Origin of the sequence: Candidatus Poriferisodalis sp. (genome assembly GCF_965215815.1) — a bacterium.
Taxonomy (GTDB): Bacteria; Actinomycetota; Acidimicrobiia; order Acidimicrobiales; family Poriferisodalaceae; genus Poriferisodalis.
In genome coordinates this window covers 57,118-287,803 of record NZ_CBDCEO010000013.1, presented here as the reverse complement: position 1 = coordinate 287,803, position 230,686 = coordinate 57,118, and the positions used below count along the sequence as shown (strand labels likewise).

General features: G+C 65.1%; 206 protein-coding genes, 3 tRNA genes and 4 pseudogenes (2 of these 213 running past the window's edge). 134 read left to right on the top strand and 79 right to left on the bottom strand.

Annotated elements, in window-relative coordinates; all coding sequences use genetic code 11:
- The 8 genes from ACOOHB_RS11290 to ACOOHB_RS11255 form a co-directional block, all read left to right on the top strand.
- Window positions 1-764 carry the 3' portion of an MFS transporter gene (locus ACOOHB_RS11290; protein ID WP_420444940.1) on the top strand. 532 nt of this gene lie to the left of the window's left edge, so 764 of the gene's 1,296 nt are visible here — the last part of the coding sequence; its start codon lies off the left edge, out of view; the stop codon is at window positions 762-764.
- A 5-nt stretch (window positions 765-769) separates the two neighbouring features.
- Window positions 770-2,149, top strand: coding sequence for a cytochrome P450 (locus tag ACOOHB_RS11285; protein WP_420444939.1), 1,380 nt, complete (start codon window positions 770-772; stop codon window positions 2,147-2,149).
- Window positions 2,146-3,204: an LLM class flavin-dependent oxidoreductase gene (locus ACOOHB_RS11280; RefSeq protein ID WP_420444938.1), complete on the top strand. Its 1,059-nt coding sequence runs from the start codon at window positions 2,146-2,148 to the stop codon at window positions 3,202-3,204. Before ACOOHB_RS11285 ends, ACOOHB_RS11280 begins: the two co-directional genes overlap by 4 nt.
- Complete coding sequence (locus ACOOHB_RS11275) at window positions 3,201-4,094, top strand: TauD/TfdA dioxygenase family protein (RefSeq protein ID WP_420444937.1); 894 nt, start codon at window positions 3,201-3,203, stop codon at window positions 4,092-4,094. Before ACOOHB_RS11280 ends, ACOOHB_RS11275 begins: the two co-directional genes overlap by 4 nt.
- A 43-nt stretch (window positions 4,095-4,137) precedes the next feature.
- Window positions 4,138-5,349, top strand: coding sequence for a CaiB/BaiF CoA transferase family protein (locus tag ACOOHB_RS11270; protein WP_420444936.1), 1,212 nt, complete (start codon window positions 4,138-4,140; stop codon window positions 5,347-5,349).
- Window positions 5,350-5,415: 66 nt separating this feature from the next.
- Window positions 5,416-6,045: an RNA polymerase sigma factor gene (locus tag ACOOHB_RS11265; RefSeq protein ID WP_420444935.1), complete on the top strand. Its 630-nt coding sequence runs from the start codon at window positions 5,416-5,418 to the stop codon at window positions 6,043-6,045.
- Window positions 6,042-7,418: a hypothetical protein gene (locus tag ACOOHB_RS11260; RefSeq protein ID WP_420444934.1), complete on the top strand. Its 1,377-nt coding sequence runs from the start codon at window positions 6,042-6,044 to the stop codon at window positions 7,416-7,418. Before ACOOHB_RS11265 ends, ACOOHB_RS11260 begins: the two co-directional genes overlap by 4 nt.
- Window positions 7,419-7,445: 27 nt before the next feature.
- Complete coding sequence (locus tag ACOOHB_RS11255; RefSeq protein ID WP_420444933.1) at window positions 7,446-8,816, top strand: amidase family protein; 1,371 nt, start codon at window positions 7,446-7,448, stop codon at window positions 8,814-8,816.
- Between the two features lie 12 nt (window positions 8,817-8,828).
- Here ACOOHB_RS11255 and ACOOHB_RS11250 read toward each other — a convergent pair whose 3' ends face one another.
- The 3 genes from ACOOHB_RS11250 to ACOOHB_RS11240 form a co-directional block, all read right to left on the bottom strand.
- Complete coding sequence (locus tag ACOOHB_RS11250) at window positions 8,829-12,488, bottom strand: UvrD-helicase domain-containing protein (protein ID WP_420446900.1); 3,660 nt, start codon at window positions 12,486-12,488, stop codon at window positions 8,829-8,831.
- Between the two features lie 5 nt (window positions 12,489-12,493).
- Entirely contained in the window at window positions 12,494-15,892 is a 3,399-nt protein-coding gene (locus tag ACOOHB_RS11245) for a PD-(D/E)XK nuclease family protein (protein ID WP_420444932.1), read from the bottom strand.
- 72 nt (window positions 15,893-15,964) lie between these two features.
- A complete protein-coding gene (locus tag ACOOHB_RS11240) occupies window positions 15,965-16,894 on the bottom strand; it encodes a TIGR03621 family F420-dependent LLM class oxidoreductase (RefSeq protein ID WP_420444931.1) in 930 nt (309 codons plus the stop codon).
- Window positions 16,895-17,077: 183 nt separating this feature from the next.
- On the opposite strand from ACOOHB_RS11240, the gene ACOOHB_RS11235 reads away from it, so the two are divergent.
- The gene (locus ACOOHB_RS11235; RefSeq protein ID WP_420444930.1) at window positions 17,078-18,652 is read left to right on the top strand and encodes an HNH endonuclease; all 1,575 of its coding nucleotides are present in this window, start codon (window positions 17,078-17,080) and stop codon (window positions 18,650-18,652) included.
- A gap of 97 nt (window positions 18,653-18,749) precedes the next feature.
- Here ACOOHB_RS11235 and ACOOHB_RS11230 read toward each other — a convergent pair whose 3' ends face one another.
- A complete protein-coding gene (locus ACOOHB_RS11230; protein WP_420444929.1) occupies window positions 18,750-19,031 on the bottom strand; it encodes a hypothetical protein in 282 nt (93 codons plus the stop codon).
- 72 nt (window positions 19,032-19,103) lie between these two features.
- On the opposite strand from ACOOHB_RS11230, the gene ACOOHB_RS11225 reads away from it, so the two are divergent.
- Window positions 19,104-20,096 carry a thioesterase family protein gene (locus ACOOHB_RS11225; protein WP_420444928.1) on the top strand — a complete coding sequence of 331 codons (993 nt, stop codon included), beginning with the start codon at window positions 19,104-19,106 and terminating at the stop codon, window positions 20,094-20,096.
- 83 nt (window positions 20,097-20,179) lie between these two features.
- Here the strand turns inward: ACOOHB_RS11225 and ACOOHB_RS11220 are convergent, their stop codons facing one another.
- Window positions 20,180-21,025 (bottom strand): response regulator, encoded by an 846-nt coding sequence (locus ACOOHB_RS11220; RefSeq protein ID WP_420444927.1) that lies wholly within the window; start codon window positions 21,023-21,025, stop codon window positions 20,180-20,182.
- 85 nt (window positions 21,026-21,110) lie between these two features.
- Window positions 21,111-22,337: a CaiB/BaiF CoA transferase family protein gene (locus ACOOHB_RS11215; protein ID WP_420444926.1), complete on the bottom strand. Its 1,227-nt coding sequence runs from the start codon at window positions 22,335-22,337 to the stop codon at window positions 21,111-21,113.
- Between the two features lie 170 nt (window positions 22,338-22,507).
- On the opposite strand from ACOOHB_RS11215, the gene ACOOHB_RS11210 reads away from it, so the two are divergent.
- The gene (locus ACOOHB_RS11210) at window positions 22,508-23,344 is read left to right on the top strand and encodes an SDR family oxidoreductase (protein WP_420444925.1); all 837 of its coding nucleotides are present in this window, start codon (window positions 22,508-22,510) and stop codon (window positions 23,342-23,344) included.
- Window positions 23,345-23,427: 83 nt separating this feature from the next.
- On the opposite strand, the gene ACOOHB_RS11205 is transcribed toward ACOOHB_RS11210, so the two are convergent.
- From ACOOHB_RS11205 to ACOOHB_RS11195, 3 genes are read right to left on the bottom strand one after another with little or no spacing between them, the layout of a single operon-like run.
- Window positions 23,428-24,003: a class I SAM-dependent methyltransferase gene (locus ACOOHB_RS11205; protein ID WP_420444924.1), complete on the bottom strand. Its 576-nt coding sequence runs from the start codon at window positions 24,001-24,003 to the stop codon at window positions 23,428-23,430.
- A complete protein-coding gene (locus ACOOHB_RS11200; RefSeq protein WP_420444923.1) occupies window positions 24,000-25,127 on the bottom strand; it encodes a branched-chain amino acid ABC transporter permease in 1,128 nt (375 codons plus the stop codon). The genes ACOOHB_RS11205 and ACOOHB_RS11200 overlap by 4 nt, the downstream gene beginning before the upstream one ends.
- Window positions 25,124-26,068 (bottom strand): branched-chain amino acid ABC transporter permease, encoded by a 945-nt coding sequence (locus tag ACOOHB_RS11195; protein WP_420444922.1) that lies wholly within the window; start codon window positions 26,066-26,068, stop codon window positions 25,124-25,126. Before ACOOHB_RS11195 ends, ACOOHB_RS11200 begins: the two co-directional genes overlap by 4 nt.
- Before the next feature lie 67 nt (window positions 26,069-26,135).
- On the opposite strand from ACOOHB_RS11195, the gene ACOOHB_RS11190 reads away from it, so the two are divergent.
- The 7 genes from ACOOHB_RS11190 (at window position 26,136) to ACOOHB_RS11160 (ending at window position 33,701) form a co-directional block, all read left to right on the top strand.
- The gene (locus ACOOHB_RS11190) at window positions 26,136-27,569 is read left to right on the top strand and encodes an amidohydrolase family protein (protein WP_420444921.1); all 1,434 of its coding nucleotides are present in this window, start codon (window positions 26,136-26,138) and stop codon (window positions 27,567-27,569) included.
- Between the two features lie 5 nt (window positions 27,570-27,574).
- On the top strand, window positions 27,575-28,345 hold the full coding sequence (locus tag ACOOHB_RS11185) for an S-methyl-5'-thioinosine phosphorylase (RefSeq protein WP_420446899.1): 771 nt from the start codon (window positions 27,575-27,577) through the stop codon (window positions 28,343-28,345).
- A gap of 310 nt (window positions 28,346-28,655) precedes the next feature.
- Window positions 28,656-29,576: a 1,2-phenylacetyl-CoA epoxidase subunit PaaA gene (gene paaA, locus ACOOHB_RS11180; protein ID WP_420444920.1), complete on the top strand. Its 921-nt coding sequence runs from the start codon at window positions 28,656-28,658 to the stop codon at window positions 29,574-29,576.
- Window positions 29,573-30,124, top strand: a complete 552-nt coding sequence (locus tag ACOOHB_RS11175) for a metal-sulfur cluster assembly factor (protein ID WP_420444919.1) — start codon at window positions 29,573-29,575, stop codon at window positions 30,122-30,124. Before paaA ends, ACOOHB_RS11175 begins: the two co-directional genes overlap by 4 nt.
- Window positions 30,121-30,393 (top strand): 1,2-phenylacetyl-CoA epoxidase subunit B, encoded by a 273-nt coding sequence (locus ACOOHB_RS11170; protein ID WP_419554214.1) that lies wholly within the window; start codon window positions 30,121-30,123, stop codon window positions 30,391-30,393. The genes ACOOHB_RS11175 and ACOOHB_RS11170 overlap by 4 nt, the downstream gene beginning before the upstream one ends.
- Window positions 30,390-31,163 (top strand): 1,2-phenylacetyl-CoA epoxidase subunit PaaC, encoded by a 774-nt coding sequence (gene paaC, locus ACOOHB_RS11165; protein WP_420444918.1) that lies wholly within the window; start codon window positions 30,390-30,392, stop codon window positions 31,161-31,163. The genes ACOOHB_RS11170 and paaC overlap by 4 nt, the downstream gene beginning before the upstream one ends.
- A gap of 123 nt (window positions 31,164-31,286) precedes the next feature.
- The gene (locus tag ACOOHB_RS11160) at window positions 31,287-33,701 is read left to right on the top strand and encodes a xanthine dehydrogenase family protein molybdopterin-binding subunit (RefSeq protein WP_420444917.1); all 2,415 of its coding nucleotides are present in this window, start codon (window positions 31,287-31,289) and stop codon (window positions 33,699-33,701) included.
- 10 nt (window positions 33,702-33,711) lie between these two features.
- Here ACOOHB_RS11160 and ACOOHB_RS11155 read toward each other — a convergent pair whose 3' ends face one another.
- On the bottom strand, window positions 33,712-34,365 hold the full coding sequence (locus tag ACOOHB_RS11155) for a DNA recombination protein RmuC (protein WP_420444916.1): 654 nt from the start codon (window positions 34,363-34,365) through the stop codon (window positions 33,712-33,714).
- A 532-nt stretch (window positions 34,366-34,897) separates the two neighbouring features.
- On the opposite strand from ACOOHB_RS11155, the gene ACOOHB_RS11150 reads away from it, so the two are divergent.
- Together ACOOHB_RS11150 and rsgA are read left to right on the top strand one after the other, a co-directional pair.
- The gene (locus tag ACOOHB_RS11150; RefSeq protein WP_420444915.1) at window positions 34,898-36,742 is read left to right on the top strand and encodes an ABC transporter substrate-binding protein; all 1,845 of its coding nucleotides are present in this window, start codon (window positions 34,898-34,900) and stop codon (window positions 36,740-36,742) included.
- On the top strand, window positions 36,735-37,850 hold the full coding sequence (gene rsgA, locus ACOOHB_RS11145) for a ribosome small subunit-dependent GTPase A (RefSeq protein WP_420444914.1): 1,116 nt from the start codon (window positions 36,735-36,737) through the stop codon (window positions 37,848-37,850). Before ACOOHB_RS11150 ends, rsgA begins: the two co-directional genes overlap by 8 nt.
- A 21-nt stretch (window positions 37,851-37,871) precedes the next feature.
- On the opposite strand, the gene ACOOHB_RS11140 is transcribed toward rsgA, so the two are convergent.
- From ACOOHB_RS11140 to ACOOHB_RS11125, 4 genes are all read right to left on the bottom strand, one after another.
- Window positions 37,872-38,657 (bottom strand): enoyl-CoA hydratase, encoded by a 786-nt coding sequence (locus ACOOHB_RS11140; RefSeq protein WP_420444913.1) that lies wholly within the window; start codon window positions 38,655-38,657, stop codon window positions 37,872-37,874.
- 110 nt (window positions 38,658-38,767) lie between these two features.
- The gene (locus tag ACOOHB_RS11135) at window positions 38,768-39,595 is read right to left on the bottom strand and encodes an enoyl-CoA hydratase/isomerase family protein (protein ID WP_420444912.1); all 828 of its coding nucleotides are present in this window, start codon (window positions 39,593-39,595) and stop codon (window positions 38,768-38,770) included.
- A 75-nt stretch (window positions 39,596-39,670) separates the two neighbouring features.
- Complete coding sequence (locus tag ACOOHB_RS11130) at window positions 39,671-40,120, bottom strand: type II toxin-antitoxin system VapC family toxin (protein ID WP_420444911.1); 450 nt, start codon at window positions 40,118-40,120, stop codon at window positions 39,671-39,673.
- Window positions 40,121-40,126: 6 nt separating this feature from the next.
- Window positions 40,127-40,384, bottom strand: coding sequence for a ribbon-helix-helix protein, CopG family (locus ACOOHB_RS11125; RefSeq protein WP_420444910.1), 258 nt, complete (start codon window positions 40,382-40,384; stop codon window positions 40,127-40,129).
- 206 nt (window positions 40,385-40,590) lie between these two features.
- Between ACOOHB_RS11125 and ACOOHB_RS11120 the strand changes: the two genes are divergently transcribed.
- From ACOOHB_RS11120 to ACOOHB_RS11110, 3 genes are all read left to right on the top strand, one after another.
- Window positions 40,591-41,904, top strand: a complete 1,314-nt coding sequence (locus ACOOHB_RS11120; protein ID WP_420444909.1) for a metallophosphoesterase family protein — start codon at window positions 40,591-40,593, stop codon at window positions 41,902-41,904.
- Window positions 41,901-44,570, top strand: coding sequence for an AAA family ATPase (locus ACOOHB_RS11115; protein WP_420444908.1), 2,670 nt, complete (start codon window positions 41,901-41,903; stop codon window positions 44,568-44,570). The genes ACOOHB_RS11120 and ACOOHB_RS11115 overlap by 4 nt, the downstream gene beginning before the upstream one ends.
- 87 nt (window positions 44,571-44,657) lie before the next feature.
- Window positions 44,658-45,824 (top strand): mechanosensitive ion channel family protein, encoded by a 1,167-nt coding sequence (locus ACOOHB_RS11110; RefSeq protein WP_420444907.1) that lies wholly within the window; start codon window positions 44,658-44,660, stop codon window positions 45,822-45,824.
- Between the two features lie 12 nt (window positions 45,825-45,836).
- Here the strand turns inward: ACOOHB_RS11110 and valS are convergent, their stop codons facing one another.
- Window positions 45,837-48,500, bottom strand: coding sequence for a valine--tRNA ligase (gene valS, locus ACOOHB_RS11105; RefSeq protein WP_420444906.1), 2,664 nt, complete (start codon window positions 48,498-48,500; stop codon window positions 45,837-45,839).
- 218 nt (window positions 48,501-48,718) lie between these two features.
- Here valS and ACOOHB_RS11100 point away from each other — a divergent pair, with 218 nt between their 5' ends.
- A complete protein-coding gene (locus ACOOHB_RS11100; RefSeq protein ID WP_420444905.1) occupies window positions 48,719-49,045 on the top strand; it encodes a hypothetical protein in 327 nt (108 codons plus the stop codon).
- Between the two features lie 311 nt (window positions 49,046-49,356).
- Here the strand turns inward: ACOOHB_RS11100 and ACOOHB_RS11095 are convergent, their stop codons facing one another.
- From ACOOHB_RS11095 to ACOOHB_RS11075, 5 genes are all read right to left on the bottom strand, one after another.
- Window positions 49,357-50,925: a choice-of-anchor R domain-containing protein gene (locus tag ACOOHB_RS11095; RefSeq protein WP_420444904.1), complete on the bottom strand. Its 1,569-nt coding sequence runs from the start codon at window positions 50,923-50,925 to the stop codon at window positions 49,357-49,359.
- Window positions 50,922-53,609: a choice-of-anchor R domain-containing protein gene (locus ACOOHB_RS11090; RefSeq protein ID WP_420444903.1), complete on the bottom strand. Its 2,688-nt coding sequence runs from the start codon at window positions 53,607-53,609 to the stop codon at window positions 50,922-50,924. Before ACOOHB_RS11090 ends, ACOOHB_RS11095 begins: the two co-directional genes overlap by 4 nt.
- A gap of 215 nt (window positions 53,610-53,824) precedes the next feature.
- Window positions 53,825-55,063 carry a CaiB/BaiF CoA transferase family protein gene (locus tag ACOOHB_RS11085; RefSeq protein ID WP_420444902.1) on the bottom strand — a complete coding sequence of 413 codons (1,239 nt, stop codon included), beginning with the start codon at window positions 55,061-55,063 and terminating at the stop codon, window positions 53,825-53,827.
- Between the two features lie 11 nt (window positions 55,064-55,074).
- Window positions 55,075-55,413, bottom strand: coding sequence for a hypothetical protein (locus ACOOHB_RS11080; protein WP_420444901.1), 339 nt, complete (start codon window positions 55,411-55,413; stop codon window positions 55,075-55,077).
- 190 nt (window positions 55,414-55,603) lie between these two features.
- Window positions 55,604-56,491: a DUF5317 family protein gene (locus ACOOHB_RS11075; RefSeq protein WP_420444900.1), complete on the bottom strand. Its 888-nt coding sequence runs from the start codon at window positions 56,489-56,491 to the stop codon at window positions 55,604-55,606.
- A gap of 164 nt (window positions 56,492-56,655) precedes the next feature.
- On the opposite strand from ACOOHB_RS11075, the gene ACOOHB_RS11070 reads away from it, so the two are divergent.
- The 12 genes from ACOOHB_RS11070 (at window position 56,656) to ACOOHB_RS11015 (ending at window position 67,015) form a co-directional block, all read left to right on the top strand.
- Window positions 56,656-56,874 (top strand): biotin/lipoyl-binding carrier protein, encoded by a 219-nt coding sequence (locus ACOOHB_RS11070; RefSeq protein WP_420444899.1) that lies wholly within the window; start codon window positions 56,656-56,658, stop codon window positions 56,872-56,874.
- A gap of 32 nt (window positions 56,875-56,906) precedes the next feature.
- Complete coding sequence (locus ACOOHB_RS11065; RefSeq protein ID WP_420444898.1) at window positions 56,907-57,587, top strand: ATP-binding cassette domain-containing protein; 681 nt, start codon at window positions 56,907-56,909, stop codon at window positions 57,585-57,587.
- Entirely contained in the window at window positions 57,577-58,245 is a 669-nt protein-coding gene (locus ACOOHB_RS11060) for a heme exporter protein CcmB (protein WP_420444897.1), read from the top strand. The genes ACOOHB_RS11065 and ACOOHB_RS11060 overlap by 11 nt, the downstream gene beginning before the upstream one ends.
- A 20-nt stretch (window positions 58,246-58,265) precedes the next feature.
- Window positions 58,266-59,093 (top strand): cytochrome c biogenesis protein CcsA, encoded by an 828-nt coding sequence (gene ccsA / locus ACOOHB_RS11055; RefSeq protein WP_420444896.1) that lies wholly within the window; start codon window positions 58,266-58,268, stop codon window positions 59,091-59,093.
- On the top strand, window positions 59,090-59,254 hold the full coding sequence (locus ACOOHB_RS11050; RefSeq protein WP_419554180.1) for a hypothetical protein: 165 nt from the start codon (window positions 59,090-59,092) through the stop codon (window positions 59,252-59,254). Before ccsA ends, ACOOHB_RS11050 begins: the two co-directional genes overlap by 4 nt.
- Window positions 59,251-59,814, top strand: coding sequence for a cytochrome c maturation protein CcmE (locus ACOOHB_RS11045; RefSeq protein ID WP_420444895.1), 564 nt, complete (start codon window positions 59,251-59,253; stop codon window positions 59,812-59,814). The genes ACOOHB_RS11050 and ACOOHB_RS11045 overlap by 4 nt, the downstream gene beginning before the upstream one ends.
- Window positions 59,811-61,805, top strand: a complete 1,995-nt coding sequence (locus tag ACOOHB_RS11040; protein ID WP_420444894.1) for a heme lyase CcmF/NrfE family subunit — start codon at window positions 59,811-59,813, stop codon at window positions 61,803-61,805. The genes ACOOHB_RS11045 and ACOOHB_RS11040 overlap by 4 nt, the downstream gene beginning before the upstream one ends.
- Window positions 61,802-62,518, top strand: a complete 717-nt coding sequence (locus ACOOHB_RS11035) for a TlpA family protein disulfide reductase (protein ID WP_420444893.1) — start codon at window positions 61,802-61,804, stop codon at window positions 62,516-62,518. Before ACOOHB_RS11040 ends, ACOOHB_RS11035 begins: the two co-directional genes overlap by 4 nt.
- 7 nt (window positions 62,519-62,525) lie before the next feature.
- Window positions 62,526-63,731, top strand: a complete 1,206-nt coding sequence (locus ACOOHB_RS11030) for a cytochrome c-type biogenesis protein CcmH (RefSeq protein WP_420444892.1) — start codon at window positions 62,526-62,528, stop codon at window positions 63,729-63,731.
- A 167-nt stretch (window positions 63,732-63,898) separates the two neighbouring features.
- Window positions 63,899-65,083 carry an Mrp/NBP35 family ATP-binding protein gene (locus tag ACOOHB_RS11025; RefSeq protein ID WP_420444891.1) on the top strand — a complete coding sequence of 395 codons (1,185 nt, stop codon included), beginning with the start codon at window positions 63,899-63,901 and terminating at the stop codon, window positions 65,081-65,083.
- A gap of 41 nt (window positions 65,084-65,124) precedes the next feature.
- Window positions 65,125-66,738 carry a protein adenylyltransferase SelO gene (locus ACOOHB_RS11020; protein ID WP_420444890.1) on the top strand — a complete coding sequence of 538 codons (1,614 nt, stop codon included), beginning with the start codon at window positions 65,125-65,127 and terminating at the stop codon, window positions 66,736-66,738.
- A 28-nt stretch (window positions 66,739-66,766) separates the two neighbouring features.
- Window positions 66,767-67,015 (top strand): hypothetical protein, encoded by a 249-nt coding sequence (locus tag ACOOHB_RS11015; protein ID WP_420444889.1) that lies wholly within the window; start codon window positions 66,767-66,769, stop codon window positions 67,013-67,015.
- Between the two features lie 137 nt (window positions 67,016-67,152).
- Here ACOOHB_RS11015 and ACOOHB_RS11010 read toward each other — a convergent pair whose 3' ends face one another.
- Window positions 67,153-68,277: an AAA family ATPase gene (locus ACOOHB_RS11010; protein WP_420444888.1), complete on the bottom strand. Its 1,125-nt coding sequence runs from the start codon at window positions 68,275-68,277 to the stop codon at window positions 67,153-67,155.
- 176 nt (window positions 68,278-68,453) lie between these two features.
- Here ACOOHB_RS11010 and ACOOHB_RS11005 point away from each other — a divergent pair, with 176 nt between their 5' ends.
- Entirely contained in the window at window positions 68,454-68,684 is a 231-nt protein-coding gene (locus ACOOHB_RS11005) for a DUF3107 domain-containing protein (protein WP_420444887.1), read from the top strand.
- Window positions 68,685-68,730: 46 nt separating this feature from the next.
- Window positions 68,731-70,290, top strand: coding sequence for a sensor histidine kinase (locus tag ACOOHB_RS11000; RefSeq protein WP_420444886.1), 1,560 nt, complete (start codon window positions 68,731-68,733; stop codon window positions 70,288-70,290).
- Between the two features lie 15 nt (window positions 70,291-70,305).
- Here ACOOHB_RS11000 and ACOOHB_RS10995 read toward each other — a convergent pair whose 3' ends face one another.
- The 4 genes from ACOOHB_RS10995 to ACOOHB_RS10980 all read right to left on the bottom strand — a co-directional run bounded on the left by ACOOHB_RS10995 (window position 70,306) and on the right by ACOOHB_RS10980 (window position 76,086).
- Window positions 70,306-71,244 carry a diacylglycerol/lipid kinase family protein gene (locus tag ACOOHB_RS10995; protein ID WP_420444885.1) on the bottom strand — a complete coding sequence of 313 codons (939 nt, stop codon included), beginning with the start codon at window positions 71,242-71,244 and terminating at the stop codon, window positions 70,306-70,308.
- Between the two features lie 195 nt (window positions 71,245-71,439).
- On the bottom strand, window positions 71,440-73,149 hold the full coding sequence (locus ACOOHB_RS10990) for an HNH endonuclease signature motif containing protein (RefSeq protein WP_420444884.1): 1,710 nt from the start codon (window positions 73,147-73,149) through the stop codon (window positions 71,440-71,442).
- A gap of 364 nt (window positions 73,150-73,513) precedes the next feature.
- Window positions 73,514-74,515 (bottom strand): hypothetical protein, encoded by a 1,002-nt coding sequence (locus ACOOHB_RS10985; protein WP_420444883.1) that lies wholly within the window; start codon window positions 74,513-74,515, stop codon window positions 73,514-73,516.
- A 2-nt stretch (window positions 74,516-74,517) separates the two neighbouring features.
- Window positions 74,518-76,086, bottom strand: coding sequence for a hypothetical protein (locus ACOOHB_RS10980; RefSeq protein ID WP_420444882.1), 1,569 nt, complete (start codon window positions 76,084-76,086; stop codon window positions 74,518-74,520).
- Between the two features lie 258 nt (window positions 76,087-76,344).
- On the opposite strand from ACOOHB_RS10980, the gene ACOOHB_RS10975 reads away from it, so the two are divergent.
- Window positions 76,345-77,124, top strand: coding sequence for an electron transfer flavoprotein subunit beta/FixA family protein (locus ACOOHB_RS10975; RefSeq protein ID WP_420444881.1), 780 nt, complete (start codon window positions 76,345-76,347; stop codon window positions 77,122-77,124).
- A 74-nt stretch (window positions 77,125-77,198) separates the two neighbouring features.
- On the top strand, window positions 77,199-78,161 hold the full coding sequence (locus tag ACOOHB_RS10970) for an electron transfer flavoprotein subunit alpha/FixB family protein (protein ID WP_420444880.1): 963 nt from the start codon (window positions 77,199-77,201) through the stop codon (window positions 78,159-78,161).
- Between the two features lie 30 nt (window positions 78,162-78,191).
- Here ACOOHB_RS10970 and ACOOHB_RS10965 read toward each other — a convergent pair whose 3' ends face one another.
- The 3 genes from ACOOHB_RS10965 to ACOOHB_RS10955 are packed head-to-tail and all read right to left on the bottom strand — an operon-like array spanning window position 78,192 to window position 80,122.
- Window positions 78,192-78,965: an SCO1664 family protein gene (locus tag ACOOHB_RS10965; RefSeq protein ID WP_420444879.1), complete on the bottom strand. Its 774-nt coding sequence runs from the start codon at window positions 78,963-78,965 to the stop codon at window positions 78,192-78,194.
- Window positions 78,966-78,974: 9 nt separating this feature from the next.
- Window positions 78,975-79,487 carry a DUF3090 family protein gene (locus ACOOHB_RS10960; protein ID WP_420444878.1) on the bottom strand — a complete coding sequence of 171 codons (513 nt, stop codon included), beginning with the start codon at window positions 79,485-79,487 and terminating at the stop codon, window positions 78,975-78,977.
- Entirely contained in the window at window positions 79,484-80,122 is a 639-nt protein-coding gene (locus ACOOHB_RS10955) for an MSMEG_4193 family putative phosphomutase (RefSeq protein WP_420444877.1), read from the bottom strand. Before ACOOHB_RS10955 ends, ACOOHB_RS10960 begins: the two co-directional genes overlap by 4 nt.
- A gap of 84 nt (window positions 80,123-80,206) precedes the next feature.
- On the opposite strand from ACOOHB_RS10955, the gene ACOOHB_RS10950 reads away from it, so the two are divergent.
- Window positions 80,207-80,956 (top strand): uracil-DNA glycosylase, encoded by a 750-nt coding sequence (locus ACOOHB_RS10950; protein WP_420444876.1) that lies wholly within the window; start codon window positions 80,207-80,209, stop codon window positions 80,954-80,956.
- Window positions 80,922-81,557 (top strand): hypothetical protein, encoded by a 636-nt coding sequence (locus tag ACOOHB_RS10945; RefSeq protein WP_420444875.1) that lies wholly within the window; start codon window positions 80,922-80,924, stop codon window positions 81,555-81,557. The genes ACOOHB_RS10950 and ACOOHB_RS10945 overlap by 35 nt, the downstream gene beginning before the upstream one ends.
- 23 nt (window positions 81,558-81,580) lie before the next feature.
- On the opposite strand, the gene ACOOHB_RS10940 is transcribed toward ACOOHB_RS10945, so the two are convergent.
- Window positions 81,581-82,777, bottom strand: coding sequence for a Coenzyme F420 hydrogenase/dehydrogenase, beta subunit C-terminal domain (locus ACOOHB_RS10940; RefSeq protein ID WP_420444874.1), 1,197 nt, complete (start codon window positions 82,775-82,777; stop codon window positions 81,581-81,583).
- Window positions 82,778-82,894: 117 nt separating this feature from the next.
- Here ACOOHB_RS10940 and ACOOHB_RS10935 point away from each other — a divergent pair, with 117 nt between their 5' ends.
- Together ACOOHB_RS10935 and ACOOHB_RS10930 are read left to right on the top strand one after the other, a co-directional pair.
- Window positions 82,895-83,311, top strand: coding sequence for a TIGR03668 family PPOX class F420-dependent oxidoreductase (locus tag ACOOHB_RS10935; protein ID WP_420444873.1), 417 nt, complete (start codon window positions 82,895-82,897; stop codon window positions 83,309-83,311).
- A gap of 206 nt (window positions 83,312-83,517) precedes the next feature.
- Window positions 83,518-87,237 carry a Calx-beta domain-containing protein gene (locus tag ACOOHB_RS10930; protein ID WP_420444872.1) on the top strand — a complete coding sequence of 1,240 codons (3,720 nt, stop codon included), beginning with the start codon at window positions 83,518-83,520 and terminating at the stop codon, window positions 87,235-87,237.
- 65 nt (window positions 87,238-87,302) lie between these two features.
- Here ACOOHB_RS10930 and ACOOHB_RS10925 read toward each other — a convergent pair whose 3' ends face one another.
- Window positions 87,303-87,446, bottom strand: a complete 144-nt coding sequence (locus ACOOHB_RS10925; RefSeq protein WP_420444871.1) for a hypothetical protein — start codon at window positions 87,444-87,446, stop codon at window positions 87,303-87,305.
- A gap of 145 nt (window positions 87,447-87,591) precedes the next feature.
- On the opposite strand from ACOOHB_RS10925, the gene ACOOHB_RS10920 reads away from it, so the two are divergent.
- Together ACOOHB_RS10920 and ACOOHB_RS10915 are read left to right on the top strand one after the other, a co-directional pair.
- Window positions 87,592-88,203, top strand: coding sequence for a hypothetical protein (locus ACOOHB_RS10920; protein ID WP_420444870.1), 612 nt, complete (start codon window positions 87,592-87,594; stop codon window positions 88,201-88,203).
- Between the two features lie 10 nt (window positions 88,204-88,213).
- Window positions 88,214-88,495: a hypothetical protein gene (locus ACOOHB_RS10915; protein WP_420444869.1), complete on the top strand. Its 282-nt coding sequence runs from the start codon at window positions 88,214-88,216 to the stop codon at window positions 88,493-88,495.
- Between the two features lie 38 nt (window positions 88,496-88,533).
- Here the strand turns inward: ACOOHB_RS10915 and ACOOHB_RS10910 are convergent.
- Window positions 88,534-88,605 (bottom strand) — tRNA-Arg (locus ACOOHB_RS10910).
- 48 nt (window positions 88,606-88,653) lie between these two features.
- On the bottom strand, window positions 88,654-89,544 hold the full coding sequence (locus ACOOHB_RS10905) for an ABC transporter permease (RefSeq protein ID WP_420444868.1): 891 nt from the start codon (window positions 89,542-89,544) through the stop codon (window positions 88,654-88,656).
- Window positions 89,545-89,756: 212 nt separating this feature from the next.
- On the opposite strand from ACOOHB_RS10905, the gene argS reads away from it, so the two are divergent.
- From argS to glyA, 11 genes and pseudogenes are all read left to right on the top strand, one after another.
- Complete coding sequence (gene argS / locus ACOOHB_RS10900) at window positions 89,757-91,463, top strand: arginine--tRNA ligase (RefSeq protein WP_420446898.1); 1,707 nt, start codon at window positions 89,757-89,759, stop codon at window positions 91,461-91,463.
- Window positions 91,464-91,484: 21 nt separating this feature from the next.
- Window positions 91,485-92,873 carry a diaminopimelate decarboxylase gene (gene lysA, locus ACOOHB_RS10895; RefSeq protein ID WP_420444867.1) on the top strand — a complete coding sequence of 463 codons (1,389 nt, stop codon included), beginning with the start codon at window positions 91,485-91,487 and terminating at the stop codon, window positions 92,871-92,873.
- A gap of 91 nt (window positions 92,874-92,964) precedes the next feature.
- Window positions 92,965-94,308, top strand: coding sequence for a homoserine dehydrogenase (locus ACOOHB_RS10890; protein ID WP_420444866.1), 1,344 nt, complete (start codon window positions 92,965-92,967; stop codon window positions 94,306-94,308).
- A 24-nt stretch (window positions 94,309-94,332) separates the two neighbouring features.
- Window positions 94,333-95,733 (top strand): threonine synthase, encoded by a 1,401-nt coding sequence (gene thrC, locus ACOOHB_RS10885; protein ID WP_420444865.1) that lies wholly within the window; start codon window positions 94,333-94,335, stop codon window positions 95,731-95,733.
- A gap of 189 nt (window positions 95,734-95,922) precedes the next feature.
- On the top strand, window positions 95,923-97,335 hold the full coding sequence (locus ACOOHB_RS10880) for a hypothetical protein (RefSeq protein ID WP_420444864.1): 1,413 nt from the start codon (window positions 95,923-95,925) through the stop codon (window positions 97,333-97,335).
- Window positions 97,336-97,407: 72 nt separating this feature from the next.
- Window positions 97,408-97,665, top strand: coding sequence for a type B 50S ribosomal protein L31 (locus ACOOHB_RS10875; RefSeq protein WP_420444863.1), 258 nt, complete (start codon window positions 97,408-97,410; stop codon window positions 97,663-97,665).
- Window positions 97,666-97,762: 97 nt separating this feature from the next.
- The gene (locus ACOOHB_RS10870; protein ID WP_420444862.1) at window positions 97,763-98,824 is read left to right on the top strand and encodes a hypothetical protein; all 1,062 of its coding nucleotides are present in this window, start codon (window positions 97,763-97,765) and stop codon (window positions 98,822-98,824) included.
- A gap of 33 nt (window positions 98,825-98,857) precedes the next feature.
- Window positions 98,858-99,964, top strand: a complete 1,107-nt coding sequence (prfA, locus tag ACOOHB_RS10865; protein ID WP_420444861.1) for a peptide chain release factor 1 — start codon at window positions 98,858-98,860, stop codon at window positions 99,962-99,964.
- A 32-nt stretch (window positions 99,965-99,996) separates the two neighbouring features.
- The gene (prmC, locus tag ACOOHB_RS10860; RefSeq protein ID WP_420444860.1) at window positions 99,997-101,529 is read left to right on the top strand and encodes a peptide chain release factor N(5)-glutamine methyltransferase; all 1,533 of its coding nucleotides are present in this window, start codon (window positions 99,997-99,999) and stop codon (window positions 101,527-101,529) included.
- A 29-nt stretch (window positions 101,530-101,558) separates the two neighbouring features.
- Window positions 101,559-102,002: pseudogene (gene rpiB / locus ACOOHB_RS10855) on the top strand (ribose 5-phosphate isomerase B); the annotation flags it as partial.
- Between the two features lie 6 nt (window positions 102,003-102,008).
- Entirely contained in the window at window positions 102,009-103,292 is a 1,284-nt protein-coding gene (gene glyA / locus ACOOHB_RS10850) for a serine hydroxymethyltransferase (RefSeq protein WP_420446897.1), read from the top strand.
- Between the two features lie 53 nt (window positions 103,293-103,345).
- Here the strand turns inward: glyA and ACOOHB_RS10845 are convergent, their stop codons facing one another.
- The 3 genes from ACOOHB_RS10845 to ACOOHB_RS10835 form a co-directional block, all read right to left on the bottom strand.
- A complete protein-coding gene (locus tag ACOOHB_RS10845; RefSeq protein WP_420444859.1) occupies window positions 103,346-103,738 on the bottom strand; it encodes a type II toxin-antitoxin system VapC family toxin in 393 nt (130 codons plus the stop codon).
- Window positions 103,735-103,962, bottom strand: coding sequence for a type II toxin-antitoxin system Phd/YefM family antitoxin (locus ACOOHB_RS10840; RefSeq protein ID WP_420444858.1), 228 nt, complete (start codon window positions 103,960-103,962; stop codon window positions 103,735-103,737). Before ACOOHB_RS10840 ends, ACOOHB_RS10845 begins: the two co-directional genes overlap by 4 nt.
- Before the next feature lie 187 nt (window positions 103,963-104,149).
- Window positions 104,150-104,935, bottom strand: a complete 786-nt coding sequence (locus tag ACOOHB_RS10835; RefSeq protein WP_420444857.1) for a recombinase family protein — start codon at window positions 104,933-104,935, stop codon at window positions 104,150-104,152.
- 52 nt (window positions 104,936-104,987) lie between these two features.
- Here ACOOHB_RS10835 and ACOOHB_RS10830 point away from each other — a divergent pair, with 52 nt between their 5' ends.
- On the top strand, window positions 104,988-106,262 hold the full coding sequence (locus ACOOHB_RS10830; RefSeq protein ID WP_420444856.1) for a hypothetical protein: 1,275 nt from the start codon (window positions 104,988-104,990) through the stop codon (window positions 106,260-106,262).
- A gap of 14 nt (window positions 106,263-106,276) precedes the next feature.
- Entirely contained in the window at window positions 106,277-106,603 is a 327-nt protein-coding gene (locus tag ACOOHB_RS10825) for a hypothetical protein (RefSeq protein ID WP_420444855.1), read from the top strand.
- 166 nt (window positions 106,604-106,769) lie between these two features.
- Here ACOOHB_RS10825 and ACOOHB_RS10820 read toward each other — a convergent pair whose 3' ends face one another.
- A complete protein-coding gene (locus tag ACOOHB_RS10820; protein ID WP_420444854.1) occupies window positions 106,770-107,273 on the bottom strand; it encodes a recombinase family protein in 504 nt (167 codons plus the stop codon).
- Between the two features lie 107 nt (window positions 107,274-107,380).
- On the bottom strand, window positions 107,381-107,530 hold the full coding sequence (locus tag ACOOHB_RS10815) for a hypothetical protein (RefSeq protein ID WP_420444853.1): 150 nt from the start codon (window positions 107,528-107,530) through the stop codon (window positions 107,381-107,383).
- Window positions 107,531-107,923: 393 nt separating this feature from the next.
- Between ACOOHB_RS10815 and ACOOHB_RS10810 the strand changes: the two genes are divergently transcribed.
- From ACOOHB_RS10810 to ACOOHB_RS10750, 13 genes and pseudogenes are all read left to right on the top strand, one after another.
- Window positions 107,924-108,472: a hypothetical protein gene (locus ACOOHB_RS10810; protein WP_420444852.1), complete on the top strand. Its 549-nt coding sequence runs from the start codon at window positions 107,924-107,926 to the stop codon at window positions 108,470-108,472.
- Between the two features lie 31 nt (window positions 108,473-108,503).
- The gene (locus ACOOHB_RS10805; protein ID WP_420444851.1) at window positions 108,504-108,827 is read left to right on the top strand and encodes a hypothetical protein; all 324 of its coding nucleotides are present in this window, start codon (window positions 108,504-108,506) and stop codon (window positions 108,825-108,827) included.
- A gap of 254 nt (window positions 108,828-109,081) precedes the next feature.
- Window positions 109,082-109,537: an AtpZ/AtpI family protein gene (locus ACOOHB_RS10800; RefSeq protein WP_420444850.1), complete on the top strand. Its 456-nt coding sequence runs from the start codon at window positions 109,082-109,084 to the stop codon at window positions 109,535-109,537.
- On the top strand, window positions 109,534-110,013 hold the full coding sequence (locus ACOOHB_RS10795; RefSeq protein WP_420444849.1) for an ATP synthase subunit I: 480 nt from the start codon (window positions 109,534-109,536) through the stop codon (window positions 110,011-110,013). Before ACOOHB_RS10800 ends, ACOOHB_RS10795 begins: the two co-directional genes overlap by 4 nt.
- Window positions 110,010-110,804 (top strand): F0F1 ATP synthase subunit A, encoded by a 795-nt coding sequence (gene atpB / locus ACOOHB_RS10790; RefSeq protein ID WP_420444848.1) that lies wholly within the window; start codon window positions 110,010-110,012, stop codon window positions 110,802-110,804. The genes ACOOHB_RS10795 and atpB overlap by 4 nt, the downstream gene beginning before the upstream one ends.
- Before the next feature lie 97 nt (window positions 110,805-110,901).
- Window positions 110,902-111,153, top strand: coding sequence for an ATP synthase F0 subunit C (atpE, locus tag ACOOHB_RS10785; protein WP_419554093.1), 252 nt, complete (start codon window positions 110,902-110,904; stop codon window positions 111,151-111,153).
- A gap of 9 nt (window positions 111,154-111,162) precedes the next feature.
- Complete coding sequence (atpF, locus tag ACOOHB_RS10780) at window positions 111,163-111,717, top strand: F0F1 ATP synthase subunit B (protein ID WP_420444847.1); 555 nt, start codon at window positions 111,163-111,165, stop codon at window positions 111,715-111,717.
- 92 nt (window positions 111,718-111,809) lie between these two features.
- On the top strand, window positions 111,810-112,337 hold the full coding sequence (atpH, locus tag ACOOHB_RS10775; RefSeq protein ID WP_420444846.1) for an ATP synthase F1 subunit delta: 528 nt from the start codon (window positions 111,810-111,812) through the stop codon (window positions 112,335-112,337).
- Window positions 112,334-113,878, top strand: a complete 1,545-nt coding sequence (gene atpA, locus ACOOHB_RS10770; RefSeq protein WP_420444845.1) for a F0F1 ATP synthase subunit alpha — start codon at window positions 112,334-112,336, stop codon at window positions 113,876-113,878. The genes atpH and atpA overlap by 4 nt, the downstream gene beginning before the upstream one ends.
- Window positions 113,879-113,884: 6 nt before the next feature.
- The gene (locus ACOOHB_RS10765) at window positions 113,885-114,859 is read left to right on the top strand and encodes a F0F1 ATP synthase subunit gamma (protein ID WP_420444844.1); all 975 of its coding nucleotides are present in this window, start codon (window positions 113,885-113,887) and stop codon (window positions 114,857-114,859) included.
- A gap of 38 nt (window positions 114,860-114,897) precedes the next feature.
- Window positions 114,898-116,349 carry a F0F1 ATP synthase subunit beta gene (gene atpD / locus ACOOHB_RS10760; RefSeq protein ID WP_420444843.1) on the top strand — a complete coding sequence of 484 codons (1,452 nt, stop codon included), beginning with the start codon at window positions 114,898-114,900 and terminating at the stop codon, window positions 116,347-116,349.
- Between the two features lie 41 nt (window positions 116,350-116,390).
- The gene (gene atpC, locus ACOOHB_RS10755) at window positions 116,391-116,774 is read left to right on the top strand and encodes an ATP synthase F1 subunit epsilon (RefSeq protein WP_420444842.1); all 384 of its coding nucleotides are present in this window, start codon (window positions 116,391-116,393) and stop codon (window positions 116,772-116,774) included.
- Window positions 116,775-116,897: 123 nt separating this feature from the next.
- Window positions 116,898-118,169: pseudogene (locus ACOOHB_RS10750) on the top strand (ammonium transporter).
- A gap of 27 nt (window positions 118,170-118,196) precedes the next feature.
- Here ACOOHB_RS10750 and ACOOHB_RS10745 read toward each other — a convergent pair.
- Both ACOOHB_RS10745 and glpX read right to left on the bottom strand, forming a co-directional pair.
- Window positions 118,197-118,652, bottom strand: coding sequence for a phosphoribosyl-AMP cyclohydrolase (locus ACOOHB_RS10745; RefSeq protein ID WP_420444841.1), 456 nt, complete (start codon window positions 118,650-118,652; stop codon window positions 118,197-118,199).
- A 3-nt stretch (window positions 118,653-118,655) separates the two neighbouring features.
- On the bottom strand, window positions 118,656-119,696 hold the full coding sequence (gene glpX, locus ACOOHB_RS10740) for a class II fructose-bisphosphatase (protein WP_420444840.1): 1,041 nt from the start codon (window positions 119,694-119,696) through the stop codon (window positions 118,656-118,658).
- Window positions 119,697-119,780: 84 nt separating this feature from the next.
- On the opposite strand from glpX, the gene lhgO reads away from it, so the two are divergent.
- A complete protein-coding gene (lhgO, locus tag ACOOHB_RS10735; protein ID WP_420444839.1) occupies window positions 119,781-120,992 on the top strand; it encodes an L-2-hydroxyglutarate oxidase in 1,212 nt (403 codons plus the stop codon).
- A 13-nt stretch (window positions 120,993-121,005) separates the two neighbouring features.
- Here the strand turns inward: lhgO and ACOOHB_RS10730 are convergent, their stop codons facing one another.
- Both ACOOHB_RS10730 and ACOOHB_RS10725 read right to left on the bottom strand, forming a co-directional pair.
- A complete protein-coding gene (locus ACOOHB_RS10730; protein WP_420444838.1) occupies window positions 121,006-121,584 on the bottom strand; it encodes an alpha/beta family hydrolase in 579 nt (192 codons plus the stop codon).
- A gap of 45 nt (window positions 121,585-121,629) precedes the next feature.
- Window positions 121,630-123,192 carry an MFS transporter gene (locus tag ACOOHB_RS10725; RefSeq protein ID WP_420444837.1) on the bottom strand — a complete coding sequence of 521 codons (1,563 nt, stop codon included), beginning with the start codon at window positions 123,190-123,192 and terminating at the stop codon, window positions 121,630-121,632.
- A 94-nt stretch (window positions 123,193-123,286) separates the two neighbouring features.
- Here ACOOHB_RS10725 and murA point away from each other — a divergent pair, with 94 nt between their 5' ends.
- Together murA and meaB are read left to right on the top strand one after the other, a co-directional pair.
- Entirely contained in the window at window positions 123,287-124,567 is a 1,281-nt protein-coding gene (murA, locus tag ACOOHB_RS10720; protein ID WP_420444836.1) for a UDP-N-acetylglucosamine 1-carboxyvinyltransferase, read from the top strand.
- A 42-nt stretch (window positions 124,568-124,609) separates the two neighbouring features.
- Window positions 124,610-125,575 carry a methylmalonyl Co-A mutase-associated GTPase MeaB gene (meaB, locus tag ACOOHB_RS10715; protein ID WP_420444835.1) on the top strand — a complete coding sequence of 322 codons (966 nt, stop codon included), beginning with the start codon at window positions 124,610-124,612 and terminating at the stop codon, window positions 125,573-125,575.
- A gap of 42 nt (window positions 125,576-125,617) precedes the next feature.
- Here meaB and ACOOHB_RS10710 read toward each other — a convergent pair whose 3' ends face one another.
- Together ACOOHB_RS10710 and ACOOHB_RS10705 are read right to left on the bottom strand one after the other, a co-directional pair.
- Window positions 125,618-126,742 (bottom strand): SRPBCC family protein, encoded by a 1,125-nt coding sequence (locus ACOOHB_RS10710; RefSeq protein ID WP_420444834.1) that lies wholly within the window; start codon window positions 126,740-126,742, stop codon window positions 125,618-125,620.
- A 125-nt stretch (window positions 126,743-126,867) separates the two neighbouring features.
- The gene (locus ACOOHB_RS10705) at window positions 126,868-127,866 is read right to left on the bottom strand and encodes a LysR substrate-binding domain-containing protein (protein WP_420444833.1); all 999 of its coding nucleotides are present in this window, start codon (window positions 127,864-127,866) and stop codon (window positions 126,868-126,870) included.
- Window positions 127,867-128,136: 270 nt separating this feature from the next.
- On the opposite strand from ACOOHB_RS10705, the gene ACOOHB_RS10700 reads away from it, so the two are divergent.
- The 4 genes from ACOOHB_RS10700 to ACOOHB_RS10685 all read left to right on the top strand — a co-directional run bounded on the left by ACOOHB_RS10700 (window position 128,137) and on the right by ACOOHB_RS10685 (window position 132,247).
- A complete protein-coding gene (locus ACOOHB_RS10700; protein ID WP_420444832.1) occupies window positions 128,137-129,294 on the top strand; it encodes a cysteine desulfurase family protein in 1,158 nt (385 codons plus the stop codon).
- Window positions 129,291-130,385 carry a tRNA 2-thiouridine(34) synthase MnmA gene (gene mnmA, locus ACOOHB_RS10695; RefSeq protein WP_420444831.1) on the top strand — a complete coding sequence of 365 codons (1,095 nt, stop codon included), beginning with the start codon at window positions 129,291-129,293 and terminating at the stop codon, window positions 130,383-130,385. The genes ACOOHB_RS10700 and mnmA overlap by 4 nt, the downstream gene beginning before the upstream one ends.
- Window positions 130,382-130,849 carry a hypothetical protein gene (locus ACOOHB_RS10690; protein WP_420444830.1) on the top strand — a complete coding sequence of 156 codons (468 nt, stop codon included), beginning with the start codon at window positions 130,382-130,384 and terminating at the stop codon, window positions 130,847-130,849. Before mnmA ends, ACOOHB_RS10690 begins: the two co-directional genes overlap by 4 nt.
- Before the next feature lie 81 nt (window positions 130,850-130,930).
- Window positions 130,931-132,247 (top strand): ATP-binding protein, encoded by a 1,317-nt coding sequence (locus ACOOHB_RS10685; RefSeq protein ID WP_420444829.1) that lies wholly within the window; start codon window positions 130,931-130,933, stop codon window positions 132,245-132,247.
- A gap of 38 nt (window positions 132,248-132,285) precedes the next feature.
- Here the strand turns inward: ACOOHB_RS10685 and ligA are convergent, their stop codons facing one another.
- Window positions 132,286-134,577 carry an NAD-dependent DNA ligase LigA gene (ligA, locus tag ACOOHB_RS10680; protein WP_420444828.1) on the bottom strand — a complete coding sequence of 764 codons (2,292 nt, stop codon included), beginning with the start codon at window positions 134,575-134,577 and terminating at the stop codon, window positions 132,286-132,288.
- Between the two features lie 86 nt (window positions 134,578-134,663).
- Between ligA and ACOOHB_RS10675 the strand changes: the two genes are divergently transcribed.
- The 6 genes from ACOOHB_RS10675 to ACOOHB_RS10650 all read left to right on the top strand — a co-directional run bounded on the left by ACOOHB_RS10675 (window position 134,664) and on the right by ACOOHB_RS10650 (window position 143,010).
- On the top strand, window positions 134,664-135,572 hold the full coding sequence (locus ACOOHB_RS10675) for a hypothetical protein (RefSeq protein WP_420444827.1): 909 nt from the start codon (window positions 134,664-134,666) through the stop codon (window positions 135,570-135,572).
- 104 nt (window positions 135,573-135,676) lie between these two features.
- Window positions 135,677-135,988: an Asp-tRNA(Asn)/Glu-tRNA(Gln) amidotransferase subunit GatC gene (gene gatC, locus ACOOHB_RS10670; protein WP_420444826.1), complete on the top strand. Its 312-nt coding sequence runs from the start codon at window positions 135,677-135,679 to the stop codon at window positions 135,986-135,988.
- A 30-nt stretch (window positions 135,989-136,018) separates the two neighbouring features.
- Complete coding sequence (gatA, locus tag ACOOHB_RS10665; protein ID WP_420444825.1) at window positions 136,019-137,512, top strand: Asp-tRNA(Asn)/Glu-tRNA(Gln) amidotransferase subunit GatA; 1,494 nt, start codon at window positions 136,019-136,021, stop codon at window positions 137,510-137,512.
- A complete protein-coding gene (gatB, locus tag ACOOHB_RS10660) occupies window positions 137,512-138,966 on the top strand; it encodes an Asp-tRNA(Asn)/Glu-tRNA(Gln) amidotransferase subunit GatB (RefSeq protein WP_420444824.1) in 1,455 nt (484 codons plus the stop codon). Before gatA ends, gatB begins: the two co-directional genes overlap by 1 nt.
- 97 nt (window positions 138,967-139,063) lie before the next feature.
- Window positions 139,064-141,781, top strand: a complete 2,718-nt coding sequence (locus tag ACOOHB_RS10655) for a TrlF family AAA-like ATPase (RefSeq protein WP_420444823.1) — start codon at window positions 139,064-139,066, stop codon at window positions 141,779-141,781.
- Between the two features lie 8 nt (window positions 141,782-141,789).
- A complete protein-coding gene (locus ACOOHB_RS10650; protein ID WP_420444822.1) occupies window positions 141,790-143,010 on the top strand; it encodes an ATP-binding protein in 1,221 nt (406 codons plus the stop codon).
- Window positions 143,011-143,022: 12 nt separating this feature from the next.
- Here the strand turns inward: ACOOHB_RS10650 and ACOOHB_RS10645 are convergent, their stop codons facing one another.
- Complete coding sequence (locus tag ACOOHB_RS10645; protein ID WP_420444821.1) at window positions 143,023-144,333, bottom strand: MATE family efflux transporter; 1,311 nt, start codon at window positions 144,331-144,333, stop codon at window positions 143,023-143,025.
- Window positions 144,334-144,367: 34 nt separating this feature from the next.
- Window positions 144,368-145,762: a PQQ-dependent sugar dehydrogenase gene (locus tag ACOOHB_RS10640; RefSeq protein WP_420444820.1), complete on the bottom strand. Its 1,395-nt coding sequence runs from the start codon at window positions 145,760-145,762 to the stop codon at window positions 144,368-144,370.
- 235 nt (window positions 145,763-145,997) lie between these two features.
- Between ACOOHB_RS10640 and ACOOHB_RS10635 the strand changes: the two genes are divergently transcribed.
- The 7 genes from ACOOHB_RS10635 (at window position 145,998) to ACOOHB_RS10605 (ending at window position 152,630) form a co-directional block, all read left to right on the top strand.
- Window positions 145,998-147,824 carry an acetolactate synthase large subunit gene (locus ACOOHB_RS10635; protein ID WP_420444819.1) on the top strand — a complete coding sequence of 609 codons (1,827 nt, stop codon included), beginning with the start codon at window positions 145,998-146,000 and terminating at the stop codon, window positions 147,822-147,824.
- Entirely contained in the window at window positions 147,821-148,342 is a 522-nt protein-coding gene (gene ilvN, locus ACOOHB_RS10630; RefSeq protein ID WP_420444818.1) for an acetolactate synthase small subunit, read from the top strand. Before ACOOHB_RS10635 ends, ilvN begins: the two co-directional genes overlap by 4 nt.
- 101 nt (window positions 148,343-148,443) lie before the next feature.
- A complete protein-coding gene (gene ilvC / locus ACOOHB_RS10625; protein WP_420444817.1) occupies window positions 148,444-149,481 on the top strand; it encodes a ketol-acid reductoisomerase in 1,038 nt (345 codons plus the stop codon).
- Window positions 149,482-149,653: 172 nt separating this feature from the next.
- Window positions 149,654-150,805, top strand: a complete 1,152-nt coding sequence (locus tag ACOOHB_RS10620) for an ImmA/IrrE family metallo-endopeptidase (protein ID WP_420444816.1) — start codon at window positions 149,654-149,656, stop codon at window positions 150,803-150,805.
- Between the two features lie 7 nt (window positions 150,806-150,812).
- A complete protein-coding gene (locus ACOOHB_RS10615; RefSeq protein ID WP_420446896.1) occupies window positions 150,813-151,322 on the top strand; it encodes a DUF4411 family protein in 510 nt (169 codons plus the stop codon).
- A gap of 47 nt (window positions 151,323-151,369) precedes the next feature.
- Window positions 151,370-151,993 carry a YqgE/AlgH family protein gene (locus ACOOHB_RS10610; protein WP_420444815.1) on the top strand — a complete coding sequence of 208 codons (624 nt, stop codon included), beginning with the start codon at window positions 151,370-151,372 and terminating at the stop codon, window positions 151,991-151,993.
- Window positions 151,994-152,111: 118 nt separating this feature from the next.
- Entirely contained in the window at window positions 152,112-152,630 is a 519-nt protein-coding gene (locus tag ACOOHB_RS10605; protein WP_420444814.1) for an RDD family protein, read from the top strand.
- 43 nt (window positions 152,631-152,673) lie between these two features.
- Here ACOOHB_RS10605 and serC read toward each other — a convergent pair whose 3' ends face one another.
- Window positions 152,674-153,822 carry a phosphoserine transaminase gene (serC, locus tag ACOOHB_RS10600; RefSeq protein WP_420444813.1) on the bottom strand — a complete coding sequence of 383 codons (1,149 nt, stop codon included), beginning with the start codon at window positions 153,820-153,822 and terminating at the stop codon, window positions 152,674-152,676.
- Between the two features lie 204 nt (window positions 153,823-154,026).
- On the opposite strand from serC, the gene ACOOHB_RS10595 reads away from it, so the two are divergent.
- Both ACOOHB_RS10595 and ACOOHB_RS10590 read left to right on the top strand, forming a co-directional pair.
- Window positions 154,027-155,253: a pyridoxal phosphate-dependent aminotransferase gene (locus ACOOHB_RS10595; protein ID WP_420444812.1), complete on the top strand. Its 1,227-nt coding sequence runs from the start codon at window positions 154,027-154,029 to the stop codon at window positions 155,251-155,253.
- 1 nt (window position 155,254) lies between these two features.
- Window positions 155,255-156,196 (top strand): hydroxyacid dehydrogenase, encoded by a 942-nt coding sequence (locus ACOOHB_RS10590; protein WP_420444811.1) that lies wholly within the window; start codon window positions 155,255-155,257, stop codon window positions 156,194-156,196.
- Window positions 156,197-156,256: 60 nt separating this feature from the next.
- Here the strand turns inward: ACOOHB_RS10590 and ACOOHB_RS10585 are convergent, their stop codons facing one another.
- From ACOOHB_RS10585 to ACOOHB_RS10550, 8 genes and pseudogenes are all read right to left on the bottom strand, one after another.
- On the bottom strand, window positions 156,257-156,493 hold the full coding sequence (locus tag ACOOHB_RS10585; protein ID WP_420444810.1) for a hypothetical protein: 237 nt from the start codon (window positions 156,491-156,493) through the stop codon (window positions 156,257-156,259).
- Between the two features lie 89 nt (window positions 156,494-156,582).
- Complete coding sequence (locus ACOOHB_RS10580; protein ID WP_420444809.1) at window positions 156,583-157,878, bottom strand: amidohydrolase family protein; 1,296 nt, start codon at window positions 157,876-157,878, stop codon at window positions 156,583-156,585.
- Window positions 157,879-157,982: 104 nt separating this feature from the next.
- Window positions 157,983-158,972 (bottom strand): CobW family GTP-binding protein, encoded by a 990-nt coding sequence (locus ACOOHB_RS10575; RefSeq protein ID WP_420444808.1) that lies wholly within the window; start codon window positions 158,970-158,972, stop codon window positions 157,983-157,985.
- Window positions 158,973-159,007: 35 nt separating this feature from the next.
- Window positions 159,008-160,702: an amidohydrolase gene (locus tag ACOOHB_RS10570; protein ID WP_420444807.1), complete on the bottom strand. Its 1,695-nt coding sequence runs from the start codon at window positions 160,700-160,702 to the stop codon at window positions 159,008-159,010.
- Window positions 160,699-162,605, bottom strand: a pseudogene (locus ACOOHB_RS10565) (dipeptide ABC transporter ATP-binding protein). Before ACOOHB_RS10565 ends, ACOOHB_RS10570 begins: the two are co-directional and overlap by 4 nt.
- A 3-nt stretch (window positions 162,606-162,608) precedes the next feature.
- Window positions 162,609-163,511 carry an ABC transporter permease gene (locus tag ACOOHB_RS10560; RefSeq protein WP_420444806.1) on the bottom strand — a complete coding sequence of 301 codons (903 nt, stop codon included), beginning with the start codon at window positions 163,509-163,511 and terminating at the stop codon, window positions 162,609-162,611.
- Window position 163,512: 1 nt separating this feature from the next.
- On the bottom strand, window positions 163,513-164,496 hold the full coding sequence (locus ACOOHB_RS10555; protein ID WP_420444805.1) for an ABC transporter permease: 984 nt from the start codon (window positions 164,494-164,496) through the stop codon (window positions 163,513-163,515).
- Between the two features lie 91 nt (window positions 164,497-164,587).
- The gene (locus ACOOHB_RS10550; RefSeq protein ID WP_420444804.1) at window positions 164,588-166,366 is read right to left on the bottom strand and encodes an ABC transporter substrate-binding protein; all 1,779 of its coding nucleotides are present in this window, start codon (window positions 166,364-166,366) and stop codon (window positions 164,588-164,590) included.
- Window positions 166,367-166,537: 171 nt separating this feature from the next.
- On the opposite strand from ACOOHB_RS10550, the gene ACOOHB_RS10545 reads away from it, so the two are divergent.
- From ACOOHB_RS10545 to ACOOHB_RS10535, 3 genes are read left to right on the top strand one after another with little or no spacing between them, the layout of a single operon-like run.
- On the top strand, window positions 166,538-167,650 hold the full coding sequence (locus ACOOHB_RS10545; RefSeq protein WP_420444803.1) for an LLM class flavin-dependent oxidoreductase: 1,113 nt from the start codon (window positions 166,538-166,540) through the stop codon (window positions 167,648-167,650).
- A 7-nt stretch (window positions 167,651-167,657) separates the two neighbouring features.
- Window positions 167,658-168,449 carry a glutamine amidotransferase-related protein gene (locus tag ACOOHB_RS10540; protein WP_420444802.1) on the top strand — a complete coding sequence of 264 codons (792 nt, stop codon included), beginning with the start codon at window positions 167,658-167,660 and terminating at the stop codon, window positions 168,447-168,449.
- A gap of 6 nt (window positions 168,450-168,455) precedes the next feature.
- Window positions 168,456-169,790, top strand: a complete 1,335-nt coding sequence (locus tag ACOOHB_RS10535) for a cytochrome P450 (RefSeq protein WP_420444801.1) — start codon at window positions 168,456-168,458, stop codon at window positions 169,788-169,790.
- Window positions 169,791-169,802: 12 nt separating this feature from the next.
- Here ACOOHB_RS10535 and leuD read toward each other — a convergent pair whose 3' ends face one another.
- Together leuD and leuC are read right to left on the bottom strand one after the other, a co-directional pair.
- On the bottom strand, window positions 169,803-170,393 hold the full coding sequence (leuD, locus tag ACOOHB_RS10530; RefSeq protein ID WP_420444800.1) for a 3-isopropylmalate dehydratase small subunit: 591 nt from the start codon (window positions 170,391-170,393) through the stop codon (window positions 169,803-169,805).
- 65 nt (window positions 170,394-170,458) lie between these two features.
- Window positions 170,459-171,880, bottom strand: coding sequence for a 3-isopropylmalate dehydratase large subunit (gene leuC / locus ACOOHB_RS10525; RefSeq protein WP_420444799.1), 1,422 nt, complete (start codon window positions 171,878-171,880; stop codon window positions 170,459-170,461).
- A gap of 529 nt (window positions 171,881-172,409) precedes the next feature.
- Between leuC and ACOOHB_RS10520 the strand changes: the two genes are divergently transcribed.
- Window positions 172,410-172,916: a hypothetical protein gene (locus ACOOHB_RS10520; protein ID WP_420444798.1), complete on the top strand. Its 507-nt coding sequence runs from the start codon at window positions 172,410-172,412 to the stop codon at window positions 172,914-172,916.
- A 165-nt stretch (window positions 172,917-173,081) separates the two neighbouring features.
- Here ACOOHB_RS10520 and ACOOHB_RS10515 read toward each other — a convergent pair whose 3' ends face one another.
- Window positions 173,082-173,549, bottom strand: a complete 468-nt coding sequence (locus ACOOHB_RS10515) for a GreA/GreB family elongation factor (RefSeq protein WP_420444797.1) — start codon at window positions 173,547-173,549, stop codon at window positions 173,082-173,084.
- 116 nt (window positions 173,550-173,665) lie between these two features.
- On the opposite strand from ACOOHB_RS10515, the gene ACOOHB_RS10510 reads away from it, so the two are divergent.
- The 17 genes from ACOOHB_RS10510 (at window position 173,666) to ACOOHB_RS10430 (ending at window position 190,196) form a co-directional block, all read left to right on the top strand.
- On the top strand, window positions 173,666-174,664 hold the full coding sequence (locus ACOOHB_RS10510; protein WP_420444796.1) for a 3-isopropylmalate dehydrogenase: 999 nt from the start codon (window positions 173,666-173,668) through the stop codon (window positions 174,662-174,664).
- An 8-nt stretch (window positions 174,665-174,672) separates the two neighbouring features.
- Entirely contained in the window at window positions 174,673-176,343 is a 1,671-nt protein-coding gene (gene cimA / locus ACOOHB_RS10505; protein ID WP_420444795.1) for a citramalate synthase, read from the top strand.
- A gap of 62 nt (window positions 176,344-176,405) precedes the next feature.
- Window positions 176,406-176,936 carry a hypothetical protein gene (locus ACOOHB_RS10500; protein WP_420444794.1) on the top strand — a complete coding sequence of 177 codons (531 nt, stop codon included), beginning with the start codon at window positions 176,406-176,408 and terminating at the stop codon, window positions 176,934-176,936.
- Window positions 176,933-177,691 carry a hypothetical protein gene (locus tag ACOOHB_RS10495; RefSeq protein ID WP_420444793.1) on the top strand — a complete coding sequence of 253 codons (759 nt, stop codon included), beginning with the start codon at window positions 176,933-176,935 and terminating at the stop codon, window positions 177,689-177,691. The genes ACOOHB_RS10500 and ACOOHB_RS10495 overlap by 4 nt, the downstream gene beginning before the upstream one ends.
- Before the next feature lie 73 nt (window positions 177,692-177,764).
- Window positions 177,765-179,066, top strand: a complete 1,302-nt coding sequence (locus ACOOHB_RS10490) for a glutamate--tRNA ligase (RefSeq protein WP_420444792.1) — start codon at window positions 177,765-177,767, stop codon at window positions 179,064-179,066.
- Window positions 179,067-179,128: 62 nt separating this feature from the next.
- Window positions 179,129-179,200, top strand: a tRNA-Gln gene (locus ACOOHB_RS10485).
- Window positions 179,201-179,433: 233 nt separating this feature from the next.
- On the top strand, window positions 179,434-180,195 hold the full coding sequence (locus ACOOHB_RS10480) for an ABC transporter ATP-binding protein (protein ID WP_420444791.1): 762 nt from the start codon (window positions 179,434-179,436) through the stop codon (window positions 180,193-180,195).
- Entirely contained in the window at window positions 180,192-180,905 is a 714-nt protein-coding gene (locus ACOOHB_RS10475) for an ABC transporter ATP-binding protein (RefSeq protein ID WP_420444790.1), read from the top strand. Before ACOOHB_RS10480 ends, ACOOHB_RS10475 begins: the two co-directional genes overlap by 4 nt.
- Window positions 180,906-180,927: 22 nt before the next feature.
- Window positions 180,928-181,986: a branched-chain amino acid ABC transporter permease gene (locus tag ACOOHB_RS10470; RefSeq protein ID WP_420444789.1), complete on the top strand. Its 1,059-nt coding sequence runs from the start codon at window positions 180,928-180,930 to the stop codon at window positions 181,984-181,986.
- A gap of 29 nt (window positions 181,987-182,015) precedes the next feature.
- The gene (locus ACOOHB_RS10465; RefSeq protein WP_420444788.1) at window positions 182,016-183,842 is read left to right on the top strand and encodes a branched-chain amino acid ABC transporter permease; all 1,827 of its coding nucleotides are present in this window, start codon (window positions 182,016-182,018) and stop codon (window positions 183,840-183,842) included.
- 181 nt (window positions 183,843-184,023) lie between these two features.
- A complete protein-coding gene (locus ACOOHB_RS10460) occupies window positions 184,024-184,968 on the top strand; it encodes a branched-chain amino acid ABC transporter permease (protein ID WP_420444787.1) in 945 nt (314 codons plus the stop codon).
- A complete protein-coding gene (locus ACOOHB_RS10455; protein ID WP_420444786.1) occupies window positions 184,965-186,212 on the top strand; it encodes a branched-chain amino acid ABC transporter permease in 1,248 nt (415 codons plus the stop codon). The genes ACOOHB_RS10460 and ACOOHB_RS10455 overlap by 4 nt, the downstream gene beginning before the upstream one ends.
- A gap of 161 nt (window positions 186,213-186,373) precedes the next feature.
- Window positions 186,374-187,015 (top strand): ABC transporter substrate-binding protein, encoded by a 642-nt coding sequence (locus ACOOHB_RS10450; protein ID WP_420444785.1) that lies wholly within the window; start codon window positions 186,374-186,376, stop codon window positions 187,013-187,015.
- 271 nt (window positions 187,016-187,286) lie between these two features.
- Window positions 187,287-189,011: an ABC transporter substrate-binding protein gene (locus tag ACOOHB_RS10445; RefSeq protein WP_420444784.1), complete on the top strand. Its 1,725-nt coding sequence runs from the start codon at window positions 187,287-187,289 to the stop codon at window positions 189,009-189,011.
- 246 nt (window positions 189,012-189,257) lie between these two features.
- Window positions 189,258-189,512: a hypothetical protein gene (locus ACOOHB_RS10440; RefSeq protein WP_420444783.1), complete on the top strand. Its 255-nt coding sequence runs from the start codon at window positions 189,258-189,260 to the stop codon at window positions 189,510-189,512.
- Window positions 189,509-189,823: a type II toxin-antitoxin system PemK/MazF family toxin gene (locus ACOOHB_RS10435; RefSeq protein ID WP_420444782.1), complete on the top strand. Its 315-nt coding sequence runs from the start codon at window positions 189,509-189,511 to the stop codon at window positions 189,821-189,823. Before ACOOHB_RS10440 ends, ACOOHB_RS10435 begins: the two co-directional genes overlap by 4 nt.
- An 82-nt stretch (window positions 189,824-189,905) precedes the next feature.
- Window positions 189,906-190,196, top strand: a complete 291-nt coding sequence (locus ACOOHB_RS10430; protein ID WP_420444781.1) for a hypothetical protein — start codon at window positions 189,906-189,908, stop codon at window positions 190,194-190,196.
- A gap of 45 nt (window positions 190,197-190,241) precedes the next feature.
- Here the strand turns inward: ACOOHB_RS10430 and ACOOHB_RS10425 are convergent, their stop codons facing one another.
- Window positions 190,242-191,423: a nitroreductase family protein gene (locus ACOOHB_RS10425; protein WP_420444780.1), complete on the bottom strand. Its 1,182-nt coding sequence runs from the start codon at window positions 191,421-191,423 to the stop codon at window positions 190,242-190,244.
- Window positions 191,424-191,507: 84 nt separating this feature from the next.
- Here ACOOHB_RS10425 and ACOOHB_RS10420 point away from each other — a divergent pair, with 84 nt between their 5' ends.
- On the top strand, window positions 191,508-192,650 hold the full coding sequence (locus tag ACOOHB_RS10420) for an acyl-CoA dehydrogenase family protein (protein ID WP_420444779.1): 1,143 nt from the start codon (window positions 191,508-191,510) through the stop codon (window positions 192,648-192,650).
- A 19-nt stretch (window positions 192,651-192,669) separates the two neighbouring features.
- Here ACOOHB_RS10420 and ACOOHB_RS10415 read toward each other — a convergent pair whose 3' ends face one another.
- Window positions 192,670-193,536: a polysaccharide deacetylase family protein gene (locus ACOOHB_RS10415; protein WP_420444778.1), complete on the bottom strand. Its 867-nt coding sequence runs from the start codon at window positions 193,534-193,536 to the stop codon at window positions 192,670-192,672.
- A 124-nt stretch (window positions 193,537-193,660) separates the two neighbouring features.
- On the opposite strand from ACOOHB_RS10415, the gene ACOOHB_RS10410 reads away from it, so the two are divergent.
- From ACOOHB_RS10410 to ACOOHB_RS10380, 7 genes are all read left to right on the top strand, one after another.
- On the top strand, window positions 193,661-195,304 hold the full coding sequence (locus ACOOHB_RS10410; protein WP_420444777.1) for a DUF3179 domain-containing (seleno)protein: 1,644 nt from the start codon (window positions 193,661-193,663) through the stop codon (window positions 195,302-195,304).
- 108 nt (window positions 195,305-195,412) lie between these two features.
- Window positions 195,413-195,485, top strand: a tRNA-Glu gene (locus tag ACOOHB_RS10405).
- A 133-nt stretch (window positions 195,486-195,618) separates the two neighbouring features.
- Entirely contained in the window at window positions 195,619-197,178 is a 1,560-nt protein-coding gene (locus ACOOHB_RS10400; RefSeq protein ID WP_420444776.1) for a class I adenylate-forming enzyme family protein, read from the top strand.
- Between the two features lie 49 nt (window positions 197,179-197,227).
- Window positions 197,228-198,775: an FAD binding domain-containing protein gene (locus ACOOHB_RS10395; protein ID WP_420444630.1), complete on the top strand. Its 1,548-nt coding sequence runs from the start codon at window positions 197,228-197,230 to the stop codon at window positions 198,773-198,775.
- Entirely contained in the window at window positions 198,772-199,911 is a 1,140-nt protein-coding gene (locus ACOOHB_RS10390) for a xanthine dehydrogenase family protein molybdopterin-binding subunit (RefSeq protein WP_420444775.1), read from the top strand. Before ACOOHB_RS10395 ends, ACOOHB_RS10390 begins: the two co-directional genes overlap by 4 nt.
- A gap of 80 nt (window positions 199,912-199,991) precedes the next feature.
- Complete coding sequence (locus ACOOHB_RS10385; protein WP_420444774.1) at window positions 199,992-200,222, top strand: transposase; 231 nt, start codon at window positions 199,992-199,994, stop codon at window positions 200,220-200,222.
- Between the two features lie 72 nt (window positions 200,223-200,294).
- Window positions 200,295-200,759, top strand: coding sequence for an IS5 family transposase (locus tag ACOOHB_RS10380; protein ID WP_420446895.1), 465 nt, complete (start codon window positions 200,295-200,297; stop codon window positions 200,757-200,759).
- On the opposite strand, the gene ACOOHB_RS10375 is transcribed toward ACOOHB_RS10380, so the two are convergent.
- The 4 genes from ACOOHB_RS10375 to ACOOHB_RS10360 form a co-directional block, all read right to left on the bottom strand.
- Complete coding sequence (locus tag ACOOHB_RS10375; protein WP_420444773.1) at window positions 200,733-201,068, bottom strand: GNAT family N-acetyltransferase; 336 nt, start codon at window positions 201,066-201,068, stop codon at window positions 200,733-200,735. The genes ACOOHB_RS10380 and ACOOHB_RS10375 overlap by 27 nt on opposite strands.
- Entirely contained in the window at window positions 201,034-201,258 is a 225-nt protein-coding gene (locus tag ACOOHB_RS10370; protein ID WP_420444772.1) for a hypothetical protein, read from the bottom strand. The genes ACOOHB_RS10375 and ACOOHB_RS10370 overlap by 35 nt, the downstream gene beginning before the upstream one ends.
- 48 nt (window positions 201,259-201,306) lie before the next feature.
- Window positions 201,307-201,717, bottom strand: a complete 411-nt coding sequence (locus tag ACOOHB_RS10365) for a GFA family protein (protein WP_420444771.1) — start codon at window positions 201,715-201,717, stop codon at window positions 201,307-201,309.
- Window positions 201,718-201,808: 91 nt separating this feature from the next.
- Window positions 201,809-202,726 (bottom strand): phosphoribosylformylglycinamidine cyclo-ligase, encoded by a 918-nt coding sequence (locus ACOOHB_RS10360; protein ID WP_420444770.1) that lies wholly within the window; start codon window positions 202,724-202,726, stop codon window positions 201,809-201,811.
- 135 nt (window positions 202,727-202,861) lie between these two features.
- Between ACOOHB_RS10360 and ACOOHB_RS10355 the strand changes: the two genes are divergently transcribed.
- The gene (locus ACOOHB_RS10355; protein WP_420444769.1) at window positions 202,862-203,704 is read left to right on the top strand and encodes a YkgJ family cysteine cluster protein; all 843 of its coding nucleotides are present in this window, start codon (window positions 202,862-202,864) and stop codon (window positions 203,702-203,704) included.
- A 3-nt stretch (window positions 203,705-203,707) separates the two neighbouring features.
- Here ACOOHB_RS10355 and ACOOHB_RS10350 read toward each other — a convergent pair whose 3' ends face one another.
- The 7 genes from ACOOHB_RS10350 to ACOOHB_RS10320 all read right to left on the bottom strand — a co-directional run bounded on the left by ACOOHB_RS10350 (window position 203,708) and on the right by ACOOHB_RS10320 (window position 210,626).
- The gene (locus ACOOHB_RS10350) at window positions 203,708-205,426 is read right to left on the bottom strand and encodes a methanol/ethanol family PQQ-dependent dehydrogenase (RefSeq protein ID WP_420446894.1); all 1,719 of its coding nucleotides are present in this window, start codon (window positions 205,424-205,426) and stop codon (window positions 203,708-203,710) included.
- 32 nt (window positions 205,427-205,458) lie between these two features.
- Entirely contained in the window at window positions 205,459-206,088 is a 630-nt protein-coding gene (locus ACOOHB_RS10345) for a ubiquinol-cytochrome c reductase iron-sulfur subunit (RefSeq protein ID WP_420444768.1), read from the bottom strand.
- Window positions 206,089-206,209: 121 nt separating this feature from the next.
- Window positions 206,210-207,412, bottom strand: a complete 1,203-nt coding sequence (locus ACOOHB_RS10340) for an LLM class flavin-dependent oxidoreductase (protein ID WP_420444767.1) — start codon at window positions 207,410-207,412, stop codon at window positions 206,210-206,212.
- A gap of 117 nt (window positions 207,413-207,529) precedes the next feature.
- Complete coding sequence (locus ACOOHB_RS10335; RefSeq protein WP_420444766.1) at window positions 207,530-208,363, bottom strand: CmcJ/NvfI family oxidoreductase; 834 nt, start codon at window positions 208,361-208,363, stop codon at window positions 207,530-207,532.
- A gap of 149 nt (window positions 208,364-208,512) precedes the next feature.
- Window positions 208,513-209,085 (bottom strand): GNAT family N-acetyltransferase, encoded by a 573-nt coding sequence (locus tag ACOOHB_RS10330; RefSeq protein WP_420444765.1) that lies wholly within the window; start codon window positions 209,083-209,085, stop codon window positions 208,513-208,515.
- A 39-nt stretch (window positions 209,086-209,124) separates the two neighbouring features.
- Entirely contained in the window at window positions 209,125-210,207 is a 1,083-nt protein-coding gene (locus ACOOHB_RS10325; protein WP_420444764.1) for an alpha/beta fold hydrolase, read from the bottom strand.
- Window positions 210,208-210,224: 17 nt separating this feature from the next.
- Window positions 210,225-210,626 (bottom strand): poly(R)-hydroxyalkanoic acid synthase subunit PhaE, encoded by a 402-nt coding sequence (locus ACOOHB_RS10320; protein ID WP_420444763.1) that lies wholly within the window; start codon window positions 210,624-210,626, stop codon window positions 210,225-210,227.
- Between the two features lie 387 nt (window positions 210,627-211,013).
- Here ACOOHB_RS10320 and mutS point away from each other — a divergent pair, with 387 nt between their 5' ends.
- From mutS to ACOOHB_RS10305, 3 genes are all read left to right on the top strand, one after another.
- Window positions 211,014-213,566: a DNA mismatch repair protein MutS gene (mutS, locus tag ACOOHB_RS10315; protein ID WP_420444762.1), complete on the top strand. Its 2,553-nt coding sequence runs from the start codon at window positions 211,014-211,016 to the stop codon at window positions 213,564-213,566.
- 67 nt (window positions 213,567-213,633) lie between these two features.
- Window positions 213,634-215,220: a DNA mismatch repair endonuclease MutL gene (gene mutL, locus ACOOHB_RS10310; RefSeq protein WP_420444761.1), complete on the top strand. Its 1,587-nt coding sequence runs from the start codon at window positions 213,634-213,636 to the stop codon at window positions 215,218-215,220.
- 51 nt (window positions 215,221-215,271) lie between these two features.
- Window positions 215,272-215,685 (top strand): hypothetical protein, encoded by a 414-nt coding sequence (locus ACOOHB_RS10305; RefSeq protein WP_420444760.1) that lies wholly within the window; start codon window positions 215,272-215,274, stop codon window positions 215,683-215,685.
- A gap of 99 nt (window positions 215,686-215,784) precedes the next feature.
- Here ACOOHB_RS10305 and ACOOHB_RS10300 read toward each other — a convergent pair whose 3' ends face one another.
- Both ACOOHB_RS10300 and ACOOHB_RS10295 read right to left on the bottom strand, forming a co-directional pair.
- Entirely contained in the window at window positions 215,785-216,117 is a 333-nt protein-coding gene (locus ACOOHB_RS10300) for a hypothetical protein (protein WP_420444759.1), read from the bottom strand.
- Between the two features lie 450 nt (window positions 216,118-216,567).
- The gene (locus tag ACOOHB_RS10295) at window positions 216,568-217,575 is read right to left on the bottom strand and encodes an aldo/keto reductase (protein WP_420444758.1); all 1,008 of its coding nucleotides are present in this window, start codon (window positions 217,573-217,575) and stop codon (window positions 216,568-216,570) included.
- A 196-nt stretch (window positions 217,576-217,771) separates the two neighbouring features.
- On the opposite strand from ACOOHB_RS10295, the gene ACOOHB_RS10290 reads away from it, so the two are divergent.
- Window positions 217,772-218,797: an alpha/beta fold hydrolase gene (locus ACOOHB_RS10290; RefSeq protein ID WP_420444757.1), complete on the top strand. Its 1,026-nt coding sequence runs from the start codon at window positions 217,772-217,774 to the stop codon at window positions 218,795-218,797.
- A 7-nt stretch (window positions 218,798-218,804) separates the two neighbouring features.
- On the opposite strand, the gene ACOOHB_RS10285 is transcribed toward ACOOHB_RS10290, so the two are convergent.
- Together ACOOHB_RS10285 and ACOOHB_RS10280 are read right to left on the bottom strand one after the other, a co-directional pair.
- Entirely contained in the window at window positions 218,805-219,131 is a 327-nt protein-coding gene (locus ACOOHB_RS10285; protein ID WP_420444756.1) for a carboxymuconolactone decarboxylase family protein, read from the bottom strand.
- Window positions 219,132-219,200: 69 nt separating this feature from the next.
- Window positions 219,201-220,385, bottom strand: coding sequence for an acetyl-CoA C-acyltransferase (locus ACOOHB_RS10280; protein ID WP_420444755.1), 1,185 nt, complete (start codon window positions 220,383-220,385; stop codon window positions 219,201-219,203).
- A 112-nt stretch (window positions 220,386-220,497) separates the two neighbouring features.
- On the opposite strand from ACOOHB_RS10280, the gene ACOOHB_RS10275 reads away from it, so the two are divergent.
- The gene (locus tag ACOOHB_RS10275; protein ID WP_420444754.1) at window positions 220,498-220,929 is read left to right on the top strand and encodes a VOC family protein; all 432 of its coding nucleotides are present in this window, start codon (window positions 220,498-220,500) and stop codon (window positions 220,927-220,929) included.
- Between the two features lie 53 nt (window positions 220,930-220,982).
- On the opposite strand, the gene ACOOHB_RS10270 is transcribed toward ACOOHB_RS10275, so the two are convergent.
- On the bottom strand, window positions 220,983-224,636 hold the full coding sequence (locus ACOOHB_RS10270; protein WP_420444753.1) for a hydantoinase B/oxoprolinase family protein: 3,654 nt from the start codon (window positions 224,634-224,636) through the stop codon (window positions 220,983-220,985).
- A 24-nt stretch (window positions 224,637-224,660) separates the two neighbouring features.
- On the bottom strand, window positions 224,661-225,605 hold the full coding sequence (locus ACOOHB_RS10265; RefSeq protein WP_420444752.1) for a glutathione S-transferase family protein: 945 nt from the start codon (window positions 225,603-225,605) through the stop codon (window positions 224,661-224,663).
- Between the two features lie 158 nt (window positions 225,606-225,763).
- Here ACOOHB_RS10265 and ACOOHB_RS10260 point away from each other — a divergent pair, with 158 nt between their 5' ends.
- The 3 genes and pseudogenes from ACOOHB_RS10260 to ACOOHB_RS10250 all read left to right on the top strand — a co-directional run bounded on the left by ACOOHB_RS10260 (window position 225,764) and on the right by ACOOHB_RS10250 (window position 227,558).
- Window positions 225,764-226,966: a serine hydrolase domain-containing protein gene (locus tag ACOOHB_RS10260; protein ID WP_420444751.1), complete on the top strand. Its 1,203-nt coding sequence runs from the start codon at window positions 225,764-225,766 to the stop codon at window positions 226,964-226,966.
- Window positions 226,967-227,074: 108 nt separating this feature from the next.
- Entirely contained in the window at window positions 227,075-227,308 is a 234-nt protein-coding gene (locus tag ACOOHB_RS10255) for a CopG family transcriptional regulator (protein WP_420444750.1), read from the top strand.
- Window positions 227,295-227,558: pseudogene (locus ACOOHB_RS10250) on the top strand (type II toxin-antitoxin system RelE family toxin). The gene ACOOHB_RS10255 and the pseudogene ACOOHB_RS10250 overlap by 14 nt, the downstream one beginning before the upstream one ends.
- Window positions 227,559-227,566: 8 nt before the next feature.
- Here the strand turns inward: ACOOHB_RS10250 and ACOOHB_RS10245 are convergent.
- A complete protein-coding gene (locus tag ACOOHB_RS10245) occupies window positions 227,567-228,706 on the bottom strand; it encodes an SIS domain-containing protein (protein ID WP_420444749.1) in 1,140 nt (379 codons plus the stop codon).
- 4 nt (window positions 228,707-228,710) lie between these two features.
- The gene (locus tag ACOOHB_RS10240; protein WP_420444748.1) at window positions 228,711-229,523 is read right to left on the bottom strand and encodes a BtpA/SgcQ family protein; all 813 of its coding nucleotides are present in this window, start codon (window positions 229,521-229,523) and stop codon (window positions 228,711-228,713) included.
- Between the two features lie 181 nt (window positions 229,524-229,704).
- Between ACOOHB_RS10240 and ACOOHB_RS10235 the strand changes: the two genes are divergently transcribed.
- Window positions 229,705-230,106, top strand: coding sequence for a nuclear transport factor 2 family protein (locus ACOOHB_RS10235; protein ID WP_420444747.1), 402 nt, complete (start codon window positions 229,705-229,707; stop codon window positions 230,104-230,106).
- An 86-nt stretch (window positions 230,107-230,192) separates the two neighbouring features.
- Window positions 230,193-230,686: the 5' portion of a 5-oxoprolinase subunit PxpA gene (pxpA, locus tag ACOOHB_RS10230; protein WP_420444746.1), read on the top strand. Its footprint extends 298 nt past the window's final position; only the first 494 of its 792 coding nucleotides appear in the window; it begins with the start codon at window positions 230,193-230,195; the stop codon falls past the right edge of the window.

The window sequence follows — 230,686 nt, the reverse complement described above, 5'->3', positions numbered from 1 at the left end:
TTGTGGCCTGGTGGCTCGCCAAGTACCTCGAAGGACGGCCCGAGGACTACGGCCAAGAGGTCGACGGCGGCGCCGTAGTTGTCTCCAATAGCCGCACGGTGCGCGCCGAGGGACTTTCGGACATCCACTTCACCGCCGCCGAGGCAGTGCGCACGCGTGCGTTCTGGATGATCTCGCTCGGGCACATGAGCGCCTTGCTGGTGGTGGGTGCCGTCATGGCGCACCTCCAGCTCTATCTGACGGCTGAACGGGGATACTCGCTGCAGCGAGCCAGCTTCGTCGCTGCAGCGCTGCCGCTGATGCAACTGGCTGGCATGGCCGTCGGCGGCTGGCTGGGCGACCGCGTCAACAAACGACTCATCGCCTCGGTTGCCATGTTCGGACACGCTGCGGGCCTGCTGCTGTTGGCATGGGCGCCGAATCTGGCGATCATCGTGGCGTTCCTGCTGCTGCACGGATTGGCGTGGGGAGCACGAGGGCCGCTCATGCAGGCGCTGCGGGCCGACTACTTCGGCTCGTCCTCGTTCGCAGCAATTATGGGCATCAGCTCGGTCATCGTGATGATGGGACCGGTCATCGGCCCGCTGGCGGCGGGCTGGCTGGCTGACATGACCGGCAGCTATGCCTTCGGCTTCGTGGCACTCGCAATCTTGACGGGCATGGGAATGCTGTTCTTCGTGCTTGCCAAGCCGCCTGCTCCTCCGATCCGCTCGACTCGCGGAACCCCAAGCACCGATGTGCCCCAACGCCAGGTGGCAGGCTGAGCGGGATGCCCGCAGCCATCGAAGGATCTGGTGGCACCGGCACGGCTCCGGACCCGACACCGCTGTTCGACCCGCGCACGTTTGTGGACGGCGTGCCCCATGACCTGATCGCCGAGCTTCGAGCTCACGCTCCGGTCCACTGGATCGGTGAGCCCGAACTGATGGGCTGGGAACCGGGTCCCGGCTTCTGGGCGGTGCTCACTCACGAGCTGATGAACCGGGTGCTGCGCGACCCGGGGACATTCTCGTCCCACCTCGGCGGCACGCAGATCCGCGATCCGAAGACCGCCGAGATGCTCATGTTTGTCCAGCGGATGATGCTCAACCAGGACCCCCCGCAGCACACGCGGCTTCGGCGACTGCTCATGCGCTCGTTCACGCCCAGTGCAGTGGCGGAGTTGGAGGCCACGATCTCGGATCGGGCCAGGATGCTCGTCGACAACGTGGCGGACCGCGGCCGCGCCGACTTCGCCAAGGAGGTCTCGGCCGAACTGCCGCTGCTGACGCTCGCCGACATCATGGGCGTGCCGACCGAGGACCGGATGCTGCTGTTCGACTGGTCCAACCGGGTCATCGGCTACCAGGACGCCGAGTACGCGGTCTCCGACGCGTTCGACCCGGCGACCGGCACGGAGATGGCGCGGCGTTCCCGGGAGGTGCGCGCCGAGATCCGCCCGGGGTCCGACGGCCGCATGCCCGACCCTCGCTCCCGCGAAGGCCTCGCAGACATGTACGCCTACGCCCTTGACCTCGCCGAACACAAGCGAGCGAATCCGGGCTCCGACGTGGTGTCGATCCTGCTGGCGGCGCCCGACGACGAGGGCGGCATCACCAACGAAGAGTTCGAGACCATGTTCTTCCTGTTCGCGGTGGCGGGCAACGAGACGCTGCGCAACGGCATTCCGGGCGGCATGTGGGCGCTGCTGCAGCATCCCGATCAGCTTGGGAAGCTGCTCGCGGACCCCGCTCTGCTGCCCGGCGCCATCGAGGAGATGCTGCGGTTCATACCGCCGGTCGTGCACTTCCGGCGTACTGCTTCGCGTGACGTCGAATTGGGCGGCTGCCCAATTCAGGCGGGCGACAAAGTGGTGGTCTTTCACGTGGCGGCGAACCGGGATCCAGCCGTGTTCGCCGAGCCCGACCACTTCGACATCGAGCGCAGCCCGAACGACCATCTCACCTTCGGCGCTGGACCGCACTTCTGCCTGGGTGCGCACCTGGCGCGCCGCCAGATGACCGCCATGTTCTCCGAGGCGCTGTCGCGGCTGGCGAACCTGCGGCTCGATCCCGCCCGCCCGCCGCAGCGACTGCTGTCGAACTTCCAGCACGGCTTCAAGCACCTGCCGGTGATCTGGGACACACCTCTTACCGAGGAGGCCCAGTGAGCGACAGCACTAGCCGAAATGGGGAGCCAGTTTCGACGCCAGCACATGGCGAGGTGCCGCCCATCCGGGTCGGTGTCACGCCCGACATCAAGCTCTGGTCGCGACCATGGGCGCAGCGCCGCCGCATGGTGGAGCTCGTCGCCGATGCCGGCATCGATTGCATGTTCTTCGCCGACCACGTCAGCTTCCGGATCGGTCACGGCAATGACGGCATGGTGACCGCAGCAGCGCTGGCCAATCTCCACCCGAGCCTGGGCGTCTACCTGGGTGTGTACCTCCTGCCGCTGCGTCACCCGGTTCCCGTCGCCCGCCAGCTGGCAAACCTGGCCGAAATGGCCCCCGGGCGAATCAGTTTCGGCGTCGGCATCGGCGGCGACGACCGGCACGAGGTCGAAGTGTGCGGCGTCGATCCCCGCACGCGCGGGCGGCGGACCGACGAGTCGCTCGACATCGTGTTGCGGCTGCTGGGCGGCGAGACCGTCAATCACGAGGGTGAGTTTTTCTCGCTGTCACAAGCCCGCATCATCCCGGTGCCCGACCCGCCCATCCCGACCTACGTCGGCGGGCGATCCGATGCGGCGATCCGCCGCGCCGGACGCTTCGCCGATGGGTGGCTGGGCATCTGGTGCACCATCGAGCATTACCAGGCGGCACTGCGCCTCTACGCCGAGACTGCTGCGACCGAGCGGACGGTTCTGGGTGCGGCCCCGGACGTTCCCGACCATGGCATCCAATTGTGGGTTGGCATCGGCGACAGCCGGGAACAGGCGGCGGGCTGTGTCGGCCCCGAGCTCGAACGCTTCTACCGCGTGCCCTTCAAGGCCTTCGAGAAGTACACGCCCTATGGCACCGTCGATGACATCGTGGAGTTCTTCTTGCCGTACCTTGAGGCGGGTTGCCGGCACGTGAACATGACCCCGTGCGGTCCCGACCCCAACGAGGCGATACTTGCGGCAGGGGAAGTGGCACGGCGACTGCGGCAAGCAGATCCGCTGGCGGCCACGGCTGCTGCGGGAGCGACCCGCGGAGCGCAGCAGGGGAGCGATGCGCGATGAGCACGACAGCAGCACAACAGCCAGCCGCAGAGGGTGTTCTCGACGTACGGCCCCTGGCTGGCGCGCTGGGTGTCGAGCTGTGGGCGGTCGGTGGCGGTCCGCTCGATGTCAACTCACTGGACGATGCGGGGTGCGCTGCGATCCGTGAAGCGCTGTGCGCCTACCACGTGGTGGTGATCCGCGACCAGCAGATGGATGAGGCCGACGTGGCGCGCTTCGGCCGTCGCTTCGGGGAGCTGGAGCGCCATCCCTACCTGGGCGGCACCTCCGCTGAGCCCGACGTGGTGCCGATCATCAAGGAGCCCCACGAGACCGTCAACTTCGGTGGCGGTTGGCATTCGGAGATGTCGTTCCTGCCATGCCCGCCGATGGCCACTGCGCTCTTTGCGGTGGAGGTACCGCGATTCGGCGGCGACACCCTGTTCGCCAACCAGCAGGCTGCGTACCTCGGGCTGTCCGACACGATGAAGCGCATCGCCGAAGGCCTGACGGCGATGCACTCCGCAGCCAGCCAGTACGGGCGTGGCGGCGATTCGGACCGCCACTCATCCGATCGCGGCTCGATGGCGGTCGACGTGTCCGACGAGGCCCAAGCCACGGTCACTCACCCCGTCGTGCGCACCCATCCCGAGACCGGTGCGAAGGCGCTCTACGTGAACCGACCCTTCACCGAGGCCATCTCAAGCATGCGTCGCAATGAATCCAAGGCGCTGCTCGAGATGCTGTGGGCTCACTCGGTGCACGAGCAGTTCACCTGCCGGGTCCGCTGGGAGCCGGGCACGTTCACCATGTGGGACAACCGCAGCGTCCAGCATTACGCGTTGAACGATTACCACGGCCAGCGCCGGCACATGCTGCGGGTGACGATCGCGGGCGATCGGCCCCGTTGAGGGCCGATCGGGCGCTGCAGGCAGGCGACGGGAGCGAACGCCGATGAAACCGCTGGCTGGTATCCGGGTGATCGACATGAGCCGCGTGCTGGCGGGACCGTTCGCCGGGCGGATCCTCAGCGACCTCGGCGCAGACGTGGTCAAGGTGGAGCCGCCCGAAGGCGACATCTCCCGTCTGTGGGGAGTGACCCGAGCCGGTCTCGCGGGCTTCTACACCCAACAGAACGTCGGCAAGCGCAACGTCTGCATCGATCTGCGCGCCGAGGGCGGGTCCGAGACGGTGAAGGGCCTCGCCTCGAAGGCGCACGTGCTCATCGAGAACTTCCGCCCCGGCGTCATGGCGCGTCATGGCCTGTCTTTTGCCGAATTGTCCGAGGTGAACCCGGCGCTGGTGATGCTGTCGATCAGCGGGTTCGGCCAGGAGGGTCCCGAATCGCATCGGGCGGCCTACGCGCCGGTGCTGCACGGTGAATCGGGATGGTTGGCTCGGACGGCCGAGATACACCAGCAGCCGCTACAGGAGCCGTACCTGGCGGTGGCTGACACCAACGCATCGCTGCATGGGTCGATCGGCGTCCTGGCGGCGCTGCGTGTCGCGGAGCTGACTGGTCACGGCCAGCACATCGATATCGCCATGCTCGAATCGTTTCTGGCCACCGATGAGGGCAGCCAGGCAGGACTCGATGGTGTGTCCTACCAGTCTCAAGGCGGGCTGGTGTGGGACGGCGTCGACGGGCCAATCTTGACCGCAGGCGATTTCCGGTGGATCTGGAAGCAGCTGAGCGAGACTCATCAGATAGCCGATCCCTCGCCTGCTGACGCCGACATTCCGACCAAGCGGTCGCACCGTTCCGATGCGATCAACGCGTTCCTGAGCTCGTTCGAAACCCGAGCCGAGATGCTGGCTGCACTCGACCAGGCGAACCTGGCCTGGGGCGACATCCGCACGACGGCGGAGGCGCATGAGTCGCCCACGGCGGTTCATCGTGGCTCGTCGGTAGAGATCGACGCCCGTGACGGGGGCACCCGGCGCGTGAGCCAGACGCCCTACCGATTCACGGGCATCACCGCGGAAACCTCGGCGACCTCCGGCGTCACCCCGGGCGCGCTGGCGTCTCACTTGGGCGAGCACAACGACGAAGTGCTGGCGCAATGGCTTGGCTCGGGTCGCGCAGAGATCGAGGCGCTGCGACAATCGGGCGTGCTTGTGGAGGACATGTTCGCGGCGGCGGCGGGCTCCGACGAGCGTTCATGAACGACACGGAACCGAAACGGTCTGGTGGGAGTCTGAGGGGGCAGACAGTCTTCGTGGGGACGTGGAATGACTGGCGCGCTCGTTGCATTCATAGATCTGCATTCGCCGATCAGTCACGGTCTGATGGGCGCAGGCACGATCCGCACTGGATTGACAGTGAGCGCTGCTGAGGGTGCGCCCTCGAACGGATCCGCCCGGGTGGATGCCGTGGCGCTCCGGTTCGAGGACTTCTATGCGGCCCACCGCGACGAGATCGCGCGCGCGCTCGGGTTGGCGATGCGCGATGCCGAGTTGGGCGCGGAGGCTGCCGATGAGGCATTCGCCCGCGCCTGCCAGCGTTGGGGACAGGTCAGCGCCTATGCGAATCCGCAGGGCTGGGTGTTCCGGGTCGGGCTGAATTGGGCTCGATCGTGGCTGCGACGGGTCCGACGAGAGCGTGAACGCCGACCCTTGCTGGCACAACCGCACTCCACTGAGGACCGGGCGCGCGATCTGGATCTTGAGCGTGCGCTCGAGACGCTCAACGACGCACACCGCGCGGTGATCGTGGCGCGCTTCTACCTCGACTGGTCGGTGGCCGAGACGGCAGAGGCGCTGGGTATCGCTGCTGGCACGGTGAAGAGCCGGCTCAGCCGGGGGCTCGAACAGCTGCGGGATGTGCTGGAGTCGGGCTCCGACGAAGGAGAGGCGTCATGACGGCCGAGGATCGCCTCCGCAGTCAGCTGCGTGACGCTGGGGCGTCAATGCCGGTGGGCTCGGGTTCGCTCGCAGGCGTTCAGGTACGAGCCGCTCAGCTGCAGCGCCGGCGCAACGCGGTGCGTGGTGGGGTGGGTGCGTTCGCGCTCGTAGCCGTGGCGGCCGTCGGGCTGGTGTCGCTGCGAAACGGCGGCATCGAGGATTTTGCAGGTTCCGCCCAGTCGGAGTCGCAGAGTGACTTCGAGGTCATGCCCGCAGCCACACAAGCCAGCAGCGCCGAGAGCGCGGACTCTGACGATATGACGGAAGATGAGTTCTTCGAGGCTGTCGCTGACGAATCGGTGAGCGACGACGCGTCGGACGACGAGCCGATGGAGTCCGCTGCAGCGACCGAAGACAGCGTCGACGACTCCCAAGCAGCCTCCGACGAATCCGAGATGTCCTCCGAGGAGGTGCCGAGCCGTAGCTCCGGTGGCGCCGTGTTCGCTACAGCGGTGGCTGCGGTGGCACCTCCGGCCGAAGCCGAGGGTGCCGCGATGCGCTACTCGTTCAGCGGCGAGCACGCGGTCGCTCAGGCTGCCGATGACTGGTACGCCTACGACGGTTCGCAGTGGCAGTCGGTGGGCTTGCCCGAGAACATCGAGGTGGTGGCGGTCGACCTGTCGGGGTCCGAGCGGATCGCGATCTTGGGCGTCGTGCGGCCGTTCGAGTGCGCCGTCGAGCACGTCGTTGGCGTCAAGACTGCAGATGGCTGGAGCTTCGTACGCATCGACGATGGCACCCCGCCGATGGTGAACTCGGAACTGCTCGGGGCGAGCGTACGTGTCACAGACACTGCGGTCGAAGTAGAACGCACTGAGCTGCTGACGCTGTTCGACGAGTGCGCCGATCCACAGGAGTACGCCGACCCATCCGGCGACGCTGCGAAGCTGGTGGCCGAATTGGAGGAGCTCGGCGAGATCCAGCGGCAGAGTTGGCTGGTCGCAGAGCTTGAACCGGACTTCGCTCAGCGTTGGCCGCTGGTGGCAAGCGATGACGCGCTAGCGGCGGCGCTGCAGGGTTCTGGTTTGCAGTGGGCGCGAACGGAAGCACCCCTGTACACAGTCGAAGCGCGAGAACTCACCGCGGCGCTCCCTTCTGAGGACGTTGCGATCGCAGTTGCACTGCACGAGACCACAATGCTGGAGGTCGCGACGAGCGTCGAGGTGTCGAACGGCGTGGCAGTGCTGCGACGGGGTGATCAGGCCTGGGACGTCTGCCCGATCCCCGACGTGGACGAGGCGCACGGCGAGATCGGCTGGGCCGGTGAGCACCTCGCGGTCGTGGTCGGCAAGCCCGAGCAAACGCTGTTCGTTATCCAGCGCACTGAGTAGCGGCGGCCGACGTGCTGGAATGAGCACATGGCAGATGATTTGGGACTGTGGGGCGCCGGCGAGCAGGCGGCAGCCATCGCTTTGGGACAGCTGTCGAGCCGTGAGCTCGTCAGCCATGTCATCGAGCGGATCGAGCGACTCGACGGCGATATCAATGCGGTGGTGACCCGCGACTTTGACGCAGCGACCGAGCGGGCCGCAGCCGCTGATGCCGCGCAGATGAGCGGAGAATCGCTCGGGCCGCTGCATGGCGTCCCGTTCACCGCGAAGGACGCGCTGATGACCGCAGGGATCCGCTCGACCGGCGGGGCGCGGGAGCTGGCGGACAATGTTCCGGGCACCGATGCTGCCGTTGTAGCTGCCGCCCGTGCCGCCGGTGCGATCGTGATCGGCAAGACCAACCTGCCGCGCTGGTCGGCCGACAATCAGTCCTTCAACGACCTCTTCGGCACCACCAGCAATCCGTGGGATCTGTCGAAGGTTCCCGGCGGTTCCTCGGGAGGTGCTGCAGCCGCCACGGCGATGGGCTTCACCGGTTTCGAGATCGGCACCGACATCGGGGGCTCGATTCGTTTTCCGGCCTCGTACAACGGCATTTGGGGCCACAAGCCGAGCTTCGGACTGATCCCGACCACCGGCTACTTGGATCACATCCGCGGCGGAACCACTGAGTCGGACATCAACGTGTTCGGCCCGCTGACCCGAAGCTGCGACGACCTCGAGCTGCTGTTCGACGTGCTGCTGCGCCGTGAAGCGCCGTGGGTGCCGCAGCTGCCTCCCGCACCGGACGACGTGGGGTCGCTCCGCGTGGCTGCGTGGCTCGACGATCCGTACTGCCCCGTTGACGGGGACGTGCTGAGCGTGATGCATGCGGCGGTCGAGGCGCTCGAGGGCAGCGGCGTGCGCGTTGACCACGAGGCGCGACCGGACATCGATCCGTTGCCGGCGTGGGAGACCGGCCTGTGGCTGGTGCGAGCGGCGATGACGTTGGCCGGCCGGGGCGAGGGGCCGAAGCATCGCGATTGGCTGGAACACCACATCACCCGCGAGGAATGCCGCCGGAAGTGGGCGGAGTTCTTCACCCGCTACGACGCGATCCTCATGCCGGTGAGCTTCCACCCGCCCTTCGACCACATGCCCGAAGGCACCTTCGCCGAGCGCCGTATCCCAGCCAACGGCGTCGAGCGGCCGTACATCGAGATGACCCGCTGGACCATCCTGACCGGCATGTCCTACCTGCCTGCGACCGTGCCGCCGCTGGGCCTCACGCCGCGGGGCCTGCCCATCGGCTTCCAGGTCGTTGGCCCCTACGGCGGCGATCGCACCACGATGGCGCTGGCCCGCCACATCGGCGAGCTGACCGGCGGCTACCAGCCCCCTCCTCGTGCGCTGGGCTGAGCTTCGTCGTCGCTATGCAGGAGTTCGCACGAGATTGCCCGCGAGATCTGCGACCTCGTCGACGGCGCGCCGCAGGGCGTCGCCTTCGAGACGGTCGGCTCTTGCCGGTTCCCCCTGTCGCAGGTACAGCAGTACGACCTGCGTCACCTCCCGCCCTGTGGCTCGCTCGACACACCACGCGTACACGGCGCCTTGGCGGCGGTATTGCTCAGCACGGGGAGTGTCGATGTCGGGCATTTCCCCAAGCGCATCGGTCTTGTAGTCGACCACCACGAGCCCGCCCGTCGCGGGGTCCTCATACAGAAGGTCGATGAAGCCCTCGACAACTGTCGCGGGCACGCCGCCGGGTTCGCTGCCGGTGTTCGGTGCCGCTGTGTACACCTCGCGCCAGTGCCGGCTGCTCGCAGCGCGTTGCACTTCATCGCTGGCGAGCGCCGACTGCACGAACGATTCGATGTCGCCGTGGCTGGCGGACACACCCTCGGTGACGGCTTGTGCGGCGACGAGTCCGCTAAGTCCGGCGCCAGAGAACAGGTCAATCGACTGCAGCACGCCGTGAACGGCTTTGCCGACGGAGGTGGCGCCGCGACCGCGCCGGCCCGGTGCGCGGCCCGTGCCGAGATGATCGTCCGGAAGCTCCTTGGTCTGCCCGAGCGTGGCAGTGAGCGAGCGGCCCGCAGCCTCACGCGAGTCGCTGGTGACCAAGGCGGGTTCGACCCCAGCGCGGGCGATGCGAGTGGCGCTCAGCACCGTGGTGCGTGAGGACGCGGCCGCAGCGCTGTCACGCCGCCGGAGCCATTCGTCGCGCTCGGGCAACTGGCGCACCGGCGCGAAATCCCCCGTCGCGGCAGGTGCCGCCGGAGATGCGTCCTGAGAGTGCCCGGGTCGGTAGTCCCACCGGTGCGTGGCTGTGGCAGCGGCCAGCGCAACTTCAGCCGCAGTCGCCGGGGCAGTTCCAACTGCAGCCGCAGCCCCGATTCCGCTGGCGGGCTCAGGCATCGCATCGCAGATGAGCTGGGCGTGGGTGCGCTTGTGATCGTTGCCGTCGGTCAACGCATCGCGCGATGGCTCTTGGCGATGCAGTGAGACGACGAGGTGGTCGCGGGCACGGGTGCACGCGACATACAGCAGCCGGATGCGCTCGTGATGCCCCGCGAGCTGTTCGGTATCGGCCCATTCCTGGTAGCCGGCAGTTTCGACACCTGCCCGCAGGCGCACCGCGACCGCGCCTGACCAGTGCGAGTCGGTGCCGCTGCCATCCCGAGCGCTTTCGAACCCGACGGCCGCCGAATCGGACCGGGGCCGGTTGCCGCCTTGGAGCCCTGCCACGATAACGATCGGGAACTCCAGCCCTTTGGAGGCATGCACCGTCATCACCCTGACCGCGTCGTCGTCGGATTCGGGAAGGATCGCCTCGGTCACTTTCGCCCGTTCCGATGCCTGCATCGACGCCCAGCGAAGGAAGTGTCGCAGGCCGCCGTGCTGGCTCTGCGACCACGCTCGGGCCTGGTCGATGACGTAGCGGACCTGACGCCATGCCTCGCGGGTCCTCGGTCCGGCGACGGCCTGTTCGAGCACACGTCGCTCGCGCACCAGCCGGTCCAGCAGCGCGGCGGGGGAGACCTGTATGTGGTCGTCGTACAGGCTCCGCAGATGCGCAAGGCCCTGCGCAACCGGGTGGGCGTCGCCGCCCGGCAACGGCGAGAAGTCTGAGGTGAAGCAGCTCCACGATGGGATCGACCGGCGATACACGTAGAGGTCGTCGTCGCCGCAGCCGTACACGGGGGTCCGCAGCGCGCTGACGATGGCCAGCGCGTCATCGGGGTCGGCCACTGCTCTCAGGCACATCATGAGGTCGCGCACCGTGCGGCTGCGCCAGACGAATTCTGACGCTTCGAGCCGGTACGGCACTGACGCTTCGCCCAGGCCCGCCTCGAGCTGCGGCAGGCAGGTACGGGTCGGTATCAATACGGCGATGTCACTGCAACGGGCCGCCCGTGTGCGTCCGGTGTGACGGTCCTCGACCTGCCAGCCGTCGCCGACGATCTCGTTGATGACACCGGCCACATCGGCGGCCTCAACCTCGCGGATGCCTTCGGCGTCGAGGCTGCCGCCGTTGCGTTTGGACAGGTGCGCTTGCGTGCCGAGCGCGACCACCGCCGGACCGCCGCCGAGCTCGGGTCGCCACGGGTCCAGCGGCGCGTAGTCCGGCTGTAGCCCGGTGCCCCCTGACGTTGTGTCACCGGACATCAGCCTGCTGAAGGTCGCATTGATCCATTCGATGATGGGCGCCGTCGTGCGGAAGTTCACGTTGAGCGTCGCCGATGATCCGGTGTCGCTGCCGTATCGCTGGCGGGCGGCGAGGTACAGGCCTATATCGGCACGCCGGAAGCGGTAGATCGACTGCTTTGGGTCGCCGACGAAGAACAGCTGGCCGGACGCTGTGTCAATGCGGTCCCACGCCACGGGCGGCGAGGCGTCGCCGTGGCTTCCTGGGAGACCGTCAGGGTCGCTGCATTCGATGGCTGCGATGAGCGACGCGATCTCGATCTGGATCGGATCGGTGTCCTGGAACTCGTCGAGCAGCAGATGCTGGTACCTGGCGTGCAGCGCTGCGCGTGCCGATGGCGAGGTCCTCAGCAGGTCGCGGGCGTACACGAGCTGGTCGTGAAACTCCAGGCGCCCAGCGGCACGGCGCTGCGCGGCCGCTTCCAACGTGAAGCGCGCGATGCGGTCGCACACCACGGCAATTGCGGCTTCGAGTGCTTCCGCGGCGGCAGCCGTGCAACATTCGCGCAGGCAGGTGAAGCTCTCGCGTACTGAAGCGATGTCATCCCAGTTGGCTTTGCGCCCGACGTTGCCGATCTTGGGCACGCCGGTGCGCGGATCGTCGGCGTCGAGCAACACGGCGATGCGCGCTGTGTCGGTACCCGCTGCGGACAGGCGCTCGACGAACAAGTCGAGCTGGCCGAAGCGCGACAGCGCCGGGTCGGCTGCGTCGTGGCACTCGCTGCGCCGCCCGGACAGCTCACGGCCCTGTGTGATCAGGTCGTCGACGCGAACCGGCGAACTCTCGAGCATTCCGTCGCCGATCTGCACGCGGTCCCAATTGGCGTTGAACGACACTGCGATATCGCGCAGCGCTGTCAGGCCGACTCCGGCAGCGTCGATTATCGCGACAGCCCAGTGCGCTTCAGGGTCAGCCAGCAGGTTGCCAAAGAAGCGCCGCCAGCGTTCGTCGAACTCCACCTCGCTGCCGATCTGATCGAGCGTGTCGAACAGCGGGGGCAGCCCAGCCTCGATGGCGTGCTCGGCGAGGATGCGGCGAGCGAAGCTGTGCAAGGTCGAGATGGCGGCCCCGTCGAGGCCATCAAGGGCGTCGCGCAAGCGTCGGCGGGATTCATCGTCGTCGGCGGCAGCGAGCCTGGCGTTGAGGCCGGCTCGCAACCGGTTGCGCAGTTCTGCAGCGGCCTTGTCGGTAAATGTGATCGCCGCGACCCGTCGGATCGGAGCCGTTGGGGCGCCGGTCACGAGTTCAAGCACACGGCCCACCAGCGCGGTCGTCTTGCCAGTGCCGGCGCCGGCTTCGACGAACAACGTCGTGCCGGTGCTGCGTGTCGCCCGGTCGCGCTCGGCTTGGTCGGCGGGCGTCGCCTTGGACTGCACGGTCATGTCGCTCACGACGCATTGTCCTCGCTGGGCTCCGCGAGATCGGCGAACGCCGCCAGCGCTGCATCGCCGCGTTTGCGGTGCCACTGGCGCAGTACGTCTGCAGAGCCGGCCCCGTCAGGATCGCAATACGGGCACACCACATGGGGCATCCGGTCGTCGCCGCGCTGGGCGAATCCGGGGAAGATCCCGCCCCTGATCCCAGCGACAATGACACGCAGCACCTCGTTGAATCGCTGCATGAGCGCGTCGTTCACCGCGAGCGGCACCCACGTCCAATGGCCTGGCTCGGACGAGATGAACCAGTAAGCCGCGTGCGCGATCGGATCATCGACCGCGCCCGAGCCGAAGTGCTGCGCGGCCGCGAGCGCGTACACGGGCAACTGCAGCTTGGTGCCTCGCAGCGTGGGATCGACATCGTTGCTGAGGGCCTTGTAGCTGCGCGGGCTGCCGGACTTGTAGTCGATCACGACGAGCTCTCCGCCAGATGTCCGCTCGACGCGGTCGATCGCACCACGAAGCCGCACAGACAGCGCGCCGCCGAGGCTGTGCTCAACAGCGTCGGGGGTGCCGTCAAAGCCGAAGCGGAACTCCGAGCTCTCGGTCTCGCCGCGCGTCGTGGGGTCGCGTTGCGTGTCGCGTTCGAGCAGCTCGCCCAGGTCGGCCAGCAGCGCGGCGCGGTCGCGCTCCCACAGCAGCGCTCGACCTGTGAGCCCGCGCTTCTCAGCGAGGTCGACCAGTTCGCGGCCGATGGCGACAAGCTCGGCGCGATCCTCGGCGCTGGGCGGTCGTCCAGGCCCCGGCGGCGGTCGGCCGGGCCCGGAGTCGGGCACAGGAGTACCCCCCGTCCACGCCTCGCGTGCGGCGATGAGCGGGCGCAGGAAGTTGTCGATGGCCTCGTGCATGAGACTGCCTCGCTCAAGCGCGCTGAGCCGCAGGATCTCCTCGGGCTCTTCGACCACGCCGACGCCGAGCAGATGCGAGAACAGGTACTTGCGCGGGCAGGTGGCCCAGTCTTCGAGACGAGTGGCGGACATGACTTCGGCGAATGCGTCGTCGCCGTCGATGACGTGCGCCAGGTTGCCGTCGAAACGGGTGAACTCGCTGCTGTCTCGCGCTGACGTGCACTCGACTCCGGCTCGGAACGCAAGCTCGTTGAACATCGGGTGGCGACGAAGGCTCAGACCGCTTCTGCGTGCCGCGAAAAGGCTGGCTGAGTCGTACTCCGCAACCGTGGCCGCGAACGTCGCCGACGCGATCCCTGCCATGAACGACGGGCTCTCCACGATGTCGGGGATTGCACTGTCTAGCGCTGCAGCGCCGAGGTTCTCGGCGTCCAAGTAACCGGCCGCGAAGTATGCGCTCTCGCCAGTGCTGGCGAGCTCCAGCCGGCGAGCCGTGTCGAGCACCCAGCGCGACGGCACGAATTCAGCGTTCTGACGTAGGTCGCCACGCGGCAGCACCAGGGTGCAACCGTCGGGCGCGCTCGCCATTGCCGCGAGCAGCATGCGGCGCTCATCCGCGGTGGCGTCCGCTTGCACAGCTAACGCGCCAGGCACCAGGCGCCGCTCGTCGTCGTTCAACAGGCTGTCGGGCTGCGAGCGCCGGGGGAAGATGCCCTCGGCCAACCCCACGACGTACGCGCTGGTCGGCACGACGTCGATGGCGCCCGCGATACGGCCGACGTACACGCCCAGGCCTTCAGTACCGCTGCGCCCATGCGGCTGGGCCAGTTCGGTCGCGAGCGCTCGGGCCATGACATCGAGGCCCGTGCGCGGCTCGATGTCGCCGAGATCTGACAGGCGTTCGAGGACACCGTCGACGCGCTCGGCTGCCGTGCGTTCTCTGTCGGGCCAGTCCTGCGTCCAGCGGTCGCGGCCCACCGCACCTAGGTAGCGATGCAGCACGGTTCGCAGCCAGTCGCTCAGCCCTCGCCAAGTGCCGAGCGAGCGGCCCTGCATCAGGGTGTCGCGCAGCTCGAAAGCAAATATCTGTGCGGCGCGGCATTCGTGTGCCTGTGAGGCGAACCATTCCGCGCTGCTATCGGACGCGCCTGCGGACCGCTGCTGCGCGGCGTGGGCCGCCAGATCGTCGCCATGCTGGCCCAGGCGTGTCTCCCAGTCGTCGCCGCTGACGACGTGCGCGTCACGAGCGAGACGCTCCCACGCTGAATCAGGCACGAAGAAGCTCTCAGTGGGGTCGTGCTCTGCGCGGCGGTGCCGGGGCACGCGCGCACCTGCGAGCAGGTCGAACACGGCTCGACGCTCCAAGCGCGGCTCGGCCAAACCGACATCGGCCAGGTCGGCGAGCCCGAGCGCGAAGCGGCCGTATGCCGATTCGGCGAGCGTTCGCGCAGTGCTGCCATAGGCGGTGACCTCGGCCGCAGCGAACAGCTCTTCGAGCGTGCGACCGTACGGCTCGCTCGACCCATAGAACACGGCGATCTGCGCTGGCGGAATCCCGGCATCGATGTCGCTCAGCACGGAGCGCAGCACCGTGCGGGCTTCCTCGTCGGGATCGGTCACGCTGATGATGCGGCTGGCGGCAGCCGGTTGGAGGGGACTGTGGGAGGGTGGGAGTTCGACGCCCAGCCGTTCGCATACCGAACGTGCTCCGGCGTCGGCAGAGCGGTCGCCGGTCACGCCGAGCAGCACCGTCACCGGTGAGTTCGCGACAGCGCCCGCATCGCTGAGTTTGCGCCGCTGCTCAGCCACGGCGCTCAGCAGATCTGCCTCGTGCCGGTTCAAACGCCGTGGCAAGTACGAAGCGATGGCACCGAGTTCGACCAGTGCCGCAGCGCTGCGCGGCGTCGGCTCGGCAGCGGTGGCCAAGAGATCGCAGTCGTCGTACCAGTTGTCGTGCAGCGCAGCTCGGACGTTGCGGCACAGCGTCACCACCGCTCCGGCTCGTTGCGACGCTGCCGAGAGTGCAGCAAGCTGTTCACGCGAGAGGTCGCGCAGCTCTTGGTAGGTGCGCGACAACGCATCTGCGGTTTGGTGATGGCTGGCCACGGGACCGAAGACGCCCGGATCGTCTGCCAGCGCGTTGCGAACAGCGGCTGTGATCGCCTGATCGCTCAGCGGAAGGCGCCCGTCGGCTTGCAAAGACGCACCGGCGAGCCGGTCGGCGAGCTCGACCAGGGTCAGCGTGTCGAGCGCCGCCAGTCCCGTGCCGGTGCTCGACACCGGGCCGTGGATTCCCGAAGCGAGCGCTCGCCGCAGCGCCAGCCCCGTGTAGTTCGACGGCACGATCACCGTGACCGGGGCCAGCGGATCACTCGCTTTGGCGACTGTCACGAATGCCGCCAGCGCTTGACGCGCAGACTCGCCGAAACCGACCGGCACTACCCGTAGCGACTCCCCAGCGCCGGGCGATGCCTTCTGGTGAGCGATCGGGTTCTCGTTCACGTCGAAGACACTACGCAGGGGGTGTCACAGTCTTGATGTCGGCTTCAGCGACCGGCCTCGCTCGCCGAGCGCTCAGGTGCCCGCCAGCCGGGCTACCACTGGTGCCATGGCATCGACCTCGGGATCGTGGATGACGATGTAGCTGGCACCGTAGGCCTCACGGTGATGGTGCAGCTGCTCGCAGATGTCATCCACCGTGCCCGCCAGCACCAGGGGCACCTCACGCGCCTCGGCCACCGTCAGGCCAAAGCCGGGTGCGAACTGCTCCAAGATGCTGTCGGCGTCTTCGGTCACGAGCGCCATGAACGTGTTGAGCTGGATCTCGATATCGGCGAATCGTTCGCCCGCGGCGTCGGCGATCCATTGGCGTCGCTCGGCGAACTTCCCGGCCACCGAGCTGCGCGCCGCATCGACTCCGACGGTGCCTTCCCGTAGGTTCGGGTTCAAGCTGATGATGTCGGCCAATCGCGCCGCCTCAGACAACACCCGCTTGCCGCCGCCGCCGATGATGATCGGCGGCCCGCCCGGCGTGTGCGGCAGTGGCCGGCCGACCATCCCTGAGATCTGATAGTGCTTTCCGTCGAAGTCGAACGGTTCTCCGCTCCACAGCCCCTTGATGACCTCGAGGGCCTCCACCATCCGGTCGATGCGCACGCCGGGCCGGTCGAGCGGGATGCCCGACTGCTCGTAGTCCTCGCTCAGCCAGCCGGCGCCAATCCCGAACTCAGTTCGACCCTCAGCAAGCAAGTCGAGCGTGGCGAAGTCCTTCGCCAGCACTGCGGGGTGGCGGTAGTCCGCAGCGAACACCAAGGTCCCGACCCGCAGCGTCGTCGTGATCTCCGCTGCGATGGCGGGATGCACGATCGGCGACCAACTGTCCCAGAAATGGTCGTGGCAGAATAAAGTCGAGAATCCGAGGTCCTCGACCTTGCGAGCCATCTCTCGGAACGCAGCCGGACTCTCCGGCTTGCCGTGCTGGACTGCGAATCTGAACGGATGCACAGCGGCACCCTATGCGTAGGCGAAGCGTTGGACTGCGGTTCGGGCTGGTGCGGGTGGGGGCGTTGGGTGGTTGCGTTGCGCTGCCCGACCGTGCGTTCGATGAGCGTCGTAGGTCCAGGTCGTTGCCGCCGGGGACGGTACGGCTGGGCTTTCATGTCACACGGGATGTTTACAGTGATTGTCATGACAGGGCCAGACATTCACGGCGATCCAGAGGGCGCTATGCCGTCGGGTGCGGAGCCAGCAAGCAGTCCCGTTGCGTCCTCAACGCTGTCGGTGTCAGCGCCACTGAACGAGCCGGTGTTGCCGGAAGAGCCGAATGGGCTGGTGCTGTCTGCTGAGTCGGTGGTGACAGTGCTGGGAGGTGCACGCAGCGCGGTGACCGAGGCATCGCGAGTGCTGCTGAACGACGCGACAAGCGGCACGCTGACCCAGATCGTCGAGGAGTCCGCGCGGTTGCGCTCAGCTGCACAGGCCGTGCTGCTGGCAGCAACCGCCGCGCTGGAGACCAAGCGTGCAGGATCAGGCCGCAGCGCGCTGAAGGACCATGCACGGATGAGCACCCGAGGCGCGAAGCGCGCTGCGGAGACCAGCGAGCAGATCGCGCGGATGCCGAACGTGGCACGCGGCCTAGCGGGGGGAATGCTCACCGCAGAGCACGCAGAAGTGCTTGCCGACGCAGCCCGCAACACCAGCCCGGAAGCGATCGACACCAACATCGAGCTGCTCGAAGCCGCCGCCGAGGTCCCGCCTGAGGTGCTGCGACGCGACGCACGCGAATTCACAGCCCGCCACGACCCGGAATCGGTGAAAAAGGTGCTGGATCGTCAGCGCCGTGATCGCAGTGCTGCGATGTTCATAGATCACAGCACGGGCATGGGAGTGCTCAACGCGCATCTGGACCCGGTCAGCTTCGCGTTGGTCCGACAAGCAGTGGAGAACTACTGCGATGCGCTGTGGCATCTAGACGGTGGACGCGACGGAACACCCACCGAAATCCGCAACAACGCCCAGCGCCTCGCGGACAGCTTCTTCGAGATGCTCACGGACCGCAACGCACTGGCCACCATCGGCCACTCCGCCGCCAACAACGCCGACACGGAGCCCGGCGTGCAGCGGCCGCACGAGGATGCCGAACCGGACCCAAGCGGCGGTGCTGGACGAGGCCCAAGCGGCAACACCGGGCCCGGCCGCAGCAGCGACACCGAGCGCGGTGCGAACGACGGCGACAGCCCGGACAGCGCGGCGGGTCGCTCGATCGATCGGTGGCGGCCCTCGCAGGCTCCGAACCAGCTCGTGATCATCGCGGACATCGGCGTCATCGACGGCACCGATCCCGACGGATTGTGCGAAGCGCTCGGCGTGGGACCGGTCCCGCCGCAGATCCTCGATGATCTCTCACCGGAAACGCGTATTAGCGGCGCTGTGTTCGGCGGACCCGGACACGTTCTGTGGCTGGGCCGCAGCCGCCGTCACGCCAGCATCGCCCAGCAGCTAGCAGTGGCGATTCGCGACCGCGGCTGTGTGCTGTGCCGCACGCCGATGCATCGCTGCGAGTTCCATCACATCGATGAATGGAAGGCTGACCGCGGCCGCACCGATGAGAACAATCTCGCAGCGCTGTGCGACGACTGCCACAACACCCTCCACTTGCAAGACCAGTGCCTGGTCCGCCGAGCAGCCGGCCGATGGGACACCGAACCCCGCGGCGACCCCGCCGCCCATCCGGCGTTCAGCAATTGCGTCGCAACTGTTTGAAGCACGGAGGCCGCTGTGCTTGTGCTGGCCGGGCGTGACAAGAATGCTGTGCTTGTGCTGGCCGGGCGTGATGCGAGGCATGCGCTAGTGCTGCTAGCTAGATCTGCGACTGCTGGGTCAGGTACGAGCGCTCGGCCAGGCTGTGCCATTCGGAGATGCCGTCGCGGAACGTCCGCCACGGCTCCAAGATGGCGGCAAACCGAGCATCCTCGGCCGCCACGCTGTCGAGCACGTTCTCCGTCTCTTCCTTGAACGCAGCCATGAGCTCGGCGGGGAATTCGCGGATGGATGCGAACTCCTTCACCCGCTGCAGGTCGGCTTGGTTGCGCACGTCGTAGTCGGCAACGGTGTTGAGTTCCTTGGTGAACCAGCCGCCCATCTGGCAGCCCGTGCCTCCGGCGGGGAAGGCGATGATGCCGTACTCCGACCTGCCACCTAGCTTGTCGCCGTGGTGAACAATGCATCCGGATCGGAACGCCCGCCGAACGGCAGCTCCGGTGCTTCAGGCGAATCGCTCCGACCAGCGGCGATGCCGCCGGCGCTGTTCGTTCCGGTGCCCGGCGGAGCACGCGCGACCGAGTTGACGCGCGGTCCGTGGACCAATCACGTGATGCACGGTGGAGCGATCTGCGGGCTGCTGGGCTGGGCAGTCGAGACCGAGATGCGGCGGCTCGGCAATACGAGCCAGATCTGCAGCCGTCTCACCGTCGAGATTCTCTCGGGCATGCCGATGGCGCCGTACGCCGTGATGGCACGCGCAGTGAAGCCGGGCCGGCGCACCTCGGTGATCGAGGCCGAGCTGCGCGCTGTCGAGGCCCCCTCGCGAGCGACCGAGCCGCTCACTGGTGGCCGTCTGGTCGCGCGCGCCTCGTCGCAGTGGCTCGCCCCCACGATTCCCCTCGCCGCTTCGGGCGCTCACGAGATGTCGAACGATGTCAAAGCGTTGCCGCCGATCCCGCCCGAACGAGCCGATCCAGGAGCGCATTCCGAGATCGAGTATCCGAGACCAGGCTTCAACGCAGACGGCGTCGACATTCGGTTCGTCGATGGGTCAACCGAAGAGCCCGGGCGCGGTCTGACGTGGATCCGGCTCGACCACGAGCTCATGGCAGGCGAGACGACCACGCCGTTCGGCCGTGTCGCGAGCCTGTGCGATCTCGGTGCAGCGGTCGGCTGGGACTATTCGCCCAGCGGCGGCGCGTACATCAACACCGATGTCACGTTGCAGTTGCTGCGTGAACCGGTCGGGGAGTGGATCCTGTTCGACTCGGCAACCGATTCCACCCCCCAAGGCCTCGCCTGTTGCCATTCGGAGATTGCGGACCAGCAGGGTCGGCTGGGCTGGGTGCTGCAGAGCCAAGTCGAAGCGCCGTCCGAGATGGGATTCCCTGGCGGGATGAACGTCGCAGTCGCTGCCCGCGATGCTGCGGCGAGCTCCGACTAGCCGGCCTGTGCTTGCTTGTCGCCGGTTACCCGGCCTGTGCTCGCCTGTCGCCGGTTACCCGGCCTGTGCTTGCCTGTCGCCAGTTACCCGGCGACCTCGGCCAGCAGGTCGTCGATGACGTGGGCCATCTGGCTGTAGTCAGGCCGCTTCATCACGAAGGCGTCGGCGCCGAGGTCGTAGGCCCGGGCACGATCGTCGGCGGCTTCCTCGGTTGTCAGCGCAACCATCATCACCTTGTCGAACTCGGCGGCGGCGCGCACCTCGGCCAGCAGGTCGAACCCGCTCACGATCGGCAGCTTCAAGTCGAACAGCACCAGATCGACCTCCGACGGGCCCACGGCGCGCATGAACGACAGCGCGTTGGCGCCGTCGTGGGCGACACGCAGCTGGTTGCGGGTTCCCGCCTCAGCGAGCGCCAAGGTGATCACGTCGACGTCGTGCTGGTTCTCCTCGGCAAGCAGCACGTGGACGGTGTCGTCAGGAGTGTGCAGCACGGGTGGCTCGAAGGTGCCCGCACGGTCGACGGTCTGGGTCTCGGCCGTGATGTGCTCCACCGGCACCCCGAACCGCCGTTGCAGTCGACGCGGCAGGTCGAGGTGGAGCCAGCGGCTGGCGCCTGCAGGCAGCGTGCTCAAGATGATGAGGTCGGGGCTCAACCGGTTGATGGCGAGATTGACCGCCACGACAGGATGCGCGGGACCCACCTCGCCGGTGACCCGGACACCGATGTCATCAAGGGTCTCGAAGGCCTGGCTGAGCCGGCGGCGAGCACCCGCAAGCGCCCGCGCGGGGTCGGGGCCGTTGGCACCCGTCGCGGGCACGACGATGTGAAACCGGGTCTCGGGGTCGACGGCGAGGATGTGCTCCACTCGCTCATGCAGGTGACTGCCGACGAGTGTTTGATTGGCCACGATCAAGACGTGTCGCATCTCTGTGTCTCCTTCCGGCGCGGTCTGCGCCAGCGAACTTAGTGAGCATTCCCGAGGCCGGGCAAGCGGCCGCCGAGATCCGGGTTCACTCCACAGCGGCTTCGTGGACAGCGCCTTGCGCGACCAAGCCGTCAATCTCGGGGCCAGACAGACCTGCAGCAGCCAGCACTTCGCGGGTGTGGTTGCCCAGCTTCGGCGCCGGTCCGCGTGGTCCGACATCGGCTGTTGCAAACCGCATCGGGATGCCCACGCTGCGGTACTCGCCGATGTCGGGGCTGTCGAGCGTGGGGAACAGACCCAACGCCTCAGCCTGCGGATCGTCGGCCACCTCGTGCAATCCCAGCACCGGCCCCCAGATGATTCCCTCAGCGTCGAAGATCTCGCCCCACTCGTCACGGGTGCGGTGCGCCAGTGCCTCGTCGATGCCGGCGACGATCTCGGGCATATGCGCGAAGCGGCCGCGAATGTCGGCGAAGCGCTCGTCCTCGAGCCAGTCGAGGCGTTCGATGACCCGGCACAGCAGTGGCCAGGCGCTGTCCTGGGGCATGTTGAAGACCACCCATTTGCCGTCCCCGCAGGGGTAGCGATTGGCGGTCGGGATGATCAAGTTCTCACGGGCACGCTGGCGCAGCGGTGCTTTGTCCATGGCGGTGATGGCGTAGTCGGACGCCTGGGTCCACACGGCCGTCTCGTACAGCGAGGTCTCGACGACCTGCGCGTCGCCGGTGCGTTCAGCGAGCCGGAGGGCCGCCAGCACGGCGCCGACCAGAGCCAGACCGGTGGTGTGGTCGCCCTGGGCGGGGCGCGCCATTGGGACCGCCCCGTTGGGCCCTTCACGCATTGCGTCGTAGATGCCCGAGCGACCGAAGAACGCCGTCACGTCGTAGCCCGGACGCCACGCCTCTGGACCCGTGGTGCCGTAGCCGGTCAGCGTCGCGTGCACAATGCGCGGGTTGACCGCCGTCACTGTGGCCGGGTCGAGCCCGAAGCGTTCCTGGCGGTGGACGAGCAGGTTGCACATGAACACGTCCGCGCCGGCGATGAGCCGGTGGACCACCTCGCGGCCCTGTGCAGAGCCCAGGTCGACTGCGATGGAGCGCTTGCCACGGTTGTCCACGTCGAATTGGAAGTCGTAGTCCTTGATCTCGGGCGGAAGTTTCGCCGGACGGCTGAAGCCCCGGGCCGGATCGCCCTCGAGCGGCTCCACCTTGATGACGTCCGCACCGAGGTCGGCCAGGATCGCCCCCGCCGACGGCGTGGCCATCCAGCTGTCCACCTCGATCACTTTCACATCGTCCAACGGTGCTGCCACTGGCCCTCCAACGCTGTGTCGAACTCGCTGTCGAAGCTCGGCGCCGACCGCACCAGCCTGACACTGCACCACACGCAATGCTCTGGGGACCCCAAATCCGGCAGAGGGGACCCAGCGGCGGGCAGGGTGGCACGGAGCTTCCCGCACAGTCGCCATTACGCTGCCGGGCCATGGAGCTTGCAGGCAAGGTTGCGGTCGTCACGGGTGGAGCGAGTGGAATCGGGGAGGCGCTCGTGGAGCGCTTCACCGCAGAAGGGGCGCGGGCGTTGGTCGTGGTTGACCGCGATGAGGCTGGCGCGCAGGTCGTGGCGGATCGGGTTGGGGGCACAGCCGTCGGGCTCGATGTCACTGATGAGGAGGCCATCAAGGCAGTGGTGGCCGACACGGTCGCAGCCCACGGCGCACTCGATGTGTTCGTGTCCAACGCCGGCTACGTGACCCAGGGCGGCCTCGAGGTCGCCAACGACGAGATCCAACGCATGTGGGAAGTCCACGTGATGTCTCACGTGTACGCGGCCCGGGCAGCCGTTCCCGTCATGGTGTCCAACGGCGGCGGCTACCTGCTGAACACCGCCTCGGCGGCGGGGCTGCTCACGCAGCTCGGCTCGCTGCAGTACGCCGTCACCAAGGCGGCTGCGGTGTCGCTGGGCGAGTTCCTGTCGATCACCTACGGCGACAAGGGCATCGTGGTGTCGATGCTGTGCCCGCAGGCCGTGGAGACGAACATCTTGGCCAACAGCCCCGACCGAACCGGCAATGGCGACCAAGGGCGAGGCACGCCGGGGGCCGCGGCTGGTGACGGCATCCTGCAGCCGTCGGAGTTGGCACAGACTGTCATTGAGGCCATGACCGAAGAGCGCTTCTTGGTGCTGCCCCATCCTGAGGTGCAGACCTACCGCGAGCGCAAGGCGTCGGACATCGACCGGTGGCTGTCGGGCATGCGACGCTTCCAGTCGAGGCTCTTCGCCGATTCCGACATCACGCCAGCGGACTGGCTGCTCAGCTGATCGCTGTTGCGTGAAAGGGTCTCTTGCCTCATCGGGTTCTTGCCTGACCTGGTTCTGCCTGACCTCGTTCTGCGTGAGTGGGCTCAGCCAGGACGGTGGGCGAGCAAGCGTGCCTCGTGGCGGTGGCCGAACCAGTCCTCTTCGAAGCTGATCGGTTCGAGTCCGCCGCACAGGCCGGGCAGCTCGCCCCGCTCCACGAGGTAGGGGCGGCCCGGACGCGCATTGATCAGCAGGTTCTTGACCGTCGCGATCTGCACGAATGCGATGCCGCCCGGCGCCAGCAGTCCGCTCAGCGAACCGAGCAGGGGGCGGTGCAGGAAGTTGGCACAGACGACGGCATGCCAACCGCGCTCGCTGCCCAGTCCGGCAGCGGTCGGCAGCGGCTCGGCTTCCAGATCGGCGCAGACGGTCCGCAACTGCACGCCACGCTCAGCAGCGGTGCTCCGAGCAATCTCCAACGCCCGCCCGGAGACCTCGACCAGCGTCGTATCGATGCCTAGGGCTGCCAGCCACAGCGCAGTGCCGCCAGTGCCACCGGCCAGGTCCACCGCCGTCGGGCACTCGGCCAGCAGCTCAGCGTGGCCCGTCACGAACTCCGAGGGCGACCCGGGCTCATGCCAATCGGCGTATTTCGCATCCCAGCGGTCAGCGGCGGTCACGCGTCGTAGGTCCGGACTGCTCGCGCCCGGCGGCTGCGAGCGTATGCAGCCACCAGCAGCAGCACCGCATAGAGGAAGAACTCCGACTTCACGAGGCCAATCCAGCCGCCTTGGGTTACCCATCCGGGCCGGTCGACGAGCCAGACCGGCAGCAGCACCAGCACGGTGGCGGCGGGCACAGTCGTGATGAGTCGACTGCCGCCGATGGCAGTGCTCCCGAAGGCGATGGTGAGCGCGAACAGCTTGATCGACAACTCCTCGGGATACAGCGATTGATCGTTGAAGTTCACCGGTACGAGCATGAGACCGCCTGCCAGGCCCGCAAGCCCGCTGCTGAGGCTCACCCCCACCAGCCGCAGCCGGTACACCGGTACGCCGAACGTGGCTGCCGCCGTCGGCTCGTCCCGGGTGGCGACGAGCGCTCGCCCGATGGGCCCCGACAGCAGTCCGTGCAGCAGCCAGAAGGCGATCACTACCCACGCGACGACGATCCAGAACTCCCAGATGTGCTCGTCGTTGGGGGCGATGCCTGTCCAGCTGGGCGGGACAAACTCGCCGTCGAGGGTGACCGGCAGGGGACCGTCGAGTTGCCGCAGCACGATCGGGAACGCCACCGCGGCCGAGAGCGTCAACAACGCCAGGTAGGCCTTGGGCAAGCGCAGCGCTGGAATGCCCAGCAGCGCGCCCACTGCGCAGCCCGCCACGAAGCCGACCAGCGGCATCGCCAACAGCGGCAGCCCGAAGTCGTTCGCGGCGTGCAGCGCCGCGTATGAGCCGCAGCCGGTGAGTGCCCCATGACCGATGGAGAGCAGACCCATCCGGTGCGTGAGCAGCCAGAGCCCGGCGAAGACCAAGCAGAACGCTGCCAGCTGGGTGACGTCGGTGACGAAGGTCGACGAAGCACGCAGCGGCACGATGACTACGAGTGCCGCTATCACGGCGAGCGCACCGACAGTGAGCGCGAGGGGCAGCTGCTCTCGCTGGGTCCTCTCCCGCCGCGGTGCGCGGGTTGGTGCAGGCTCCGCTGACGTCTCCGTGGCGAGCGGAGCGCCGCGCTCGTGCGGCTCCAGGCGGAATACCGACGGTTCGGGGCCCTGAGCCAGCGGCTCGTCGCCGTTCGTCACGTCTGCAGGCTCCCGCGGGCTGCCTTGCGAGACAGCAGTCCCGACGGGCGCACCGACAGCACCACGATGAGCACGCCCAAGGCCCACACCAGCGTGACCTGGCTGTCAATGAACCCGACATAGCCAGACATCAGGGTCTCGGCGAGGGCGAACAGGTAGCCGCCGGCGAGCGCCAACGCCGGGCTGCGCAGTCCGCCGAGCGTGGCTGCTGCGAGGCCGAAGATCAGGAGGCGTTCCATCATGCTGGGACGGACGTTGAATTCCCCGGCAATGAGCCCGCCTGCGAGACCGCCCAGCGCCGCCGCCACGGCCCACCCGCCCATCACGACCCGCTCGACCCTGATGCCCAGCAACGCGGCGCTGTCCCGGTTGGAAGTGATGGCTCGGAAGGCCAGCCCGATCTTGGTTGTGCGCTGAACCAGTGCCAGCAGGCCTATCGCAGCAAGCATCGTGAGCGTGAGGCCGATGCTGTCGAACCACAGCCGCGCACCCCCGATGACAAAACGGTCAGTGTGCTCTTGCGGGAACGGCGAGCCGAGAAATCTCTGGCGACCGCCGAAGTGCTTGACCACGAAGGCGCCGATGAGCAGGTAGAGCCCGAGTGTCGCCCCGATCGTCGGTACTGGATCGCCGTGCATTGGCCGGATCACCGTGTATTCGAGGAGCGCACCCAGGACTGCAGACACGACGACCGCAGCAGCAACTGCAGCCCAGATCGGCCATGGCGTCGCGAATGGCGCCAGCCAGCCCGAGAACGCCACCGTTGGATCCGCGCCTGCTGCGAACACCACCGCGATGTATGCGGACAGCATCGCAAGCTGTCCCTGTGCGAGGTTCAGCACCCCGGTCGAGCGGAACACCATCGAGATCGCCACTGCCAGAGCCGCATACGCGGAGCCGTTGGCGAACGAGTCGAAGACCCGCTGCAGGAACAGGGTCATGAAGCCGCGATTGTGGCATGAGCAGACGCGTTGACGGGCAGGCGCGCTCCAGTGCGAAGATGAGGACGTGCCGAACGATTCAGATGCCCCTACAGATGGCGCTCGATTCCTCGCCGATGTTGTGCTGACGTGTGACGAGGATTTCTCGACGATCGAGCGCGGTGCGGTGGACGTGGGCGCCGACGGGCGCATTGCGTGGGTGGGCCCGGCGGCGGACGCGCCTGCGACGGACACGCCCGTGATCAGCGTGGGCGGCCTGTTGATGCCGGGGCTTGTCAACACCCACGCGCACACGCCGATGACGCTGGTGCGAGGCGCTGGCGACGGGCTGCCGCTCATGGCGTGGCTGACCGACGTGATGTGGCCCCGCGAGGGCCGGCTGCGGCCCGACGATGTGTGGTGGGGGATGACGCTGGGAGCCGTCGAGATGCTGCGCTCGGGCGTCACCACGACGTGCGAGATGTACGCCTACGAGCAGGCCGTCACCGATGCGGCCCGCGAGGCTGGCATCCGGCTGGTCATGTGCCCGGGCGTGATGTCGGTGGTGCACGCCGACCAATCGGGCAGCGTGGCGGGCCGTATCGATGACATCGCTCGATTTCACGCTGCCGAACACGATCCCGACGGCCGCGTCACGGTCGGGTTCGCCCCGCACTCGGCCTACGACCTGGGTGTGGAGGCCTGCGCCGAGATCGCAGCTGCCGCCCGCGAACGGGACACGCTGTTGCACATCCACCTGGCCGAGACGCGCACCGAGGGAGATGCGCTGTCCGCTGCTCACGGCGGTGCCAGCGTGCCGCAGCTCCTGGCTGACGCCGGAGTGCTGGAGGGCAGGGTGCTGGCAGCGCACAGCATCTGGCTCGACGATGCAGACCTCGACATCTACGAATCGACCGGCGTGGCCGTGGCGCACTGCCCGGTCAGCAACATGAAGCTGGGCTCGGGTGTGGCGCGGGTACCCGAGATGCTCGAACGAGGCATCACGGTCTCGCTCGCCACCGACGGGCCGGGCTCCAACGACGACCTGGACCTGTGGGAAGAGATCAAGATCGCCTCGCTGTTGGCCCGGGTGACCGCACTGGACCCCACATTGATGAGTGCACAACAGGTGATCTCGATGGCGACCCGCAGCGGCGCCGAGGCGCTGGGTCTGCACACCGGGGTACTGGAGCCGGGCCGCTGGGCCGACATGATCCGTCGATGGCGACCCGCAGCGGCGCCGAGGCGCTGGGTCAAGATGCACACCGGGGTACTGGAGCCGGGCCGCTGGGCCGACATGATCCGGCTCGACATCGACGACGTGGCGTTTGTGCCGGTCACCTCGCCGCAGGAGTTGATTGCCCATGTGGCGTGGTCCGGCGGCAGCCGCCACGTCACTGATGTCTGGGTAGGCGGCGAGCGTGTGGTTGCCGGGCGGGTCTGCTTGACCGTTGACGAAGCACGGGCCCGCTTTGAGGTACAGCATCGAGCGCAGCGCCTCGCTGAGGAGTCGGGGACGTGAGCGCGATGAGCGGCGTGGGCGAGACGATCGAGACCAGCCCGGAGCGCCCTCCGGTCGGGATCATTGCCGGGACGGGCTTCTATGAGCTGCCTGGCCTGACCCAAGCCGAGCACCGCATGGTGCAGACCGACTGGGGCGAGGCATCGGCAATGACCGGCCGGTGGCATGGGCGGCGCATCGTGTTCGTGCCCCGTCACGGCGGCGACCATTCGATCCCGCCGTCCGCGATCAACTACCGGGCCAACATCGCCGCAATGCGCGACCTCGGGGCCACGGCCATCCTGGCCGTGACCGTCGTGGGCTCGATGGTGCCTGAGCACGGCACCGGGTCGTTCCTGCTGCTCGACGACTACCTGGAGTTCACCACCGGCCGTACCGCAACCTTCTTCGATCAGCCGGGCCACGTCGTGCACACCGACATGACCACCCCGTACGACCCGGCGCTGCGTGCGGCGATGGCCGCCGCGGCCCTAGCCGAGGGCATCGACGTGGCACCGAGCGCCACCTATGTCTGCACGAATGGACCGCGCTTCGAGACGCCGGCAGAGATCCGCATGTATGCCCAGATGGGCGGGAGCGTCGTGGGGATGACCGGCTATCCCGAAGTGGCGCTTGCCCGCGAGGTCGGGATTCCCTACGCCGGTGTGGCGGTCGTGGCGAACATGGCCGCAGGCATGTTCGACGGCGAGATCTCCCACGAAGAGGTGTCGGCGGCGCTTGAAGCCACCAAGGACCCGCTGTTCGCCCTGCTGGGCCGCACCGTTTCAACGATCTAGTGCTGTGACCACAAACGTTTGCGTGGTTGAGGCGGGCTGGATGCCTCGCGCTGGCCTCGACAGGATCGGTTTTCTGTGCAGAAATGTTCGCTGAGCGAGCGATTTTGCACAGAAAAGCGCCACACTGGCAAACGTTTGCTGACACGGCGCTAGCCACCCGATCGCCGCAGCAGGCGAGGCCTTCCAGCGCGTGACCGATTATCATTCGCGCGATCCCTGGCTGTGAAATCGCGCGATCAGCATGACGCGATCGGCATCACGCGACCCAGGCGTAGCATCGGAGTAGATGCGAGGCGGCAGGGAGTTGTCGATGCGTAGCTGGGACTCAATGGAGGACTTTGAGGCGTTCCTTGACGACGGTGGCCTGGTGGAGCCCTGCGATGACATGCCGGGCGCGTACCGCGAGGCTGTCTTTCGGTTCATCGAGCTGCATGCCAACAGCGAGTACATGGGCGGGCTGACCGAGCGGGACTGGATCGCGAAGGCGCCGGGGCTGTCCAACAAGCTGACGGCGCTGGCCAAGACCCAGGACGAGATCGGCCACGCGCACCTGCTGTACATGGTGGCGGCGGACATGGGCCCCAAGACCCGCGACGAGATGACTGCCGACCTGCTGGCGGGTCGCACCACGTTCCACAATGTGTTCCACTACCGGGCCTACACGTGGGGCGACCAGATTGCGATCGCGTATCTCGTAGACGCTGCCGCGCTCGCCAGCCAGCAGGCCGTGTTCAAGAACTGCAGCTACGGCCCCTACAAGCGCATCCTGCGGCGCATCATCGCCGAGGAGGGCTTCCACATGCGCAACGGCGAGGAGCTGTTGCTGAAGATGGCCAAAGGCACGCCCCAGCAGCACCAGTTGATGCAGGACGGGATCGAGCGGTGGTGGTGGCCGTCGGTGCAGCTGTTCGGGCCTGACTCCCGGCCGAACGATGTGCTGCTGCGCTGGCACATCAAGTCCGAGCGCAACGAGGTGCTGCGCGACCGGTTCGTGCAGAAGATGGTGCCTCAGCTGCAAGCTGCCGGCTTCACCATTCCCGACCCGGATCTGCGCCAGGATCCCGACACGGGGCGCTGGATCAGCGGCGAGATCGACTGGGATGCGCTCGCCGATGCGATCGCTGGCCGCGGCCCTGACAGTGAGCGACGCTTGCGCGACGCGCGCAACGCCTGGGACGGAGCGGCGTGGGTGCGCTCCGCGCTCGACGAGGCCGCGGCGGTGGCTGCGTGAGCAACACCCGCGGCTTGGACGCAGGCCTCGTAGACGCCGTGCGCGAGGCCGTGTCGTTCGTGTGCGATCCCGAGTACCCGGAGGTAACGATCGCCGAGCTGGGCATTCTCGAGAGTGTCTCGTTGAGCGAGGGTGGCTCGGCTGTGCGAGTCGAGCTGGTGCCGACCATGCTCGGTTGTCCGGCTCTCGACGTGATTCGCCGCGACGTGCTCGCAGCAGCTCAATCAGCATCTGCCGGCACCGACGTTTCGATCGATGTGGTGTTCGTCGCCGATCCGGTGTGGACGCCGGATCGCATCGCGCCCTCGGCGGTGGGCTTCATGGCCCGCGAGTACTCCGTGGCAGTCCGAAACGCACGGGCAGAAGCGACGTGCCCGATCTGCGGGAACCAAGCGCTGGAGCACCGGTCGGACTTCGGGCCGACGCCGTGCCGCAGCGTCGAATGGTGTCCGCAATGCCGCAACCCGGTGGAAGTGGTCGGCCGCGTCGACATTTCGCTGCCCACGGCCGCCATGGGGGCGGCGCCAACACCCAAGGTGCCTGCGTGAAGACCTACGAGGTGTTCCTGAAGCGTCCTGGCAAGGACCCCTTCACCCACGTCGGCGCACTCGAAGCACCCGACGACGATCTGGCGCTGAGCTTCGCCCGCGATTGCTACGCGCGCCGCTCCGAAGGGGAACAGATGTGGGTTGTGGCCCGCGAGGACTTGCTGGTTGCCGACCCCACTGAGCTGGCGATGGCCGACCGTGAACACCGTCACAACGACGGCGCGCTGTTGCGGGATCTGAGACGGGCCCCAGACTCACCGAGCTCATGAGCGACGTGGACCCCCAGAGCGTTGGCGGCGCGCACGAATTGGTGCTGGCGCTTGCCGACGACGAGTTGTGCATCGGCCAGAACTTGGCGTGGTGGATCGCTGTGGGGCCGTTTCTTGAAGAGGACTTGGCGCTGACCTCGATCAGCCAAGACGAGCTGGGCCACGCTCGGGCGCTGTACGGGTTGCTCGGCAACGACATCGACGTGCTGGCCTACGGGCGACAGCCGCACGAGTACCGCTGCGCTCATCTCACCGAGCTGCCCTGCCGCGACTGGGGAGAGACCCTGGTACGGCACTTCCTCTACGACACCGCCGAGACCGTCCGCTGGGAGGCGTTGGCCGACTCGTCGTGGGAGGCGCTCGGTGCAGTGGCCCGACGGGCCTTGGCCGAGGAGCGGTCGCACCTGCGCCACGCGTCGAGTCTGCTGTCGCGGCTGCTGAGTACCGATACGGGTTGTTCGCGACTGCTCCCGCTGTTCGACCAATTCGCGCCGATGGCGTGCGAGCTGTTCGAAATCCCGCCGGGCTGCTCGGACAAGGCTCTTGTTGCTTCGGGCGTGATGGCTCGCGGGTTGAGCGATCAGCGCGCCGAGTGGCAGGCAACGGTCGACGACGCGGTCGCTGCGGCTGGGTACCAACCGCAGTGGCCTGCCCACGACGGCACGCCACGACAGGCGAGCGGCCGAGCCGGCCAGCGTTCACCCCATTTTGCGGCCTTGCACGCCGAGATGGTCGAGGTGCTCTCGATCGATCCCTCGGCAGTCTGGTAGCGCGAAACCCCTAGGTTTTGGGCGGTCGGCGGAGCTTCTGGCACCGTGCGACACATGTGAGCGGGGCGCGGACCTGCCACAATCGCCGGGGCTCAGCCCCCGGATGCGCAACGGAGCGACTTCATGGCATTACGAGGAACATCTGTAGTTCGACGCGAGGACGCTCCGTTGTTGCGGGGTCGGGGACAGTTCGTCGCCAACCTCAACTGGGACGGCATGGCGCACGCCTGCTACGTGACCTCGACCGTGTCGCATGCTGTGATCGCCGGTCTCGATGTCGGCGATGCCCGCAGTGCACCCGGTGTCATCGATGTCGTCACGGCAGCAGATGTCGATCTCGGGCCGTATCCGTCGCCGAGCCCTGCATTCGACACCGCCATCGTGCGCCCCATGCTGGCCACCGACCGGGTGCGGTTTGTGGGCGAGCCCATCGCCGTCGTACTGGCTGACACCCCGGCTGCGGCGATCGATGCGGCTGAACTGGTCGTGGTCGACTATGAGCTGCTGCCCGCGCTCGTCGATCCCGAGGCTGCGTTGGACTCACCGGCGCTGTTCGAGGGCATGGCCGAGCCGAACGTGGTGGTTCGCATGGCGCTCGAGGGCGAGCAGGCCGACTTTGACTCGTGCGAAGCGGTGGCCGAGGTCCGCACTGTCAATAACCGCATAGCGCCGTGCCCGCTGGAAACTCGGGTGGCTGCGAGCCGTTGGGCAGACGATGGGCGCCTGCACCATGTCAACGCCGGCCAAGGCTCCCATCCGGTTCGAGCAGGTCTCGCCAAGATCTTGGGACTGGATCGGGAGCAGATGCGGGTGATCTCGCGTGATGTAGGCGGCAGCTTCGGTGCGAAGGCTCGACCACATCCCGAGGAGGCTTTGTTGGGCTGGCTGGCGACCCGTATCGGCAGGCCTGTGATGTGGGTGCCCTCACGCAGCGATGACATGGTCGGCCTCGTCCACGGGCGGGGACAGATTCAGTACTGCCGCATTGGCGGCAACCGAGACGGCCGCATCACTGCGTACCAGCTACATGTGGTGCAGCAAGCCGGCGCCTACGGGAACATGGGCGCGGGCCTGCCCGGCAACGCGAAGGCAATGCTCGCCGGTTGTTACGACATCGACACCCTCGGCTTCACATCGGTATCGGTGCTCACCAACACCACGCCGACTGGCCCCTACCGGGGGGCGGGGCGGCCCGAAGCGGCGGCCGCCATCGAGCGTGCTGTCGACGTGTTCGCGGCAGAGATCGGCATGGATCCCGCAGAGGTGCGACGCAAGAACTTCCTCCCGCCCGAGGCATTCCCGCTTGAGACCCGTACCGGCATGCCCTTCGACACTGGCGCCTACGAAGCCAGCCTCGACGCTGCGCTCGAAGCCGCTGACTACCCAGCGCTGCGTGCCGAGCAGGCCCGCCGCCGCGCCGACGGGGACGTCAAGCTGCTCGGCATCGGTCTTGCGACCTACGTCGAGCGCACCGCAGGCATTGGTCGGTCCGAGTACGGCGCCGTGGAACTGGTGTCAGGCGGCCGCATCGTGGCCAGAACCGGTTCATCTCCCTACGGGCAAGGCCACCACACCTCGTGGGCGATGCTGATCTCGGACCGCACGGGTGTGCCGATGGACCAGATCGACGTTGTGCACGGCGATACCGACGAAGTGCCCCGTGGCGAGGTGACCGGCGGCTCCCGCTCGGTGCAGTTGGCCGGCTCGGCCATTTGGGAGGCGTCGGGCACGCTGGTGGATCAGGCCCGCGCTGTGGCGGCCACGCTGCTTGAAGCTGATCCGGCCGACATCACGCTCGACACCACTTCCGGGGCGTTCCACGTCGTGGGCACCCCGGCGGTCTGGGTGGACTGGAGCGCGGTAGCTGAACACCTCGCTTCGACCAATGGCACGGCGGGGCCACGGCTGCTCCACGCCGAGGAGGTGTTCGACTCCGAAGCGCCCACATTCCCCTTCGGAACCCACGTGGCCGTCGTAGAGGTCGACCGCCACACCGGCAACGTGGAATTGCGCCAGCTCGTCGCCTGTGACGACGCGGGCACCATCTTGAACCCGCTGCTGGCAGCGGGGCAAGTGCACGGCGGCCTGGCGCAGGGGGCGGCGCAGGCGCTGTTCGAGGAGTTCGTCTACGACGACGACGGCAATCCCCTCACCGGGAACTTCGCCGACTACCCGATCATCTCGGCCGCGGAGCTGCCGTTCTTCGACCGGGTCGTGCTCGAAACCCCGACGCACATCAACCCGCTGGGTGCCAAGGGCATCGGCGAGTCCGGCACAGTTGGCGCAACCCCGGCAGTCCAGAACGCCGTGGTCGACGCCGTCGCACACCTGGGCATCCGTCACATCGACATGCCGCTCACCCCCCAACGCGTCTGGCAAGCCATCACCGAGGCCACCGCGGACACTGTCGACGGCGCCTATGCAAGCGCCGCGGAGTCCTATATGAACCGAGAGGGGATTCCCGTTGGCCGGGAGGCGGCCTCACCGGACGAGTCAGGTCGGCGATACCCGGGGCGGAGCGAACTCCACGATCGCTGAGCCTGTTCGTTTAGTCCTCGCCAGGACCCAACTCAGGGGCGTTCACCGTGCGCACGTCCGGCTCGACCAGGTTGGGCTCGTTGAGCTCGTCGTTGCTGCTCACTGAGCCCAGCTCACGGAAGCGTCGAGCCTGCGGCAGCACCATGTGCCCGAACGAGCCCACACTGCCGTTGTAGGCATCGACCGCGCTGCGCAAGCCACGACCCATCTTGTCGACGTGCTCGACGTACCTTGCAAGCCGGGAGTACAGCTCGTTTCCGAGGTCGGCGACTTTCTCTGCGTTGCGGGCGATGTCTTGACGCTGCCATGCCAATGCCACCGTCCTCAAGAAGGCGATCAACAGGCCGGGGGTTGCGATCAGCACTCGGTGTCGGTGCCAAGCGTTCTGCCAAACATCGCCGTCAGCGTCCATGGCCACGTCGAGCATCGGGTCGGTCGGTACGTACATGAGCACGAAATCGGGTGATCCTGGTACCCACCCGCCGTAGTCGCGGTCGCCTAGCTCCTTGGCGCGCTCACTGAGGGCAGCGGCATGCTCAGCCAACGCCTGCTGCTGCTCACCCCATGCGCCGCGCATCTTGGAATCGCGCAGGATCTCGCGCAGACCGCTCGTCTCGGAGACCAGTTGATCGACGCTCTGTGAGACCTTGGCCGTGTCCTCCACTCGGGCCTTGTCGGCCTTGTTGACGTGGTCTCGCTGACCTGGGCGGCAATCTCCTTGAAGCGACCCTCGATCTCAATCTGCTTCTTGGACATCTCCTCGACGCGCGCGTCGCGGTCGGCTGTCGCTGACGCCAAGCTGGTTTGCAGACCGGCGTTGACGTCGCGGTGCTGCGATGCCTCGGTGCGGGCCGCATCGCGCTCGCTGGTCAGCTCGGCGACTCGCCGCTCCATCGAATCGTGTGCTGCACCCGACTGCGCCAGCCGGCGTGACAGCACCGACCATGCGATGCCCCCGCCCACGGCGAGACCCGCCAGCACTCCTCAGACGACTGCGAGGCCGGTGGACATATGGATCACTCCTTGGTGGAAGCTGGCGACAGACGTTCAGGGGATGAGCCCTGCCCGCAGGCGCCTCTCATTGTCTAGCGAGGGGGAGCATCGCGGTTGCCTCGATGAACAACCGCGCAGCCGGGCCCCACTGTCGCGCCACTAGCGTCGGCGTCGGTGTATTGCATGATCGCTGGCGAGCGCGAATGGTTCACGAGCGGCGAAGGCTGCGGTTCCTGAGACCCTGGCGCGCCCCCACGACGGCCCTCGTAACGGTCCTGCTGCTGGTGGCGGCCTGCAGTCAGGGCGCCGAGGAGGCGGCCGAGCCGACCGTCGCTCCACCGGCGACCCAAATCCCCGACGACGCTTCCGACGATGCTTCCGCCGATGCGCCCGGGTCCACCTCTGAATTGTCGCCGGGCACGCCAACCACACAGGCACCTCCGGACACAGCGCCACGCCGCGGCGGCACGCTGCGCGTGCTGATCGCCGCCGACCCGACGCCGATCACCGGTTGGACGCCGTGGGACCACGTGTGCGCATGGTCGTGCCGCAACGTGCTGGACCACGTTCTCGAAACGCTCACGGTGGTCCTCCCGGACGGTTCTGTCGCGCCGTGGCTGGCGGAGTCGGTCTCGGCCGGTGCATCGCTGCAGCGCTGGACCGTCACGCTGCGGCCCGACATCACCTTTACCGACGGCGAGCCGATGGATGCGCTCACCATCAAGACCGGCGTCGACGACTACCTGCGTTCGGGCCGGGCCAGCGGCGGCCATTTGCGGGATGCCCGCATCGCATCGGTCATCGTTGCCGACGAGCTCACGTTGATCTTCGAATTGAGTGAGCCCAATGCCGGGCTGCCGGCGGCGCTCGCGGGCCCCGTCGGACGCGTGTTTTCCATCGCAGCCGCCGAAGCGGACCCGGACATCTTTGCCAGAGGGCCGGTGGGCACTGGACCGTTCTTTTTCCGGCGCTGGTCGGCGGGTGCGCCAGCGGTCCTGGGGGCCAATCCCGACTATTGGCGTACAGCAGCCGACGGCTCGCCTCTGCCGTGGGCTGCTGAGATCCAATTCACCGAGATTCCCGACGAGCGCGAACGGCTCGCCGTACTGCTCGACGGTGGCGGCGACATTTTGATGTCGAGATCGGCGGAACTCACCACAGCCGCAGCCGTCGCAACCGATGGCGGGGGTCGCCCGCTCAACGTGGTCCGACGTTTTGACGACAATGCCGGTGTCGTGCTGTTCAACCTGCTGCGCGCGCCGCTCGACGACATACGTGTGCGGCGGGCGCTGATCGCGGCGGCCGACCAGGATCAACTGAATCTGGCGCTCGGACCAGACGTGGACTGGTCGGCGGCAACGCAGTGGTGGGCGCCGGGCAGCATCTGGCATTCCGCTGAGGTTGCGCAAGCCTCGCCGGGTCATGACCCACAGCGGGCTCAGTCCCTGCTGCGCGAGTACACCGAGGATCCCGAGCGTTCCGACGATCGAGATCCCGGCGAGCCAGTGCGGATCCGAATCATGTGCACCGACGATCTCGCGCTCACGCAGATGACGGCAACGCTGGAACGCCAGTGGGAGGACACGGGCCTCGTCGATGTCGAGGTCGAGACAGTCGCCCGCACGGGGCTCATCAGCCGTGTCATGGGCTCGGTGGTCCAGAGCCCGTCCTTCGCCGGCGACTTCGGGGCCACGTGTTGGCGGGTCGGCGGCGAGTCCGATCCGGCGGTACTGGCGTACGCAGCTGTCGGACCGGTCCGCACCACGCCGCTGAACGTGTCCAACTTCACCGGCGAGCATCTCGGGGCGTTGGCGAGCCTGATCAAGGCGACCGACGCGGGGGACGACCGACGACAAGCCGTAGCGAATCTCATGCTGGAGCTCACGAACGAGGCTCCCTACGTGTACCTGGGCTACGCCTCGAGCGTCGTGGCAGCGACGGCGGATGTCACCGGGCTTGGCACCACGACGCTGCCCGACGGCAGCGTCGTCCAAGGCCAGCGACTCGGCGTCGGCCGCTATGACGAGGTGTGGCTGCGCCGTGAGTGACGGCTCTGATCCGTTGCCGCCGCCGATGCCGAACCTCGAGCAGCTGGGCTGGTCTCGACGAACCGGACCGGCCCCCCAGATCCCGAAAGGTCACACCGTGAGCCGCGTTGTGGTCGAGCACCGCGGCGCCTATGAACTCCTTGACGACGAGGGCCCTCGGATTGGGGCGCTGGATGCCGCTGTCCGCGATGCAGCCCGAACACCGCTGGATTACCCGACCGTCGGCGACTGGGTTATTCGCTCGCTGGAAGTCCGACACAACCGCCGCGTGGTGATCACTGACGTGCTGGAGCGCACCTCGGTGCTGTGCCGTCGCGCCGCTGGGCCACGAGCACGGCCCCAGCTGGTGGCGGCGAACGCCGACATCCTCGCCGTCGTCACCACGCCTGCGCCAACCAGTGACTTTCCTTCGACCGAAGCGGCTGGCGTCGGTCATCGGATCGAGTGGTATCTGACTGCGGCGTTCGCCGGCGGCGCTCGACCGGTGATTGTCGTGAACAAGGTCGACACGGTGTCGGGCGCCGAGTGCGAGGCGAGCGTCGATGCCCTGCGTCACCGCCTGGGTGCCGCAGCGACCGAGGTGCCGATCCTGGCGACGAGCGCCCTCGATGGTCGCGGCCTTGACAGCTTGGGAGCCTTGGCGAGCAGCGGCGCGACCGTGGCGTTCAGCGGACCGTCGGGTGTGGGCAAGTCGTCGCTGGCGAACCGGCTCGCAGGGGCCGAAGTAGTACCGATCGCCCCGCTGAGTCCCGATGGTCGCGGCCGGCACACCACCGTGCGCCGCCAGCTCGTTCCCGTCGGCGGGCCGGCCGGAGGGACGCTCGTGGACACCCCGGGCTTGCAGGATCTGATCCCCTGGGGCGGCGATCTGGGGTTGCCCCGCTCTGTAGGCCCGCTTGACGGGCTTGCGATGGCATTCGGCGAGATCGCCGCACTCGCTCAGAGCTGCCGCTTTGGGGACTGCGCGCACACCGTCGAGCCGGACTGCGCTGTGACGGCTGCGGTGTCAGCCGGCGAGCTGGCAGCCGGGCGCCTGGGCACCTACCTCGAACTCGTGGCGGACATCGATACCGGGGATCCATTCGGCAGCCAGCGCGGGTCTGGCTGAAGTACTGCCGCAGCGCCGTGCTCAGCGCCCCTTGAATTCGGGCGGGCGCTTGTTCATGAATGCGTCGACGCCTTCTTGGTAGTCGTCGCTGTCGAAGCAGGCCCGGATCATCGCTTCTACCTCGGCGAAGTCGCGCTGAGACTCCGGCTTCTGCCACTGCGTCAACGCCGCCTTCGCCGCCGCAATGGTGAGCGGTGCGTTCTGGCCGATCAGCTCGGTCCATTCGTCGACCGAAGCTTCCAGGTGCGCCTTTGGCACGACCCGGTTCACGAGGCCCATCTGCAGTGCCTCCTGCGCTCCGAAGCGATCAGCCAAAAAGAAGATGCGCTTGGCCGCTGATGGTCCGACCAGACGCATCAGCGTGCCGATACCTGCGGCGCCATAACCAAGTCCCAGGCGAGCGGCGGGGATCGTGAACTGGGCGTCCTCGGCTGCGACGCGCAGGTCGGCCGTCAGCGCCACCGCCAAGCCGCCGCCGATGCAGTAGCCACCTATGGCGGCGATGAGCGGCTTGGACAAGCCCAGCAGCGCTGCGTGCGCCCGGGACGTCGTGTCGTCGTAGCTGCGGTTGCCGCTCGCGTCGGAACGCTGCGCGCCGAATTGGCTGATGTCGGCACCTGCTGCGAAGGCGCGCTCGCCGGCCCCTCGGATCACCACCACCCGGATCTCTTGGTCGTTCTCGAGCTCGGTGGCGGCAGCGGTGATGCCGTCCCACATCTGCGCGCTGATGGCGTTATGCCGCTCCGGATGATCCAGGATGATGCGGCCCACATGGCCGTCGCGTTCGAGGTGCACCTGTCCGCTCACGGCGGCCGACGCTACCGGTCGCACCGTGGCCATGACGGGAGCGATAGGCACGGCTGTCCTACCGGCGCCCCGAGTCTCTGCTGCGTTGCAGGCAATTGAAGAGAACGAATTCAGTCCTCGGGTGGGACCCAGCTGGCGTCGCGGCGCTCTCGGAACGCGGCGATGCCCTCGGAGGCCTCGTCGCTTTGAAAGAGCCGTTGGCTGAGTTCCGCCGTCCACTCCCAGGCTTCGGCACGGGGCATTTGCGGCACCCTCGCAACCAGCTGCTTCGTGTGTGCCAGCGCGTTAGGTCCTCCCCGCACCAACCGCCGCAGCGTCGATGCCACTTCGTCGTCGAGCTGCTCCCGGGGTACCGCACGGTTGATCAACCCGGCTGCCGCGGCACGCGGTGCGGGCACCCGCTCGCCCTCGAGGAACAACTCGCTGGCATCAGCACGGCGCAGCTTCGGCAGGCAGACCACCGAGATCACCGCAGGTGCCACGCCAATGCGAACTTCGGTGAACCCGATGATGGCGTCGTCGGCCGCGATGGAGATGTCCATCGCCGCAGCCAGTCCCACGCCGCCGGCGGTGATGTGACCGGCCAGCCGGCCCACCACGGGCTTGTCGCAGGTCATGATCTTCTCGAGGATCTCCACGAAGTTGTAGCGAAGCGTCGGCTGAGGCACCCCGGGCTGGGCGGCCCGCAAGTCGGCGCCGGCGCAGAACGTGTTGCCGACATGGGTGAACAGCACGGCACGCACTGCGGGATCGCCAAGCGCGGCCTCAAAGTGGTCGCCGATGGCGTTCACGATTTCCACGCTGAGGGCATTGCGGTAGTCGGGCCGGTTCAGGGTGATCGTCGCCACCCCGCCTGCCACCGAATAGAGCGCAGCGGCATCGGGGTCGTCGGTGGGTGTGCGGTCGTGTGCGTCTTGGCCAGCGTTGTCCTCGGTCATCGCAGCGATGCTAGGCACCGAGCCCCTGACCGATCACCGAGCTGTCTGTGCGCTCGGGTGTGATCTGGGCGATTGTCAGCGTCGCGGGCTATTGGGTTGCAGCGGGTGTTGCCACCGAAGCCCCTGAAATCGCGCAAAATCGGCGTCGGTGGACACCATGGTGCAGCCGTGCTCGATAGCGACCGCAGCGTGCGCGGCGTCGGCCACGAGCTTGCCCGTCGCACTGGCCTCTCGGCACAGTCGTTCCACAATCGCGAGATGATCGGGTCCGGGACCCACGACCCGTGCATTGGGGCGTTCCGCCAGAGACGCAACGAACGCGAACGAGAGGTCGAGGGTTGATGGAGGGCTGAACACCCGTGGGTTCGTCGCGATGCGCACAAAGCCTGTCAGCACGAGGACCGACAAGGCGAACGGCTCAGGTCCGTTCGCCATGCGAGTGAGCCATCGCGCATATTCGGAGTGATCTGGGACCGAATCGGGGAAGTGCGCATAGACAAGCACGTTGACATCAGGCAGCAGCATCGCCCATCAGCTCTGCCTCCGCGCATAGAACGCTGTGTCGTCGTCGGTCTCAATCGCCCGAGGCCGGTCGAGATCGATTGTCGGAAGCGAGCGGACGCCGCTCGCGGTCAACAATTCGAAGGGACGTTGTTCGGCCGGTTCGCGTCGCTTCAGCGCGTCGCTCAACGTTGCTGCGATGAAGGCGCTGACACTCATTCCTCGCGCCGCTGCTTCGCGGCGAACCTGCGATGCAAGCTGGTCTTCGAGCGAGATGGTCGTCCTCATGATGCAAAGCATAACTGAGCTGCGTACATTCATAACAACGTTTGCGCGGTCTCACATTGTGGCCATCCGCACGAGATGCTCTCGCATCGCGGACTTTCGCTGTAGCCGCGCGATTACGCCCTCACGTCCGGTCGGGCAACCGAGACACGCTGACCGCATGCCTCCGCTACCCGATGCTGTGTCAGGGGTCGCGTAGGGTCCCGCGGATGCCAGATTGCTTTGTGCACGCCTCGGATCTCCATCTGGACGCACCGCTCGGCAGCTTGGGGCTGCTCGATGCCGAACGCCGGAGCCACCTGGCCGAACGCGCTGCCACGGCGTGGGATCGCCTCGTGCAGCTGTGCATCGACGAAGACGCCTCGTTCCTGGTGCTCGCCGGCGACATTTTCGACAGCGCCATTGCCGGAGTCGGGGTGCAGGTTCGATTCCAAAGCGGGCTTCGACGCCTCGACGAGGCCGGTGTGAGGTCGTTCATCTGCCACGGCAACCATGATCCGCTCAGCGAGGGTTTCCGCACGGTCGGTGAACTGCCGGCGAGCGCCGTGAGGTTCGCTCCGGGCGAGCCCCAATCGCACCGCGCGCGATTGCGCAATGACGGCGGCGACGTGCTGGTGAGCGGTGTCAGTTTCGGCCAGCGGCACGAAACCGAGAACTTGGCCCGCCGCTTCGGGGGCATCGAGCATGCACGGGATGCGGGACCGCATGTTGCTGTGCTGCACGCCAACGTGGGCGCAAATCCGGGCCATGACCCATACGCGCCATGCAGCGACGACGACCTCGATGCCGCCCCCGTGAACTATTGGGCACTCGGCCATATCCACAAGCGTGAGGTCCGTCGGTTGCACTCCGGTGCGCGGGCGGCCTACTGCGGCAATCTCCAAGGTCGCAGCTTCAAGCCCTCGGAGTGCGAACCCAAGGGTGCGCTGGTGGTGCCTATCGCCGACGGTCGCATCGGCGAGCCGCGATTCGAATCGTGCGATGCAGTGCGGTTCGTTCGAAGCGACCTTGCGGTGACGCCTGAGGACACGATTGACGAGATCGCCATCAGGCTGACTGAGCAGGCGACGGAGATGGGACGCCGACATGCCCCTCTGCCGGTTGTGTGGGAGTCCCGGCTCGTCGGCACGAGCCACGACGCAAGACGCATTCGTGACGCAGCAGCGGCGGGCGGGTTTGCTGCGGCGCTGTCCGCCGAGTTGACAGAGCGACTGGGCGGCGGCGGGCTGTGCCGACTGGAGACGACGGTACGCACCGCGGTGGATCGTGAGCAAATCCTGTCTGGCAATGATCTGCGAGCAGATGTGCTGCGCGACCTGGCCTCCTATCAGCAGGCCCTGGCGTCACCCGATGCTGACACGGCCCTGTTGCACGAGCTGCTGCGCGAAGGTCTCCCGTCTGTCGTCGAGGACTTCTGGGCAGAGTTGATCGCCGAGCAGCCGCAGCGGCTCGACGATGTGCTCGTGTTGGCTGAAGAGCTGCTGCTCGATGTGTATTCCGATGAACCCGCGGGTACGCCATGAGCGAGATCTTGAGCGTCGAGCGACTTGAGACTCCTAGCTGGGGTCGTGCAAGCGGCTTTGACCTCGCCTTGCCGGATCGTCGTTTCGTGGTGTTGTACGGCCCGAACGAATCCGGCAAGACCAGCTTGGCATCGGCACTCTCGTGGCTGATCGCCGGACCCGGCTCGGCATCGCTGCTGCAGCGTTTCGGACGCCCCGGCGACGAAATCGCTGCACGGCTCAGAGGTCGGTTGGGTGCTGACGCCGTCACGATCGAAACCCGAGTGACGGTGCCGCAGGCGGCTTCGAAACGCATGGTCAGCGGGAAATTCTCGGCCAGCATCGCGGAGGTGGCGTTGGGGCGCAGCGAACTGACCGCCCGACTGGGAGGCGGCGATTTCGACGGTTATCAGCGCCTCTACTGGGTGGAGGCGCTCGACATCGCAGACGGAAGCGACCTCCAGGAGAGCGTCTCGGTACAAGCCATGTTCGGCGGCGTCAACCCATTCGACCAGTCGTCTGCGCTCAGCAGCGCCGCGAGAGAGCTGCTCGGAGCGAGCAGAGGCAGGGCGGCCGAGGGATCATCACGTGACCTGCTCGGGCAGATTGGCAGCATCGACACTGAGCTGCGCGGGCTCGCCGGTGCCCGCGATGAATGGGCTCGCATCGAGGCCGACATCGAAGACGAGAACGACGAGCGCCGCGCAATCGAGCGGCGCCTCGGTGAGCTTGGCAGCGAACTGCGTTCGGCGAGACGCGCCGCGAGGGCATTCTCGGAGGGCGTCGTCGAGCGCAGGAATCGCCTTCGCGCTGACTTGGCCAGCATTGCCGCGCCGACCGACGACGAGCGAGAACTGCACGGCCGCACCACACAGGTGCAAGCAGACATCGGCCGTCTGGCAGCGGCACAGTCGGGCGCCTCTCAAGCCCAAACCGGCTACGACGCGGCGCTTGGCGCAGTGCACGGCGATTGGCGCTCCATGGTGCCCAACGCGCCATTGGGCAACACAGCTGTCGAAGCAGCGAAGCTCGCCGCTGCGCACCTGGTGGAGGCCATGCGGGAGCAAGGCAGTGCGGAGGCTGCGCTTCAAGGCGCCATTGCTGGTTACCAGCAGTGGCGCGTCGAAGCCGAGCAATTGCGATCGGAATGGGAACAGGAGTATCCGCACGGCAGCGCCCCTGATCGCGTGATCAAGGCAGCGTCGAGACAATCTGGTTCAGGCAGTTCTCGCGCCGCGGTCATCGGTGACTCAGCCAGGAGCAGATGGAGCCGCTTGGCGGGCGCGGTCGGAAGCCTGGTTGGCACTGCTTGCACCGTGGCGGTGGCGGTGATGCTGAGCTTGCAGGGCGACTGGCGCATAGCAGCGGTCGGTGCGGTCGGTGCCGTGGTGCTGGTTCTCACCATGCTGCTCGCTTGGCGGTCCCTGCGCCCGCCCGACGACGAAATGGTGAGGCTCGCAGAGCGCCGAGTTGCCGCCGAGAAGCAACGTGACGCTGCCCAAGAGCAGCGCGGAGTCTTGGAGGCGGACTCGAAGACCAAGAGGAGTCTCACCGATGGCCGCCGTCACGAGCACACGGCGAGACTGATCGCGCTGGGCGTGCCCCCCGGTCTGATCTCTCGCTTCGAATCGGACGCAGTTGCGCATCTGGAGACCGTGCGTAACGCGCAAGCGGCGGGTGAATTGCTGGTTCAGCGTCGCAGAACCGAAGCGGTGCAGCTCTCGACGCTGCGGTCGCACTTCGCCGAAGCAGCGTCGGCCAGCCCACCTGCGATGTCGATGCCCGCAGGCACTGCCGGTTCTCCACCGGTCGGCGACGAGGCCGGTGCACATCAGTCGGCATCGCACCAGTTGTTCGAGGACACTGCGGGTGCCGAAGTTCTGCTTCAAGCAGTGTGTGACCGAGTCGACAGCTACGACCGCGCCGTGATCCAAGCGCAACAAGCCCAGGACGATCTTGGTCGGGCGGTCGAATTTGACGGCACCGCTCTGGAGCACACCAGCCACAGCAACCCCGCTGCGCTGTCGATGCTCATCGAGGGACTCGAACGCGATATTGAGATTCTGAAGGCGGAGTTCGAGCAGCGGGGCCAGAACATAGCGAGCCTCACCGCCGATGCCAGAGCGCTCGAGTCACCGCAGCGCTCCAGTGCGTTGATGTCATTGCGTCGCAGCGAGCTGATGTCGCAGGTCGAGAGCCACGTCGTGAGCGGTCTCGGACATCACGTTGCTGCGCGGCTGCTGACCGACGTGGCAGAACGGCACCGCAAGACGCGCCAGCCGGCGCTGCTTGAACGCACCAAGCAGATCGTGGTCGAAGTCGCCGACTGGACCAACGTCACGGTGAACCCTCACGCCCCGACCGACCGAACGGACAATCTGCTGGTGGACAGCCCACGGGGCGAGCATTCGGCTCATCGACTGTCGTTCGGCGCACAGTCACTGCTGTACCTGGCACTTCGCATCGCAACTGTCGAAGATCAATCTGCAGCGCGCGGCGTCCGTCTGCCGCTGATCTTCGACGATGTGCTCGTCGGACTCGATGATGCCCGAGCACAACGGTGCGTCGGAGTCCTCACCGAGTGCGCCCAACGTCACCAACTGATCCTGCTTACGTGTCACCGCGGCACCGCCGAACGCGCCGAAGCAGCGGGAGCGGCCGTCGTAGCGGTACCACCCGAGGCGTAGGCGCATCGAGACCGTCGCGCAGGCCGGGCCGAACTCCCGCGAACCAAGTGAACAGGCGCCCAGCGGTGTACTTCTAGGCTGCCCGAGATGACCTCACTCCTCGCACAGGCCCCCTCCGCCACTGATGCGATGGATGCACTTCTGGAAGCCAGCCGCAGCACGGAGGTGTGCGGCACCGAGCCCAGCTGGATCTGCGAACGCCTGCTGGATTGGACGGGCAGCGCGGGGCTGGCGTCGGCGTCGGTATGGATCGTTGACAAGCCCCTCACGGTGCTGGTGATCCTGCTGCTCACCGTTGTCGCTCGCCGACTCATGCGGCGTGCCATCGACCACATGGTGGAGCGGATCGCCAGCGACAAGAAGAACGCAGCGAAAAATGAGGCCGCCCGCACCGCCGAAGCGGGCCGAGCCTGGGATCCCGACCGGCTCGCGGCCAAGATGAGTCAGCTGCGGGAGCGAACCGAGCGCGCCAGCCAACGGGCGAAGACCCTCGGGACGCTGTTCAAGAGCGTCGCAACCACGATCATCTGGGCCGTAGCGCTCATGATGCTGCTCGGCGAGTTCGACGTGAATCTCGGCCCGCTCATCGCAGGCGCCGGCATCATCGGCGTCGCGGTCGGCTTTGGCGCCCAATCCCTCGTCCGAGACCTGCTGACGGGCGTCTTCATGCTGATCGAGGACCAGTACGGCGTCGGCGACGTGGTCGATCTCGGCGATGCGGTCGGCACCGTCGAGTCCGTGGGGCTGCGCACCACCCGGTTACGTGATATCTCCGGCACGGTCTGGCACGTGCCCAATGGAGCGATCGCCCGGGTCGGAAACATGTCGCAGCTGTGGGCTCGCGTGCCGCTCGACCTTGACGTGGCCTATGACACCGACCTCGACGAGGCAATGGCGATCATCAAGCGGGTTGCGGACCAGGTGTGGCACGAGCAAGGCGAGAACACCACCGTGCTCGAAGAGCCCACAGTGGCCGGCGTGCAAGCCTTCGGCGCCGACGCGGTCACCCTGAGGGTCATGGTGAAGACCGAGCCCGCTGAACAGTGGGCCACGGCACGCCTGCTGCGCAAGCGCGTCAAGGATGCGTTCGACGAGGCCGGCATCGAGATCCCCTTCCCGCAGCGAACAGTGTGGGTGCGCAGCGGAGAGCCCGCCGCAGGCGATAGCGGGCGGCCCGTTGGTGCCTTCGAGACAGCGGCATCGCCGATGGAAGCCGACGGCGCGGACTCTGATGGCGCAGACGGTGATCTCTGAGTCGAGGTTGTCCTAGCTCTTGGCTTGCGCGTCGGCGGGTGCCAGCACCACGCTGACGGTCGGGTGCGCGAGCGCATCATCGGTCGCGAACGACAATTTCTCGATGCGACCGGCGTCGATCAGATCGGACTGCGTCCGTTGCAAAACTGCGACGTCCGCATCCGAGGCACTGACGACCACCCGTTCAGCCGGGACGCGCAGGCTGCGCCGGGCTTCGGTCTTGGCCCGGCGAACCTCGCTGAGCACGGACGCAGTGAGCCCGAATGCTCCAGCAGATGCCTCGGGTACCAGCGCCGCAATCTCGTCGGCATCGGGCCAATCGGACTGGTGCACCGAGCCTGGCCGCCACCACGACCAGATCTCTTCGGTGACAAACGGCAGGAACGGAGCGAACAAGCGCAGCAGCACATCGAGCGCAACCGTCAGCGTGAGATGTGCGTCCGCTGCAGCCTCAGCGCCTTGACCTCCGTAGGCCCGACCCTTGGCCAGCTCGACGTAATCGTCGGTGAAACGCCAGAAGAACTGCTCGGAGCGTTCGAGGGCTCGGGCATAGTCGAAGTTCTCGAATGCGTCGGTGGCAACGCGAACCAACTCGGCTAGCTCGGCCAGCAGCGCCGCGTCCAGCGTGTTGCGAACCGCGGTATCGCGATCGCCAGGGCTCGCTGCGTCGTCCGGTGTGGCTCCGCCCGTCAGTGTCAGTGCGAATCTGGCCGCGTTCAACAGCTTGATCGCCAGGCGGCGCCCGATCTTCATCTGGCCTTCGTCGAAGGCGGTGTCGGTGCCGGGCCGTCCGTTGGCTGCCCAGTAGCGAACGGCGTCGGCGCCGTAGGTGTCGAGCAGGTCGGTCGGCGTCACCACATTGCCCTTGGACTTGGACATCTTCTTGCGGTCCGGGTCGAGGATCCAGCCCGACAGTGCACAGTGCCGCCACGGCGCACAGTCGTGGCCGAGGTGACTCCGCACTGCAGTCGAGAACAGCCAGGTGCGGATGATGTCGTGGCCTTGGGGGCGCATGTCCATCGGGTAGGTGCGCGCCCACAGGTCAGGATCCTCACTCCACCCGCATGCGATCTGGGGCGTCAGTGACGATGTTGCCCAGGTGTCCATCACATCGAGATCCCCGACGAAGCCGCCGGGCTGGCCGCGCTGCGACTCGTCGTAGCCGGCAGGCACGTCGCTGCCTGGATCAACCGGCAGAGCACCGTCGTCGGGGACGAGCGGCCGCTGCCAGATCGGCTCGCCGACGTCGTCGAGCGGGTACCACAGCGGGATCGGCACGCCGAAGAAGCGCTGACGGCTGATCAGCCAATCGCCGTTCAGACCCTCGATCCAATTCGTGTAGCGGCCCTGCATGTACGGCGGATGCCACGTCATCTCCGAGCCACGGGCGATCAGCGCGTCACGCAACTCCCCATCGCGCCCGCCGTTGCGGATGTACCACTGGCGACTCGACACGATCTCGAGCGGCCGGTCGCCCTTCTCGAAGAACTTCACCGCGTGAGTGATGGGTCGTGGTTCGCCGATGAGCTCGCCTGAGTCGCGCAGCAGCTCGACGGTCGCGTTCCGAGCGCCTCCAACAGTGCGGCCTGCCAGGCGCTCATACGCCTCGCGCCCCGCGGGCGAGTCGATGCCCGGAGGGGGATCCGCAGCAATGCGACCCCGGCGGTCCACGATCGCCCGCACGGGCAGGTCCAGCTCGCGCCACCACGTCACGTCGGTGGTGTCGCCGAAGGTGCAGATCATGGCGACGCCGGTGCCCTTCTCGGGCTCGGCCAGCTTGTGGGCAACCACTGGGACTTCCACTCCGAACAGCGGCGTCACCACGGTTGAGCCGAACAGCGGCTGGTAGCGCTCGTCATCGGGGTGGGCCACGAGCGCCACGCACGCTGCCAGCAGTTCCGGCCGGGTCGTCTCGATCTCGACTGTGCCACTTGACGCTGGGCTCTTCGATGCTGGGCCGTTGCGGCCGCCTTGTGAGTCCAGGCGATGGAAAGCGATGCGGTGGTAGGCGCCGGGCCGCTCGCGGTCTTCCAGTTCGGCCTGGGCCACTGCGGTGCCGAAGGTGACGTCCCACAGCGACGGCGCTTCGATCTGGTACGCCTCGCCACGCGCCAGGTTCTCCAGGAATGCACGCTGAGCGACTCGCTGGCAGCGTTCGTCGATCGTGGCGTAGGTCATCGACCAGTCCACGCTCAGTCCGAGTTGGCGCCACAGCTCCTCAAAGGTCCGCTCGTCGGTGGCGGTCAGCACATGACACAGTTCGATGAAGTTGCGCCTCGAGATCGCCAGTTCGCCGCGTGCCTCGACCGCCGCCGGATCGCCGCCGTCGGCCGGAGGCTCGAAGCTCTCGTCGTAGGGGAGCATGGGATCGCAGCGCACGCCGAAGTAGTTCTGCACGCGCCGCTCGGTCGGCAGGCCGTTGTCGTCCCAGCCCATCGGGTAGAAGACCTCGTCGCCGGCCATGCGCCGGTAGCGGGCGATGTTGTCGGTGTGGGTGTAGCTGAAGACGTGGCCCATGTGCAGCGAACCGCTGACGGTCGGCGGCGGCGTGTCGATGCTGAACACCTGCTCACGGGTGGCGGTGCGATCGAAGCGGTACACGCCGTCGGACTCCCAGCGCTGCGACCACTTCGCCTCGAGCCCGTCGACCGTGGGCTTGTCGGGCACCTGCGTCATGCGCGGCAAAGCTACCGGCGCGCTCGGGCGGTATCCGAGGCTGAGCGACCGCCACGCACGCGAGGTGAATCCCAAAAAAACAAAACTGTTACAGAATTGTCACAGAAGTGCAACGACGTTGACTAGGGTGTTCGGTGGTTGCCGACTGCGGGGGCGGAAGGCAGCCGTAGCCAAGTACTGCCGACCAAAGGGGGTCGATAACCATGATGTCGACAATTTTGACGCTGATCATCCTGGGCATGGTGTTCCAGGGTGCGATGGTCGTCGTGGACAGTGTCCTTGACACGGTCAAAGTAAACGACACGCTGAAGTCGATACCGATTATCGGCAGCAACCTGAATCTGATCTGGGCCTACTTGCTAGTGCTGGTTTCGCAAGCCAATGACGGCGGAGCCTTGTTTGGGTACGGGGCCAGCTTCGAGGTGCTGTCACTCGGACGCTTCGGCATGGATGTGGCCACGGCCATCGCCATTGTTGCGTTCATCCCGGTTCGAGACGCTGCAATGAGCGCCTTGAAGCAGGGCATTGGAGGACGCGGCAACTAGCCAGCGTCATGAACGGCGTCCGTGAGGGCGCCGCGCTATCGGCAACTAGCCGACGTAGGGGCACCCCTTCAGGGGGGTGCCTTATGCGTTGCCCTCTATGAGTTCGGAACGGCTGACGGGGACCCGTTAGTTGGTCCGGTCGTTATGGGTGTTGGCTCGTAGTGGTCGTCGGTCGTGTCGGTTGGTGTTTTGCAGCGTAGGCGGCGGGGGTGAGCCCGCCGATTGATCGGTGTCGCCGGTGAGGTTCATGTTGCTCGCTGGCCCGGGGCGTAGGTCGGTGGGTTGAGGCAGTGCCGAGATCTGTGGGTGGTCTATTGGTGTGGGTCGCTGACGGTGAACTCCAAGCGGTTGGACAGTTTCCTGTCGTCGTCGGTGCAGATGGCGCCTGTGTCGTCGCAGTCGTTGGGGATCGGCAGTACCACGGTGACGTCGCTGGTGGAGTCGGGCTTGACGGTGATGCGCCAGGAGATGTTGGCGGGCCTGTCGGTCCTTTGGGCTTTCTTGACGGATCCGCCTGTCACGTTGAAGGCGTGGAGTTTGAGGGTCTTGTAGCTCAGGCGGAGGTTTTCGCTGAAGTCGAGTTCGAAGGTGAACTCCGACGAACCGTTGTGGGTGGTCGGGGCGGCGACGGTCACGCTGACGGTGAACGGGACCGGTTCCGGTTCGGTCTCAGTCTCGGTTTCGGTCTCAGTCTCGGTTTCGGTCTCAGCCTCGGTCTCGGTTTCGGTGGTCTGTTCTGAGATTGTTCCGGTCAGTTTGATTTTGAAGCTGGCTGTCTCGTCGTAGGCGGTCCATGTGCGGGTGTCGGAGCTGGCGGTGAGGTAGTAGGCCCGGTCGGCTATTGACCAGCCTTGGGCACCGCCGGGGTCCTCTTCGGTGGCAGCCGTCTTCTCGGTGGGGTAGGTCTGGGGAATGACTGCATATGAGTCTGTTCCGCTCGGGTTGGGCCACTCGATGACGACGAAGTAGGTTGTCTCGGTCGCCAGCTGCTGGCAGGAGCCTTCACCTGTCGGCGCCTCGAAGGTGATCACTCCCGGTGCGGTGAAGGTGGACGGATTGGTCAGGGTGCAGTGCGCGTCGCCTGGTTCGCCTTCGCTCGCGGCCTCGTTGATCGTGACCCGGAGCTGGTCTGCCGCGTTCGACGCATCGTAGAAGCGTGACACCGCGATGTCGACGGCGCCGAGTGCGTACCCGTTGGTCGACGCGCCTGTCGTGAATGCCTGGGCGAACCCTGATCGGGCCGTGTCAAGGGTGCGCTGAATCCCGCCGGCGCCTTCGGTGCCCACGCCCAGGTTGCTGACCAGGAACTGCGGCTCGGGTTCGCTGCTGTCTTTGTCCGCCGTCGCGATTCTGCTCAGCGCCTCGTTGATGGTGTGGACATCTGGGACCGGCGTGTCGGCCTGAAAAGCGTCGATGTCGGCCGTGGGAACAATGCGTACGCGAATGAGTTGGCCGTGTTCCCAGTCGGCGTCCACGTCGTGCCATTTGAAGCTGCTGGCGCCGGAGGTGCCCGCGGGGAACCCCAGGGAGAGGTCGCCGACCTGCAGGGTGTAGTCCGCAGCGTCGGGAACGCCTTCCTGGAATGCCAGGCGCAGGTCGCGGTGCGGTGTGTAGGACCAGAGCGACTTGATCTGCAGGTCGCCGCTGCCGCCCACATTGGAGAACAGGTCGGCGCTGGCTGCCCCGACCGAGACGTTGGTGTACTCGGTCACTGTCATGTCGGCCGACCAGACCGGCTCTGCGGGCTCCTGCGTGTCCGCCGACGCCGGCGTCGCCCAGACCGCCATGGCTGCCAGCACCGTCGCCAGCAAGGCCGCCGCGATGCCCCGCGGGGTCAGGGCCCGGGTCGGTTGCGCGGTGACGTCGACGACCGGGGTCATCTCTCGGGGACGATCGTGAAGACGGGCGAGATCGCGTAGAGCGACAGCAGCGTCTGGCGAGGGCGCGCCACGTACCCCGAACCCACGTCGACGGCGCCGATGGGGGCGTAGTTGTCGTTGGGATCGTTCGGTGTGCCCACCGCGACCATCTCCGTGGGCGAGTTCGTGCCCATCGGGACTTCGGGATGCGAGGCGCCTTGGGCGTCGCACCCGGTCCAGATCATGTGGCTCGGGTTGAAGTGGGCGGTGTTCCCGGCGGCGTAGGCGCCATGGTCGCTGTTGACCCACGCGCCGCTGTAGAACTGGTCGTAGGAGTCGGCGATCAGCGTGGGGCGATCCTCCCAGCCGCCGTCCAGCCAGCGGATCGTCGCGCCAAAGGCGTCGGTCATCGCGGTGTTGGTCCGCGCGTCGACCGCAGCGGTGCAGACCACCGCTTTGAACTCCGAAGCGACGCTGCGTATCACCCGATCGGTGAATGGCGCCGATGTCTCGTCCCGTCTGCTGCGGCCGGAGGCTTCGAACTGGACAAGTTCGTTGTATTCCTCTATGTCCCCGGACACGGCGCCCGTTGGGTGGTGTGTGACGAAGACCACCCTGAACTGGTCCCCGACACGGGCGTCGTGCGGTGCGTGGAGCCAGTCCGGGGTCACCTGGTAACCGCTGCTCACGGACCTGGCGCTGCCCACGAAGCTGCCCTCGACGGCCTCGCCGTAGACGGCGATCTCGAGTGCGTGGCTTCCTGTGGACACCGTCACGCTGTTCAGGTCGGCGCCGCGGTAGAACGCGTCGGCCAGGGCGAAGCCGTTGAGTGTCTCGGGTTGGTCCTCGTCGTTGCTTGAGGTTCGGCGCAGTCTGTGCTCCTCGCCGTTGTGGTAGGTCCAGACCATGACGTAGGAGGTGTCGGGCGCCAGCCTGGTTCCCGTGGGTGCCTCGAAGAAGCTGAGCTTGCCTGCTGCGTAGTCGTCGGGGCTGACGAGGTCGAACAGCTTGTCGCCGGGCTTGCCGCCCGTGTCGGCGTGCACGGCCACCTTCACCGACGACGGTCCGTCGGGTATCTGGGGGTCGTTGTTCGTGTCGTCGGAGCCTTCGACGTTGACGCCGATGCCCTGCAATCGGTACCCGTACGCGCTGGGTCCGGTCGCGAAGCCCTGCGATATCACGTCATTGGCGGATGTGGCGGTGGCGTAGCTGTCGTTGTCCTGTCTCAGGTTCGACGCCATCGCGTGGAGCGGCTCCCCGTCGACGGCCATCATCGGCGTGGGGCAGGCGATATTCCCATGCTCTGAGAGGGTCACGCCCGGCGCCGACGGAGCGTCCGTGTAGTCGGCTATTTCGGAGCAGAATATGCGGCCGTTGATGATGCCTCCCCGCGTTGTGCCCTGGGTGTCCCCGGCAATGCTCACGATGTTCATGTGGAAGACGTACGAGCTGCTGCCGGCCACGGTTGCGCCTTGGGGAGCCGTCCAGTCAGACATGCCTGCCGGGGAAGCCAGGTGTAGTGGGGCAGCCACCAGGCTTCCTTGGGCAGACGCATGGGGCAGGGTGAACAGCGTGGCGCCCGAGCTGTCTTGCAGGTCGAACGGGAGACCGAAGAAGCCGCTTCTGCTTGTTGAGTCGTCCGCCGCCACAGAAACACCGCGGATGAGGTAGCGGTCCGCTGACCCGACGTGCATCTCAAAACAGCAGTCGTCGCCGGTCGAGACGATTTCTTGGAAATCCGTGACTCCCGTGAAGTTCGCAGCCAGGACGCCGCGGTCCCGCCTCGAGCCCTCGAGGGCCAGCCGCAGCGCGCCGCCGCGCGTCGCGGGACCATCCCAGCGTCCGGTCGAACCCAGCGCTCGGACCATCGCCGAGTCGAACAGGACGGCCTGCGGCTCGCCGCCGGGATCCTCATCGTCGGATGCCGTCTCCATGATCGACAGCGACGAGCCGAAACCCGACAGCACGATGAAGTAGTTGACATTCGGGTACGCGAAAGACCCTTCAGGAGCCGTGAACTCGTTCAGGCCGACCCCGAACGAGGCCGGGCCGTCGAACTCGAACAGCTCGCGTTGCACACTCGAAGCGCCGTTAACGGCCGTCCCAGCAGGGCCGCCGATCCACAGCGACACGCTCAGATCAGACGGCACCGCGGCCAACTCGATCGACACGCCCGAGATCTCATAGCCCTGGCCGTGACTGCCCAGCCTGAACCCCAAGGCGTACTGCTGAGCGACATCGGACTCGACCGCCGACGACTGGCCAACATTGCTCACCAGCCGCGTGGTTGGTGCGGACAGCAGCACCAGCACCGTGGCGGTGTTGGACGAGCGACTCCTCACACCACCCCTGATCGCCTGTACCCGGTAGCTGTAGCGCTCACCGGGCACCGTGGCCGTGGCGTCGAAGTACGTGGTATCGGTCGTGGCGGTGTCGGACACCAGCGTCGTGAGCGTCTGTTCGCCCCGGTCGGGCCGGCGGCGCAGGATCTCGTAGCCGTCCACGGATTCGTCATTCTCGGCGAGCGGGGCGTCCCACGTGAGCTCCACCCCGCCTTGCACCAAGCGGGCCAAAAGGTTCGAGGGAGGCGTGCGCTCGTCGGGGGCCTGGGCCCGGGCCGTTGCTCCCGGGCCGATCAGAGCCACGAGGACCGCCGTCCCGATGAGCAGCATGGAGAGCGGCGCCAGGCGCCGCGAGCCGGTCACGACTTACACCCGGCCTGCCGACACCCTCCATAACTCCGGGGGGGGGGGGGTACTGAAGACGCCCGCGCGATCTGGGCCGAGGCGTTCAACATTGCGTGAAAAATGATCATGAACATCTGAATTTAGCGCACAATGCTCATGACGGGGCCCCGCTAGTCGGTCCAGCCGGATCCAAATCAGGGACCCCTGTCACGGCTGCTCGCTCGACGGGCCCGCTAGCCCGGCACGACGATGACGCCCTTGTCTCGCAAGCCGTCAATCTCGGCCGCGTCGTAGCCGAGCTCGCTGAGAATCTCGACCGCGTGCTCGCCGAGCAGCGGTGCATGACGGCGCAGGCGCGTCGGCGTCTCGGAATAGACAACCGGGTCAGCCACGTAGCGGTACGCCCCTTCAGTGGGATGCTCTGAGATGCTCACCAGGCCGACCGCAGCCAGCTGAGGATCGCCGTCGAGATCCGCCAGGTCCATGACCCTCGCGACCGGGATCGAGTGCTCGTCGCAGTAGGAGATCCACTCGTCCGTCGTGCGGCGCACCGAGAGCTCACCGAACAACGCATACAGCTCGTCGACGTGCGAAATCCGGCTGTTGTGGCTCGCGAAGCGTGGATCGTCAGCCAACTCGGGCCGGTCGACGAATTTGAAGAAGGCCCGGTACTGCGCATCGTTGTAGGGCAGCAGGCACACCCAGCCGTCGGCAGTGGGGTAGGGACGCCGGTGCGGAGTCAGCAACCGGTCGTAGCCGAAGGGTCCCTCTGGTGGCTCGAACACTGCGCCGCGGTAATGCTCCACCAGATTGAACGCCACCATCGTCTCGAACATGGGCACCTCGATGACCTGGGCCACTCCGGTGCGCTCACGGTGGAAGAGGGCGGCGAGTACAGCTTCGACGACATGCAGTCCGGTGACCTTGTCGGCAATCACAGCAGGCACGAAGCCGGGTTCGCCGGTGATACGACCGATCAGATCCGACAGGCCCGAAGCGGCCTGGATCGCGTCGTCGTAGGCGGGTTTGTCGCGATATGGACCGCCGCTGCCGTAGCCGTTTGCTCGGCAGCAGATGAGCTGCGGGTGCTGAGCCCGCAGGGTGTCGGCATCGAGACCGAGGCGTTCGAGGGCCGCCGCTCGCATGTTGGTGATGAGCACGTCAGCGCTGGCCAGCAGCCTTTCCATTGCCTCACGCCCGGCCGGGGACTTGAGATCCAGCGCCAGCGAGCGCTTGTTGCGCTGAATGTTGAGGCTGAACCCAGACATGCCAGCGGACCGGGCCGGCAGGCCGTTGCGCGTGGAGTCGCCGTCGAGCGTTTCCACTCTGATTACGTCGGCGCCGTGATCTCCCAGCATTCGGCATGCCAGCGGTCCCATGAGCACTGTTGTCAGATCGATAACGCGTATGCCGTCGAGCGCGCCTGAATGCTGGTTGTCGCCCGCAGTTTCAGTGCCTGCTGTGGTTGGCATTCGATCCTCGTTCACTGTGTCGATCTGGTCGCCGCGGCTCGACGCTCATCGCGCTCGGCGGCTTTGATGCCGTGGCTCATGACGATGGAGGGCGCAAGCAGCATCGATCCGACCACGAGCGCCACGGCGATCAGCGTGGCGAGCAGCGGGGTGTATCCCCAGCGGATGCCGATGGCGCCGCAGACAAGCGACGCCACATACAGGCCGTACCCCGTCCGTTGTCCGAGGCTGGAGATCCGCTTCAGCCGCGCTCGTCGAACGAGAACATCGTCGACGGGATCGCTTGGCGCATGCGCTGGGCCGCGATCAATGTCGGGCATCTCGCGATTGGACTTCCGGGAGGTGGCCACGACCCCCCATTATCTCGTCACGGATCTCGGCACAGGCATCGTCGTGCCGTCGTTGGCGCGGTATTACGCGTCGGCGCCGCAGCCGCAGACTGCCGATAAGCGGCGATGCCTGCCTGCCCCGACCGCCCAAACTTTGTGCAGAAATGCCGCCACAGGCGGCAAATTTGCACAAAGAAAGCGTGAAAGGCGTTCAGGCTCCGAAGAGCTGCGGATCGTGGGCTTCGGTGCGCTCGCCGCTCGAGGTGCGTTCGGGGGTTTCGACTTCATTGGGCCACGGTGCAGGGGCCGGCCACGGTGCTGGTTCGACTCGCGATGCCCACGCCGGCTCGTTGTGTGCCGGCACGGGGCTCGGCGGTTCCGCCGGAGCTGTGGGTGCCGTTCGTGCTGGCGTTGCTGGCGACGCTGCTGCCGCGCCGACCAGCGGCGGATGCTCCAGGGTTGTGGACGGTGCCACCGGCCTGAGCACGACGGTCCCATCGTCGTAGTCCTCAAGATTGCTTGCCGACACCGCTTCGAGCCGTCGTAGATCCCACGCCGCCGGCCACATGAGCCGGAATCCGATGTTGGCCAAACCGGCGGCGGTCACCAGATCGCCCAGCGTGATGACATCTCTCAGCGGTGCGAGCGGGATTGCACCGCCCAGCCACGCGGCAATCGTCGCGTCGTCCGACCACCGTCGGGCAGCGCCGAGCAGTACCCGGTCAAGTCCGTCGAAGTCGATGATGCCTGCAGCCACCACAGCGCTCTCGTTCACTGGCAGGTAGCCGTTCACGAGGAGCACTGCGAGGTTTGCCGCAATGCCGACCGCAGCGATGCACGCACCGGTGAGGTGCCGGTTGAGCAGGCAACCTGCGAGCAGCAGCGCAAGCGAGACACCCAGCGCGAAGCGACCCGCGAGCATGTTGGTGTCCAAACCGACAGCGAGCGACAGGACAACACCGAGCGCGAGCACTGGCCAATGGTTGATCCGGAGTGCTCGCAGCCTGCCGAAGATCTCGCGCGGCGTGCCGCCAGTGACGAGTGCAAGGGCGAAGCCGGTGCAAATTCCAATGGTCGCCACAAGCACGATGAAGAACACCGCATGTCGACAGTACAGACCGGTTCGCGCGCACTTGTGGATGGTGAGGCGCCAAACAAGACGTCGCCAACAGAGGTGCCAACCACGAGTCCTGGGCGTTCGGTTGCCGCCTCGATTAGCTTTGCGCAGGCTTTTCGCCCCGGGTTCCGTGGAGGAGAAACGACTTGTTGGACGTTCGAGCTGAGTTGACCGCGACCGTGTGGAAGGTGGTTGCCGAGGTGGGAACCGCCGTCGCTGCTGGCGACGAATTGCTCATCCTCGAGTCCATGAAGATGGAGATCCCTGTCACTGCTCCCACCGACGGCACGCTGGCGCAGATGCATGTGGCCGAGGGCGACGCCGTCGCCGAGGGCGATGTGCTTGCGGTGGTCGCGACGCCCTGAGCGACCGAACCCACCCGTAGCCTTGACGCTCCGTGGCAGCTGCCGTTGCCTTCGAGGGCGTCGTGGCCCTGTTGGACCGCTTTCCTGCATTGGCGGGTGCTGACCTCACCGTGCAAACCGGCGAGATGGTCTGCCTGAGGGGTCCCAACGGCGCAGGCAAGAGCACGTTGCTGCGGGCATGTGCGGGTCTCGTGCCCTTACGAGGCGCGCGAGCCGAGGTGCTGGGCTTCGACCTCATCGCAGACCGTCGCTCAGTCCGGCGTCACGTCGGATTGCTGGGACATCGGGCACCGCTCTACGGCGATCTGAGAGTTGACGACCAGCTGCGCCACTGCGCGGCCCTGCATAGCGCGGCCCCCGCCGAGGTGTCAGCCGCGGTCGAACGCTTCGCACTCGGTGGTCGCCTGACCGCAGTTGCCATTCGACGGCTCTCTGAGGGGCAGCAGCGGCGAGTGGCGCTGGCCTGTCTGACCATCGCCCGCCCGCGGCTGTGGCTGCTCGACGAGCCGCACGCCGGACTTGACGAGTCGAGCAGGGACGCGCTCGACGAGTTGCTGGCCGACGCCGTCGAGGCGGGAGCCACGGTGATGTTCGCGACACACGAAACGGGCCGTGCAGGGGTCGCGGCCGCGCGCCAGGTAGTGCTCGCTGGCGGCCGGGTCGAGGCGACCGCTGCCGCGCCAAGCACGGACGGTCCAACCGATGTGGCGTGAGATCTGGCTCGTCTGCCGCAAGGACCTGACCGTCGAGCGACGGGCCCGCATCACGCTCATCCAAATCGTCCCGACGGTGCTGCTCATCCTTGTGGTCTTCGCATTCGCATTCGACGCAAACCCGTCCTTGCTCGGCGCCGGGGCGGGCGGTTTGTTTTGGGTGGCCGTCTTGTTCGGAGGCGTGCTCGGGGCGAAGCGCAGCTTCGACATCGAGGCCGAAGGTGGGAACCTGGACGCGCTGCGCCTCGGCGGGCTGGCGTCCGCGGCCATCCTCTGGGGCAAGGCGGCAGCGCTGGCCATCCAGCTCATCGTGGTCGCCGTATTCACCGCTGCGGGTCTGCTGGTGCTCTACTCGGTCACCGTCGACGACTGGCTCCTGGTCGTTGTCGCAGGGCTCTGTGGCACAGCTGCGTTTGCCATCTGCGGGACGCTGTACGGGGCGATGACGGTAGGTCTGCGGTCGGCGGATACCCTGCTCCCGCTGCTGCTGATCCCGGTGGCAGCACCGGTGCTCTTGGCCGGGACCCGGGCGTTCGACGTGGCGCTCGGGACCAGCGCCGACCAAGGCTGGAGCTGGACAGCACTGCTGGCTGTGGTGCTGGTCACCTACATCGCAGTGGGCTGGGCGGCGGCTGGTCCGCTGCTGGAGGACGCCTGAGTCATGAACGCGGGCTCACGATGATCGGGGCCGCTGAGCCCGACCTTCGCCAGCAGGCGCAACGCACCGCGTCGCTGTCGATGACCGGCAGTGTCGCGACCCGGGTGCTGGGTGTGGTCGCGATCGCAGCAGTCGCCGTGATGGCGCTGCTGGCGCTGTGGATCTCGCCTGCCGACGCAGTGCAAGGTGACGCCGTGCGGCTGATGTACGTGCACGTGCCCTCGATCTGGGTCGCCTATGGCGGCTTCTTGCTGACCGCATTCGCAAGCGCCAAAGTGCTGTGGCGGACCCGCAGCGGCGCCGGAGGGTTGGAAGGCGTCATCGCCGATCGGCAGGCGCGGCACTGGGACCGCGTAGCTGGAGCTGCCGCCGAGCTCGGCGTGCTGTTCACCGCACTCACGCTGGTGACCGGGTCGCTGTGGGGGAAGGTGACCTGGGGCACCTACTGGCAGTGGGACGCCCGGCTGACCACCACCGTCCTGCTGTTCGTGACCTATCTCGGCTATCTGGCCCTGCGGCGCTTGCCCGCCGAGCCTCGCTCCAGGGCACGGCGGTCGGCGGTCATGGCCCTCATCGCGGTCGTCAACCTGCCGATCGTCCACTACTCGGTGGATTGGTGGCGCACGCTGCATCAAGAGGCCAGCTTGGAGCTCGGGCCCGGGGGCGACCGCAATTTCGCCGGCGAGATCTACTGGACCCTCCTGTATTCATGGGCCGTCTTCACTGTGGTGGCGCTGTGGATCGGCATCCATCGTTACCGAGTGCTGCGTCTCGAAGAACTCGCCGAGGAAGCAACCTTGGAAGAGCTCCTCGAAGAACGCCGCAGCGAACAGGCGGCGGGACGATGACCTACGCAGCAAACGTGCTCACTGGGTACGTACTGGTGGCGGCCGCCGTTGTGACGTACGCCCTCTGGCTAGTCCGGCGCGGCCGCGCACTCGGTCGGGACCTGGGGATTGGCAAGACAGAGTCTGCGGGGGATCCGAGCAACGAGACCGCACAGACATGACGGATCTCAGCCCCCGGCACCCAATCGAGGAGGCTTCTGATCGTGCAGCGGCACGCAGGGACATGGGGCGCCGACGCAAGGCCCTGGTCGGTGGGTTCGTGTTGCTGCTGCTCATCGCGGGCGGCGCGGCAGCGATTGCCGGCCTGCGCAACGCCACCCTGTTCTTCCGCAACGCCGATGAGGCCATCGCCGAGCGCGTCGAGCTCGGCGAGCGCCGGTTCCGTCTGCAGGGACGCGTGGTGCCTGCGTCAGTGGTCCTCGATGGCGGCGTGACCGCCTTCGAGGTGGTCCACAACTGCGCGTCGGTGTCGGTGCGCCACTCCGTCGACCCCCCAGACCTGTTCGAATCGCCGTGGATCCCGGTAGTGCTCGAAGGACGCTGGGTGCAAGGTGACGTCGTGACGGTTGCCGGTCGCGACACCCACTTCTTCTCGAGCGACAACATGCTCATCAAGCACACCAATGAATACGAGGCGGCGAACGAGGAGCGCCTCGGTGATCTCGACGAACCGCCCGAGGGCTTCCTGGACAAGTGCCCGTTCGAGGTGCCCCGACTGTGATCGCCGTGCTGGGCACGCTCGGCGTGGCCGTCGGCCTCGTCAGCGCGCTTGGCGGTGCCGGAACGCTGGTCGCTGCGAGAGCACTTAAGCAGCCCGAGCGGTGCCGCGGGGCGCTGGCGTGGATCGCGGCAATGGCTGCGGGCTGCGTGCTGGCCGTTGGCTCGATGGAGTTCGCGCTGCTCAGCGACAATTTCTCGCTCGCCTACGTGGCGCGCAACTCCACCATCGCCACCCCGTTCATTTACAAGATGGCGACACTCTGGGGCGCGCTCGAAGGGTCCATCCTGCTGTGGGCACTGGTGCTGTGCGGCTACGTCGGCACGGCCGCGTGGAGATTCCGCGGCCGGACTGCCGAACCGACGGTGGCATGGGCGCTGGCGGTGATGTTGGGCGTCTGCATCTTCTTCTTTGCACTGCTCGCAGGCCCGGCGAACCCGTTCGCCACGCTGGCCAACCCTCCCGCAGATGGCGGCGGCTTGAATCCGCTGCTGCGCAATCACCCGCTGATGGCCATTCACCCGGTGATGCTGTACCTCGGGTACGTCGGCTTCACCGTGCCGTTCGGGTTCGCTGTGGCTGCGCTCGTCACGGGACGGTTCGACAGCCGCTGGCTGGCCGATACACGCCGCTGGACGCTCGTGGCATGGGGCAGCTTGGGTACGGGAATCCTGCTGGGCGCCTGGTGGTCGTACGAGGTCCTGGGTTGGGGCGGGTACTGGGCGTGGGATCCCGTCGAGAACGCCTCGCTGCTGCCGTGGCTGACCGCCACAGCGTTCGTGCACTCGCTCATCACCCAGCAGCGGCGCCAGATGCTGCGTGTGTGGAACCTGTCGTTGCTCATCGTGACGTTTGCGTTGACGATCTTCGGCACGTTCCTGACCCGCTCGGGCGTGCTCGAATCGGTGCACGAGTTCAGCGAGTCCTCGCTGGGGCCGTTGCTGCTGGCGTTCTTCGCCGTGATCGTGGCTACCGGTGTGGTGCTGGTGGCGTGGCGCGGCGAAGCGCTGCGAAAGCCCGCCAGCTTGGGATCGATCTGGTCACGGGAAGGGTCGTTCCTGGGGAACAACCTGCTGTTTGCGGTGGCGGCGTTCGTGGTGCTGCTCGGCACGGTGTTCCCGCTCTTGGCCGAGGCGATCTCGCAGGAACGGTTGGCTGTCGGGCGGCCCTACTTCGATCGGATGCTGGCACCGGTGGGCATCGCACTGCTCGGGTTGATGGCCCTGTCCCCGGCGCTGAATTGGCGTGACACGTCTGCTGAGCTGCGTTCGAAGCGGATGCTGTGGCCGGCTGCGATCGGCGCGCTGACCATGGTGTTGTCGTTGTGGGCCGGTGCGCGCGGTCTGTGGCCGGTGCTGGCGCTGGGCTTGGGTGGATTCGTGATCGGCAGCGCCACGCGGCTGTTATCGCTGGGCGTGCGGCGCAACGGCTGGCGTGGCTTGCTCGGCCGCACCGGCGGCGGCATGATCGCCCATATCGGCGTTGGCGTGATCGCATTCGGTTTCATCGCGTCGAATGCATACGGGTCCGAAGGCGAGTTCACGCTGTCGCCGGGCGAGTCCGGCGTGGTCGCGGGCCACGAAGTCACCTACCTGGGCCTGACCGACAGGATCGAAAACGGCAACCGGGTGGTCCGGGTGCGGGTGGACGTGGAAGACCGGGGCACCTTCGAGCCTGCGGTGACGCGCTTCGCCGAATTCGGCCAGCCGATCTCGACGCCGTCGGTGGCGACGAGCCTGGTCGACGACGTGTATCTGTCGCTTGCGACCATTCCCGAAGAGGGCACCAGCGAGGTGGCGCTGCGTGTGCTCATCAAGCCACTGGTGGCGTGGATGTGGCTGGGCGGCGCTGTGCTTGCGCTGGGTATTGCTGCGGCATTGGTGCCGACCCGCATCGGAGCGCGGGACCGGGTGCCGCGCGGGGGCGGTGCGCGCCTAACCGTCGACTCTGCACAGGACCGAGCCGCTGCGGCTGCAGGGGAGCACCGCTCGTGACGCTGGAGCCTGAAGGGATGTCGAGCGCCGAGCCGCAAGCTCCCCTCGACAGCGAAAGCAGCGAGGAGGTGCCGCGCCGCCGAGCCTGGGTTCGAATCACGGCTGTGCTCGTCGGACTGGCGGCAGCGGGCCTGATCGCGCTCCTGGCGACGCGAGACTCCGACGGCGGCAGCATCCGGGCTGCAAGCCCGCTCATCGGCGAATTGGTGCCACCGCTTCGAGGCGAGCTGCTCTGGCCGCAGGAGCAGTTCGTGCAGGCCGGCGGTGCGCAGGCGATGCCGGGTGTGCATATCGGTCCCGACGGCGTGGCGCGTTTCGACATCGACGCAGCGTCGCCCCGGTGGGTGCTCGTCAACTTCTTTGCGTCGTGGTGCGTGCCGTGCGAGCGCGAACACCCTGCACTGGCCGAATGGGTCTTCCGCCATCCCTATGACGGCGCCTTGATTGCTGTCCCGTTCGGCGACCGGACCGACGACGCCGTCGCGTTCTATGAGCGCCTTGGAGGCAATTGGCCGGTCGTCGACGACCCCGATTCTCGATGGGCCGTCGAGTTCGGAGTGCTGCGGCCGCCCGAGTCGTTCCTGATCACGCCCGAGGGCATCGTGGCGGCCCGCTGGCAGGGTCAGATCAGCGCTGACGATCCCGACGCTGTCATCGCGCTGCTGCTGGGTTCCGCTGGCGAGGGCGCAGCGACGTCGCAGCCCGATTCGTGAGCGCGCCATGAGCTCGCCAGAGGGCACCCCGCCTGCCGCGCCGACCCGGCCGCAGCACCGTGGTCCCGGGATGCGGCGCATCGGCTGGCTCGTTGTTGTCGCCGTGGCGATCATCGCTGCTGTGGTCGCCGCTACGGCGTCACGTCCGCCTGCGACGGAGGCCGAGCGCGCCTACGAGCTCAAGCAAGCCACGCTCTGCCCGGTCTGCGACGGCCAGAGCGTGCTCGAGTCGAACGCGCCAGCCGCCGCTGCCATGCGGCGCCAGATCGATCTTTGGGTGGACGCCGGTCGCAGCGACTCCGAGATCCAGGCCGACCTCGCCGCTGCCTACGGCGATGACGTGAACGCGCTGCCGCCAGGGGAGGGGGTAGGCACGCTGGTTTGGGTGCTCCCGGTGGCCGCGTTCGCTGCGGCTGCGGCTGGCTTGTGGGTCACAACCCGTCGCTGGAAGGCTCGGGCAGCTGCTGAGGTGGCGTCCGATGACGGGGCCGGATCCAGCTCCACGCTCCAACCCTCACGCGACGAGCCGCGCACACGACGAATGCGTCTCGTCTCGGTCATCACCGTCGGCGCCCTCGTGCTCGTTGGCGCGCTGGCTGGCGTGGGGGTGGCGCGTTCGGTCGGGCTGCGCCTGTCGGGCGAGACCATCTCGGGAGATATCGACCGCTCGGCCCGTTCGCTGCTGGTCGATGCTCAGCGACAGTTCGCTGCGAACCAGCTCGACGAGTCCCGCGCCACGCTGGAGGAGATCTTCCGTCTCGAGCGCGACCTGCGCGGCGCACTCGTGCTGTCTGCTCGCCTGCACCTGCGCCGCTGCGAATCGCAGTCAGCTCAGGACTCGTCCGTCACCGATGGGACAACCGATGCACTTGCCGCCAGCTGTGACCTGAAATCGGCGCTGGTTGATCTCGACCGGGTGCTGGCCGAAGATCCCAGCGACACCGAAGCCTTGGCCCTTCGTGGCTGGCTGCTGGTGCGCATCCCCGATCCCGAGCTAGTCGCCGCGGGCATCGCCTCGCTCGATGCGGCGGTGGCGCTCAACCCAGGCGAGTTCGATCCATGGGTGTTCCGCGGCTACACGGCCCGCTTTGTCGAACGCGACCTGCCCGCCGCCATCGGCTTTTACCAGTCGGCGCTCCAGCGCAATCCGCCCCCCGCCATGGCTGCGGTGCTCGAGAGCGCAATCGCCGAAATGCAGGCCGAGCAGGAATAGCCGACCGATTTGATGTCCGCAGACGAGTTCGCCATTCACACAACCATCTGAGCCCGCTGCGGTCGGCGACGGTCGCGCCAGTAGCGTGCGAGGCGGGCCGCTGGCGCGGCTGCAACGCCGGTGCAGCCTCCACGCGGCAATCCATCGCAACCGGTCGGGGGCACCCAGTGAGGGCCAAGCGCCGAAATTCAGCCACCGACAGCGGGGCAGCGACCGTCACCGATCAGCAGCTGGCCGCAGCCGTGGCCGGCGTGATCGACCCGGAGCTGCGCCGGCCCATCGGCCAGATGGGCATGCTGCGCGCTGCGGCCGTCGCGGGGCGTGCCGCACAGGTGCTGGTCGCCCTGCCGTCGCGCGATTGGCCCGCTGCCGGGCACGTCTCGCACGCTGTCAGCGAGGCCGGGTGCCTGCTCGAGGGCATCGACGACGTGGTCGTGGAATTCACCGTGATGGACGAGGCCGAGCAATCGGCGCTGCGGGCTCAGCTCATCGGCGATCCTGCTGCCACCGCGGGCACCCACGAAGGTCACGGTCACGCCGAGGGGCGGTCGGTGCCGTTCGCCCAAGCTGGCAACAAGACCCGCGTGCTGCTGGTGGCCAGCGGCAAGGGCGGTGTCGGCAAGTCCAGCGTGACGGTCAATCTCGCGATCGCGCTGGCCCAACGCGGCACCCGCACAGCGATCATCGACGCCGATGTGTGGGGTTTCTCCATTCCCCGGATGCTCGGCGTGAACCGTCCCCCCACCGTGATCGACCAGATGGTGGTGCCCACCGAGGCGCACGGTGTGCGGTGCATGTCGATGGGCTTCTTCGCCCGCGAGGACCAACCGGTCATCTGGCGCGGCCCGATGCTGCACAAGGCGCTTGAACAGTTCCTCACCGATGTTTTTTGGGACGATCCCGACCACCTGCTCATCGATCTGCCGCCCGGCACCGGCGACATCTCGCTGTCGCTGGCGCAATTCCTGCCCCGCTCGGAGCTGCTGGTGGTGACCACACCGCAGCCCGCTGCCCAGAAGGTCGCCCAGCGTGCCGCCCACATGGCCTCGCGTGTCAACCTGCAGGTGCGGGCGGTAATCGAGAACATGAGCTGGTTCACCGGTGACGACGGCAAGCGCTACGAGCTGTTCGGCGCGGGTGGCGGCCAGGCCCTGGCCGATGAGATGGATGTGCCACTGCTCGGTCAGGTGCCGCTGGTGCCGCAATTGCGTGCGGGCGGAGACGAAGGCATGCCGATCACCGCTGTCGACCCCGACAGCGAAACCGCCGGCATATTCCGGGACATGGCGCGCCTGCTCTGCGAGGAACACCTGCCGACCCGTCGCTACAACGAAGGTCTGAAGCTGCTGTGAGCACATCGGCGGAGCCGATGGTTAGCCCAGGGGCGGAGCCGATGGTTAGCCCAGGGGCGACGATTTCCTCGTTGGACGAGGTCCGCTTCGACAACCGGTTCACGTCCTCGCTCCCGGCCGATCCCGACACCGTCAACCACCGCCGGCAGGTGATTGGCGCCTGCTACTCGCGGGTCGCGCCAACTCCGGCGCCCACGCCGCAGCTGCTGGCGCACAGCGCCGAGATGGTCGACCTGCTGGGGTTCGACCCCGAACTGGTGAGCGATCCCCGGTTCGCCGCCGTGTTCGCCGGCAGCACGCTGCTCGACGGCATGGACCCCCACGCTCATTGCTATGGCGGGCACCAATTCGGCTCGTGGGCCGGTCAGCTCGGTGACGGCAGGGCGATTGCGCTCGGCGAGATGGTCGACCGCAACGGCCAGCATCAAACCCTGCAGCTGAAGGGCGCCGGGCCGACGCCGTATTCCCGCACGGCCGACGGGCTGGCGGTCCTGCGCAGTTCGGTACGCGAGTTTCTGTGCAGCGAGGCCATGGCGCACCTCGGCGTGCCCACCACGCGGGCACTCAGCCTGGTGGGGACCGGTGACATGGTCATCCGCGACATGCTCTATGACGGCAACCCGGCGCCTGAGCCAGGAGCGGTCGTATGCCGGGTGGCGCCCTCGTTCGTGCGCTTCGGCAACTTCGAGATCTTCGCCTCCCGGGGCGATGCCGAGACGCTGCGCACGCTGGCGGACTTTGTCATCGGTGCCGATTTCTCCCATCTGGCGGGCGAGCCCGCACCCGGTCGATACGTGCAGTTCTTCGACGAGGTCGTGCGGAGCACCGCGGAGATGGTCTGCGAGTGGCTGCGCGTCGGCTTCGTCCATGGCGTGATGAACACCGACAACATGTCGATCCTGGGCCTCACCATCGACTACGGCCCCTACGGCTGGGTTGACAACTACGACCCCGACTGGACGCCCAACACCACCGACGCGGCCAACCGGCGCTACCGGTTCGGCACCCAGCCGGCGGTCGCGCAGTGGAACCTCATGCAGCTCGCCAACGCGCTGTACCCGCTGATCGGCGAGGCGGAAGGACTGCAGGCGGCGCTCGACGGCTACGTGCCGTACTTCGAGCAGAAGTGGTCGGCGATGATGGCCAGAAAGCTTGGCCTGCCGAGACTCGACTCCGATGCCGACAGCGAGCTGGCCACGGGAGTGCTCGAGGTGCTGCGACTGGTCGAAACCGACATGACGGTGTTCTGGCGACGCCTCGCCACGGTGGCTACCGCCGAGGGCATCGACCCGGCCGAACGCATCGCCCCGATGGCCGACGCCTACTACCGGCCCGCCGAGTTGACCGACGAACACCGCTCAGCCACGAGCGAGTTCATCGAGGGCTACGCAGCCCGGCTGCGGGCGCTGGGCATCGCCGACCAGGCCAGGGCCGAGGCAATGAACCGGGTCAATCCGAAGTACGTGCTGCGGAACTACTTGGCCCAGGTGGCCATCGACAGCGCCACCGAGGGCCGTCCCGAGGCCATCGGCGAATTGCTCGAAGTCATGCGCCGCCCCTACGACGACCAGCCCGAGCGGGAGTCCTATGCGGCGCTGCGTCCGGACTGGGCGCGCACCCGCGTCGGCTGCAGCCAGCTCTCCTGCAGTTCCTGACGCTCTCAGCGAGGTCTAATTTTCAGTCATGAACTCGACGCTGCGGCGGGTGTTCCTTCTGCCCAATCCCGACATGGCCCGTGCGATGCGGCGCTATTGGTGGGTGATGATGCTCGTCGTCGCGACAACGTTCCTTGCTCTTACGAGCCTCTACCCGCCCTACAACTTGGCGCGAGGATTCGACACCCTGCTCGTGGCCGGCTATGGCGCCGTGGCCGGTCTCGCAGGCCATGCGTCGGCTCGCGTGCTCGCACGCCGCGGACTTCGCAGGAACTGACTTCTCCCTGAAACTACTGGTCAAAGGTCATTTTTCGCCCCACACGAAGTGCTCTGATCGAGGCGGTACGGCAACGATCATGCGGGCACTGAGGTCGAACATTGGCAGCGGCACTGCCGGTCGGCCTCGTCGGTGCGCTATTGCGGCGGGACCTGCACGGTGCGCTGCGATACCCAGGCCCTTGCAGTGGGGTACCCGAACGCGACGGTGTTCCTCGCGGTGGTCACGATCATGCCGGCGCGCTCCAGCCGGCGCCGGTAGACGTGGGCGTAGTTGGTGGAGACGCCCATTCGTTGTGCAATGGCGTCGAGCGTGGAATCGCCGGTGTCCTCGGTCATGGCCGCAAGGAAACGCCGATCCGTGTTGGAGAGTTCGTTCCACGTCGGTGCAATGACCAGGCGGCCGATCCTGCTCTCGGCGCGGTTGATGCCGACTGTGAAGTCGGCGTCATTGATCCCTGCCGCTGGATCGTGGACGGCTTTCCACGTATAGAAGCCGATGAGTTGCACCATGAACGGGTATCCGTTGGCGGCCTCGACGGCGCGCCCGAGGGCATGGTCCTCGATCGTCGCCGCCGACCGGCTCATCGGAATCTCAAGGGCGTTCCGCGTAGCGGCGGCATCGAGCGGGCCGATGTCGTAGCGGGAGCACCGCTGCAGGAATGTGGCCAGCTGGCCCTGTAAGAGCTCGTCCTCGATGTACGGCAGTGCTGCACCGGCGAAAGCGATGGGTCGGCCCTCGCGGCGAGTGACATGCTGGAGGATGCCGCCGAGTTCGCGCACTTCGCCGACATCGGCCGCATGCAACTCGTCAACGGTGATGAGCAAACCGCTGCCAGTCTGCGCGAGCCGGTCGCCGAGGCTGCCGAGAATGCTGCGAAGGTCCTGCGGTCCTTGCGACGAGGAGCGGTGCTCGAAGGCGATGCCCACACCGTCCGCCTGCAGCCCGCTGACACGGCGCGAAGGCTCGCTGTCGAACTCGGCGAGCAAACGTGCGGCGCCATCTCGCAGGCGTTCAATGAGGCCGCTGGGGTTGCCTTGTTCAGCGACCACGAGCCAGCCTCGCTTGCGGACCATGTCCTCGGCTGCATTGAGCATCACCGTCTTGCCGGTGCCGCGAATGCCGATGAACAACACGGTGTAGTCCGGGTGTGACGGTCCAGTCTCGAACGCCTCGTCGAGGTCTTCCAAGATTGCGTCTCGCCCTGCCAGTGCAGGAGGCGAGGTGCCGAAAGTCGGCGAGAACGGGTTGTTCTTGGCCACGGACTCAGCGTACTCGGGATCCACTCGCAGCAGTTTTGTGAGATTTGTCAGCTTTGCAGCATTTGTTGTGTTTGCAATCTTTGCAAATCTCGAATCGCCGGAATTCTGCGCGGCAGCCACCTAAAGCGGATCTCTCGTTCGGCAGGGGTCGCGGGTACCACCGGTAGCCTGCGGCCATGGACATCCGGATCGGCATCACGCACGGTGGTCGCGAGCTCAATGTCGAGATCGACGATGATGCCGCGGCAGATGCGGCTGCAGCGCTCGAAGCCGCATTGAGCGGCGACGGATCGGTGCTTTGGCTGAACGATCGCAGCGGACGCCGCGTCGGCGTGCCCGTCGACAAGCTCGCATTTCTCGAGTTGGGCCCGACCGGCGACCGGCGCATCGGCTTCGCCGCGGACTGAGGCTCCTATGCGGGCGCCCGCCGACCGGCCGCGCCCAGCAGTGAACGTGCGCGATAGCCCGCGTGAGCATCTGCGACGCCTCATAGCGTGGTGGTCGCTGCTGGCCGACCTGTCGTTCTCGGACTTGCTGCTGTTTGCGCCAGGACAGGTGGCGTCGATCGACGAGCTGCCCGACGACGTATCGGGCCCTGAGCCGCACGACCTCACCGGCACGCCCCGTCCGTGGCGGCGTCTCGGCACAGATGCTCCTTTGACCGTGATCGGTCAGATCCGGCCCACCACCGGCCGCACGCTGTACCGCGACGACCACATCGGGCTCTGCGTTGCCGCCAGCGAACGGCCGCTGGTGTCGGAGGCCTTTGCCCGTGGGGTGATCGTGACTGGCGAGGGCCTGCGGGTCCCGGGGGACCGGCGGGCACGCATCACTGCGGTGCCGGTGACCTTCGATGACGTGACGATTGCTGTGATGAGCAGCGAAGTGACGCCGCGCTTCACCGACATCCGCGATCCCGGTGAGCTGGAGCGGACCTACATCGCCACATTCGGCCGGCTGGCTCGCATGGTTGCCGCAGGCCTGTTCCCCTACCGCGACGCCGATATCGCTGACGAAGAAGCACCGCGAGTCGGCGATGGCCTGTTCCTCACCGACGACACGACGCGCATCGGATTCGCGTCGCCGAATGCCGTGAGCGCCTTGCACCGCATCGGCGTCGGGGGCAACGTGCAAGGACGGCGCGTGCGAGATCTCGATCTCGGCCCGGACGTGGTGGGACGCGCCATGAGCGGCGGCATCCCTGTCGTGGGCGAGGTCGAGCACCGATACGTGACCGTGCAATTGCAGGCGCTGCCACTGACCGATGCCCCCGTGCGCAATGCCCTCGTGCTGCTGCGCGACGTCACCGAGCTGCGCCGCCGCGACCGGCTGCTCATCTCCAAGGACGCCACCATTCGCGAGATTCACCACCGGGTGACGAACAATCTGCAGACGGTCTCGTCGCTGCTGCGCATCCAGGCCCGCCGCCTGGAGTCGCGCGAGGCGAACCGGGCGCTCGACGAGGCGGTGCGGCGCATCCGTGCCATCGCTCTCGTCCACCAGACGCTGTCGAGCGAGACCACCGACGACGTCGATTTCTGCGATGTCGCCGAGACGCTGACCGAGACGATGCGCCAGAGCATCACCTTCCCTGAACGACCAATCGACTTCAGCGTCACCTGCGAGGCGGGGATGCTGCGGTCCCAGACCGCGACATCGCTGGCGGTGGTGCTCAACGAGCTGTTGCAGAACGCCGTCGACCATGCGTTCCCCCGTTTGTGGGAGATCGAGGATCACACGCTGGAAGCTGCGCCGGGACTCGAGGAGAGCCCCATCGGGAGCGTGGAAGTCGAGATCACCCGGCCGTCGGCGGACCTGCTGTCGATGGTCGTGCGCGACGACGGCATCGGCATCCCAGACGAGTACGACACTGAGCGTTCCGGCGGCTTGGGAACCTCGATCGTGCGCGCATTGTGCGGGACCGATCTGAGCGGAACGTTCGAGGTCAGGCGGCGGACGCCCCCGCCGGGTTCCGAGGCGGTCGTGCAGATCCCGTTGCGAACGATCGCCTGACCGCTCCGGGCCTGATCAGGCGGTGCTGGAGGGCATGACAAGCCTGAGCACGTCGGGCACCCACTCGATGCGCAGTTCGTCGACGGCGCCGAGGTGGTCGCCGTCGAGCTGGTGACCGAACGGGCGGATCCCCGTCACAGTGAGCTCGCGGACATGGTCGATGCGCTGCACCACGCTCGGATCAATATCGCCGAGGCTGCCGTTTGCGCCGAATACCGCTGAGATCACGTTGAGCGAATCGGCTAGGCGCAGCGATCGCAAGCCCACCACCGACAACCCGTTGTGCAGGGTTGCCGCTGGGGCGATGTGCACTGGTCGACTGCCGAGAAACGTGTAGGGATCGGTGTTGGCCACCACGATGAGGAAGCAGCCGTCTACTTGGGTCGACTCTGGCCCCGCAATGCGGGCGGACAGGGTGCCGGTGCGCCGGTCGTAGTGCCGCAGCAAGGTGTCGACGCCCGCGAGCAGGAACAGGGGATGGCCCAGGTAGCGCTTGAGGGTGGGGTGGCGCTCGACCCGCTCCACGATCGCGGCGTCGAGTCCCATGCCGCAGTGGAACAGGAAGAAACGGCCCGATGTGCGGCCGAGCCCGGCCGAGGTGATGCTGCCGGCTTCGAGTGCGTCGAGGACTGCCTCGGTCGCAACGAGCGGATCGTCGGGTGTCCCGATCGTTCGTGCGAACACGTTGGTCGAGCCGCCCGGCAGCGCGGCGAGCACGCAGTCGGTTCCGGCCACGCCGTTGGCCGCCTCGTTCAGCGTGCCGTCGCCGCCGAGCACCACCACTGCATCGGTTCCGGTCGTCGCGGCACCGCGTGCCAGGCGAGCGGCGTGCCCGCGGCGGTTGGTGAACGCCACCTCGGTGTCGTGGCGTTCCGAGAGCACAGTGTGAATCAGCACTCGTGTGCGAGCGGTCGTCGACGACGCCGAGTCGTTAACCAGCAGCAGGACACGCACGGCGCAATTCTCACCGATGCGGGGCGGATGCGGAGCCGTGCGTCGATGCGCACGTCGACGCCGGAGCGGGTGCGGTGACCGCAAGCGTTCGCCCTGTAGCTGGCGTCGGCGTTGGTGGGTGTTTCGCCGGGTATCGCCGAGTGTGGCTGGTGTGGTTGGCGTTGGTGGGTGTTACCTCGGCCGTGAGGGGTGGGATCAAGGCGGCTCTGTCGCTGTGGTGTCGTTGGTCTCGCCGGTGGCGTTCGTGCGGGGTGTGGTTGTCCATCGGCCGGGGGCGGGACGCCGCTCAAGTCGCTCGTTGTTGTTGTGGAGCTTGTGGTGGCAGTCGCCGCACAGGGCTGCGAGGTTGGGCACGTCCGTAAGGCCGTTGTCGGCTGCCCATTCGTCGATGTGGTGGGAGTCGCAGCGGTGCATGGGTGAGCGGCACAGCACGCAGCCGCGGTCGCGTACAGCCACGGCGAACTGCTGGGCGACGCTGGCGTGTCGACGGCTGCGTCCGAGCCACAGGATCTCTCCGTTGGTGTCGAACAGAGCGCCTGCGATGCGCGTGTCAGGTGAGAGATCGTCCAGGATTGACGGCGGGACGGGTCCGGCGCCGAGCAGTTCGCATGTTCCGTCGGGTTTGGTGCCGTCGATGACGCCGATCTCGGCGATGATCACGAGCTGGTTGGGTGCTTGGGCGGGCCGCCAGCGATCGATCGAGCGGCCCGCCGGGCCTTCGGAGGCGACATCGCCGTCTCCGCTCAGCGTGGCATCGCTGTCCCCGCGGTGCTCGGCATTGCTGTTGCGGCCCGGGTCGTCATCGCTGCACCCGCCGTGCTCGGCATCGCTGTTGCGGCCCCGGTCGTCATCGCTGCACCCGCCGTGCCTGTCATCAGGTTGTGGGCGGCGCCTGGTGTTGTGGCCGTGTGCGGCGGGGTGGTCGATGGTGGCCAGGGCGTTGCGGTCGGTGACGATCTCAAAAAGGCTGTCCGCGAGGCGTTGGCGGTTGTCGCGGATCTGGTTGGGTGTGGCGTCGCGTCCGCCGTCGAGACGCCACAGGGCGTCGTTGTAGTTCTCGAGTGCCTGGCGCACCAACGCGAAGCTGATCGGGTCGAACTCCGCGTGCAGCACACCCATCCCGGTGGACTCATCGACAAACAACGAAGCACACCGATCGCGGCGCTGACGGCTCAGCTCGCACTGCGCGGCGGCAGGGTCGTGACGCGCCGCGAACCTCTTGGCCTGGTCGCGCAGCGTCTCAGGCGACACCACCGCGGCGGCTTCGAGCAGTTCGGCAGCGGTGTCGACCGCGTCAGGGCTGGTGCGCCGCGCAGCGTCGGCGAGCACAGCCGCGTGCTCGACGTTCAGCTCACCCACCGCCAGGCCCCGAGCAACATTGGGCATCAGAGCGACCTGCTCGCCGACCTCGACGGTGCGCTTGGCGTCGCGCTTGCTCAGCCGCGCCCGCTCACGCAAGGTCGAGCGGCCTGACCCTGGGCGGGCGGCTTCGAGTGCGGCGGTCGCTGCGAGCAGCACTGCGTCTGTTGCTGAGCGCAACCGTGCCGCGGCGGCGATGACATCGGCGAGCGTGTCACAGCCGACGTCGCCCAGCGGCACCCGCGACGCTCTGGTGACCACCTCACGCGCCCCGCACAGCACCCCCACCACACCCTCAACCGCCAACACCGGCCCAACCGGCACCGCTGAAGGCAACACCGGCTCAGCTGAAGGTGACACCGCTTCGACCGGAGACGACACCGGCCCAGCCGGCCCAACCTGAAGCGATGCCGGCTCGACCCGAGGCGACTCGGGCCCAGCCGGCGACGACAGCTTGGGCGGCAGGGCCACAGCCGCGCCGCTCGCCGCCACCGAACCAGTCGCCATTCCCGCCGCCGAATCGCTGCGAACGTCTGAGCGCTTCATGACAATGACTGTAAATGAGGGGTGTTATACGAAAGCCTCGAAACGACCCCCGACGGCACCAACGCAGCCCGCGCACCGCAACGCAGCCCGCGCACCGCAACGCAGCCCGCGCACCGCAACGCAGCCCGCGCACCGCAACGCAGCCCACTCATCGCGGGCGAGTGCCCTGCCCGATCACCGACACTGGGTCACTAGCTCACGCGGCACCGCTGATCTTGCTGTCCGGGCAATAACACCTTCGGGCCCTGCTGACGCCGCTCGCGAGGACAACGGGACGCCAGCACCCAGCACCCGGCGCGCCGACGGCAGCGCAAACGTTTGCGGATACAGCACTAGATGGCGAACTCCAATCGGAACTCACCACCTAGAGGCGTTTGTTGTTCCAGGTTTGGGCGCCGAAGCTGGTGTCGCCTTTGCAGGTGACTCGGTCGTCGCTTTGGCTGTCGACCCAGCAGCTGTGCCAGCAGGTGTGCCAGCTGCCCACGGAGGGGAATCTGGCGTGGTCGCCGACGAAGCGGCCGGTGGGATGCTCGCGTTTGTTGGGGATCAGGTTGTGCAGGACGATCTCGTTGCCCCAGCAGACGATCTGCGACGTGACGCTGGTCGCTCCCGCGGTGGCGCAGGTGTGGTGCGCGCCGGCTGCGACGCTTTCCCATTGCGTGCCCGCGGGCGGTTCGGGCTGTGACGACAAGGACTGGTGGTTGGCCGATGCGTTGGTCTGTTGGGGGGTTCCCAGGTGGGTTCCCCCGTTGCCCCAGCAGCGCACCGTGCCGTCTGACACCAGCCCGCACGTGTGGAACTCCCCGCCCGAGACCAGCTTCCAAGTCTCGGGCGGGGTCGTGGTGGGATCCAGCGCCGGAATCGCGCTGACCTGGCCGAACTCGTCATAGCCGTGGCACTCGACATCGCCGGCCTTGAGCAGCGCACACGTGTGGTATCCGCCCGCAGTCACATGCGGCTCGCCCAGCCCGGGTTGTGTCGCCTGGGGCAGCGTCACCTTGACCGCCGAGCTGAAGATCAGCTCGGCGAACCCGCCGTTGTGAGTGAAGCTGGCCTGTACCCGCAGCCACTTGCCCAGATCATCGTCGGTGACCAGATAAGCAGCGGCGGTCTGCCCGACGATGTCAGTCCACGTGATGCCGCTGTCGATGCTGGTCTGCCACTGCAGATCAGGCGCGAACGAGTCGGGCAGCCCGTCAGGATCGGTGATCGCCGACGTGTCCGCGGTCAGCGTCCCCTCAGGAGTCGCCCGACCCGACACCACCACCTGGCCCGACGCATTGTCACCCAGCCGATACACCCTGATCTTTCCGCCGACGGTTCTGTTGCGGTTGCCGGTGGCGGGAGAATCCCCCGCTACGAACATGGTCACCCCGTTGAACCACAGCCCGGCCGCGTCGCTCGTGTTCTCCTTGCCGACGCTGAGCGTGAGCGCATCTTGGACCCACTGTGACGGCGCCCGCTCAGTCCACTCGGTGCCGTCATCGATCCGGTACGCCAACACACGCTTGGTGGTGTCGGAATACCACATGTGCTGCCCGTCAGTCGCGACACCGCGCAGGATGATCGGCACGTTGTCGTCGACATCCGGCGGCCGATCTGACTCTGGGAGACCTCTTTGGACGTGTCCCGGGCGCCGGTCGCCAGCGTGTACGCGAACATATGCGTGGCGCCGTCCTCGCCCACCCACACCGTGGTCCCATCAGACCAAATCCCCTGCGGGGTGTCATTGGTGTCGCAGTTTGCCTCAGTGGTCTGGTCGTCGTCGGAGCAGTCCGAGTGACTGTCCACGAACAGGTCCAGATCGCCGTACACCGTGTAATCCAACGGCTGGACAGCGGTGATCGCCCGAGGCGGACTGGGAAGTACCTCGGCGTAGCCAGCGTTGTCGGTGAAGCTCGCCTCCACCCGCACCAGGGCGCCCGCATCAGCAGTCACCAGCGTGTACTCGGTGCCGGTCTCGCCCGCGATGGCAGACCACGTCTGGCCGCCGTCGCTGCTGCGCTGCCACTGCAGGGTCGGCGTGAACGGGTCGGCCAGCCCATCGGGATCGACGATGCCCCCGATGGACGCAGTCAGCGTTGACCCCGGCTCAGAATGGCCCGTCACGGTCAGGCCGTGCGCGTTGTTGAGGTATTGGTAGGCGTACACCTTGGGGTCGGTAGTTGTGGCTTGGAGGACGTACAGCACGCCGTTGTGGCCCCACAGGCCCGCCTCATTGGTGTGGTCGCTGTCGAGGGTCACGTCACGGGACGGTTTACGGGTGCGCGCCGGCCAGTCGAAGGCCACCAGCTTGTCGTTGGTGTAGTCGAGTGCCCACGCCGTGTCCCCGTCGGACCACAAGCCCCTTGGATGGACCGTCCCGAAGTCCACAGACGAGTCGCGGGTGCCTAGCTCATCTGCGTCAGTGTTGGGATCGTCCAGCTCGTACGCGTATCCCTTCTTGTCACCTTCGTCAGCCACCCACAGCGTCGTCCCGTCACCCCACAGACCCTTCGAACCAGTATTGGCCGAGTCCAAATCGAACACCCGCACCGGGAACGCCACCACCGCGTTCTGCTGCACGTTTTGCCGTTCGAGGCCGTCGTCCCCTAGCTTCGCGTCTTCTTCTTTGGCCTCGTCCGGCTCGCCCTCGCCGGACTTCACGATCGAACCGCCGACAGGTACTTCGCCGTCCCCGCCGCCGTCCCCGCCGCCGTCCCCGCTGTTGTCCCCGCCGCCGTCCCCGCTGTTGTCGTCGGTATTGATGGGTGGTGGGGGACAGTCGAACACGGCGGGGATGTCCGCGAACGCGAAGCTCGAGTTGCCCGACAGCGCCACTCCGCCGCTGCCGCACAGCGCTTCCGCGGTCAGACCCGAGGGTCGCTGTGCCCGTTCAGCGTCGCTGATCGCGGCGCCCGCGTTCGGCGTTGCCAGCAGTGCTGCAACGACTGTCACCGCAGCCGCTGCGGCCCCAAGCCGCTGGCTGTGCCGCCGGGGCGGATCCCCCCCCCCCCCCCAATACGCCCGCCGTTTCTAAGGTTGAAGATCATTAAGACATGAATAATACTCATTTCCTGCGACCTTGCGAGCACCATCAGACACTCGGTGTGGCAACGATCTCATGTCGGTGGATTGCCCGTTAGATGCGAGCTTGCGAGCACCATCAAGCAACTGGTGTGGCAACGGATGCGTGAGTCGGCAGACTGCCGAGCCATGAAGGTCGTTGTGTGCGTCAAGCAGATTCCAGACCCGGCTATCCCGGGACAGCTCCAGTCCGATACCCGGACGCTGAACCGGGACGACAAGCTGATTCTGGACGAATCCGACTCCTACGGCGTCGAGATGGCGCTGCAGCTCGTAGAGGCAGCCGGTGGCGGCCAGGTGACGCTGGTGTCAATGGCGCCCCGCTCTGAGACCAGCGGGTTGCGGACCGCGTTGGCGATGGGCGCCGACGACGCGGTGCTGATCAGCGACGACGCACTGGCCGGCAGCGACGCACTTGCCACCGCCAAGGTGCTGGGTGCCGCTATCGGCGAGCTCGAAGCCGACCTCGTCCTGGCCGGCACCGAGTCCAGCGACGGCTACACCGGCACCGTTCCCGAGATGGTGGCCGGCGTCATGGGATTGCCGTCGGTCACGTTCGCGAAGCACATCGAGATCACCGATGGCATCGCAAGCGTCCAGCGCCAGACCGAAGCCGGCTACGACCAGGTGGAGTGCGCGCTTCCAGCAGTGGTCTCGGTGACCGCAGGCGTGGTGGAGCCTCGCTATCCGTCGTTCAAGGGGATCATGGCGGCCAAGAAGAAACCGGTCGATCCGAAAGATCTCGCAGCGCTGGGCATCGATGCGAGCGCAGTCGGTGTGGCAGGCGCCCGCCAGGAAACGATCGAGGTGACCGATGCGGCCGAGCGTGAGGCTGGCGAGATCATCACCGATGAAGGCGATGCGCACACCAACATCGTCGAGTTCCTCACCGAGCTGAAGATCATCTGACCTGACTGTCGTTCTCAACCGGCTCGCCAGCTACCCGATCTACTGACCTACGAACCCCACAGGAACCACTCGCAATGACGCTTGCACAGATTCTGCTCTTCGCTGAAGGCGACGCCGAAGGACCTTCGGGCCTCACGCTCGAGTTGGCCACCAAGGCCCGAACGCTGGCCGATTCGGTGACCGCGTTCGCGCCGGTGCACGGCGAGGCCATGGCGGCCGAGCTGGGCGCGCACGGCGTGTCCACCGTGTACGCACTCCAAGGACTCGGCGACGGGCTGGTCGGCGTTCATGCCGCGGCTGCGCTCGCAGGCCACCTCGAAGCCACCGCTCCTGACGCCGTGTTCTTCGGCCAGACCGCCGACGGGCGCGACACCGCCGCCCGGCTCGCAGTGCTGGCAGATCGTCCGGTTTCCACCAACAACGTCGGCGTCGAAGTTGTCGACGGCGCAATTGTCACCGAGGAGCCGATCTTCGGCGGGACGCAGAACATTTTCACCGCCTACCGTGCGCCGGCGCCCGCATTGGCCATGTTCCGACCGAAGAGCTTTGAGCCCGAGCCGAGTGGCGGCGGAGCGGCAGGCGTCGAGAGCGTGGGAGCAGTCGATCCAGGCGCAGCAGGCCGGGCCGTCGTAACGGGCCGTCACGCCGAGGAGCGCTCGGGCCCGCAGCTCGACGACGCTGCCGTGGTGGTGTCGGGCGGTCGTGGGCTGGGACAGCCCGAGGCGTATTCGATGGTCGACGAGTTGGCAGGCCTGCTCGGAGCAGCGTCCGGCGCCTCGCGCGCCATCGTGGACGCCGGCTGGGTTCCCTACGCCAAGCAGGTTGGGCAGACCGGCAAGGTCGTGAAGCCGAACGTCTACATCGCCTGCGGCATCTCAGGCGCCACGCAGCACCTGGTCGGCATGAAGGGCTCCAAGAACATCGTTGCGATCAACAAGGACCCTGAGGCGCCGATCTTCGGCGTGGCCGACTTGGGCATCGTCGGCGACGTGCACAAGGTGATGCCGGCGTTGATCGAGGTGCTCAAGTCCCGCTGATCAAACCAGCGGCTGTCGCATTCCCGCTGGTTAGACCAGCGGCCAGGGCCACCGACGGCCGCCGTCGTCGTCGGGGAACTTGCCGAAGTTGGCGAGCCACTCGGCTCGCTCGGCCAGCGCGCTGAGCTCATCGGGACGCAGCCATTGCGACAGCGCGGGGGCCGGCTGAGCGGCCGATCCGATGGCCTCGGCGAGATCGTCGTCGAAAGGTTCGCCGCCGAAGTCCCAGATCACCGTGCGCAGCTTGAAGTCGCTCGCGAAGCACAGACCCTGATCGATGCCGTAGATCGGCCCCCAGCGCGACGCCAAACAGTGCCCCGACTTGCGGTCGGTGTTGTTGGCGAGAAGATCAAAGGCGCAGATCCGCCGAAGGTCGCCATGGTGCCGATCGTCGTTGACCAGCGTGAAGTAGTGCTCTTCGAAGTTGGCGTCGATGAACAGCTGGACTGAGCCCACGCCAAAAGGCCCGTCTCGCTCGACGGTGGGCGGAATGACGTGCCAGTCAAGCGCCTCCGACAGCTCAAACGCGGCAATCTCCCGCCGGTACAATCCCGACGGGAAATCCCACAGCGGACGCTCTCCCCGCTCGGGCTTGTAGATCGCTGCGGTCGGCATTGTGGGGTGGTCGATTCGCACCAGGAACGTGGCGTTGCTGCTGTAGGGCATCCGCCCCAGCACGGAGATGTCGCCCGTGCGCAGCACACCTAGGGCATCCGCCGCGGACGCGTCCCAGATGACCGGCACCTCGTGTTGTGTGCCGTCTTCGTTCTTCGGCAGCAGGTGATGCGGGGCCAGTTCGCTCACGCCGGCCAATCAGTCTCGGGGCGGGCGGTGCCCATTGCGCTGGCCGAAGTCGCGGCCTTCTTCGACCAGCAGCAGCGCTTGTTGCGCGAATCCGAGCGCCATCGCATAGTCGAGATGGAAGCGGGCGCGACCGCCAGTGCGCTCGTCGTCCTCAGTCAGCTCCTCGCCGCCCGAATCAGCTTCGTCGTCGGGATCGTCGCTGTCGCTGTCATCGAGCTCATCGGCAATGAGCACGATGACCTTGCCCTCGGTGTCCAAGCCCGTCGCGAGACGGCCGACCGTCCATGCAGCGGTCACCGGCTCGACCAACTTGGCGAAGGTTGCCGCAGGACCTTCGTAGCTTTCGCCTTCGAGCAGTTCGCTGAGCAGGTTTGCCAGCGCCCAGACCTGGCCCTTTTCCAGCTTCAGCGAGACGACGTGACCGGCCTCTGTGGCCTGCAGGAAGAAGATCCGCTGGCCAGTCGGCCCGACCGTTCCCGCCACGAAGGCGTCCGGATTGCGCAGGTCGAAGTCGTCAGTCATGCCGGTGAGAGTGCTGCAAGGTCTGAAGTGCTGTTGGTGGCCAGCACCACGGGGCCGTCAGTGGAGTACAGGATCGCAGTCACCGAGCATGGCGACACGACTATCCGCTGGAAGAGGTCGAGATGGGTTCCCATGGCGTCAGCCACCAGCGCCCGTATGGGGTCGGCGTGGCTGACCGCGACAACCGTCGCACCGCGATGGCGGGCTGCCAGCTCGGCTGCAGTCGTAGCGATGCGCGCCTGCATCTGACGGAACGTCTCGCCGTCGGGGAAGCGAAAGCCGCTGGGATAGCGCTGCACCTGCGACCACGCGGCCAACTTGCGCAACTGGCTGAGCTTGCGACCCGTCCAGCGGCCCATGTCGAGTTCGTTGAGGCCGTCGTGTATGCGCACGCTGCGGCTGAGGCCCTTAGCAATCGGAGCGGCGGTTTCCTGGGCCCGCTCCAGCGGGCTGGCATACACCGCTGCGACGCGGCGTCCCCCCGCAGCGATGCGTTCGGCGGCACGCTGTGCCTGCTGGACGCCGGCGTCAGACAGGTGTACTCCCGGCCGTCGGCCGTACAGCTCGACGCCGGTCGTCGGGGTGAGACCGTGGCGAACGAACAGCAGCAGCGTGGGTCGAGTTCGGGCTGGCACCGTGCCGAAGCTACTTGTCTGGGTCGCCGCGCAGCGGCGACGCACGGCACGCGCGCAGCGGCGACGACTGGCACACTCGCAACGATGAGCGCCGCATTACGTTCGCCTGGGGACGCGTCGCGCGGCGCGGCGCTGCGCCTGTTGAACGACGAGGTCGCGGCGTGCAGGCGCTGCGATCGGCTCGTGGCGTGGCGCGAGCAGACCGCAGCTCAAAAGCGAGCCGCATTCGCGGACGAGGACTACTGGGGGCGAGGCGTGCCCGGTTTTGGAGATCCGGCCGCGGCGGTCGTTTTCGTCGGGCTAGCGCCGGCTGCACACGGCGCGAACCGCACCGGTCGGATGTTCACTGGCGACCGCTCAGGCGACTTCCTGTACGCGGCCCTGCATCGCTGCGGCTTCGCGAACCAGCCGACATCTGAGCGCGCAGGTGACGGACTGGAACTGCGTGATGCGTACATCACCGCTGCGGTTCGCTGCGCACCGCCAGCCAACAAGCCCACTCCAGTCGAACGAGATGCCTGCCGGCCCTTCCTCGAACGCGAGCTGGCGCTGCTTGTCAACGCCCGGGTAGCGGTCGCCCTCGGCGCATTCGCCTACGGCGTGCTGTGCACGCTTGGTGGCGTGCGGCCTCGGCCCCGTTTCGGCCACGGCGTGACCGCCGAGGTGCCTGCCGGCCGAGGATCGAAAGGCTCGGAGTCGTTGGGCGGGATCGCCCACATCGTGTGCTCGTTCCACCCAAGTCAGCAGAACACGTTCACCGGCCGCCTCACCGCTGACATGGCCGATACGGTGCTTCGCGATGCGCGCCGGCTGGCGAATCTTCCGCCCGCCTGAGGCCTGGCGGCCTCAACTGCTGCGCGGTGCGCGTTGGGTCGCAGCCGTGCTGGCGCTGGCCGGCGTTGTTGCATGCTCAACGACCGTGATCGAAGTGGCGCCGGCGACCACCGGACAGGGAGCAACGGATTCCGGCGTACCCCTCGGCAATCCGGGCACGCTTGCTCCCCCGGCCGTTTCCGACGTTGGCGCTCCCGGCCTGCTGGCCATCGAGCCGCTCATCGCGTTCTTGGATGCGTGCGTCGCCGACGCCGGGCTCGTGGGACCGTGCCACTGCGCCGCCGACCGAATGGAAGGCAACCTCACCGCCATCGATCTCGAGGTCTTCGAGGATCGCATGTCGGGCGCCCTGGAATTCTCTCCCGAGCTTGCTTCAGCGCTCGTCGACTGCCGTGAGGCTGGACCGCCGGCGCAGTGGACCGATGCCCAGCAGCAGGCTTACCTCAACGAGTGTTCTGCTGGCTCGGACCGCTTGCGGAGCCTGTGTGCTTGCTCGCTGGCCCGAGCGCAGGACGTGGTGCCGGCCCACCGGCTGGGCCACTTCATGGCCAGCACCGAGGTCCAACCCGACATCGTCGACTTCATCAACCTCTGCCTGTGAGCCAGCGATGGCTGCGGCGTGTGCTACCTCTTTGTGGGCTCGGGCAGCAGTGCGGGCTTGTCCCAGGCGAATTTGGGCCAGCGGGCCCGCGACTTCTCGCTGAGCTTGTGCATGAGTGCGATAGCGCCCGGGTCTTCGTCGCCGGGACGCCCGATGAGCGAGCCGTCGGCGAGCATCTTCATGATGATCTCGCGGCCGATTTCGGTCCGGACGATGGTGAGGGTCCAGTCGCTGTACTTGCCGATGCCGCCGGTGGAGATGTCGGCGTGCTCGGCGGCGAAGTCGGGGCAGTGGTTGCATCCCTCGCGGGTCCAGGCGTGGCATTCCTTGAGGTTGATCTCGTAGTAGCCGCCGTCTTGGGTCCAGATCTGGAAGACGCCCTTGATGTTCGTCTTGCGGATGAGATGGCGGTCGAGCCCGTACTTCTGCTCGAACAGCTCCTCGAAGATGGCCTCGTCGAACGACTTCGAGCACAGCAGCCCGATATTCAGCACGAACCGGTTGCCGACCTTGCCCACCTTGCGGGACTTGGCGACGGGCACGATCGAGCTCTGGCAGCTCATGCCGACCAGAGCGAGCTTCTGAGCGCCGGCCTCGATCGCCTCGTTGTAGGCGAGCGTGTTGGCCGAATAGGTGTAGCGACTGCCAGCGCCGCGCAGCACGTCGTCGCGGTTGAAGGCCACGCCCGGCGAGGCCGTCCACTGGTTGCCCTCGCCCTCGCCGACATAGGACGTCAGGGCGGCGTCGATGTAGCCATGGTCGAGCGCCCAAATGAGGATCGCCGAAACCAGCCCGCCGTCCTGACCGATCTCGTGGACGAAGTCGTCAGAGGCCCTCGTCAGGATGATGTCCTTGAACACTCCTGAGGGCTCTTCGCCCGTGCGGTGCCGGCCGAACATGAAATCGTCGGCTTCGTCTTCCCAGGTGCGGAAGCGGGGACAGGCGCGGGTGCAGCTTGTGCAGCCCTTCTGGCCGTGGCCGCAGTCTTCGAGACCGAGTTCGGATTCGAGGTGGAATGGCATGAAGCCGCCCCCGACGTGCTCGTAGCCGATGACGTCGTGCGGGCAGGAGATCACGCAGCCGGCACAGCCCGTGCACAGCCCTGTGGTGATGACCTCGTCGTACAGCTCCTTCCACTGGAAGGTCCAGCGCGGCGGCGCGCCGCCAGATGCCGGGGGAGCCCCAGTCGTTGCCCCAGTCATTGCCCCAGTCATTGCCATGGCCCAAGACTATGGCAGGTGCCTCGCAGACGGTCCGGGACAACCTGGCTCGGAGACTCTGGGAACAATGACGCTCAAGCGCTGGATCGACGCCGCGGTGCTCTAGGGTGGCCCGCCGTGACCGAGGCCGAACTGCTGGACCTGCTGTCCGAGGGTCGGGTGGCGACACTCGCGACGATCCGTGCCGACGGGCGCGTCGATCTCGTGCCGTGCACGTACGCATTCGAGGACGACGTCGTGGTGACCGCTGTCGACCACAAGCCCAAGTCGACCATGGACCTCAAGCGGCTCGACAATGTTCGACGCTTTCCCGAGGTCACGATGCTGATCGAGCACTACGACGACACGAACTGGGAGCGCCTGTGGTGGGTGCGCCTGCGCGGCCGCGCTGTGGTGCACACCGAGGGTGCGCAGTACCGAAATGCGATCAAGCTGCTGTGCGAGCGCTATCCCCAGTACGCCGCGCAGCCGCCGGTCGGCGCCGCCATCGTCATCCAGCGCACCGAGTTGACCGGATGGTCAGCGTCGAGTTGAGCCGGCGCAGTGAACCGGCCGGCGGTCGGTTCAGGACACAGGAACCATGCGTCGCGAGACATGGGAACCTCGGCTGGACGCTCCAGACGAGACTGCCTCCGGTCACGATGTCTCACGGCCTCTATCGGCGACCTGCCGTCTGCACATAATAATCAGCATTACTACTTCTAGAATATCCTGCGCCATCGAAGGGGCGGAGGAACATGATGAAGGCACGCACTTCTCGGGGGGGGGCGGGGTCTTTGGTCGCCATCGTGGCGTTGGCGGCGTCCGTGCTGACAGTCCCGCAAGCGGTCTCCGCGCAGGCAGCCGATCCGGTGGTGACGATCGTGGCGGACCAGTCGAGCAAGGTGTTCGGGGCCTACACCGACGTCAGCTTCACGCTGACGCGCACCGGCTCAACGACTGATGAACTGGAGGTGGAGGTGGAGTTGGACCCAGGGGAGGGACAGTTCCTGAAGCCGACGTCGAATCTGTCCCGGCAGGTGACGTTTGCGGCGGGTTCGGACACGAAGGTGCTGACGATTGGCTGGGCGGATTTCAGCGTTAGCACAGGAGAGGAAATCGCCAGCGGAAAGCTGACGGCGACGGTGGTCGATGGCTCGGGCTATGACGTGGGAATGTCGAGTGAGGCGGAGGTGTCGATCGTGGTCGCGCTCACCGTGGGATTCGATAAGGACGAATACACGGTCCCGGAGACGGAAAGCAAGCTGACGGTCAAGCTGGTGGCGCGCACCGGCGAAGGGGCAGATAAACCGATAGTTCCAAGCGAATACTCGGTATCGACGGCTGCGGGCGGGGCGACAGCCGACGACGATTACGTCGGCCGCTCGGTTGTCGTCGAAATTCCGGCGTCGAGCTATGTGGCGGACGGGACCAGGTTCAGGGCGGAGGTGCCCGTCGACATCACGATCTTGAGCGACGACGTCGACGAGGGCAACGAGAAATTCGAAGTCGAACTGACAATAACTTCGGGGCTGGCCCCAGAGTACCGCAACCTTGTCAAAGAGGGCGGTCTGAAATGTGGGAATAATTTATGCCAAAGCCAAGTGACGATCACCGACTACAACGACAGAGCGGGAGTCACCGTCTCGGAGTCTTCGCTGGCCGTGCGCGAGGGGAACCCCACCGGGCGCAGCTACACGGTGGTCCTCAACTCCGAGCCCACGGCGGACGTCGAGGTGACGGTCGCGGCGCAGCCGAGCGCCGGTGTGACCCTGGTGACGACCACGCTGAACTTCACCCCCGTGAATTGGGATACGCCCCAGACGGTGAAAGTGACGGGACGCAGTGACGTAGACGCCGCCAACGACAGTGTCACGTTGACCCACAGCGTGTCGAGTACGGACCCCAAGTACGACGTCCTTAACCCCGCCGTCGTGTCGGTGACGGTGGTCGACGACGACAGAACCAACTCCTGTCCGGCCGGCTACCACTGGTGTACCGCGCTGACGATTGGGAGCCTTGATGACGGGAGCTCCACGCTCTACGGCTTCGCCCCCGAGATCGCCGACGGCGATCTCGCGGACACGATCATCGACGACGGCGAGGGGACGACTTGGACGGTCACGCAGATCATCAACACCGTTCAGCCGCCCGGTAGTCCGTTCAACCACTTGGTGACGATCGCTCTCGGCGAGTACTTGCCGGACGGCTCGGTGTTCTACCTCGACGAGGAGATGTTGATCGCCGACGAAGATTCGGAGAACCACTTATTGCCGCAGTATGTCTGGGAGGCTCCCGACGGCCTCGCCTGGAACCAGAAACATCGCGAGAGCGTGACGGTGGGCGTGAAGCTCGCCGACGACTCCGAAGCGAGGCTGGCCAGCATGGCGCTGGACTATCGCGGGCTGACGGACCCGATGGACATGAACTCGGAAGGCGACATCGCGATCACGCTGCACCCGGAAACTGCCATTAAGGACCCGCTGGGTTTCTTTGAGGACAGCTTCATTTACACGGCGTCGGTGGCGAACGATGTGGACCAGATCACCGCGCTGGTGACGACAATCGACATCGAAGCGACCTACGCGTTTTCCGTTGGGACCCCCGCGATGAGGAACAGCAAGGCCGTACGCAACATCGACTTGTCACCGGGCGAGAACGTCATCGAGGTGGAGGTGACGGCGAAGGACGGCTCCACCACGAAGACCTATCAGGTGACGTTGACTCGGGAGGAGCTTCCCACCCTGAGTTTCTCCGCGGATTCCTACACCGTGAATGAGCAGTCGGGCTCGGCCGTGCTGACCGTCAACAAGAGCGGAGACACATCGTCGCAGGTCACCGTGGACTACAGGACGGCAGATGCCAGCGCAGTCGTAGGCGCCGACTACAGCTCCAAAACGGGGACGTTGACCTTCGCACCGAGTGAGACCTCAAAGACCATCACCGTCCAGATCCTGAACGACAACATCTATGAACCATTAAGTGAGAACTTCAGCGTCGAGTTGCACAGCCCCAGCCTCGCGACGCTGACCACGCCGCACAGCGCCGACGTCACCATCCGCGACAACGAGCAGCAGCCCACGGCTTCCATGGACGCGCAGAGCGTCGGCGAAGACGACGGGACCATGACCCTGACCCTGCAGCTCAGCCATCCGAGCTCCGCCGACATCTCCTACAGCACACCCCAAGACGGCTCGGACGTTGGTGGCACGGCGACGAGCGGGGATGACTACTTGGATTTCTTTGGCGGTTCCGATGCCGTCATTACTGTGCCGGCGGAAGATCTCTCGGCGACCTTCGAAATCACCATCGTCGATGACGGCGTGACCGAAAGCGACGAAACCATCGAGATCGGCTGGCGCAAGAGCAGCGGGTCAGATGCAACACCCGCACGTATCGACTTCGTCGGCACCATTACGGGCGGTGGCACGGGCACGGGCACGGGCACCGGCACCGGCGGTGGCAGCAGCAGCAGTGGCGGCAGTGGCGGCGGTGGTGGCGGCGATTTCGATGTGGGTGTTGCGACCTTTGTGGTGGCCAATGGGTGGTCGCCGGCTGATGTGGGTGTGGCGTCGGTGTTGGCGGCGCGTACCCCGGGTGCGGTGGTGGTGTACACGGCGGGCGATGAGCTGTCTGAGGCGACGAGAGTGCTGTTGAGACAGGCCTTGCCTGCTGAGGTGATCATTGTCGGCGGCAACGCTGCGGTGTCTCGTGACGTGCGCACCCAGATCGATGCTGCGACGGCTGGTTCGTCGATTTCTCGGTTGGCTGGCGCGGATCGTGTTGAGACGGCGGCGGTCACCGCCCGGCGCATCCTGGGCACGCCCTCGGGGGCGGGGCGGGTCACTGTGGTCGTGGCCAATGGCTGGTCTTCGCCTGATATCGGCGTAGCGGCGGCGCTGGCTGCGCGCAGCGGTCGCGCAGCGGTGGTGTACACGCGCGCAGGCACGCTGCCCGAGGCATCGGCGGCGTTGCTGCGGGACTATGAGGTCGCGCGCGTGGTCCTGGTCGGCGGGGTTGTTGCGATCAGTTCGGAGGTGCAGGACGCGATTGCTGCTGTGGCGGGCGATGCCAGCATCTCGCGGTTGTCGGGCGTCGACCGCATCGACACCGCCGCGCAGGCAGCACGGCGTGTGCTGGGCAACCCTGCTGGGGCGCCCGAGGGTGTGACCTTGGTGATCGCGAATGGCTGGTCGCCGCCTGATGTCGGTGTGGCGGCGGCGTTGGCTGCTGCGACGGAGAACGCTGCGGTTGCCTACACCAATCAAGGAACGCTGCCTGAAGCGACTGCGGCGCTGATCGTTGAGTACCGGCCCGCTCAGGTCATCATCGTGGGCGGCACTGCTGCTGTGACCAATGATGTCCGAACAGCCATCACCGAGATCGCCCCCGAGACTGCCAGCATCCGGCGCATCACCGGCAGCACCCGCACCGACACAGCCGCCCGCGCCGCACGCCGCATCCTCCTATCCAACAGCTAACCCGCACCCCCCAACCGACCACCCCGCGGTACCAAGCGCCGACTGCTGTCGTTGCTGTGCGAGCGCTATCCCCAGTACGCCACCCAACCGCCGGTCGGCGCTGCCATCGTCATCCAGCGCACCGAGTTGACCGGCTGGTCAGCCGCCGACTGAGTTACGTCGACCATTCCCGACGCCTCCGGCAAGTTGACGACGACAAGGCTGCGCACGCGCCGGAAATGGGGGGTAGTTGGACCGGCTCCACGGCTACGGTCTGACGCCGTGTCAAGACCGAGCGCTTCGGCTGTCAATGCTGCGGGCAGGGTCTTGAGACGGGTGCGGTCGAGCGGCACTGACTTTCCGACCAGAGCCGAGTTGGACGAAGCGCTCGGCGTGATCGCACGTCTCAAGGTCGCGCACCGAGCATCAATGCTCGGCGCAGAAGTCAAGATTCGGCTCGGCGTCCAACAGGATGGCGACTGGCTCGTTGACAGGGCCAGCCGCATCAAGCGCGTGAGTTCGATAGCGCTGAAGCTGCATCGGCGACCGACGATGCGACTGACTCAGATGCAGGACGTCACGGGGCACCGCGTTGTCCTTGGAAATCAAGACGCAGTGAACAGAGTGCGTGATCGCCTGCTGGAGTCATGGGAGGCCGAGCAGGTCAAGATCGACGACTACGTGGCTCAGCCCCGCATCTCCGGCTACCGCGCCATTCATGTCTGTCCCATCGAGTTCGGATGCCGCGTCGAGATTCAGTTGCGCACTGTCTCCCAGCACCTTTGGGCAACTCTGGTTGAAGAGGCCTCCAATGTTTCGCGCGTAGACTTCAAAGGAGGAGAAGGCAGCCCCGAGGTCCTCGCTTCCGGGATGCGGCCGATGCAATTGCCCAGAGTGAACCCACGTTCGCGAACATGTCGCCCGAGGAAACCCGCGATGCATATCTCGCGGCCAAGTTCGCCGTTGAGGAGTTTTCTTCCGAGTTGAGGAAGCATCCATGGACGTAGCAAGAGACAACTACTACGTGATCTTGTATGACCACGATGGGCGCAAGCAGTTGAGTATTTCGGAATACCCGTCGTCGGAATTCGAGACGGCAATGAGGCAGTGCGCCGAGGCCGAGAGCAAGCACTGGGGAACGCGCATCGAAGCGGTCTTGCTGGGAGCAGCCTCCGAGGATGCCCTGCGATTGACCCACCCCAATTACTTTCGCGAGGGGTATCCACCCATTGACGATTATCTGCAACCTCTGCGGGACTACTACTTCGTCGCAGATTGAAGCCCCGCGGGGTTCGGATGTCTCGCGACATCACACCGCGCCCTCGGCAGGATTCGAACCTGCGCACATGGCTCCGGAGGCCAATGCTCTATCCCCTGAGCTACGAGGGCTGAAAGTCCGGATTCAGCTCGAATGTCCGGACTCAATGCCCGGCAAAGCTACCGACCGCCGTCGCGCCCCGCTCTTGCAAAGACGTCCAGCCGCCAGCGCCGCACGAGGCTGTGTCGTCGGCGTCGAGGGTCGCCAGACGCGCCGCCGGGCACGGCTGGGGCGTGAAGCGGCCGTGCAACGCGACCGTCGGGAGTCATCACGCTGCGGGCAGTCCCGAGCACCACGACAGCGACGGTGAACGCGACGCCCCCCAAGATCAGGAACATCACGATCATCTGTGCGGCGACGGCGTCGAGCGGGTCGGCGCCCGCCAGGATCATGCCGGTCATCGCGCCGGGCAACGCCACCAGGCCCACCACGCTGGTGCGCTCCACCTGAGGGACGAGTGCTGATCGGATCGCTTTGCGAACCTGCGGGCGGATTGCCGAGCTGCTGTCAAAACCCAAGGCGAGCATGGCGTCGATCTGGCCGCGTTCGTCGAACAGCAGTTCCTCTATGCGTGCGGCTGCAGCAATCGTTGTCGGCAGCGAATTGCCGAGCAGGATGCCGGCGATCGGCACCAGCGCTGTCGGCGTGAGGTCAAATACGCCCAGCCCGAATGTCACTGCGAGGCAGACACTCAGCGGCACGAGCACCGCCGCCACGATCAAGACGGTTGACGGCTGGAACGGTTTGAGCCGCTGCGTGCGCCGCCGCACCACGCCGGTCGCCAGCACCACCATGGCGGCCACCCACAGCCACGACCACACGAGGGCGGCTTCTGGCCGCAGCACCACGATGAGCACGCCGCCCACCGCTGAGAGCTGTGCCGCTGCTCGTGCTGCCGCCACGACCACACTTCGCGTGATGCCCAGGCGCAGCCATGCAGACAGCACTACGACAGCGGCCACCAGAGTCAAGCTGGCGGCAACGTTGACCCACGTCAGGTCGAGATCCATAGCGCGAGGTTGTCACGCCGCCGAAGAGCGCGGCATTCACGCCGCCGAATGTGCGGGGACACCCCGTGCGGCGAATTACGCCGCGCCGAGAGCCGGGTGCGATGCAGGCTCGTACATCATCGGTGCCGGCGAGGAGGCAACGACAAGCTGCGGCTGTTCGGCCGCAATTGAGCCCGGGAGCAGCGTCCAGCAGGGGTAGCTTCGCAACGGTGATGGAGCAGGCGCTCACCGGCGCGATCGCAGGTGCCCTTGCGGGTCTTGGCATCGACGCCGACACGTCGCGTCTTCGTTTGGAACGTCCATCCCGAGCCGATCACGGAGACTGGTCGTCGAACGCTGCCATGGTGTACGCAAAGGCGGCCAAGATGGCTCCGCGCGAGCTGGCGGAAAGCGTCGTGGCCCAACTCGAGCTCGCGGGCCTGCCGCACCTCGAACGCGCCGAGGTCGCCGGCCCAGGATTCGTCAACCTGCACCTGGCGCCGTCGTGGCTGCACGAGCTGCTGGTCTCGGTCCTGCGCGAGGGGACCGAGGGCTACGCCTGCCCCGACATCGGCCAGTCCCAGACCGTGAACCTGGAGTTCGTCTCTGCCAACCCAACCGGACCGCTGCATGCTGGCGGAGGGCGGTGGGGTGCGTACGGCGACAGCCTTGCCCGCCTGTTCCGTCGCTGCGGCTATGAGACCGTCACCGAGTACTACGTGAACGACCTCGGCGCCCAAGTGCAGCTGTTTGGGCAGTCGCTGGTGGCGCGCATGACCGGTGAGCCGGTGCCCGACGACGGCTATCACGGCGATTACGTCGTGGAGTGGGCCAGCGAACTCGCGGCCAAATTGCGTGCGGGTGCGGGGGCTGAAGCCGATGTATCGAATTTGTTGAGAATTGCGGCGCTCGAAGAGGGGCACGCGCCGATTCCCGTCGGTAGTTCCATCGAAGTTCGCTTCGCTGCGAGATGGGGTATCGAACGGGCGTTGCGCGACGTCGGCGAGTCGCTGGCGGCCATGAACGTCAGCTTCGACCGCTGGCAGAGCGAGGCTTCGCTGGTGGACTCCGGAGCCATGGACGACGCCATGGGGTGGCTTCGCGATGCCGGCAGGGTGTATGAGGAGGACGGGGCTGTCTGGCTGTGCACCAGCGAGTTCGGCGATGACAAGGACCGGGTGTTGTACCGCAGCGACGGCGAACCCACCTACTTCGTGCCTGACATCGCCTACCACGACGCCAAGTTCGGCCGCGGCAGTCAGGTCATCGACGTTCTGGGAGCCGATCACCACGGCTACGTACCCCGCATCGCAGCAGCCATGCAAATGCTGGGGCACCCGCCCGATTCCTACGAGGCGATCGTCGGCCAGAACGTGACGCTCATGCGCGACGGCCAGATCATCGAGCTGTCCAAGCGCACCGGCACGATGGTGGAAGTGCGCGAGCTCATCGACGCGGTGGGTCCCGACGTGGCGCGCTTCGCGTTCCTGCTGCAGTCGATCGACTCGCGTCAAACCATCGATATCGACCTACTGTCGGCGCAGGCCTCGGAGAATCCGGTCTTCTACGTGCAGTACGCGCATGCTCGCATCGCGTCGGTAGCTCGCCGAGCTGAATCGGATGGGGTCGCGCCCGTACCGCCTGCCGGCACTGATCTGTCGTCGCTCGACGGCGAGCGCGAGCTGGCGCTGTTGCGAGCGCTCGAGGTACTGCCCTCAGTGGTGGAGATCGCGCTGCGAGATCGGGCACCCCACAGGGTGACGACATGGGTGCGCGACCTGGCTGGCGCCTTCCACGGCTTCTACCACGACTGCCCGATCCTGCACTGCGACGTGCTGCCGGAGGTGCGCGACGCTCGGCTCTGCCTGACTGAGGGCACGCGCATCGGCTTAGCGATCGGGTTGGACCTCCTCGGCGTGGACGCGCCGTCGGCGATGTGAGCGGGAAGTGACGGTCCGGCCATGAGCCCTGATTCACCCAGCACCGCAGCCGGTGGCACCGAGGCGCCTGCCGACGATCCCAGCGACCCGATCCCGTTGCGGCTGCTGCCCGAGACCTCCGAGGTGTCCGAGTTGGGGCGCCTGCGAGTCGGCGGTTGCGACCTGGTCGACCTGGCCGCCGAGTTCGGCACGCCGTTGTTCGTCTATGACGAAGCGCACCTGCGTGCGCGCTGCCGCGAGGCCGTTGCGGCTTTCGATGGGGGAGCGGCGTATGCAGCTAAAGCGTTCTTGTGCGCGGCCATGGCCCGGCTGGCGATCTCCGAGGGCATGGATGTCGATGTGGCCAGCGGTGGCGAGCTGGCGACCGTGCTGCGGGCGTTCGATGGCGCCGCCGCCGAGAGCGTGGCGCAGCGGATCGTGCTGCACGGCAACAACAAGTCAGTCGCAGAGATGGCGATGGCTCGCGCAGCAGGTGTGGGCCGCATCGTCGTCGATTCGGCCGACGAGCTGGACCGTCTCGACGAGCTGCACCGTGCCGACGGGGTAGTGCCGCGGGTCTTGTTGCGGGTCACGCCCGGCGTGAGGGCAGAGACACACGAGTACATCTCGACCGGGCAGGCCGACTCCAAATTCGGCTTCGGCATCGCCCAGGGCTTTGCGAATGCCGCAGTCGAGCGGGCCGCTTCTTCGGCTTCGGTCGAGCTCGTGGGCATCCACTGCCATATCGGCAGTCAGGTGTTCCGGGTGGAGAGCCTGGCCAAGGCGCTGGAGGTGGTTGCCGAGTTCGCGGCCCCGCTGTTCGGTGGCTCGGGGCTGGCTGCCGGCTGTCTGGATGAGCTGTCGATCGGCGGTGGGCTCGGCGTCGCCTACGTGGAATCGGAGCGGGCACCGACGATCAGCGAGTGGGGTGCGGTCCTGTCGCAGAGATGGGATGCGCTGAGCACCCAACACGGCCTCGGGGGGCGACTTGCGGCTGAGCCGGGGCGTGCCATTGCTGCAGCGGCAGCGGTGACGCTCTACACGGTGGGAGCCATTAAGGAAGTGCCGGGCGTACGTACCTATGCGGCCGTCGACGGCGGCTATGGCGACAACCCGCGCCCGATGCTCTACGGCAGTGACTACACGGCGTTCATGCCGGCCCGTGCCGCCGAGCCCCGTCCCGACCGGGTGAGGCTGGTGGGCAAGCACTGCGAATCGGGCGACGTGATCGTGCGTTCAGCCCCGATGCCCGCTGGACTCCGTTCGGGCGATCTGGTGTCCACGCCGGTGACAGGGGCATACGGGTACTCGATGGGCGCCCCCTACAACCGCATCGGCCGCCCGGCCGTGGTGTTTGTGGCCGACGGCGATGCCCGGCTGGTGATCCGCCGCGAAACCGTCGACGACATGGTGGCGCTCGACGTTCTGTAGAGAGTCGGCGCCCCCTGCGCGCTGGCACCGTTCCGACTCGAAGCTGAAAATACTGCTGGGGTGCGGGTGCGCTGCCGGTACCGTTTCCGCCGTGCCCGAAGCCGCTTCCGAGCCCATGCACCCTCCCGCCGATGATGCGGGCGCGCCCCGCTCGGTGCGCGTCGGCATTCTGGGTTGCGGCAACGTCGGGGCGGCGCTGGCGTCACTGCTGCAGCGCGACGCCGCGTATCTCGTGGGTCGTACCTCGCTGGAATTCGAGGTCACCCGGGTTGCGGTTCGCAATCTCAGCGCCGAGCGAACGGTGGAGCTGCCTGACGGAGTACTGACTCGTGACAGCGAATCGCTGGTGGTCGCCGATGACGTGGACGTGGTTGTGGAGGCGATGGGCGGCATCGAGCCTGCCCGGCACCTGGTTGCCGCCGCCCTCAATGCAGGCAAGCCCGTCGTGTCCGCCAACAAGGAGCTCATCGCCAATGTCGGTGAGGAGCTGTTCGCCGCGGCCGCGGCCAACCGCGTGGACTTGGCGTTCGAGGCTGCCGTAGCGGGCGGGATCCCGCTCATCGGCGTACTGCGCAACTCGCTCGTCGGCGAGCGCATCACCCGGGTGATGGGAATCGTGAACGGTACGACCAACTACATCCTCACCCGGATGACCGAGGACGGGGCCGACTACGCCGACGTGCTGGGTGAGGCGCAGCGTCTGGGCTACGCCGAGGCCGACCCGACGGCCGACGTCGAGGGATTCGATGCTGGAGCCAAGGCGGCGATCCTGGCGATGACCGCATTCAGTGCCAAGGTCGTGGCCGGCGACGTCTACGCCGAGGGCATCAGCGGGATCGGCAAGGACGACATCGCTGCGGCTGCCCGGATGGGCCATGTCATCAAGCTGCTGGCAGTGGCTGAGCGTCAGAACGGCGAGATCGCAGTGCGAGTGCATCCGGCGATGGTGCCCATCGACCATCCACTGGCCTCGGTGCGCGACGCCTTCAACGCAGTCTTCCTCGAGGGAGAAGCCGTCGAAGAGCTCATGCTTTACGGGCGTGGTGCGGGCGGCTTTCCGACCGCCAGCGCCATGTTGGGCGACCTCATCACGGTGTCGCAGAACCTGCGCCGGGGCGTCTGCGATGGCTTCGGCCCGCTGGCGGCGGCGCGACTGCGGCCCATCGACGAGACCTACACCGCGTACCACCTGCAGTTCGACGTCATCGACGAGCCCGGCGTGCTTGCCGCGGTGGCTGGCGTCTTCGGCCAGCACGGGGTGTCAATCCGCTCGGTCGAGCAGACAACCCGGGGCGGTGCGGCCGACGGCATAGCGCATTTGGAGTTCATCACCCACCGCGCTCGCGAAGCCGACGTGGCGTCAACGCTGCGCGACGTGCGCAACCTCGACGCCGTACGGAGCATCGGCAACGCGATCCGCGTGATCGGCGAGTAGCCGGCGGGATTGACTGGCCTGAGCATGCGTTACCTCAGCACCCGGGGCGATGCCCCGATCCTGGAATTCGGCGATGTGCTGCTCGAGGGCCTGGCCTCCGACGGCGGGCTGTATGTGCCTGTTGAACTGCCGGCGATCAGTGCGAACGACCTGGCTGATTTTGCTGAACTCGAGTACCACGAGGTGGCAGCACGGGTGCTGGCCCCATTTGTGGCGCCCTCATTGGACGTCGACGATCTGACCGCACTCACCCTCGACGCGTACTCCACGTTCACCCATCCCGAAGTGGTGCCGACCAGCCAGTTGGCCACAGGTGAACACCTCGTGGAGCTGTTCCGGGGGCCGACGCTGTCGTTCAAGGACGTGGCGCTGGCGCTGCTGGGTCGTCTGTTCGAACACGAGCTCACCCGGCGCGCCACGACCATGACGGTCGTGGGCGCCACCTCAGGAGACACCGGCTCGGCGGCCATCGAGGCGTGCCGTGACCGCGAGGGCATCGAATTGGTGATGCTGCATCCGGCTGGCCGGGTCACCGAGATCCAGCGACGCCAGATGACCACCGTGGACAGCCCGAACATTCACAACGTGGCCATCAACGGCACCTTCGACGATTGCCAGGACCTGGTGAAGGCGCTGTTTGGCGACCGACCGTTGCGCGAGCGGATGCGGCTCGGAGCGGTGAACAGCATCAACTGGGCACGCGTGGCTGCGCAGACCGTCTACTACGTGACCACTGCGGTGAAGCTGGGCGCACCCGAGCAGGCCGTGTCGTTCTGCGTGCCGACCGGCAACTTCGGCAACGTGCTTGCGGGCGATGTGGCCCGCCGCATGGGCGTCCCGATCGACCGGCTCGTGGTTGCCACCAACCACAACGACATCCTGGCTCGCACCCACCGCACCGGCGACATGTCCATCAGCGAGGTGCGGCCCTCGACCAGCCCGGCCATGGATATCGGTGTGTCCAGCAACTTCGAGCGGCTGCTGTTCGAGCTGGGTGGCCGCCGCGGCGCTGCGCTCGCAGCCGACATGGCTCACTTCCGTGCAGAGGATTCCTTGGCATTGGCGCCTGATGTACTTGCTGGCCTGCGTGCGGGCTTCGATGCCGGCTCTGCGAGCGAGGACGAGGTGGCCGCCACGATCGCGGCGGTGGATGAAGCCGACGGCCGGCTCATCGACCCGCACACGGCGGTTGCACTCACGGTGGCGCGCCGTGACGCTCCGCCCGGCGGATGGACCACTCCCATCGCCGTCATGTCCACCGCACACCCTGCCAAATTCGGCGAGGCGGTAGTCGAAGCCACCGGCCGACAACCCGAGTTGCCACCGTCGCTGGCCGCCCTTGCCGACCGCGACGAGTACCTCACCGCTCTCCCGAACGACCTCGCCACCCTCCGCGACTTCGTCACTTCCGCTGCCGGGCAGTAGTGGCTTGGGGCGGCTGGCGGTAGCGTCAGCGTTGATCGACGGTTCCCCCAGTGCAGGGCTCGCTCGGGCGTCACGGGACCAGATCGCTGTGTCGGGCGCCAAGGCCCGGCACAGGAAACGCAAACTCACTTCGCGGCCCGAACGGCGTCGCGAGAGCAAGCCAGAGCTTCTGAGGTAGCCATGTCGGACATGCCGGATCGTGCCTTGCTGGAGGCGAAGGAGCGAGACGAATTGCTCCAGATCGCCGCGGCGCTCGGCATCGAGGTAGCACCCCGTGCCCGCAAGGGCACGATCATCAGCGCCATCCTTGCGCCCGAGGGCGCCAACGGCGACACAGGAGGCGTGGCCGAAGATCCGGCCGAAGCGGTTGCGGAGACTCCGAAGGTCACGACGCGCACCCGTACACCAGCACCGCCGCCTCAACCCGTCGCTTCGAGCGGCTCTGACGCCGAAGCCGAAGCCGAAGCCGATTCGCCGCCGGTCGTCGATGATCGGGACGCGCCGCCAGCGGACGCCGGCGATACGCAACCCGACGATGAGGGATCCGGGCCCGATGCCCCAGTGGCCGAGGAAGGCAACCGCCGCAGCCGCCGCCGCGGTCGAGGCCGAGACGACGGACCGATTGTCGGCGAGACCGTGCATTGCGATGGCCTGCTCGACCTGCGAGACGAGGGCTACGGCTTCCTGCGCACTGCTGGCCCGCTGCCTTCGGCCGACGATGTCTATATCGCGGCCCGGCAGGTGCGTCAGTACGACCTGCGCCGCGGCGACCGGATCACCGGCGTCAGCCGTCCAGCGGCCCGCAGCGAGCGCAACCCTGCACTGCTGCGCCTTGACACGCTCAATGGCGAGCTGCCGCCCGAACGACCTGACCGACCGCTGTTTGATGAACTCACACCGGTGCTGCCCACAGACGCATTGCCGCTCGCGGGCCCCCAGCGTGCAGGAACTCTCGCGACCGTCGACGACCTCGCCCTGATCGGAATGGGTTCACGCGGCCTGCTCACGGCCAGTGGGACGCGCTCTGCATCACCACTGCTGGCGGCAATGGCCACTGCCATTGGCGACCAACATCCAGACATCCACCTGATCGTGCTGCTCATCGAGGAGCGGCCCGAGGATGTCACCGAGTTGACCCGCCGGCTGGAGACCTCGGGCGAGGTCCTGGCGTCTACGTTCGACCGGCCGCCCGAAGAGCACCTTGCCGTGGCCGAGCTCACGCTGGAGCGCACGAAGCGTATGGCGGAGTCTGGAGACGACGTCGTGATCCTCTTCGACGGATTGACGCGGCTTGCTCGTGCCTACGCGGCAAGTGGGAACGGGCGACATCAGCCCGCCGACACCGTGGGCGCAGCCATCTCGTCGACGCTGCGGTTCTTCGGAGGCGCCCGGAATCTGGAAGACGCCGGCTCCATCACCATGGTGGCAACGGCACGGACGTCAACGGGCAACCCAGTCGACGACCTGGTGGCGGCGCGGCTGCGCGAAGCGGCGAACCTGGAGATAGCGCTCGTTGGGGGCTTGCCGGGAATCGCTGATCTGAAGGCCGGCGAGGTCTCGGTGGACCGCGACCACAGCTTCAGCCTCGGTGAGCACCGTTGATCTGCACTCGATGCGATTGCACCCCAGGCGCCTTAGGCTGACTGCCCCGGAACCTTCGAATCAGGGAACACGATGAAGAGCGATATCCATCCGAACTACAGGCCCGTGGTGTTCCGCGACGCCAGCGCCGATTTCGCGTTCCTCACCCAGTCCACTGTCGAGACCAACGCCACGATCGAGTGGGCCGACGGCAACACCTATCCGCTGGCCAACGTTGAGCTGTCCAGTGCCAGCCATCCCTTCTTCACCGGGCAGATGAAGATCGTCGACACGGCGGGCCGCGTGGAGCGCTTCGAGCGCCGCTACGGCCAGCGGAAGCGGCGGAGCTGAACGGGCCACCGGTTCGGCGCGGCCGGCGGGTGCTACGAGCATCACCAATGGGCCGGCACCGCAGTCTCGAAACCCCCCACGTCTGACGGCAGCCACCATGGCGCTCGACGCTGATCGCATCCGGGCCCTGCACGCGGCGAAGCTGCGAGCCCTGGCCCGCTCCGTGCTCGGCGTGGATCTGGCTGAAGTCTCGGGCACCGATGACGGAGCCCTGGCCGTTGTTGCGGACGCCGAGCCGACGGTGCTGTGCCTTGCCCAGGAGCGACCCCAGCGGGCGCTGGGCGGCGCGTTGGCAATGGCGGTGCGCACTGGCTGCGACAGTGTGCATGTCTTTGCCGAGAACCACAGCGACGTGCTCGCTCGGCGGGCAGCGTGCTTTGGCACGGCACCCACTGTGTGGCAGATCGACGGGCCCAGTGCCGCTCTCGCAGGGGCGGCACCGCGACCGACCGAGCCAGCTCCTCCCCGAGTTCCCGAGCTGGTGGCCCTGCTGGGCGTTGCCGGTGTCGAGATTGCAGTCGAGCACGGCGTCATCACCGGCGAGGTAGAGGGTCTCGAAGTAGCTCGCATCGTCGCTGTGGCCACCAGCAGCGGTGAGGACACCGACGGCGGTGATCCCGACGAACCTTCCGTGGTGTGGCAGATCGAGGTCGGAGTGGGCGCTCACGATCGGGAGGCCTTCTCGTTGCTGCACGCCGGTGAGCCAACGCCCGAGGCCATCCGCCGCGTCGCCGAGGTGGTGCGGATACATCGCTCGCCGGGGGCGTCGCCGCATCCGCTCAACCGCATGGGCGCGGCTCGCTGGCTCCGATCACTGCTGCTGCGCCAGCCGGAACTCGTAGGTGCGAGCCGCTTGCGCGCTGCGTCTCCGCCCCTGCCGCGGAGTGGACCCAAAGAATCGGCGCCTGCGGTCGCGTACGGCGTGCGGTCCGATGGTCGTCGCTTGGTCGTCGTCACTTGCGTCGGCATCGACCTTGACGTCGTGCCATTCGCCGCCGACGCTCGTCTGTTGCTCGATCCGGAAGCCGAGCTGGTCGTGGCGCTGGCTCGCCGCGATGCGCACGACATCGTCGCAGCCATGGCGACCAGGCTCATACGACCAGCCGAGATCGTCGAGATCGACGACGGGTGGCGCACCACCACCGCCATAGGTCACTGATCCGCCCACTACCCCCGCAGTTAGCCTGAACGCGTGTTGGGCGCCCTCGAAGCCTTCGAATCTGAACGGCTTGTCGCGCTCGAGGCCGAGCGGTCCGAACTCGAGCGAAAGCTCGGCGAAGGCGTGGCCTCGGGCGACCGGGCGCAGTTCGCCGAACTCGGCCGGCGACTCGCTCGGATCGGCGAGATCATCGACGTCGCCCACGAGGCTCGAGATGCACAGGCCGACGCCGAAGCCGCCCAGGACCTCCTCGACGCCAGCGTCGGCGACGATGCGGCCGAGGCCTCAGAGATGCTGGAGGCCGCGACCGAGCGAGCAGCAAATCTCGACGAGCGGCTGAAGGATCTGCTGCTGCCCCAGGATCCGAACGACGAGCGCGATGTCATCGTGGAGATCCAGGGGGCCGAGGGCGGCGAGGAAGCCAACCTCTGGGCACGAGACCTGTTCGAGATGTACCGGGCGTATGTGGCCGTGCAGCCGAGATGGTCGTTCGAGCTGCTCGGCAGTCAGGACAGCGACATGGGCGGGTTCACCAACGTGACGTTCGCGGTGCGCGGTCCCGGCGTGTGGCGGACGCTGAAGCACGAGGGCGGACCGCACCGAGTGCAGCGAGTACCCGTGACGGAGTCCCAAGGCCGCGTCCACACATCGTCAGCGACAGTGAGCGTGCTGCCCGAAGCCGAGGAAGTGGACGTCGAGATCGATCCGAACGATCTCATCGTCGACACGTTCCGCTCATCGGGACCGGGAGGCCAGTCGGTCAACACCACCGATTCGGCGGTGCGGGTCACCCACAAGCCCACCGGGGTGGTGGTGTCGATGCAGGACGAGAAGAGCCAGCTTCAGAACCGAGCCAAGGCCATGCGGGTGCTGCGCTCGCGGCTCTTGCAGCTCCAGCAAGAGGCCCACGCAGCAGAGGTGGCGGCCCACAAGCGGGACCAGGTCCGCGGCGGAGGCCGCTCCGAGAAGATCCGGACGTACAACTTCAAGGAGAGCCGGGTCACCGATCACCGGGTGGGTCTCACGATCTACAAGCTGGACCGGGTGCTGGCCGGCGAGCTGGACGAGATCGTCGAGGCACTAGCTAGTGCTGAGCGCGAGCAGCTCTTGGCAGCTGCGGTCGCCGACGGCGGTGCTTGAACCGTCGCCGGGGAAGGAAACGGAGCTCGGTCATGGCCCATCCCGACGGGCTGATGCTGGGGGACCTGTACCGGGGACTGCGTGCGCAGTTCGAGGCTGCCGGTGTGCCCGAACCTGAGGTGAGCGCGCGCCGCATCGCGGCGGAGGCCAGCGGGCGCGACGCCGCCGAGGTCGCCCTGGCGCCGCAGACGCCGATGACTGTGCGCATGGTGGCGCACGCCGACGCCATGGCCGCCCGTCGGGTGGCGGGCGAGCCGCTGCAATACGTGCTCGGCAGCTGGGGTTTCCGCAAGCTCGACCTGGCCACCGACCTCCGTGCGCTCATCCCTCGCCCTGAGACGGAGGTGGTTGCGGGCATCGCCATCGACTGGCTCCAAAGCACAGTGCGCCGACGGCGTCTGGCAGAAGTGAACGTGGTCGATCTGGGCACGGGCTGCGGCGCGATCGCCTTGTCGATCGCACACGAGGTGCCCCAGGCCCGCGTGTACGCCACCGACAGTTCAGCCGACGCGCTGTCGCTGGCGGCAGCGAACATGGCCGGTCTGGGAAGTGCAGCCACCCGCGTCTCGCTGCATCAAGGGAGCTGGTTCGAAGCACTCGAAGGACTGCACGTCGGGAACGACTGCGTGACCGAGCTGCGGTTCCGACGACTTGATCTCATTGTGTCCAACCCTCCGTATGTGGCCGACGGCGAGGTGCTTTCCGCTGAGATCGACGATTGGGAGCCACACGGGGCGCTCTACGCCGGACCGGACGGACTGGACGCGGTACGCACGATTGTGCGTGACGCCCGCATCTGGTTGGCACCGGGCGGCCTGCTCGTGCTGGAGATCGCGACGGCACAGGCATCGGCGGTCGCGGCCATGGCGGTCGCACGCGGTTACGAAGAGGTGCGAATCGAGCGCGACTTGGCGGGTCTCGATCGGGCGCTCGTTGCGTCGCGCCCGCGCTCTGAACCCGACGCATCGACCATTGACCAAGCGGCCGAGCGGCTGCGCGCCGGCGAATTCATCGTGGCGCCCACCGACACTCTCTGCGGTGTCATGGCTCGCTACGCCGACACCGCTGCGGTCGCCCGCGTGTGCGATGCCAAGGAGCGTCCCCACAGCGAGCCGATGCCGATCCTGGTGTCGGGCCTCGAACAGGCCGACGAACTGGTGGAGCTGTCCCCACAAGCCCGCGCGCTCGCGCAGCGACACTGGCCGGGCGGTCTGACGCTGGTGGCGCGGCGCCGAGGGGGTCTAGACCCGTTGCACGGCCGGGAGACGCTCGGCGTCCGAGCGCCGGCGCTGGGCTGGCTGCGCTGGCTCATCGACGAGGTCGGACCAGTGACGGGCACGAGCGCGAACCGTCACGGCGACGAGACGCCGGCCAGCGCCGTAGAGGCAGCTGCGGGCCTTGCCACGCTGCCGGGAATTGGTTGCATCATCTTTGGCACCGCATCGGGTGGCACCGCATCCACCGTGGTGGATGTCACCGGAGACCAGCCCGTTGTCCTGCGAACCGGTGCCGTGGCCGAAGAATCGCTCGAATTCGCAGAATTTCCCGAAGAATCTGACGCCTGAGGGGCATCGGCGGCTGCGAGACTTGCGCGGTGGCTCACGGCAACTCGCCAATCTCAAGAAAGCCGGCTATCGCGCTCGCGGCCGATCACGCTGGCTGGGAACTGAAAGATCGCTTGGCAGAGCACCTGCGTGCAGGCGGTTACGACGTCGTCGACCTCGGCACCAACGGCCCCGACGCGGTCGACTATCCCGATTTCGGTGCAGCGCTCGGCGAGGCAGTCGCGGCTCGAGAGGCGGAGTTTGGCGTAGCCGTGTGCGGCAGCGGTATTGGCATCGCCATGGCGGCCGGCAAGGTGGCGGGAATCCGGGCCGCCACGGTGCACGACGAGACCTCGGCCCGGCTGGCTCGCGAGCACAACGACGCCAACGTGCTCTGCCTCGGCGCCCGTTTGCTTGACTCAGACCTGGCCACCGGTGCACTTGACGCCTTCCTTGGAGCGGCCTTCGAGGGTGGGCGCCATGAGCCGCGGGTCCGCAAGATCGACGGGAATCCACGCGGCCCCGCCCACCCGCGGTCTGCAAGCTGGGCGCCGCTCGGCGATCCCGAGATCGATGCGGTGCTCGAAGCCGAGTTCGAACGCCAGATGACCACGCTGCAGCTCATCGCATCAGAGAACTTCGCCTCTCCCGCGGTGATGGCCGCGACCGGCAGCGTGCTCACCAACAAGTACAGCGAGGGTTACCCCCGCCGCCGCTACTACGGCGGCAACGCGAACGCCGACACTGCCGAGCAGCTCGCCATCGACCGGGTGAAGGCGCTCTTCGGCGCGGAGCACGCGAACGTGCAGCCGCACTCGGGCTCGCAGGCCAACGCTGCGGTGTACCTGGCGCTGCTCGACACCGGCGACACCGTGATGGGCATGAGCCTCGACCAGGGCGGCCATCTCACACACGGGTCGCCGGTGAACGTGAGCGGACGGCTCTACAACTTCGTCAGCTACGGCCTGACACGAAGCGACGAGCGGATCGACTACGACGCGATGGCCGGGCTGGCGCGCGAGCACCGGCCCAAGCTGATCGTGGCGGGCGCAACCGCCTATTCGCGCCGCATCGACCCGGTGCCGTTCCGCGAGGTCTGCGACGAGATCGGCGCGGTGTTCATGTTCGACGCCGCGCACATCGCCGGGCTGATCGTGGGCGGCGTGCACATCAACCCGGTGCCGTACGCGGACATCGTCACCTTCACCACCCACAAGACGATGCGCGGACCACGCGGCGGAACGATTCTGTGCACTCAGGAATACGCCAAGCGCATCGACTCAGCAGTGTTCCCCGGCAGCCAGGGCGGTCCGCTTGATCACGCGGTTGCAGCCAAGGCAGTGGGTTTCGCCGAGGCCGCACGCCCGGAGTTCGCTCAGTACCAGGCCCGAATCGTCGAGAACGCTGCAGCGCTGGCTGACGCGCTCGGCAGCCAAGGCTTCCGGCTGGTTTCGGGCGGCACCGACAACCACCTGCTGCTCATCGACCTGCGCACGTTCGACGCCGACCTGACCGGCAAGGTGGCCCAGGAAGCGCTCGATGCGGCCGGTGTCACGCTCAATCGCAACTCCATCCCTGACGATCCACGCTCGCCGTTCGTCACCAGCGGCTTGCGGATGGGCACCCCATCGGTCACCACCCAGGGCATGGGACCGGCCGAGATGGCCCGAATTGCCGAGTTCACATCACGGGTGCTGCGGGCCCCCGACGATGAGGACGTGATCGCCACGGTGCGCGCCGAAATCGCCGAACTCTGCGCCGCCTTCCCCCCTTACGACCGCTAGAAACCGCGGCGATAACCGCGCTGGCCGGCGCTGGGGGTGAGCACGGCGGCGAGCTACCAGATGACTTCGGCGTCGCCGTCGATGAACTCACGCAGGCGCAGATCCTTCGAGACCACCGGCCAGCCTGAACTCGCCGCAGTCGCGTAGATCTGCCGGTCGGCCGGATCGCCGACGAACGTCTGCGGCAATGACACAGCGGTCAGCGCAATGACGGGCGTGAGGGGAATTGTCAGCAGCGATCTGGACAGCCCGCCGAGCCACGAGGCGATGGGCTCTCGCGGCACGATTCTCCCTCGGTAGGCCAGCCACGCCAGCTCGTACCACGACACCGAGGCGACCGCGAGGCTGTCGGAGTCGCTGATCGCGTGCGCGGCTGCGTCGCTGAGTCGGTGAGGTTCGGCCGACGCCCAATGAACCACATGGGTGTCCAGCAGCAAGGTGCTCAACTCGCGCTCCAGCCCTCACCCGTGGAGAACAGATCCTCATCGTCGTCGGTGCTCGACACGCTTCCGGCGAACATCCCCACGAATGCCGCGGGGCCGCGCGCCGGTACCAGCCGGGCCACTGTGCGTCCGTGCTTGGTGATCTCGATCTCGGCGCCGGCAGCCACCTCGTCGAGCAGTCCCAAGATCGACTTCTTGGCCTCCGTAGCGGTCACCTGTTTCAGCATATGGCCATTATAATGGCCATTTACCACCCTAAGACCACTGCCGAGGGCCGCGGTGATGCGCTCATCGGGCCTCTCCGATGCCAAGTCAGCGCTCCCTGACGGTTATCGCTCCGACAAAACTGCTGGTCAGGGGCATATTTGGGCTGTACCTGAAACGTTCGTATCTTACACACCTCCAAGTGCCCGGTCAAGCCGCATTCTGAGGTGGTTCTCCTGTGGCGTGCTGCTGGGGCAGCTCGGTGCTGTTGTCCCGCTGTTGTCGGGCCTGTCGATGCGCTTGGGCGTTGGCGCGCGCTTGGTCGTCGAGGTCGATGGTGCGCAGCAGCGACGCGACCGATGAGCGGCTCCATGCGGTGTTGCCGGTGGGTGTAAGGACGCCGGCGGTGGTGAGCGCCACCGCGATCTGGTTCAGGCTGTGACCTGCTGAGCGCAGCTGGGTTGCGAGGGCCTTGGTCGTTTCTGCGTGGCGGCTGGGACGGCCGAGACGCTGGCCTCGGCGACGGGCCGCGTCGAGGGCTTCTGTGGTGCGCGCTCGCGTCATGCCCGCCTCAAACTCGGCGATGACAGCGCGAACCCCAACGAACAAGCGGCTCTCAGGGCCTCCCAGACCGCCGGGTGCGTCGAGAGAGACGAGCGTCCAGCCCTCAGCCTCGGCGCGTTCGTAGAGGCGCAACAGCTCGATCGTCGAGCGCGCCAGCCGATCGCCCCGCGCTGTCGCGAGCATGTCGGCATCGCCGTGTCCGAGCTTCTCCAGTGCTGCGCGCAGCCGCGGGCGGCGCTCGGTGGGGGTGGTGCCCGAGACCGCGTCGTCGGTGATGCGGTCGATCACCTGCCACCCGCGTGCTGCGGCCTCCCGGTCCACCGCTTGGTGCTGGGCGTCGATGCCGAGACCTGATTGAGCCTGCGCGCCGGTGGACACCCGCGCGTAGGAGATGACCCTCAGATATGGAGATACGCACGTTCGTTCAGTCATAAAACGACTGTACCTGAAATGAACGGTTCCGACACAAGAAGGAGAACCGTTCATGCAACCAACACATCCCCGACCATCTGCGTGCCGCTGGCTGCGGCACCTGGGATCGGCCGCTACAGCCGTCGCGCTCATCGCCGCGGTGCTGACACCGGTCGCGCTCGGTGCCGACCCAGCCGACGCGCACACAGAGCGCGTTCAGCGCTGCTCGTTCGACCCGTTCGCTGGCCAGCAGTGCTGGTACGAGAACGTCGACCACACCCACACACCGCCGCCCTCGAGCACGACCCCGCCGGGGCAGGGTCATCCGGGTGGTACTGACAATGAGCAGGACGATTTGCCTGATCCGCCCGTGACGACCCCGCCGGGGCAGGGTCATCCGGGTGGTACTGACAATGAGCAGGACGATTTGCCTGATCCGCCCGTGACGACCCCGCCGGGGCAGGGTCATCCGGGTGGTACTGACAATGAGCAGGACGATCTGCCCGACCCGCCTGATACTGAACAGACCCCTGAGAGCAATCAGGACGGCGATGGCGATGACGATGACGACGGCGGCTCGGGTAGCGGCTCGGGTAGCGGCAGCGGCTCAGGCAGCGGCAGCGGCTCGGGTAGCGGCAGCGGCAGCGGCTCAGGCCGCCCGGGCCGATGCGATACGCACCCGCCACAAGCCGGATGCCCCCAGCAAGGCAGCGGCCCCGACGACGAAGAGGGCGGCACCACCGACCCGATAGCGACAGCGTGGGGGCTGCTGAAGTCCGGTCTTGAGACGTCCGGCGACGCTCAAATCGCCCAGTCCGAGGCGATGCAAGCGCAGGGCGAGGCGGTGCGCGATGCCATCGACCGAGCGCTGACCCGTCTCAGCGAAACGGACATGGAGGGCAGCTGGCCTCTGCAGGGCCACGTCTCCTACGCCGAGTCGCAGGCGATAGCCACGCTGTGGAACGGTCTTACGCGAACGCAACAGGCTGCGGTTGCTGGGGCTGTCTGCGGTGCCATCGGGGCGATTGTGGGCTTCGGCGTGCCTGGCGCAGTGGCGTTCGGCGCTGCTTGCGCGGCGGCTTTCAGTATCGCGGCAGACTACATAGAGCCTCCGGCGACAACGCCCGAGCCGACGGCTGCTGACGACGACACCGAGGCCGACGACGACACCGACACCTCGACGGGTGCCTTCTGCACTGGATGGACGAGCTTCGGGTTCTTCAATTCGAAGGGCCACGAGATTGGGGAGGTCGTGCTCCACGAGAACGACGGCGGCAACACGTCTTACCAAGGCACCCAGGAGTGGGCGGCTGAAAGATGCCAGGCCGCTCTCGCTGCCCTCGACTGAGGGAGGCGCCGGCAGTGAGATACGATGACGCCATGATCGCCGTCGAAACCGAACCGCACCTGGCGGCGGAGGAGCCGGGTCTGTGGGCGAAGCTCGACCGACGCCTCAAAGAAGCCGACTCAGTGTCGGCTTCGGCGTCAGTGTCGAAGCCTCCCCGGAATCGCAGCTGGCGCGAGCGTGCGGCCTGTTTTGTGATCGTGTTTGTGGTGGTGGTGGCGCAGTGGTCGCTGCTGCCCGTAGAACGCGTCGGGGTCATGCCGTCTCTGATGCCCGCCCTCGGGCTGGGTGCGCTCGCCTTCGGCTGGAAACTCCGGCAGTGGCGGCAGTTCACCCGACACTGAGGGCGGTTACCGCTGGTGCGGGTTGCGGCCCCGCGCTGTGCCTTGCGAGGGCCGCGCCGACTGCGAATGACTGCGCTTAGCGGCCATCCCCACGAGTGCGGAGCCTGCCCCTGTGCCACTGTTCAGGGGCGGGCTCTGCCGCGTCACAGTGCGACGCGGTCAGGGGCTACGGTGCCGCGACGTTGATGCGCCGGGCTGCGTGCAGGGCGTCGGTGGTGCGCGCCCGCGCCATAGCGGTCTCGAACTCTGCAATGACGGCGCGAACCCCAATGAACAAGCGGCTCTCGGGGCCTTGCAGGCCGACAGGGGCGTCGAGCGCGGCCAGCGACCAGCCCTCGGCCTCGGCCTCGGCGCATTCGTAGAGTCCCAGCAGCTCGATCGTCGAGCGAGCAACGCGGTCACCGCGAGCCGCCGCGAGCACCTCGGCATCGCCGCTACGGAGCCTCTCGAGCGCAGCGCGCAGCCGCGGGCGGCGCTGAGTGGGGGTGGTGCCTGAGACCGCGTCGTCGGTGATGCGCTCGATCACCCGCCAGCCGCGCGCAACGGCTTCGCGGTCCACCGCGTGGTGCTGGCCGTCGGTGCCCAGCCCCGACTCGGCCTGCGCGCCGGTGGAGACGCGTACGTACGAGATGACTCGTGGGATTGGAGTTGCATACGTTTGTTCAGTCATGGAACGATTGTACCTAAAATGAACAGTTCAAATATAAAAAGGAGAACTGTTCATGCAACCAACAAGATTCCGACCACCAGCGCCCGGCTGGCCCAAGAATGCTGGGCTCAACGCTCACGGCCGTTGCGCTCATCGCCGCAGTGCTCGCGCCGATCGCGTTCAGCGCCTGCCCCGCCGCGGCCCACACCCAACAAGTCGAGCGTTGCTCGTACGACCCATTTGCCGGCCAGCAGTGCTGGAACGAGAACGTCGACCACACACACCGCCGCCCTCGAGCGCCACTCCGCCGGGGCAGGGTCATCCGGGTGGTACTGACAATGAGCAGGACGATTTGCCTGATCCGCCCGTGACGACTCCGCCGAGGCAGGGTCATCCCGGCGGTACTGACAACGAGCAGGACGATTCTGCCTGATCCGCCCGTCCAGACACCTCCGGCCAACCAAGGGCGCCCTGGCGGCTCCGCCGGCGGCTCCGGCAGCGGGTCAGGCTCTGGCCGCCCGGGCCGATGCGATACGCACCCGCCACAAGCCGGATGCCCCCAGCAAGGCAGCGCCTCCGACGACGAAGAGGGCGGCACCACCGACCCGATAGCGACAGCGTGGGGGCTGTTGAAGTCCGGTCTTGAGCAGGCCGGGGAGACTCAACAGGAGATGTCCGAGGCGGAACGCGAGGGAGCCGACGCGCTGGTCGATGCCATCGACGACGCGTTGAGCCGTCTCAGCGAAACGGACATGGAGGGCAGTTGGCCTCTTCAGGGCCACATTGCCTACGGCGAGGCGCAGGCGGTAAGGGAACTGTGGGATAACACCCCGGAATGGGGACAGCGAGTCGTCATTGCGACCGCTTGCCTTGCCATCGTGGCGGGGGCAAGAGGTCGCCTCTCAAATCAGATCCGGACGCGCTGCTTGCAGGCCCTTGGCATCTCGACAGGCACCCCGGCGGTTCCGCTGGCGCCGGAGCCTGACAACGACGACGATGACGGCTGCGGCTCGGGTGACGGCGGCAGCAGCGACGACTCCGACACTTCGACGGGCACCTACTGCTCAGCATGGAGCGGGTTCAGGTTCTTCAAAGCCAAGGGCGAGGAGATCGGCGAGGTCGTGCTCCACGAGAACGGCGGCGGCAGCACCTCCTACCAAGGCACTCAGGAGTGGGCGACGGCATCATGTCAGGCCGCTCTCGCCGCCCAGGGCCAATGACCGACATAAGCGAGAGATATACGATCACGCCATGGCCGTGAACGAGACAGCACCGGCCCGGTGGTATAGGACCCCCATTGCCCGCGTCTGTCGGGCGTTGAGGGCGGCGGACCACCCCGTCACGATGGGGGGCGACGCGGAACTGCCGCCATCGGTGTCGGCCCCTCTCAAGTTTCGCAGCGGCCGTGAGCGTGCGGCGTACCTGGTGCTCCACTACGGGGTGTTGCTGGTGCCGTTGCTGCTGGTGCTCGTGGGGAGTATCGGCGTCGTGGGATTCATCGTGCTCAGCATCGTTTCGTATGTTGCCTTTGATCTCGGCTGGCGGCTCTGGCGGCGACGGTCAGTCCGACACTGAGGGCCGTTATCGTTGGTGCGGGCTCTGCGTCGATAGCTGTCACGTGTACCGCTGGCCGGACTGGGACCCCCTCTCGGGATGCCAAGGGCCCGACGCACCTCTAGCCGAGCACCGTCTGGCGTGGCGACGAACCGCCTGAGGCCGTAGATTGCGGGCGGCTTGGCCGGTGCTCGCCTCGTTAGTTCGTGCGGAAATGATCGCTGATCGGGGTGCGCGTCGGCACGCTTACCCAGGCATCGGAGACCCCCGGACCCATGCGATCGCACGCTGCGCGCGAAGAGACTCGGGCCACCGGCAGCCGTGCTGGCGGTGGGGACGGTCTCGCCAAGGCCGTCGAGATCGTCCTGACGCCGGTCATCTTCGCTGCTGCAGGGTTCGGGCTCGATCGCTGGTTGGACACGGGACCCTGGCTGGCCCTGAGCTTCGGCATGGTTTCGTTCGTGCTCAAGCTGATGGTCGAGTGGTACCGGTACGCCGAGCTCATGAACGACCACGAGGCAGACCTGGCCGCGCGGCGCCCGACGCAACAGCGAGGCATCGATCGCTCCGCTGGCATCGACGAGCCGGCTTCGCTGCCGACTGGCGTCTCGCTCGAGGCCGACACCGCCTCGTCGGCACCACGCGACGTGACTGAGTCGAGTCCGTCTCGGAACGAGGGACGAGACGAGGGCCGATCACTGCGCTCAGCTACAGGGCCAGGACTCCTGTGACACCGGCCGAATTCGCCGAGCGAGCCGGAACTGGCGGCACGTATCCCGCCAGCGACGACGGCTCGCCAGAGCGCGACATCGCGTTCGACATGGCACGACGAAGCCTGTGGGTGTTTCCCGCCTGGGTCGTCGTAAGCGGGTTCATCTGGGGCATGGGCGGGGCACTCTCATCAGCGCTGGGCTACGCACTGGTCATCGGTAATCTTGCTGCGGCCGCGGCGCTGATGGCGTGGGGTGCACGCACGTCGCCGGTTGCGCTCATGGGGGCCACTTTGGGTGGCTTCATCGTGCGGCTCGCGGCGCTTGCCGGAATCGTGCTCGCCGTCAGTCAGCTCGGCTTCTTCGAGCCCATTCCCATCGCGATCACCATCGTCGCGAGCCACCTCGGTCTGCTCGCGTGGGAGATCCGATATGTTTCGCTGCGGCTTGTGGCCCCAGGCCTTGATCGTCAACGCCCAGGCAAGGAGCAGAAGTGAACTTGCTAGCGCTGACCTTTCCTGACATCGGGCACCTCTTGGAGTGGCCGAACGTCCTGCCGGGTCTCGACGACGACTCGGTGTTCGCGCTGAACAAGGTCGGCATCATCTACATCTTCGCCCTCGTGGCTCCCGTCATGATTTTCGTCATGGCAAAGCGCCGCTACGCGCAGGCGGAAGTCATCACCGCCCCCCGCGGAATCCAAACCGTGGCGGAGACCTCGGTGGAGTTCGTCCGCGAGAACATCATCATGCAGACCATCGGGCCAGACGGCCTGCGCTACTTGCCCTTCCTGCTGACGCTGTTCTTCTTCATTCTCTTCTCGAATATCACCGAGGTGTTCCCGCTCATCCACTTCCCAGCCAACGCCCGCATGGCGATGCCCTTCGTCCTCGCCGTGCTGGTCTGGGTGGTGTTCAACGCCGTCGGCATCAAGCACCACGGATTGTTTGGCTACCTCAAGAACGTCGTGATTCCGCCCGGTGTGCCCAAGGCGCTGCTTCCGCTGGTGGCGCTCATCGAGTTCGTCTCGACGTTCTTTGTGCGGCCGTTCTCGCTCGCCGTGCGGTTGTTCGCGAACATGCTTGCCGGACACCTGCTCCTGGTCACCTTCGGCGTGCTCACCGCAGCACTGTGGGACACGAGTCCGCTGATAGCGATTGTCTGGGCGCCGTTTGTGGTGCTCATCGGGCTGACCGGCTTCGAGATCCTCGTTGCACTCCTGCAGGCGTTCATCTTCACGATCCTCGCCGCCGTGTACATCGGCGGTGCGCTGCACCCAGAGCACTAGGCCCGACCACCCGTTCCCTCACCGACCACCGGCCGCACAGTGTCTCGGCACTCGGCCCCTGCCCCAAGACCCCATACAACACAGGAGATGACGAGTAATGGAATTGCTCGCGCAAGCGGACAACGCACTCGACGGGCTCAAGGCGCTCGGCGCCGGCCTCGGCTACGGCCTAGCGGCCATCGGCCCGGGCGTCGGCATCGGCCTTGTCGTTGGCAACGCCATCACAGCCATGGCGCGCCAGCCCGAATCGGCGGGCATGGTCCGTACGACCATGTTCTTGGGCATCGCGTTCACTGAGGCATTGGCCCTCATCGGTTTCGTGGTGTTCATCCTCCTCAACTTCGCGTAGGAGGAACCCATGAACGCCACTCTGAGCAATTTGGCAGCCGGCCTTCTTTCGGCGACCGAGGAGGGCGAGGCCGCCTCCAACCCGATCATCCCCGAATGGAACGAGGTGATCTGGGGGTCTTCGGCATTCTTCATCCTGCTCATTGTCATGTGGAAGCTGGCCCTGCCGCCGATCAGGCGGGCCATGGAAGCTCGCACGGAGCGCATCCAGGGCGACCTCGACGGCGCCGCAAACGCCCGCTCTGAGGCCGAGGAACTGCGCACGCAGTACGACGCCCGGCTGGCCGAGGCCAACACCGAAGCCGCCCGGATCATCGAGGAGGCCCGAGCGTCTGCCGAAACGGTCCGCCAGGAGCGTCTCGCGGCGATCGAGCCGGAGATCGCCGAGCGACGTGCGCAGGCTGAGGCCGACATCGAGGCTGCTCGCGAGCGGGCCATGGCCGAGGTACGGGCCGACATCACGTCGATCGCCGTCGGCGCCGCCGAGCAGGTGGTTCGCGCCAGCATCGACGAGGCAGCCCACGCCCAGCTGATCGATGACTACATCGCACGGGTGGGGAACTAAGCGTCCCGCGCAGCGCCCGCCGGCGGCCCCGCAACCGGGCCATAACCGGTACGGGCGGGGACAGGAGATAAGCAGATGACCAGGATCGACCAATGAGCGATCGAACCGAGGGTTACGCAAGCGCGGTGGTCGCTATCGCGCAGGCCGAGGATGTGCTTGAGCGTGTGCCCAACGAACTGTCAGCAGTCGGCCGCGCTGTCGCCGCGAACGAGGAACTGCGCCGCGTGCTGTCCGACCGCTCCGTGCCGGCATCACGCCGCATCGGCATCATCGAGGACTTGTTGGCGGCTCAGGCATCGCCGGTCACGCTCAACGTGGTGGCGATGCTGGTCGGCGCAGGCCGTGGCGGTCAGCTCGACACCATCGCCGAAGAGGTGCTAGAACTCGCCGCCGCAACGCGGGGTGAGGTGGTGGCCGAAGTGCGCGCGGCCGTCGCACTCACCGACGAGCAGATTTCCAAAGTTGCCGATGCGCTTGGCCGGGCGAGCGGTCGCAACGTGACCGTCCACGTCGTAGTGGACCCGGAGATCATCGGAGGACTGTCCGCCCAGATCGGCGACACCGTCTTCGATGGCTCGGTCCGCACTCGGCTCGACAACATGAAGGAGCGCCTGTCGTGACCGACTTGAGCTTTGATACCGCTGGCATCGCTTTGGCGATTCGCCAGAATCTCGAGGGCTTTGATCCGTCGATCGAGTCCGCAACTGTCGGCCGGATCCTCGAGGTGGGCGACGGCATTGCCCGCGTCTCGGGACTGCCGGGCTGCTCGGTGAACGAGATCTTGGAGTTCGCCAGCGGAGACGTCGGTCTCGCATTGAACCTCGACGAGGATTCCATTGGCGCCGTCGTGCTCGGCAATGTCGAGTCGATCGAGGAGGGCCAGGCCGTCAAGGCAACCGGCCGCATTCTGTCGATCCCTGTCGGCGACGCCGTTCTGGGCCGTGTCGTGAATGCACTCGGCGAGCCGATCGACGGCCGGGGCGAGATCGTCGGCGCCATCGAGCGCCGCATGGAGATCCAGGCGCCTGGCGTGATGGGCCGCAAGCCGGTGCATGAACCGCTGCAGACCGGCATCAAGGCCATCGACTCGATGACCCCAGTCGGTCGAGGTCAACGGGAGCTGATCATCGGCGACCGAAAGACCGGCAAGACGTCGATCGCGGTCGACACGATCCTCAACCAGGCCGGCCTCGGTGTGAAGTGCATCTACGTGGCCATCGGGCAGAAGGGCTCGACGGTTGCGCAAGTGGTGAACACATTGCGAGAGCGTGGCGCCATGGAGTACACCGTGGTGGTCTCCGCGCCTGCCGCCGACGCCGCGCCGTTCAAGTACCTGGCTCCCTATGCCGGCTGCGCGATGGGCCAGCATTGGATGGAGAACGGTGACCACGCGCTCATCGTTTACGACGATCTCTCCAAGCAAGCCGAGGCGTACCGCCAGATGTCGCTGCTGCTGCGCCGTCCGCCGGGACGCGAGGCGTACCCGGGCGATGTGTTCTACCTGCACAGCCGTCTGCTTGAGCGTGCCGCCAAGCTGTCCGACGTCAACGGCGCCGGCTCGCTGACAGCGCTTCCGATCATCGAGACAAAGGCCGGCGACGTGTCGGCATACATCCCGACGAACGTGATCTCGATCACTGACGGCCAGATCTACCTCCAGGACGACTTGTTCAAGTCGGGAGTCCGGCCCGCCGTGGACGTGGGCATATCGGTATCGCGGGTGGGCTCTGCTGCACAGACCAAGGCCATGAAGGGTGTGGCCGGCACCCTCAAGATCGACCTGGCGCAGTTCCGTGATCTTGAGGCGTTCGCCACCTTCGGATCCGAGCTCGATGCGGTGTCCGCCGCCCAGCTCGGGCGGGGCTACCGGCTCGTGGAGCTGCTCAAGCAGGGGCTCAACTCGCCCATGCCCGTCGAGCAGCAGGTGGTCGTCATTTTCGCCGGCACCAACGGCTACGTCGACGGCATCCCGGTGGAGGACGTAAACCGCTACGAGAACGAGCTCTTGGCGTACATGAGCACTCGTCACAGCGCCCTGCTCGAGGACATCCGCTCGACGGGAGCCCTCGTCGAAGGGGCACTGCAAGCTGCGATCGAGGCATTTGGCGCACAGTTCGTGACGTCTGACGCCTTGAGCGCTGACGACACCGCGGACAGCTGATTCGCGATGGCAAGCGGTCAGGAGCGCATTCTTCGGCGGCGTATCAAGTCGATCGAGGCTACGAAGAAGATCACGCGCGCCATGGAGCTGATTGCGGCTTCACGCATCGTGCGGGCGCAGACCCGGGTGCGCGCCGCACGGCCGTACAGCGAGAAGGTGACTGCGGTCATTGCCAACCTGGCATCTGCCGGTGGCGAGGCCGATCACCCGCTGCTGCGCGAGCCGGCCGATGTCGCGAAGGTGGCCTACGTTGTCATCGCTGCGGATCGTGGCCTGTGCGGCGGCTACAACAACAACGTCCTGCGTTCCACCGAGCGTGCGATCGCCGCCGACGCGGCAGCGGGCCGTGACTACGAGCTGGTGCTGTCGGGCCGCAAGACCCAGGGCTACTTCCGTTTCCGCGATTTCCGCATTGCCGCTGGCTTCGACGGCTTCAGTGACCAGCCGAGCTATGCCGATGCCCAGCGGATCGCGCGGGCAGCCACTGCGCTGTTCGAGAGCGGCGAGTGCGGCCAGGTGAAGCTGGCGTACACCAAGTTTCACTCCATCGGCGTCCAGGAAGTGGCGATCGTCCCGTTCATGCCGCTGGATTCCGGCGACTTCGGCGGCGCCAACGGTGCCGATGTTCCCCAAAGCTCCGGTGCAGCCGGTGGCTACGAGTTCGAGCCCGAGCCAGCGGTGATTCTCGAGCGTCTCCTGCCGCGCTACGCCGAGGCCCGGCTGTTCTCAGCGCTGCTCGAGGCCTCTGCCTCCGAACACGCCGCTCGTCAGCGCGCCATGAAGGCCGCAACCGACAACGCCGAAGACTTAAAAACCAACCTGACACGCGTGATGAACCGCGCCCGCCAGGACGCCATCACCACCGAGATCATGGAGATCGTCAGCGGTGCTGAGGCGCTCTCTCAAACCGGCGGCGAAGTCGACCTTCTGTCCGACACCATCGAAGCCCGCACTGCGAACCTGTTCCGCTCACGCAAGTAGCCCAATCGAGCCCCTCGGCGGGTTGAGGAGACACATCAATGACTATGACGCAAGCAAGCACAGCCGAAGAGACGACCGAGCACGCCGACGGCCGCGTCGTGGCCATCGCCGGACCGGTTGTCGATGCGGAGTTCCCGTCGGGGGCGCTCCCGGAGATCAACACCGCTGTCGAGATGCATGTCGAGCTGGAAGGCACGCCGGTCACCATCACAGGCGAGGTGGCCCAGCAGATTGGCGACAACCGCGTGCGCATCGTCTCGATGAAGGCGACCGACGGATTGACCCGAGGCATGAAGGTGACCAACACCGGTCGGGGCATCGCCGTGCCGGTGGGCGACGGGGTGCTGGGCCACATCTTCAACGTCTTGGGCGAGCCCCTCGATGGTGCCGATCTGGTCGAAGGCATCGCGGATCGGTGGGAAATCCACCGCCCCGCACCTGCGTTCGACACCCTTGAGCCGAGAGCGACGATGTTCGAGTCGGGCATCAAGGTCATCGACCTGCTCGAGCCATACGTGGAGGGCGGCAAGATCGGTCTGTTCGGTGGCGCCGGCGTGGGCAAGACGGTGCTCATCACCGAGATGATCAACCGCGTTGCGTCCCAGCACGGCGGTGTGTCGGTGTTCGCTGGGGTGGGGGAGCGCACTCGTGAGGGCACTGACCTCTATCTGGAGATGGCAGAGTCCGGCGTGCTCGAGAAGACCGCGCTGGTGTTCGGGCAGATGGACGAGCCGCCTGGCGTGCGGCTGCGCGTCGCTCTGTCGGCGCTGACGATGGCGGAGTACTTCCGCGACGTGCAAGGCCAGGAAGTGCTGCTGTTCGTCGACAACATCTTCCGCTTCGTGCAGGCCGGCTCGGAGGTGTCCACGCTGCTGGGCCGCATGCCGTCAGCGGTGGGCTACCAGCCCAACCTGGCCGACGAGATGGGCGAGCTGCAAGAGCGCATCACCTCGACATCGGGGCACTCGATCACGTCGCTGCAGGCCGTGTACGTGCCGGCGGACGACTACACCGACCCGGCGCCGTTCACCACGTTCACCCACCTCGACGCCACCACTGAGCTGAGCCGCCAGATCGCCTCGCTGGGCATCTACCCGGCAGTGGATCCGCTGGCCTCGACATCGACCATCCTCAGCCCCGAGGTGGTCGGCGACCGGCACTACGGCGTGGCACGGCGCACCCAGGAGATCCTCCAGCGCTACAAGGAGCTACAGGACATCATCGCCATCCTGGGTCTTGACGAGCTGTCCGAGGAGGACCGCATCACGGTCAACCGGGCGCGCAAGATCCAGCGCTTCTTGAGCCAGCCGTTCTTCGTGGCCGAGGTCTTCACCGGCTTGCCGGGCGTCTTCGTGCCGATCGCGGAGACCATCGAGTCGTTCGAGATGCTGTGCAATGGCGAGCTGGACAACCTCCCCGAGCAGGCGTTCCTCAACGTCGGCAACGCCGAGGCCGCCATGGCCAAGGCGCGGGACCTCGAGCAGTCCTAGCTGGCACGGCCGGGGCTCGGAAGGACACGGAGGCACACGAGATGCAAGTTGAGCTGGTCTCACCCGAAGCGGTGCTATTCAGCGGCGAGTGCACTCAAGTCGTCACGCGCACCGTCGACGGCGACATCGCCTTTCTGGACCATCATGCGGCGTTCATTGGTGCGCTCGACATCGGCCAGACCCAGCTGTGGGCGTCTGACGGCATCGTGACGCTGGCGATCAACCGCGGCTTCGTCGAGGTCAGCAACAACGTCGTGACGATCCTCAGCGATGCTGCCTATGCGGCCGACGAGATCGACGTCGCCGCGGCCAGCGCCGATCTCGAGGCGGCCGAAGCAGCCGTCAACGCCGATTCCGACGACGACGACGCCAAGGCTGCGCTGGCCTGGGCGCAGACGCGCATCGCCGTCGCCGGAGCTGCCTGAGCACAGCGCAGCTGCGTAACTACAGCGCAGCTGCGTGAACACAGCTATGTGAGCACGGTGTGACGCGGCGCTCGCCGCGTCTGCAAGCATGACAGTCCTGCACATTCAGCCAGGGGGCTCGTCATGGTCGAGATTCCTGAGCAGTTCATCCTGAACACGTTCATGTTCCTCGTTTGGGGATCGCTGATCATGTGGATGGCGGCTGGCTTCACGATGCTTGAAGCCGGCGCAGTCCGCACCAAGAACGCGTCGATGATCTGCCTGAAGAACATCGGCATCTACTCGATCGCCGGCCTGGCGTTCTACTTCCTCGGCTACAACCTGATGTACGTCGAGGTGGGCGACCTCTGGGGCTCGTTCAAGTTGCTGTACGGGCCCAGCGCGGACGAATTGGCGCTGCTCGACGGCGACGCAGGTGCAGCAGGCGCAGTGGCCGCCAACGGCTACGCGGTCATGTCGGACTGGTTCTTCCAGATGGTGTTCGTGGCAACCGCGGCGTCCGTGGTATCGGGCGCCATTGCCGAGCGCGTCAAGATGTGACTGTTCTTCGGCTTCACGCTGGTCCTGACCGCCGTCATCTACCCGATCGTGGGCGCGTGGACCTGGGGCGGCGGCTGGCTGGCCCAGCAGGGCTTTCAGGACTTTGCGGGCTCGACGATCGTGCACAGCACTGGCGGGTGGGCAGCGCTGGCCGGCGTGCTGGTGGTTGGTCCCCGGCTCGGCAAGTTCCGCTCCGACGGCACGGTGAAGCCCACGCCGCCGTCGAATGTGCTCATCGTGACGCTTGGCGTGTTCATCCTGTGGTTCGGCTGGTTCGGCTTCAACGGCGGATCCCAGCTGGCACTCGGCAGCGTGTTCGATGCGGTGGCCATGAGCAACGTGCTTGTCAACACGAACCTCGCGGCGGCAGCGGGCGTGGTGGCGGCGCTTGCGGTCTCCCGGTCAGTACTGGGAAGGGTCGACCTCTTCGCGGGTCTCAACGGAGCCATTGCCGGCCTGGTGTCGATCACGGCCGGCCCCGACATCACTCAGCAGTGGTGGGCGGTGATCATCGGCGCCATCGGCGGTGTGCTGTGCACGCTTGGCATCAAGGCGCTGGAGCTGGCAAAGATCGACGATGTGGTCGGCGCGATCCCGGCGCACCTGATCTGCGGCATCTGGGGAACGCTGGCGACGGCAATCGCTGCTGGAGCCCAACTGCACATCCAGTTGCTTGGCGTGGTGTCGGTAGGAGCGTTCGTGTTCATTGCGTCGCTGATCGTCTGGAAGGCCTTGGACATCACGATGGGCCTGCGGATCTCACGCACGGTCGAGCAATTGGGTCAGGACTCCGGGGAGCTCGGCATCGAGGCTTACCCGGAGTTCGTGCTGATGCCCGAGAACTTCGACGAGTAGCAGCGCTGATTCAGCGTTCGAGACAGTTCAACTGTTGAGGTGGCGCAACTGGCTCGAGTCGTTCAGAGCGCGGTAGTAGCAGCCTGGGCGGGCTGAACCGCTGGCGTCGCGGGTGTGACACGCTCCGCCTGCGTCGCGCCGCACCCGGTACAGCAACGAGTTCTGCTCGCAGTTCACACGCACGTCGACGAGTGAGAGGGTGTCGCCCGAAGTAGCGCCCTTGTGCCAGATCTCGTTGCGCGAGGTGGAATACAGCACGGCGCTGCGTCGCTCGAGGGTGAGCCGCAACGCCTCGTCGTTGGCGTAGCCGATGAACAGCACGTCGCCGGTGTCGACATCCTGCAGTACGACTGGCACGACCTGGTGGCCGTCGCGGCCGATCTGGGCCACCTTGCCGAAGTCGATGCGGGCGACCGTGCCTTCTTCGAGGTCGTCGAGCGCTGGCTCCGTCTGGGATGCGATATCAGTTTGGGAGTCAGGCATGGCTCAGGTGAAGTCCACCGCCGCGTAGGCGCTGAGTTTCTCGATGTCGTGGGTGGCTTCGATGCGCCGCACTGTGCCGCTGCGCGAGCGCATCACCAGCGAGTCGGTGGTGGCACGCTGCGCAGTGAACTTGACACCCCGCAGCAACTCTCCGTCGGTGATGCCCGTGGCGGCGAAGAAGACATCGTCGGACTGCACCAGATCGTCGATGTGCAGTACTCGCTCGAGGTCGAAACCGGCCGCTGCGGCCGCTCGCCGTTCGTAGTCGTTGCGCGGCCACAGGCGGCCCTGCAACTCGCCGCCGAGGCACTTGAGCGCCGCCGCGGAGATGATGCCTTCGGGTGTGCCGCCGATGCCAAAGAGCACGTCAGTGGTATCGCTGGCCGCCGCGGAGATGGCCCCGGCGACATCGCCGTCGGGAATGAGCCGGATGCGGGCGCCGGTCTCTCGGATCTCCCGGATCAGCTCACTGTGGCGGTCGCGGTCCAGTACGACGGCGGTCAGGTCTCGCAGGCCTTGTCCGGTGACTTCAGCGATCGCCCGGAGGTTCTCCGACGGCGAGCGGTTCAAGTCCACCACCCCCTTGGCTTCGGGACCAACCGCGATCTTTTCCATGTACACGCACGGGCCGGGATCCAGCATGGTGCCTCGCGGCGAGACCGCGATGACCGAGATGGCGTTCCCTCGGCCGAGCGAGGTCAGCGTGGTGCCATCGATCGGGTCCACTGCTACATCGGTGAGTGCGCCAGTGCCATCGCCGATGAGCTCGCCGTTGAACAGCATCGGCGCCTCGTCCTTCTCGCCCTCGCCGATGATCACGATGCCGTCCATGGGAACAGTGCTCAGCACAACGCGCATCGCGTCGACGGCGGCGCCGTCGGCGCCGTCCTTGTCGCCGCGACCCATCCAGCGAGAGGCGGCCATGGCCGCTGCTTCTGTGGTGCGAACCAGTTCCAGCGCCAAGTTGCGGTCCGGAGCCTGGCGGGAGAGATCCGGACGGTCGGCACGGCTTCGATCGCCGAACGATCTGCGATTGTCATTCATTGCAGCCGACCATAGTGCTGCGGTCGTATCGAACCCACGGCGGCAGACCGTAGCCCTTTCGTTTGCCCCGCTAGCTTCACGTCGATGACGAGCGCCCGGTCCCCGTCAGCCCGTGCGGATCTCGCCGTGGTGGGGGCGGGAATCATCGGGCTGGCGACCGCGCACCGCTATCTCGCAGATCATCCCGGTCGCCGCGTGGTGATCCTGGAAGCCGAAGACCGGCCGGCGATGCACCAGACGGGCCGGAACTCCGGTGTGCTGCACTCGGGTGTGTACTACCGGCCCGGTTCAGCCAAGGCGGAGTTGGCGGTCGCCGGCCGCAGTTCGATGGTCGAGTTCGCCCGACAGCGGGGCATCGCCCACGAAGTGTGCGGCAAGGTCATCGTTGCGGTCGACAGCTCCGAGCAGGAGCGGCTCGTGGCGCTCGCCGAGCGGGCCGTGAGCAATGGCGTTCCCGCCGAGCTCATTGACGCTCGGCGCCTGGCTGAGCTGGAGCCGTATTGCGCTGGGGTGGAGGCGCTGCTTGTTCGAGGCACTGGGATTGTCGACTACGGCGCAGTGTGCGACGCGTTGATCGGCGAGATCGAAGCCGCGGGCGGCGAGCTGTGCACGGGTACGGCGGTGATCGGGATCAGCGAGGGCGCCGACAGCGTGCGCGTCACCACGACGACTGGCGAGCTGGAGGCGAAGAGCCTGGTGAACTGCGCGGGGCTGCGCTGCGATCAGGTGGCGGCGCTGGCGGGCGCCGGGGGTGGTTACCGGATCGTCCCGTTCCGCGGCGAGTACTACGAACTGGTGCCCGAGCGCTCGCATCTCGTCAACAACCTCATCTACCCCGTGCCGGACCCGAGCTTCCCGTTCCTGGGGGTGCACCTCACCCGCATGATCGACGGCACGATCCACGCGGGCCCTAACGCCGTGCTTGCACTGTCCCGTGAGGGCTACCGCTGGAGCGACATCAGCGGGGCCCAGCTGCGCGAGCACCTCACCAACCGCGGCCTGTGGCGTCTTGCACGGCGCTACTGGCGCACGGGCGCGGGGGAGGTGTGGCGATCGCTGAACAAGACAGCGTTCACCCGGGCGCTGCAGCGGCTGGTGCCCGAGATCGAGTCGTCCGACTTGGTGCGCTCGGCCGCTGGAGTGCGTGCCCAAGCGATGGATGCCGACGGTGAGCTGGAGGACGATTTCGCTGTAGCGACCGCCGGGCGCAGCACCCATGTGCTGAACGCGCCGAGTCCCGCCGCCACCTCCAGCCTGGAGATCGCCAAGATGATCGTGAAGCGGATCGACGGCTGAGGCTGGCGACAGCTCAGCCCTCGAGCCCGCCCAGCCAGTTCTCGATGTGTTCGACGACGGCACGGCGCGCGGCGATCGTGTTGGGGTCGTGGCGGGCGCCGTCGATGAAGTGGAGCGTGACCGGGCCGGCGAGAACGCTCGTGTGCTCGCGCAGCTCGTCCGGCGTCGCGAACGGATCACGCGTGCCTGAGATGAACAAGCACGGCACCGTGATCTGGCCGAAGTGAGCGTTGCGCAGACGCTCGGGTCGCTCGGGTGGATGCAACGGATAGCTCAGGAGTACGAGACCAGCTGCGGGAGCGCCGGCAGCGACTGCCATGGAGCACACACGGCCACCGAAGGATCTGCCGCCGAGCAACATGCCTGTCGGCGGCACCCCGAGTTCGGCAGCGATCTTCCGCAGATCCTCCAGCAGCTCATCGACGACCTTCTCGGCGCGGGGCGGTGCTCGCCGACCGGCCCGTCGGTATGCGAAGTCGTGTCGCCTCACCGGCATCCGATCGGCCAAGGCCGTCTCAATGTCAACGAGCGTGCGGTGGTCCGCGCCGCCGCCGGCACCCGGTGTCAGCAGCAGTCCTCGAACGTCGCTCATCTCAGTCTCATCTTGACCCGGTCGCACTGGTCGTGTCCCGACCTGTCACATCGGTGCTGGGGGCGGCACAGGGGGCCGCAGCCCGTCGGAGTCCGCAGCAGCATCGGCCGGGTGCAGTTCTTCGAGCTCGCGTCCGCTGCGTTCGACCAGCCACAGCACGGCGATGCCTGCTGCGACAAGGGGCCCGACCCACAACAGCGCGATGACCTCGCCGAAGCTGCCCCACGCGGTGCGCAGCCGGCCGGCGAGCAGCACGCCTGCGGCTGCGCCGCCGACACCCATGGCACCGGTCAGTGTCGCAGCGCGTGCCCGCACGGCGGTCGGGAACAGCTCGCCGCGGTACACCCCGAGCGACGGCAGCAATCCTGCCGACAGCATTGCGCCGACGAGGCCCAGCAACCACAGCGCCGCCCCGGACACGTTGAACATCACCACGAGGGAGCCCAGGCCTGCCACTGAAGCAACGGCCAGGATGACGCGCCGGCCCCGGGAGTCCGCCAACCTGCCCGCCGCATACACGGCGAGACCCGCAGGCGTCGCTGTGCCCAGCACGAACAGCGACACCAACGTTGCGCTGAAGCCGTGCTCGTCACGCAGGTACTCGTTGCGGAACCAGTCGATGGGCCCCAGGAACAGGCCGAATGCCAGATAGATGGCGCCGAGGAGCGCGATCGGACGCCAGTACCCGCGCAGCCTCACGCCACGGCCGCGTCGTTCGAAGCGACGGCTCTCGGGGAGCCTGCGCAGCAGCGGACGAGCGGCGAGCAGCGCGAAGAGCGGCACGCCGAACAGCAGTCGCCACGCCCACGGGGCCAGGTCGGACAGGGGTTGCAGCCAGACGACCACGCCGGCGCCCAGCGCAGCCGCCATGGCCAGCACCGACAAGCACCACGCTCGGCAGCCCGCTGGGATCTCCTCGAGCGCCATCACGAGGATCGTGGCGCCGAGCGCTGCGTTGGCGGTTCGGCCGATGAGCAAGAACGCGCCCAGCCAAGCCATGGAAGGCGCCAGCGCCGCCAGCGCCGCGCTCGAAATGCCGACGAGCATGGCGCCGGCCACGATGCGCCGCCGCCCGTAGCGATCCGCAAGCACCGACACCCCGATGGCGAGCAGCGTTCCGATGCGCACCACTGCGCCGAGCATTCCCTGGGCGGATTGATCGGCCCCGAACTCGTCCGCTGCGTAGGTGTGGAGCTCCGATGGGGCGTTGGCGAGGTAGCCGCTCAGCATCGCCGCGGCGGCGAGCATGGCCATGATGGTCGCCGAGCGTGCGGTGAGGCGTTGCGGCGGTGCCCACACCGGCTGTTTGCCGTCGCCCGTTCGCGCGGTACGCATGGCACGCCGGACAGCAACGTTGATGGCCGGTCCGAACCACGGCACCGCCAGGCGCCACTCCAGCGTCTCGGTCACCTGATGGCGCGCTGTGCCTTCCAGCTCGGTCACACGGACCGAGCGGGCATAACCCTCGAAAGGACCCTCTGCGAGATCGAAGGTACGCGTGCCGTCGACGGCGGTGCCGGGGGCCTCAAGCACGATGTCGTCTCGCGGGCGCAGCAGTTCAGCTACCTCGTCAGAGTCTGCAACGAAGGTGCGCACCTGCCGGGTCACGCTGGGGGCCTAGCACAGCTGCACCTTGAGCAGGTACATACTGCGATGGCCCCGCGGCACCGCTTCGGTGCCCGGCAGTGGTATCGGTAGGGCGATGAACGAGCCGGACTCGGGCGAGCTTGACACGATCGTGGCCCAGCGCAGCAGCGCCCTCGACGGCGAGGTCCACATCGGCGGCGCCAAGAACAGCGTGCTCAAGCTGATGGCAGCGTGCCTGCTGGCCGAAGGCCGACACGTGCTGGCCAACGTGCCCGACATTTCCGACGTGACGCTCATGTGCGAGCTGCTCGAAGCGATGGGTGTGACGGTGACGCGTGCCGATCACCGGCTGGTCATTGACGTGCCGGAGGAGATGGACACAGCGGCGCCGTACCACCTTGTCGAGCGCATGCGAGCCTCCATCGTGGTACTCGGCCCGCTGCTGGCGCGATTCGGCAAGGCCCGCGTTGCGCTGCCGGGAGGGGACGACTTCGGACCGCGCCCGATCGACATGCATCTGAGAGCGTTGGAGAGCCTCGGGGCAGTGTTCAGCACCGCCCACGGCGACATCTCGGCCACCGCGGAGGTGCTCACCGGGACAGACGTCGTGCTGGAGTATCCGTCGGTGGGCGCGACCGAGAACGTGCTGATGGCTGCAGTGCGAGCCAAGGGCCGCACGCTCATTCACAACCCGGCGCGCGAACCAGAGATCGGCGACCTCGTCAACTTCCTCAACCAGATGGGAGCCCAGGTGGGGTGGGCAGGGGATCGACTCGCAGTCGACGGGGTGGAACGCTTGGCGCCCGCCAGATCCACCGACGGCTACCGGGTGATTCCCGACCGCATTGAGGCAGCCACATTCCTTGCGGCGGTCGGTATGTGCGGTGGGTCGGTGTTCCTGCGTGACGCAGTGGCCGACCACATGGCGATGCTGATTCGCAAGCTCACCGAGATGGATGTGCACATCGTTTCCGACGCAGCGGGGGTGAGGGCGACCGCGACCGGACGGCTCTCGTCCGCGGACGTCTCCACGCTGCCGTATCCAGGCTTGGCGACCGACTACAAACCGTTCCTCGTCTCGATGCTCACGACGGCGTCTGGCGTCGGGATCGTCACCGAGAACATCTTCACCGGCCGGTTCCGCTATATCGACGAGTTGCGGCGCATGGGTGCCGACATCCGCACAGAGGGCCATCATGCCGTCGTGCGCGGCACCGAACGCCTCTCGGGCGCGCCGGTACGCGCGCATGACATCCGAGCTGGCGCGGCGCTGGTGGTGGCGGGTCTCGCAGCCGAAGGCGAGACCGAGGTGGCAGGTGCCACGCACATCGATCGTGGCTATGAGGATCTCGTCAGCAAGCTCGTCGGCATTGGCGCGACCATCACACGTCGCTAAGGCGTGCCACCTTCGGCGCGCATCGCTACCGTCGGCGCGCCGATGACAAGCTCCGGGGCTTCCCTGACTGCCGATGTGGCGAGCCTGCTTGAGGCTGCTCGCTCAGGTCACCGGCGCGCCCTGGCGCGGATCATGTCGCACGTCGAGCGCGGAGGTCCGCAGGCACGGGAGCTGGGAGCGCTGACGTTCGCCCAGTCAGGCAACGCTCACACGGTCGGCATGACGGGTGCGCCTGGAGCCGGGAAGTCCACCCTCAACTCGGCAGTGGTCGGCGTGGCACGCGAGCGCGGGGAGCGCTTGGCCGTGCTCGCCATCGATCCGTCGTCGCCGTTCAGCGGTGGGGCGATCCTCGGCGACAGGGTGCGCATGTCCGACCACACCTTCGACGAGGGCGTTTACATCCGCTCGATGGCCACCCGGGGCCACCTCGGCGGTCTCACGCTGGCGACGCCGCTCGCGGCGCGGGTGCTGGATGCGCTCGGATGGCCGTGGGTGCTCATCGAGACGGTCGGCGTGGGACAGGTCGAGACCGAGATCGTCGGCGCCGCCGATACCACGGTCGTGGTCGTGAATCCGGGTTGGGGCGATTCGGTGCAGGCCAACAAGGCGGGTCTGATGGAGATCGCCGACATCTTTGTTGTGAACAAGGCCGACCGGCCCGGCACGTCGGAAACGAGCAGGGACATCCGCCAGATGCTGGACCTCTCTGCGCCGGGTGACTGGGACCCGCCGATTCTCACCTCGGTTGGCACCACCGGCGAAGGCGCCGCCGAGCTGTGGGACGCCATCTGCGCACACCGCGATCACTGCACGGCTTCGGGGGAACTGGAGGCGCGCCGAGCGGCTCGTGTGGTGACCGAGCTCGATGAGGTCTTGCGAGCCAGTATCTCCGAGCGTGTTGCCGCGCTCACCGACGGCCCCGACGCAGAAACGCTCCGCGAGCGTCTTGCTCGGAGAGAGCTGGATCCCTACGCCGCTGCCGAAGTCCTTCTCAGCAAGGCCCGCTGAGTCGCCAGAGTCGATCTTGGGGACGCATTGGCGCTGCGGGACTCAGTCGAGTTCGCCACGGGCGAGCGCGAAAACCGCCTCGCGCTCGTTGGGGTGCAGGTTGCGGTCGAGCAGACGCAGGTCGGCCGCGGCACGCAGGCGCGAGTGAATCTCGTCGGCGCCGAATTCCTTGAGGAAGGCGCGCGCGAAGCGGGTGCGGAATGCGTTGATGACCGCACGGGCGGCGGCGTGGTTGTCGGGCGAGCCGGTGCGCAGCCGCACGTAGGTGGAGGCAGCGTCGAATCTGCAGTCGCCGGCGGCTGCGTTCGACCAGTCGATGACGATGGGGCCGCCGGGGGTGAGCTTCACGTTGTCGGGCTGCAGGTCGAGATGGACGACCGAGCTGCCGTGGGAGACCTTGACCCAATCGCCGGGCGCCGGTACCTCGCCGAGTCGCCGGTGCAGTCTCGACAAACCCTTCGCGTGTCGCAACAGCAGCCACGGCTTTGCCGCCAAGTCGTCGAGCATGGTGGGCCCGGAGAGGCGCTCCATCACCACCGAGTGATCGTCGGGCACCGAGATCACCTTGGGCGCAGGAAAGCCGTACGTCCGCACGTGGCGCATGGCTTCGGCTTCGTGGTTCAGATCTCGCCCGCGGAGGCTGACGCGAATGATGTGCGGGCCGTAGGCGCGCACTTCGGAGTCGCGTCCCATCCCGAGCAGCGGTCCAGGCTCATGGCCAGTCGGTCCTTGCTGCCGTTCGAGAATCCGGGCCCGCAGCGTGCGCAGATTCTTCCGCCACATGCGCTCGAGCACCAACGAGGCGGGCTGCCGCCCGAAGCGCGCGCCGAAGTACCACGGCAGCATGAGTTCCTCGTTCCAAGTGAAGCGCGTGCCTTCATCAATCGGCGTGAGCGTGAAGCGACCCGTGCCACGCACGGCTCCGTGGTGCTCGACGCCGAGCGTTCGCGGCGGGTCCCACTCGACGACTTCGATGCGATCCGTTGTCTGAAGCGGGCCGAGCTTGGTCACGCAGTCGAACGTCGTGCCGACACCTTCGGTCTGATCGGAGGTGAAGGTGATCGTCTCGGCGTCAACCATCCACTCCACATTGCGAGCAAGATCCGCCGCGAAATCCCAGACCTCTTGTTGCGATGCGGGAATGTCGATCTTGACCTCGATGCCCATGTCGGTGGCTGCCCTGTCGTTGCCCGTCGCAAATGCGTCGCGCCCAATGGGTCTCGTCGCCTGGCAGGGGAGCAAGGCCAGCGAGTGCGAACGCTCAGAGAGTGTGGCACCGCAATCGGCCGCTGTCATTCCGCGTCTGGCACATCCCCAGGTTCCTGCCTCGCTGCAGCCGGCGGCGAGGTGGTGTTCAGATCCGCCAGCCGTTCCGCAATCAGGACAGCCAGATCGCGGTACAACGGCGCGGCGGGCGACCGACCACGCCAAGCGAGTGCCAGCTGCCGGCTCGGGACTACGTCGCTGAACGGGCGGACAACGATTCCTGCACCCCGTCGCGCCTCGATGGGGGCGGCGCTCCTGGGCAGCAGCGTCACGCCCATGCCGGCCGCAACCATCTGGCAGATCGTCGTCAGGCTGGTACCGCCCTTGCCGACCTCACGGGCGCCAGCGTCGCGGCAGATCTCGAGCGCCTGACCACGGAGGCAGTGGCCATTCTCGAGCAGCAGCACTGTTTCTTCCGCGAGATCGCCCGATGTCACCGCAGGCCGGCGCGCCAAGCGATGCCCGGGCTCCATCGCCAGCAGGAAGGGATCTTCGAGGACCACCAGATGTTCGATGTCCTCGGACGGAATCGGCAATGCCATCAGCCCAAGATCGAGTTGCGCCGTGGTCAACACGTCGACCAGCACAAGTGTCTTCATCTCGTCGAGGTGTATCTGCACGTCCGGGTGTCGCTCGCGGACGACGGGCAGGATGCGCGCCAGCAGGTACGGCGCAGCCGTCGGTATCGCGGCGATTCTCAAGGGGCCGATGAGTTCGTCAGTGCTGGTGCGACCCCATTCGAGGAGCTCGTCGGTGTCGCGCAGGACAGCCCGCGCACGGTCTGCAAGCTCGCGACCTACAGGAGTGACGACGATGCCGCGGCCGACCCGTTCGGTGATCGAGACGCCGAGATGGCGTTCGAGCTGCCGGATCTGGGTACTCAGTGTGGGCTGTGAGACGTAGCAGGCCGCTGCCGCGCGCCCGATGTGCCCGTGCGTGTTCAGCGCCACGAGATACTCCAGCTGGCGCATCGTCGGCCGGCCGACCGCGTTGGTGTTGGGACGTGTAGCTGACGGGGGATTCACTCGACGATTCCGGTTGTCGGCGAAGGGGACGTCTGACTCACCTGTGAGGCGATGTCCATGAGGCTCCTTCCTCCAGGCTGTAGAGGTCGGTTGCGGTTGTCCCCACACGCATTGTCTCCCGGCTCCGCACGCAGGTGGTCGCGCGAACGGCCCCGAAACCATTCGTTTGTCCCTTGGTGTCGATTAGGCCGAAGCCATGAATGAGCGCTCGGAGTGGCGCAACTGGGCCAGTCGGCGGGCGGCCTTGGGCAGCACCCGTAACCTCACGATGTGACTGTCGACGGGATTCGAACAGCGGATCGCCCCGCTTATCTCGACTGTGCTGCATCAACTCCGATGCGACCGTGTGCCGTCGAGGCCATGACGCCGTTCTTTGAAACCCAGTTCGCCAATCCGTCGGGAGCTCATCGCATGGCGCGCAGGTCAAGGTTGGCGATCGACGATGCCCGCGAGATCGCGGCCTGCGCTCTCGGCTTCGACCCGCACGGCATCGTGTTCACCAGTGGTGGGACCGAGGCCGACAATCTCGCAGTGCGCGGCGTCACGGCTGCGACCCGAACGACCGCACTGTGCCCGGCGACCGAACACCACGCCGTGCTGCATCCGGTTGAAGCGGTCGGCGGACGAAAAGTGCGAGTCGATTCGGGCGGCGCGGTCGATCTCGAACATCTGGCAGCACAGCTGGCTCCTGAAGCCGGACCGCCGGTGGGATTGGTCTCGGTAATGCTCGTCAACAATGAGTCAGGCGTCATTGCCGACCTCGATGCGCTCGCCGAGGTGGTGCGTGCGCACGCCCCCGATGCGCTGCTGCACACCGATGCAGTGCAGGGCGTCAACTGGATCGACATCGCCGCAGCGGCGCGCCGCGCAGACCTGCTGTCGTTGAGCGCTCACAAGTTCGGCGGCCCCAAGGGCGTCGGCCTCTTGGCCATCCGGCCCGAGGTGCCGCTGTCGGCGCAGGTGCTCGGCGGCGGACAGGAGGCGGACCGGCGCAGCGGCACGCACAACACCGCTGGAATCGCCGCGCTCGGCGCAGCGCTTGGGGAGCTGACCCAGACGCGCGACGCCGACATCTGCCGGATAGGCACGCTCGCAGATCGGCTGGCTGACGGGCTGCTCACAGCAATCGACGGATGCGCCGAGACCGTCGCAAGGTCGTGCCGCGCCGCGGGCATCTGCCAGTTGCTCCTCGAAGGCATCGAGACCGAGGCGTTGCTGGTGCTGCTCGATCGATATGACGTGATGGCCTCCGCAGCGGCCTCCTGTGCATCGGGTGCCATGGAGCCCAGCCATGTGCTTGGGGCCATGGGCGTTGACCGCCAAGCCGCAGCTGGCTCGCTGCGCCTGTCGCTGGGCTGGTGCACCGAACCGTGGGAGATCGAGCGGGCCATCGAATCGATTCCACGCTGCGTGGAGCAGCTGCGATGACACAGCTGCATGGAGCAGCGACCAAGACACAGCTGCATGGAGCAGCGACGACGAGCAAGGTGCTCGTCGCCATGTCGGGCGGCGTCGACAGCTCCGTCGCTGCCGCGCTGTGCCTGCGCGAGGGCCATGAGGTGGTCGGCGTCACGCTGAAGCTGTGGGGAGGGCCCCAGGATCAAGGCTGCTGCGCGGTGTCAGACGTGGACGATGCCCGCAGGGTGTGCCAGCAGTTGGGCATAGACCACTTCGTCTTCAACTACGCAGCCGAATTCGAGCGCGACGTCGTCGAAACGTACGTGGATGCACACCGCCGAGGTCTCACTCCGAACCCGTGTATCGCCTGCAACCGGCATGTCAAGTTCGATGTCCTGTTGGACCGAGCCCGCCGCTTGGGCTTCGACCGCTTGGTCACCGGACATCACGTCCGCATCAGCTCCAGAAGGGGCGGGTTGGCGCTGCAGCGCGGTACCGACAGCGCGAAAGACCAGTCCTACGTGCTCTACATGCTCTCGGCGTCAGATCTGGCGGAGGTGTGGTTCCCCGTCGGCGACTACCGCAAGGACGAGCTGCGGGCAATTGCATCCGAACTTGGACTGCGCACGGCCCGAAAGGCCGAAAGCCAGGACGTCTGCTTCATCACCGAAACCGCGGGCAGGGAACGCTTCCTCGCTGAACGCATCGACCTGCACCCTGCGGAGCTGGTCGACACGTCGGGCCGGCGCATCGGCACCGCTCCGGCGGTGGAGTTGGTCACGGTCGGCCAGCGCAAGGGTCTCGATCTCGGCGGCGCGGCCCAGCGTCGATACGCCATCGAAGTGGACATCGGAACCCGTCGTGTCACCGTCGGCGGGGTCGATGAGCTGGCAGCACGGGGCGTTCAGCTGGTCGACCATCACTGGGCCAACATGTCCGTTGCCGGCGACGTACTCGCCCAGACCAGCGCGCACGGCCACGCGCTGCCGGCGCGCCTCGATGCTGAGGGTCAGTTGCACTGGATCGAACCTCAGCGCCGCGTCGCTGCCGGTCAAGCTGTCGTCTTCTACGAAGGTGACGAGGTGATCGGCGGTGCGACCGCCGCCGGACATCTCACATGAGGCGCGCGAGATCGAAGGGCAATCCCAACGGCAACGATCCGCCCGTTCCCTGGGCGTTACGCAAGGGCGTCTCGACGGCCATCACGCTTGGCGTGCTCGTTGCCGCGACGGGCGTCGTGCTCGCGGTGTGGCTGAGTCGCGGAGGCGAGTCTGCTCCGCCATATCCGAGCGGCCTGCAGACAGTGACGCCGGTGCCCGGCGCTCAAGTGCCACGCCAGAGCCCGATCGGTGCTCGTCTCGACCCCGGCTGGAGGCCGACACTCGTCATCAACGGGACGACCATTCCCGCCGGACAGCTCGACGCCGGCACGACCCAACTCGGCGAGTACTTCTTTGCTCCAGGGACTGGCAAGGTCATCGAGAAGCTGCGCAGCGGGCAGACGTGCGCTCGTGTGACCGCAACTCCGACGATCGACATCGAAGCGGCTGACTTCAGCTTCGAGTGGTGCTTCATGACGTTCTGATCTCGATGCCGGGGCCACAAATCGGCGAACAAGATCGTCACAAAACGTATATTTAAAACTCCACAATGCGTACAATGCAGTGTGAGCGATAGGGAAGCCGCGGAGGTTGTGCCGGTGGAAGACACGTCCAGGCCAAATCTCGTCCCCTACGGCTACCGGCCGAGGATCGTCGATCTCGAAGTCGAACGTGGCCTTCAGTCTGCAGGGTTCCTCGTGCTGGAGGGACCGCGCGGCTGTGGCAAGACCTGGACGGGACTGCGTCACGCCCGCAGCGCCATCCGCCTCGACACTGATCTCGACGCGCGCGCTCTCGGCAGCATCGACCCTTCGACGCTGCTGGGCGGCGAGGCGCCCCGGTTGCTCGACGAATGGCAGGTGGTGCCTGGGCTGTGGAACCACGTGCGCCACGCCGTTGACGCCACGGCCGAATTCGGGTGCTTCATCTTGGCAGGGTCGGCCCGGCCCGCCGACGACGCCACCCGCCACACCGGTGCAGGACGAGTGCGCCGGATCCGAATGAGGCCGATGTCGCTGTTCGAGTCAGGGGATTCCACGGGTGAGGTGTCTCTGGGAGGACTTCTCAGCGGCCAACCGGCGAGCGCAAGCCGACCCGATTCGGGACTCGCAGAAGTCACGCAAATACTGTGCCGGGGTGGATGGCCCGGTCAGGTGGAGCTGCCGTTGCCGGAAATTCAGCGCAACCTGCGCGGCTATCTCTCCGAAGCTGCCCGATCCGATGTACGACTCCTCGATGACGCTGCCATCCGAAATCCCGCCGGTGTGGAGCGACTGCTCCATTCACTGGCACGAAATGTCGCGACCGAAGCCAGCATGAGCACATTGGGCGCGGATGCGGAACCGGAGTCACTTCACCGCCACACCGTTCGTGCGTATCTGGAAGCACTGCGACGCGTCTTCGTCGTCGAAGAACAGCCCGCGTGGTCGGTTCGCCTGCGTTCTCGAGCACCGCTGCGCAAGTCGGCCAAGTGGCATCTGGCCGATCCCTCGCTGGCGGCTGCCGCACTCGGCGCCAATGCTGAGCGCCTCATTAGTGACATGTCCACGCTCGGCCTGCTGTTCGAGTCGCTCGTGGTGAGGGATCTGCGAGTGCTCGCTCAGCCCCACGACGGACGCGTCTCTCACCTGCGCGACGCGGCGGGCACCGAAGCCGACGCCATCGTCGAATTGCCCGACGGGCGATGGCTCGCGGCAGAAATCAAGCTCGGCGGCAGCGACGCGATCGAAGCAGCGGCCCAGTCGCTGCAACGCGTACGCGACAACGTTGCCGCTGACCGTGCCGGGCAGTTGGTCGGCATGGTGGTCATCACCGCCCTCGGCTTCGCCTACACCCGCCGCGATGGCGTCCGAGTCACCCCCGTCACCGCCCTCGGGCCCTAGCCCCCAAGTAGGTGCCACCGGCTGGGGGGTGTGGGTGCCTAGCCGGTTAAGAGTTCCCCGGTCTCGAGCAGGGTTCGCAGGCCGTTGTCGTCAAGGATCGGCACGCCGAGGTCGGCGGCCTTGTCGAGCTTGGTCTGTCCGGCGCGCGCTCCTGCCACCAGAGCGAACGTGCTCTTGTTGACGCTGCCTGGGGCCTTGCCTCCTCGTGCTGTGATCGCGGCCTTGGCTTCGTCGCGGCTGAGATGCCAGCCATCGAGATTGCCCGTCACCACGACTGACTTGCCTGCAAGCACCTGTGGCGCATCCAGCTCGCCGTCGACTCGGTCGAAACGCACCCCTGCTTGGTCCAGCCGTTCGACGAGCGCAGCGTTGCCCTTATCGGCAAAGAAACTGGTGACGCTTGCGGCAATGGTCGGGCCAATGCCATCGATGGCTGCGAGTTCCTCATCGTTCGCGGCCATGATCCTTCGAAGTGAGCCGAATCGCCGTGCCAGCAGTTCCGATGCCGTCGGACCGAGGTGCTCGATGCCGAGACCGATGAGCAATCGAGCCAGTGGCGCATCACGAGCAGCCTCGATCTCGACAAGAAGACTGTTGGCGGATTTTTCGGCGAATCCCTCGAGCCCGACAAGTTGATCGATGATCAGCCCAAAGAGGTCTGCTGGGCCAGCGATGAGTCCTCGTTCGTAGAACGTCACGATCGTTCGCTCGCCGAGGCCCTCGATGTCGAGCGCGCCGCGGCCGACGAAGTGACCGATGCCCTGGATCACTCGGTCTCGGCATGTGCGGTTCCGGCAGTAGGTGTTGGCATCACCCTCGTTGCGTTCCAGCTTGCTGCCACACGAAGGACACTCGACGGGGAAGCGCCAGGGCTCGGAGTCTGAGGGGCGTTCGGCGAGCACTGGGCCGACCACTTCGGGGATGACGTCGCCGGCCTTGCGCACGACGACCGTGTCGCGCGGGCGGACGTCCTTGGCGGCGACCTGGTCTTCGTTGTGCAGTGTGGCCATCGCGACCGTGGACCCGCCGACGAACACGGGCTCCATCTGCGCGAAGGGCGTGGCACGGCCCGTTCGCCCGATCGAGACCATGATCTTGCGCAGCTTGGTCGTGCGTTCCTCGGGCGGGAACTTGTACGCGATAGCCCAGCGCGGGGCGCGGCTGGTGGAACCGAGCTGCGAGCGAATCGCCAGATCGGCCACCTTCACGACTACACCGTCAATCTCGTAGGAGGGCTTGTGCCGGTCGCGCTCCCATGTCGCGCAGAAGTCCTCGACTTCAGCGAGCGTGCCGAAGGTGCGGATCTCGGGATTCACCGGCATGCCGAGCTTGCCCAGGTAGTCGAAGACCTCGCCGGCGCTGTCGAGGTCAGGGCCGCCGACCAGCTCGCCGACGTCGTAGCTCCAGAACGACAGGCCCCGCGTCGCGACAATCGAGGGATCCTTCTGGCGCAGGCTGCCCGCTGCTGTGTTCCGAGCGTTTGCGTAGTCGGGATGGCGGCGCTGCACATCGACCGGACTGAGCTTGGCCAGCGACTCAAGCTTCCGCCGCTCAGTCGCCGGTATGTCATCGGTGGTGCTTGCAAGCCGTTTCCTTGCGCCTTGTGCGGCCTCGTTGAGGGCGTGGCGCGCCTTGGCTTGTGACTCGTTCAACTCGCGGAATCTGTCCAGCGGCAGGAAGATCTCGCCGCGCACCTCAATGACCTCCGGCATCGGCGATGCCGCGCTCAGTTCCCGAGGGATGTTTGCGATGGTCACGACGTTCGCGGTGACATCCTCTCCGACGCGCCCGTTTCCCCGCGTCGCTGCCTGGACAAGTCGTCCCTGCTCGTACCGAAGCGAAACGGCCAGCCCGTCGAACTTGAGCTCGCAGATCAGCTCCGTTTCGGGCACGCCCGGGTCATCCCCGTTTCCGCCGCCGTCGGGGTCCGCGTCGCCGTCGAACAGTGTCGGCTGCGCCGCGGCGAGCCCGCGCATGACACGTCCGTGCCACGCCCGTAGCTCATCGGGGTCCATGGCGTTGTCCAGCGACATCATCGGCCTGGCGTGAACGGCTTCGCTGAAGAGTGCCGACAGTTCCGCGCCGACACGCTGGCTGGGCGAGTTCGGATCTGCGAAGTCGGGATAGCGCAATTCGAGTTCGATGAGTTCGCGCTTGCGAGCGTCGTACTCCCCATCGGGCACCGACGGCGCATCGTCTCGGTGGTACTCGACGTCGTAGCGGCTGAGCAGTCTTTCTAAGTGCCGCATGCGGTTCAGATCGCCCTCCTCTGCGGAGCTGAGAACCGCTTCATGGCACTCGCCTCTTGAATCGTTGTCGTCGGTGGGCATCGCACTGCCGAGAATACTGAGGGGCTGCAACTATCTCGGCAGCAGCAAGGCGGGGGTTTGCGGCGTCCAGCGGCGAGACTTCGCCCGTGGGAGCAACGCTTCGCGCACACCCGACCCTGTGGTTGCTGCGGCTGCTGTGGTTGGTGATGCCCTGGAGCGCGGGCGCAGCAGCAGCGGACGCGCTCGGTGCCTGCTCCCAGACGTCGGCGCGGATCCTGAGTGCCGAACTGTGGGCTGCATGGGCACTGGTGCTGACGGCGACATTCGTGCGCCGGCCGTGGGCCCTCACCGTCGTTCGCATCGCGACGCCGGCATCCGTCGGCTTGGCGATCGGTTCGGTCGTGGCCGCGGCGGCATGGGACGCCAACCTTCCAGCGCAGCGTGCAGCGACGGCGATCGTCGGGGCGGTCGTCACGACGGCGATAGCGCTGCTTCCAGAGACAGGCAATTCCTTCGTGGACGGGCTCAGCTATGGCAATGAGCGACGGATGCTGTTGCGCACCCCGTTCCTGCTGGCAGTCGCTCCCATCCCGATCGTGTGGGTGGCTGTTGTCGCCGGGATAACGGCGCCGTTGGTGCTGTGGGCCATCGAGCAGTGGATCTGGGCTGCCGTTGCCACGGTCACGGGGTTCACCTCCGCAGTGCTGGGCTTTCGATCTCTGCATCAACTATCTCGTCGCTGGGTCGTGTTCGTACCCAACGGATTCGTCCTGCACGATCGCATGGCGACGCGCGAGCCGTTCCTGCTGCGCCGTGCCAATATCGCGTCGCTCGGTCTCGCGCCCGCCGACATCGATCTTGGGGCGGACGACCTGGCCGACATCAGCGGCAACGCGCTCGGCCCGGTGCTGCTCGTCACCTTGGACGGTCAGGTGGAGGTGGTGCCGCGCACGACAGGCACGGCACAGGTGATGGCGGTTTCCCGGGTGCTGTTCAGCCCAACCCGTCCGGGCGAAATGCTGTCCGAAGCCGCCCGCCGACGAATTCCCCGCTGAATCGATGCTCATCGATCCCTGATTCGCCGCTGATCCATCATCGGTCAGCCACGCATTCGTGGCCGATTACTCGTTGCCGACGCACCGGTACCCTGCGGCCTGCGATGGGAGAAGCGACGCCCGCGATCAGCACGGACCAGGTGGCGCATGTGGCGCGGCTCGCGCGCATCGAGCTCACTCCGGCCGAGATCGAGCACTACACGGGCCACCTTGGGCGCGTCCTGGACCACGCTCGCGAGCTGGAAGATCTTGACCTCGCGGAGGTGCCGCCGCTGGCGCACCCGTACCCCCTCCGCAATGTCTTTCGCGACGACATCGTCGGTCCGTCAATGGACCGGGACGAAGTTCTGAACCAGGCGCCCGCATCATCTGACGGACAGTTCGAAGTGCCGCCCGTGCTCGGCGGGGAATCCTGAGCCGGTCATGACCCACAGGGCGACCGTCCGATGAGCACAGCGAGCGCGATTGCGCAGGACGTACGTACGGGCAACCGCCGCGCTGCCGATGTGCTGGAGACATTCCTCAGCCGAATCGAGGCCCACGACGGCGACGTTCACGCGTTCAACACGGTGACCGCCGACCACGCCCGTGCGGCCGCGTCGGCAGTGGACGCCGCCGTGGACGCAGGTCGCGACCCGGGTCCGCTGGCAGGCGTCCCCGTCGCTTTCAAGGACAACTTGTGCACCCGCGGCGTGCCGACCACGTGCTCATCTCGAATGCTCGAGACATGGTCGCCTCCCTACGACGCCACGGTGGTGCAGGCGATGACGGCCGCCGGTGCGGTGATGGTCGGCAAGACCAATCTGGACGAGTTCGCGATGGGCAGTTCCACCGAGAACTCGGCGTTCGGCCCCACACGCAACCCCTACGACTTGGGCCGGGTGCCCGGCGGCTCCAGCGGAGGCTCGGCTGCTGCTGTTGCCGCTGGTTTCGCGCCGCTGGCGCTCGGGTCTGACACCGGCGGCTCCATCCGGCAACCCGCTGCGCTGTGCGGCATCGTGGGCATCAAGCCGACGTATGGCCGGGTGAGCCGTTACGGGCTCGTTGCATTCGCGAGCTCGTTTGACCAGATCGGCCCGTTCGCAACCGACGTCGCCGATGCGGCGCTCACCCTCGGGGTCATCAGCGGCCACGATCGGGCCGACAGCACATCGATCCCCACTGCCGTGCCCGACTACGCCGCCGCGCTGAGCCGGGGCGTCGAAGGACTGAGGGTGGGCATTGTGAGCGAGCTGACCGGGGCGGGTGGCAGTGCGGGCGGCGCGCTGGACGGGATCGAAGCGGACGTCACTGAACGGGTGATCGAGGCGGCCGATGCGCTTGCGGCCGCTGGTGCGACCGTGGGCCGGGTCTCGGTGCCTGCGGTCACGTACGGACTCACCGCGTACTACCTCATCGCGCCCGCGGAGGCCTCGAGCAACTTGGCCCGCTATGACGGAACCCGCTACGGGCTGCGCATCGATGGCGCTGACGTCGAAGAGATGAATCGCCTCACCCGCCGGGCCGGCTTCGGCGACGAAGTCAAGGCACGCATCATGCTGGGGACCTTCGCTCTCAGCGCCGGCTATTACGACGCCTACTACGGCAAGGCTCAGCGAGTCCGCATGCTCACGAGGCGGGATTTCGACGCCGCCTACGCCGACTACGACGTGCTGCTCTCGCCTACCTCGCCATGCGTGGCGTTTCGCTTTGGCGAGCGCTCCGATCCCATGACGATGTACCGCTGCGACACCTGCACCATCCCGTCCAATCTCTCAGGCGACCCGGCCATGTCGGTGCCGTTCGGAACAGGCGCCGAGGATCTGCCGGTGGGCGTGCAGGTGATGGCACCGGCCTTGGGCGAGGAAACGATGCTGACGGTGGCTGCAGCACTCGAGCGCGCTGCGCCGCAGCTGTCAGCACCGCGGTTGACCGCAGGCACCCCCTCGAGGGGCGCGTGATGCCGGCCGCTCATCAGGACCCCGCACGGGCGACGCCGACAGACTGGGAGATCGTTGTCGGGCTCGAGGTCCATGTCGAGCTGGCGACCGATACGAAGCTGTTCTCCGCGGCGCCCAGCCGTTTCGGCGACGAGCCGAACACCAACGTCACGCCGGTCTGCTTGGGCCTGCCCGGCTCACTGCCCGTGCTGAACCGCCGCGCCGTCGAACTGGCCATGGCGGTGGGTCTCGCGCTCAACTGCGAGATACGGCCGTCGGTGTTCCACCGCAAGAACTACTTCTACCCCGACATGCCGAAGGACTACCAGGTCAGCCAGTACGACCAGCCGATCTGCTCGGAGGGCTGGCTGGATGTGCCCGGCGGGAACCGGGTGGGCATCGAGCGGGCGCATCTGGAAGAAGACGCTGGCAAGACGACGCACTTGGGGGGTGCAGATGGTCGCATCCACGGGGCGGTCGGCGCGCTCGTGGACTACAACCGGGCAGGCACACCGCTGCTGGAGATCGTCTCACGACCTGACATCGGATCGGCCGCTGAGGCCAGCGCCTATGTCGAGGAATTGAGGGCGATCCTGCTGGCGCTCGGCGCGTCCGACGCTCGGCTCGAAGAAGGCTCCATGCGCGTCGACGCGAACATCAGCGTGCGGCCCGCCGGCTCGGACGAACTGCGCACTCGCTGCGAGGTCAAGAACCTCAATTCGTTGCGGTCGCTGCGCAACGCCATCGACCACGAGGCCCGGCGGCATATCGGGCTCTATGAAGCGGGCGAGTTGCCGATTCAGGAGACCCGGCACTGGTCCACCGACGGCCGCACCCACCCGCTGAGATCCAAAGAAGAGGCCGACGACTACCGCTACTTCCCCGAACCCGACTTGGTGCCGCTCGCGCCCGAGCCCGACTGGATTGAGCGGGTGCGCTCTGCGATGCCAGCACTGCCTGCCTCCCACCGCGAGCGCCTCGGTGCACTGGGTGCCGACCCCGACGACGCGCAGGTCATCGTGAGCCGCGGCATGGCCACGCTGGTGCTGGGAGCAGTCGAAGCCGGCGCTGATGCGGCCCGCACCGTCACGCACGCCGTGCAGAACTTGGCGCTCGAGGGGGCCGAGCTGCTCGACGTCACGCAGCTGGCGTCGCTTGTCGCAATGGAAACGTCAGGCCAGCTCACAGCAACGCAGGCGAAGACCGTGCTCGGGATCATGTGCGAACGGGCACCTGGAGCCGGGGCCGAACCGGGTGCGATTGCAGCAGAGTTGGGCTTCGAAGCCATGGACTCCGGAGAACTCGAGGCCCTGGTGGACCAGGCCATCGCCGAGAACCCTGAGGCCTGGGAGAAGTTCTGCGCCGGCGGGTCCAAGGTGGCCGGCGTCTTCGTGGGCTCGGTGATGAAAGCGACCCGCGGCCAAGCTGACGGCAAGGCCGTCAACCAGCTGCTTGCCCAGCGCCGCGAGGCCTGACTGAGGCTGGTGAGTCGCGGTCCATCGGGTCGCCCACGGCGGTCGTATCCTCGGGCGCAGTCTTGGCGATCTAGGTCTCGGCGACCTGAGGACACATATGGCCGACATCGAAACCGACGTCATTGCCGCGGCAGACCAGATGCCAAGCGGTGCCGAATTCGTTCGCTGCGCGTTGCAAGTGAACCCGCACCACTACGGCGGTAGCTACCGCAGTTCTCCTAACGATGGCGACGCGGCAAGCTACGCGGCGAAGCTGATTGAGACGGCCCGCAAGCTCAAGATCGGCGTGCTCGCGATAACCGACCACAACAGTGTTCGGGATGTATCCGCATTTCGAGCGGCTGCAATCGGTTCGGACGTAACGGTGCTGCCAGGTTTCGAGATCGAGTCGACTGACGGCATTCATGTTCTCTGTATCTATGACGCTGACACTGACACTGCGCAACTCGAACGCTTTCTCGGCGAGTTTGGAATCCGCAAGCCTGAACCATCGCCAGAGCCATGCAGCAGAGATTTTTCGGCAATCCTGTCCACAGTTCCTAGTCAGGGCGGAATCGCCATCGCGGCGCACGCCATTGGCTCTAAGGGACTGTTCCAAGCACTCCAGAAGAACGCTCGGGCGCTGGCGTGGCGGAACGAGCATTTGCTTGCGATTCAGATTCCCTCGTCGATTGAGGATCTCCACGAGGGGACTCGCTCGATTGTCCGCAACCAGGTGCCTGAGTACGCGCGCGCCTACATGGCGGGAAAGCGACAAGCGCTCGCCGTGGTCAACGCCACAGATGTCGCCCAAGTTGACGACTTGGGCGATGCGAGCACGACCACCCTGATCAAGTTTTCTGGCCGGCCCAGTGTCGAAGGCCTACGTCAGGCCTTTCTCGACCCAGATTCGCGGATCCGGCTCAACACGGATGAACAACCCGACGAACACTCGGAGCTAGTTGCGATCGCATGGGAAGGCGGCGGATTCCTGGACGGCGGCGCGATTCACTTCAACCCGAATCTCAACGTTCTCATCGGTGGTCGCGGCACCGGCAAGTCCACGGTCATCGAGAGCATCCGCTACGTCTTGGATCTCGAACCAGCGGGCGACGAAGCACGTAGTGCACATCGCGACATCGTGCGCCACGTTCTCCAGAGTGGCACCAAGGTCACGATGTCGGTGCGCTCGTTGCAACCCGCCGAGCGCAGTTACCGAATCGAACGGACGGTGCCCAATCCGCCCGTTGTTCGCGATGAATTCGGTCAAGTCTCGAGCCTCCGGCCATGTGATGTGCTGCCTCGAGTTGAAGTCTTCGGGCAGCATGAGATATCCGAACTCACCCGCAGCGGCCCCAAGCGCACTCGTCTCCTGCACCGGTTCGTGCGCTCCGACACCGACCTTGAGGCTCGCAAGACAAGCATTAGGCGAGGCCTGCGGACCACCCGCCAGTCGCTCTTGGAGGCTGATGCAGAACTTGCCTCGATCGACGAGCGCCTCGCGGAACTTCCCCAGCTCGAAGAGACGCTAGAACGATTTCAGGAAGCCGGTCTCGAAGAACGTTTGCGGGACCAGAGCCTATTGGTCCGAGAGTCCCGCATTATTGATTCCATTCCGGAGCGGCTGCAGCCAGTACGCGAAGCCGTGTCGACTCTGCGCCAGGACCTTCCTCTCGACCGCACCTTCCTGTCGACACGTGCACTGTCGGACTTGCCCGGTGGTCCGATCCTCGACAGGGCAAACGCGGTGCTGCAGGAATTGAGCGACTCACTTGAAGCAGCAGTGCGGGACATCGAGCGCGCCTTGGAGCGAGTAAACCAGCACATTGACGCAATCACCGTGGACTGGTCGGATCACAAATCGGTGGTTGACGCGCAATACGAGGCGATATTGCGCGACCTGCAAAAGTCAGCTGTAGATGGGGAGGAGTTCATTCGGTTGCGGCGCAGCATCGAGAATTTGCGCCCCCTCGAAGAACGACGGGTAGCGCTCATGAAGCTGTGTACCGAAGAACGTCAGCGTCGGCGGAATCTGCTTGACGAGTGGGAGGGCTTGAAGGCAGCACAGTTCCGCGAATTAGTGCGCGCTGCAAAACGAGTAAACAAGAAGCTTCGGGGTTACGTACGGGTTGAGGTCAGCGCTGCGGGTGAGCGGACGCCCTTGACGGACTTGCTTAGGGAGGAGATCCGCGGCCGACTGGATGTAGCGATCCGGCAACTCGAATCCGCCGAAGACTTGTCGCTTACGGACCTCGTGACCCGCTGTCGAAGGGGTTCTGCCGAGTTGGCGAAGCACTACGGCCTCACGAAGACCCAGGCTGCGAGCCTTTCCGGTGCCGGCGAGAGCACGTTCATGAAGATTGAGGAGCTAGAGCTGCCGCCAACGACCGACCTGCTCTTGAACACATCCAGTGACAAGGGCGACGAAGCTTGGCAATCTCTAAAGCAACTCTCGAAAGGCCAGAAAGCCACGGCCGTGCTGTTGCTGTTACTCCTTGAATCTGACGCGCCGTTGATCATTGACCAACCCGAAGATGACCTCGACAATCGCTTCATCAGCGAAGTGATCGTCGAGAAGATGCGCGAAAACAAACGGCGACGCCAGTTCGTTTTTTCTACGCACAACGCGAACATCCCAGTGCTCGGCGACGCAGAACTCATTCTGGGCCTGGATGCGACAGGCGAAGCCGGTGATGCAGATGACCTAGGCAAGGCCTTCATCAGTACCGATCACATGGGGTCGATTGACACCCCGTCCGTTCGGTCGCTGGTGGAGGAGATCTTAGAAGGCGGCAAGGATGCCTTCGAGCGTCGACGTCGCAAGTACGGTTTCTGAGGCACTAGGTGAATCGAACTGACCTGCTCGAAGTGCTCGCGGGCGGCGAGAGTTCACGTGTCGAGTTCAAACGCGACGATGTGCAGCCGGGCCGGCTCGCAGCCGAGATCGCAGCGCTGCTCAACCACGAAGGCGGGTTCGTTCTGCTCGGTGTCGAAGACGACGGCAACGTCTCAGGCATGACTCGGTCAGCGAAACAGGCCGAGGAGTGGTTAATGCAGCTGGCTCGTGATCATCTTCAACCCCCGGTCGTCCCGACGTGGGAAATCGTCGAGCCCGAAGACGGTGTTGCCGTCGGCGTTGTGACCGTGCCCGCCACAGCGCCGGATAAGCCGTACAAAGTCAAGCAAGGATCTCACTGGGTCACCAAGGTCCGGGTCGGGACGACGACGCGTGACGCCACGCGCGAAGAAGAACAACGGCTATACCAGCAGTCGGGCGGACTGCGATATGGCCTCAAGCCGGTGCCCGGCACCAGCGTTGCGGATCTGGATGAACGTCGTTTGAGGGACTACTTCGCCCGCATCCGCCTCGACAAAGACACGCCGAGCGCGGGTTCAAATTCGTGGCGCAGGCTGCTACGCAACTTGGAGCTTGCGACGGAAGCGGACGCGGAGACGTACGCCACCGTCGATGGGATGCTGCTGTTCGGTTCCAACACTGGGCGATTCCTGCCACAGTGCGGAATTCGAGCTGTCTGCTTCGTGGGCAGCGAACCCGACTATGCAACGCGAGCAGATGAGAGCATCAAGGGTGCTTTGGTGCCCCTGTGCTCGGGGGATGGCTCGTTGATCGAGACGGGTGTGGTGGAGCGGGCACTCGACTTCGTACGCCGCAATACAGACGTGACGGCTTTGCTTGAAGACGGTCGTCGTAGCGAACAACGGGACTACCCCGAGAGGGCGGTTCGCGAGATTGTGGTCAACGCACTTGTGCATCGTGACTACAGCATTCTCGGCACTGATGTGCTGCTGTCGATCTTCGATGATCGACTCGAGGTCCAGAGTCCAGGCAACTTGCCGAACACCGTCGATGTCGAGGGCATCCGCGCCGGCGTGCGCTACGCGCGCAACCAGGTAGTGATGAGCATCATGCGTGACTACGGCTACGTAGAGGGCCTCGGAATGGGCATTCGCCGTCAGGTCATACCAGCCATGAGCGCACACAACGGGACTGAGCCCGAACTCGTGGAGGAAGAGCATCGCTTTACGGTGCGTCTTTGGAAGTAGCAGGCGCTGCGTTCAGGAGTCGCCAGTGCGGAGCCAGGCGTCGCCTCGGAAGTGAATCCACTGGGGCGCAACACGCAGGCACATGAACAGGACCAACGCGGCCCACAGCCAGCCGATTCCCAGGTCCAGCAAGCGCACAGTCCCGCCGACAATTGCGAAGCCCGCCGCGGCGCCAGCCATTGCCCGTGCCAAGAAGCCCAAGTCGCCGGCGCCGATGAAGATGCCGTCGAAGGCGAAGGCGGCGGCATTGACCGGCTGCATGGCAGCCACGAACAGCAGCACGAAGCCGCCGAGAGAGACCACTTCGGGATCGGTGCTGAAGATTCCCGCGAGCGGGATGCGCAGCAATACGAGCGCTGCCCCGAAGATAAAGCTGAGCTGGAGGCTCATTCCGATCATCCGCACGCTGGCGGCGCGTGCCACGTCGGGCCGACTGGCGCCAAGCTCCTTGGCCACCATGGCTTGACCCGCAATCGCGACCGCATCAAGGGCGAGGGCGAGCAACGACCAGATCTCCGCACCGATTTGGTGGGAGGCCAGCTCCGTGGTGCCGATGCGCGAGGCGAACACTGCCGCCAGCACGAACGAGCCCCGGAGCGCGCTCGTGCGCACGAACATCTGCAGGCCAACGCGGGCATAGCGGCGCGCGGCGGCCGCGACCAGCCGCAACGAAGCGCCTGCGGCCCGTGTTCGGCGGTGAACGGCGACAACGAACACGATCGCCGCTCCCCACTGCGCAACAACCGTCGACCAGGCCGAGCCGGCAACTCCCATGTCGAGTTCGAACACCAGCACGAGCTCGATCAGCAGGTTCGCGAGAGCCGACGCCACGGCAACGATGAGCGGCGTGACCGTGTCCTGCGCGCCTCGCAGGTAACCGGTGGCGGCCATGGCGGCCAGCAACGCGGTGAAGCCGATCAGGCTGATTCGCAGGTAGGTGAGTGCCAGATCGGTGACCTCGGGCGTCGGATCGAACAGACTCACGAGCCAGTCGGATCCCGCCCACATGGCCAGGCTGACGGCGATGCCGAAGCCGACCGACAGCCACATGCCAGCGATGCCCTGCTCGGCTGCCCGCTGCGGCGAACCGGCGCCGACCATCCGACCGACCAGCCCCGTTGTGCCGTAGGCCAAGAAGATCAGCGCCGCATGGGCGCTGAGCAAGATGGCCGATGCAATGGCCAGCCCTGCCAGCTCGGGAGTGCCAAGCCTGCCCACGATGGCGGTGTCGGTGACCACATAGAGCGGCTCGGCAATCAGTGCGCCGAACGCTGGCACGGCCAGCAGCAGGATCTCGCGGTCATAGACCGTGCGGCGCAACACAGCTATGCCCCGGTTGCAATCGATGTTTCCGGCATCATCTGGCCAAAGAATCGGCGGTGAGTCGCCACACGCCAGTTTCCATGTCGATGGCGTACAGCTCGCCGGTTCCGTCGACGGCGAATCCGACCGGTCGCGGCGTGCTCACGCCTAGATGCCAGACCTCGTCGGGCTGGGCGCCGGGTTGCACTGCCACCGCGTAGACATCGCCCCCGCACAGATCCGCAAACACGTAGCGACCCGTCAGCCACTCCAGCTGGCTGCCGCGGTAGACGTGTCCCCCGATCACCGCGCACAGGCCGCGTCCGTGCCGGTACTCGAAGTCCGGTGCCCGGTGGTTGCTGAGCTCATCGCCCACAAAGCGCCGAGTGCCCTCGTAGGCGTTCCAGCCCAAGTTGGCGCCGCCCTCGTCGGGTGCGAGCACGTTGACCTCTTCGATGCACTGCTGGCCCACGTCCGAGACCCACAACGTGCCGGTCGCCTCGTCGAACGACATGCGGTACGGGTTGCGCGCGCCGTAGACCCAGATGTGCGGATCGCTGCCGGGCTCAAGGTCCGGGTTGCCCGCCGCGGGCACCAGGCGCCAGTCGTCAGAATCAGTGCTGCCGCCGGTATCGAGGGCGAATCGCAGCACGGCCCCCAGCGGAGTGGCGAGGTTCTGGCCGTGATGACGAGGGTCGCCGAGGCCGCCGCCGTCACCGAACGACGCATACAGCAGCCCGTCCGGACCGAACAGCAGATCGCCGCCATTGTGCTGTGCATTGGTTTGACTCACCTGCAGCACATCGGTGTAGTCGCCATGCAACGCCGTGCGGTCAGCGGTCGGCGTGAGCACGGTGAGCACACTGGAACCGTGCCGGTCGGTGCGGTTGATCCACAGCCGACCGTGTGGCCCCAGTGTCATGCCTACCAAGCCCTGATCGTGCTCGGCCGCCGTGTTCGACGAGAAGTCGGCCACGGGCTCCGCGCTCAAGATCGCACCGAATCCGGAGCCCTCCTGTACCGCCAGGTTGGGTGCAAATCGCCAGATGCGGCCCCTGCGGTCGCCGACAAAGCCACCGCCGGCGCTCCTGGTACCTGAGTCTCCAGCGTCCGATGTCGCCCCATCGAAGACCATCACGGTTGCCTCGACGAGGTCGATGTACGGCGAGACCGTCACGACACGCCCGGCGGCCGCCTCGCTGAGCGGGATGGCCCCGAGCTCGGGCAGACCCACCGGGCAGGGCGTATTGGACGCCAGGTACTCGGGGGTCTGCGTCAGCGGCAGCGTGGTGGCAGGCACGGTTGCCTGGGCGCCCGTGCCGTCGCCGGGACTGCCGACGGCAGGGCCAGTGCCCTCATCAAGCCCGATGTCCGAGCAACCCGCCGCTATCGCCCCAGCAACAATGGCCACGGTGCAGGCAGCGACGCTGAACAGCCGTCCGCCCTGCACCCGGCCAATGTACGCCCACCCAGCGGCATGCCGGCCTGATTTCGGTCGTGCGTGTGCCCGAATCAAGTTGTGGCTGCGGGGCAGGCACGACAGAATGGGTCGATGCGCTCACCAGCACACCAGTTCGGCTGCCCTGCCGAGCCCGCGACGCGCAATGAGGTCGTAGGGGTACTTACCTAGGCGAGCTCGTTTCGACGCGCTCGCCCTGCCTCCCGCTCGGGAGGCACAGTCATTTATGGACTCAGTCATTTATGGACTCAGTCATTTTGGGGCACAGTCATTTCAGGATTCGTGTAGGAGAAACTTCATGGAGCTCACGGGCGCCCAGGCCTTAATGCGAAGCCTCGAGATGAGCGGTGTCGAGGTGATGTTCGGCCTGCCGGGCGGGGCGATCCTGCCCGTGTACGACCCGGTGCTGGACTCGCCGATCCGTCATGTCCTGGTGCGCCATGAGCAGGGTGCGGGCCACATGGCGCAGGGCTACGCGCATGTCACCGGCAAGCCGGGTGTGGCGATGGTCACGAGCGGGCCGGCTGCCACCAACATCGTGACGCCGTTGTGCGATGCCTTCATGGACTCGATCCCGTTGGTGGTCGTGACCGGCCAGGTGGCGATGTCGGCGATTGGCTCGGATGCCTTCCAGGAGTGCGACACCACGGGCATCACCATGGCGGTCACCAAGCACAACTACCTGGTCACCGAGGCGGCCGACATCCCGCGCATCGTCGCCGAGGCGTTTCACATTGCCACCACCGGCCGGCCGGGACCGGTGCTGATAGACCTGCCGAAGGACGTCAGCAACGAGATGATGAGCTGGTACTGGCCAGACAGCGTTGACCTGCCCGGCTACCGGCCCCGAAGCGAAGTCGATCCCGCGGCCATTGCCGAAGCCGCTGCGTTGATCCGCACCGCTCAGCGCCCAGTGATCTACGCGGGCGGGGGCCTGCTGAAGGCGCGTGCGGCAGAGGCGTTGCGTGAGCTCGCAGAGATGTGCGACATCCATGTCGTCACGACCTTGATGGCCCGCGGAGTGTTCCCAGACCGTCATCGTCTCTGCCTGGGCATGCCCGGCATGCACGGCAACTACTCGGCGGTGACCGCGATGCAGCAGGCTGACCTGCTTATCAACCTCGGGGCGCGCTTTGACGATCGGGTCACGGGAAACCCAGCACACTTCGCCCCCGGTGCCAAGGTCATCCACGTCGATATCGACCCGGCCGAACACGGAAAGGTGCGCGTGCCCGAGGTTGCCATTGCCGGTGACGCCCGGGTGGCCGTAGAGGCGCTGATCGCAGCGCTGCGGCCGGCCGACGGTACCGACGCAACCGATGCCATGGCGGACCGGTCGGCCTGGAAGTCGACGATCTCGGGCTGGCAGGAGCAATTTCCGCTGAGCTATGACCAGCCCTCGAGCGGTCACCCGCTCAAGCCGCAGTACGTGGTGGAGCAGCTGCGCGATAACACGCCCGACGACACGATCGTCGTGTCGGGTGTCGGGCAGCACCAGATGTGGGCGAGCCAATTCTGGAAGTTCGATCACCCCTACACCTGGGTCAACTCGGGCGGCCTCGGAACCATGGGCTTCGCGGTGCCGGCTGCCATCGGCGCCAAGGTGGGCCGGCCCGATCGCACCGTGTGGGCCATCGATGGCGACGGCTGCTTCCAGATGACTGCCCAGGAGCTGATTTCCGCAAGCGCCGAGAACATCCCGGTGAAGGTGGCCATCCTCAACAACGCCTACCTCGGCATGGTGCGTCAATGGCAGGAGCTCTTCTACTCCGAGCGCTACAGCCAGGTGTACCTCAGCGCAGATCACCCCAACTACGTGGGCTGGGCCGAGGCCATGGGCTGCGCAGGCATCCGGGTGGAGTCAGCCTCCGAAGTGGTGCCCGCAATCACGAAGGCGAACTCGATCAATGACCGCCCCGTGGTGATCGACTTCCGGGTCGATACCGAGGAGAAGGTGTACCCCATGGTGCCGGCCGGCGGCTCCAACGACGACATCATCCTGGGGCCTGAAGGCGACGCCGAAGCTGCGTTGAAGGGTTCAGCGCCGTCGTGAGCGCCCCACAGGAGCCGGATCTCCACATCTTCGCGGCCATTGTGGAGAACAAGTTCGGCGTGCTGGCGCGCATCGCCGGTCTCTTCAGCCGCCGCGGCTTCAACATCTTCTCCCTTGCGGTCGCTCCGACCGGCGATCCCGACTACAGCCGCATCACCATCGTCGTCGACGTCCACAACACCGACGTCACCCAGATCGCAAAGCAGCTCGACAAGCTCATCAATGTGATCCACATCAGCGAGCTGCACCCGTCGGACTCGATCGAACGCGAGCTGATGCTCGCACGCGTCGGGGCGGTCGATCTCGCAGCTGTCGTCGAGGTCATCTCCGAATACGGGGGGGACGTGCTTGATCACACCGACGGCGAGGCAATTGTGAGCGTCAGCGCCCATCCGGATCGGCTCGACCGATGCGAGCGCCAATTGCGCCCATTTGGCTTGCATGTGCTCCAGCGCACCGGCCGCATCGCGCTGCGAGCGCTCGATGCCTATGAGCCCGCCGTCGGCATGACCGGCTGAGCCTGCCTAAAAAGGGCTGCCGCACGGTCCGCACCACAGAGCTCGGCATACTCCATCCGCACGATTCCTGAACGATTCACATAGGTCGAGGAGCGACAACAATGCCTGCAACCATCTACTACGAGGAAGATGCAGACCTGGGCCAGCTGGCGGGGCGCACCGTGGCCGTCATGGGCTACGGATCGCAAGGCCATGCCCACGCTCTGAACCTGCGCGACAGCGGTGTGGACGTGGTCGTGGGACTGCGCGAAGGCTCGTCCTCGCGCCCGAAGGCGGAATCAGAGGGCTTGCGTGTCGCCGATGTTGCAGGAGCGGCTGCCGAGGCCGACATCATCATGATGGCGCTGCCCGACACCGACCAGGCCGCCATCTACGACTCCTCGATCGCTCCGAACCTGAAGGCGGGCAACGCCATTGCCTTCTCTCACGGCTTCAACATCCACTTCGGCCAGATCAACCCGCCTTCCGAAGTTGACGTGTGGATGATCGCCCCCAAGGGTCCCGGCCACAACGTGCGACGCACCTACGTCGAGGGCGGTGGTGTCCCGGCGCTCGTGGCCATCCACCAGGACGCGACCGGAAACGCGATGGCAGACGCGCTGGCGTACGCGAAGGGCATCGGCGGCACCCGCGGCGGCGTGCTGACGACCACGTTCGCCGAGGAGACCGAGACTGACCTGTTCGGCGAGCAGGTGGTGCTCTGCGGCGGCTTGACCGAGCTGATCCGGGCTGGCTACGAGACGCTCGTGGAGGCCGGCTACCAGCCCGAGTCCGCCTATTTCGAGACGCTGCACGAGGTGAAGCTGATCGTCGACTTCATCTACGAGGCCGGCATCTCAGGCATGCGGTACTCGATCTCGACAACGGCCGAGTACGGCGACATGACCCGCGGCTCGCGCATCATCACCGACGAGACCCGTGCGGAGATGAAGCGCATCCTGGCCGAGATCCAGGACGGCAGCTTCGCCCAAGAGTGGATCGATGAGAACCGCAACGGGCTGCCGAACTACCGCCGGATGGTCGAAGAAGGCAAGCAGCATCCCATCGAGCAAGTCGGCGCAGAGCTGCGGGCGATGATGCCGTGGATCACCGCCGGCCGACAGGACGTCACCGCCGCATCAGGTGGCGCCGTTTCCTGAGCGATCCGCTGCTCGCTCTTGCCCGACTCGGCCATCACCCAGTCAATGTCTGTTGGATGAGAGCGCGACAATCCCGCCTAGATCTGTGTGGCCGTCCGCGGCCTGGCGTTTGCCGCCCGGATGATCCACACTCTGTTTTCGGGTGGTTGCGCGAGGGGGTGAGTGAACTTTGGTGACACAATCGGTTCCCATCACGGGTGCTGTGCTCCGTTGGGCACGTGATGAAGCGGGCCTGAGCGTCGTAGCGCTTGCGGATCGGCTGACTGTCCCGCCCGAGCAGGTCGAATTGTGGGAGGCGGAGTCGGACGCTCCGTCGAGGGGGCAGGTCACCAAGCTTGCCAGTGTTCTTCGACGCCCGACCGCGGTTTTCTTCTTGCCAGCTGCGCCCACGAGTGCATCGATCTCTCCAAGCCTGCGGTCAGCACCCGGTCTTGGCGACCAGCCGTTGCAGAGTGGGGATCTCTGCGCGATTCGTCAAGCGCAGCGCCAGCAGTCGATGCTCTCCTGGTGCATACAGGCACGTGGCAGCCCACCAATCGACTTGCCGCGTTATGAGCCGAGCGCTGATGCGGCGGCAGCGGGCGAAGACGCGCGCTTCCGCTCAGAGATCAGTGTCGAAGTCCAATTGGGGTGGTCGAACGACGGTCAGGCCTTTCGCGCGTGGCGTGAGGCGTTGGAGCGGCGTGGAATCTTCGTTCAGCAATCTTCGCTGGGACGCGAGAGCGTGCGCGGGTTCAGTCTTTGGGATGACTACGCCCCGCTCGTTGTCGTGAATTCGGCGTATCTCCAGACTGCCCGGAGCTATTCGCTAATCCATGAATACGGGCACATGCTCAATCGCAGCGCGGCGGCATGTAGAGATTTCGTCAACTCGGTTGGCGACGATCGTGCAGCTGAACGCTGGTGTGAGAGGTTTGCGGCCTCGTACCTCGTTCCGGAAGGTGCGCTCAAGAAGGTGGCAGCCAACAGCGGCGTCACCGCGTCCATGCCCGCTCGTGAGCCGAAGGTCGTCCGAAAGATCGCAAATAGATTTCGTGTCAGTGGGCGTGCCATGGCGATCAGACTCACTGATGTCGGCCTCGGAACTCAGGACCTCTACTACAAGTTCTCCACTTGGACCAAGCTCCGCAATTGGAGCGAGGGCGGAGGCGGGGGCGGCGAGGTGAGGATTGAGAGGCGACGACAGGAACTCGGTGATGCGACCGTTCGGACGTTCCTTGAAGCACTTGAAGACGGTCGACTTAACCTGCGCGACGCCACCGACTTCCTTGGCCTCTCACCGAATGAGATAGCGGACCTTGAGGTGCTGCTGGCCAGTGACTGAACAAGGCATGCTCAGACTCGGAGAGCCCGATGTATGGGTCATCGATGCATCATCGCTAATCGAGCTGAAGAGGGCAGTTGGTGTCGGTGACCAGTGGGATCTCTTGATGCGAATGCGCGATATGGCCTCGTCCGGTGGGTTGGCCGCGCCTCGTCAGGTGTATCGAGAGGTCAGTGAGATGATGCATCCTGACGCGCCCGGGGCTTGGGCTGCGAGCGCTAGGCAGGTGCAGTCGCTGCCCCTCGACGTCGATGCCGATTGCATGCGGCTGCTTCTTGCCGAGAATCCTCTTCTGGCCGACACCTCAAAACTCGAAGAAGATGCAGATCCATATGTCGTTGGACTCGCCAGACAACTTGGCCGAGACGGAACGGAGGTTTGCGTGGTGACTGAGGACAGGATTGACCGCACTAGCAGTACTTCGATCGTGACCGCTTGCGACCGTTCGGGAATTCGGTCGGTGCGTTTGCGGGAATTCTTGGATGTACTCGGCGTGCGCTATCGAGCGGAGTCATAGGGGATTGCGGTCCCTGAGACGCCGCGACGCAGTGGCAGAATCGGGGTGTGGTCGAAGTCGTCGTGACGCCGGTGCGGGTGCCCTCTGCGGGCGACCTGCTCGTGGCGACGCCGCGCTTGGTCGACCCCAACTTCGATCGCACCGTCGTGTTCGTGATCGAGCATCAGCAGGCAGGCACACTGGGCATCGTCATCAATCGCATCTCGGACATCTCGTGCGCTTCAGCGGTTCCGCGCTGGGCGTCACGCTTCACGGAGGGGGCTGCGGTCGGGCTCGGCGGGCCGGTCGAACCGCAGGGACTGCTCGCTCTCGGGGCGACTGACGCTGCTCCTACGGTGCAAGCACAGCATCGCGAGGGCACTGCCACCGAGTTGTCCGAGACCGCCGGCGCATGGCGCACAGTGAATGGCGAGGTCGGCCTGGTTGATCTCACTGCCGATCCGTCTGAACTCGATGATGAGGTCGTTTCCGTACGCATCTACGGCGGACACGCTGGCTGGGGGCCCGGCCAGTTGCGAGGCGAGCTGCAGGCCGGATGCTGGTGGGTGTTCAATTCGACACCGGGCGACCTGGCTGCCGATGCCACCACGCTCTGGTACGACGTGCTCGCACGCCAGAGCCCGCCTGCACGCCTGCTGGCGCACTATCCCGACGATCCCGCGCTGAACTAGCGCGTTGGGCTGTTTGGCGGTACATACGCGACTGCGCGAACGACAGGGGCAGGCCCGCGCAGCGCGCTAGGTTCGTTCGCAAATCTGTCGGTCACAACATCGATGGCGGAGGTCTTCCATGAGCGACTACAACGAGCCGCCGACCTCGGACGAGGGGCGGCGGACTGGCTGGGCTGAACTCGGGACCGGCGAGACTGTCGAGTTGGCGAGGCCAGCGGCACGCTTCGGTGGGCGGCTACTCGACATCGTCATCTTCGGGATCATTTATGTCGTGGTAGTGATTGTCATCGGCGGCGCCTCGGTCGACTCGGGAGATTCGGACGGTTTTGGGGGCGGCATTCTCGCCGCATCGCTGATCGGTCTGGTCCTCGGTCTCGCATACGAGGTCGTGCAGATCGCCGTGTGGGGCCAGACGCTCGGCAAGCGGATGACCGGCATCAAGGTGATCAACGCAGCGCATGGCGGCGTGCCGGGCTGGGGCAAGGCTGTCGGACGCTGGTTGATTCCCGGTCTGGTCTCGCTGATCCCGCTCGTCGGTTGGCTCCTGGCGATCCTGTGCTACGTCAGCCTCACCTGGGACCGCGTCTATCAGGGCTGGCATGACAAGGCGGCCGGCACTCTCGTCGTTCGGGCCTGAGCCGCGGCTTCTTAGCCGCTCGACTGTGTTGTTGGCAGCGGCTCTATAGCCGCCCGACGATGTAGTCGATGCAGGCCGTCAACGCTTCGGCATCGGCCGGTTCTATTGCTGGGAAGGCCGCGATGCGTAGTTGGTTGCGACCTAGCTTCCGGTAGCCCTCGGTGTCCACGATGCCATTGGCGCGCAGCGCCGCAGCGATGTCGTCTGCGCTGACGCCGTCGAAGTCGACCGTGCACACGACGGGGGAGCGAATCTCGGCATCGGTGACGAACGGCGCGGCGAAGTCCCGTTCTGCTGCCCAGCCGTAGACGGTGCCACTGGATGCTGCCGAGCGGGACGCCGCCCAAGCGAGGCCGCCGCCGTCGAGCATCCACTCGGCGGTCTCGAGTGTCAGCAGGATCGTGGCCAGTGCTGGCGTGTTGTAGGTCTGGTCTTGGCGGGAGTTCGTGACGGCAATAGCAAGGTCCAGCGTGGCGGGCTTGTAGCGACCGGTGGCATCGATCCGTTCGATCCGTTCGATTGCCGCCGGCGAGCACAGCGCAATGAACAACCCGCCGTCAGCGGCGAACGCCTTCTGCGGCGCGAAGTAATAGCAGTCGACATCGGTTGGATCCCAAGTCATCGCGCCAGCCGCGGAGGTGGCGTCGACCATCGACAGCGCTGGTGCCGGGCCGCTTCGGGCTGCTGCCAGCTGGGGTTGCCGCAGCGGCATCGCAACGCCAGTCGAGGTCTCGTTGTGCGTCAGCGCGTACGTGTCGATCTCAGCCGGGTCTGCAGGCTCGGGCACCGGATGCCGGCCGTAAGGGGCCGTGATCACCATTGGGTCGTCGAGGTGGGGCGCGGCCGTCGTGACGGCTGAGAACTTCTCGGAGAATTCGCCGAAGGTTAGGTGTTGGGCCCGGCGCTCGATGAGCGAGAAGGCGGCGGCGTCCCAGAAGCCCGTGCTGCCGCCGTTGCCCAGCACCACCTCCCATCCGTCGCCCAGACCGAACAGCTCAGCCATCGCGGCCCGCAGCCGACCCACCACCGAACGCACGCCGCTGCGGCGGTGCGATGTACCCATGTAGTCGATCGCGCGCGCCGCGAGTGCCTTGACGGCTTCGGGACGGACCTTGGACGGTCCCGAGCCGAAGCGGCCATCTGCCGGCCGCAGTTCTGCGGGAATCGAAATTGACAAGGGAGACACAGACATCGGCTGCCACTATTGCGCCCGGCGCTACTGCCGACAACCACATTTTCTTGACAATTTGGCGATACGTGGGTCTGTGGGGCTTGCGGCGCGGCCCACGCGCGCCGCAATGCGCGGCTCGGCGGCGAGACTGTCGGGCGCTCGCGGCCGTGCAGAGAAGTCGAACCAGCAAGACAGCACCAGCACCAGCAGGACAGGAGTCGCCTCATGCCCACCTCACCAGGGTCCAGTCGAGCATCGGGCGGCAAACGGGTCTCGGAAGCGTTGGCGGGCATCGCCCCGTCGGCGACCCTGGCAGTTGACGCCAAGGCAAAGGCACTTCGGGCTGCAGGCCAGAACGTGATCGGATTCGGCGCCGGCGAGCCTGACTTCGCGACGCCCGAACACATCGTGGACGCAGCGGTAGCCGCGTGCCGCGACTCGGCGAACCACCGCTACTCGTCGGCTGGCGGTCAGCCTGCGCTCAAATCCGCCCTTGCCGCCAAGACCAAGCGAGACAGTGGTCTCGACTGGGACGCCAGCCAATTCCTGGTCACCAATGGCGGCAAGCAGGCCGTCTACAACACCATGGCCGCGCTGGTGGATCCGGGTGATGAGGTATTGCTGCCAGCGCCGTACTGGACGACGTATCCCGAAGCGATCCGAGTGTTCGGCGGCGCGCCGGTTGAGGTGTTCGCCGGCATCGAGTCATGTTTCCGGGTCAGTGTCGACCAGCTTGAGGCGGCGCGGACCGACCGCACCAAGGCGCTGCTGTTCGTATCGCCATCGAACCCGACCGGTGCCGTGTACCCCCGTGACGAGATCGTTGCGATCGGTGAGTGGGCGATCGAGCACGGCTTGTGGGTGATCACCGATGAGATTTATGAGCACCTCACCTACGGCGATGCCGAGCATCACTCGCTGCCGGTGCTGGTCCCTGATGTTGCCGACCGGTGCGTCGTGCTCAACGGCGTGGCCAAGACGTACGCCATGACGGGCTGGCGGGTCGGGTGGATGGCCGGGCCGCCTGACGTGATCGCTGCGGCGACCAATTTGCAGAGCCATTCCACGTCCAATGTGTGCAACGTGGCACAAGCAGCAGCGCTCGCAGCGGTCTCGGGAGACCTTGAGGCGGTCGCGATGATGCGTGATGCATTCGACGTGCGGCGCCAGCGCATCACCGAAATGCTCAACGCCATCGAGGGCGTGGAGTGTCCCGAACCCGAAGGGGCGTTCTACGCATTCCCGAACATGGAAGGGCTGTTGGGACGCCGATACGGCGGCACGGAAGCCACGACGACGGTGGATTTGGCCGCAGCCATTCTTGAGCATGCCAAGGTGGCATTCGTGCCCGGCGAAGCGTTCGGTGCCCCCGGCTACGCGCGGTTCTCCTTCGCCTTGGGGCTCGACGATCTGGCCGAAGGCATCAGCCGCATCGCAGATCTGGTTGCGTGACATGGCACGAGTCCTGGTCGCCGAGGAACTGGCTGTTGCTGGCCTGGACATGCTGCGTGCAGCCGGTCACGACGTCGATGTTCGCACCGGGCTCAGCACCGACGAACTGCGCGCCGCCATTGCCGGGGCGCAGGCGCTGGTCGTTCGCTCGGCAACGCAGGTAGATGCTGACCTCCTCGCGGCAGGTGATGCACTCGTCGTCGTCGGGCGTGCCGGAGTAGGACTCGACAACGTCGACGTCGCTGCTGCTACCGAGCGTGGTGTGCTCGTCTGCAATGCGCCGTCGAGCAATGTCGTGTCGGCTGCGGAGATGACCGTCGCACTCATGCTGGCGCTGGCTCGCCACATCCCGCAGGCTCACCAAGCACTCTCGAATGGCCGATGGGAACGCAGCCGCTGGGGCGGCATGGAGATCTATCGCAAGACGATCGGGATCCTGGGTCTCGGTCGCGTCGGCCGCTTGGTGGCGCAGCGGATCGCCCCATTCGATGTCGCGCTCATCGCCTACGACCCATATGTGAGCCCGGAATCCGCTCGAGCGGCGGGGGTCGACATGGTGACCCTCGAAGAGCTGTTTGAGCGATCGGACATCATCACGTTGCACATGCCGCGAACGCCTGAGACGGCGGGGCTGCTGGGCGCGGAGAACCTCGCCAAGTGCCGCCCGCACACCTTGGTCGTGAACACTGCTCGGGGCGGCATTCTCGATGAGGCAGCGGCAGCGACTGCGCTGGAGGAAGGACGGCTCGGCGGCGTGGCAGTGGATGTCTACGCAACTGAGCCCGCCACCGCCTCGCCGCTGTTCGGCCGCCCCGACGTGGTGGCAACCCCGCATCTCGGCGCCAGCACGAGCGAAGCTCAAGTCCGAGCTGGTATCCAGATCGCCGAGCAGGTGAATCTGGCCCTAGCCGGCAATCCCGTGCCCTACGCCGTCAACGCCTAGCGCTTCTCCAATCCAGCCAGCTGTCCCGTCCGCGACCACGGTCGCGCCCGCAGCTGGGTTCTAGTGCTGTTGCTTGTGGCCGTCTGAGAGGACTTTGCCGTAGATCTTCTCGTTGGCGCCGGAGGTGCTGAAGCCCGAGTTGCCGCGCGTCGCGTGCATCGCTTCCCGAACGCGCCGGGCGGCCGCCTTGCGGGGATCCGGAGCCTGCGGTCGATTCTTCGTATGCGCGAGCACAGCAAAGAAGTGGCCGAGGCTCTTCGCGGCGCTGCCGATGCGCTTCAGAACCTTGCGGAACATCTCGACTCCTCAATGGGCCAGATCCGGTTGAGTCCACCCTACCTCGCGCCCGAATCCGGCCGTCCGCCAAGCACTCGGCCTGGCTGGTCTCAGCGCTGGGCGGCGGCAGCAGCTGCGTCGGGGTGATGCAGGTAGCGCTCGGGGATCTCGAATCCGAAGATGCGGGCAGCGTTGAGCCCAAGGATCTTGGCTCGCTCGCCATCGTCGAGGTGGCTCATCGTGCGCTCGATCGCTTGGGCGGAATACGGCCAGGAGCCCTCGTGGTGCGGGAAGTCGTTCGCCCACAGGAAGTTGTCGACCAGACCGTGCTCGCGGGCAAGATCAAGGCCGGCGGCGTCCTCCTGGAAGCTCGCGAAGCCCTGGCGCTTGAAGTACTCGCTGGGCAGCAGCTCCAGCTTTGGCCGGACCCACATGTGGTGCTTGAGATACGCCTCGTCCATGGCACCCAGCATCCATGGCGCCCAGCCGATGCCGGCCTCGATGGCACCGAAGCGCAGGTTCGGGTGTCGCTCCGCGACGCCTGAAGCACAGACGTTGACCAGCGGTTCCATAGTCGGCGCCAGCGAGTGCACGGCGTAGTTGATGACGGCCCCGCCCTGGCTGCGAGCGGTGCGCGGGTCGCGACCCGTCGAGACGTGGAACGTGACGGGCAGATCGACGTCGTCGATGCAGTCCCACAACGGCTCGAACTCCCGCAGGTTGTAGTTCGGGTCGTCGACGTCAGGTGGCCCGAAGACGGGCTTGGCTGGCAGGCTCAGTCCCTTGAACCCGAGCGCAGCACAACGCTGGATCTCGGCGATCGCCTTGTCCAGCGCTGCGGGGGCGATGCAGGCCATCGGAGCGAGCCGGTCGTTGTAGTCGGCGAACTCCTCCCAGGCCCACTCGTTGTAGGCCCGGCACATTGCGTGACTGAAATCGGCGTCAGGCGTGGCCCAGATTGTGAGGCCCTTGTTCGGAAACAGAACCTCGGCGTCACAGCCGTCCAGTGCCAGGTCACGCACGCGTGCTTCGGGGTCGCGACCTGACCGGTTGCGCAGCTTCTCGTGGCCCTCGAATGGCTTCGTCCAGTTGAGCTTGGCCGGACGGAAGCCCTCGGCCTTCTGGAAGAACTGCTCCTCAGAAGTGTCGTTTCCGGCTGCGTCCTTATCGCCCTTGCCATGGGGATCCATGTCCTTGCTGACGGCAATGGTCGGCAGCCGATGGTGGTAGTCGGGGTCGATACGGTCGAACAGGAACGTGTTCGGCTCTTGGACGTGACCATCGGCAGAGCACATGAAGAACTTGTCGGCCGCATCCGGCCGAGCTGAACGCAGCCAGCCTTCGTTGCCCGGCGTCTCGAGCCGCCAAACGTTGTTGAGGTCAGGGTCGGGGATCGTGATGGCCATGTCAGCACTCCGGGGCTGGGACTCGCGGGGACAGCAGCGGCGACGCCGTCTGCGCGCCCGAGGAGTCTGGCATGCAATGGGCCCCGATCACCCAGCCGCGAGCTTCAATCGTGTCCCGCCAGCCGGTCCACAAGCCAGTCGACCGGCAGGGAGCCCTTGTGAGCGATGACGCTGATCACCCAGCGGCGGTGCGGCTCACTCGGTGTCATCGAGGTACGGGTGCCGACGGCTTCGATCACCCAATCGGCGACAGAACTCGGCGCGTCGTGAGAGCCATCGCCTTCAGTAACCCGCACCAGTCCCTTGAGGCGGGCGACGCCGTCGGGCACGTTGTCCAGCAGATCGCGAATACGCGCGCTCGGCACGGGTTCGTCCAACGTGACGGTTTGCGACTCGAAGAGATCGGCTGCGTGTTCATGCGCGTGGCCGGCAGCCGTGGCCCCGGACGCTCGGGGCCCCTCCAGCTTGGAAGTTCCGGGATCCGTCCCGTCGAGCGCTTCCGCTGATGTGTCGAAGAGCACGTTTGACGGAACTGCGGCGTGACGTGCCCGCACCAAGGCCGCTCCCGGGGCGACAGCCCGCAGCCAGTTGCACAATTCGTCGGCATCGTCGTCGCTCGCCAGCAAGTCGATCTTGTTGAGCACCAGCAAGTCAGCCGCCCCGAGCTGCCCTCGGACAGTGTCGGCCACCCAGCGGTCGTTGGCGAGCCGGCGTACTTGTTCGGCGTCAGCCAACACGACGACGGCGTCGAGTCGCAAACCGGGTGTATGGCCGTACGCAGCGACCTGGGCAGGATCGGCGACGCCGCTGGCCTCGATGAGCAGTCGAGCCGGTGGAGTGCCGGCCGAGCGGACTTGCATCAGCGCGGCGGCAAACCCGTCGGCAAGGGTGCAGCAGATGCACCCGTTGGCTAGTGTCAGCTTGTCGCCCTCGGCTGCGACGATGAGGTCCTCGTCGATAGAGATCTCGCCGAAGTCGTTGACGATCACTGCGATGCGCTCGCCCGACGTCCGCAGCACATAATTCACCAACGTCGTCTTGCCGGCGCCGAGATAGCCGCCGATGACGGTCACCGGGATCCGCTGCTCGCTCAACACCCTGGCCTCAGATCGAGCATCCCGGCCTCGTGCTAGGCCTCGCTGATCTCGGCTGGCTGAGGCACGCCGCCGAGCACGGTGCCCCACACCCCGATGTCACGCAGGGCCATGGGGTCGACGCTGAGCGGGTCGTCCTCCAGCACGGCAAAGTCGGCCAGCTTGCCGGCTTCGATGCTGCCAATTTCGGAGTCCAGCTTGAGCTGCCGGGCCGCCTCGATGGTGATCGCTCGCAGCGCGTCTGGCACGCCGATGCGCTCGTGAGGTCCCAGAACCTCTCCCGATGCCGTCACCCGGTTGACCGCGCACCATGCGGTGTGCAAGTGTCCCAGCGGCGTGATGGGCGAGTCTGAGTGGATCGAGAAGCTGACGCCCTCAGCCAGCGCCGTGCCACAGGCATCCATCCGGGCGGCTCGCTCGGGCCCCACGGTCGCATCTCGGTGCTGATCACCCCAGTAGTAGATGTGGTTCGAGAAGATATTGGCGCACATGCCGAGCGCTGCCATCCGGCGGTATTGGGCAGGCGTCGTGAGCTGGCAGTGCTGAACCGTGTGACGGTGATCCCAGCGGGGATGGCGCTCGAGCACCTGCTCGACTGCGTCGATGAATACCTCCGAGGCCTCGTCGCCGTTGCAGTGGCAGTGCACGGTCAGGCCTGCCCGGTGGTACGTCTCGAGCAGATCGGCCATCTGGTCAGGCGGTGTCAGCCACTGCCCGTTTCCGACGTGGCCCGGAGGCGGCTTGTAGTAGTGCGGCCAGCTGATCCGGGCCGTGAAGCCCTGTATCGAGCCGTCGAGGATCAGCTTGACGATGCCAAAGCGCAGCTTCGACGTCTGTTCTTGCTTCAGACGTGCTCCCAGCTCAGCCAACTCATCCGTGCCGGCGGGCGCCCCGAAGAAATTGGACAGTGCCACCATCACCCGCGCCGGGTATTCGGGATCACTCGTCACCTTCCGCCAGTTGTCGAGCTGGTCGGCATCCCACAACTGCGTCGTGCCCAAGTCGGTCAGCAGCGTGTGCCCGGCGTTGCGAGCCTCGTTGGCGTAGCGCCAGCGGGCTTGTTCGGTCCGGTTTGCGTTCATCATCTCGACGAACGCCTCGCCGGCCAGCATCATGCCGGCGGGCTCGTGCAGCTCGCCGTTTGGCAACCCGTCGCCGCCGCGTGCAACACCGGGACTGGTCGCCGTCTCGTCGATGCCGCAGCGAGCCATCAGCGCCGAATTAATGGTTGCCAGGTGGCCGCTGGCGTGCAGCACGAGCGCCGGACGGTCCCCGGTCACGGTGTCGAGATGGCGTGCCACGAGCCGCTCGCCCGCGAAGTAGATCGGGTCGAGTCCCCATGCGAGCAGTGTCTGAGACTCGTCTGGCAGCTCGGCGGCAGCCTTGCCCAGCCGTTCGAGCACGTCGTCGATCGAGGTGCAGCCAGGCCACAGCCGTCCCTGAGGATCGCGACGGTCGAAGTAGCCGACGTATGTGGAGTTCCACAGCCCCCCGGACATGACGTGGCAATGGGCCTCGACGAAGCCGGGCATCAGCACGTGGCCTGCGAAGCGATTGTCGACTCGGTGAGAGCCCCACGACGCCAGCTCGTCGGTGCTGCCGACTCCCAGGATGCGATCGCCCGCCACCGCCACGGCTTCGCCGTACGGGAAAGCGGGATTGATGGTGATGACCCTGCGCGCCGGGTAGATCACGAATGGCTCGGAGGCGCCCGCTATGGCTGAGTTCATCGATCTTGCTCCTCTTGGGCCACGCTGTGCTCGATGTTCGTGGCTTGCGCCACGAAGTGACCCGGCTCGATCTCGGTGAGCACGACTGGCTCGGGCGCTGTGCCGGGTTCGAAGACTGGGCTCGGGATCTCGTCGGTGCGCACGGACCGATTCATGTGACGCTGCCGCGGATCGGCAATCGGCACGGCGTCCAGCAGCCGCTGGGTGTAGGGGTGGGTCGGGTTTTCGAAGATGGCCTGCCGGGGCCCCAGCTCAACGATCTGTCCGAGATACATGACACCGACTCGATGTGCGATGCGCTCGACAACGGCGAGGTCGTGGCTGATGAACAGGTACGACAGGCCCAGTTCTTCCTGCAGGTCCATCATCAGGTTGATGACTTGTGCCTGAATGGAGACATCCAGTGCCGAGACGGCTTCGTCAGCGATCACGAGTTCAGGTCGCAGCGCCAACGCACGGGCGATGCAGATCCGCTGGCGCTGACCGCCCGAGAATTGGTGCGGGTACTGCGACATGTCGTCGGGGGACATCCCCACGCGCCGAAGCAGCGATGCCACGACTTCGTCGATGTCGCGGCGCGGTACGGCCCGATGAATCTCGAGCGGCTCGCCGATGGCCTTGCCGATGGGTCGACGCGGGTCCAGGCTGGCGAACGGGTCCTGGAAAACGATCTGCACCTTGCGCCGATGTGGGCGCAGCTCGCGTGCCCCCAGACCGGTGATATCGGTGCCGTCGAGGCGGATTGTGCCGCTCGTGGGATCGAGCAGCCGGATGATGAGGTACGCAAGCGTGGATTTTCCGCAGCCGCTTTCTCCCACAATCGCCAAGGTCTCACCGCGGCCGACCTGAAGGCTGACCTGCTCGACAGCATGAACACGAGCTTTGCCAGGAGCCGGGAAGTGCTTGGTCAGCGCCTCAACCTCGACGATGGGTGTTGCGGGAGCCGACGCGCTCATGGGTCCACAATCGGATCAGATGTCGTCGCAGCAACAGGTTCAGGGTCGCCGAATTCGCTCGTGTCGAGCAATTCGAAACGACGGGGCTCGCTTTCGCCGGTCATCGAGCCGAGCCGCGGCACGGCCGCGAGGAGGGAGCGTGTGTAGGTCTCCTGCGGCCGCTCGAAGATATCGTGGACTTCGCCGCATTCGACTACCCGCGACGCTTGCATGACGACCACTTCGTCGGCGATCTCGGCGACGACTCCCATGTCGTGGGTGATGATGAGCACAGCGGCACCTGTCTCGCGCTGCATCTCTGCCATCAGCCCCAGGATCTGCGCCTGAATCGTTACATCGAGCGCTGTTGTCGGCTCGTCGGCGATGAGGATTGCCGGATCGCATGCGAGCGCCATCGCGATCATCACCCGCTGGCGCATCCCGCCTGACATCTCGTGGGGATACTGGTCGATCCGGCGTGCGGCATCGGGAATCCGAACTCGGTCGAGCATTTCGAGGGTTCGCTGGCGGGCGTGGGCGCGATTCATGCCGCGGTGAAGGCGCAACGCCTCGGCGATCTGGCTGCCGACGGTGTAGACGGGATTCAGGCTCGTCAGCGGTTCCTGGAAGATCATCGAGATCCGGTCGCCGCGGATCGAGCGCATCTGTGGCTCTGGAAGTTTCAGCAGATCGGCGACCTGCCCGTCGTCGTGTCTGAACAGCACCTCGCCGCTGTCGATGGTGGCTCTCGTTCCGATCTCGATGAGTCGCATGATCGACAGAGCAGTCACCGACTTGCCCGAACCCGATTCGCCCACCACCGCGAGCGTCCCGCCGTCGTGAAGATCGAATCCGACATCGCTCACCGCCGTGAACGCGTCGAAACGGACCGTGAGTCCCCGAACCGAGAGCCTCGGTGCATTGTTCGTGCTGCCGGTCGCGATGGGGGCTGCGGAGGCGTCGTTCACGGCTCAGCGTCCTCGCAGCTTCGGGTTGTAGGCGTCCTGCAAGCCGTCGCCGATGAGGCTGAAGCTCAGCACCGTGACGAAGATTGCCAGGCCGGGAAACGTCACAGACCACCACGCAGTCAGGAAGTTGCCGCGATTCAGCCCGATCATGAGCCCCCAGCTGGTGCCGTTGGGATCGCCCAGACCCAGAAATGCCAAGCCGGCCTCGAACAGGATCGCCGTGCCCATGATGAGGGTTGCCGAGACGATGAGTGGCGGCAGTGCGTTAGGGAAGATGACCCGGCGCATGATGCGCCAGTCGTTCGCGCCGAGTGCCCGGGCCGCGCGTACGAATTCCAGGTTGCGGAGCCGCAGAAACTCTGCACGCGTGATGCGAGCGATGCCTGGCCACGCGACCACGCCGATCGCGAACGCAATCGTCCATTTCGAGGGCTCGAACAAGGTGACAAGAACCATCGCGAACAGCAACGCGGGCAACACTTGGAAGAACTCGGTGAAGCGCATGAGGGCGTTGTCGAGCCATCCGCCGTAGTAGCCGGCGAGCGCGCCGATGCTCACTCCGATGATGACGACCATCGCTGCGGCCATGGCGGCAACGGTCAAGCTGGTCGTTCCGCCGGACACCACGCCTGCAAGCACGTCACGGCCCAAGTAGTCGGTGCCGAGACGGGCCTCAGCAATCTCGCCGGGGGCCATGAGTGGCCTCGCGATGATGTTCTTTGGATCCTGGTCGTACAGGCTCGGGCCCGCGACCGTCATGAAAATCATGCCGAGAAGCAGCACGACTCCCGCAACCGCCGCCTTGTTCCGCACGAACAGCCGCAACGTCTCCCGAGCTGGCGGGGCGACGGCACCCGCTCCCGTCTCGAGCGCCATCGGTGCAGCGGGGTCAGCTGGCGTCGACATCTCAGACACGGGAGCGCTCACGAAGTCGGATGCGTGGATCGATGACGGTGTAGAGCAAGTCGGTGAGCAGGTTGGCGGCGATGACCATGACCGACGACACGAGCAGCACACCCAGCAAGACAGATGTGTCCCGCCGCAGGATCGAGTCGAACGCAAGCCGGCCGAGGCCTGGCCAGTTGAACACCGTCTCAACCAGCAGCGCACCCGAGAGCAGTGCACCGAACTGCAAGCCGATCACGGTCACCACGGGGATGATCGCATTGCGCAGCGCATGCTTGTACACGACGCTCGACTCGCTCAGCCCCTTGGCCCGAGCAGTTCGTACGTAGTCCGACTCGAGCACTTCGAGCATCGACGCCCGCGACAGTCGGCTGTACTGCGCCAGGTAGATGAGGCCCAGCGTCAGAGCCGGCAGCACCAAGTGCTCGGCCACGTCCGCGATGTTCCCGAGCACACCGGGGGTGTAGCTCACGTCGTGCCATCCCTGCACCGGCAGGAGATTCCACACCGAGGCGAACAGGATCACCAGCATGATGCCGGTCCAGAACACCGGCATCGAGAAACCCACCAATGCCAGCACGGTGGCGCTGTGGCTGAGCGGGCTCTCCGGGCGGCGAGCTGTGAATACGCCCACCAGCGTTCCAGCGACGACGGCGAAGGTCAGTGCGGTGGCGACCAGCAGCACCGTCGGCCACAACCGGTTGGCGATCAGCGAGCTGACGGATTGGTTGAAGAAATACGACTCGCCCAGGTCGCCCGTTGCGACGCGGCCGACATATGACGCGAGCTGCACGATGACCGGTCGGTCGAGCCCGTACTGAGCGCGGATTTCCTCCAGCAGCTCGGGGTCGCCGGCCCCGCTCTCGCCGACGATGACCGTGGCCGGATCTCCCGGTGTGATGTGGATGAGCAGGAAATTGAGCGCGACCACAGCCAGGATCAGCCCAAGTGCTTGGGCGATCCTGGCTGCGATCGATCTCAGCATCAGCGCTTGCCGGACTCCTCAAGCCGTGCCGGCAGACCCCATGCAGTCAGAGGGAGCGACACAGCAACCGAGCCTGGAGCGAGCTGCCGGCCTACTGGTCCAGCCAGACCGTATGCATCGGCGACATCTGCCCCCAAATGTTGTTGGTCGGCGGGTTCATCACCGCCGGGATGTAGGCCTGCCAGAACGGCGGAGTGGTCAAGAAGTAGATCGGCACCTCTTCGGCCACAATCTCCTGGAACTCTGCGTAGAGCGCAGCGCGGGCGTCGGGGTCCAACTCCTGGCCGGCGGCCGCCAGGAGGCGGTCGACCTCAGGGTTGGAGTAACCGGTGTTGTTGGTCCAGATGACACCAACCCGGTTGTCGCTGAGATAGGTGCGGTGCACGCCGATGACCGGATCGCCCCAGTTCCAGACGTTGTTGATCGTCATCTGGAACTCGCCTGCGGCAATTCGCTGCGCCCAGGTCGGGAAGTCCGGTGACACGCTCAACTCGGTCTTGATGCCTGCTTCCTCGAGCGCCTGCACCACGTACTCCGCGTAGATCACCTGCGTCGGCGGGATGTAGTCGATGGTGAGTTCCAGCTCACCGGGGCCGTAGCCGGCTTCGGCCAACAGTGCCTTGGCCTTGTCGATGTCCTTGTCGTAGTGGTTCACGCCGTCGTTGTGGAACGGGCTGGCGGTGACGATGCCCGTCGGAGCGGGGAACGTGAGCCCTTGGTCGATGACCTCGGCGAGGAAGTCTCGGTCGATCGCGTAGGCGATCGCCTGCCGGACGCGCTTGTCCGACAGTGCCGGATCGTTCACGTTCATTTCCATCCACTGGATCTGACCGATGGCCTCGTGGCCCATCGAGCTGACCTCGACGTCAGCATTTTCCATCAGGCGCAGCACGTTCGCCGACGGGCCGAGCGTCGAGGACAGGTGGGTGCTGCCGTTCTCGAGGCCCAGCACGATGGCAGTCGGATCGGGCGTGATCTCCATCACGATCTCGTCCAGGCACGGTGTGCCCTCGATGAAGAAGTCGTCGAAGCGCTCCATGCGGATGATGGTGCCCGCCTCAAATTCGGCAAGTCGGAACGGCCCCGAGCCCACGAAGTCCTCGGTGTTGCGCGGGTGCGTCTTGGGGTCCTGGCCGTCATCGAAGATGTGCTTGGGAATGATCGGCAGCAGGCCGGGTGACATCGCCAGCAGGATCGCCGGGTGCGGCTGGCTGAGGTTGATGACCGCGGTGTGCGCATCGGGTGTGTCCACACTCGTCACCGGTGCGTACATCGGCCTGAACGGGTGGTTGGCCTGCACTGTCAGGATCGAGAACGCCACGTCTGCGGAGGTGATCGGCATGCCGTCGTGGAAGACCGCGTCGTCGACGAGGTGCAGCGTCACGGCGCGGCCGTCGTCTGAGATCTCCCAGCTCTCGGCTAGGTAGGGCATGGGGTTGTACTCGTCGTCGTACAGCAACGGGCTCGCATTGAGCTGCGTGCCTGGCACGGCGGTCGCATAGCCCGACTGCACGGTGCCGTTCAGGTGCCGGGGCACCTGAGTGCTGCCGATGATGAGCGTCCCGCCGACATTGGCGCCGTCGTTGCACGGGCTGTGAGCCGCAGCCATGTCGTCGTCGGCCATGTCGTCGTCGGCCATGTCGTCGTCGGCCATGTCGTCGTCGGCCATGTCGTCGTCGGCCATGTCGTCGTCGGCCATGTCGTCGTCGGCCATGTCGCCGCCGGCGTCCGCGGTGGTCGTCGCCGGTGCAGCGTCATCGCCGTCATCGTCGCTGGCGCACGACGCAGCGATCAACGCGAATACCGCGAGCAACGCGACCAGTAACCGGCCGATATGGCGGCTCGGGCCGCGTGTCGTTGTGGTCCTCATAGGGCTGTCTTCCTCCTTGAGCGCACCCGATATCACGACGACGACGGGTGCCATTGTTGGCAAGGTCCCGAAGGACCTGCGGTACCGTAGTCGATGTCGTCACCGCCGGTTTGGGGTGACGTTCGTAGTTCTCGGTGTCCGGCGCAGCGATGCCAGCGAGGTGGTCGGCCGATGAAGGTCCACTGGTTCTTGCCAACCGGAGGCGACTCGCGCGACGTGCTCCCCGACGAGCCGGGCGCGCATTGGCGGGCGCCGTCGATGGACTATCTCGCCCAGATAGCGACTGCATGCGATCAGCTCGGCTACGAGGGGATGCTCACGCCGTGCGGGACGATGTGCGAGGACGCCTGGCTCTCCACCATCGCCTTGACGCCGCTGACGCGCCGCATCAAGTTCCTGGTGGCGTTCAGGCCCGGATTCCTCTCACCGACGCTCGCCGCACAGATGGCTTCCACCTACCAGCGGCTCACCGGCGGCCGATTGCTGCTCAACATCGTGACCGGAGCAGAGTCGCGCGAGCTGAATCGCTTCGGCGACTGGCTCGACAAGGACACTCGCTATGCCCGTACGGGCGAGTTCCTGCAGATTGTGCGCGAGGCGTGGAGCGGGGACCCATTCGACTTCGACGGCGACTTCTACAAGGTCGCCGGGGCGACGACCCGCGATGTTCCTGATCCGGTGCCGCCCGTGTACTTCGGGGGAGCTTCGCCCGCCGCTGAGCGCATCGCCGCCTCCCACGTCGACGTGTATCTCGCCTGGGGCGAACCCCCAGACATGGTGACTGAACGCCTGGGACGCATGCGGGCGCTGGCGGCCGAACAGGGACGCACTCTGCGGTTCGGCATCCGGTTTCACGTCATCACCCGACCCGATGCGGCTGATGCTTGGGTCGTGGCGGACGACATGCTCGCCCACATGAGCCCCGAGGCGATCGCTTCGGCCCAAGCCGACTTCGCCACCACCATGTCCGAGGGCCAGCGCCGGATGGCGCAGCTGCACTCAGAACAGGGCGGCCGACTTGAGATCCATCCCAACGTCTGGTCGGGCATCGGGCTCGTTCGGGGAGGCGCTGGCACCGCACTCGTGGGCAGCTACGCCGAGGTAGCCGACCGAATTGCTGAATATCACGAACTGGGCTTTGACGAGTTCATCCTGTCGGGCTATCCGCACCTTGAAGAGGCCTATTGGTTCGGCGAGGGCGTGATGCCGATCCTGCGTGAGCAGGGCTTGCTGGAGCCGCTGGGGACCGGCTCAGGCGAGGCGCTCGTCTCGTCGTTCCGCTGAGCGTCACATGTCAGGGCCCGCTTCGGACACGCTGCGCTTGGGCCTGTTGCGCTGCGACGATCCCGTGGGTGAGCTGAGATCCATCTGCGGCACATATTCGGAAATGTTCGCCGACGTGATTGCGCGGGTGGACCCGAGCGTCGAGATGGACACCTTCAGCCTTCCCGATGGCGAGTGGCCCGACGACCTCGACGCCTACGACGGCTGGATGACCACGGGCACGCGAGCTTCCGTCTACGACGACGTGCCCTGGATCACCCAGTTCGCCGATTTCGTGCGGCAGCTGCACGCTGAGCGTCGCAAGATGTTCGGCGTCTGTTTCGGTCACCAGATGATCGCCCACGCGCTCGGTGGCACGGTGCAGCGGGCGCCGCATGGCTGGACGGTCGGCGCGAACGTCTGGAAGATTCATGAGCACCGCGAGTGGATGGATCCGCAATCGGACGAGATCCGCCTCATCCACAGCCATCAAGACCAGGTGGTGTCACTGCCCCAAGGTGGCGTCGTGTTGGCAGGCGCTGACCGATGCCCGATCGCGATGCTGGCGGTAGGGGATCACCTGGTCGGCTTGCAGGGTCATCCCGAATTCCAGCCCGAATTCGTCGCCCCGCTCTATGAGAGCCGCACCGATTTGCTGGGCGCCGAGGTCGTCGCCGAGGCCAAGACCAGCCTCGCCTCGCCGTGCAACCAGGAGCTCGCCGCAGGCTGGATGCTTCATTTCTTCGCCGGTCAACCGGACGCTGCCAGTGGTGACGGCACAAGCACTCGGCCGGGCACGGCGGCGAACGAGCGGCCCTGAGGACACATGCTGGCGGAACTTCCTGACGATTCCATCGAGATCGACCTGGACGACTTCGGCTTGTTCGACCCCGCCGTGCAGCAGTGCCCGCACGCCTACTACGCCCAGATGCGCTCGTCAGCGCCGGTCTTTGCTGTCGGCGCCGGTAGGCCTCCGCTGTACCTCATCACGAGGTACGACGACGTGCTGGAGGTGGTGCGGGACCACGAGACGTTCTCGTCCCGATTCGATGTTGGCGGGAGGGCCAACTCTGAGCTCGCACGGCGCACCAAGGAGCTCTATGAAGCCGAAGGCGGCTACGACCGCGTCGGCACGATGCTCACGGTGGACCCTCCCGAACACACCCGGTTCCGCCGCCTCGTCGCCAAGGCGTTCACGCCCAAGGTCATCAACGACCTTGAGCCAACGGTGCGTGAGATCACGACGAGGCTTGTCGATGAGATGCTCGCCGCGGCCGCCGACGGCAACCCGGTCGACTTCGTGGAGGCGTTCGCGGTACCGCTGCCGGTGGCGGTCATCGCCCGAGCGCTCAACGTTCCCGATGACCGTCTGGCCGACTTCAAGCGTTGGAGCGATGCATCCATCGCCGGGATCGGCACGAACATCTCCATTGAGGAACGCTTGGATGCCGAGCGAGAGGTGATCGAGTTCCAGAAGTACTTCGCCGCACAGCTCGAACGGCGTCGGACCGAGCCCGCCGACGACCTCCTGACGAACCTGCTGAACGCCCGCATCGACCGCGATGGCGACGAGGGTGACGGCATCGGTCGGGGCGGCGAAGCCGTATCGACAGCGCCGCTGGAGATGTCAGAGATGCTGAGCATCATCCAGCAGCTGCTGGTCGCCGGCAATGAGACCACCACCAAGATGCTCACCGAGATGATGCGGTTGCTGGGGGAGCACCCCACCGAGTGGGATGCGCTGCGAGCAGACGCGTCGCGAGCGAAGGCCGTCGTCGAAGAGACGCTGCGAATGTCGACACCGACGCAGGGGATGTTCCGCGTCGTGACGAGAGACACTCAGGTGGCCGGCGTCGACCTCCTTGCCGGCACTCACATCGTGGTGATGTTCACCTCGGCGAACCGTGACGAATCGGCGTTCGACGACGCTGGGTCGTTCCGCCCGATGCGCGAGGGCGTGACGAACCACCTCGCGTTCGGCCGCGGCATCCATTTCTGTCTGGGAGCCGCATTGGCGCGCCTGGTAGGGCGCGTCGCTGCCGAGGAACTGTCGAGGAGCCTGGCGTCGGTGAAGATCTCAGGTTCGAACGACTTCGAGTACCACCCAAGCTTCTTGCTGAGGGGATTGAAGCGGCTCGATGTCGAGCTGCAGCCTGCCTGAGCGGTTGCCTCGCTACGTCGTGGGCATCCAGCCGGGACGCGTCGTCTCGTAGCTGTCGATGTCGGCCGCGCTGCGCATCGTGATGCCGATGTCGTCGAGGCCCTCCAAGAAGCGTTCCCGGGTGGCGTCGTCCATCGGGAACGATTCCTCGATACCCGCAGCAGGGGCGCTGAGCAAGAGCCGCTCCACGTCGACGGTCACGATCAGGTTCGGGTCTTCGTCGACGGCGGCACGCAGGCGTGCTGCGGCCTCCTCGGACACCTGCACCGGCACGAGACCGTTCTTGGTGGAGTTGTTGCGGAAGATGTCCCCGAAGCGGGGCGAGACCACCGCAACGAATCCGTAGTCCATGAGCGCCCACACGGCGTGCTCCCGTGATGAGCCAGTGCCGAAGTTGGAACCAGCCACCAGCACCGTGGCGCCGGCGAAGCGCTCGTCGTTCAGCACAAAGTTGCGCTCGTCGCGCCACTCGCTGAACAATCCCTTACCGAAGCCGGTGCGTTCGACCCGCTTCAACCAGTCGCTGGGGATGATCTGGTCGGTGTCCACGTCGGAGCGATCGAGCGGCACTGCGCGCCCCTCGTGCACTCGTACTGGCTCCATGCCGTTCCCTTTCTGTCGAGCGTGTTGAGTCTGTCGAACCTGACCGTGCGGGTCTCAGCAGCCGTTCAGGCCAGATCGTCGGGGGTCACAAAGCGCCCGGCGATCGCCGTGGCGGCGGCCACCTCGGGCGAGCACAGGTGCGTCCGGCCGCCCCGCCCCTGCCGACCCTCGAAGTTGCGATTCGACGTCGACGCCGAGCGCTCGCCGGGCGCGAGCTTGTCGGGGTTCATCGCCAGGCACATAGAGCAGCCGGGTTCGCGCCAGTCGAATCCAGCCTCAGTGAAGATCGCGTCGAGCCCTTCGGCCTCGGCCTGCCTCTTGACGGCGAACGAGCCGGGCACCACCAGCGTCCGGACGCCGTCGGCCACCTTGCGTCCCCGTGCGACTGCTGCAGCAGCTCGCAGGTCTTCGATGCGCGAATTGGTGCAGCTGCCGATGAAAACCGTGTCGACATGTACGTCGGACAGCCGCACACCAGCCTCAAGTCCCATGTAGTCAAGCGCTCGCTGCGCAGTCGCGGCATCTACGGGGTCGTCGAAGTCACTCGGTCCGGGAACCGTCGCATCGATGGGAATGACGTGAGCAGGGTTCGTGCCCCAGGTGACGTGGGGCCGCAACTCGGACGCGTCCATCAGCACCGACTTGTCGAACGTCGCACCCTCGTCGGTGGCCAGCGAGCGCCAGTCTGCGACCGCGGTGTCCCAATCGGCGCCCGATGGCGCCCCGGGTCGGCCTCGCAGGTACTCGAAAGTGGTGTCATCGGGCGCTATCAGGCCGGCCTTGGCGCCGGCCTCGATGGACATGTTGCACACCGTCATCCGACCCTCCATCGAGAGCGCGCGGATGGCTTCGCCGTGGTACTCGATGACGTGCCCGATGCCGCCGCCGGTGCCGATCCGTCCGATGATCGCGAGCACGATGTCCTTGCCGGTCACACCCGCAGGCGCGGCACCCTCGACCCGTACTTCCATGGTGGCGGGACGCGTCTGTGGCAGTGTCTGGCTGGCCAGCACATGCTCGACTTCGGAGGTTCCGATACCGAAGGCCAGGGCGCCAAAGGCCCCGTGCGTCGAAGTGTGGCTGTCGCCGCACACCACCGTCATGCCCGGCAGCGTCAGGCCGCGTTCGGGGCCGATGACGTGGACGATGCCCTGGCCCGGGTCGCCCATCGGGTACAGCGTGATGCCGAATTCGTCGCAGTTGGTCCGCAGTACCTCGACCTGTCTGGCAGAGATCGGATCGGCGATCGGCAGGTGGAGATCTGCAGTCGGGACGTTGTGGTCCTCGGTCGCCACGGTGAGGTCCGGGCGTCGCACAGTGCGGCCTGAAGTCCGCAGGCCTTCGAATGCCTGCGGCGAGGTCACCTCATGCACGAGGTGAAGATCGATATAGAGGAGATCGGGCTGGCCGCCGCCGGTGCGAACGACGTGGCGGTCCCAAACCTTCTCGCTGAGCGTGCGCGGCCCCGCCGCTGCGGCGTATGTCACGGTGTCAGTGTGCGTCTGTGGCGCTACTGGTTCCAACCTGTTGTGCGCGACGCACGTGCGGGCGGGCACATCCGTTGTGCCAAAGTCGTGAAACTTTGTCGTTGGCGGCTTATCCGCATCACGCGTACGCCACGTCATACGAACCGACCTGCGTGTCAATGTTCTGCGGTGGCTGTGAGCGGACGTCGATTATGACGATGTCGATGCTCAGTGTGTTTCCGCGGGCGGGACGGCAGCAGTCGTGAAGAACGAACGTCCGCGTCCTGCCCCGCCGCCGATTTGGCATCCCGTGGCCCCTGGCCCAAGGAAACGGCGACCACAGCCGCGACCGGTCCCAGCGCCGATCGACGTTCAGCCGCCAGTCGCAGCGGCACCAGCACTGGCCACAGCGGTGCGGGAATGCAGCAGTCCCTTTTGGAGCCACCTCAACCCCACGGTGTTGGTGCGGCCCGACTGGCATCGATGCGACTCACTGCAACACAGAGCGAACAGTCTGGCGATCCTCGCCGCCATCTATCTCGGTGGATCCGTGGCGATGACAATCATCTCCGAGGCCGTGCTGGTCCTCGGTGATCTGGGGAGTCGTTTCACAGCGATCGATGCAGAATTGCCATTGCTCCTGTGGGCTGTGCTGCTCTTTGTCCATGCACCGCTCGGCGAGGAAGCGATGTGCAGATGGCCGACTGCGCAACGGCCTCGGACGTTCCTCCTGCTTCCCGGCATCTACGTCGCTGTCGCCGGCTTGACGGGATTCGGCGGCCCCAATCTCAACTACGGCGTTCGGCTGCTCGTTGATTTCGTCGCAGTTGCGGTGGGTCTCGGACTTCATCTGCTGAGCGAACGCGTCAGTGTTCTGGGTGCGGTTGAACGCTTCGGCGACCGGCTGTGGCTGCGGTGGCCGGCTCTGCCGGTTTGGTTCTTGATTGCTTGTTTCGGTCTGGCGCACCTTGGGCGTTTCGAGATCGAATGGACCGGAGCGACGATTCCAGCAATCCGTTCGTCGTGCTTCCGTGGCTGTGGTTCGGGGCGCTGGTGAGCATCACCCGAATCCGCTTCGGATGGTGGTCCGCGGTCGTGCTCCACGTCGTGATCAACCTGTTGGTCGTGCTCCTGCAACTGACCGTAGGGTTCGTAACGCTGCTGTGAGCTGACAAGACCCCCGCCCGAGTGGCAGAGGACCCGGTGCCGCGGTGCTCCGCGATCAGGCCTCGATGGCGACGATCTCGATGCTCAGCTGGTTGCCATTCGCTTCATAGGTGACCGTCTGGCCGGCCTGCGCACCCTCGAGTGCCTGGCCCATCGGCGAACCCGGCGAGACGACATCGATGCCCTGTCGGCGCTCCTCGATCGAACCGAAGAGGAACTGCTCGACTTCATCGTCGCCCTCGAACCGGATAGTTACGACCAGACCCGGTGCTACAGCGCTGTCGTCGAACCCATCGACGATCTCGCAGTTCTGCAAGATCGACTTCAGCCGCATGATGCGGCCTTCCATCTTCCCCTGTTCCTCTTTGGCAGCGTGGTAGTCACCGTTCTCGGACAGGTCTCCGAGCAGCCGGGCCGTTTCGATCTGCGTCGCGATGTCGATGCGACCTCGACCCGTCAAATCGGTGAACTCGGCCTGCAGCCGATCATGGGTCTCCGCTGAGATGTGATGGATCTCGGGCACCTGCGCGAGGTTACCGAGGGCTTCTCAGGGCACACTCACCATCGTGCTTGCGCCGCAGGGCGTCCCCGAGGCGTTGACGGCAGGCTTGCCAGCACGATCCGGCAAAGGACACCACAGTGACTCATCGCATCGCAGTCATCGGAGGAGACGGAATCGGACCCGAGGTGATCTCGGTCGCGCTCGATGTGATTGCCGCTGCCGGCGCCGGCATCTCGACGACCGAGTTCGAGTTGGGCGGTCACCGCTACCTGCGGGATGGCACGGTGCTCGACGACGAGACCCTTGAAGAGTTGCGCACCTTCGACGCCATCCTGCTCGGCGCCGTCGGCACGCCGGAAGTCCCGCCGGGCGTCATTGAGCGCGGCCTGCTGCTCAAGGCCCGCTTCGAGCTGGATCTGTACGTGAACCTGCGCCCGTTCACCCTGCCCGACGGCCACAGCTTCACCGTGATCCGCGAGAACACCGAGGGCACCTATGCGGGCGAGGGCGGGTTCCTGCGCAAGGGCACGCCCCATGAGATCGCCACACAGGGCTCGGTCAACACCCGCATGGGAGCCGAGCGCGCCATTCGATACGCCTTCGAGCTGGCGCGCACCCGCCAACGCCGTCATCTGACGTTGGTCCACAAGACCAACGTGCTGACGTTCTCGGGCGACCTGTGGGAGCGCACCTTCAACGAGGTCGCCGCCGAGTACCCCGACGTGGCGACCGCGTACAACCACGTAGACGCCGCCTGCATCCACTTCGTGGAAGATCCGCACCGCTACGAGGTGGTCGTCACTGACAACCTGTTCGGCGACATCCTCACTGATCTCGGCGGCGCCGTGGCGGGTGGCATCGGGCTTGCGGCCTCGGCCAACCTCAACCCGGCCCGAACGGGCCCGTCGCTCTTCGAGCCGGTGCACGGATCGGCACCCGACATCGCCGGCAAGGGTCTTGCGAATCCGACTGCGGCAGTTCTCTCGGCCGTGCTCATGCTCGAGTTCCTGGGAGAGGCAGACTGCGCAGATCGGGTTCGGGCGGCGTGCGACGCCGTGGTTGCCGATGAATCCGTGCCCGACATCGGCACCGACGAGATTGCCAAGGCGATCCTGGCCGGTGTCGAGGAGGGATGACGCCTGACATGAGTTCGAACCGAACAGACGGCGCGGTCCGTGAGCCAGGCTCGGCGGCACCGCTCGACCGGGCCGGAGTGCGCGACCCGTCGTGGCCCTCCAAGGTCGAGATCTTCGACACCACGCTCCGCGACGGGGTGCAGTTCGAAGGCATCTCGGTATCGCCCGACGACAAGCTCAAGGTGGCCCGCCAGCTCGATGCATTGGGCATTCACTGGATCGAGGGTGGTTGGCCCGGCTCAAATCCCAAAGATGAGGAGTTCTTCGCCCGAGCAGCCACCGAGCTGGAACTGGAGCATGCGACATTGGTGGCATTCGGCTCGACTCGAAGGCCCCGCGGCCGTGTCGACGACGACCAGACTCTGGCTGCGCTCGTTGGGGCCCGAACCTCCACCGTGTGCATCGTGGGCAAGTCATGGGACTACCACGTCACTGAAGCTCTCCGGCAGCCGCTCAGCGAAGGCGTTGCCATGGTCGGCGACTCGGTGGAGTTCTTGAAGGGGGAGGGGCTGCGCGTCTTCTTCGACGCGGAACACTTCTTCGACGGCTACAAGCGGAATCCCGAGTTCGCTCTGTCGGTGCTGGAGGCAGCGGCGGTCAACGGTGCCGACTGCCTGGTGCTGTGTGACACCAACGGTGGTTCGCTGCCGCATGAGGTCTCCACGATTGTGCGCGATGTCGTCCAACACTTCGAAGGCGTCCAGATCGGTATGCACACTCAGAACGACACCGGCTGCGCGGTAGCCAACGCCGTCGCGGGTGTCGTCGGCGGTGCAACGCACGTGCAGGGCACCGTCAACGGCTACGGCGAGCGCACGGGCAACTGCGACAACACGGTGCTCGTGCCGAATCTCACGCTCAAGATGGGCATCGAGACCGTGCCGCAGGAGTGCTTGACCCGCTTCACATCGGTGGCGCACCACGTGGCCGAATTGATGAACATGCCTCCTCAGAATCAGCAGCCCTACGTCGGGGCTTCGGCATTTGCTCACAAGGCGGGCCTGCACACGAGTGCCATTGCTCGCCGACCCGACAGCTACGAGCACGTCGACCCCGCCGCTGTCGGCAACCGCACCCGGTTCCTTCTCGGGGACCTGTCGGGGAGGGCGTCGGTGGAATTGAAGGCAGGCGAGCTTGGCATCGAGATCGACAAGGCGGCGATGTCGGATGTCGTGGACGAGCTGAAGCGGCTCGAGCACGCCGGCTACCACTTCGAGGTCGCCGACGCCTCGTTGGAGATGCTGTTGCGTCGGGCCGCTGGGCAGACGTTCGAATACTTCAGCGTTGAATCGTTCAAGGTGCTCGTTGAGCGGGGCCGCGAGGCCGAATTCGATACGGAGGCGACGCTGCGCATCATTGTGGGCGGCGAGCGTCGGGTGACCGTTGGCGAGGGTGACGGCCCGGTGAATGCCCTCGACAACGCCTTCCGACAGGCGGTGCGCAACGACTACCCGGAGCTCGATTCGGTACGCCTGACCGACTTCAAGGTCCGTGTGCTGGACGCCGACCGCGGCACTGAAGCGGTCACACGGGTGCTCATCGACTCCACCGACGGCGAGACGACGTGGACAACCATCGGCGTTTCGGAGAACATCATCGAGGCGTCGTGGCTGGCTCTGCGCGACTCGCTCATCTATGCCCTGATGCGCCACCGCCAGGGTGACGGTGCGAGCGGGTAGCGGTCGAGTCGCCAGGTGCTGACCACGGTTGCTCCCGCCGTCACTTCCTAGACTGCGCGGCAATGGCTGCGCCACGCTACGTCCGGGTCGGACCGCTTTGCGAGGTCCGCGCGTACTCATCGCCAGAGGTGACGCCCCGACGCTGGAAGGCCGCACGTCCCGGCGACCTTGCTGCTGGCCAGCCCACGGGGGCGTTGCGGGGACATCAGGGGCCCGACCAGGGTTACGCGTACGGGCTGGTTCACCTGTTCGACGACCGGGTGTACCTCGCCGACGGCGAGGACCGTCGCGACGTGGACACCGGTTGTGTGGCGGTGGCGCTCAAGCGCGCCTCGATCTTCGGGCGAGCGCCCGTCGTGTGGGACCTCGAGGCGGGGTATCTGGCCTTTGGTTACCTCGACCAGCACCCCCCGGCGGCGTTGGTTGCGCGTCGCGAGGCACTCTTCGAGGGTGCTGGGGACGCACACCACTACAACCACGTGCGCAAGCTGGTCGCCTGCGTCCCGACAGACGTGCTCGCCCTGACGCCAGCAGAGATCAGGCGTCGCTACGAATCGGATGCCCTCGGCTTGACGCGAGATCCAGATGCGTGAGCGCAGTGCCCGGGCGGGCACTCAACGAACCGACAACGCTGGCCACCACGACACCGACTGAGAAACTCATGGCCCAGATGACGAACGCCCAGACCACCACTCCACCCACCAGCTCGACCATGCCGATGCAAACCGACCGCGAGCTGTTGCGGTTGCACCGCCGGGCGTGCACCGATTTCGCCGCACGGATGCGGCTGCCTGCGTGGGAGCACATTCCTATGCCACTGGCACCGCCGCTGGGCGATTACACGGTGGCTGACCTGCTGGCCCGCGCAGCAGATGGGAATCTGGTAGCCGCGGCGCAGATGAGCGGCCAGCCAGCGCCGCCGCCGGTGCAGCTCCCCACGCCTGCTGCGGGGAGCGGGTTCGGTTTCGGCACTCGCAGCGCCGATCGTCCCGATCCGACGCAGCCGATCATCGAGAGTGTCCGCACGGTGCTCGCGGTAGCAGCCGGCCTCAATGCCGGTGCTGGATTCAGCCCCCGGTTGCGCGAGCTGCTGTGGACGCGAGTCGTGGAGCTGACGATTCTGGGTTACGACCTGCAGCAAGCAATCAGCGCCGGCGCCGGGCTCGATGAGCTGCTGGTGGACCGGGTGCTCGCAGCAGCACCCAGCGTGCGGGTCTGGCCGGGCCTTGAGGTGCTCCCCATCGACCTGTCCACGCCGCCGCTGCAGCGCCTGCTCGCGATGGCCGGCAGGCCGGTGGGCCGTTGGGTCGATTCGAGCGACCCGAACTGCAGCACCGGCCAGTGCTGAGCGGCGCCTCGAGCGCTCGCGGCTCACGTCTTCGGGCGAGCACGTGTCTGCGGTGAGCACACCAGCAGCCGGCATGTCTGCGCCCGCGCGCCCCCGGCTGCGATTCGCGCCCGCGCCCACAGGGCTGCCGCATCTGGGCACAGCTCGTACGGCGTTGTTCAACTGGCTCTACGCCCGTCACTGCGGCGGCGAAATGGTGCTGCGCATCGAAGACACGAACGCCGAACTCGCAACTACCGCTCACATCAACCAGATCCTTGAGATGCTTGACTGGCTGGGACTGGATTTCGATGGCGAGCCGGTCTTCCAGAGCGAGCGCGGCGCCCTCTATGACGCTGCCGTGGCGCGCTGGCTCGACGCAGGGCAGGCCTACCTCGATGAGGGTGCGGTCCGGTTCTCGGTTCCCGATGACGGGGTGACGGCCTTTGACGACATCGTGCGAGGTCGCGTCGAGTTCCCGAACGCTTCGATCGAGGATTTCGTCGTCGCCCGCAGCGACGGCAGCGCGACGTTCTTCGTCGCCAACGCCGTGGACGACCTCGATCTGGGCATCACGCATGTGGTGCGAGGCGAGGACCTGCTGAACACGACACCGAGGGTGCTTCTGCTGCGAGCTGCGCTGGGCGCGACCGATGTGCCGACATTCGCCCACCTGCCGCTCATCGTCAACAAGCAGCGAAAGAAGCTCTCGAAGCGACGCGACGACGTGTCGCTCACGAGCTATCGCGACCGGGGCGTGTTGCCGGCGGCCATGGTGAACTACCTCGCGCTGCTGGGCTGGGGCCCGCCCGATGGAACCGAGGTGCGGCCGCTCGCCGAGATCGTCGAGTTGTTCGATCTTGCCGACGTGAATGCGGCACCGGCCATGTTCGACATGGACAAGCTCACTGCGATCAACGGCGAGTACCTGCGTTCGCTCGACGATGCCGACTTCGCTGCTGCGATCGGGCCGTGGGTGCTCGCCGAGCCCTGGGGAACTCATCTTGACGCAGCGACATTGAGCGACGTTTCCCCGTTGATCCGCGAGCGCACGCGTCTGCTGTCCGACGCTCCCGACCGTATTGCGTTCCTCTTCGCCGAACCCGAGATCGATCCCGAAGACTGGGCTGCTGCGATGGCTCCGCCGGCAGGCGACATCCTCGACCGCGCGCGTGCTGCATTCTCTGAGGCCGACTGGAATGCCGAGACATTGCATGCTGCGCTGCGGGAAATTGGCGAGGAATTCGACCTGAAGCTGGGCAAGGCGCAGGCACCAGTGCGCGTTGCCATCACGGGCCGCGCGGTGGGTCCTCCGTTGTTCGAATCGCTCGCCCTTCTCGGTCGAGACGTCACGCTCGCGCGTCTCACCGCAGCGCAAGCGAGGCTCGCACGCTGAGCCCATCCACGAAGAAAACCCTGGGCTGCGCAATTTGCCGCAGCGCTAGCCTGTGTGCGCTTTCGGGGATGGTGTAATTGGCAACACAACTGGTTCTGGTCCAGTCATTGGGGGTTCGAGTCCTCCTCCCCGAACTAGGAAACTGCGGGCACACCTCGGCAGCCGGGCACTCGTCACGACGGGCGCACAGCGGCGTTCCCGACCCGTTCCCGACCCAATTTGCACTTGTTGCACGTTGGTGGCTTAACATCACCCGCTGGCTCGGCCCGCCTCGGGGCTCCATACGGAAACTCACGAAGCTGAGCCGACCTGATAACTTGCCTGCGGCCGGTCTCCTGATCGGCTCGGACCGGAGGGGGTTCAGCGCGTGGCGTTGCTCGAAGTCTCAGACATCTCCGTGCAGTTCGGCGGCATCCGCGCGCTCGACGATTTGTCCTTCATTCTGGACGAAGGACAGATCCTCGGACTCATCGGACCGAACGGCGCCGGCAAGACCACCCTGTTCAACGTGGTCAGCCGGATCTACGACCCGACGACCGGCTCTGTGACGTTCGACGGGCATGACCTGCTGGCAATGCCGGCGCACCGGATCAGCCGTGTCGGTCTGTACCGGACATTCCAGAACTTGGCACTGTGGCGCGGCATGACGGTGATAGAGAACGTGATGGTCGGTGATCACACGAACACCAAGGCCAATTTCTTCACTGCTGCATTCCGCCTCGGCACCCGCAGCGAAGAGAACAATCTGCGTCGGCGAGCCTGGGATGTGCTTGAGGAACTCGGCCTCGAGGAGTACGCCTATCACCCCGCCGCCGGCCTGCCCTTCGGCACGCTCAAGCGCATCGAGCTGGCCCGAGCACTGATCTCCAATCCGCGTCTCATCATGCTGGACGAGCCTGCATCAGGACTCACCCACCAAGAAGTCGACTTGCTCGCCCAAGACATCAAGGACATTCGCGACCGGCATAACCTGTCGGTCCTACTTGTCGAGCACCACATGCGCATGGTGCTCAACATCAGCGAGCACCTCGTCGTGCTCAACTTCGGCCGCAAGATCGCTGACGGTCACCCCGATGTCGTGCGCAACGACCCGGAGGTCATCGAGGCGTACCTGGGGAGTTCTTCATGACAGAGATGATGCTGAAGGTCGAGGACCTCCATGCGCGTTACGGCGCGGTGGAGGTGCTACGCGGCCTCAATTTCGAGGTGCCTGACGGCAACGTTGTCGTGATCCTCGGAGCCAACGGTGCGGGCAAGACGACAACGCTGCGCGCGGTGTGCAACATGTGCACGACGTCCGGCACGATCTTGATGGAAGGCGACGACATCTCGCGGTCCAACACGTCCGACATCGTGCGGCGAGGCGTAGCGCACGTGCCGCAAGGTCGAGGCACGTTCCCCGAGCTGTCCGTCTTGGACAACCTGAAGATTGGCGCCTACACCCGCAGGGACAAAGAGGTCAACGTCGACATCGATCGTTGGTTCGAGATATTCCCCCGGCTGGAAGAGCGACGCGAGCAGCTCGCCGGCTCGCTCTCCGGCGGCGAGCAGCAGATGTTGGCGGTGGCCCGGGCACTGATGTGCCGGCCGAGGCTGCTGCTGCTCGATGAGCCATCGCTGGGCTTGGCTCCGCTCATCATCGAGGACCTGTTCGAGCGTTTCGCCCAGTTGAACAAGGAGACCGGATTGACGATGCTCCTCGTCGAGCAGAACGCCAACCTGGCCTTGGACATGGCCGACTACGGCTACGTGATCGAGAGCGGCGAGATCGCTCTGCATGGAATCGCCGAACAGCTCAAGAACGATCCTGCAGTGCAGGAAGCGTACTTGGGCGCCTGACGCGAAGGGACTGGATCAGACCGTGAACTGGAACTTCGACATTCTCCCGGACTTCATCTTCAACGGCCTTCGCGATGGCGCCGTCTACGGCGCGGTAGCGCTGGCGCTGGTGCTGATCTTCAAGGCGACGACGCTGATCAACTTCGCCACCGGCGAGCTGGCGATGCTCGGCGCGTTCTTTGTGTACGTGCTCAACATCGAGCGGGGCTGGTGGCTGTGGCTGTCGATCCTGGTGGCGATGCTCGTGAGCGCAGTTATCGGTGCCGCAGTTGAGCGAGCGCTCATTAGACCCTTCGACCCCGACGACCACCTTCCGGTGGTGCTCATCACGCTGGGCTTGTTCTTGATCATTAACGCCGTAGCGGGCGATATCTGGAACTACCAGGTGCGCCGTGTGAACGATCCGTTTGGCGCATTCCCGAGCTGGGTGCCCAACGGCAGCGAACTCAAGACGACAAGCGACGGGATGATCTCTTGCGCCCCCAATTCCGAAGGCGTGCTGCGAGAGGTTGCTGCGGGCACGGTCGACGCGGAGACCTGCGACATGGTCGGCCGGACATTCTGGGAAGTGATCGGCGCTCGCCTGCACTACCGCACGATCGGCACGTGGGTCGCCCTGGCGCTGGCGCTAGTCGCCCTCGCCATCATCCTGGGCAAGACCAAGGCTGGGCTTGCGTTCCGGGCGGTGTCGTCCAACGCCGAGTCTGCCCGGCTCGTGGGTGTCAACACCGGCCGCACGCTGGGCTTCGGCTGGGCGTTGGCATCGGTGTTCGGCACGCTCGGTGCGGCACTCGTCGCACCCGCGCTGGGCGGTGTCAACCCCAACATGATGCTGACCATCCTGATCTACGCATTGGCTGCCGCAGCACTCGGCGGGCTTGACAGCCTCGGCGGCGCAGTGATCGGTGGCCTAGCGGTCGGGCTCATCAAGGCGGTGCTGGTCTCGTGGTTCGGCGTCGTGGTGATGGGCCAGGCCTATTTCTCGATCTTGCAGCTGGCAATGGCATTCCTGCTGATCTTGATCGTGCTGTTGTTCCGTCCCGCGGGGCTCTTCGGAACCCGCCGTATCGAGCGCGTCTAGCTCAACGACCCAAGGGGAGTTGCTGAGGTATGAGTTCACCACTGCTCATCGTTTCCAAGGGGAGCACGCAGCATCGCCAATGGCAGTTCCTGAGCTGGGGCTACGCCATCGCGTTGGCGGTCCTCGTGCCGCTGGTGCTGCAGCCATTCGAGATCGGCAAGATGAACCGCGCACTCGTGCTGATGGTTGCAGTTCTTGCCGTCAACCTGGTCGTCGGGTTCAACGGCATGCTCGCCTTGGGCCACTCGGCGTTCATGGGCATCGGCGCGTTCGTCGCGGCCTCGATGGTCCAAGACGAGCTCTGGGACTACTGGATGATCATCCCGGTCGTCCTGGTCGTCGGATTTGCCATCGGGGTGGTCGTCGGTCTGCCGGCACTCCGCGTGAGAGGTCTATATCTCGCGTTGGTCACCATCGCGCAGGCAGCCGTGTTCCCAACTCTCGTCAACATCGACGAATTGGGCATCGCACGCCGCACCGGTGGACCGAACGGGCGAGATGTCGCCGAGGAAGTCGACCGGCAAGAGTCCGGCTTCTCCAGCTTCTTCGAGTGGCTGCCGGGTGTCGACGGCGCTCGCGGTGCCAATGCGTATCGCTACTGGATCCTGCTGGCGATCGTCGCGATGGCGCTGATGCTGGTCCGCAACATCATGCGAAGCCGGCCCGGCAGAGCAGTCCTTGCCATTCGTGACAACGAATCCGGTGCTGCTGTGTACGGCGTGAACTTGCCGATGTACAAGACCGTGAACTTCGCACTGAGCGCCTCGCTCGGTTCGCTGGCGGGCCTCATGTGGTGCTTGGACAAGGGCTTCGTGGCTGGTCAGGACTTCACATTCCTGCTCGCAATTGACCTGATCATCGGCTTGGTGATCGGCGGTGTCGGCACCCTGCAAGGATCAGTGTTCGGCGGCCTGTTCGTTGTGTGGGTGCGAGACCTCACCAAGCGCATTTCGATCCCGCTGGGCTTCTACACACTTGATGGCGATGGCCCGCTGTCGGCAGCCATCTTCGGCCTGATCCTTATCCTGTTCACGTTCTTCGCTCCTGGGGGCATTGCCTCCATGGTTACAGCGGTCCAGAAGAAGATCATCCAGATTGTTCCGCTGACACCGGATGGCGATCCCATCGCATCGCTTGATGATCTGGATCCAGGGCCGTCGTCAACCCGGGCGACATGGGCGCTTCGGCTCGCTGTGATGGGCCCGGTGTTGCTGGTCATCGGCTGGGTGCTGATGAACGTCGACAACCTCATTCTCGGCACGCTGGCCTTTGCGCTTCGATTCGGCATCGTCGTGCTCGCACCGATCGTCGTATTTGTTTCGATGAACGAGCTTCGAGCGGCCAAGTCCGGCCGACGTGGCGAGAACGCAGATGCAGTGATCTCGCAAGCCACCACTGCCGGGGTGATCGGCGTGCTGAGCTTTGCGTACGTCCAGACCTTTGCCTTGAACATCGCGCTGCGAGCCCACCACGTCGGGCACCTTGCTCGAGAGGCTGTGGCGGTCAATCCTGACGGCAGGACGATCTCCGCAATTCCTCTTGTCAACGAGGCCCGGAAGTCGAAGGACTTCGTGGGCACGGCTGGCGATTTCTGCGCCACCTTCCCGGAAGGCGAGATCAGCTCGATGTCGGTCCCGGAGCTTTGCGAGATCGCACGGCCCGCCGTCGACGCTTCAGAGACACCGGTTGGCTTCTGGCTGATCGGGTGGCCGACGCAGAGCATGCTTAGTTTGGTGTTGAGCGTCATCTCCGTTGTGGTGCTGATCGTCGTCGGCCTGCGGTATTTCGTCTTCGCCGAGTCCAAGTCTGAGTCTGCCCCCGCCCCCGAACCTGAAGACGTCGGCGCCTCGGCGTAGCAACAGTTCAGCGGCGAACCTCACGCCGCCGCTGGGTTGCTGGGCTTGGTGGGGATCGCCGTCGGGTGACCCCGCGCCGGGCTGTTTCTCCGAGCAGTGGCCTGTCGGGCCATGGGCCAGGTGTCAGCAAGGGCGTCGAGTCAGGTGACAGCCAAAAGCCGAGGAAGGCTGAGCAGCTGAGATGGATTTAGCTCTGCTGCTGCAGCGAATCTTCGACGCCCTGTTCAACAGCGCCATCTACTCCTCACTGGCGTTGGCGCTGGTCATCATTTTCCGGTCCACCGGACTGTTGAACTTCGCCCAGGGCGAGATGGCCACCTTCTCGGCCTATGTCGCCTTCGTCCTGCTCGCCGGGGCGGCACCCGGTGTCACGGGGGGCGGGCTGGCGTCGTGGATCGGGGCGCCGCTGGCTACACCGTTGGCGATCGGCGGCGCTGTCATCATCGGCACCGCGGCCGGAGCTGCGACCGAGCGCGTGCTCATACGCCCCTTGAGAAACGCACCTGAGCTAGCGCTCGTGAACGTCACCATTGGCATCCTGCTGGCACTGAACTCGCTGATGGGGCAATGGTGGGGAACCGGGCCGCGCCTTTTCCCGCCGTTCTTCCCATCCGCCCCCGAGGACCACTTCGGCATTGGCGGGGCCCGGCTTCGATTCTCAACGGTCGGAGCGTGGCTCGTGCTGCTCGTACTGCTGGCACTGCTGGCCTTGCTCTTGCGGCACACGCGCGCTGGCCTCGCGTTCCGGGCAGTCTCGATTGATCCAGAGTCGGCTTCGCTGAATGGGATTCGTGTGGGACCCACGCTGATGTATGGCTGGGCGCTGGCGGCAGGCCTCGGAGCCATCGCGGCGAATATGAGCGCCAATTCCGTGTTGCTCGAGCCCACGATGATGGTTCGGGTGCTGGTGTACGCCTTTGCGGCCGCCACCCTCGGAGGGTTGGACTCGCCGAAGGGGGCGCTGATCGGCGGCGTGGTCATCGGTCTGAGTCAGACGCTCATCCCCGCCTATGTCCCGTTCATCGGCTTCGAGCTGAGCGTGCTGCCTGCAATGGTCGCGATGGTGGTCGTGCTCATTGTGCGGCCGGCCGGCTTGTTCGGCACTCCGCAGATTGAGCGGGTGTGAGCGGCGACGGGTGGCCGACTCCGTTGCCTCGCCCAGGCGACGACGATGAGGTCTCGGGAGCCGATGCCAGCGTCTTCGCAGTGTTTGCCCCACCGGGGGAGGCGGAGCCGGAGGCGACCGGCACGTCCGAAACCGAACATGGGCAACCGGGGCCCCCCACCGCCGGTGTTGCAGCGGAGAAACTCCCCCCGGACCCATCGCAAGCGCTCCCGAGGAGTCGGCGCATCAGCCCGCTCAGCTGGATCGGCGCCCTGCTGGCAGGTGCGTGGCTGGTGGTGATGCCGCTGACGAGCACGGTGACCGAAATGCGGCAGAACACTCAGATCGTGGTCATGGTCCTCGCGGTGCTGGGCGTGAATATCGCCACGGGTTATGGCGGCATGATCAGTCTGGGCCATGGGGTTTTCGTGGCTGTCGGCTCGTTCGCAGCGGCATATGCCGTTGACGACTTGGGATTGCCGTGGATCCTCTCAATCCTGGCGGGGGCCGTTGTTGCAGGCTTAGTCGGTGCGTTGGTCGGCCTCCCGGCCCTGCGCATCAAGGGCATCCACCTCGCGCTGGTGACCCTCGGGCTTGCCATCGTGTTCCAGCCGCTCGCCAAGCGCGTTCCCGCATTCTCGGGTGGTGTCAGTGGCCGGGCGGTGGGCGCCGAATTGGTGCCACCGGCGTGGTTCGGCACCAGTCGCTGGGCCGAGGGGCTGTATCGCTACCTGATCTGCTTGGCGATCGTGGCATTGGCGATGTGGGTGACGCACAACATCATCAACAGTCGGCCGGGTCGGGCGATGCGTGCAATTCGGGACAACGACACGGCCGCGGCTGTGTACGGCGTCAAACTGGTGGCCACCAGGGTCAACACGTTTGCGATGAGTGCGTCCCTGGCTGGCCTCGCAGGTGCCCTTGGCGTCGTGCTCGTGCCGTTCACCTCGCAGGAGTCGTATCCGTTCCAGGAGTCGCTGGTCTTGTACGCCACTGCCGTGCTCGGCGGGCTGGGCTCGCTGTGGGGCTCAGTGCTCGGCGTTGCCATCCGGGAGGTCTTCTCGAGGATCGGCGAACTCGTCAGCGGCGTGAGCGGGCTCGGTCCACTCAGCGAATTCCTGAGCCTGCTCGATGAGGAACAGTTCGTGTTCGGTGTGCTGCTGGTGGCGCTGACGTTCATCTTCCCTCGGGGCCTTGTCGGGATGTTCACGCGACGCCGCGGAGCGCAGGCTCCCAGTTCTTCCAGTAAGCGAACGCGCGCCTGAGATCGTCGCGGGATTGACACAACCCAACTCGGCATCGCCTCAGACGGGTAAAATAGCGCCGGCGCGCCGGCCCGCACTTCTCAAATGGCGGAGCCAGCGAGACGGAGACCGAGACCACCGCTGCGGCAAGCGATGCCGAGGCGATGGAAGAGGAGGAGATGATGATCGATCGCTCCACCCTCGAAGGCATCTTCGACGAGGCCGCCGCACGTCGCGCCAAGACCGTCGCCGAGCTGACCGAGCAGATTGAGGCCGGGGAGTACGGCGTCGGTGACGACGGCATGCTGCGTGGCCCTGCAGGCTTCCAGATCGACATGAGCTCGTGTCCCGACGACTGGTCGGACACCACGGGCATTACCGATTCTCAGGTCCGCATCGGTCATACCACGGCTCAGTCGGGCAACCTCGCTGCGTACGGCAACATCGCCTACGGCTGGGAGAACTACTTCAACTGGATCAACGAGAACGACCCGATTCTCGTCAGCGGCTCGCCGCGCGATCTCGTGCTGGTCGTCAAGGACGACGGCTACGTGGCTGCGCAGACGATCGAGTTCGTGGACGAGCTGATCGAGGCCGAGAACATCTTCTCCATCCTGACACTGGGCTCACCGAACACCTTGGCGGTGTACGACAAGATCAACGAGGAGTGCATACCGCAGCCATTCGTGATGACCGGTCACCCCGCTTGGGGCGACCCGGTGAACCACCCGTGGACGACCGGCCTGCAGATGTCGTACTCGACCGAGTCGATCCTGTGGGGCGCTTGGATCAAGGAGAACCTGGCTGATCTGCTGGCGGTCTAGACCCGGCGGTGTCGCTGTACGCCACCGGCTACATGTTCGGCTACCCCTACGGCGAGGCATTGCGAGTTGCGGCTGACCTGCCCGGCGGGCAGCAGCTCGCCGGCTCTTGCGCGTCCTGTCACAGGATCGCGAATTCGAAATCGTTGCAGAATTGACATGACCGACCCAGTAACCGGCACAACCCCGAGAACTAACGTCGCTCTCTAACCGGTTGGGGTTTCTGTACGATTCCGTTTCCGGTTTGTTTTTTGTAACCGAAGGGGGAAACAAGATGACCAAGCGTCGAATGTGGCGTTTGCTGGCCCTGCTATTCGCGTTCTCGCTTGTCGCTGCTGCGTGCGGCGGCGGCGATGACGACGCGGATGATGGCGGAGCCGGCGAGACAGAGACCGAAACCACCGCCGCGGCAAGCGAAGACGAGGCGATGGAAGAGGAGATGGAAGAGGACGAAGACGAGGGTGCCACTGGTGCTCTCGGCGGCGCCGCTGCCGAGGAGGACATCGAGGCGGCTGTTGCCGGCGAGACCGAAGAAGAGGAGATGACCGAAGAGGAGATGGCCGAAGAGGAGATGGCCGAGGAGGAGATGATGTTTGATCGCTCCACCCTCGAAGGCATCTTCGACGAGGCCGCTGCTCGCCGCGCCAAGGCTGTTGCAACGCTGACCGAGAAGATCGAGGCCGGTGAGTACGGCGTCGGCGACGACGGCATCCTGCGCGGCCCTGCAGACTTCGAGATCGATATGAGCTCGTGCCCCGACGACTGGTCGGACACCACGGGCATCACCGATTCTCAGGTCCGCATCGGTCATACCACGGCTCAGTCGGGCAACCTCGCTGCGTACGGCAACATCGCCCACGGCTGGGAGAACTACTTCAACTGGATCAACGAGAACGACCCGATCATGGTCGGCGGCTCGGCACGTGACCTGACGCTGATCGTCAAGGACGACGCCTACGTGGCCGCGCAGACGATCGAGTTCGTGGATGAGCTGATCGAGGCGGAGAACGTGTTCTCGATCCTGACGCTGGGCTCGCCGAACACCTTGGCGGTGTACGACAAGATCAACGAGGAGTGCATCCCGCACCCGTTCGTGATGACCGGCCACCCGGCTTGGGGCGACCCGGTCAACCACCCGTGGACCACCATCATGCAGATGTCGTACTCGACCGAGTCGATCCTGTGGGGCGCTTGGATCAAGGAGAACCTGGGGGATCTGCTGCCGGTGAAGGTTGCGGGCCTCGTGATGGACAACGACTTCGGTTTGGCCTACGAGCTCGGCTTCGAGGAGTGGGCGCACGCCAACTCCGATGTGGTGAGCGAGTACCTGCCGGTGCGTCACGACCCGGCTGCGCCGACGCTGACCAACGAGATGACGACCATCTTGGCGTTCGAGCCTGATGTGTTCATTTCGATGACAGCGGGCAACCCGTGCTTGCTGGCCATCCAGGAAGCCGGTCAGAGCGGCCTGTACGACGACATCAACGCCAAGGGCGGCGCGCTGTTCACGCCGTCGGTGTGCAAGGGCATCGAGGCCTACATGAAGCCGGCTGGTGATTCCGCCGATAACTGGTGGATCATCGGCGGCGGGTCGAAGGACTCCACCGATCCGAAGTTCGTCGATGAGCCGTTCATGTCGTTCGTGAACGCCAACCTCGAGGCGGGTGGCTTGGACCCGGCGGTGTCGCTGTACGCCATCGGTTATACCTACGGCTATCCGTACGGCGAGGCGCTGCGCATTGCGGCTGATCTTCCGGGCGGTCTGAACCGAACGAACTTCATCCTGGCGGTGCGTTCGATCGACGTCTACCACCCGATGCTTCTCGACGGCATCGTCACCCAGCTCAACGGCAACGCTGATGCGTACTTCGTCGAGGGTTCGGACTTCAGCCAGTTCGACGCCACCGTGCAGACTTGGAACCAGGTCGGTGAAGTCGTGGACGTCAATGGCAAGTCCACGAACTGCGCTTGGGACAAGGACGATGGCGGTTGCCGATAGGCAACTGTCGCTGGGGGACTAGATGCGGCTGCATCTGAATCCCTAGCTGACCGAACGGTCAACGCAGAGGGCCGGCGGGCATCAGCCCGCCGGCCCTCTCGCGTCTGTGCGCGGTGTGCTGGCGCACCGTCGTGCTTGATCGGCCGAGTTCCAACCGTCACGATGCGGTCGCGCCGCGCAGATGCCGGTGGCGTGCAGAGCATGTCATTGTGCATGTCAAGATGAATATCGAAATAGAATACAAGTATGGCTACAGAGCAAATCGCAGTGCGACTGTCGACAACGCTGTTGGATGAACTGGACCAACTCGTCGACAGCGGTGCGTTCACGAGCCGCGCGGCCGCAGTGCGCGCCGGTGTGGAGGCGATAACGGTGCTCGAACGCCGTCGCCAGGTGGACCGATCGATAGTGGAGGGATACCGGCGGTGCCCTCCGACCGACGCTGAGGATCATGCAGCCCGAGCTGCCCTGATGGCCTCAATTCTCGAGGAACCCTGGTGACTCCACAGCGGGGCGAGATCTGGTGGGGCGAAATCGAGGCTGTCGGCAGACGTCCGTACCTCGTCTTGACACGCTCCGCGGCCGTAGAGGTGTTGAACAGTGTCCTTGCTGCACCGGTGACTCGCACTGTCCGCCGTATTCCGACAGAACTCCCGCTCGGCCCCTCCGACGGCATGCCGACAGAGTGCGCAGCGAGCTTCGACAATCTGACGGTCGTGCCGAAGGCTTGCCTCGTCGACAGGATCTGCAGACTCGGTGAGTATCGGCTTGTCGAGGCCTGCACAGCGTTACGACACGCAGTCGATTGTTGACCGTCGCATTGGACGTCAAGCGGATCTGGGTTGCCGCGCTTCTCCCGGAAGTGTTGCCCCTGTCGGGCGGTAACGTTTCGACTTGGACCAACCGGAGGCAGAGCGATGCGGCATGAATGAAATTCGCCGTCGCACCAAGCTCTCGGTCAGGGATACGGGATCGAAAAAAAAGAGCAAGGTAAATCGTCGGGTTGTGTGGTACGCGTCACCAGCAGGCGGTGCGTTGATTGTGTTTGTTTGGCTGCGTGCCAAGGGGACGCTGGCTGAGCAGATTGGATTTAGCGACGGTGCATTGGCCGTGATTCTATGCGCAAGTTTGCTGACGGTCGGCCTAATCTGGGAACTGTTTGCGCGACGACGTGGCGAGGAATGAAGGTTAGGTAGCGGTGAAGGATGTTGTGGTTCCGAAGCCGATGCGTCAGTCGCCGTCAACGATGGCTTTGGCGCCTTCGACGACGCGCTGCATGTTGGCTCGAAGGGTTTCCCGGCGCCGGTTCAGCACTCGTTGTTCCTTGGCAGGATCACGCAGCGCCATCGGCACGGTGCCGTTGTTCTCCTGGCCGATCAGCATCGAGAACCGAAGCCTGCTGCCCCCGCCCTGCTCGGCGAGGTCGAAACGCCACACCGCACCGGGATTCTCGGTGTCGGTCACCCGCCACTCGAACGTTGTGCGCTCCTCCCACGCAGTAACGATGCAGTCGGTCTCCCAGTCGAACACATCCGGAATGGAGTTGCGGCCCTTGAAGGTGGATCCGACGCCCAGCGGAGGGTCGGAAGTCCACTCGGCACCCAGGAACTCCTCGGAGAACTGCGCCGGCATATTGATGTCGGAGATAACCTCCCACACCGCTCGGGGTCGGGCATCGGTGTCGATCTCGGTGACGACGCCCTGGCCGTCGGCGACCCGCGCAGTGCCATCGGCACTGGGCTGGCGGCGAGTGAAGCCCCACTGGTCGAAGTAGGTGGTCTCGCTCGCCGGTCGCCGTGGCGCTGGCGAGAACTCGGTGCCCTTGGTGTAGGCCACCGGGAAGCACACGAGCGTGGTCAGGCCCGGCGGCATGCCCAGCAGCTCGGCTACCTCCTCGGACTTGTTGTTGAGCATTGTGGCGTAGGCGCTCCCGAGGCCTCGGGAGCGCAGGGCCAGATTGAAGCTCCATGCAGAAGGGATGGCACTGTCGAACAGTCCCGGCCGGCCGCTGTCGTCGTGGATGCCCCAGATCGCAAGCATGACCAGCGCCGGCGCCTTCGCATAGTTCTCGACGAGGTAGGCGCTGGAGCTGACGATGTGCTCCTTGGGGTGACCTGTGCCGTCGAGACGCCCGCGGGCGTTGATGAAGATGGTGCCGACTTCTGCGTACAGCTCCCCGAGCTGGTTCTTGAGCTCCTGGTCCCGGATCACGATCCAGCGGCGGCTCGCATCGTTGCCGCCAGTGGGCGCTTGTTCGGCGAGATCGATGCACTCGAAGATGATTTCGTCGCTGACCCAGCGGTCAAAGTCGAGCCGCTTGCGCACGGCCCGCGTGGTCGTGAGCAGACGGTCCACCTGATCGAGATCAAATCCAGCCTCTGAGATGCGTCGGTCTAAATCGAGATTCGGCATGGCGGTACGTTAGGTCGCGGTGGGCCAGCGGTGCCTTGACCACGATGCACCCCGCCACGGGGAGCCCGCTTCGGGGAGGGCGCAGTGCAGTTGACTGACGAGCAGCAGCAGATTCGCGACGTCGCGCGGAGCTTCGCCCAGCGCGAGATCGCCCCCTTCGCCGCAGCGTGGGATCGCGACGGGGGAGCGCCTCGGGAGCTGTACCGGCAGATGGCAGAGGTCGGCCTGATGGGCGTGATGATCGACCCGTGCTGGGGCGGCGCCGGCGCCGATTTCGTGTCGTATGCGCTGGCCATCGAGGAGATCTCTGCTGCTGACGGCGGGATCAGCAACATGATGGCGGCGAACAATTCCCCCGTTGCGGTAGCAATCGAGCAGGTCGGCACGGACCAGCAGCGGCGTGACTACCTCACCAAGCTCACCAGTGGGGAATGGCTGGGCTGCTTTCACCTCACCGAGCCGCACACCGGATCAGACGCAGCGGCGATCCGGACGCGGGCCACCCCAGACGGCGACGAGTACGTGCTGAACGGCCACAAGGCCTTCATCACAGCGGGTTCCACGGCTGATCTGGCGATGATTGTGGCAGTGACCGACCCGGCTGCCGGCAAACGGGGCATCACGACGTTCGTCACCCCGACCGACAATCCCGGCTACCAGGTGATCGCCACCGAGACCAAGCTCGGTCACCGCACCAATGACACCTGCCAAGTGGTCTTCGAGAACATGCGGGTGCCGGCCGCAGACGTGCTCGGCGAGCCCGGTCGCGGCCTCGGCATCGCGCTGGGAAACCTCTCGCTGGGTCGCATCGGCGTGGCTGCGCAAGCCACCGGCGGCGCGCGGGCCGCGCTGCGGGCCGCTTACGAGTACGCCCTGGAACGCGAAACCTTCGGACGTCCCATCATTGAGCACCAGGCCATCTCATTCACCCTGGCCGAGATGGCGACCCAGATCGAGGCTGCCCGGCAGCTGTACCTGCACGCAGCCCAGATGCGCGACCAGGGTCTCGACTGCGCCCGGGAGGCCTCTATGGCCAAGCTGTTCGCGTCGGAGATGGCCGAACGGGTGGCCTCGAAGGCCATCCAGATCCATGGCGGCTACGGGTACTTGGCCGACTACCCGGTCGAGAAGATCTACCGCGACGTGAGGGTGTACCAGATCTACGAAGGCACCTCTGAGGTTCAGAAGGTGCTGATCAGCCGCATGCTCGATGGCACCGACTGGTAGGCCGCTGCGACAGTTCCGGCTACTCGATGCCGAGTTGGCGGCCGGCCCGCCAGGACTCCGCGACATCGCACATGCGGGTGTAGCTCACGCCGAGATCGGTCATCTGTTCGATCCAGCGCTCCATCTCGTACAGACGTCCGCCTCGGCCGATGGCTTGGGGGTGGAACGTGACCGTGCACACGCCGTGTTCGACTTCGTTCACCATCCACTTCACATCTGACAAGAACGTGTCGAACATCGTGCCGGGGTTCTCGAGCCCGGTCAGGATCGTGTTCTTGAAGGTGACGAACTCCAGATGGACGTAGTCGTCGAGATGCCAGCTGAACGGCAGTTCGACGAGGTCAACCTGCTCGCCGAACTCCATGGGCCCATCGGTCGGGAACTGGTCACCGCTGCGCAGCCAATAGGGCGCGTAGTCATGGCCCATGAGCGACGAGTCGTAGCTGAGGCCGTATTCGGTGAGCAGGCCGATCGTCCACGGATTGATGTCGCCTGACGGGGCCCGGTAGCCCTTCGGTGGAGCACCGGTGAGGGTTTCGATCTGCGCGAACGTCCTCTCGAGAATGGCGCGTTCCTCTTCCTCGCTGAGCCGGGGGTTGTACTCGTGGGCGTAGCCGTGCAGTCCCACCTCGCAGCCGGCGTCGACGACCATCCTGGCGGCGTCGGGGTAGGTGTCGATGGAATGGCCGGGAATGAAGAACGTGCACGGAATCTCGTGGCGGGACAGCAGCTTCAGGATCCGGGGCACGGCGATCGCTCCGAATTCGCCCCGCGAGATGGGGTTCGGCGTGGTCTGGCGACGGGCTATCCACAGCGACGGTCCGTCGAAATCGAACGTCAGGCACACATAGCCCGCCGGGTTGTCCGGTATTGCGTCGGCGCTCATCCCGTTGTCCATGTCGCTTCCCCCTTCGGTGTGCCGCAGCCGCGGCAGCCCATCCCAAGCGTCGTTCTAGTCCAACAGGCCCGACAGTGACGCAGCGAAGCCCTGCCATAGGCTCGGCAGCCGTATGCGAAGGCTGATCTGCGCGGCTGTGGCCGTGAGCGTGCTCGTCGCTGCGTGCTCGACTTCGCAGGGGGACCCCGACGGCGCATCGGTCGCCGAGTCCACCTCCACGCTGTCCCCGTCCGACGGCGAGGTAGTCGACGACTCAGAGAACGTCGAGGCTGCGCCAATGGAGGCTGCGCTCTCTGACACAGTGCCCACTGACACAGTGCCCACTGACACTGCGCCCACTGACACAGCGCCGACGTCGACGACAGAGCCGTTCTTCCCCGGCACCGAGGATGGACGGCCGTTTCTCGAGCTGACTCTGCTCGAGAAGGTCGACGAGTTCCTGGAGCTGCCGAACACGGCGTTTGCAGCGAATATCGCTGGAGAGATGGGCCTGAGCGGCGAACAGCGCTGGGTGCCGTGGATCCTGGACGTCATGCGCTTCGGTGGCACGCAGGACGTCACGCTCGCGTCGATGCGGGCGCTTCAGACGCTCACTGGCATCGAGAGCACCCAGGACTTCAGCTCCGACTACGTCAGGTACGGCTCGTGGTATCGCACGAATGGCATCGATCCAGGTGAGGGCTACGAGATCTGGAAACGGGTGCTGTATGCGTACGTCGGGTACCAGTACGAAGACTTGTTGGCGCAGGTCACCGACCGCGTGAAGCTGGGCGCCATCCAGTGGGGCGGTGTAGGTCGTGGCGGCATACCGGAGCTGAACAACCCCGAGCGGCTGACACCTGCCGAGGCCGACTTCATGACGCCCGAAGAACTGGTGCTCGGCGTGGTGATCGGCGGCGAGGCCGGCGCCTACCCGGTGCGGTTCCTGGCGCGCCATGAGCTGCTGAACGACGTCGTTGGCGGCGTGCCGGTGGCGCTCGGCTACTGCACGCTGTGCTTGACAGCGCTCATGTTCGACCGACGGCTCCCGAACGGTGACGAGCTCACGTTCCAGACATCGGGCCTGCTGATGGACTCGAACAAGATCATGATCGACAACGAGACCGAGAGCCTGTGGAACCACCTCTCGGGCACCGCGTTCGCCGGCCCGCTGGCAGGCACGAAACTGGACCAGTACCCGGTCGCCACCGTGCGCTGGGAGGACTGGCTCGCCGATCACGCCGATACGTTCACGCTCGACACACCGCCGCCGACGTACTTCCCCGAGCTGCCCGAGCGTCCGCCGATCACCTACGACTACACGCCGGGCGCGGCCTACCGCACGTACTACGCCAGCGAAGACCTCTGGTTCCCGACGTTAGAGACGCCCGCGGTTTTCGCACTCAAGGACGAGGTGGTCACGATCGAACGCGCTGGCAACTCATTGGCGCTGGAGTTGACCGCGCTCGAGGCTGAGGACCCGTTCGTCTATGTGCTTGGAACGGAGCCCCTGGTGATCGTGCCGAACCAGGGTGGGGCCAGGGTCTACAGCGCAACCGACGTTGAAGGAGTACCGGCCCCAGCGTGGCGACACCGAGCCCCAGTCGAAGTGGCTCCCCAAGGTGTGCTGCACGACCAGTTGCTCGTCAACGGTCTCGACGGACGCAACCGTGTCGACATCAGGCTGCCGCGCATCGTGTCGTCACAGTCGTTCTGGTTCGCCTGGTACGGCTTGCATCCTGACACCGAGATCTGGCCGCCAGTCGACGAGAACTAGGGATCAGCAGAGCTCATTTGGGGGCTCGCGCGCCCCAGCGGAGCACCGCTTCGGTGCAGGCTGAGCCGTGCAGGCCGGTGGCTATGCTGGCGCCTCGCGTCTCAACCAGCCCCCATCGTCTAGCGGCCAAGGACACCACCCTCTCAAGGTGGCGGCACGGGTTCGAATCCCGTTGGGGGTGCTCCATGTCGGCTCAATCCGGGCGGCGCCTTCGTCAAGAACCCAACGGGCACGCGTCTCAGTGGTCTAGGCATCTGCCGCCCGGACGCAGTGCTGCCGACGTAGATCTCACTGCGGGCGGGACCCTGCCTGCGGTGTGGCTGGACCGATGGTCGTCCGATCCGCAGCGCACGGTGGTGTGGGATTCGCACGATGGCTGGGTGACCGGCGCTCAGCTCATTGATCGCGCCCGAGATGTTGCCCAACACTTGTCAAGTGCGGGCATCGTCGCCGGCGACCGCGTGCTGATGAGCGGACCGAGCTCATCCCGCTTGGTTGCGGCGCACACGGCGCTGTTGTCGAGAGGCGCAGTGGTGGTGCCGCTGAACGGCGCCTACCGTGCCGATGAAGTTCGCGACGTGGTAGCTGATTGTCGTCCCAAAGCGGCATTGGTTGAGGGCGTCGGCAACCCTGGCGAGTGGCGCCAGTGGATCGCAGACGCCGATGCAACGGTGCAGGTCGGCGACTTCGATGCGGCGGAGCTCTCTGGCGGGCGGGCTTCGCGAGCGGAGCGGTTGACGCGCGCTCGGTTCGGGGACTTCGGTGTAACGGACCCATATCGCAGGCGCGTCTGGGACCCGGCGAGCGGCCTCGATATGCGAGTTCGGGCGCTTGAGCGCCGGCCCGACGAACCTGCACTCATCGGGTACACCTCTGGCACGACAGGACGTGCCAAGGGTGCGGTGCTGAGCCACCGGAACCTGCTGGCGTCGGTGCGGGCGCTGGAGTTGGCGTGGCGCTGGACGCCCGATGACGTGCTCGTGCTGGCGCTGCCGCTGTTTCACATGCATGGCCTCGGCGTCGGGCTGCACGGCACGCTCACCGTGGGCGCGCAGGCCGTGTTGCAGCCGACGTTCGACCCCGACGCCGTCTTCGATGCGATTGCTGAGCACCGAGCCACGATGTTCTTCGGCGTCCCCACGATGTATTCCCGATTGGTGGCATCGCCACGCGCCGGCGAGTTGTCGGCGCTGCGATTGTGCGTCTCAGGGTCTGCGCCGATGCCCGTGGAGCTACACGACGCCGTACGGGAGGCAAGCGGGCAGCAGGTCATCGAGCGATACGGCATGACCGAGACGGTGATGCTGGTGTCGAATCCGTACGACGAGCCGCGACGAGCCGGCACCGTGGGCTTTCCGCTGCCGGGCGTGGAAGTACGTCTGGATGCCGTCCCCCGGGACGACGACGGGGCTGTCGATGATGCGGCCGAGATCTTGGTGCGGGGTCCCAACGTGTTCTCGGGCTACTGGGAACGGCCCGACGAGAACGCGGCGTCCTTCGCCGACGGCTGGTTCCGTACCGGCGATCTGGGCGAGTGGGATGACGGCTATCTCCAGATCGTCGGGCGGGCCAAGGAGCTCATCATCTGCGGCGGCTTCAACGTGTATCCCCGTGAAGTGGAAGAGGTCGTCACCTCCCATCCCGATGTTCTTGAGTGCGCCGTTGCGGGCGAGCCCGATCCTGAATGGGGCGAGGTGGTGGTGGCGTATGTGGTCGCCGAGCGGGACTTCGGCGACGACGAGCTGAAAGACTTCGTGGGCGAACGCCTCGCCTACTACAAGCGGCCCCGCCGCACGCATCGGATCGCGGCGCTGCCCCGAAACGCGCTCGGCAAGGTGCAACGGCACGAACTCGCGGCCGCAATTGGCGGTTAGGGCCAGGGGGTCGCCTGCGAGCGGCGCATCTGACACCCTTGTATGCGGCATGTTCCAGCTTCATCCCGTCCAGCAGGCATTCCCGCTGCCGCCCCGATTTGTCGCACCCGGCTCGCTTTCCGAGGCGGCCGACTTGCTGTCGGCACACGGCGCCGCGGCGCGGCTGATCGCCGGCGGCACCGACCTGATGCTGGAACTGAGTCGCGGGGCCCGTTCGGGCGTGGAGCTGCTCATTGACATCTCCGGTTTGCCGGGCCTCGACCAGATCTCCTACGACGGCGGCAAAGTCTCGTTGGGACCTCTGGTCACCCATGCCGACGTCATTGCCTCGGTGCCAATGCTCACCGCGGGGCTGCCGCTGGCCCAAGCGTGCCTGGAGGTTGGGTCACCACCGCTGCGTAACCGGGCGACCGTGGTGGGAAACATCGTCACGGCCAGCCCCGCAAACGACACCATCTCCGCGCTTGTGGCGCTCGGCGCCGACGTCACTGTGTCGTCAGCAAGGGGCGAGCGCACGGTCCCCATCACCGAGTTCTTCACCGGCTTCCGCCAGACCGTCCTCGAATCCGACGAGATCGTCACCGCAGTCAGGTTCGATGCCACCGACGGTGTGAACCGGCTGGGCGTGTTCGTGAAGCTGGGTCTGCGCCGGGCGCAGGCCATCTCGGTGGTACACGCCGCCGTGGTGGCAGATACCGAGGGCGGCAGGGTGGCTGATCTTGTTGTCGCACTCGGCAGCGTTGCGCCCACGATCATCACGGTGCCCGAGGCCACCGAACTGGCGCGAGGTCGCGAATTGACCGAAGCCGCGGGCGACATCGTCACCGCAGCACGCCGGGCGGCGACGCCCATCGACGACATCCGCGGCAGTGCCGAATACCGGTCGCACGCCGTCGGTGTTGTGATGGACCGCGCCATTGCCGCGCTGGCCAGCGGCACAGCGGCCGATAGGTGGCCGCATGAGCCGCCGCGGTTGGTTTCGGCGGCTGCCCCCGAACGCGCTGCGTCAGCGTCGACGGCGCTCGACGGGCCCGACGACGTTGTCACGGCGACCGTGAACGGGGAGCGGCGCAGCGCAGCAAACGCTTCGGGGAAGACGCTGATGGACTGGCTGCGCGACGATCTCGGGCTCACCGGCACCAAGGAGGGCTGCGCCGAGGGGGAGTGCGGCGCATGCACGGTGCACCTCGACGGTGCCGCGGTGTTCTCGTGTCTGGTGCCCGCTGGCCGAGCCGACGGGGCGACCATCACCACCGTCGAAGGAGTGGCAGCGCCCGCAGGCGGACTGCATCCGTTCCAGCAGGCAATGGTGGACACCGGCGGCGCACAGTGCGGGTTCTGCACTCCCGGCTTCGTGATGAGCGCCGTGGCACTGCTCGACGAGATCTCAGAGCCCACCTCCGAGCAGATCACCATCGGATTGTCAGGCAACCTCTGCCGCTGCACCGGCTACTGCTCGATCATCGAGGCGGTGCAAGCCGCCTCGGTCGACACAGGGGCGGTGCAAGCCGCCTCGGTCGACACAGGGGCGGTGCAAGCCGCCTCGGTCGACACAGATGCAGTCGAAGAAGCAGCCGACACGGGGGCTGCGTCATGACCGACGGCGCCGCCCCCGGTAGGCCCGGCGCGGCCATCGAACTCGAGATGGCGACGCCTACGGCGGGCGGCCTGGGCCATTCGCCGCCGCGCGCCGACGGCCCCGCCAAGGTTTCTGGCCTCGCCACCTATCCCGCCGACCGCATCGGTGCAGATGCGCTGTGGGCCTTTGTCGTCTTCACAGATCAGCCTCACGCCCGCCTCCGTCACCTCGACCTTGGTCCTGCCGAGCGTTCCTCAGGCGTCGTTGCGGTGCTCGGCTCCGCTGACGTGCCCCGCAACGAGTACGGACTGACCAAGTTCGATCAGCCGGTCTTCGTCGGGCTCGATCACAACGGGAACAGCCCGGTGCCCTGCGATGTGTCCCGCTGGGAAGCCGATCACCTGGCGCTCATCATCGCCGAGAGCCTCGCCCAGGCTCGTGCCGCCGCAGCTGCAATCGACATCGAGTGGGAACCGCTCCCGGTCGTGGCCGATCTGGAAGCAGCGCTGGGGGCTGGTGCACCGCTCGTGCACGCCTATGACGGCATCGGCTCCAACTCCTACGAGTCGATGCGTACCCGCAAGGGCGATCTCGACGCCGGTTTCGAAGCTGCCGAGGTGGTCGTGGAGGCCACCTACGAGGTGCCCTACCAGGAGCACGCGTTTCTGCAGCCAGAAGCGGGAACCTCGTGGGTCGACGCCGATGGAACTGTGTGCGTCGAGATTGCGGGCCAGTGGGCACACGAGGATCGTGGGCAGATCGCGCACGCGCTCGACCTGCCCGAAGACCGTATCCGGGTGCGTTATCCCGCCATCGGCGGTGCGTTCGGCGGGCGCGAGGACATGTCGCTGCAGATCATCCTGGCGCTGGCCGCCTACCGGCTGGCAGAGCGCGGCATCGATCGGCCCGTGGCGATGCAGTGGTCGCGTGAGGAGTCCATCGTCGGTCACCACAAGCGTCACCGGGGGCGCATCTGGGCTCGCTGGGGTGCCGACCGCAACGGCAAGATCACCGCCGCACAGGCCGAAGCGTGGCTGGACGCGGGCGCATACAACTACACCTCGAACAAGGTGATGGGGAACCTGCATCTGGGCCTCGGCGGGCCCTACGAGCTGCCCAATCCTGGCCAAGAAAACCCCGTTTATGAGTCCTGACCCTAGGGCGTGTACTCATAAACGGGCTACCTATCGGGGCGGGAGTATGATTCAAGCGTCTGGCCGAAGGGAGGTAGCTGATGCGCGGGCGCTACGATCTAACGGAGGAGGAATGGAGGGTGATTGCGCCGGTGTTGCCGCACAAGCCGCGCGGCGTCCCGCAGGTGGATGACCGGCGGGTTTTGAGCGGGATTTTCTGGGTATTGCGCACGGGGGCGCCGTGGCGGGACCTGCCCCCCGCTACGGGCCGTACACCACTTGCTACAACCGGTTCAATCCCTGGCGTAAGGCGGGCGTGTGGGATCGGCTGATGGCAGCCGTGGCCGAAACCTTGGCGGGCGAGGTGCAAATGATTGACAGTTCGATCATACGAGTCCATCAACATGCCACCACTTCAAAAAAACACGGGAGAGCGGTGTATGGGCCGAGGGCGCGGCGGACTAACGACCAAGATCAACGCCCACGTGGATGGGCGCGGCCGTGCCCTGGCGTTTGTATTGTCGCCTGGGCAAACGCACGACGTGCAGGCCGCGGCGGAACTGCTCAGTCTCCTCGGCGCGGGCTGTACGGTGTTGGCCGACAAGGCTGACGATAGTAATGCGGTCAGAGCCCAGATTGCCAAGGCGGGGGCAACCGCCAATATCCCGCCCAAGGCCCATCGGCGCCAGCGCCCGCCCTTCGACCCCGTCCTGTACAAACAGCGCAACCTCATTGAGCGGTTCTTCAACAAACTCAAACACTATCGCCGGATCGCCACTCGCTATGAAAAAACCGCCTCCAACTTCTTGGCGTTCATTAAACTCGCTACCGTCCGCCTGTGGCTACGGACTTATGAGTACACAACCTAGGTCAACGACCATGGTCCAAGCTGTGTCGACAATACCAATTTTTTGAAAACTCAAACGCTCGTACAGGCGTAGGGCTGGGTTTTCAAACTCCATACTCAGACTTACGTGCTGAAGCTGCTGGCGTTGGGCTTCTTTAAGCAAGGCTTTCAACAGCCTTGTGCCAATCCCCCGACCCCGTTGCTCTGGGCAAACTCCGACCCCAAGCTCTGGCGTTTCACCATCAACAAATTCATACGAGTGGTCTTCCGGGGTCCAGAGCCGATACCAGACCGCTCTAATAGATTCCTTTTGCCCTGTTGACGGTGACAATAGCAGTATCCCCCTTGCGCCCCCAGTTGTGCAGGAGCTTTGCTAACTCTGGTGGGGCAAAGCCTGCTTCCAGAGTCGGGCGCTCGCGATGAGGATTCCAATATGCCGCCTCGAATAACATTTCCCTGAAGAGGGGCAGATCGCGATTCGTCGCGAGGCGAATAATGTCGCCAGGGTCGGTCTGTTTCACTTGTACATCGTCACGGAGCACGCCACGACGGACGTTTGCTGGGATGGCTTATCGTGTTCCTTCGGGGAAATGCGGTAAGTCATCTGTTACGTCAAAATACGAGGCCTTGGAGTCGTACCAAATGTGGACTGTTGGTCGAACGGCCTCAGAATTGTCAAGAATATAAGGGTTAAAAGAGACGAAGTCCTGTTGGCCCGTTGGAGCCAGGCTATAACGACCGAACAGGCCACAGCCACAGGTTGAACAGAAATAGCGCTCCCAGTTCTCAGATGAACGAAACATTGACGGTGAGCCCTGAGTAAGACGAAAGGAGCGAGTAGGGGCGCTCGCCCAAACGATGGCCGGTGCCCCGCTAAGCCGGCGACACACCGAGCAATGACAATACCCCGCATCAAAAATGTCTGAGACTTCAAACCGGACATCGCCACAGTAACAGCCGCCCTGAAACGTATCGTTCACAGCATCTCTCCTTAAATATCTACTACGAACCTCAAGCCTTGTAACTTACTTTTCAGCAGATCGATATGGATATGGGTGTCAGCCGAGGGCATCAGTCCCACGTGCTATACCGCAGCTCTCCCGTACACACGACCTGGCCATGGCCTGGAACGATCTCTCCAATAAGGTAGGAATACTCGCCGTAACCCTGGATATGCGCTACGACCTCGGCGACGTGGGATTGCTGACACACGACAGCGATCCCCACTCCCAGGTTAAACGTCCGAAGCATATGTTCATCAGGGACCGCTCCGTGCTGTTTGAGCACACCAAATACCGGATTGACTTGATAGGTGGAGAGATCAATTGCTGCGTCACAGTCGGACGGCAGGATGCGATTAAGATTCTCTTGTATTCCTCCTCTCCGTTGAGTCAGGAGCTCAGGATTTTGGGCTATCAGATCCCGGATAAGGGTATAGCCATTGGTATGCGGACCGGACGATTGAACGGCAACAACGACGTCACCAACAGTCATGTGAGAGCCGTCAATAATCTGATCCCGTTCGACAATACCAACAATATTCGATCCGAGAATATACTTGTCTGCGTCCAATATCCCCGGCTGTTCTGACGTTTCCCCACCTGTCAGTACGCAACCTTGCGCTTCGCAGGCAGCAGCACAGGCGGCAACAATACGCTTGGCTGTAGCTCCGTCGAGTTTGCCACATACAATCAGGTCTTGAACGGCGAGCGGCTCCGCACCCATGACAATGCAGTCATTGATGAGGTGGTTAATCATGTCATGGCAGACAGACTCCACGCGATTATGCACAAATGCGAGGACCTGTTTACTACCGGGCTCTTCTGTTTTCAGCACAAGGACGGGATTGGTGTAGGTGCTGAGGTCCAGTAAAAACAAAGAGGAAAAGGCGCCAACTGTGTTGAGCAGACGCACGTCTTTACCATCAATGACCTCAGAGAACTCCGCTTTTGTTTGGTTCGCCAAGTCAACGTTGACACGGTATTTCACATTTCATCCTATGTAAGAAGTCCTTCTTTCCCTGGATGGCTCCTCATATATCATAAGTACGCTATGATGAAGCCGGATAAGTCAATTTTCGACAGATCACGGTGGCGAGAAGACAAGAGGCCTGTAGGAGACTGCATGAATCGCGCCGAACGCCGACGACAAGCCAAAGACACAAAGAAGAATCCGGTCGGAGAAGAGAAGACCTCCGCTCCACGGTTGGATATTGCCCAGATCAAGAATCAACTCCAGCAGGCGGCCTCGCCTCAGGAAGTGCAACAGTTTGTCGGGCAACTTCTCGAACACGGACTGCCGCCGGCCGGCGGCGAAGAGTTGATTGCCTACGCTGCGCAGTATCATGAGGCGCTCGCTGCTCTGAATAGTGCCGACGACGCGGTGTCCGTAGCACTCCTGGTGAACTCTGCGCACGCCTGGGCGGACGACCGGATCGCCCAATCGCCCGACCGCGACCGGCGGGCCTGCCAAGCGGGCTGCGCCTTTTGTTGTTATTTGCCCGTTGTATTAGCCAGCGCCGCCGAGGTGGTCTATCTGGCGGACTGGTTGAGAGCCAACTGTTCGGCTGATGAATTAGAGGCTGTGTGTAGACGCTTGAAAGCTCGGCATGACCGGCCTACTGCCGGCTCGCAAGCTCAGCCGCCGCTCCCCTGTGCATTATTACAGGACAATACATGCATGGCGTACGAAGCGCGCCCGTTTAAGTGTCGAGGCTGGAACTCCGTTCGCCTTGAAGCGTGCGAACAGGCTTATGGACAGGGTGAGACCACAACGAAAGTGCCGGTTGATACCTTCGCTTTTGTTATGGGAAATGCGGTGTTGAACGGTCTGAGTGACGCCACGCAGCACGCCGAGCTTGATGGCGAAGCGTATGAACTCAACGCGGCCTTACTCCGCGCGCTCGACCTGCCGGACGCAACCCTGCGTTGGCGGAACGGTGAGCGGCTTTTTGATGCGAGCAGTTGAGAGCTACTCCCGAACCGCGAACACCCACAGCACTCCACCCTGTGGGACATGCGTCTTTGTCCCATAGAAGGTATTCAGCATCTCTTGTTTACGTTCTGCATCTACACCCCAGCCTGACAGCACGGCAACGTACTGAACTCCATCAACTTGATACGTCGTGGGGACGCCGGTCACCCCGGAATTTGTCCGTTGTTTCCACAAGACCTTGCCGGTCTTGGCATCAAAGGCCCGAAAATAGCGATCATTGGTCCCACCCATAAAAACAAGACCGCCACCGGTGGTGAGCACCGGCCCCCAATTGTGGCTCTTGAAGGTTGAGGTCCAGACTTTCTTGCCTGCGTTCAAATCCCAAGCCTGGAGCTCGCCAATATGGTCTTTGGCGTCCGGATGGGGCAGCAATTCAAAATCGTCCGGGAACGCGACACCCATGTAGAGCTGGCCGGGTCGATAGGTTTCTTTTCGGCCGGTCAGTGCACCGCACAGGTTCTCGTTGGCCGGGACATAGAGTAGGCCGGTCTGTGGGTTATACGCTGCCGGTGGCCAGTCCTTGCCGCCCCACGAGGAAGGACAGTACTCGGCGCGTCGTCCGATGCCAGGAATTTTCGTTGTATCGTATTCGGGTCGGCCCGTTTCAGGATCAACACTTTTGAAGACGTTCTGGCGGACAAAAGGCTGGGCTTCAACAAAAGTGATCTTGTCTGCGCTGCGCTCCAGCGTCCACAGATAGCCGTTGCGCGCGGGATGTACCAAGCCCTTAAAGGTCCGGTCGCCCTTTTTGACATCAATCAATAGCGGTGCGGATACCTCATCCCAATCCCATGAACCGTTCCAGTGGTATTGATGGTGAGCTTTCAGCTCCCCGCTGTCCGCGTCCAGGGCGATGACCGAAGTCGAGTACAGATTGTTCCCCGGTCGGGCCTCGCCCATAAACGGGCCGGCATTCCCGGTGCCCCAGAAGGTGAGGTTGAGGTCCGGGTCGTAACTGCCGGTCACCCAAATCGACACCCCGCCGGTCTTCCAGCTCTCGTCCGCCCAACTGTCGTGGCCGGGCTCTCCCGGTCCGGGAATGGTATGGGTCTTCCAGATGGATTTTCCGGTCTCGGTATCAAGGGCCTGGATAAAACCACGGATACCAAACTCTCCACCCGACATGCCGACAATGATTTTGCCATTCACCGCCAAGGGAGCCAGGGTCATATAATAGCCGGACAAATAGTCCTCGAGCTCTTCCTCCCACACCACCGCGCCCGTTTTCGCATCCAGGGCGACCACATAGGTATCGACCGTTCCGAAATAGACTTTGTCACCGTACAGGGCGACGCCACGATTGGTCGGATGCAGTTGGAACAGGTCTTCGGGTAACTCCCGCTCATAGCGCCACAAGAGGTCGCCCGTCTTGGCATTAAAGGCAAAGACCTGGTTTTCTGGGGAGGTTACGAACATGACGCCGTTGTTCACAATCGGTGGGGCTTGGTGGCCTTCCGTCACGCCGGTCGAAAAGGTCCAGACCGGAACGAGCTTGCCGACATTGGCCGGAGTAATCTGATCCAAGGGACTATAGCCCCAGCTATCGTACGTCCCGCGATACATGAGCCAGTTTTCAGGCTCGGGCTGTAGCAGTCGTTGTGCGGTCACGTCCGCATATGCCTGTTGGTCTGCACTCACCGGAGCAGGCGTAAACTCGAAGCGGTTGACCAGGAGACTCGTGAGGAGGCCGAACATAATGACTGGGCTGTATCGCATCTGACGCATCCTTATTTCTTTTTCTTAAAGCCGACTTTGCCGATAAACGCTCCTTTGACCGTCAGGAGCCCGTCTCTCACTTCCAGGGGAAGGGTCGCCAATGGCCGTGGGGCCGGGCCTCCGACCACGCGGCCCTGGTTTTTCGGGTCAAAGAACGAGGCATGACACGGACAGACAAGTTGCTGCGTTGGTCCGATCCATTCGGACACATCACAACCCGTGTGGGTACACACTGCCGAGTAGCACACGAGTCCATCCAGTGAGCGCTCACGCGTCTTTTCACTCAGCTCTTCTGGCTTCAACCGGATCAAGAGAACCTGATTGAGCCGAAACCGGCTGCGCACGGTATCGGTTGCCGGGTCCTTGGGATAGGCGAACTCCGGGCGCTCGCCGAATGAGATGTCTTGTGGGGTGATTGCCTGCCCGGCCCGCTCACCAAAGGCAAATACCAGTTGATCTCCGGGCGTTAGCCGCGAACGGCGCGGGTCTTTTTTTCTCGCCGCGTTCGTCCCGCGATCAAAAATCGGCAAGCCCAGACCCAGACCAAACAGACAGGTCAGCAGGGCTCGACGAGTGAGGCCCCGGAAGTCCATTTTGTGTGCGGCCCGGTGTAACGAATGCCGACAATTGACGCGCGCCATCACTGTTCCTCGCCGCAACCTTCTACTGGCGCGGAACGGTACAGTCAACGGGATGGAGGGACAGAGAGGGTAGGGGGCTATCCGATATGCTGTCCCCTCCAAAGGAGGGGACAGGCATTGCCTACTGAATTTTATCCGTAAAATTCGGCAGGACCTTGTCGGTCAGCAACTCGAAGCTGCGCATGACGTTCTTGTGCGGCACGAGCTCATTATAGGTGTAGAGCCAGAAGTACTCGGCCGGCAACTTTTTGAAGAGCGCCTCAAACGTGCGGTTCACGGTATCCGGGCTGCCACAAATAGTGAGACCGCGATCAACCATGGACTCGAACGTGTTCGGGATCGTATGGTAGTCCTCATCGAGCCGCATCAGGGCGGCGTTAAAGCCGAACGGCTCAAAGAACTTGGTCCAGATAAAACAGCCACTCTCTCTGCCAAGCGCCATAGCTTCTTCGTCCGTGTCCGCCACGATGACCTCACGTACCAGGCCGACGCCTTGACCGAAGTCTAAATTCTTGCCGACTTCAGCCGCACCCGCCTGACAGGCTCGAAACTGGCCTGCGCAGATATCTGGGTCACAGACGATAGTCAGTGGAGTGACGTTGTGCTGGGCCGCCCAGCGAACCGAGGACTCTGAAAAGCTAAAAGGCTGGAAGAGGGGCGGGTGCGGTTTCTGATACGGTTCGGGTACGGTGCCAATCTCGGTCAGAATACCTTTGTCATCCACGCCTTGGCCAAATTCGCGGGTCACATTGTGAGCCGGCCAGAAGACATCCTTGGGTGGAATCTGCCAGTGCTTGCCCGAATGGCTGAAGGTCGGGTTGGTCCAGGCCTTCATAATAATCTCAAAATGCTCCTGGTAGAGTTCCTTTTTGAGCTCTTCGTACCGTTCCGGGTCGGTGTTGTTGTCAGCCAGGATATCGTAGTGCTGACCCAGGGTATTGACCCAGCGCGGCTGATAGCCCCGGGCGAAGCCGACAAAGGCGCGGCCTTTTGTCACTTGGTCGAGAATGGCGGTGTCTTCTGCCACGCGAATAGGGTTTTGGCAGGGGAGGACTAGTCCGAGTTGTCCCAGACGGATGTTCTCGGTCTGCATGCCGAGATACATGTCGAGCATGATGGGATTCGTCGAAACCTCTTCGCCTTCAATATGGAAGTGGTGTTCGGTGAAGCCGATGCCATAATAGCCGTGCGCATCGAGATACTGCGCCTGTTCGGACAGATTCCGCAGCATGCGTTGGTAGAGGTCTGTCCGACGACCAGCCATGCCTGCTTGCAGTTCACTCTTGTTCCCAATCGCGGGAAGGTAGAAAACACCAAATTCCATAGAGTCCTCCTTGCTGTGAAATGGTTTGTCGTGTCTGGCGGTGGAGAAGCTTGAGAAGAGGAGGCTGAAAAAGTGAGGGGGGCCGAAGATCCCCTTGTTTTGTTCGTCAACTGATTTCTAGGCTTCAGGTGGAAAGAAAACAAGGGTCCGCGTCTCAATACTCTCGCGAGCCGGAGCGTCCGGTGGAGACATTGGGTCTGCAAACGCCGAATGTGCGGTGAAACGCGCCCGGCCATCAGTGGCTGAGTCGTAGCACTTGAGCAACATGGCCTCTTCGCGCTCCATATTCGGGAAATACAACCAACGGTGGTTCGGGTTGTGAGAGACCGAATAGACCTCGCCGGTCCGATCTTCGTATTTCAGATCGGTTTCATTAAAGTCGTCTTGCGTCATGCTGTCGGCGTCACATACGGCCAGCGGTGTGTCTTGCACCGGACCTTGGATGGGTCGCCATACGTTGATAACGGCGAAGCGATGTTTGAGGCGCTCTTCGGCCTCTTCTTCCGGCAACAGGTCGCGCACACGCTGCGGGCCGGACTTGATAGTGTAGTCGTTGTGGGCGAACTTGACCGGCTCGCGGACACCATTCTCGCCACGTTCACACATCGGAGCGCACCGTACGTTGTGATCAAAGACGTGGACCTTCTCAGCGCCGGTGATCTTTTGAACCAGCTCGACAACTTCCGGGTAATAGACAGCCTTGACTTCTTCAGCGTCGTAGAAGTTTTTTACCGCGGTTTCATGCTGGGTAAAGGTAATACCCTGCTTATCGAGAGAAATCTCGTCAATATGCTCGCGGGCATTCTGAATCGCCACGGTGTGTTTAATCTGTTTGGTATTGCGCTGGGGGACACCGGTGGGCGGGGTATAGAGGTAATAGGCCGGCTTTTCCTGTATGCTGTCGATATCCAGATAGTTCATTGGGGCATCTACGTGTGATGCTGATTTCACGCTGTCCTCCTTACCCTGTCACTCGGTATTACTCCCCAGCAGTATAGCGATCTGACTGCTCTTGTACAGTCGGTTTCGATAATAAAAAACAGTGCATCGGAATTGTGCTGGGTCAGGAGTATGGAGTTCTTTGAGAACTGGCTCGGGCCTTATCGAGGCAATCCGTATGCCTCGCCACGGGCCAGGAATTCAGCAACATCATTGGCCATGAGAAGAATATCGTGCGTCTTGCCGGCCCGGTCCTTGACCTCGTCGCGTAGAATCGCCTCAGCGCGGAAGCCCAGCTCTTCAAACACGGTACGCGCTCCGGTTTGATCCAATGTCATACGGGCAGCGACTTTTTGAATACCCGAAGAGAGAGCAACGTTGAAGGCTTCTCGGGTCAGTAGCCGGCCCAGCCCCATCTTTCGCGCGTTTGGGGAAATCAGCACACGGATTTCAGCCACATGGCGCGACCAGTCAAAGTCATTCCGATACAGGGTGGCATAGCCCAGGAGTTGGGTCTCGCTCTCTGCGAGCAGGGTATACATTTTTTCGCTTGCGATATCATTGAGCCAGCGGTCTACGGATGATTGTTTGGTGATGTCCCGGCGTAAAAACATGAGATCGTGGTAGGGAAGCTGTTGGGCAAAATCGAGCATCAGCGGACCATCGTCCGCGCCCATCATACGCAGGGTGAGAGATGTATCTCTGACTGTAACCGTTTTGGGAAAACCTTCCACGCTCTCCTCCTCTGTGCGGCTTTGGGGTGTATCCGGATTTCAGACTGAACGCTCCGACAGCCAGGTATCCAGCTTTGGCCACAAGCGATAGACCGCATTCCCGCCTGCGACGAGGCTCACATGGCCACCTTTGAGAATAATTTCGGACTTATCTTTACTGCCGACTAACTTCACGAGATCCTGTGAGGCAGCCGCAGGAACAATATGGTCAAATTGGGCTGTAACATGAAGGAACGGGATTTTGACTTGAGCCAAATCAACCGCGCGGCCATCAAGTTCGAGCTCCTTGCGGACAATTTTATTCCCACGCATGAAGTCGTTGACCAACTGACGAGCAGTCTCTCCAGGAAACGGAATATGATCCGCCGCCCAGCGGTCGAAACGCAAATGGGCAGTGACAAAGGCTTCATTCTCAACGTTGTCGAGCAGCTTCATCTGCCCGGCGCTTTTCTGAAACGGACGCAGCATCTGAATCGAGGCATCCATGAGTTCGGAGGGGATATTGCCCAGACTATCGATCATCTGGTCGATATCAAAGTGGGCCGGGTCGGTCCACGTGCGGTAGAGTGGCATACCGTCTGAATTAATGGGCGTGGTAAAGCAGACCATATTTTTGAGTGGACCGTCAGGGTAGAGGGCCGCGTATAGCACCGCAAGAAATCCACCCAAGCAATAGCCAATCATGGAGACATCGGGCTCACCTGAATCCTCGCGTACGACATCGACACACTCAGGGATGGAAGTGGCCACATAATCGTCCAGCTTGAGATTTTTATGTTCACGCCGCGGCACACCCCAGTCGATCTGATAGACGTCAAAGCCCTGCAGGAGCAGATATTCGATAAAGCTCTGACCCTTGGCCAAATCGAGAATATACGACCGGCTGACCAGGGACATGACGACCAATACCGGCACGCGGTACACCTCATCGCTGAGGGGACGATAGCGATACAGCTTCATCGTGCCCCTTGAGTGCACGACGTCCTTTGGGGTAGGGCCGACCTCACGGTCGAGTTCGACCGGAGACGGCAGGTCGGGGATATTACGCTGAATGGCGCGGGCAACCGTTTCCCGCGCTTTTGCTGCAACCTCTTCGCGTGACAGCTGCTGTGCCTGTTGCATGGGCTGAGTCCTTTTGCCTAGTTGGTTTCGCACGTGTGGGGCTGCTTGGTGCGTTTCGGACGGACGGGCACGCCGTCAGCTTGAGCCGCGCCATCGTGCTCCGCTAGCGAGCGGCGTACATGCCGGACCTCAACTTGGAGTCCGGCCACGGTATCTTCGAGTTCGCCGACCCGGTCGCTCAACGCGGTGATATCTGTGCGGGATGGGAGGTTGAGGGCGGCCAAGTATTGGGCCATGGATTCGGTGAACATGCGATGCAGGTGCATGGCTTCTTGGACATACTTGCCCGTGGTTTGGGCAAACTGATCATTGCCCAGGATACACGACAACGCGTCGCTCCATTGCTTCTCCGACTTTTGGTACCATTCGCGCCAGGTCCGGAGCGGGTCAAAATTCTGTGTCCCTTCAGTTTTGTCCATGCGAACGCCCTCCTTCTATGAGCTGGTCCCGCCAGGGTGGGGAAAGAAAAGAGAAGTGTAGGTGAGTATCGATTCCAGCGGTCACGATAGGAGGCGTGACAAGGATGTACAAGATGACGGGTGTCACATAGGTGACGGAAAGCGGTGTTTTTCCAAAACAATCCGGTTTTTTGTTCCATACAGAAGCTGAATGTTCATCCACTCCACACTTTACCTGACGCTCGGGAAGGTCGGGGGAGCAACGACGTGCAGACGACGGGTGCAGAAACCTGTGGTAGAGTCGAGGGCCTGCTTTCGAAGGAGGAACCGGCGGACACAATGGCAAAAAAGAATACATCTCACCCTTCTCCATCTACCCCACGAGCGGCAGCACGAGAAACTGACATGATGGAGCAGTATTGGCAGGTCAAGGAACAGTACAAAGATGAACTCCTGTTCTACCGTTTCGGTGACTTCTACGAGATGTTTTTTGACGACGCGGCAGTGGCGGCACGTGAGTTGGACATTGTCCTGACCGCCCGCCCGCATGGGAAAGGGAGCGAAAAGGTCCCCATGTGCGGGGTGCCGCATTATCGCCTGGAGCCGTATCTCACCCGGCTGGTCGAGAAAGGCTATAAGGTTGCGGTGTGTGAACAGCTCGAGGAGTCCCAAAAGGGAAAAGGTATTATTCCGCGCGATGTTGTTCGCATTGTCACGCCGGGGACGTTGTTTGAATCCGAGAGCCAGGAACGCACACTGGTTGCCGTGTTGTCCGAGAAAGATGCGGTCGGCGTCGCCAGTCTGGACCTGGCGACGGCTGAGTTTCTGGTTGCCGAAACGAATGTCTCTGATTTGCCCAGCCTGCTGGAGAAGCTCCAACCGCAAGAATTGGTCTGTGTGGCCGGCGAGTCTTCTGACAACGGCTGGAGTCGTAACGTCTGTCGCACCGAACGTCCGGCCGCGTCTTTTCGCTTTGAGCAGGCGCGTACCGTACTCAGCAAGCAATTCAGTCGCAAGCGCATTGACGATCTCGTTTTCTCCCATCGGCATGCCCTGTGCGCGGCCGGGGCGCTATTTGCCTATGCGCGGGAAACGCAGCGCGCGTTTCTGCCCCATATACGTGCGCCCGAGCCGTACCGGCACGATGCCTTTGTCGTGCTCGACCCGCAGACGCAGCGCAACCTCGAACTGGTGGAGAATGTGTTCGAGGGCACTCCCAATGGAACCGTACTGGCCGTGCTGGATCACACCACAACCCGTATGGGCAAGCGGCGCTTGCGGCGCTGGGTCCTGCATCCTTTGCGCGCGGTCAATGAAATTCACACCCGCCAGGATGCGATTGCCGAACTGAGCCGCCGGCATGGCGTGCGGGCAGAGCTACGGCGTGTACTCTCCGGCCTCCCGGACCTCGAACGTCTGACCTCGCGGATTACGTCTGCGATTGCCAACCCGCGAGACCTGGCAGTTCTGAAATCCGCCCTGGTGCGCCTGCCGGAACTCCGGGCTGCACTGACTGTGACCGGGAGCAGTCTGCTGACGACGTACTGTGAAGAAATCGACCTGCTGGATGATGTGACCGCTGAGATTACTCACACCCTTGTCGACGAGCCAAAACCAATTGCCAAAGAGGGCGGGCTTATTCGTGCTGGCGTCTCCGCCGACCTGGATGAACTGCGGGTAATTCAGGCCGATGGAACAGACTGGCTGGCCGAGTATGAGCAACGAGAGCGGGCACGCTCTCAGATTCCCAACCTCAAGGTCGGTTTTAATAAAGTTTTTGGGTATTACGTGGAAGTGACCAAGGCTGTGCTCAGTCGTGTTCCCGAAAACTACATCCGCCGCCAAACCTTAGTCAATGCCGAACGCTTTGTCACGGATGAACTGCGCGCCTTTGAATCCAAGGTGTTGTCCGCGACAGACCGTGGCAATCAATTAGAGTATGAACTCTTCGCTCAACTCAGACAGCACGTGGCCGCCCAGGCTGAGCGGCTCCGGCTCACAGCGACCATTATGGGCACAATCGACGCGCTGGTTTCCCTGGCGGAGCTGGCGGCGAAGAACGGCTGGATTCGCCCTGCCGTCAACGACGAGTACGCGCTGATCATAGAAGAGGGCCGCCACCCGGTCCTTGACATGCGCGACGCGCAATTCGTGCCGAATGATCTGCGATTAGATGCAAGCCGGCACGTCCTAATCCTGACTGGCCCGAATGCCGCCGGAAAAAGTACCTATGCGCGCCAGGCCGCCCTGCTTGTCCTGTTGGCCCAGATGGGCAGCTTCATTCCCGCTCAGGCTGCCACCATTGGGGTCGTGGACCGCATCTTTACCCGTGTCGGGGCGGCGGATTTTCTGGCCCAGGGGTTATCCACCTTTATGGTCGAAATGATGGAGACCGCGAATATCCTCAAACATGCAACCGAGCGGAGTCTGGTGATTCTTGATGAAGTCGGCCGGGGGACCGGGACAACGGATGGCCGGGCCATTGCACAGGCTGTGGCGGAAGAACTCGCCACGCGCCTCCAAGCCAAGACCCTGTTCACAACCCATTATCATGAGCTGGCGCCGATTGCAGACGCTTTGCCCGGAGTGGCCAACGCGCGGCTTGACGTGCGTGAGAAGCAGGACGAGGTCACCTTTCTGTACAAGGTCGTGCCCGGAGCAGCCCAAAAGAGCTATGGCCTCTATGTGGCAAAGCTCGCAGGTCTGCCGCCCGATGTTGTTGAGCGGGCCAAGACCCTGGTCGCTGAGTTTGAAGCAGTCGCCGGGCTTGAAGCGCAGCAGCCCCCTGCCCGTGGCCAGCAACAGATATCGGAACACATACGACAGCCCCGGCCGCAACTCGGTCAGGCCGTATTAGACCGTCTCGCCCAGGTTGACCCACTGCGGACAACCCCAATTGATGCGCTGCTGTTGGTGGCCGAATTACAGCGGGTGGCTGAGGGGGGGGAGGAAGGAGAGTAGGCGTTCCATATGCGCTCCGGCTCTTTTATCGGGTGTATCCCATGCCTCAATGTGTAGAACCATAATCATGCCTATCCGTATCCTTCCCCCTGATGTACAGCAAAAGATCGCCGCTGGTGAGGTTATTGAGCGGCCCGCCAGTGTTGTTAAAGAACTCATGGAGAATGCCCTTGATGCGGGGGCAAGCACCGTCAGGGTGGAGGTTGAGGAGGCCGGGCGGCGGCTGATTCGGGTGATTGATAATGGTGCCGGCTTGGCGGCAGACGAAGTGGCACTGGCGTGTGAGCGGTTTGCCACAAGTAAGATTCAGCATGACCAAGACCTTGCGCGCGTACAGACCTTTGGCTTTCGTGGGGAGGCGTTACCCAGCATTGCCGCGATCTCGCGGGTACGGATTCTGAGTCGTCCACACAATGCGACGTTGGGAGCTGAGGTAAAGAGTGAAGGCGGCGAACTCAGTCCCGTTCAAGAGGCCGGAGCACCAGTTGGGACCAGTGTCGAGGTCTATGACCTGTTTTACAATACGCCCGTCCGGCTCCAGTTCATGCGCAGTTTGCGGACTGAGTACGGCCACATCATGGGGGTGTTCACGCGCTTTGCCCTGGCGTTTCCCGAAAAAACCCTCTCGCTCTCCTTTGATGGCCGCGAGGTCTACAACTTCCCGTCTGTCTCGCTCCAGGAGCGGGTGGCTGCTTGCTTTGGCCACGAAACAGCCTCCCGCATGGAGGAGTTTGAGAACACGGGTCTGAATGGACGCGCGTGGGGATTTCTGGTGACGCAAGAGGAAGCCTGGCGCCGTCGCTACTACTTTTTTGTCAATCGACGTTCAGTGCGCAATGCTACGCTCTATCGCGTTGTGCGGGATACCTTGGGGAACGACGGCGGCATGGTGTGTCTGTTTGTCGAATTGCACCCGTCCCAACTTAATGTGAATATCCATCCCGCCAAGGCTGAAGTGCGTTTTCGAGACGATCCAAGTGTGTATGATCTGGTCCGAGGTGGCCTCCAACGTCGATCCGTCCCAAGCTGGCTCTCGACGCCATATGTTGCCGAAGATGGGGTGTCATATGGAGAAGACCAGAACAACGGCTTCTCTCTCGTTGGTCAAATAGAAGACACGTTTTTACTGACCTTGTCTGAAGGACATTTGTATCTGCTGGACCAACACGCCGCCGAAGAGCGCGTGCTGTACGAACGGCTTCAAAACGGACAGGTTCAGAGTCGGTCCCTCATCTCGCCTCAAGTCGTCCAGCTCTCAGCCGAAGAACATGCTTTCTTTGATGCGCAGGCTGAAGCATTTGCGGCGTGTGGGTTCAACGCCGAACTCTTTGGCCCGCACGTACTGGCTCTGCGTACGATCCCCGACTTTCTTGATCCTAGAACCTCCGGGCTGACCTTCTCCCGACTGGTCACGCGCGTGCGCAATCAAAAAGAAGACATGCATCAAGCGCTGTCGTGTCTGGGGGCAATCAAAGCCGGCCAGGTACTCGACCGCGAAGCGCAAGGCCGTCTCCTCAACGCCTGGACCCAAACGGCCAATCCCCACGCCTGCGCCCACAACCGTCCTGTGTATTTCCGTCTCTCGCTCGACGAAGTCCGACGCAAGGTCGGCAGAACGGGCTTGGGGTGTGGGTTTGAGAAAGAAGGGGGCTAAGGTTTATGAGAGTTCAGTAATTTCAAGAACTCTTTGAAGTCGGGTGGTAGTTTGATCTCCATATGGTCGGCCGCCGAACTAATCGCACTGGAAAACGCCTACAACTCGGCCAGAGTGAGGCACAAGAATCGCGCCGACTGGCCCGAGCTGAGCTGGTTAGACTGGTACGATTTCCTCCAGAAAGTGATGCGTGAGGAGCCCGTCGTCGTGCGGGGCGCACTGGGTTTCGGCTTGAAAGCGGTGGCTAACGCTATGCACTCCCACGGCCCCATCGAAACCAACTGGGCCGACGGCCCTGTCGATGGCCTGGGGGCGATGGTTGGCGCGTGGCGCCGCGACGAGGAGGTCCGTCAGAAAGGCGTGCCGATGACCGAGTTGCCGCTGATGCAGGAGATTATCCGTTACAACGAAGTTGATTGTAAGGTGATGATGGAAATTGTCCGTTACCTGCGGACGAATCATTAGGAGGAAAGGCGGCGTAGTCGCGGTAGCACAGGGGCTCTGCAAAAAGAGACGGGCGAGATGACAATGCACGCTTAGGCCGAAGCGCTTCACCTCATTAGGCTAGGCAGCGGCAAGTTCCTTCACGTTTGGTTCGATGACCTGAAAACGGAACTCTTTCTCATCAAGGCAGGTCAGGAGACGTTTGAGTGGTTCATGTGTCAGGAGCTTCAAGACCTGGGTCTGCCGTTGAGAGGGGAGCTGTTTGAGGTTGTCGAAAGAGAGTTCGGATTGTTCCAGTAATTGGGAATAAGAAAGCAACATGAGACGTACGGGAGCTATATAGTTGACATCGGTCCAGAGTGTGACGTTAGGGTGCAATTCAATGCCTCTTTGAGGCTTTTCGCCGGTAAGCCGAAAATCTATGTCAAGAATGTCTCCCTCCGTGTCATACACGATTCTAATTGATCCCATGATTAGCTCCTTGACACCTGATAGGCCGTCAAAATGAAATTGTTTGCGCGTTCGGTTCCTTGTTGATCCGCACTCCGAGAGAATTTTACGACAACGATAATATGGGTAAATTCATCGAGAAGATCCGGGAATTCCTTTACGTATTTGTACTTGCTTGGATCGAAAGCATCCTGGCTGCGTTTCCCTGTTCTGAGAGTCTCAAAAATGTGCTCTCGGTACTGTCGCATTTCATCATGCGTTTCAATGATATGAGCCCAGCGCTCATCGGTAAGGTAGATTTCATTTCCGAATCGATCATATGCACTCTGCCGAGCCATTCTCACTTCTTGTCCTTAACTGGTCAGGATGGGCAGTCTTTGCACGCTCCCACGCCTCAACAAGCAACGATCGTGCAATAAACAAGAGTAATGGAGTAGCGCAGGCTGGACGCTACTACACCATCCGCTTGGGGTCTGGCTGCTGATGGCCCAGAATCGGATGCGGTCGGTAGGGCTCTTCCATGGCCGCCACTTCCTCGGGGCTGAGTTTGATATCAACCGTCTCAAAGATTTCCTTGAGATGATGCGCCTTGGTTGCACCGATGATAGGGGCTGCTACCCCCGGTGACTGAAGCACCCAGGCGCAGGCGATCTGAGTCGGTGACACGCCCCGCTCTCGGGCGACTTTTTGCACGGCGGCGGCCACTTCTTCGTCGCTGTCGTTGAAGTACATCCTGCGTGTCATGGGGTCGGTTTGCGCCCGCTTTGTCGGGCCTTCTCCCTCTATTTTTGTCCGGTTACCGGCAAAATACCCACGTGCGAGCGGGCTCCACGGAATCAGGGCAACGCCCTGGTCGATACACAGCGGATTCATTTCGCGTTCTTCTTCGCGGTAGATCAGGTTGTAGTGGTTCTGCATAGAAACAAAACGATGCCAGCCATGCTCTTTGGCCGCGTAGAGCGCCTTGGAGAACTGCCAGGCGGCCATGCTGCTGGCTCCGAGGTAGCGTACTTTGCCGGTGCGGACGAGGCTATCAAGCGCTTCCAGCGTTTCTTCAATCGGCGTGGAAAAGTCCCAGCGGTGAATCTGATACAGGTCGATATAGTCCATTTTGAGTCGGCGCAGGGAATACTCGCAGGCCTCGATGATATGTTTACGGCTCAGCCCCCGTCGGTTCGGGCCATCGCCCATGGGCCCGTTGACCTTGGTCGCCAAGACAATATCGTCGCGCGAGGCCATCTCACCCAGCCATTTGCCGGTAATCTCTTCGCTCGCGCCAATCGAATAGACATCCGCGGTATCGAAAAAGGTAATGCCCGATTCAAGGGCGAGAGCGAAGTGTTCACGCGCCTCGTCTTCCCCAATGGTCCACTCACGCCATTTGCCATCCCCGTAGCTCATGCATCCCATACAGATGCGCGAAACAGTCATCCCCGTATTGCCAAGCTTTGCGTACTCCATGTCTTCTCCAATCTGGCTCGTGTTTTGTGCTGTTATTGAATACTGATGAATCTACTCTCCACTCATCTCAAGGGTAGAATCATCCGCTGCAATTCGCTCCTCGTTTACTGCTGCCTGTAGAAGGCTTGGTCATTATCAATTCTTCGTTTATCTTTTCAACCGTGGAATTTTCATCGAAGCATCAAGGAGAGCATATATGACCATTACCGAACATGCCGTCAAAACCGACAGACATACGACTTTTTATCTGGCCGCCGGACCCGAAGAGGGGCCGCTTGTCATCTTCGCTCACGGCTGGCCCGAGCTGTCCATAAGCTGGCGCCACCAACTGCCGGCTTTGGCTGCGCTGGGTTTTCGGGCCATAGCGCCGGACATGCGCGGCTATGGCCGTTCGTCTGTGTATGCGCGACACAGCGATTATGCGCAAGAGCATATCGTATGTGACATGCTGGAATTGTTAGACTCGTTGGGGCGGGAGAAAGCCGTCTGGGTCGGTCATGATTGGGGCAGTCCAGTGGTGTGGAACATGGCGGGTCATCATCCGGACCGGTGTCATGCGGTCGCTAATCTGTGTGTCCCCTACTACACCCTTGAGCGTGGGCTTGAGCACACGCTGACCCTGGTGGACCGAGCCCTCTATCCCGAGGATACCTATCCTGCCGGCCAGTGGGATTACATGCGCTACTACGAAGAGAGTTTTGCCGAGGCCATCGCCCCGATGGATGCCCAGGCCTATCGATTCGTCAAACTACTGTTTCGGAAAGGCAACCCCGAAGGCGAGGGCCAGCCGGCCATTACCTCAACCGCACGTCGCGATCATAGTATGCTCGGCATGGCTGAGATCCCCGATTTGCCGCGTGATGCGGATGTGGTCACCGAAGAGGACCTGCGCATCTATGCCGCTGCGCTCGAACGGAACGGTTTCTTCGGTCCCTCTTCGTGGTATATGAATCACCCGGTCAACACGGCCTACGCCGAGACCGCCCACAACGACGGCTATCTCGATATGCCGGTGTTGTTTCTGACCGCCCAATACGACTTCGTGTGTGAGTGCGTCCACTCGCGCCTGGCCGAGCCCATGCGCAGCTACTGCCGGAATCTGTCCGAAGAGACGATCCGCTCAGGTCATTGGATGGCCCAGGAAAAGCCGACGGAGGTCAACGCCGCTTTGGTGAAATGGCTTGCGACCGCGGTCCCGAGCATCTGGCCGCGGCCGCGGTGAAGCCGGACTATTCCTGCTGCTCAAAAACATCATTGGCAATGCCGGCGGCCGTCATGGCTGTCGGCCAGCCGGAGTAAAACGCCAAGTGTGTAATGAGCTCGCCGATTTCTTCCTGGGTGACTCCGTTGTCCAGGGCACGCTGGAGGTGCGGACGGAGCTGCTCGGGACGGTAGGTGGACATGAGGGATGCCACGGTGATGAGGCTGCGGTCACGCTTGGATAAGCCGGGGCGCTCCCAGACATCGCCAAACAAGACTTTCTCGGTCAGGTCAATCAGCTTGGGCGCCACTTTCCGGGCTTTTTCGCGCATTGTTGCGACTGGTTCTTGTGCCATAACTTCCTCCTTGGCTGAGTAGAGTAAAATCCCCTCCAAGGAGGGGATAGGAAGAGTCTGAATCGGGGCTTACGCTACTTCAAACAGTCCTGCCGCACCCATGCCGCCACCGACACACATGGTGATGACGACGTTCTTCACGCCGCGCCGTCTTCCTTCTATGAGCGCATGGCCGACCATGCGTGAGCCGCTCATGCCATAGGGATGGCCAATCGAGATGGCGCCGCCATTCACGTTCAGCCGTTCGTTGGGAATGCCGAGCCGATCACGGCAATAGAGCACTTGGCAGGCGAAGGCTTCGTTCAGTTCCCACAGGTCGATATCGTCCATGGTCAAGCCGTTGCGTTCGAGCAGCTTGGGTACGGCAAAGACCGGACCAATGCCCATCTCATCCGGTTCGCAACCGGCAACGGCCATGCCACGATACACGCCCAAGGGCTGGAGCCCGCGTTGTTCAGCCTGCTTGCGCTCCATAAGGACGCAGGCGGACATACCGTCCGACAACTGGCTGGCATTGCCGGCGGTGATGAAGCCGCCTTCACCCATGACCGGCCGCAGCGCGGCCAAACCGGCGGCATTAGTACCCGGACGGTTGCATTCGTCCCGCGCAAGGGTCATTTCCTGGCGTGTCGTCTCGCCCGTCTCTTTATCGGTGAACAGCTTGGTAACAGTGCTCGGAATGATCTCGTCATCGAAACGTCCGGCCTGCTGCGCGTCGGCCGTGCGCTGCTGACTCTGGAGTGCGTACTCATCCTGCGCCTCACGGGAGATATTGTAGCGCTTTGAGACCACCTCGGCGGTGTCTATCATGGCCATATACAGGTCCGGGGCCTTCTCCAGGGCCACAGAATCTTCATTCCGGTATTCGTTCTGATGGTCGTTCTGGACCAGGCTGATGGACTCCAAGCCGCCGGCCACAACGGTCTGCATGCCATCGGCAATAATCTGTTTGGCCGCCATGGAAATGCTCATCAGCCCTGAAGAGCATTGACGATCAATGGTTTGGCCGGAGACGCTCACCGGCAACCCCGCGGCGATGCCGCATTGCCGAGCTACGTTATACCCCTGGGTCCCCTCCTGGAGCGCGGCGCCCATAATCAGGTCGTCAATCTCACCGACCTCTACCTGAGCACGATGAATTGCTTCCTGAATCACCGGCGCGGCCATGGTCGGGGTCGTGGTGTCATTGAATGCGCCACGATAGGCTTTCCCAATTGGCGTCCGGGCAGTCGATACGATGACAGCTTCTCTCATAGAAATCTCCTCTCTCTTGATGGTACGGAATTATTAGCAGCTCGCTCCCCTTCCTCCAACTGGCGTACAATCTTTTCTCATGCAGGAGGGTGACTCAAGAAGGAGTATCACTATGTCTGATATCGGACTGACTCATATCGCACTTCCAGTCACCAACATGGAGGAGAGTCTTGCCTTCTATGCAATCTATGCCCATATGCAGGTCGTTCATCGTCGGACTGATCCGGATGGAACACAGGTCGTGTGGCTGAGTGACTGCACCCGGCCTTTTGTCATTGTCCTCATCCAGTCGCCTCGGGTGGACGCCCCCTTACTGCCTCTTGCCCATCTCGGCGTCGGCTGTGCAACCCGCCAGGAAGTCGATGCTCTATGTGAACACGCCCGGCAGGCCGGCTGTTTGCGTCTGGGGCCGACAGATTCAGGCTATCCGATCGGCTATTGGGCCTTTCTGGCCGACCCGGACGGGCACACCCTTGAAATCGCCCATGGACAAGAAGTTGCCCTCACCGTCGCCGAGGTCCCAGAGGGAGACAATCCGTCCTGACGCACCGTACCGCGTCTCTGCCTCGTACGCCAACCACACTGCCCTTGGAATAGTTACTTGGCTTCATCCGGCGGCCCAAAACCGCCCCCGCCCGGCGTGTGCATGACAAACACGTCGTCCGGCTGCATCAGCGTTTCCGCGTTGCCGGCGAGTTCTTCAACGCTTCCATCTGCGCGCTCGACCATATCACGACCTCGCTCGCCGGCCTGACCGCCGGCCAGTCCATAGGGTTCGGTCAGGCGGTGGCTGCATAAGGTGGTGACGGTCATGGATTCTAAAAACCGCAGCCGCCGGGTAATCCCCGCGCCGCCCGGCTGCCGACCTGCGCCGCCCGAACCGTGCCGGATGGCAAAACTTTCAACCCGGACCGGAAAGCGCCACTCCAATACCTCGGGGTCGGTCATGCGCGTGTTGGTCATATGGCTGTGGACCGCGTCGCAGCCCGGATGGTCAGGGCCGGCCCCGGTGCCGCCGCAGATGGTTTCGTAGTTTTGATACTGCTCGTTGCCATACACAAAATTGTTGACCGTGCCCTGTGACGAGGCGAGTACCCCGAGCGCACCATACAGGGCGTCCGTGACCCCTTGCGAGACCTCCGTATTGCCGGCGATCACCGCGGCCGGGTATTCCGGGCTGATGATGGAGCGCGGCGGGATGATGATATCGAGCGGTTTCAGACAGCCCTCGTTCAGCGGGATCGCATCATCCACTAATGTCCGAAAAACGTACAGGACGGCGGCTTTACACACCGCCGCGGGCGCATTGTAGTTGCCGCTGTGTTGGGAAGAGGTGCCGCTGAAATCTATAGTTGCCCGGCGGGCCGCTTTGTCCACGCAAATACTGACCCGAATCTGACAGCCGTTGTCCAGCGGGTAGGTGAACGCGCCATCTTTGAGGACGTCGAGCACGCGCCGCACGGACTCTTCGGCGTTGTCCTGGACGTGCTGCATATACGCGTGCACGACCTCGATGCCAAAGTGCTCGACCATTTTCCTGAGTTCCTGCACCCCGGTTTCGTTGGCCGCGAGCTGGGCGCGCAGGTCGGCCATGTTCTGGTCAACATTCCGGCAGGGATACCTGCCGGAACCCAGCAGTTGCCGCATCTCCTGTTCGCGCAGGCGGCCCTGGCGGACGAAGAGGAAGTTGTCGATCAGTACGCCCTCTTGGTGAATGGTGGTGCTGTCCGGCGGAGCCGAGCCGGGCGTGCGTCCGCCGATATCGGCATGATGCCCGCGTGAGCCCACATAAAACAGAATGCGGTCAGCACCGGTTGCGTCAAACACGGGCGTAATGATCGTCACATCGGGCAAATGCGTGCCGCCGTTATAGGGGGCGTTCAGAACATAGGCATCCCCCGGCCGCATTGTGCCCTGGTTGGCCTTGATGACGGTTTTAATCGACTCGCCCATAGAGCCCAGATGGACCGGGACGTGCGGGGCATTGGCGACCAGGCTACCGTCCGGTGCGAAGATGGCGCACGAGAAATCCAGCCGTTCCTTGATATTCACCGAGTAGGCGGTATTGGCCAGCGTCGCGCCCATCTGCTCGGCGATCGACATAAAGAGGTTGTTGAACACCTCCAACATCACAGGATCAGCCGTGGTGCCGATCGCCGCCCGGTGTGATGGCGGTTTCAGACGGGTGAGGAGCAGGTGGCCATAGCGGTTCAGCTCGGCTTGCCACTCCGGCTCAACCACTGTCGTTGCCGTGGGCTCACAAATAATGGCCGGGCCGGGAATGCGCTGGCCCGGTTGGAGCTGCGCGCGCTGGAATACCGGCGTGTCCCGCCAATCGCCGTCCATATACGCCCGGACCTGCTGCAGCGGCTGCGCGGCCTGGCCCTCAGCCGCCGGCAGCTCGGCGTCGTCAACGGGCTCCGTTGTGCCGACCGCTTCGACCGAGACCGCCTCGGCGACCAGTTGTCGTGCTGTGACGATAAAGCCGAAGCGCTGCTTGTGGCTGGCCTCAAACGCGGCCCGCATGCCGCCGAGATCAGCCAAGTCCACCTGGAGGGCGGTGTCAGTCCCCTGGTAGCGCAGATGGACCCGTTTGTGCAGGCTGAGTCGATCGGCAGACATCCCTTGCGCCAGAATCTCGTCGCCGGCCTCGTCGCCGAGTTCCTCACAGGCCGTTTCCAATACGGGTATGGCGGTGGCCGCGAGCGGCTGTTCGATCTGCCGCTCGCGCAGCGCCCGCACGTCTGCCAGACCCATCCCATAGGCCGACAACACCCCGGCAAACGGATGCAGAAAGACGGTCTTCATGCCCAGTGCATCCGCGACCAGACAGGCGTGCTGGCCGGCGGCCCCACCAAAGCAGTTCAGGGTATACTCCGTCACATCGTAGCCGCGCTGAACGGATATTTTCTTGATGGCATTCGCCATATTTTCCACCGCGATGCGCAGAAAGCCGGCGGCCACAGCCTCGGGAGACTGGCCGTCATTGTCCGTAGCACTGGCGATTTCTGTTGAGAAGGCTGCAAACTTGTCTCGAACGATATGCACGTCCAAAGACTGATCTGCGTTCGGGCCAAACACCGCGGGAAAGAAGGCCGCTTGCAGCTTGCCCAGCATGACGTTGCAGTCGGTCACGGTGAGTGGGCCGCCGCGCTGATAGCACGCCGGCCCGGGGTCCGCGCCGGCTGAGTCCGGGCCAACCCGAAAACGGGCGCCATCAAAATGCAGGATAGACCCTCCGCCCGCGGCGACGGTGTGGATATGCATCATCGGGGCGCGCATGCGGACGCCAGCGACCAGGGTCTCAAATGTCCGCTCATATTCGCCGTCATAGTGCGACACATCGGTCGAGGTGCCGCCCATATCGAAGCCGATGACTTTACGAAAATCCGCCATCAACGCGGTCCGGACCATGCCGATCACCCCACCGGCCGGTCCGGATAAAATACTGTCCTTGCCCTGAAACAGGTGGGCGTCGGTCAGGCCGCCGTTCGACTGCATGAACATCAGCCTGGGACCGGACTGGCGCTCCGCCTCCAGTTCTCCCGCGACCTGATCGACATAGCGCCGCAGCAGTGGTGACAGATAGGCATCGACCACCGTGGTGTCGCCGCGTGAGACCAGCTTCATCAACGGGCTGACCGCGTGTGAGACCGAGACCTGCTGAAAGCCGATCTCGGTGGCAATGGCGGTGACTCGGGCCTCATGCGCCGCGTACCGATAGCCATGCACAAAGGCAATGGCCACGGCGCGAATGCCGGCATCATAGGCGGCCTGAAGGCTGCGCCGCGCGCCGTCTTCATCCAGGGGGGTGACGAGCGCGCCTTGGGCGTCAATCCGCTCTCTGACTTCGATCACTCGTTCGTACAGCATTTCCGGCAGGACAATATGCCGGGCAAACAGGTCGGGACGGTTCTGATAGCCGATCCGCAGGGTATCCCCAAACCCTTGGGTGGTTACGAACACGGTCCGGTCACCCGTGCGTTCCAGCAGGGCATTGGTCGCGACCGTGGTGCCCATCTTCACCAGAGAGACCGTATCGGCTGGGATGGCTGCGTCGCCAGCCACTCCGAGTAAATCGCGAATGCCCTGGACCGCCGCATCCTGATAGCGTTCAGGATTGGCCGACAGCAATTTATGCGTTACCAGGCTGCCGTCAGGACGACGCGCCACCAGATCGGTGAACGTTCCGCCACGGTCGATCCAAATCTGCCACCTGTGGTCGTGCGGAGTTGTAGCCTGCGCATTCATGATCCGGATGCCTCCACGCGTCTTCTAACCGTCAAGGGCACGGACGCTATAGCCAAAACGGGGGAAATGCACCGTGACAAGCCCGGTGCGCTCGTTTCGGTGCTGAAGCGCCAGGCGCTGGGCGTCGATGGCAACGAGCGTGCCGACGCTGGGATTAGCCCGGCCATAGTCGGTGGGCGTAATGGAGACGGTATCGCCAAGAGCCGGGTCTCCGTCCAGCGTCTGACTTGGCAGGGGTGGCAACGGGTCGCTGGAATCCGCGACATCGAGCGCTGCGTGCGCGGTCATCGAGGTCGGATTGCCATGGCCGTGCGCGGCCACGCGCTCCATCCATTGACGGATGACGGCTGGAATAACGGCCGCGCGCTCGCCGGCAAGCTGATCCATGACCCACAGCGGATGGTAGATCACGCAGTCGGCCAGGGATGGTGCTTCGCCATAGATATACGTCCGGCCGTCGTGCAGGATGTCGCTGATCCAGCTCAACTGCGGACGCAACTGGGTGAGGTTTTTGATTGCCGCGGCCTTCCGGTGGGCGAGCCCCGGTTCGGGTTTGCCGAGCAGAGCGGCGCGGTCGGCCAGGAATTCCGGGGTGAAACGATCGGCGTCGGAATGCTCGCAGGAAATGTAATTGATCGTATTGCGTGTCAGGGTCGCGTCCGTCCAGCGCTCCAGACCAGCAGTGAATGCCCGTTGGGCGACCGAATCCGGTCCTGGATAAATAGTAGGTTCTGGAAAACGACGCTCAAGCTCTTCAATAATCCGTGCGGTATCACAAAAAACGTCGGCGCCAATCTGGAGGGCCGGCGCACGGCGATAGCCGCCTGTGAGAGGAATATAGTCGGGCTTGGGCAGGGTAGGGGGAATCTCGACCGAGCGCCAAGTCAGGCCCTTGAGACCCAGGACGAGCCGGACTTTTTCAGAGTAGTTGGAGAAATCGTAGTGATGCAGAATCAGTGCTGAAGACATGCGTTTCTCTATTTTCTCCCTCGCCCGCTTGAGGGAGAGGGTCGGGGTGAGGGTGGATACACTTTCATTTACCTTGATCTGAAATCCATAAAGTGGCAAGGAGTGGAGGGGAATTCAAGAGAGGAAGCCGCAAATCGAGAATCAGGAGGGGAAGCCGTATGCCAGCCGCACATTTTTTTGCCCGGAATCTTGAAGAGGTCGGTCTTGACCCGGAAAAAGTCCAGGCCCTGTTTGAACGGGCCGAGCGAGAGGTCAAATCCGGCCTGCTGCCGGCCAGCCAGGTTGCGATTGCGCGTAATGGAAAAATCGGTGTCATGCAGACCTTTGGCAAGGCGGTCCAGGGCGGGACGGAAAAACCGGCGACGGATGACACCCGGTTTGTCATTATGTCTTCGACCAAGGCGTTCACCTCAGCCGCGGCCTGGATTCTGATGCAAGAGGGCCAACTCCGTCCGGAAGATCGTGTGGTCGAGTATATCCCCGAGTTTGGGACGAACGGCAAAGACGTGGTGACGGTTGAGCAGTTGCTCATTCACACGTCGGCTATCCCCTATGCCCCGCACTGGCAAAAAGAATGGGCCGATCACGACAAGCGCTTAAACCGCTTTGCCCAGTGGAAGCCAGACCATACGCCAGGGGAGAAGTTTGTCTATCATGTGTCGGCGAATTTCTGGCCGGTCGCCGCTATTGTCGAACACCTCAGCGGTCAGCGCCTGAGCGATTTTGTGCGGACGCGGATTGCCGAGCCGCTGGGGCTGCCCGATTTGCGCTTCGGGCTGCCGCCTGCCGGGAACGCCGATGTCGCCGATGTGGAGTGGGTGGGCGCCGCCCCGACCGCCGAAGAGTATGAAAAAATGGGGGTCAAAGGCTTTAACGCCACGACCAACGCCATCAATGAAGACGGAGTCTTGGAGCTGAACGAAACGGTCACCCGAGAAGCCGGCTCACCGTCGGCCGGCTGCATTACCACGGCTGGTGATATCGCCTTATTCTATCAAGCCCTGCTGAACGACGGCCGCGCCCACGACGGGACGCCGGTCTGGCAGCCCGACATGCTGCAAGAGGCGCGGCGTATTCGCACCGGAGAGCTGCGCGATCCCTTTCTCGGCCACCGGGCCAATCGGGCCTTGGGGATTGCTGTTGCCGGCGGAGACGGCAAGGCCAATATGCGTGGCTTCGGGCGCACCAATTCCGCGCAGTCGTTCGGCCATCCGGGCTTTGGCGGCCAGAGCGGCTGGGCCGATCCGGCAACGGGTATCTCGTTCGGCTTTCTGACCAACGGGTTCGACCGGCACGACATCCGTGAAGCCCGCCGGCGGGTAGCCCTGTCGAGTCTGGCCGCTGCGTGTGCGGCGGAGTGAAGATGCAGACCCGATAACGCTCCGCTGACCTGGCCTGCGGATTTATTCTCCAACGCCACAGCTGCCGTGACGCCGTGACGCTACCGTCACATAAGGAGGTTTTGTGTCATGGGTGAAGCATCCAAACGTTCTACGATCTACTTTGACCCTCAGCTTCATGCTGCGTTACGACTCAGGGCGGCCCACTCGCAATGTTCGGTATCCGCCATTGTCAATGAGGCGGTTCGCGCAGCACTTGCGGAAGATCAAGAAGATCTGGCTGCGTTCCAGCAGCGCGCAACCGAGCCCACCCTGAGCTATGAAGAACTCCTGAACGACTTACAGGCGCATGGCAAACTATAGGCTGATTTTCAGGAAGTCTGTTGCCAAGGATTTACGTTCAATCCCAAAGCGGGATGTTGCCCGCATTCTCAAGCGCATTGAAGCACTAGCCGAGAACCCTCGACCCGAGGGGTGCGAGAAACTATCAGGCCAGGAAAGATTCCGAGTTCGCTAAGGTGCGTACCGCCTCATTTATGAAATCAGGGACACCGAGCTCATCATCACGGTCGTCAAAATAGGTCACCGCCGTCACGTCTATAAGAGTAGCTAAAGATTCGTCTAATCCCTCCCCGCATCCTGTCGCTGGCTGGCGAAGTACGCGTTTACCGACCGGAGCAATTCGGGCCGGTCGCTTTGGAAGGGACAGCGGCCTAAACGCTCGGCGACATGGGCCGCCACATAGCTGGTAAAGAGAGGGTAGAGCAGAGGCGAAAACTCCTCGCGCACCTCGCCCTGGACGGGTAACACCATGTGAGCATGGCGGGTGACCTCGGTATCGTCTGTGTGCGTCACGGCAATGACCCGTCGGCCCAAGCCGCGCGCCGTTGCCGCTACGCTCTGCGCCCGCCAATGCGAGCGGCCCGGTGGGGCGATGACAAAAACCGGCATGTCCAGCGGGTAGGCAAACCGTTCAACATGCCACCACTCTTCCAAGTCCTGCCCCAGCACAAAAACACCCGCCGCCTCGACCAGCTTTGCCGCGCTGTAGAGGGCGGTGCCATAACTCGGCCCACTGCCCAGCATGACCACAATGGGGCTGGCGGCAATCATGTCCGCCACCTCTCGACAGCCTGCCTGAATCGCGTTCGTGGTCGCGTCCACGACATCGGCGAGCGCAATGAGCTCTTGGCGCAGACGGTCTGTTTCTTCTTGCGCGTACCTGCCTTGCCGTTCAGCCAACTGCATCGCCACCAACAGCATGCCCACCAGGCTGGCTTGATAGGTGCGAATCCCTGGAGAGCGTTCTTTATGGGGCAGTTCGACCACGACGCTCCGGTCCGCCACTTGGGTGACTGCACTGTTGGGTGTTCCGGTTAAGGCCACGGTGAGTGCACCGTACTCCTTAGCACGTTCAATCGCCTGCACGACGCGCTCGGTACCGCCTGAGGCCGAGGTTGCAATCACCAAGGTGTGCGGCGGCGTAGCGGGGCGCATCCAGGCCGCCCTATAATCCAGAAAACGTTGGGCACTCAGCGGTTCGCAGGCCACGTCGGCAATGACCTGAAAGGCCATCTCAGCGGCACATGAGGCATGGTAGGAATCCCCGTCTCCGGTGAGATAGACTTTCTTCACCGCCTTCCATTCCGATGGCGTGAGGACCGCCCGCACCTGCTGCTCGAACGGGCGGGTCAACTGGCGTAAATCGCCGGCTAAGCCTGCGACCTGCCCGAACATCACCTCCGGTTTGAGTGGCTCCATCGTTCTATCCCTTTCCTTCCAGTCCTCGCACGATGTCTACATAGGTCTTCACCCGCTCGACATCAATCTGCCCGCCCCAGCCGCCGCGTTCCAGACAGGTGCCGACAAACGCTCCGTCCGCCGCAGCCAGCAACCGTGCCGCGTTATCGTGGTTGGTGTAGCCCGCCAAAATAATCGGCAGGCCCGGCACGGCTTTCCGCACCGAGTCGATCATTTCCAGCGTTTTGTTTTCGTCGGGTGCGCCCAAGGACACCGCGTCCGCCCCAACATATTTTGCACCCCGGGCGACCTCCGCGGTCGGCTTAGGCTCGCCAAACCATTTGAATTGCATGGAGTCGACTTCGGCAATGACCTTGACATCCCAGGCGTTGATCTTTTTACGATACTCCATCACTTCGAGCGGATTCGCTTCGACCATGCCGTGCGCGGTCAGGGTCGTACCTACCAGCGCGCCGGCCCGAATAAAACTTCCCCCCGCCACCTTCGCCACCGCCAACGAGGCTTTCAGCGCATTCCGCATCAACTGCACCCCGACCTGGAAGTCTGCGCCTGTGGCCTGGACAATGGCATGCACAATCAAGCCCATGGCGGTCGTACGCGCCGGGTCGGATTCGTCTTTTACGCTGTAAATGCGATCGACGGTCTGCACCAGACACCCGTCCGCCCCGCCGTGGTAGAGCGCCTGGGCCGATTCGACCGCCGTCTCAAGGGTTTGGTTGAAACTGCCGTCCGCATAAAACACGGTGCCGGGCAGCGGTTGCAGGTGAATCATGCCCAACACGGCTTTGCGTTTGCCCAGGGTTGCAAAATCTCGCATGGCCAGCCCTCCCCACTCTCTGCTCCGAATACACGCCCCGCAGGGCGTAGCCCCAACTGTGGAATGCTTATCATGCCGCTGTCAAGCCACACAGACGAACAGGCAGTGCCGCCTCTGGACAATCCACCGTTGGGCGCTATGTATGGTCTTCAACCGTACAAAACGAGGAAAGGAGCTTCCTATGGGTTTCGAGGCGCTCAACGTCTGGCTGGATGCCTACGGCAGGGCCTGGGAGAACCAGGACCCGTCCGCCGCGGCAGCACTCTTCACCGAGGATGGGACCTACGTCTGGGGTCCGTTCGCCGAGCCGATCACAGGTCAGCCGGCGATCCGACGCGCCTGGGAGACGGCTACCCAGGGGAACCAGGCCGGGATTACGTTCGGTTACGAACCCCTGGCGATGACCGAAGACGGGCGCTACCTCGCGCGCTGGTGGGCATCGATGGAATCCGTGCAGACGGGGCAATCCGTCAAAATGGAAGGGATCTTCTTGATCACCCTGACCGAGAGTGGCCAGTGTCGCGTATTCCGGGAGTGGTGGAACGAATATCCACCCGCAACCGGAGCTTCGGAGTTCGAGTGACTTCTGGCCGGGCGGCGTAGAGAGTGTGGGCAGGTGTTCCAAAACAGAACGTCCGATTTTGCTAAGACGGGTGAGGAGATTTGAGCATGAGAACCACGAGAACCACGAGAGCTTGGATTGATCTCAACAGCGATGTGGGTGAATCCTTTGGTAACTATGTGCTGGGACGGCCTGAGGAGGTGATGCAGGGGATTAGTCACGCCAACATCGCGTGTGGCTTTCACGCAGGTGATCCAAGCTGGGTCCGTCGCTCTGTCGAGAGTGCCAAGAAGTACGGTGTGACAGTCGGGGGCCATCCGGGCTTTCCCGACATGCTGGGTTTCGGCCGGAGACTCATGCATCTCACTCCCCAAGAGGGCAAGGATTATGTTGTGTATCAACTCGGGGCGCTGAAAGCCTTTGCCGAAGCAGCAGGATTGCGGCTTGAGGCGGCCAAGCCGCATAGTGCGTTTTACGTGTGGGCGCAGCTCAGCGAGGAGAATACCCGAGCGATGCTTGAGGGATTTCAAGCGGTGAACCCGGACATCGTGGCCTACCTGCCAGCGCTTCCGCGCTATCCCGTCCTGGAAGTCGCCGAGCA

Bases quoted from the DNA above. Each gene is read 5' to 3' on its own strand.
- mutL (WP_420444761.1), top strand. From the start codon at position 213,634: ATGCCTATCCGTATCCTTCCCCCTGATGTACAGCAAAAGATCGCCGCT.
- ACOOHB_RS10835 (WP_420444857.1), bottom strand. From the start codon at position 104,935: ATGACTGAACGAACGTGCGTATCTCCATATCTGAGGGTCATCTCCTAC.
- ACOOHB_RS10905 (WP_420444868.1), bottom strand. From the start codon at position 89,544: ATGGATCTCGACCTGACGTGGGTCAACGTTGCCGCCAGCTTGACTCTG.
- ACOOHB_RS10765 (WP_420444844.1), top strand. From the start codon at position 113,885: ATGGCAAGCGGTCAGGAGCGCATTCTTCGGCGGCGTATCAAGTCGATC.
- ACOOHB_RS10350 (WP_420446894.1), bottom strand. From the start codon at position 205,426: ATGTTCGGCCTCCTCACGAGTCTCCTGGTCAACCGCTTCGAGTTTACG.
- ACOOHB_RS10440 (WP_420444783.1), top strand. From the start codon at position 189,258: ATGGCTACAGAGCAAATCGCAGTGCGACTGTCGACAACGCTGTTGGAT.
- ACOOHB_RS10800 (WP_420444850.1), top strand. From the start codon at position 109,082: ATGCGATCGCACGCTGCGCGCGAAGAGACTCGGGCCACCGGCAGCCGT.
- leuD (WP_420444800.1), bottom strand. From the start codon at position 170,393: ATGGAGCCAGTACGAGTGCACGAGGGGCGCGCAGTGCCGCTCGATCGC.
- ACOOHB_RS10385 (WP_420444774.1), top strand. From the start codon at position 199,992: ATGCGCGGGCGCTACGATCTAACGGAGGAGGAATGGAGGGTGATTGCG.
- ACOOHB_RS10355 (WP_420444769.1), top strand. From the start codon at position 202,862: ATGAATCGCGCCGAACGCCGACGACAAGCCAAAGACACAAAGAAGAAT.
- ACOOHB_RS11085 (WP_420444902.1), bottom strand. From the start codon at position 55,063: ATGCCAACCACAGCAGGCACTGAAACTGCGGGCGACAACCAGCATTCA.
- paaA (WP_420444920.1), top strand. From the start codon at position 28,656: ATGCGTAGCTGGGACTCAATGGAGGACTTTGAGGCGTTCCTTGACGAC.
- ACOOHB_RS11230 (WP_420444929.1), bottom strand. From the start codon at position 19,031: ATGGGCGGCTGGTTCACCAAGGAACTCAACACCGTTGCCGACTACGAC.
- ACOOHB_RS11285 (WP_420444939.1), top strand. From the start codon at position 770: ATGCCCGCAGCCATCGAAGGATCTGGTGGCACCGGCACGGCTCCGGAC.
- ACOOHB_RS10560 (WP_420444806.1), bottom strand. From the start codon at position 163,511: ATGTCGACGCCAGCTGACCCCGCTGCACCGATGGCGCTCGAGACGGGA.
- cimA (WP_420444795.1), top strand. From the start codon at position 174,673: ATGAGTTCGAACCGAACAGACGGCGCGGTCCGTGAGCCAGGCTCGGCG.
- ACOOHB_RS10255 (WP_420444750.1), top strand. From the start codon at position 227,075: ATGGGTGAAGCATCCAAACGTTCTACGATCTACTTTGACCCTCAGCTT.
- ACOOHB_RS10275 (WP_420444754.1), top strand. From the start codon at position 220,498: ATGTCTGATATCGGACTGACTCATATCGCACTTCCAGTCACCAACATG.
- ACOOHB_RS10235 (WP_420444747.1), top strand. From the start codon at position 229,705: ATGGGTTTCGAGGCGCTCAACGTCTGGCTGGATGCCTACGGCAGGGCC.
- ACOOHB_RS10415 (WP_420444778.1), bottom strand. From the start codon at position 193,536: ATGAGCGCCGACGCAATACCGGACAACCCGGCGGGCTATGTGTGCCTG.
- meaB (WP_420444835.1), top strand. From the start codon at position 124,610: ATGACAAGCTCCGGGGCTTCCCTGACTGCCGATGTGGCGAGCCTGCTT.
- ACOOHB_RS10580 (WP_420444809.1), bottom strand. From the start codon at position 157,878: ATGGCCATCACGATCCCCGACCCTGACCTCAACAACGTTTGGCGGCTC.
- ACOOHB_RS10280 (WP_420444755.1), bottom strand. From the start codon at position 220,385: ATGAGAGAAGCTGTCATCGTATCGACTGCCCGGACGCCAATTGGGAAA.
- ACOOHB_RS10450 (WP_420444785.1), top strand. From the start codon at position 186,374: ATGATCGATCGCTCCACCCTCGAAGGCATCTTCGACGAGGCCGCCGCA.
- ligA (WP_420444828.1), bottom strand. From the start codon at position 134,577: ATGCCCACCGACGACAACGATTCAAGAGGCGAGTGCCATGAAGCGGTT.
- ACOOHB_RS10445 (WP_420444784.1), top strand. From the start codon at position 187,287: ATGACCAAGCGTCGAATGTGGCGTTTGCTGGCCCTGCTATTCGCGTTC.
- ACOOHB_RS10880 (WP_420444864.1), top strand. From the start codon at position 95,923: ATGCCGGATCGTGCCTTGCTGGAGGCGAAGGAGCGAGACGAATTGCTC.
- paaC (WP_420444918.1), top strand. From the start codon at position 30,390: ATGAGCGACGTGGACCCCCAGAGCGTTGGCGGCGCGCACGAATTGGTG.
- valS (WP_420444906.1), bottom strand. From the start codon at position 48,500: ATGACGCAGGTGCCCGACAAGCCCACGGTCGACGGGCTCGAGGCGAAG.
- ACOOHB_RS10745 (WP_420444841.1), bottom strand. From the start codon at position 118,652: ATGCCTGACTCCCAAACTGATATCGCATCCCAGACGGAGCCAGCGCTC.
- ACOOHB_RS10325 (WP_420444764.1), bottom strand. From the start codon at position 210,207: ATGCAACAGGCACAGCAGCTGTCACGCGAAGAGGTTGCAGCAAAAGCG.
- lhgO (WP_420444839.1), top strand. From the start codon at position 119,781: ATGACGAGCGCCCGGTCCCCGTCAGCCCGTGCGGATCTCGCCGTGGTG.
- ACOOHB_RS11270 (WP_420444936.1), top strand. From the start codon at position 4,138: ATGAAACCGCTGGCTGGTATCCGGGTGATCGACATGAGCCGCGTGCTG.
- ACOOHB_RS11030 (WP_420444892.1), top strand. From the start codon at position 62,526: ATGAGCTCGCCAGAGGGCACCCCGCCTGCCGCGCCGACCCGGCCGCAG.
- ACOOHB_RS11255 (WP_420444933.1), top strand. From the start codon at position 7,446: ATGGCAGATGATTTGGGACTGTGGGGCGCCGGCGAGCAGGCGGCAGCC.
- ACOOHB_RS10615 (WP_420446896.1), top strand. From the start codon at position 150,813: ATGCTCAGACTCGGAGAGCCCGATGTATGGGTCATCGATGCATCATCG.
- ACOOHB_RS10320 (WP_420444763.1), bottom strand. From the start codon at position 210,626: ATGGACAAAACTGAAGGGACACAGAATTTTGACCCGCTCCGGACCTGG.
- gatC (WP_420444826.1), top strand. From the start codon at position 135,677: ATGGGAGAAGCGACGCCCGCGATCAGCACGGACCAGGTGGCGCATGTG.
- ACOOHB_RS10730 (WP_420444838.1), bottom strand. From the start codon at position 121,584: ATGAGCGACGTTCGAGGACTGCTGCTGACACCGGGTGCCGGCGGCGGC.
- ACOOHB_RS10595 (WP_420444812.1), top strand. From the start codon at position 154,027: ATGCCCACCTCACCAGGGTCCAGTCGAGCATCGGGCGGCAAACGGGTC.
- ACOOHB_RS10475 (WP_420444790.1), top strand. From the start codon at position 180,192: ATGACAGAGATGATGCTGAAGGTCGAGGACCTCCATGCGCGTTACGGC.
- ACOOHB_RS11160 (WP_420444917.1), top strand. From the start codon at position 31,287: ATGGCATTACGAGGAACATCTGTAGTTCGACGCGAGGACGCTCCGTTG.
- ACOOHB_RS10710 (WP_420444834.1), bottom strand. From the start codon at position 126,742: ATGGGCATCGAGGTCAAGATCGACATTCCCGCATCGCAACAAGAGGTC.
- glpX (WP_420444840.1), bottom strand. From the start codon at position 119,696: ATGAATGACAATCGCAGATCGTTCGGCGATCGAAGCCGTGCCGACCGT.
- mutS (WP_420444762.1), top strand. From the start codon at position 211,014: ATGGAGCAGTATTGGCAGGTCAAGGAACAGTACAAAGATGAACTCCTG.
- ACOOHB_RS10655 (WP_420444823.1), top strand. From the start codon at position 139,064: ATGGCCGACATCGAAACCGACGTCATTGCCGCGGCAGACCAGATGCCA.
- ACOOHB_RS10970 (WP_420444880.1), top strand. From the start codon at position 77,199: ATGACGCTTGCACAGATTCTGCTCTTCGCTGAAGGCGACGCCGAAGGA.
- ACOOHB_RS10635 (WP_420444819.1), top strand. From the start codon at position 145,998: ATGGACTCAGTCATTTATGGACTCAGTCATTTTGGGGCACAGTCATTT.
- atpH (WP_420444846.1), top strand. From the start codon at position 111,810: ATGAGCGATCGAACCGAGGGTTACGCAAGCGCGGTGGTCGCTATCGCG.
- ccsA (WP_420444896.1), top strand. From the start codon at position 58,266: ATGATCGGGGCCGCTGAGCCCGACCTTCGCCAGCAGGCGCAACGCACC.
- ACOOHB_RS10570 (WP_420444807.1), bottom strand. From the start codon at position 160,702: ATGAACTCAGCCATAGCGGGCGCCTCCGAGCCATTCGTGATCTACCCG.
- ACOOHB_RS11260 (WP_420444934.1), top strand. From the start codon at position 6,042: ATGACGGCCGAGGATCGCCTCCGCAGTCAGCTGCGTGACGCTGGGGCG.
- ACOOHB_RS11095 (WP_420444904.1), bottom strand. From the start codon at position 50,925: ATGACCCCGGTCGTCGACGTCACCGCGCAACCGACCCGGGCCCTGACC.
- ACOOHB_RS10380 (WP_420446895.1), top strand. From the start codon at position 200,295: ATGCCACCACTTCAAAAAAACACGGGAGAGCGGTGTATGGGCCGAGGG.
- ACOOHB_RS10985 (WP_420444883.1), bottom strand. From the start codon at position 74,515: ATGTTCGTAGCGGGGGATTCTCCCGCCACCGGCAACCGCAACAGAACC.
- ACOOHB_RS11150 (WP_420444915.1), top strand. From the start codon at position 34,898: ATGGTTCACGAGCGGCGAAGGCTGCGGTTCCTGAGACCCTGGCGCGCC.
- ACOOHB_RS10395 (WP_420444630.1), top strand. From the start codon at position 197,228: ATGTTCCAGCTTCATCCCGTCCAGCAGGCATTCCCGCTGCCGCCCCGA.
- ACOOHB_RS10245 (WP_420444749.1), bottom strand. From the start codon at position 228,706: ATGGAGCCACTCAAACCGGAGGTGATGTTCGGGCAGGTCGCAGGCTTA.
- ACOOHB_RS10540 (WP_420444802.1), top strand. From the start codon at position 167,658: ATGTCAGGGCCCGCTTCGGACACGCTGCGCTTGGGCCTGTTGCGCTGC.
- ACOOHB_RS10605 (WP_420444814.1), top strand. From the start codon at position 152,112: ATGAGCGACTACAACGAGCCGCCGACCTCGGACGAGGGGCGGCGGACT.
- ACOOHB_RS10285 (WP_420444756.1), bottom strand. From the start codon at position 219,131: ATGGCACAAGAACCAGTCGCAACAATGCGCGAAAAAGCCCGGAAAGTG.
- ACOOHB_RS10390 (WP_420444775.1), top strand. From the start codon at position 198,772: ATGACCGACGGCGCCGCCCCCGGTAGGCCCGGCGCGGCCATCGAACTC.
- thrC (WP_420444865.1), top strand. From the start codon at position 94,333: ATGCGTTACCTCAGCACCCGGGGCGATGCCCCGATCCTGGAATTCGGC.
- ACOOHB_RS10550 (WP_420444804.1), bottom strand. From the start codon at position 166,366: ATGAGGACCACAACGACACGCGGCCCGAGCCGCCATATCGGCCGGTTA.
- ACOOHB_RS10830 (WP_420444856.1), top strand. From the start codon at position 104,988: ATGCAACCAACACATCCCCGACCATCTGCGTGCCGCTGGCTGCGGCAC.
- ACOOHB_RS10870 (WP_420444862.1), top strand. From the start codon at position 97,763: ATGGCGCTCGACGCTGATCGCATCCGGGCCCTGCACGCGGCGAAGCTG.
- ACOOHB_RS10490 (WP_420444792.1), top strand. From the start codon at position 177,765: ATGTCTGCGCCCGCGCGCCCCCGGCTGCGATTCGCGCCCGCGCCCACA.
- atpE (WP_419554093.1), top strand. From the start codon at position 110,902: ATGGAATTGCTCGCGCAAGCGGACAACGCACTCGACGGGCTCAAGGCG.
- atpD (WP_420444843.1), top strand. From the start codon at position 114,898: ATGACTATGACGCAAGCAAGCACAGCCGAAGAGACGACCGAGCACGCC.
- ACOOHB_RS10460 (WP_420444787.1), top strand. From the start codon at position 184,024: ATGGATTTAGCTCTGCTGCTGCAGCGAATCTTCGACGCCCTGTTCAAC.
- ACOOHB_RS11250 (WP_420446900.1), bottom strand. From the start codon at position 12,488: ATGACCGTGCAGTCCAAGGCGACGCCCGCCGACCAAGCCGAGCGCGAC.
- ACOOHB_RS10535 (WP_420444801.1), top strand. From the start codon at position 168,456: ATGCTGGCGGAACTTCCTGACGATTCCATCGAGATCGACCTGGACGAC.
- serC (WP_420444813.1), bottom strand. From the start codon at position 153,822: ATGTCTGTGTCTCCCTTGTCAATTTCGATTCCCGCAGAACTGCGGCCG.
- ACOOHB_RS10840 (WP_420444858.1), bottom strand. From the start codon at position 103,962: ATGCTGAAACAGGTGACCGCTACGGAGGCCAAGAAGTCGATCTTGGGA.
- ACOOHB_RS11275 (WP_420444937.1), top strand. From the start codon at position 3,201: ATGAGCACGACAGCAGCACAACAGCCAGCCGCAGAGGGTGTTCTCGAC.
- ACOOHB_RS10465 (WP_420444788.1), top strand. From the start codon at position 182,016: ATGAGTTCACCACTGCTCATCGTTTCCAAGGGGAGCACGCAGCATCGC.
- ACOOHB_RS11045 (WP_420444895.1), top strand. From the start codon at position 59,251: ATGACGGATCTCAGCCCCCGGCACCCAATCGAGGAGGCTTCTGATCGT.
- ACOOHB_RS11235 (WP_420444930.1), top strand. From the start codon at position 17,078: ATGACAGGGCCAGACATTCACGGCGATCCAGAGGGCGCTATGCCGTCG.
- murA (WP_420444836.1), top strand. From the start codon at position 123,287: ATGAACGAGCCGGACTCGGGCGAGCTTGACACGATCGTGGCCCAGCGC.
- ACOOHB_RS11210 (WP_420444925.1), top strand. From the start codon at position 22,508: ATGGAGCTTGCAGGCAAGGTTGCGGTCGTCACGGGTGGAGCGAGTGGA.
- ACOOHB_RS11135 (WP_420444912.1), bottom strand. From the start codon at position 39,595: ATGACCGAGGACAACGCTGGCCAAGACGCACACGACCGCACACCCACC.
- ilvC (WP_420444817.1), top strand. From the start codon at position 148,444: ATGCCTGCAACCATCTACTACGAGGAAGATGCAGACCTGGGCCAGCTG.
- ACOOHB_RS10690 (WP_420444830.1), top strand. From the start codon at position 130,382: ATGAGGCGCGCGAGATCGAAGGGCAATCCCAACGGCAACGATCCGCCC.
- ACOOHB_RS10940 (WP_420444874.1), bottom strand. From the start codon at position 82,777: ATGGCAATGACTGGGGCAATGACTGGGGCAACGACTGGGGCTCCCCCG.
- ACOOHB_RS10805 (WP_420444851.1), top strand. From the start codon at position 108,504: ATGGCCGTGAACGAGACAGCACCGGCCCGGTGGTATAGGACCCCCATT.
- ACOOHB_RS10260 (WP_420444751.1), top strand. From the start codon at position 225,764: ATGCCAGCCGCACATTTTTTTGCCCGGAATCTTGAAGAGGTCGGTCTT.
- ACOOHB_RS10975 (WP_420444881.1), top strand. From the start codon at position 76,345: ATGAAGGTCGTTGTGTGCGTCAAGCAGATTCCAGACCCGGCTATCCCG.
- ACOOHB_RS11220 (WP_420444927.1), bottom strand. From the start codon at position 21,025: ATGCGACACGTCTTGATCGTGGCCAATCAAACACTCGTCGGCAGTCAC.
- lysA (WP_420444867.1), top strand. From the start codon at position 91,485: ATGAGCCCTGATTCACCCAGCACCGCAGCCGGTGGCACCGAGGCGCCT.
- ACOOHB_RS10290 (WP_420444757.1), top strand. From the start codon at position 217,772: ATGACCATTACCGAACATGCCGTCAAAACCGACAGACATACGACTTTT.
- ACOOHB_RS11195 (WP_420444922.1), bottom strand. From the start codon at position 26,068: ATGACCCTGTTCCTGCAGCGGGTCTTCGACTCGTTCGCCAACGGCTCC.
- ACOOHB_RS10950 (WP_420444876.1), top strand. From the start codon at position 80,207: ATGAGCGCCGCATTACGTTCGCCTGGGGACGCGTCGCGCGGCGCGGCG.
- ACOOHB_RS10240 (WP_420444748.1), bottom strand. From the start codon at position 229,523: ATGCGAGATTTTGCAACCCTGGGCAAACGCAAAGCCGTGTTGGGCATG.
- ACOOHB_RS10810 (WP_420444852.1), top strand. From the start codon at position 107,924: ATGTCCGAGGCGGAACGCGAGGGAGCCGACGCGCTGGTCGATGCCATC.
- ACOOHB_RS11050 (WP_419554180.1), top strand. From the start codon at position 59,090: ATGACCTACGCAGCAAACGTGCTCACTGGGTACGTACTGGTGGCGGCC.
- ACOOHB_RS10915 (WP_420444869.1), top strand. From the start codon at position 88,214: ATGGACGTAGCAAGAGACAACTACTACGTGATCTTGTATGACCACGAT.
- argS (WP_420446898.1), top strand. From the start codon at position 89,757: ATGGAGCAGGCGCTCACCGGCGCGATCGCAGGTGCCCTTGCGGGTCTT.
- prmC (WP_420444860.1), top strand. From the start codon at position 99,997: ATGGCCCATCCCGACGGGCTGATGCTGGGGGACCTGTACCGGGGACTG.
- ACOOHB_RS11185 (WP_420446899.1), top strand. From the start codon at position 27,575: ATGAGCGGCGTGGGCGAGACGATCGAGACCAGCCCGGAGCGCCCTCCG.
- ACOOHB_RS11265 (WP_420444935.1), top strand. From the start codon at position 5,416: ATGACTGGCGCGCTCGTTGCATTCATAGATCTGCATTCGCCGATCAGT.
- atpF (WP_420444847.1), top strand. From the start codon at position 111,163: ATGAACGCCACTCTGAGCAATTTGGCAGCCGGCCTTCTTTCGGCGACC.
- ACOOHB_RS10820 (WP_420444854.1), bottom strand. From the start codon at position 107,273: ATGACTGAACAAACGTATGCAACTCCAATCCCACGAGTCATCTCGTAC.
- ACOOHB_RS10945 (WP_420444875.1), top strand. From the start codon at position 80,922: ATGCGCGCCGGCTGGCGAATCTTCCGCCCGCCTGAGGCCTGGCGGCCT.
- ACOOHB_RS10340 (WP_420444767.1), bottom strand. From the start codon at position 207,412: ATGGAATTTGGTGTTTTCTACCTTCCCGCGATTGGGAACAAGAGTGAA.
- gatA (WP_420444825.1), top strand. From the start codon at position 136,019: ATGAGCACAGCGAGCGCGATTGCGCAGGACGTACGTACGGGCAACCGC.
- ACOOHB_RS11015 (WP_420444889.1), top strand. From the start codon at position 66,767: ATGAACTCGACGCTGCGGCGGGTGTTCCTTCTGCCCAATCCCGACATG.
- ACOOHB_RS10500 (WP_420444794.1), top strand. From the start codon at position 176,406: ATGGCTGCGCCACGCTACGTCCGGGTCGGACCGCTTTGCGAGGTCCGC.
- ACOOHB_RS10410 (WP_420444777.1), top strand. From the start codon at position 193,661: ATGCGAAGGCTGATCTGCGCGGCTGTGGCCGTGAGCGTGCTCGTCGCT.
- ACOOHB_RS10930 (WP_420444872.1), top strand. From the start codon at position 83,518: ATGAAGGCACGCACTTCTCGGGGGGGGGCGGGGTCTTTGGTCGCCATC.
- ACOOHB_RS11115 (WP_420444908.1), top strand. From the start codon at position 41,901: ATGAGCGAGATCTTGAGCGTCGAGCGACTTGAGACTCCTAGCTGGGGT.
- ACOOHB_RS11020 (WP_420444890.1), top strand. From the start codon at position 65,125: ATGGTTAGCCCAGGGGCGACGATTTCCTCGTTGGACGAGGTCCGCTTC.
- ACOOHB_RS10590 (WP_420444811.1), top strand. From the start codon at position 155,255: ATGGCACGAGTCCTGGTCGCCGAGGAACTGGCTGTTGCTGGCCTGGAC.
- ACOOHB_RS10345 (WP_420444768.1), bottom strand. From the start codon at position 206,088: ATGGCGCGCGTCAATTGTCGGCATTCGTTACACCGGGCCGCACACAAA.
- ACOOHB_RS11125 (WP_420444910.1), bottom strand. From the start codon at position 40,384: ATGAGGACGACCATCTCGCTCGAAGACCAGCTTGCATCGCAGGTTCGC.
- ACOOHB_RS10270 (WP_420444753.1), bottom strand. From the start codon at position 224,636: ATGAATGCGCAGGCTACAACTCCGCACGACCACAGGTGGCAGATTTGG.
- ACOOHB_RS10295 (WP_420444758.1), bottom strand. From the start codon at position 217,575: ATGGAGTACGCAAAGCTTGGCAATACGGGGATGACTGTTTCGCGCATC.
- ACOOHB_RS10990 (WP_420444884.1), bottom strand. From the start codon at position 73,149: ATGAAGCGCTCAGACGTTCGCAGCGATTCGGCGGCGGGAATGGCGACT.
- ACOOHB_RS11110 (WP_420444907.1), top strand. From the start codon at position 44,658: ATGACCTCACTCCTCGCACAGGCCCCCTCCGCCACTGATGCGATGGAT.
- ACOOHB_RS11060 (WP_420444897.1), top strand. From the start codon at position 57,577: ATGTGGCGTGAGATCTGGCTCGTCTGCCGCAAGGACCTGACCGTCGAG.
- ACOOHB_RS10265 (WP_420444752.1), bottom strand. From the start codon at position 225,605: ATGTCTTCAGCACTGATTCTGCATCACTACGATTTCTCCAACTACTCT.
- ACOOHB_RS10425 (WP_420444780.1), bottom strand. From the start codon at position 191,423: ATGCCGAATCTCGATTTAGACCGACGCATCTCAGAGGCTGGATTTGAT.
- mnmA (WP_420444831.1), top strand. From the start codon at position 129,291: ATGACACAGCTGCATGGAGCAGCGACCAAGACACAGCTGCATGGAGCA.
- ACOOHB_RS10960 (WP_420444878.1), bottom strand. From the start codon at position 79,487: ATGACTGACGACTTCGACCTGCGCAATCCGGACGCCTTCGTGGCGGGA.
- gatB (WP_420444824.1), top strand. From the start codon at position 137,512: ATGCCGGCCGCTCATCAGGACCCCGCACGGGCGACGCCGACAGACTGG.
- ACOOHB_RS11130 (WP_420444911.1), bottom strand. From the start codon at position 40,120: ATGCTGCTGCCTGATGTCAACGTGCTTGTCTATGCGCACTTCCCCGAT.
- ACOOHB_RS10875 (WP_420444863.1), top strand. From the start codon at position 97,408: ATGAAGAGCGATATCCATCCGAACTACAGGCCCGTGGTGTTCCGCGAC.
- ACOOHB_RS10545 (WP_420444803.1), top strand. From the start codon at position 166,538: ATGAAGGTCCACTGGTTCTTGCCAACCGGAGGCGACTCGCGCGACGTG.
- ACOOHB_RS11005 (WP_420444887.1), top strand. From the start codon at position 68,454: ATGGACATCCGGATCGGCATCACGCACGGTGGTCGCGAGCTCAATGTC.
- ACOOHB_RS10555 (WP_420444805.1), bottom strand. From the start codon at position 164,496: ATGCTGAGATCGATCGCAGCCAGGATCGCCCAAGCACTTGGGCTGATC.
- ACOOHB_RS10585 (WP_420444810.1), bottom strand. From the start codon at position 156,493: ATGTTCCGCAAGGTTCTGAAGCGCATCGGCAGCGCCGCGAAGAGCCTC.
- ACOOHB_RS11120 (WP_420444909.1), top strand. From the start codon at position 40,591: ATGCCAGATTGCTTTGTGCACGCCTCGGATCTCCATCTGGACGCACCG.
- atpC (WP_420444842.1), top strand. From the start codon at position 116,391: ATGCAAGTTGAGCTGGTCTCACCCGAAGCGGTGCTATTCAGCGGCGAG.